The sequence below is a fragment of the Dyadobacter sp. CY326 genome, from assembly GCF_021390515.1.
Classification (GTDB): Bacteria; Bacteroidota; Bacteroidia; order Cytophagales; family Spirosomataceae; genus Dyadobacter.
This window is the reverse complement of record NZ_JAJUXI010000002.1, coordinates 576,714-807,399: the sequence shown is the minus strand read 5'-3', so window position 1 is coordinate 807,399 and position 230,686 is coordinate 576,714. Positions and strand designations below refer to the sequence as shown.

Sequence of the window (230,686 nt, the reverse complement as noted above, 5' to 3'; positions counted from 1 at the left end):
GGCGAATTTCTAAAAACCCATTCAAGCGAGATTGAATAGTTCTGAAATGAAGATTTGTCGATGTAATTGTCTGCAAATGATCCCAGCGGCATGGCGCCCATTAGTCTGGCTGTTGCCAAATAATGCGTGTAGCGCTCGTAAGCGGACGGAAGCGTGTAAAGTTTGGGTGCTTCTTCCTGTGCATGAGCTTGCAAAGCACCCATTACGAATAGGGCAATGATTATGGCTTTTTTCATCTTAATTAATTTTTAAATATTCCGACTGGCCAAAAATGGAATCAACCATGCGGTCAACATATTGTCTGTCACCAATGCCTGCGCCTCGAATTTGCGCATCCCACACCACTTTGAAAGTTTTGTCAACCGTGTTTGGGTTTTTAAAATCCAGCATGGAAATCAGCCAGTAACTTTCACTCGTTTGATAATATTGGTAATAACTTGGATAGCCGTAACCATAACCGCCGCCTCCTCCCCAATAGCCGCCATAATAAGAAGACAGCGGTTGGGAAACTACATTAAGATAAGTGTTTGTGATCCAGCTGGCATTGATCCCCACGTCGGGCTTGCTTTTTGGACTAACATATTTGTATCCAAGCTTTTCCATATTGGAAACAATGCGTATCAGCACGTCACGGTCAAGTTCTGTCAATGCAGTGCCGGCTTGTCCATTTTCTACAACTAGCACAGAATCGACAATGCTGAATGTTTTATATTGAGTATAATTGGCCGCCTTGTCATGATTCGTGATATAAACCAGGGTTTCTTCGGTGGACAGGTCACTGATGGGATCTTTCGAGCAGGACATCATTCCTAATCCTGCCGCGAGTATGAATAATGAAGCTTTTTTTAACATGATTCTTTCTTGTATTTAAATATGATTGTTTAACGAAATTTGAAATTGAAGATTTTATCTTTGGCTATATCTCGGCCCAATTTTTTAGTTTTAAAGGACTCTGATATATTTCAGGACTAATCCAAAAGATATTTGGTTGCAGCAATGAAACACTTTGCTGAGAAATAAAGTTAAATCGGCACTTACTCATTAAAAGTACATGGAAACAAAAGAGGAAATTTTAAGAATTATAGATGTATTAAACGACACTTATGAGAGCGAAGAAGCTTGGTATGGGCCGTCGGTTGTGGAAGCTTTGCGTGATGTAACGCCAAAAATGGCTGAGGTGAGATTGAGCACCAACACACATTCGATCGCAGAAATTGTCTATCACATGACCACCTGGCGCATTTTCGCAGTCCGGAAAATCCAGGGCGATGCGGAATTTGATATCAAGACGCTGGATAAGGATTGGAAAAAATTTCCTCTGGTGGATGAGTTTGAATGGGAAGCCATTCAAATGGAGCTGAGCCTTTCGCAGGAAGAGCTCGTTTCAGAACTTGAAAAAATTGAAAGCGACAGCTTTTTGGAAGAATTTGTGCCTGGCCGCGATTACAGTTATTACACATTGATTCACGGTGTTATCCAGCACGATGTATATCATGCAGGGCAGATCGGTCTGATCAAAAAAGCGCTTAAAGGAATGCGCCTGGAAGAAGACGACTACGGCGCTTTCGATGAGCGGTCAGATTTAGAGAATGGAACTGACTATTATTGAAAAGCTTGTATTTTATTTTGCCAAAAAGGTTAATCACTTACTGTTTATAATAAATTTTTTATATTTTGCATTATAATAGAGCGGTGCTGTACACAATGACAATCGTTCTAATGGTGTGGATATAGACAAAAAGGCTGCCCGATTTTTTCGGACAGCCTTTTTTTAAGAGAAATTGTATGCAACATTTGGCTTCTAAAAATGCGTCACCTCATATGAAGATTTTAATTGTCGAAGATGAACCCAAGCTGGCTGGATTTTTAAAGCGCGGCCTCGAAGAGCAGTCATGGGAAGTAGAATTGGCATATGACGGGCAGGTTGGGAAAAAGATGGCTTCAAATTATCGTTTCGACGTCATTATCCTCGATGTAAATCTGCCGCTGCTGAATGGTTACGATTTGGCAAAACAATTGCGGAATGACGGTTTAACAACTCCCATCCTGTTTTTGACCGCATTGGGCACCATTGACGACAAGCTCGATGGCTTCGAAGCGGGCGGCGACGATTATCTGGTCAAGCCGTTTGAATTCAGGGAATTGATCGCACGCATCAAGGTTTTGTCGCAGCGGAACTCAAACCGCGAACAGTCCAATCAAGTGCTGAGCCTGGCAGATCTTGAACTTAATCTCGACGAAAAAGTTGCACGGCGCGCGGGCAACCGCATTGATCTCACCGCGAAGGAATTCGCATTGCTTGAATATCTCATGCGCAATAAAGGACGCGTCGTTTCGCGCGTGGACATTGCCGAACAAGTTTGGGACATCCGTTTTGACACAGGAACCAATGTGATCGATGTTTATATCAATTTTTTAAGAAAAAAAGTCGATAAAGATTATGCTACTAAGCTGATACACACGGTTGTAGGAATGGGTTACATTTTCAAGGAAGAATGAATATCAAGTCCCGCCTGACATTGCTTTTTACGATGCTGGTGGGTTCCATCATGGCTTTGTTTTGTCTTGCAATCTATTTTTTTTACGATCAATACAGGGAAAAGCAGTTCTATTCATTTTTGAATGAGCGCGGTCAGACCATTGCGCAATTGGTGGAAGCAAGCCAGGGTATCAGCAAGGCGGACATTGCCAAGATTGAAAAAGACAATAACACCGTCCTGCTTAATGAAGAAATCACCATTTACGACGGAGCCGACTCGGTAATTTTCACAAGTGGTGATGAAATGTTCGAGCTGTCGAAGGCCATGCTAGGCGATGCAAGATCGGGCCGCGAGATTCGCACGAGGCACAACAAAAAAGAAGCCATTATCATCCGCCACATATTGCAGGATCACCGCAGGCCGTGGGTTGTGATGGCCGTTGCCAATGATTATCCGGGCTTGAATCAGCTCAAACGACTGCGTGAAATTCTCGTGATCGGCTGGCTTTTATCGCTCATCTTGGTTGGTGTCGCGGGTTGGCAATTTGCCAATGATGCCATTAAGCCGGTGTCCGACATCATTGATCAGGTGAACAACATTTCAGCAGGGAATTTGCATGAAAAAGTTACCGTAGGACGTGAAAAGGATGAATTGGCGCTTTTGGCTCAGACATTCAATCAAATGCTCGGTCGTCTTGAAATCGCGTTCATTGCGCAAAAGAACTTCGTTTCACACGCGTCCCACGAGTTGCGAACGCCTCTTGCGCTGATCATGAGCGAGGCCGAGTTAAGCTTGATGAAAGAGCGGTCGAGCGAAGAATATAAGGTTGCTTTAAAGGGAATTTGGTCAGAAGCCAAGGAAATGAATGAGCTGGTCAGCCGACTGCTCGAACTCGCGCGCACCGAAGAACATGCATTCAAAGTGACTTTTTCAAAAATCCGCGTTGATGAAGTCCTTTGGCAGGCAAAAGCCTCTGTCCAGCAGAAAAATCCGGGTTATGAAGTGCACATTCATTATGATCAAATCCCGGATAATGAGGAGGAGTTGAAACGTTATGGTGATGAAAGTCTGCTCAAAACGGCCTTTATGAACCTGATGGACAACGCCTGCAAATATTCGAATGACAAAACCGTGAATGTATATCTCGAAATTCAGAATGATCTGATCAAGATTTACTTCAAAGATGTTGGCATTGGAATTGCGTCGGACGAGCTTCCTTATATTTTTGACACATTTTATAGAAGTGCCACCACGATCAGCAAAGCGGGCTATGGAATTGGCCTAGCCCTCACCAAACGCATCATCAGCATGCAGGGCGCCAGCATTGAAGTGGAATCGACATTTGGCTCCGGCACCACATTCATTTTAACCTTCCCGCCGTTTTAACTGCCTTTTAATTCGGTGTTAATGTGCCTTTAACACATCGAATTGTAATTTGAAGCATTAAATCCATCCATCCCGAAATTATTGACGCTGGAAAAGAAGTTACCGCGCTTTTTTTTACAGCATAAAAAGTAAGTTCGACAGCCAAGGCTGTGGAAGAAATGCAAAACAAACGTGAATTGAGACATGACTGCCGCAATGCAGACAATGTTTTAAATTGAGTTAGGTGAGTAGTAAGAGAAGATTGGCCTCCGGATATTTCGGGGGCCAATTTTATTTGCGATTAATGTGGTCAAATGTCATTGAGGCGTGCCACGATCATTCCCGTGTGCTTTGGGACCGAAGCGACATATTCCGCTAGTGGAACATTGGTCATAATCACCTTTTTGCCTGTTAATGAGGCATGTATCAAATAAGCGCGGCTGCCGACCTTTGAAATAATGCCCATATGGTTCACATCTAAACCTTCCACCGAAGAAGTGAATGCAACAATGTCGCCATCATGAAGCATAGGCTCAGCCTTCTGAATTCCAGCCTTGGGAATGTAACTGTGTTCCCGCGCATTGATCTGATTTTCCTGCTCACGTACTTTTTCCCAAACCGCCGTTTCAGCTAGTGAAGGATATAAATTTGCATGGTTGGACATGAAATTGATTTCTTTTTTGAAAGGAACGCCGCCTACTTTGGCCGTAATGTCTTCCAGCCTGCCGCGCTTTTCATTTTCATACATCCAATCTAGAATGTAATGTAATCTGGATGGATAACCATCAATGTTCCCTTCCCGATAACGCAGTTTGGTCAGTTCGTTTTTATAACCTTCAAAAGTCGGATTTTCAGTTTTTGCTATCGCCAATGCGACCGCGCTCTCCACCAAAGTGGTACAGTCCAGGCCGTCAAATTTGCAGACCAGCTTTTCAATTGGGTTGCCTTCCAGCGTGCCGCCAACATAAGGTGTGCCCAGAAACGACTCGCCCATGCGCAACACCTGCGTTCCAATGTCCCTGCTGTCCGGCAAATCCATTTTTTGTGCAAACACTTTCTGGATACTCGATTGCGCAAACAAACCACTAGAAGCCAGGACAAAAATGGATAGAACAATAACTCTGATCATGCTGAAAATTCCTTTTTATGCGTAAACATCACGTTAATAAAGCCAATCAAGGCATTTGTTACTATCAAAATTAAATAATCTTTCCCTCCATAGCAGGACTTAGGGCTTTTGTTATAAAAGGAATTTGAATTTTATCATTCTTACTTTTCCACGATTTCATACACTGCAACGGAATTGGGAAGCAGCTCAACCTGGACGCCGGTTGATGTGATTTCGGTTGTTTTGAGACTAATCTGCTGTAAAAACGACGGGAAAACCGGCTGCAATTTGTATGCCGTTGTATTGCCCAGCTTCAAAAAATTTGCCCAGGCATCCTGCGGGATTCTGACATTGGTTTCAACACCGTTATTTTTGTCAAAATTGTAGATGAATAGCAGTTTCTGCGCATCCGTGTAACGTAAATAACTGTAAGTCAATTTTTTGTCGTAATTAAGCGACTGTCCATCCACATTAGCATATTGAAGATCGTAAAAGCCGCCTGCGTAAACAGCTTCATTGTTTAATACGAAGTGGTTAAGCGATTCGTAAAAGGCGCGCAGGTCTTTTTGATCATTGGTTAATTTTTCCAGGTCAAATTTGCCGCCATTAACCCATTGCTGAAATTCGGTTACGCCCCAATAGTCAAAAATCGTCGTGCGGCCATCTTCGCCTTGAAAGCCTTCCGGCAATGTGGGATTTACGCCCAATTCCTGGCCGAAATAGATCATTATAGGTCCGGAATGGAGCGTTGCACTCAATGTCATGGCTGGCACGGCCGCCCACGGATCGCCCGCAAAATAACGTGATGCAATGCGCTGTTCATCATGGTTTTCAAGAAAGCGAAGCATGTTTTCGCTAATATCACCTGATTCCTGCTGCCAAATCTTGGTAATATTTTCCACCGAACCGCTTCCCTCCATCAGACTGCGGAGCGAATTGTAAAGGCCGACTTTGTCATACAAATAATCGAATTTGCCCGTGTTGATGTAATGATGATATTCCGCTGGATTATAGATTTCAGCAATAAAAATAACCTCCGCTTTTATCTTTTTAATTTCAGGAATAACCCACGCCCAGAATTCTGCCGGAACCATTTCAGCCATGTCGCACCGGAAGCCATCCACACCTTTTTCGGTCCAGAAACGCAAAATGTCATACATTTTCTGCCACGTCGATGGGATGGGATCAAAATATCTTAGCCCGCCGTTTTGGTAATCGATGCCGTAATTGAGCTTGATCGTTTCATACCAGTCATATTGGCTTGGCTGCGCCTGGAAAACGTCATTTCCGGTTGCTTTCGCGGGCCTTTCGTGATAGGGGGCCGCAATGTCAATGGGCGGCTTATGTCCTTCCGGAACCACAAAATCATGATTTGGAATGTAATAAAAGTTGTTTTTAGGGCTGAATGCAACAGTGTTATCATCATCCTCGCCAAAATCTTTCACGCCCTGTGCCCGGGCATCGGAGCGATATTGCCGCGCTACGTGATTGGGAATAAAATCAATGATCGCTTTCAAGCCCAATGCATGTGTCCGTGAAACGAGCTGTTCAAATTCTTTCATGCGGTTAGGCACGTCCACGGCGAGGTCAGGATCGACATCATAATAATCTTTCACCGCATAAGGCGAACCCGCAATGCCTTTCACGATCAGCGGGTGGTCCGGCTCGATGCCAAACTGACTGTAATCCGTCAATGTCGCATGTTCGAGGACGCCCGTAAACCACACATGCGTAACGCCGAAATCTTTCAGCGCGCCGAGCGCCGTTTCAGTGATATCATTGAATTTTCCACAGCCATTCTCTGCAATGGAGCCATAAAACTTGTTCGTCGTGTTTTGATTTCCAAACAAGCGGGTGAAAATCTGATAGATTACAAATTTATCTTTATTAACCTCAGGCATATTAAGTTAGATGTTAAGACTCGGTCCGTAAATCGCCTTCCAATGTAATAAATGCTGTTCCGGAACCGACGCTGGGAATTTTTACTAATCTGCAAGATATCAAATTTGGGATTATAAGGCTCTAACTGCAACTTGCCTCGATGCCTTAATCGCGTAGTTCCGACCTTACAACTTGCCAGAACTGAACGCTTGCGAATCCAATGTGCGCTTTGTTCCTAGTCGCTTGTCAGTCAATTACTTCGTCGTAGTAGTTGTAACTTCAATAATCTTATTTATTTAAAAAATTATATTTTTGCGAGATTCTATTAAACGGATAAAGCAAATATTGTAAATCTGAAACATTCATCGTAGGTTCGGTATTTGAGACACCATTATCACACTATGGTACAAAGGATTTACCTGCTTGTTTTTTTAGGTATGTTGCTGATGTTGACGATCTTAACGCCAAGGATTTCGTTGGCACAAGATTTCAATGAATGTCAGCGTATAGTTAAAGATCTTCTCCCCGTTTTTAACCGTTCTTTTGAAGAAAATAATCCTGCCCTGCTCAGGGAAGAATCATATCAGCGCGGCGTCCGAAATCTGCAAGCCGCCTACGCACTTTATCACAAACAAGCATTCCAACCTGCCGATTCTGTGCAGCGCATGAACAATGAAGCGGTGATCCTTGCATTGCTTGGCAACTATCAAAAGGCGTTGCACATTATGGAAGAGTTGGAGCTGAGTTCACAAGATCCGCATTTGCATTATAACCGCGGGCTTTTTGGAATGCTGTCCGGCAAATATGCCGCTGCCCGCACCGATTTTGCAGAGGCTCCCGGTGGCACCCAGGCGACATTGAATACATTGGTTTCCTATGCAAAGGAAAAGAAGTACGGTGAGGCAATGAGCTACGCAAATGGCAACAGCGCTAAAAACACCGACGGAAAGTGGAATTACAACCTGGGAATGGTTTACAAATACAACGGACAACTTCCCGAGGCCGTTGACGAAATGGCCACCGCGATCCGGCAGAAAGATGAAATGGCTTACCGGCTGCAACGCGGCGATATGCTGATGCGCATGGGCAGCGAGAAAAAGGCAGTAAAAGATTTTGAAAAAGTGTCTCGCAACCATTTAAAGGCCCAAATCCGATATGCCAATGCATTGTTGTCATTAAATCAATTTGGGGCAGCGAAAGCGGTTTTTGAAAAATATCTGGAAACCGACGACCGCACATTTCGCGGCGATGCTTATCTGGGAATGGCGCATTCATTTTACGGTTTGAAGCAGATTAGCGAGGCGCAGCGTTATTACAAGCTCGCTTCCACATTGAAGCGCGAAACGCCCGCATTGCAATCCGGAATGGGCAATACGCACCTCTCGAAACATGAATATCAAACTGCTTTCACGCTTTTTGACCGGGTTATCAAAAAGGATTCAACGTATTTGCCCGCATATCTGGGCCGCGCAGTCTCTTATTATGGCCAGAAAAAATATGACCTCGCATTAAAGGATTTTAAAAAAGCAGAAATGGCTTTGAACGAGGATAATAAGTTTTTTGCAGACCTTTTTGTTACTAAAGCATTCTCCGAATATTATCTCAAACAAGTCAATTCTGCACAGGACGATTTCAAAAAGGCGATCAAGCTGGACCCTACGCGTTATGAGGCATTGGCAGGAATGAGCAGCATCATGATCGATCAGAAGCGCTATTCCGAAGCTGGTCAGTTTCTCTCAAAAGCGCTCGTATATGAGCAGGGTTACGATTTAATGTGGAGCAATTACGGAAGTTTGCTGCTGCATTTTGATATGTATAAAAAGAGTTATCAGGTTTTCAAAAAAGCGGTTTCACTCAATCCATCCAATGTCAATGCGCAGAATGGCTGGGGTGTTGTGCTGTTGGAAAATGACCAGCTCGATAAGTCAATGGCGCTTTTTGATAGTTTGCTGAAAGAGAAGCCAAACCTGCCGTTTTTGAATAACAATCATGGCATCATTCAAGCGTATATTGGCAACAGGCACGCGCAGCGACGACAGTTGGATGAGGCAAACGCACGCTATGACGGCGCTTTTAAGGACTTTGCAACCGCAATGGATAATGCGCCTTCCCGCAAGTTTTACAATGTAAATCAAGGCAATGTTTACCGCTATCTCGAAAAATACGACGAGGCGAAACTGAGTTACCAAACCTATCAGGACAAAAGCGCGCTCAACAACACTGCTGTTATGTATGCCGGTCGCGAGCAGTTGAAAGACGCTAAATATTATCTTGGAGTTGCTCTACAAATCGATTCGCTGCATCGTGTGTTTCAATATAACATGAACATTCTGGTTAAAGGCAAACAGAAGGAAATGATGCGTCTGGTGGCTTCCAATGATGAGAACAGTCCTTTTTCGGACATTGGGATTAAATACAGCCGTGATGGATTCGTGACGATTTACCTTTATGATTACGAATATGATTCGCTGTCATTCCCCGGGCGCCACTATATGCCTCTGCCCGTTGCGGAATATAAGGAGGATTACTTTATCCCGGAGTACGATTTCAAGCTGATTGCTTATGCCAAAAACAAGGGCAATGATGGTAAGAAGAAGCGTGTTCGCTATAAGACTCAGAAAGTGCGGCTTCCAGGATCGAGAGGCAGATCCGGAACAAAGTGCCCGATCCTATTTTAGCCTAGATTGCAATAAAACGTTGAAAGACGGCTTTGAGTAAAATTTTCTACGCAGCAAATTGGTTCTATCCCCAATAAACGTAAAGTTTTCTACTATCAGATTGGCGGGTTATTAACGGTTTCTCGCCGAGCTGCCGTTCGTAAGTATGTTTTTGACCTCAACAAAGCTGATAGGCTTATCAAGAAAATAATCCGCGCCTTCACGAAAAGCTTCCTCACGCAGATTTGTCATCGCGCTCATCATGACGATACGTGCACCTATTTCCGGGTTTGTATTTTTAATGCGATTGATTTCATTAATCCCTTTGCCATCGGGCAAGTTGTTGTCAATGAACACCCAATCAGGTTTCATGCTGTTAATGCACTCCAATCCTTCCAAAAGTGAAGCAGCAACTTTAACGGATGCATCGGGTGATTTAATATTTAATTGTTTCACTAGAAAATTGCGCATCAACACCCCCAAGTCCTTCTCATCTTCAATTATTACAATTTTCATAGCGCTGTGTCAGAAATATAATTTTCGTTCATCGATTAGGAGAGTTGTAGTCAAAAGTGTTCTTTATTTTTATGGTGAGCGTGTCGACCGTTTAATTACAATAATCCTGCCATTAAGGCCCTGAAAGCCAGTTTACGGCGAATTCAGAATGATAATTTGTCAGGTTAATGTGTAGAATGTTTATCCCCATTGCATGCGCCAGGCCTTTGGTACAGGATTTTGTATTGAAACGGTGTAAATGAAATCTTTCACATAAAACGAGTTAACGGTATGAATGGTAATAAAGCATTTTGGGGAATCGTAACGGCAGCAGCGGTTGGAGCAATCATTGGGTTACTATTTGCTCCTGAAGAAGGAAATCAAACGCGTAAAAAAATTAAGAAAAAAACAAATAGCCTGGCAACTGACCTGATTGATGCGCTTGAAAAGAGCAAAGAGAAAGTTGCTAGTGTTGCAGGCCAGGTGAAAAAAGAAGGCGAGGAATACAAAGAAGCAGCTCTTGACAAAGCTGATGAGTATACCGACGAAGCTAAACAAGAAATCAACAGATATTCATAATAAGGACATTCGGGCGCGAGCAATTGCGCCCGAATTTTATATGCTTCATCCAATATGAAAACATCATCAACAAACCCCGATAGCAGGCCGATCGAAAGCACCGTGAATTACGTTAAGGAAATGTTTTTGACTGCTCCCGATACAAAAACCGGCAAGACGCTTGAACTTGGCGTCAATGCGCTATTGGCAAAAACAGCGTTGCGCAGATTGCCGCCACCATTGAACTTTGTTGTTCCATTGGTCGTAAAAAATGTGATCGTAAAACACGGTGTGCCCGAAGGCAGGGAACTGCTTCTTAAAGGATTACGGTGGGTAAAGAAAAAAACAGACGACACGCCGCCGAGTCTGGCTTAGGCATTATTGTTATTTCAGATATTTGCCGAACCCTTCCGTAACGAAGGGTTCTTTGCGTTATAACGCTATGACGGCAAGAAATTTGTTAGGTTAACTATACGTCTGTAAAAACACCGCCAGTTTTACGTAAACTCAGGCGGTTTTTACCGCTCACTCAACGTTCCTTTTTGTAAATTAAATCGGAAATGTTATACGGCAATTTCGAATTAACTCCGTGAATTATTGGCAGTTGTCATTGGATATATATTTTTAGGCGTTCGGGAGCCATCGGTATAATTGGCACCGTTCAATGGACAAATTGCAAACCGCAGATACAACACACTGAAAAGACGTTTTTTTGTATTTTCACCGCAGTCTGAGATTTATACTCAGTCTGTGGAAATTAGTACGCAATCTTTATTATCGCGCCGTTGGTTGAAGATAGATTGAATAAAGAATCGTAAATTTAAACTTTAAGAATTCTAATATTTTACCCTTGGTTGCTATATGCAAAGACAGACGCAGACGCAAAGACAGACCCTGAAATACTCTCCGTTGCAAATTCAGATGCTGAATTTACTGCATTTGACAACAATGGAATTGGAACAAAGAATCAAAGAAGAGTTAGAAGAGAATCCTATTTTAGAGGAAGGCAAGGACGACAATGCTTCTGAGGATACGGTCGACGAGTTCCAGGATCCGGCGGATACGGGCACGGGTGAAGATAACAGCATGCAGGATTATTATGACTGGGATGAGTTTAGAGATGATGATGTTCCAGATTATAAAACTTACGCCAATAACCAGTCTCCTGATAATGAGCTTTATACGCGACCAATGGTTGAAACCATCTCATTCCGCGACGACCTCAAACAGCAAGTTCATTTCCTAAGACTTGACGACAGACAGCAACTGATTGCAGATTTTATCCTTGATTCATTAGATGAGGATGGCTTTTTGAGACGTGAGAGCGATGTGATTGCTGATGATATTTCTTTTGCAAACAGCATGTTCATTGACACAGAAGAAGTCAACTGGATATTGAAAATCATTCAACAGCTCGACCCGGCCGGAATCGCGGCAAATGACCTCAGAGAATGCCTGCTGATTCAACTTAACCGCATTGAAAATCAGGACGACACTTGGAAATGGGCTTACAAAATTGTGACCGACGCATTTGACGAGCTTGGTTCCAGGAATTATGACAAGATCATGCGGATCACCGGTCTGGATGAAGAGTCGCTGAAAAAAGCCATTGCGCTGATCACTACCCTAAACCCCAAACCGGCATCAGGACTTCGTAACGACTCCATCGTTAACGAAAGCATTAAGCCTGATTTTATGCTGCGGTATACGGAGGATGGTGAGATAGAAGTGCAGCTTACATGGGGCAACAGCCCTGCCCTGCGTTTGAACAAATTGTTTACCCAAATGGCTGAACAAAAGAACGATAAGGCGACCAACCAGTTTCTTAAAAATAAAATGAACTCTGCAAAATGGTTTATTGATGCCATTAAGCAACGTGAAAATACAATGCTGAGCACATTGAAAGCCATTGTGCGGCTGCAATATGATTACTTCCAGTCAGGAGACATCAAGAAGCTCCGGCCAATGATCCTGAAAGACGTCGCGGAAATTATTTACATGGACATTTCCACCGTTTCGCGGGTTACCACCAATAAATATGTGCAGACGCCCTTCGGGATTGTTCTACTAAAAGATCTTTTCACAGAAGGCGTTACCAATGAGGACGGAACCGAGGTTTCCAACAGGGAAATTCAGGAAGCGATCCGGGAAATAGTAAGCGCAGAAGACAAACGTCATCCATACAACGATCAGCAAATTACAGATATGCTCTCCGAAAAGGGCTATTCTGTTGCGAGAAGGACCGTTGCCAAATATAGGGAACAATTGAACATCCCAACTGCAAGATTAAGAGTAACCATTTAAGCAACGTAAGAAACCACTGGATTTAGCCCTAATAACCTGGCATGAAAAAAATAGTTGTTGTCGATGATGAAGCAGATATCTGCTTCTTATTAAAAAGATTTTTATCAAAGAATGATTTCATAGTTGAGACTGCGCAGAATGGTAAAGACGGCCTTGCGCTAATTGATTCGATTTCGCCTGACCTGGTCATGACCGATTTCCGGTTGGGAGACATTACCGGAACTGAGTTGCTGACTGCGATCAAGACAAAGCGTCCTAATGTGCCTGTTTTGATTATTACAGGTTATTCTGACATCAAAATTGCCGTAAGCGTAATGAAACTTGGCGCTTACGATTACATTACAAAGCCTCTTTTCCCGGATGAAATTCTTGTAACCGTTAAAAAGGCCATTGCCGATGCGGAATCCAAGGAAAATGAAGAGTATGAATACACTTCTGTTTCATCCGGAACAAGCAGCGGATCATCTGAAACGGTGAAACCTGCCCGCAGAAGCAATTCGCGCACAAAGCCTGGCTACGTTATGGGCCAAAGCGATATTTCTGACAATCTTTTCAGACAAGTGGATTTGGTTGCGCCTACAAATTTCAGCGTGATCATTTACGGTGAAAGTGGTTCAGGTAAGGAGGCGATTGCGCAGGAAATTCACAACCGTTCCAAAAGACGTGATATGCCGTTTGTCGCCATGGACTGCGGAGCAATCTCCAAGGAACTTGCGGGAAGTGAGCTTTTCGGTCACGAGAAAGGATCTTTCACAGGTGCACTGAACACAAAAATCGGTCATTTTGAGATGGCAAACGGCGGAACATTGTTTTTGGACGAGGTTTCCAATTTGTCCTACGAAATTCAGGTTGCGTTGCTGCGCGTTGTACAGGAGCGTAAAATGCGCCGCATTGGTGGTTCAAAAGAGATTGACCTGGACGTGCGTATATTGGTTGCGAGTAACGAACGGTTACTTGAATCCGCCAAAACCGGCAAGTTCAGAGAAGATCTTTATTATCGTTTTAACGAGTTTACGATCGAAGTTCCCGCATTGCGAAACAGGAAGGATGATTTGATGCTTTTTGCAAACACATTCCTGGACACAACCAATGTAGAACTTGGCAAGAATGTGACAGGATTTTCGGAAGAAGTCAAAAATGATTTTCTTAACTATTCATGGCCTGGTAACCTGCGAGAGCTGAAAAACGTGATCAAGCGTGCGACATTGCTTTCTGACGGAGATTTGATTGAAGAAAAATCGCTGCCATTTGAAATTGTTAATTACAGAAAGCTGAAAGACCTTGATGAAGAGCCTGTTGCGCCCGTTTCCACGATAAGCAGCGTTGCGAGCGCACCCGAAGCATTGGATGGAGATGATTCAAAACCCAGCTTGAAGACGGTTGCGAATGAAGCAGAATATGACATGATTATGCAGGTTTTGAGAGACGTCAACTTCAATAAAAGCAAAGCTGCGCGGTTATTAAACATTGACCGAAAAACACTTTACAATAAAATGAAGCAGTTTGACATTTAATTGCAAAGTTACGTTTGAGCTAGAACCTGGATGAACAATAAAATCATAAAAGTCCTTCTTGTAGACGATGATGAGGACGATTACTTTCTGACACGCGAATATTTCCATGAACTGATTAATTGGAAATTTGATATAACATGGTGTTCCACCTTTCGGGATGCGAAATATCACATTAAGGAAAACAAATACGACCTCTATCTGTTCGATTATTTGTTGGGCGAAAGCACGGGGATTGACCTGATCGAGCTGGCTTGCCAGTTTGAATGCGAAGAGCCAATTATTCTGCTGACCGGAAAAGGTGACACTAAAATAGCAGTCGAAGCATTGCGCCTCGGCGCTGCCGATTATCTGATCAAAAGCGAGCTTGATGCTGAAAAGCTGGAAAGGAGCATTCGTTACGCTTTGGAAAGGACTTCCGTGCTTAAAGCATTGAAGCACAGCGAACGACGTTACAGGAGGATTTTTGAAGAGTCGAATGATTTCCTGTTTATAAGTGATCTTGAAGGCAACATTATTGATTTCAACACTTCGGCCAGTGTGCTTACTGGCTACGAGGAAGAAGAGCTGAGGGAGAAAAATATCCTGGAATTGATCGAAGACGCGCAATTTGATTCTCCTTGGCGCGAAATCAAAGATCGTCCAATTCATGATTATGAAGTCAAATTGCTGTCCAAAGATGCAGACAAGAAATATTGTCTTTTTTCCGCTTCACTGGAAGTGGATGACGAGCATCCGTATATACAAGGCAGGTTACATGATATGACCGCGCGCAAGCAGTCGGAGCGGGAAAGGTTATTTTCTGAAAAAATGGCGGTTACAGGTCGCCTGGTGCGCATGCTAGCACACGAAGTAAGAAATCCATTAACCAATGTCAATTTGTCTGCCGAGCAGCTTGAAATGGAGCTGGTCGATGAAGATCAGAAGTTCTATACACAAATCATTAAAAGGAATTGCAACCGCATCAATGATCTGATTTCGCAGCTTTTACAGCCGTCCACTTCTGCTGATATTGAGCTGGTTGAAAGTTCCATGCATTCAGTCCTTTCGCAAGCCATAGGTTCAGCATTGGATCGTGTGCAATTGAAGCGGATTCAAATTGTTAACCAATTTGCAGAAGAAGAGCTTTCACTGCCGCTCGATTCCGTGTCTTTACAAATGGCCTTCCTCAATATTATAACCAATGCAATTGAAGCAATGGAAGAGGACAAGGGCATTTTGCGGATCACCACGAAAAGCCAAGGAGAAAGCATTCAGGTAATTTTTGCAGATAACGGCTCAGGCATCAGTGAAGAGCATATGGATAAGATTTTTGAGCCATATTTTACTGGTAAAAACAATGGAATGGGCATCGGATTATCCACAACGATGAGCATCATTCACGCCCACCACGGCCGCATTGACGTGCAGTCAGAACTCGGTTCGGGAACAACTTTCACGATAACCTTTCAAAACGGAAAGTAACTTGGTTGCGATAGGCAATGCAATGCCTCCGTAGTAACACCAAGCAGAGCAGACGACCGAAGTGACCTTTAAACGCCACCTCAGCCGCCCGCTCCGCACGTTTGGCAAAATCAAAAACTCACCTGTTGAGCTTTTATTAGACCGCCGTCACCCTTGTCTTCTTTTTATTGAAGAACCCGTAAATGATCGGGAATATTAGCAGTGTAAGAATGGTTGCTGTAATTAAGCCCCCTATAACCACAATCGCCAACGGTTTCTGCGTTTCTGAGCCGATTCCGGTCGAAGTCGCGGCTGGCAAAAGCCCGATTGCAGCCATTAATGCGGTCATAATAACAGGTCTGATTCTCGATTTGACGCCCTCGCGAATTGCTTCGTCCAATGCCATCCGTGCAGCAAGATTTTTGTTAAAGACCGAGATCAGGATCACACCATTTTGCACACATAACCCGAAAAGCGCAATAAATCCAACGCCTGCCGAAATGCCGAAGTTCATGTGCGTCACGTGCAGCGCCAGGATTCCGCCAATGAGCGCGAAAGGAACATTGATCAAAACCAAACCGGCGTCTTTTGCATTGCTGAACATAATAAACAGCAAAATAAAAATCCCGATTAAGCTGATTGGAACGACTTGTCCCAGCCGCGCAGTCGCGCGCACCTGATTCTCAAATTCACCCGACCAGTTCACGGAATAACCTTTTGGCAGCGATTTGAGCAGCGGCTTCACGCGGTTTTGCGCATCGGCAATCGTGCTTCCCAAATCACGTTCGCGCACAGAGAATTTCACGCCTATGAAACGCTTGTTGTTGTCGCGATACACAAATGCGGGCCCTGTAACCGTGCGGATCGAGGATATTTCTTTTAATGGAATTTTGCCTCCCGTCATTGTAGGAACCATCAATTGCTGAATGTCATCCACCGTGCGGCGATATTGCTGTTCGTATCGCAGGCGAATGTCAAACTTGCGTTCGCCTTCATACAAGATGGAAGCCGTTTTGCCACCAATCGCCATTTCTATAACCGCCTGTGCATCAGCGGTGCTTACGCCATATTGCGCCATTTTGTGATCGTGGAGAATAACGCTGATCTCAGGCTGACCAATGTTCCGCAGAATGCCCACGTCCTTGATCCCCGGCACATCCTTAATCGCATTCAAAACCTGATCCGCTTTCGCATTCAGCGTTTCAAGATCGTCGCCGTAAATTTTTACTGCGTTACTCGCATTCATCCCTGCCACAGCTTCGGCAACATTGTCGATGATGGGCTGTGAATAATTGTAATTAATGCCCTGGAATTGCTTCAATTTCTTGTCCATTTCCTCAATAAGCTGATCCTGCGTGATCTTGCGTTTCCACTCGTTCTTTGGTTTCAGGTTCACCTGCATTTGAACATAGTAAAAACCAGATGGGTCCGTTCCGTCGTTGGATCGGCCGGTTTGGGACAAAACGCCATTGACTTCGGGGAATTCGTTGAGCTTGGCGCGCAAAATGGTAACCATTTTAATGGTTTCGTTCAGCGAGCTGCTCATTGGCATTTTCGCTTCTACCCAAAGTGCGCCTTCGTTCAATGTTGGCAAGAACTCTGTCCCCAAAAATTTTGCAGAAAACATGCTGATTCCCAAGAATAACGTTGCGAGAACAAGGCTCAGCTTTTTACGCGCATAACACCACTCAAAGCCGTTTATCACACTTCTGTCGAAGAAGCGAACGACTGGATTGCTTTTTTCTCTGACATTTTTATTCAACAATATCGAACAAAGCACCGGAACAAGCGTCAATGTGTACAAAAGCGCTCCCAGCAACGCAAAACCCAACGTGTAAGCCAGAGGCGTGAACATTTTTCCCTCCACTTTCTGAAAACTGAAAATCGGGATAAGCGCGGTGATGATGATTAATTTGGAAAAGAAAATGGCCTTTCCGAGTTCGCCGCCTGTTTTTTTGATCAATCCTAATTTCGAAAGCTTGTTATAGCGATCCATTCCGTTGCGATGCGCAAGGTGATCGAGCGCTACGAATATGCCTTCGACCATCACAACTGCTCCGTCAATGATAATTCCGAAGTCAATAGCGCCCATCGAAAGCAAGTTGGCCGACATGCCTCTCATTTTCAAGCACATGAATGCAAACAGCAGCGCGAGCGGAATGATGATAGAAACAATGACCGTCGTGCGCCAGTCGGCCATGAACAGGAAGACGATAACGGTTACCAGCACAATGCCTTCCACCAGGTTATGCTTTACAGTGTGCGCACAAAATTCAATGAGATTGTCACGATCATAAAACGTCACCATTTTGACATCCGGCGGTAGGATTTTCGTGTTCAATTCGTCAACCTTATCCTTTATACGCGCCAGCACTTCACTCGGATTTTCGCCCTTGCGCTGAACAACAATGCCTTCCACAACATCATCGTTTCCATCCAGCCCAACTTGGCCCACACGCGGCATATCTGATTCTTTCACATCGGCCACATCCTTGACCAGCACAGGATTATCCTTGACAAATTCCACGATAATGTTCTCAATGTCCGGAATGGAATTCAGTAACCCAATCCCGCGGACAACGTAAGCCTGGCCATTTTTTTCAATCACATCACCGCCCACATTGACATTGCTTTTGGTGACAGCCTGGTAAACTTCCAATGGCGTAATGTTGTATTTTACGAGTTTGGTTGGATTGACCTGCACTTCATAAATTTTTTCCCGGCCACCAAATGCAACCACATCAGCAACGCCCGGAATGCTCCTTAACTGTCTGTCAATGATCCAGTTGTGCAAGGTCAACAATTCCCTGCTGTCGCGATCCTTGCTTTTTAATGTAAAGCGGAAAATCTCGCCGGTCGGGCCGTAAGGCGGCTGCACATCCGGCTCCACGCCTTCGGGCAATGAAATGTTTCGGAGTTGATTGTTAACCTGTTGTCTGGCAAAAAAGTCTTCAACATTATCGTCAAAGATGATTTTGATAATGCTCAATCCAAACATGGTCGTGCTGCGCACGTTGGATTTTTGTTGCACCGAGTTCATCGCGACTTCAATGGGAACTGTCACAAAGCGCTCGATTTCCTCCGCGCTGCGGCCATTCCATTGGGTAACGATAATGATCTGTGTATTAGTGACATCCGGAAATGCTTCCAGCGGTGTGTCACGATAACTAACGATCCCCGCGATAATCAGCAGGCCCGTCATAAAGAATATGAAAAAGCGGTTTTTCAAAGAAAAGCCCACAATTCCCCGAATGAATTTATTCATTTTTCAATGAGTGAAGAGTGAATGAGTGAATGAGTGAATGAGTGAATGAGTGAATGAGGGTTAATGATTGAATGATTGAATGACCGAATGATTGAATAATTTTTTCTATTCACTCATTCAATCATTCAGTCATTCAACATTAATCATTCAGCGCGTCGTAAACGAGGAGTTGGTTCTTGCTAATGATTGTTTCGCCGTCTTTGAGGCCGCCGCTGATGTAGGTTCGGTTGGCGAGTGAGCGATAGATTTCTACGGGGCGCGTTTCGATTTTGGAACGGTTGTGATAAACCATCACCCAATTTTTACTGCGGTCAAAAATCACGGCTTGCGATGGAATGGCTTGCATTTTGCTGCCTTCTTCGAAATTCAGACTGACGGTTGCGTGCATTTCCGGTTTCAGCTTGAATCCCACATTTTGCAATTGAATGCGGATTTTCATCGCTTTTGTGTCCGGATCGAGCACATTGTAGATCTTGTCTACTTTCCCTTTAAAAACTTCGTCTGAAAAACTGATCGTTCTTACGTCCGCAGACATTCCCAGCTTAATCCTTGGAATGTCACTCTCATTTACATTGGCCATAACCCACACATCCGCAATTTGTCCGACCGTGAAAAGGCTTTCCGCATTATCGGAACGCAACTGCATTCCCAGGTTCACATTCTTGTCAATGACAAAGCCGTTAATTGGCGATTTCACCGTATAATTGGCTGATTTGCCCAAACCATAAATTGAAAACACTTCCTTGACACGACTGACTTCTGCCTGCGCCTTGTCCACAACTTGGCGCGCCGTGATCACATCGCGTTCGGGAACGAGCTTGCTTTCGAACAGATCTTCGGTCGAAGACAGGTTTTTCTGTGCAACCAGCAGATCGGACTGAGCCTGAATTTTTTGTCTTTCAAAATCAGCCACTTCACCTGAGCGGATCGTTGCCAGTTTTTGGCCTTTACGCACATTATCACCCAGTTCCACATCCACTTCTTCTACATTGCCGCCAACAAGCGGGTAAATTTTGATCACCTGATTTTCGTCAGGGACCACTTTTCCAACCAGTGTAAGCTCATTGCGAACGGCTTCTGTACGCACGGTGTCGATGCTGATTCTGCTCATCATGGTGTCCGAAAGCATAAATGCCTTGGATTCTTCGGGTTCCTCTTTTTTTGTATTGCACGCAGTCAGCCAGATGCCGAGGGCGGCCAACATGACAATGCTTAGGGAATTTTTCATTGGATTTTTATTAATGGCAAAAGCCGTGATGTGATTAATGCGAACTGATTAATTGAAAAGCTCTTCACCGACGACGAAGTTGAGTTCTTCGTAAACTTTGATGCGGTCGGCCTGTAAGCGGTTATATTCCTTGATGCTTTCGTTGTAGGTTTCTATGAAGTCGATGAATTCCAAAAGAGTGATATTTCTTTTCTGGAAATTGTCGTAAATGCCTTTGCTAAGGAGTTGAAACTGATCCGAAAACTGGCTTTCGACGCTGTGATAAGCATTTTCTGCAACCGAAACTTTTTGTAATGCTGCATCCACCTCGTTATTGACGCTCGTCACCTTGGCCGATTCAGCCGTTTTGAAATAACCAATGTTCGTTTTTGCGGCTTTGATGTTTCCCTGATTTCTATTGAAAAATGGCAGACTCATCGTGGCTGAAACGCCTACATAATTATTGACATAATTGCTGGCCTGGTCATAAACTGCTCCCAGCTGAATGTCAGGGACAGCCAGCGCTTTTTGCAAAGTGTAGTTCAGTTCAGCCTGTTTTACAGCAGATTGCGCAACTTTCAGGTCCGAGCGACTTTCCATTGCTTTTGCTTTCAGGGACGCTGCTGTATATTGGTTCAATTGATAGCGCTGAATTTCCAGACTGTCAACAACTGATTTGACCGGCCGATCCGCGTTGAGCAGCGTGCGCAGATTGCGCTGGTTGTCGTGCAGCTCAAACAGAATGTCGGCGCGGTCATTAGTCAGTTGGAAAAGGAGGGCTTTTAAACGTACGACTTCTTTAAGGGAAATGTTTTTGCGGTTATATTCCTTGTCGAATGCAGTCACCGTCGTGTTCAGTGACGCAATCTGCGTGTCATATAAGGCAATGGTTTGTTCCAGATAATAGGACTCAAAAAATATCTGGCGAAGGTCAAACTTCAATGTGCGGATCAGGTCAAAAAACTGATATTCTCTTTTTCGGGTGGATTCCACATCCAGTGCCACCTGTTTGTTGCGCTTGCCTGCGCGGGTGATGAGTTGTTGAACTGTGAATGCTTTCTGGCCTTGTTTTCCCACATCCAAAAAACCCCGGGAAGGATTGTAGGCACTGATTTCGACGCCGAATGTGGGGTTATTCCAAAGCTTGTCCTGAATTTCGATGGATTTGGCAATGTCAATCTGATATTTCTCGGCAAGAATTTCGAGGTTGTTTTGCAGGAACAAGCTGTCCGCCTGCCTGATCGAAAGCCTCAATGTGTCCTGGGCATGCAGCTGGGCCGCCAGGCAAATGAGGAACGTCGTGAATAAAGTTCGCATGATTTCTGTGTTAGAATGATGCGATATTCCGACGCCGATATTACAGGAGCCTTAAAATAAAGTTAGAAAAAAATTAGAAGTGCAAAAGTGCCTCATATGTGGTCTAAACGCACTTTGAATTCGCTGCCCCGGCCCACTTCGCTGGTAACGGAGAGCACGCCGTGGTGCAATTCCACGATTCGCTGGCATATGGAAAGGCCGATGCCGAAGCCGGGAATGCTCGTCGCATTGGCCGACCGGAAGAATGGATTGAAGATATTTTCAAGGTCTGCGTCTGCGATCCCAATGCCCCGATCTCTGACTTTGACAATGCAGGATTTTTCATCTGACGCAATCAGGATCTGAGCAGTGTGGTCCGGAGAATATTTGCAGGCATTATCCAGCAGGTTGGAAAAAACCCTTTTCAGCAACTCCTCATTGCCTTCAATCACCGTCGCATTTTCATTGCCCGGAATGTTCTCGTAATCAATCACAACATTGTAATCCGGGTTGATCGACAGCAACTCTTCTTTTGCCAAAAACGCAAGATCTTCGATGTGAATTGGCGACATGTTCACCTGGCTCGTATGCTCGTATGAGCGCGCAAGAAAAAGCAGGTTATTGGTGATGCTGATCAGCCGTTCTGTGTCTGAAAACAAATTGGTAAAAACCTCTTCCAAAGCCGGATTATCCTTGTTGAACCGTTGCCCCAATTGTATTTCCGATTTCAATGCGGCGAGCGGCGTTCGCAGTTCGTGCGAGGCGTGTGATACGAAGCTTTTTTGTTGTTCAAATGCCTTGTGAAGCCTGTCCAGCACCGTGTTGAAGTTGATCGCAAGCTGCGCAATTTCATCCTTTCGGTTGCCCTCATCGAGTTTTTGAGAAAGATTTTGTGCAGTGATCAAAGAAACTTGCTCGTTGATGCGGCTGATCGGCCTGAGCGCATTTCCTGCAAAATAAATTCCGAGTCCAATGGTTACAGCAATGCCCGCTAAAAGGCCCCATCCCAGGGTTCCTCTCAAATTGGTCAGCTTGCTATGCCCGAATGTGTCATAAGCAGACGCCAGCACAATCAGCGGCTCGCTTTGATCCTGATACAAAAGTCCGATCACTTCACTTTCGCCTTCGTGAAATTCCATGTATTTCTTGCTTCGGACCTCATCGAGCAATGCGGCCTGATAAGTCAGCAATTTATCGTCGACACTGGAATAAATCAGATCGTTATCTGCGTTGAAGATCAGGACTTTTTCGTCCAGCATTTCGGAAAGCGTGTTTTGGTCAATGGCTTTGAGGAGATCTTTGTCGATTCCTTTGACTTTTAGCAAAAGCCGGCAAGTTGTCCGGGCGCGGCTTTTAAGGCGGTCGTAAAATTCCTCCTGCCTGTAATGCTCGGAAACGCTGTAAATGGCAATCGAAAACAAAAGCAGGATCGCCGCCACCAAAAGCGTGAACTGAAAAGCGATCCGATCTTTAATTTTCAATGTCATTCTTCTTTCATGATGTAACCCATTCCCGGGCGCGTGTGAATGAGTTTTGTGGCAAAATCCTTGTCCACTTTTTTACGCAAATAATTGATATAAACCTCCACTACATTGGTGCCCGGATCGAAATTCAAATGCCAGACATGCTCGGCAAGGTCCATTTTTGACACAACCCGTCCGCGATGCAGCAGAAAATATTCGAGCAGCGCAAATTCTTTGGCAGTAAGGTCAATGGCGTTTCCACCGCGTTTCACCTGTTTTGTCCCCAAATTCATTTCCAGATCGGCAATGCGAAGCACTTTGTCGGCATTTTCAGGATTGATAAGCTCTGAAACACGCAATGCAGCATTGATTCGTGCCAGTAACTCTCTGAAATCAAATGGCTTGACAATGTAATCGTCCGCGCCGCGTCCCAGTCCTTCGAGTTTGTCCTCAATTTCTCCATAAGCCGTCAGCATAATGATCGGAAGCGACGGTTTGTAAATCCTAATCTGCTGACAAACATCGTGACCATTCATTCCCGGCAGGTTAACATCCAGTAAAACGAGGTCAAATTTCTTTTCAAGGGCAAGCTGCTTGCCGGTTATGCCATCATTGGCAATTTCGGCTTCAATGTTTTCAGAAGCCAGCCCGCGGAAAATATTTTGCGCAATCCGGCGGTCGTCTTCAACAATCAGGATTTTTTTCATTGTAATGAATCTTTTGATTCCGCCACCGGAGGCAATGGCTCAATGGGTGCCTGGAACACGATTCCAGCATCCAGCGAGTGAATGATGGCCTTGTTGCTATGCGCAAAATAACATGTGTCGACGCCAAGTTCCTGAATGTTCCTCATAATCGCTGTCGTCTCCGACTTGCTTCGTTTCCTGGTCTGGCGAATGTAAACGGCACGCACATTGGCTGCAAATTCCTTACAGATTTCATGGTAAATTTCCGGATCTTTCTGCGAGTCGTCGCCGAGCAGGATAAACTGCAATTCAGGATAAAAATTGATGATATTCTGAATTTTACGCAACTTATGATTATGCGAGCCGCCTCCGGTCATCACGAAATCGTCAAGCCCGGATTTGATTGTCCTGAGTTTTAAAACCGCTTTTGGCAAACCATTTAATTCTGCAAAGCGCACGATCATGTCATACAAATTCCATTCGCTGCTCGAAACGTAGAAAAATATGTTGCTATTCTTGGCCGGGTGCGTCCGGCTGGCATATGAAAGCAGTTGATAATGTTTCACCACATCATCGAACGGCTTCCGGGCCTGCACATTTTTTGACAAAAGGACAAACAGCTTCCGGAATGACCGGCGGCTGTGCGAGATCAGGAATGTGTCGTCAATGTCTGAAATAATGCCATAGGAGCTCTGATAGGGCAAATAGAATTCTTCCTGCGCGCTTCCCTGGTATTTTTTGCCATTCCATACGCCTTCTACAGACACGTCGTACGTGTGCCAGCCGCTTGGGATCGGCTCGGTCAGCGGCACTTCAAAGCGAAAATACCCATCTTCTTCCGCGGTCGTTTCGGCCGTCATATTGCCCAGCCTAAGCACCACTTTTAGAAATGGAATGGGTTTAATAGAGAATAATTCAATGATGGTTCGCGCATATCGGAATCCACTTCTCGTATATTTTTTATCACCAGATGGATACTTCTTAATGACATGCCCAAACACCACAAGTTTATTTTTATTGGCATATCCACGATACAATTTTAAGTCACAACGTTTCATAACTATCTTTATCCACTAGACTATAAGTCCCTAATTTAGACATTATGTTTTCAGAACGAAAGATTTTGTTGGTCGTAAATCCTATCTCGGGTGATATCGATAAAGATGAGGTTTTTGAAAAAGTGATTGAGATGGCTCAGGCTGAGCAGTATGATTTGCGCATTTACACAACAACAGGGGAAGACGATCTGAGCACAATCAGGGAAATGGTCGGCAACATTAACCCGGAGCGCGTGTTGGTTGCCGGCGGCGACGGCACGATTTCCATGGTGGCAGAGGCGGTGCAAGGGTTTGACGTGATCATCGGCATCATTCCCGTCGGTTCAGCCAATGGATTGGCCGTGGATTTCGGTGTTTCGGGTTCCATTGCACAAGTGGTTGAAGTGGCTTTTGGAGATCATATTGTTGGAATCGATGCCGTTTCGATCAACGGTGAAGTGAGTTTGCATTTAAGTGACATTGGATTAAATGCGCTGCTGGTAAAAAATTACGAAAGCAGTGATACGCGCGGAAAGTTGGGTTATGCGCGTGAAATGTTAAAAACACTCACGGAGCATGAAAACTTTTTGGTCAGGATTACGACAGACCAGGAAATCATTGAGACAGAAGCGCTGATTGTGATCATTGCCAATGCGCAAAAATATGGCACTGGCGTAACAATTAACCCGGCTGGTGACATGTCCGATGGTTTCTTCGAACTGGTTATTGCCAAAAAGCTTGATTTTATTGAAACGGCCCGCATTCTTGCCGGGAGCACCGACTTCAATCCGGAAATTATGCAAGTTGTTTCCGTTGAAAAAGCTTCGATAGAATGTCTGGATAAGGAAGCACATTTTCAGATTGATGGCGAATACAAAGGCATGGTCAGGAAGCTTGAAGCGCATATTTTGAGAGAATATATCAAAGTCTCCCTTCCTTAACCGTCGCCAGACAGTAGTCCGACCAGGTCGCGCACTTTTGTAAAAATCTGCTCACTTTCTTTCCGTCATCCCGATGAAAGTCGTTTTGTTATTTACATTCAGTGTTTTTTGTTTGATCAATTTGGCTGCTGCTCAGCAGGCCGAACTTTGTCAGGGAGCCTATTTTACAGAAGCTCAGGGAAAGGAATTTTTGGAAAAGCATGCGGTTAAAACCAAACTGGAATGGGAAACGCGCGCGACTGCGATCAAGAAGCAAATTCGGGAAGGAATGGATTTGCAAACCATGCCGGCAAAGCCGACTTCGAAGCCCATTGTGCATAGCAAACGTGAAATGGACGGTTACACCATCGAGAATGTTGCCTTCGAAAGCATGCCGGGCATTTATGTGACGGGGAATTTATATAAGCCAACAAAAAAGCTGCAATCCTACGCCGGAATTCTGTGCCCGCACGGACACGGCGAAAATCCGCATGGCAGGTTCCGTGAGCAAACGCAGAAACGCTGTGCGACGCTTGCTCGCATGGGCGCTGTGGTGTTCGTGCTGGATATGGTGGGGCAGGGCGATTCAAAATATTGCGAACATAAAATGCCCAAAGCGCTCAAATTGCAGACCATCAATGCGGTCAGAGCGCTGGATTTTCTGATTGCGCAGCCAGGCGTGGATCCTGAAAGAATTGCTGTAACGGGCGAATCGGGTGGGGGAACGCAGACGTTTTTGCTGGCCGCATTGGATGATCGCGTTAAAGTGAGTGCACCCGTTGTGATGGTTTCGTCGTATTTCTTTGGCGGATGCGTTTGTGAGAGCGGATTGCCAATTCATAAAAAAGGTGAATATCAAACGAATAACGTCGAAATAGCCGCTCTAACGGCTCCACGGCCGATGATTCTCGTTTCTGACGGCGGCGATTGGACAAAAAACACACCAGAAGTCGAGTTTCCATTCATTCAGAATGTTTACGGCTTGTATGGTAAAAAGGATCAGGTTGAAAATGTGCATTTGCCAAATGAAAAGCATGATTATGGTCCTTCCAAACGCGACGCTGTGTATGCCTTTTTTGCAAAACACATTGGTCTGGATTTGAAAGCGGTGACAGACGCAAACGGGAAAATTGATGAAAACCCTTCCAAAGTGCTTGAACAAAAAGACCTGGAAGTTTTCAATGCAACACATCCACGACCGGCAAATGCGGTGATGGGCGATGAGGCAATAATGAAATTGCTGTAAATCAAATTCCAATGATTATCGCCATTGTTCTTGCAGCCATTGTTTTTATCGTTCTAAGTTCCACAGTTTTTAAAATGCATCCATTGGTCGGCTTACTGCTGGCTGCCATTGGTGTCGGCGTTTTCGCTGGGTTGCCCATTGACAAATTGGCTGAAACAATTGGCAAAGGCTTCGGCGAATTGATGTCAAAGATTGGGCTGATGGTGATTCTTGGTTGCGTCATTGGCGCGATTCTCGACAAATCCGGCGCGGCGATCAAAGTTGCCGACGTGATTCTCAATTTATTTGGTGAGAAGCGGCCTGCATTTGCAATGGCAGTAATTGGCGGAATTGTTGGCATTCCGGTTTTTTGCGATTCGGGCTTTATTATTTTGCACAAGCTGAATCAAATTGTTGCAAAACGAATGGGAAAGCCGCTTGGAACCATCGCATTGTCATTATCGGGAGGGCTTTTTGCAACGCATACGCTCGTCCCGCCAACGCCTGGGCCATTATCTGCTGCGGGAAACCTGGGCATTGCAGATTCCGTCGGATTGGTGATTTTGATTGGGTTAATTGTTTCAATTCCAAGTCTTTTTCTTTCCACCTGGTTTGCAGGAAAGTTTGCAAGGAATGTTGAAATCACCGAAAATTCCGCCCTGGAACCAACAATCATCATTCCAGAAAACAGACTTCCGCCCGCCTGGAAAGCATTTATGCCCATCCTGCTTCCGATCATTCTAATTACACTTGCATCTTTTGCCAGAATATTAAATTTTCCGGAGGTCTGGACGAAATGGTTGGGGTTTTTCGGAAGTCCGTTGGTGTCATTCTTGCTCGCCATATTTTTCAGCTATTCACTTTTCCACGAACACGCATCAGAAAGAATGATGGCTTGTTTTAAAAGCGGCATTGAGCATTGCGGGACAACATTGGTCCTGGTAGGAGCAGGAGGCGCTTTCGGCGCAATTTTGAAGGAAACTTCTTTGAAAGATATGGTTAGCGGCTGGCTGCTGCAAAATGAAATGTCAGGCGCTTATTTGCTCTTAATCGCCTTCCTGATCGCCGCATTCTTCAAAACAGCCCAAGGCTCAACGACATCGTCAATGGTGCTGACGACCAGCATTCTGGCGCCGTTGTTAGCCACATTGGGTTTTGTGACTCCCATTCAAATCACATTGGTTGTCATGGCCGTAGGAAGCGGCGCCATGATCGTCTCCCACACTAACGACGCCTGGTTCTGGGTCGTATCGCAATTCACAGGCATCTCAGCGCGGGACACTTACCGCACGCATACAATTTTGACTGGTTTGCAGGGAGTTGTGAGTTTTTTGGTGGTGCTGTTGTTGTGGTTTTTGTTAGGCTGAATGTTGCAACTTAAACTCGATGCCCGTTTTTCGTATCTCTGTCGCGAACGGGTTATCCAATGAAAGCATATCTTGTTTAGAAATCGGATGCGGCTCGATTCTAGAGTCAAATTGTGAAGCTAAAAGCATCAGCCTAACTTGCATGTCAAATCTTTCGTTATCAGGCAAATGTTCAATCACCAGCGCAATGTCAATGTCGCTTTCTGCGCGGGAATTGTTACGGGCGTAGGAACCAAAAAGATACGCGGCAACAAGTCCTGGCTGGTTAACAGACACAGTTGAGACAAAGCGTTCTATTGTTTTATTAAGTTCTTGATCCATAGTCTATTTTCTTTAAGGTGCTCAATCCACTTGGTAGTGAACTCCAACGTACACGTTTTTTGAAAACTCATTTTATAATCGTCGTACCTTCCGTTAATGTTAAAGGCTGTTACCGAAACAAGAAACAACTTTTTTTCCTCGTTTAATTCTACGCCACTCTTTTCTGCTAGCCGTAATAAATTATGAGTAAATGGCGGAAATTCATTGTTGACCTTAACAAACAATGCTTTCAACAGCTTCTCTATCATTAAATGCCCTACAAATAAACTCCACGCATATCGTTTGCTATCAAGCATTGCAGCCATTGTGTCAAAATCGTCATCGGAGCTTTTGATCCAATGTTCGATAACTTTTTGTTTGTCGAATCCTGCTTCATCCATCTACAAAAATATAGATTTAGTTAAGTAATTGACAAAAACAAGAAAGGATAGCCATTATGGCTATCCTTTCTTGTCAAAAATTTTAACTAGTTCTTAAACCCCAAGCTCAGCCAAAACCTCTGAAACCTTGGCAGCAGCCTCCTTAAACTCAATAGCCGAAGAAACTTTCAAACCCGATTCGTTAATAATCCGAGCGCCTTCTTCTGCGTTTGTTCCTTGCAAACGAACAATGATAGGAACTGGAATTTCTCCAATCGCTTTGTAAGCTTCCACAACTCCGGCTGCAACGCGGTCGCAGCGAACGATTCCGCCAAAAATGTTGATCAGGATTGCCTTTACATTAGGATCTTTCAAGATGATACGGAAACCTGCTTCTACGGTGCGTGCGTTTGCGCCACCCCCAACATCCAGGAAGTTAGCCGGCTCGCCGCCTGAAAGCTTGATAAGGTCCATTGTTGCCATAGCAAGACCAGCACCATTCACCATGCAACCCACGTTTCCGTCCAGTTTCACATAGTTCAGGTTGTTTGCGCCTGCTTCTACTTCCAAAGGATCTTCTTCGTTCGTATCACGCATTTCTGCTAATTCAGGGTGACGATACAATGCATTGTCATCCAAATCTACCTTAGCATCAACGGCAAGAATTTTATTATCAGATGTTTTCAAAACCGGGTTGATTTCGAACATCGCTGAGTCACTTTCAATATATGCTTTATAGAGCGCAGTGATGAATTTTACCATCTCTTTGAACGCATCGCCTTCAAGGCCCAAAGCAAAAGCAACTTTACGCGCCTGGAATGGCTGTAAACCCACTTTTGGATCAATCCACTCTTTCATGATTTTCTCAGGCGTATGCTCTGCAACTTCTTCAATGTCCATTCCACCTTCGGTGCTGGCCATGATCACGTTGCAGTTTCTGCCACGGTCAAGCAAAATAGAAAGATAATATTCTTTCGGCTCGCTTGGTCCTGGATAATACACGTCTTCGGCAATAAGCACTTTGTTAACACGCTTGCCATCAGGGCCAGTCTGGTGGGTAACCAGCACTTTTCCCAAAATGTTATTGGATATGGTGCGAACATCTTCAACAGATTTCGCAAGGGCAACGCCACGTTGTTCTGTTCCAACGATGCGGCCTTTTCCACGTCCACCTGCGTGGATCTGGGATTTTACTACATACCATTTGGTACCAGTCTGCTGGCTAAGCTCACGCGCAACTTCAACTGCCTTGTCCGGAGTGTCGGCTACGAGCCCTTCCTGAATACGCACACCGTATTTTTTAAGAACGCTTTTGCCTTGATATTCGTGAATATTCATGAGTATAAAAGTAAATTGGTATTTTCACGGCAAATTAAGGAATTAATCAAAACGGGCGTAGGTTTCAGTCCAATTATCTTTCTTCACGAATATGAATTTACTGCGGGCGAGCGGGATCAGGCGCACATACGGTTCTTTACAGGTTTTGAAGGGGATTGATTTGGAAGTTGAGAAAGGAGAAGTTGTTGCGATCGTGGGACCTTCGGGAGCAGGAAAAAGCACTTTTCTGCACATTTTGGGCACATTGGACAGGCCTGAGCAGGGACAAGTTTTCATTGAAGATATCAATGTTTTTACCCAAAAAGATAAGGATCTCGCGCAGTTTCGCAACGAAAAAATCGGCTTCATTTTTCAATTTCACAATCTGCTTGCAGAGTTTACAGCATTGGAAAATGCGTGTATGCCGGGCTATATCAACGGCTCGATGAATGAAAAGGATATTTTGGCGAGGGGACGAGAATTGCTTGAAATGCTGGGTCTGGCAGATCGAGCGAATCACTTGCCGTCTCAACTTTCGGGCGGAGAACAGCAGCGCGTTGCGGTCGCACGGGCGCTTTTGAATAAGCCTTCCATTGTCTTAGCTGACGAGCCGAGCGGCAATCTGGATTCACACAATGCACTGGAATTGCATCAATTATTCTTCAAGCTGCGGGACGATTTCGGACAAACATTTGTAATTGTAACCCATAACGAAGACCTAGCCTTAATGGCGGACAGGAGACTCGTTATGCAGGACGGTTTTATGCAGCCATGAAAGTCTAAAGTTCAGAGTTTAAAAGTTTAGCGCTCAGAATTAAAAAAGTTCAGAGTTTAAAGTATTGAGTCAAAACGTTGACTCTAAACCTTAAACTCTGAACTTTTAAACTTTGAATTCTTAAACTCTGAACTCAAATATTACATCATTCCGCCCATTCCGCCGCCGTGGCTGTGACCGCCACCAGCAGGAGCATCTTCTGGTTCGTCAGCAATAACACATTCTGTTGTCAACAACAAGCCTGCGATCGATGCTGCGTTTTCCAGAGCAAGACGGGATACTTTCTTAGGGTCAATGATACCAGCTTCCAAAAGGTCTGTGTAAACATTGTCCTTCGCATTGTAACCATAAGCGCCAGTTCCTTCTTTCACTTTTTGAACAACAACCGATGGTTCCTGACCAGAGTTAGAAACGATTGTTCTCAAAGGAGCTTCCAAAGCAACGCGGATAATATTGATACCCGTTGTTTCGTCCTCGTTGTTTCCGGTAAAGCCTTCCAAAGCAGCAGTTGCACGAATGTAAGCAACACCACCACCAGCTACAATTCCTTCTTCAACAGCAGCACGAGTTGCGTGCAATGCATCGTCAACACGGTCTTTTTTCTCTTTCATTTCAACCTCAGTTGCAGCTCCAATGTAAAGGATAGCCACACCGCCTGACAACTTAGCAAGACGTTCCTGTAGTTTTTCGCGATCGTAATCAGACGTTGTATTTTCGATCTGCGATTTGATTTGATTTACACGTCCGCTGATTTCCTCAGGAGCACCGCTTCCATTTACGATCGTTGTGTTATCCTTGTCGATAATCACTTTTTCAGCAGAACCAAGATATTCCAAAGTGGCATTTTCCAATTTGTAACCTTGTTCTTCGCTAATCACTGTTCCGCCAGTTACTTTTGCGATGTCTTCAAGCATTGCTTTACGACGATCTCCAAAGCCAGGAGCTTTAACAGCAGCAACTTTCAAAGCGCCACGGATTTTGTTTACTACCAATGTAGCAAGTGCTTCTCCGTCAACATCTTCTGCCAAAATAAGCAAAGGACGGCCAGTTTGCGCAACTGCTTCCAAAACTGGAAGAAGTTCTTTCATTGAAGAAACTTTCTTCTCAGAAATCAGGATAAACGGACGCTCCAATTCAGCTTCCATCTTCTCTGTATTTGTAACAAAATATGGAGAAAGGTAACCACGGTCAAACTGCATACCTTCCACAGTCTTAACTTCTGTTTCCGTTCCGCGTGCTTCTTCAACAGTGATAACGCCTTCTTTTCCTACTTTTTCCATCGCTTCAGCAATCATCTGACCGATTTCCTCGTCATGGTTAGCTGAAATTGTAGCAACCTGAGCGATTTCTTTGGAAGTAGAAATGTTTTTCTTTTGAGATTCAAGATCTTTAACGATCACAGAAACTGCTTTATCAATTCCGCGTTTCAGATCCATTGGGTTTGCGCCCGCTGCTACGTTCTTAACGCCGATTGAATAAATAGCCTGAGCCAAAACAGTGGCAGTAGTTGTACCATCACCTGCAGAATCAGCAGTTTTAGAAGCTACTTCTTTCACCAACTGAGCACCCATGTTTTCGATAGGGTCTTTCAGATCGATTTCTTTTGCAACCGTCACACCATCTTTTGTGATGCTAGGCGATCCGAATTTTTTATCGATAACTACGTTACGACCACGAGGTCCTAATGTTACTTTAACGGCGTCAGCCAATGTATCAACACCGCGCTTAATTTTATCACGAGCTTCGGTATCGAAGAAAATTTTCTTAGACATACTAATTAATCGTTTTGATTTTCTTGATTGAGATTACTTTTTCGACTTGCGGAATTAACCAATAATGGCATAAATGTCAGACTCACGCATGATCAGGACATCTTTTCCTTCATACGCCAATTCAGTACCAGAATATTTTCCGTATAATACGGTGTCACCCACCTTAACGGTCATAGGCTCGTCTTTTTTACCCGGGCCCACTGCTACAACAGTTCCACGTTGAGGTTTTTCCTTTGCAGTATCAGGAATAATGATACCAAATGCTGTTTTTTCTTCGGCTGGGGCCGGTTCAACAAGAACACGATCAGCCAGAGGTTGTACGTTCACTTGTATTTCTGCTAAAGTTGACATAAATATTAAACGTTTGTTTTTTGATTGTCAGTAATAATTTGACTCAAACCACCTAAGCACAATCTATGCCAGCCGATTCGTTATGACATTATTTCCGGCAAGTGTGACAAATTTGTATCTAATCCTGTCGTTATATGACTAAAAGAGCATTTAACTTGTCAGAAAAGGCAATTGGTTGTTTGGACAAATGAAAATGCTTAAATTTTATCGGCACCAAAATGTAGATTCCAATGACACACCTCCAAAAAAACTGGTTAACCGAAGGCACAATGGACTTTGAGTACAAAAAATTTGTGCTGATGGCATATCTGCAGCACATTGACAGTCAGTTTACATTGAACAAATTGCATCCTTATCTGCCAGATCTGCAACTTCATTTTGATTCCTGCATCAGGATCAGGACCGATAAAAGTGCGATCAGGACGTCGTTTCCTAAAAATGTAACCGGCGTAAACTTGCAAACATGGCAATTGGAATATGAAGAAACACACCAGGACGACCCTTATCTGGAAGATATAAATTACATTCTGGACTTTGCCATTCCACGCTTTTCCCGCTCGCTCGAACAGGGAACCGAGCGGTTTAGTGAAGTGGGGGAGAATATAAAAATTTCACCTGTCGGCATTGTGCCCCTGCGGCTTGAAGAGGGTTATCTGCTCTTTTTGCACACATTCCAGCCCGTTGTCAGCATTTTTGAATATCAATTGGCGCTTTACAATGAAATGAAGGAGCGTTATTTAAAAACGACTTTTGTGGACAGCGTCCGGATCGGACTTGGAAAAACAGTTTCCCAAATCAAAGTTGATTTGACCAAGAAGAATAAGTCACTTCCCAATCCGGCAACTTACGTTGTTGAATCAAAATACGATTATCCATTGCACGAGGCGCTTTTGCCTGTCGCCAAGAAACTGATCTTGAAGGAAATAAACATTGCTTAGCAAAGCGCTGAAACGCAAAAAAGGCTCACGATGTAAATCATGAGCCTTTTTTATGTCACTAATATTTATTTCGAGCTGTCCGCTGGTGCAGCTGGTGTTGCCGAAGGAGTTGTAGCAGAGCCCGCCGCAGGAGCCGTGGCGCCGCCTGGTGCTGGTGCCGGAGCAATGTTTCCGCCTGGAATTGCAGTGTTTTGTGCTTTCTCAACATTGACACTATTGATGCCGCCTGTTTGAGCGCTTCCGCCAACGATGATGTAAGAAGCCAATGAAATCAAAATAACGGCGCTAGCAAGTCCCCAGGTAATTTGTTCCAACAAGTCTGTTGTCTTTTTCACACCAAACATTTGCGTGGTGCCTGCTCCGCTAAATTCGCTGGAAAGTCCGCCTCCCTTTGAGTTTTGAACCAACACTACTAAAATCAACAATACTGCGACGATCGCAACCAAAATGATTAAACCCAAATACATGCCTTGTTACTATTAATGATTGAATGATTGAATGACTGAATGTGTGAATGATGGAATGTTTGACCGGGTCGCCGGAGCGATGACTAAATGTTAATGTCTTGGTCAGACTTCCTTAAACACTGCGATATAGCTCGCTTAATTTTTTCGCAAAGTAATTCCTTTTTTCTGGTTTTTTCAAGATCAATTTTTGATAGAGGTCAATGGCTTTTTCGATTTTGCCCTGACGCACCAGAATTTGTGCAAATGCTTCGGTTTCAATGCTTCCCGCGCCGGATTCTGCAACACGGCCGCTTACATCGACAGCCACAGGTTCCAGATTGTTTTCCTGGCGAATAATTCGCGGGTTCTTTTTCATGAAACCCTGGATAATTTGCTGCTGTCTTTTCTGCTCTTCGGAAACCAGATTTTGAATAGAAACAGTTTCCTGCTGAACCAGGCCAATCAGGATATCTTCAGCATTTTGCGGAACTGCTTTATCCTGAGCTTCAATGACTTCCTCGATGTTGACGGTCGCGTCATAGCGTTCGTTGTCGCTTTCCACCAATTGCTGCAATGCAACCCGGCTCAATGCATAAGCGGCTGCTTTTGGACGCGCTTCATCCAGTTTTTCGACACCGGCAAGGCTGGATGCTTTTGCCAGTAAAGAATAGGAAATCTGGCAATAAGGAAATGCCTTAATCGTCGCTTCCAAGTCAGCAATCACCTCAGTGCTCACTGCCTGCGGATGCTTGACCAAATTGCTGAACGCCTCCTTTTCAATGATGGGCATATTGACCTTGAATATTTTGGAATAAAAAATGAAGTTATGTAAAAGCCCAATCTTCTACCAGTCCGCCGCCGATTTATTAAAAATCTGCTGCACTAAATTCTCGCGGATCGTCGGCAGAAGGCGCGCTTCGTTCTGGTTAAGCGTTTGGTCCTGAGGGAAATCGGCGTAGTAAGTGAAAGACTGGTCAAAATTCTTTGTTTCATCTTTTGCGTTGGTGTAACGCACCTGAACGGTAACATTCAATCGGTTCAAGCCCGCCTGGTCATTCGCAGTGGGTGCGGCCGCAAGCACGTCATAACCTGTGATTGAGCCTTCCAAAACGAGGTCACCGCCGCCGGGTTGGCTAATAAGACTGGTGTTTCGCTGGAAATATTCTTTCAGTTCTTCGGTAAGCCGCTGCGGCAAATCAGACGGTCCACCGGCCGTTCCCATGGTAAAGTTCAGCACGCTGAAAGTTTTGATATCGGGCGACAAATTGGTTCCCGTAAACGAATAAACGCCACAACCGGAGATGAAAACAGAGCAATGCAGCACAAAAAGCAGTGTCAGTAACTTCTTGGTGTTCAGCGAGAGGCGGGTTTTGAAAATATTCAATGCTTTATTCTTCAATGTCATACTGCTTAATTTTCCTGTATAACGTCCTTTCGGATATGCCCAATGCACTTGCCGCGTATTTTCGTTTGTTATTGTTTTTGCGCAAAGCCTTAATGATCATTTCTTTCTCTTTGTCTTCCAGCGAAAGCGATTCTTCCTCGGCTGTGACGTGCACAACATCCTCAATTTCACTTCGTTCGTCGGAATATCGGTCAAGGTCCACCGTTCGCGAAGGCACGGGAGACAAAAGTCTTGCGGGTTCAATGGTTGGCGTGTGCGATGCTGGCTCTACATTATTCAATGAACTGAAAAGCTCCTGGTGATCTTTCAGGATTTCGCCTCCGTATTTTTCGTTTTCAAGCACATTACGAACGAGTTTTTTCAACTCGGTCATATCGCGGCGCATGTCAAAAAGCACTTTATAAAGCAATTCCCGCTCCGAAAACGAGCTTGCAGAATCTTCGCCGTTACGCAATGTGATCAGCGCCTTCCTGCCCGCAGGCTGAACCGGATTCAGATAATTGTTTAATGTTTCTCGGCTGATCGGCAGCTCTTTATCCGTTTCCAGGATCGTGATCTGTTCCGCAATATTTTTCAGCTGGCGAATGTTCCCCGGAAACGCATATTGCATCAGTAAATCACGTGAATCCACATCGAGCCGGACGGGCTTGGTCCTGTATCTTTCTGAAAAGTCATTGGTAAACTTTCTGAATAACAGCAGAATATCTTCGCCACGATCCCGCAATGGCGGCACGTAAATCGGCACTGTGTTGAGCCTGTAATAGAGATCTTCACGAAATTTACCATTGTTCACCGCGTCCAGTAAATTGACATTGGTTGCGGCAACAACACGCACATTGGTCTTCATAACCTTGGAAGATCCAACGCGGATATATTCGCCATTTTCCAACACACGCAAAAGTCTGGATTGCGTTCCTAAGGGCATTTCTCCCACTTCATCCAGGAAAATCGTTCCGCTATTGGTTGTTTCAAAATAACCTTTTCTGGAATCCAATGCGCCCGTAAATGCGCCTTTTTCATGCCCAAAAAGCTCTGAGTCAATGGTTCCTTCGGGAATGGCGCCGCAGTTAATGGCAATAAATGGTCCGTGTTTGCGGGAACTCAGACTGTGGATAATTTTTGAAAAAGATTCTTTTCCGCTGCCGCTTTCCCCGGTGATCAGCACCGTCAGGTCGGTTGCTGCAACTTGCACCCCCACGTTAATGGCGTGGTTAAGCCCCGGAGAGGTGCCAATGATTCCGAAACGGTTCTTTATTGCTTGTATTTCAGCTAAATCCATGAAATTGCTACTTTGTCCACCGCATGTCCGCGAAGTGTCGCAGCGGTGGTGTCTGTAATTAAAACATCGACATAATCCCCGATCTTAAATTGCTCACGCGGGAAAATGACTCTTTTGTTCTGATCGCTTCGGCCGGTGAAATCGTCCTCGGAACGCTTAGAAGTGTTCTCGATCAAAACTTTTTGAACAGTTCCGATGAGCTGCTGATTGCGCTCAAGGGAAATTCTTTGTTGTATATCAATGATTTCTGCAAGCCGTCTTTGCTTGATGTCCGCTGGAATGTCGTCTGCATATTTCTTCGCAGCAAGTGTTCCCGGACGCTCGGAATAGGCGAACATGTAACCGAAATCAAAGCGTACATATTCAAGCAATGAAAGCGAATCCTGATGCTCTTCCTCGGTTTCGGAACAAAATCCTGCGATCATATCATGCGAAATGGCACAATCATCACCCAAAATCCGGCGAATGCTGTCAATCCTTTCAAGATACCACTCGCGATCATAGGTGCGGTTCATCATTGCGAGCACGCGGCTATTGCCATGTTGTGCAGGCAAGTGAATGTATTTGCAAATGTTATCGTACTTTTTGATCGTGTAAAGCACTTCGTCGGTGATGTCTTTGGGATGCGACGTGCTGAACCTCACCCGCAATTCCGGGCTGATCTGCGCAACCATTTCAAGCAGTTGCGCGAAGTTTACCTGCGTTTGCAAAGTCCCGTTTTCAACATTCGTCGAAATGGCGGTAACGCTGTTGGGCCCCTGCCATTTATAACTGTCAACATTCTGCCCCAGCAATGTAACTTCCTTATAACCGTCGGCAAAAAGATCCTGTGCTTCTTTCACAATCGAAAAAGGATCGCGGCTGCGCTCACGACCGCGCGTCATCGGCACCACACAAAAGCTGCACATGTTGTCGCAGCCTCGCATGATCGAAACCAATGCAGTAACGCCATTGGAATTGAGGCGTATAGGCGAAATGTCAGCGTAAGTTTCTTCTCTTGACAAAAATACATTAACGCCTTTCTGACCTGTTTCGGCTTCTTCAACGAGTCGCGGCAAGTCGCGGTAAGCGTCCGGGCCTGTGACAATGTCCACCATCTTCTCCTCTTCCAGCAATTTGGCTTTCAATCGCTCAGCCATGCAGCCCAAAACACCGATTAACGTGCCTGGTTTCTTCTTTTTTATAACATTAAGCTGCCTTAACCGTGTCCTTACACGCTGTTCCGCGTTGTCGCGGATGGCGCAGGTGTTGAGAAATATCAGGTCGGCATTTTCAACTTCGGAAGTGGTTGCAAATCCAGCTTCGCGCATTACGGACGCCACAATTTCGCTGTCGGCAAAATTCATCTGGCAGCCATAACTTTCTATAAAAAGTCTTTTTTTATTTAATGCTGGTTCGTTTTCAGAAATATGGACTGTCTCACAGGCAACTTTGTCCTCCTCAGTCAATATTTTCAAAGTTTCCGCAATTCTATGTTCCATGAAAGGCTGCTTAACACTAATTTATTTGAAGAACGAAATGGGCAAATGCGCCCGCATTCCGTTTTACAGAATTACAAATATAGAAAGATTTGGCTTAAAACTGACAAACTGTCATACTTTCAAGACCGCATTTGGGACTCAAAAAGGATAGCCCACACCCAGGTTTACATTGAGAAAATTGGATTGCCTCCGATTAAAAAGCTTGTTGAATTCCAGCTCATCCAAGACAAATCGATTCAATGCGGGATCATACACTTTTATTCCAAAATCAAAGCGGAGCACGAAAAACGAAAGGTCGTAACGAATTCCAAAGCCGGTTCCGATGGCGATTTCTTTGAGAAATTTATCCGCTTCGAGCTTCTGCGATTCGGTTGCCTGGCTGTTCAGGTTCCAGACATTACCCGCATCGATAAATAATGCATAATTAATGTCTCCCAAAAATCTGACGAGATGGCCGCGCCATTCCAGATTGCCTTCCAAAAGGAATTCCCCTGGCGACTCAATGGATAAGTTATCCGGCGTAAGTCTCGGCGGGGACGAGCCGGGACCAAGCCGACGCGGCAGCCAGGCACGCAAACTGTTGGAACCACCGGCAAAGAAATATTTCTCATAAGGCGGCACTTTGCTGTCGCCATAACTGTAAACAGCACCTGTGTTCACGCGCGCAATGAAAGCCGAACGCCTTCCCGCACGCCAATAACGGCGATAATCTGCATTCCAACGCACATATTTATAAAATTGCAAAGAGTCGCCGAACACATTTTTGATCAAATTCTCCTGCTTTGGAAGGATATTCAGCGTCGTGCCGCCTGATTCAATGGCGACGCGGAAATAGCGCGCATTGCGCTGCGGCCCCATCAGCGCATTGGTGTTGTAGGTAAAGTTGAAGTTGATATCCGACACAAATGATCGCTGAAAACTGTTGTAAAGGTTATTTCCCTGCTCGCGGAGTGAATTAAGCAACTGCTGAAAATCCGAACGAATATTTTGCGTGTTGAGAATGTTCAAATCGACCAACGACAGGTTAAAAAGCGTTCTGTTCGTCGGCTGCCAGGAATAAGTCATGGCTACTTTCACGTTCGTGCGCGTGTATTCGGGGCGATTGACGTAATTATAACCCAATCCAACCTGCGTCCGCGGGTTATAGAATGCAGTTTGTCTTTGCAGAATGCTTCCCGGCGTCAGGAGCCTTGGAAATATTAGCGAAGTGTTTATGCCAATTTCCTCGCTGCGATAAACCGAGCCGTAACCAAGGAATCCGGGAACAAGCTCAATGCCGCCCCGAAGGTTGGCTTCGAAGTTTTCAAGGCCATTGAACACATTCCTGATCTTATAGGAAAGGTTTGCGAACGGCCCGGGCGCTCCTTGAAGCTGGATCACATTCAATCCGACATCGGTTGAAATCTGGTATTTTTCGAGCGGAATAACTTTGAAAAAACTATTAATGCCGCGTCCCGTCGAATCCAGCGTGTAACTGTAATTGACAAAACGGAACTGGTCGGTAAGCGAAAGTTGCTGCTGCGTATCCCGTTCCCGCTGCTGACTGTAAAAAGCGCCCGGCCTCACCTGGATCTTGCTATCCAGAATCCGGGTCGAAAATCTTTTGTCCGAAAAGGTGTAATTGATCCCCTGAAAATTGACCGTATCTTTTCTTGCATAACGCGGGTCCGTGGAGCCCGTTGGTGGCAGCACTTCAAAATGAACCGAGTTGATCTTAAATCGCTCTCCACTTTTCACCGACTCTGGCACGTCAACGCGCACCTGCACATCCACAGATTTGAACAAACTGTCCGTTGCTGCATTGGTAATGGTGTCATTAATCAGATAAGAAACATTTTGGCGCGAAAAGCCAAGATAACCTTCATTGCGGAGGACAGTTTCAATCCTGATCCGCTCTTCTTCAAAGGAATCGCCATCGTAACGCTTTTTCGTTTGCAACGAAGGATTCTTGTTATTGGCTGCGACAATGCTGTCAGCCAAGTCGTTGCGGATCTGATATTTAATGTCGCGGATCATGGTCGGCCGCTTCTCGCTTACCAGATAATTGACGCGAATCCTGTTGAAAATGGTGTCCGGCTTGTAACCAACGCTCGCCTCGAAAAAGCCGTTGTTATAAAGATATTTCTGCATTTTCTCAGCATTCTGAGTGACTTCGGACTGGACGAAATAGACGGGTGCTTCTCCCAAAACGCGCATCCAGAAATTGCCCTGATCGACTCTTGTTTGCGCTTTTTCCAGTTTTTTTGCATATCTGCGCTGTATTCTTTCTAGCTTTTTAGGAGAATTTTCGTTTATGCGGGATTCGTTTTGATATTTTTGCGTGATTTCAATTACTTTCCGCTGCTTTTCCTCACGGTTGTAAAAGAGCTCACCAAAGCGATACAAGCCTACATAAGGAAAAAAAGGCAGCCCCAGGAGTCGCCGATTGGGTTTTTGGGGAATCAATGCGTCAAGTTCCGAGTCATTAATGATCTCATTTCCTTTAATGGACGAAGTGCCGAGATAATAACTTTTGGATTGGGAGGCGGGCTTGCGTGCGCAGGAAGACAATCCCACCAAAATCAGGAAGAAATACCAGCTATATGTAATCTTACAATTAATATTCAATGCTGTCGAAAAATCGTATAAAATATATCAATTCGCTTAAAATCAAGAAGTTCAGGCAGCTGCATCAGTCTTTCATCGTTGAAGGCGCCAAGAGTGTGCTCGAATTGCTGGATTCCGATTTTGAAATCGAATTTGTGCTAACGACACAGGAATTTCAGCAAAAATACTCAACTATTTTAACCACGCACAACACAATCGCAGAAACAGTCACCTTGCAGGAGCTTGAAGGTTTGGGGTCTTTCCAGACGAATGATTCGTGTCTGGCTGTTGCTAAAACGAAGCAAAATGAATTTTTGTCTCCGGATAAATCAGAATATGTGCTTGTTTTGGACGATGTGCGCGATCCTGGAAATCTTGGGACGATCATTCGCGTGGCGGATTGGTATGGAATCAATAAAATAATTTGTTCCAATGACACAACGGACGTTTACAATCCGAAAGTGGTTGCGGCCAGCAAAGGATCATTCACGCGGGTAAATTTATTTTATACAAATCTTGAATCTTATTTAGCAGAAAACGCAACTGGAATGAATGTGATCGGCGCTTTTCTGGGCGGGTCATCTTTATATGATTTTCAATTTGCCAAATCGGGCGGATACATTGTAATGGGCAATGAATCCAATGGCATTGGAAAAGCTGTCGAACAATTTGTGACTGATAAAATTACGATTCCGCGGATAGGAGGGGCGGAGTCGCTGAATGTAGGCATTGCGACAGCGGTTATGCTGGATAATCTGCGGCGGCAACTTTCGGTCTAATATCAAATGTCGTGTGCTGCATTGTGTGAGAGCTCTTCCGCATATTCTTTGCCCAAATAATTATCAATGAAATAATGGGCGACATAAAGAATAGGCGTCAGCAAGATCGCAACTGCGCCTTTATACACATAATTGATCGATCCAACAGAAAAAACCTGGTTCAGATCCCAGTTTCCAAACACATAAAATGCAATCGTAATCACGACAAAACTGTCGATCAGCTGCGAAAACATGGTTGAACCAGTTGCGCGGAGCCAGATGAATTTGCTTCCAGTTTTCCTGCGAAGCCATGAAAATACGGACACGTCCAGCAACTGGCCCAACAAAAACGCCACGATGGACCCGATCATAATGCCCAATCCCTGATTAAAGATCTTCGAAAAAGCATCATTAATGTTGAACACATTGCCAGCTTTGTCGGTGTTATTGATGTCCAGCCAAAACTGTGCAGGCGGCAAAAGCGTTGCCACGAGGATTGTAATAAAAGTGTAAGCGATGAAGCATGCGGTGAGATAGGAAATGCGCTTCACGCCTTTTCTGCCAAAATATTCGTTGATAATGTCCGAAGTTACAAACACAACCGGCCAGTTAATCACACCCGCCGTCATATTGAAATCAAGGCGCTGACCTCCGATAAGCAATTGCGCAGGCGGAATTCCCAGCAATGTTTCGACTGAAAAAATCTTACCGCCAATGATCTCGGCGATCAATGCATTTGTTAAGAAAATCCCGCAAAGCAGCAAAAAAAGACGTTGCCGCTTCGCTTCCTGGACGCTCGTATTTTCGGTGGCCATTTATTTACTAAAAATATACTGATAGGGTTCGGTTAATTATTGCCTTTTTAGGCGATCACATCTTCCACAGTGCGTGTGGACAGGATGCGGTGATTTTCAAGGAAAAACTCGATTTTGTCCATCGCCTGATTCAATTCATCGATTGTTGGCAAAAATACAATCCTGAAATGATCGTCGCTGATGTAATTAAAGCCTGTTCCGGCTACAACAAGCACTTTTTGGTCGCTTAGCAGGTCGTAAACAAACTGCTCGTCCGTTTTCAAACCGAATTTCTTCAAATCAATTTTTGGAAAAACATACAAAGAACCCTTCGGTTTCACGCAAGTTATTCCCGGAATAGAAATAAGCCTGTCGTAAACGAGGTTCATTTGTTTGTGTAATCTGCCGGTTGGCACAACGAGTTCTTTAATGCTTTGATAGCCTCCTAATGCTGTTTGTATGGCATATTGGGTTGGGACATTGGCGCATAAGCGCATGCTGGCGAGCAGCAAAATGCCTTCCAGATAAGATTTGGCCTTTTGTTTGGCACCGCTCATGATCATCCATCCGCCACGAAAACCAGCTGAACGGTAATTTTTTGAAAGTCCGCCGTAGGTTACGCAAAGCGTCTCGGTCACCAGCGAGCCCATCGGATAATGCACAGCTCCGTCGTAAAGGATTTTGTCGTAAATCTCATCCGAGAAAATGATCAGTCCGTGCTCCTCAGCGCTTTTTGCAATTTTGGTCAACACATCTTTTTCATAAACCGCACCTGTTGGGTTGTTTGGATTGATGAGGACAATGCCTTTTGTGCGCGATGTTATTTTCTTTTCAAGATCTTCCAGATCAGGGTTCCAGTCTGACGCTTCGTCGCACACGTAATGCACGGGCGTGCCGCCGCTCAATGCAATGGCCGCAGTCCAAAGCGGATAGTCAGGCGAAGGAACCAGAATTTCATCGCCTGGATTGATCAAAGCTTGCATGGAAAGCAGAATGAGCTCACTTACGCCATTGCCGATAAAAATATCATTGATTTCAACATCCTGAATGCCAATTGTTTGGGTGTAATGCATGACAGCTTTACGGGCCGCAAACAATCCTCTGGAATCGGAATAACCCTGCGCATTGCGGAGATTCATGATGATATCGTGCACAATTTCGTCCGGAGAATCGAATCCGAACGGGGCCGGGTTGCCAATGTTAAGGTTATGAATTTTATAACCCAGACTTTCCAGCTCCAATGCTTTTTGGTAAGTAGCGCCGCGAATTTCGTATTTGAGGTTATTGAGGCGCTGGCTTTTTAAGAATTCCATTGTTTTAAGATCAGGATAACCACCAAAGTTAAAGAAAATCAATTGCAAATTTCCCGCCGCAAGTCTACAACATTGTTTGTCTATCAAAAAAAATAGCTGGCCCAGGCGGACCAGCTAATGTTGAAATATGCTTATTTAAGAAGTTTATTATTGATAAGCCTCCTATTTTCTCACAAGGATCTCCTCCGTTACACGCCATCCGTTTCCTCCCATGTAACCATATCTCAAATAAAAGGTTTTGGTTGCTGGATCGTACGTGTTATTGGCTTTCGAAGCACCGGCCCATGCAGCTTTGTATGGAGCAGGCAATTCTTTGTCAAACTGCGTATAAGGTGCTCCCGCAGCACCTGCGGCAGGCGTAATTGTTACTTTGTTTGTCTTTGGATCGACAGTTAAGTTAGCATTGTAGCCACTTCCTCCCAAGTCACCTAGCTCCACGGAAACGGTCGTTGGCGAAACAGTTACCATTGGCTTATCTTTCGCAACAGCTCTTGGTGCAGTCGGGTGATAAACGTATCCGGTTGCGGTGTAAGTCGCATCGTAAATGTTTTTGGCTTTAACAGCAAGCAGGATCGTTCCAAAATTGCCGCTAACTATCCCAGTTGAAGCAGATTTGATCTGGATTGGAAGCACATAGTTTTTGGCAAAATCAAATTTCGAAGGTTTCAGCTTGATCAAAACCTCTGCTCTACGCTGTCCTTTTGGAATGACAACCGATGCAGGGATTGTATAAAGATCAGGCGTAATTGCTTCAAATTCTTCCTCCTGCTCGATGTTATACTGCGTCACCGCAGCCGTATCAACGCCTAATGTTACCGTAATGTCCTGAGGTGCAACATCTGCTCCTGAGTAACTTACTTCAACCGGATAATCGGCTTCGTCAGCCAGATCAAACGACTGAGAATAAAGTGAATACGTGCTGCCGGAAGGCGAAACAAAGCTGGACGGGTTTTTGAACTCGACTACATTCGTCGAAGTGTCCGGATCCAGGTTCATGTCGTCTTTCAGACAGGAAGTTACGGCTATGCCAAACAGGAACAAGCCAGCTATTTTTATTGAATAGTTCATATCAGATTTTTCAGTTAGGATCCCAGAAGATCAAATCGGTAAATGGGTTAACCACTTTGTAATTTCCAGCATTGTATGATTGCTCGGAAGTCGGATACAGAATTCTTGAAGGCAGCTTATCCGCGCGGGTAGAAGTTGACAGCAGTGAAGCAATGTTATGGAAACTGTCGCCGTTTGGCTGCGTAACCGGATAACCCGTTCTTCTGAATTCGTTGTAGCCTTCTTCTGAATTGATCATGTTTACGGCAATCCATTTCTGGGTAATGATCGCTTCCAGACGCTGTGCCGGTGTTGTTGCAAGCTTAATGTTCACAAGATAGCTTGCTGCATTTTCAGCTTTGTAAGCAGCAACATCTGCCGTTACATTCTTTCCTGCTGCAACCACATTGGTCACATCTTTGTACAGGTAAGTGTAGGATGCAGCGATACCAGCATCAAAGCTTGCCGCGAAGTCGCCTGTAATAAAGCCTTTCAACCGCGCTTCTGCTTGCAAGAATTGCGCTTCTGCAAGCAGCATCAGCACTTGTCCCTGGCTTGCGCCTTTCAATACACCGAGTGCATTTCCAATGCTGGAAGCACTGCTGAAAGTGCCCGTATACCAAGTCGAATAGTTGGTAATGATCGTCGGTGCATCTACTTCGTTTCCGAGCTGGTTAACCGGCGTGTTGGTTTCGAAATTCTTGTAAATCACTTCACCTCTTCCAGTGTCTTGCAGTTTTTGACCTTTGTAGAAGCCAAAAGCGAATTCAGTGGGAATGCGGGAAGAGTTAGCGAGCGTACCGGTTGTAGTGTAACCCCATGTGTTCCAAAGTGGGTTCGGCTTGTCCTTCACATATCCCGGGTTAACGATTGCATCGTCAGTAATGAAACCGAGTGTTTTATCAAGCGCAGCAAATTTTGTTGTTACAAATGAGGAAAGAGCAGGCACTCCCGAAACGCGAACCAGAATGCGCAACTTAATGGTGTTGGCAAACTTTTTCCATTCTTCCATATCGCCGCCAAACATTGGATCCGATGAGGAGTTCAATGCGGTTGCGAATTCTGCTCCATCAATTAGGGCGATTGCCGCGTCCAATCTTGTAACCAGATCCTGATAAATCGTCGCGGCGTCGTCATACTTTGGCGTCAGGTTTGCATTGTTTTTCAACGCCTCCGTGTAAGGAACATCGCCAAATGCATCAACCAGTTTCTGGAAGTTGTAAGCAACCATAATGTTGGCAGCAGCATTGGCATAAGCCTGCGTATCATCTCCTTCGGTCTGATCGATCACATATTTGTAATCGTTCAGGTTATCGTAGGCATTTACCCAAAGTGCATTGTAGTTATCTGGGATCAGCTGATAATTGAATAGGTTACCGAACCCCGAGAAACCACCTGCATTGGCGATATAGCCTCCGAAATGTCCACCGTAACTGTTATACTGGCTCGATACCGAAGCCGTGCCGGTAATAGCAGCGGGCAAAACCAGCAGCGGCTGTACGGTCGTAGCCTGGTTTGGGTTGGTGTTGATATCGAGATAATCACTACAAGATGAAAGTACTGTGACTAGCAGTGCCAGCATCCAACTGATGTTATATCTTTTCATTGGTATTTAATTAAAATGTTAGTGATAATGTGCCGCCGAAGTAACGTGCCGGCGGTGTTTGGCCAAGGCTGGTGAAACCAACTGCATTGTTGTCCGCACCATTTGAGCTATACTCAGGATCTGTATAAAGGTTCGATTTCGGAGCCCATATGAAGAGGTTTCTTCCTTGAATACTCACACTTGCGCCTTTGATAAACTTTGTTTTATCAAGGAATCCTTGTGGCAGCTCATATCCGATAGATGCTTCGCGCAGTTTCCAGAAACCGGCAGAGTTCGTGTAGTTCTGACCAATATTCGTATTTCTTGTTCCGTCCGTCCAGAAATCAGCACCACCGCTTCTTACTGCAATGTTTGTATTTTCTACATAGGCGCCTTCCGCATTCAAGTATGAAGAGTTTGGAATAACAAAACGATCACGGTTATACCAACCTGTGCGCACACCAGCACCAGAGAAGTCATAACCTCCGGAAACGGAGTTGAAGATGTAATGGCCATTGCGATATTCAAACAGCAAGTTGAATCTCAGCTTTTTGAAGGTTACACCACCGTTTACACCCAGAATGTGAGGCGGGTTAGTGATGCCCACGTCTTGGAACGTTCCGTTTGTAGATGGATAACCTGTTTTTGAATCAACAATGATTCTTCCCTGATCATCGCGGTTGTAATCAGTCACCTGAAGAAGTGGGAACGGAGAGCCAACTTTTGCGATAACCCTTGCAGCAGAGCCCGAAGTTCCTATGCTAAGCTCATTGGATTGAGCCGAAAGAGAAATGACTTTGTTTTGGTTGTAAGTATAGTTAGCTCCAAGGTCAACGCGCAATCCCCAGGCAGTCTTGATCGGTGTGATGTGCAATGTTGCCTCGATTCCTTTGTTTTCAACCTCTCCAATGTTGGTTCGCAGAGATCCGTAACCCGTAGAGTTCGGGATCAAAACGGTGATCGTTTGATCAACTGTGTTGGTTTTGTAATAAGTTACACCGCCACCAATGCTCCATGGACGAAATTCAAAATCGATACCGCCTTCAATTCCTGTTGTGATCTCAGGTTTCAGGTTTGGAGAAACAAGCGTGTTGTCCAGTACAAAACCAGCACCGCTTGTGTAAGGATAACCGAAAGCTTGTGAGAATGTGCTGCTCAATGAATAAGCACCCAGGTTGTTCAAAGGAATAGGGCCAAAATCTCTGTTGTTACCTAAGTTAACCTGTCCAACCTGTGAGTAACCTGCACGCAGTTTCAAACTTTCCAGGAATTCAGAATTAGCAAGTCCGGGAATCGCGTCGCTGGCGATGAACGATATATCCGCAGAGGGGTAGAAGAACGAACGGTTTTCTTTCGCAAGGATCGAGCGCCAGTCATTTCTTGCAGTTACGTGCAGATAAAGAAATTCTTTGAAACCAAGACGGGCTTCTCCGTACACACCAATCTGGCGTGCTTTGTAATTGCCTTCATTCGCAAGTGGTGGATTCAAGCTGTTGCCGACATTGTAAAGTCCATCGATTACAAGACCATTTGCTATAACATTCATTGCTTTTGTTGCATTCTCCCGAACGGTGGTTCCTACGGCCACATTAAGGTTAAAATCAGGCGAAAGGTTGGTCTTGAATTCAGCCAAAAAGTCGTTCACGAACTGGGTTGTATAACCTGCATAATCCACAACCTGACCAGCGATGTCCGTTTTCGAGCTTCCTGAAATGCTTTTCGTGTAATCTGTGAAAGTAAATTTGCCCGAATAAACTTTTCCTGACAAGTTACGTCCGCTCATACCCACACGATAAGTGAATGTAAGAGGCTTGATCGGGTTCCACTTTAATTCCATATTTCCCTGCAAATAGTCATTGCGCTGGTCCCAGCGGTTGTTAGACAATGTGAAATATGGGTTTTGATAATATTCGTTGAAATAGCCATTCGGGTTGGCAAATGGATTGTTCTGCCAATCTTCATATTTCGTAACGTCAACCTGACCTGGTGACATCAGCAGGTTTTCGTAGGCATTTCCTGTAAGGCTGCTTTGGTTTGTACGACCAGCGATGAAGTTGGTATTAAATGACGCAGTCAGATTTTTGTAAATGTGACGAACCACGTTTGCACGCACGCTGTAACGCTTGTATTTGTCATAAGGCACCGTTGATTTCTGGTCAAAATACTGAGCAGAAAGATAGAATGTGCCTTTTTCGTCTCCTGACGTAACGCTTAGGTCAGTTTGGTTGGCTACACCGGTGTTCCAGAAATTTTCACGGAAATTTTGTGTTGAATAAGGAACAGTTTGAATAGAACCATCTTGCAACGGCTTTCCAATGTTTACCATGGATCCGTCGAAGGCGGGACCATATTGCTGGTTTTCGTAAGGCGTGTAGGACGGCACGTCATCAGGAGTTGTTCCCGAACCGAATCCGTTTTGAAGCTGAGGTAAAAAGCTAACTTTTTCAAGAGTCGTGGTGTTCGAAACCTTGAACTGCGTAACGCCTGACTTTCCTTTTTTAGTAGTAACGATCAAGGCTCCGTTAGATGCATCAGAACCATATAATGCGGCTGCACCTGCTCCGTTCAAAACCTGGATGTCGTCAATGTCTTCCGGGTTAAGGTTCCCCAGAATGTCGTTAGTGGATATAATGTTGTCAATTACAACCAGCGCCTGGTTGTTACCAGTTAGCGAACGGTTACCGCGTAGCACTAAACGGTAATTCGGATTCACCCCGCTGCTCACGCCCATTACAAGTAAACCTGGAACACGTCCTGCAAGGCTGGCTGCGACACTGATGGGCTTGCCCTGAACAATGTCCTGCGCTTTTACAGTGGTGGATTGGTTACCCAGCTCTCGGCGTTGTGCGGTAAGACCGCCGGCTGTGATAACAACCTCATTTAAAGCAAGCTCGTCCAGAGTCAATACAACGTCCAGATTGCCGGACGCCGGCACTTTCAGCTCCTGGTTAAGGAAACCGACGAAAGAATAAATTAGTGTTTGACCCTGGCGTGCATTGATGCTGTATTCGCCTTTGTCATTAGTGAGTGTTCCCGTGTTAGTGCCTGCAACACGGATAGAAACGCCGGGCAACATGGAGCCGTCGTCTTTGGAAGTAACCGTCCCGGTCACTTCCCGACTTTGAGCGAATGCATGACCGCAGAGCAGCAGCAATCCGCTCAAAAAGAGCAGTAAATTTCTTTTCATTAAGTTAGGTTTGTTAAGTAATAATGCTTGCGTAAAAATAATTATTGTTTTGACAATTGCAATCTATAAAACGACTAATTCAGAATATTTCTTTGGGTATAAAGTAAAATTCGTAAGTTAAATTTTAGAAAAGCTGTAATCTTCGAAATTTACAATATGTTCTTGCGCTTTTTACTGGTGATTGGGCACAAAAAAAGGGGACAAAATGTCCCCTTTTTCATTCGTTTGGTCGGATTAAAACTTATCCCACCACAATTTAGTCGTCACCAGGTCACCGCCAATTGCGCCTGCTGCTGACTCGCGGTTTGCACCGTTCAGCGTTTGCTCGTTGATCGGATAGATCATGCGAACTGGAATTGCAAGTCCCGCAGGAGCGTTACCACCCGTTGGAGGAGATAGTTTTGGAAAGTCCAATCTTCTCCATTCAACCCAAGCTTCCCAGCCTCTGTTGTACAATGCAAGCCATTTCTGGAAGCCGATTTTTTCTTTCCAGTTGCTTGCTGCTGTTGCGTAAGCAACTTTTGGCTGTGCAAGGTAAGCAGTTGTCGCTGCTGTAATTGTTGCTGCCGGGGCGCCAATGTTACCCAACCAATATTCGATTGAAGCACCAACTCCTTTGTTATAATGTGTTGCTGCTGAGCCAGTAATGAAACCTCTCTCAACCGCTTCTGCAAGCAAGAACTCAACTTCGGAATAATCCAATAACAAACCTTCCAAATCCGGCTCGATAATGTTGTCTCCTACGTGAGAAAATGCTGAATATGTGTTCGAAAATCCGTAGTTACCACCAACATACTTTCCATTAACATCCGTAAAGAATGCAGGGAGTCTTGGGTCCTTTAACTCGTTCATCGGGTTGATAATTGTCGCAGATGCAACAAAGTCCTGACGGCTTGAATATGCAGGGTTCAAGTTCTGTGCAATGACGTTGTAGTTTGGCGGAGTGTCAATGTAAGGGAACGCCGCGTTGTCATTGTTTGAAGTGAAAACGTTAGGTGCTGCTTGTGCCACCAATGTCTTTGCTTTTGCAGGATCGCTGTCAGCAATGACCATTGCAAGCTTCAATTTCAGTGAGTTTCCAAATTTAGACCACTCAGCCAGATCGCCTTCGTAAAGCAGATCACCATCCGTGAATCCTGTTCCGCCCGTACTGAACTTTGGAATTGCAACATCCAAACGCGCTAACAAATCATCGTAGACTGTTTTTGCATCGTCATACTTTGGCAAAACATTGTTTGGGTCCAAAGCTTCTGAGTAAGGAATGTTGCCAAAAGTATTTACCAGAGCAGCCCAAGCCATAACTTCGACAACCTCGATCTGTGCAATCTGAACATCTCTGTTTGCAGGAAGAATGAACTTGTCTTCGTTAAGCAATCTGCGTGCTTCGTTCAAATCTGAAATCACACCTTTATAAAGTCCCTGCCAGAAAGCCTGAGGAACCGTACGTGCCGTTACATTATAACGTGGCTCATCCAGGTAAGTGGTTGTAGCCCACTGTTGTACGTATAAGCGATAGTTATTTACGTTTACGTTGGGGCTTGTAAGTGTATCAGCAAGCCCTTTCAATGCGTTGGAGAACAAAGTCACCGGCGGCACCTCCGAAGGGCGCTTTTGGTCAACATTATAGTCGTCCAGACTGTCGACGCAAGCGGTCATCAGCAGGATCGGGAGAAAGAAAATGATTAATCTTTTCATATTTTATTAGAAACGGAATTTAACATTAAAACCATAACTTCTTACCGCAGGATACGCACCGCTCTGATAACCGCCCGCACCATTCAGCAGTCCTGAACCCAATCCTTCTTCGGGATCTTGGAAATCCATGTTTTTGTGGATAATCCAAAGGTTACGACCGATTACTGATACGTCGATTCCTTTGAAAGCGCGCAATTTTGCAACGAAGTCTTGTGGAATAGAGTAAGTTAACGCAAGTTCTCTCAGTTTAATATAGCTTGCATCGTAGATATACATAGCGCGTGGGGGATTGCCTGGATATCCGTAGGCAGTGTTTCCATTACCATCAGAGTTTTCTGCTCTCACGTCATTAGGACTTCCGTCTGCTTTAACACCTGGGAATAAAACGCCGCCTGGTTTGTCTGTCAAGCCCAATTTGTTACCATCGTCATCGTAGTTGTAAGCTGGGTCTCTTTTTGGGTTGCCAAGCTCATTCAAGCCGGCAGTTACTGGATAAAGACCGGTTCCTTCACCATACCATTGATCCAATGACCAAACATCTCCACCGTGGCGAATGTCAAGCAAGAAATTCAGCGAAAGTGATTTGTATTTCAAATTGTTGCTCAAACCACCGATCCAGTCTGGGTTAGGGTTACCAATAATTTCAGCAGAACTTGCAGTTGCTGCATACAAACCATTTGAACGAACAACTTTCTGACCATTTTCTGCGTGGTAAACAAAGTTTGTTCCTCTGATCACACCAAATGGCTGACCAACAGCAGCATTAAGTGAAACACCACCTTGCAATGATGCAACAGGAACGTTCAACACGCCTTCATATAGGCTGATAACTTCGTTTCTGTTACGTGCAAAATTTGCGGTTACTGTCCATGAGAAATCACCCGTTTTCACTGGAGTCACATAAGCGGAGATCTCGATCCCTTTGTTTTGAACTTCTCCTGAGTTGATATACTTGAAAGAATATCCCGTTGCAGCAGAGATCGAAACTGGAAGAATCTGATCCAACGTTTGCGAGCGATAGTAAGTAAAGTTGAAACCTACGCGATCATTCAAAAACGCTGTTTCCAATCCGAATTCATAGCTTTTTGTACGCTCTGATCTCAATTCCGGATTGTTTTTCGTGTTACGAAGCGTGAAGTAAGGAGTTGATCCAAGACCAGTTGGCTTGTCATAAACATCCAAAGTGCTTCCCCACGGTGCATCATTACCAACCTCAGCGTAGTTAGCGCTCAACTTACCCATTGTCAACCAGCTTGCTTTCAAGCCCGGAAGGTTTGAGAAGTTGAAGTTGGCTCCAATCGCTGGATAGAAATAGGTGTTGTTATCTTTTGGAAGCGTAGACGACTTGTCTTGTCTTGCCGTAAGGTCAAGGTTGATAAGGTCTTTATAACCAAATGAAGCCTGAGCATAAATACCATCCACACCAATGCGCTGAGAAGTTTCAGAAGGCGCTTCGATCGGGTTGATCGAGTTTAGCAAGGAGTAAAGTCCTGGCACCACCATTCCACCGTTTGTTTTTGCTCTAACAGCATTCAATTTTGATCTGCGCATGCTTCCACCCGCCAAACCTGAGAAGTTGATATCTTTCGTAATTGCCTTACGGAAATTAACGATCACGTCTAAGTTGGTTTCGTTGAAACCACGGTTATAGCGGCTGTATTCTGCTGGATCAGCGCTGCCAAATGCAATTCTTTCTTCCTGGAAATCCTGCGTTCCGTTGTATGCAAAACGACCGGTAATGTCAACCCATGGTGCAAGCTTGTAAACTGCTTGTGTGTAACCGAAGAAGTTGTCACGCGTATCGTTTGAATAGTTCTGATAACGGGAGTAATATGGGTTTTCAGAATAGATCGGACCGTTTGTGTCAAATGGATTTGTCGGGCTGCCCCAGTTCCACGTTACGTTTTGCTCGTTTCTGAAATAAGCAGCTTTTTGGTCAGCCAAATCAACGTTTGTCTGGAACCATTGTCTGAACTGCTGGTTAGGGTTTTTGCCATCATAACCCGTTCCATAACGGCCAAGGCCCTTGATTTGTGAGTAGTTGGCATTCGCCTGAACTGTCAATTTTTTAGTCAGGTCAAAAGAAGCCGAGAAGTTGAAAAGGTTTTTGCCCAATTTACTGTTTGGAAGCACGCCTTTCTCGTCATTTCTTGAATAACCAAGTTTAAAAGTTGTGTTTTCACCGCCACCTGTGATGCTTACGCTCTGGTTGGAGTTGACACCCGTTTCATAGAATGAAGCAGGTCCGTTTTTCGCAGCAACCCACGGAGTCATTTTTTGGTAAGTTGGAGAGCTTGGGTCAAGTGCATCCCATTGATAAACCATCACACTAGGATCGAATTTTGGGCCAAATGAAGCATCCGCATCGAAAAGTGTAATGTTTCCAACTCCTGAACCTAAGTCACCACGGTAAAAACGCGTTTTAGCGCCGTCACCATCGTATCCTGCACCGTATTCGTTCTGATACTTAACGAATGTCGTCTTGTCGATTTTGCCCCAGGTAACACCGCTGTTCACGGTTACGTCGAAGCTGTTTTTACGACCTTGTTTTGTAGTGATCAAAATTACACCGTTTGAAGCGCGTGAACCGTATAATGCGGTTGCAGCAGCACCTTTCAAAACGTTGACCGAAGCAATGTTGTCTGGGTTGATATCCGCAGCAGCGTTACCGTAGTCAGTTCCTGCGCGACCAGTTTGCTGATCAGAAGTGTTCGTGTTTGCATTGGAAACCGGAACACCATCAATTACCCAAAGTGCCTGGTTGTTACCAGTAATGGATTTGAAACCACGAATAACCGCGCTTGTCGATCCACCCATGTTGTTGTTCGTTTTGATATCCAAACCAGCAACTTTACCGGCAAGCGCATTCATTACGCTTGGGTTACGAGCCTGGGTGATTTGTTCCGCGTTCACTTGTTGAGCAGCGTAAACAAGTTCATTTCTTTTTCTTTCCTGGCCTAACGCCGTTACAACAACTTCCTGCAACTGGCTTACATCATTTTTAAGCGTAATGTTGACAACAGACTGACTTCCCACTGTGGCCTCCTGAGACTGAAAACCGATGAAACTGAATACAAGTGTTGCGCCTGATTCTGCGGTGATAGAATAAGCTCCGTCCGCATCTGTTGTAGTACCGCGATTAGTACCTTTCAAAGAAATGTTCACACCCGGCAAATTGGAGCCGTCTTCCGCTCTGACTTTACCAGTCACGGCGCGATCCTGGGCAAACACCTGTGCCGTCAATAGCAGCAAGCATCCCAGCAGGGATAATAGAGTCTTCCTCATACGTGATTAAAGAGTTTGATTTGTTATGTTAACATAATGTTGCAAAATTAATTATTAGTTTAACCATTACAACCTTTTAATTGCGAAATTTCAAAATATAGTTTGGTATCCACTGTCATTTTGGCGAATATTATAGCTGACAAAGGGCATTTTTTGCGATTTTTTTAAACGTTTGAAATTTGTAAAAACTGGGCAAGTATTATATATTTGTTAACAATAAGCCCCATTCTTTAACTTTTTCATATCATTAATACGAACTACTTTTAAGTTTAACAAAAGCATTCGCATGTTAACGGACTCTATATACGTTTGGCGAAAAAGTTTTTATCCGAAGTGATTTTTTTCTCAACATTTGCCAGGTTTCCGATTTCTTTGGCTCACGTATATTGTATTATTTCAATATGTTTCACTTATATATCACTACTGCCCATGCATAAGACATTACTCTCCGCAATATTGGCCCTCTCATTTTGTTATTCAAACGGGCAGTCAAACCTAACCTCTGGCATTGATCAGAAAGCACAATCTCTTGAAAAAAAGCTGGTCGAATGGCGTCGTGATTTTCATCAAAATCCTGAGCTTGGAAACAGGGAATTCAAAACGGCAGAGAAGGTGGCAAACCACCTGCGCGAGCTGGGAATGGAAGTGAAGACAGGCATTGCGCACACGGGTGTGGTTGGGCTGCTGAAAGGCGGAAAACCCGGTCCAGTTGTTGCATTGCGGGCAGATATGGATGGTTTGCCAGTGACAGAACGCGTCGATATTCCGTTTAAGTCGCAGGTTGTGGTCGATTATAATGGTCAGAGAACGGGCGTCATGCATGCTTGCGGACATGACACGCACATATCCATATTGATGGGCGTTGCGGAAGTGCTTGCGGGGATGAAAAACGAAATTCCGGGCACCATTAAATTCATTTTTCAACCCGCTGAGGAGGGTGCGCCGGTCGGAGAAGAGGGCGGTGCCAAGCTGATGGTGAAAGAGGGCATTCTGGAAAATCCGGCAGTTGAAGCGATCTTTGGCTTACACATTGATTCACAGCTCGAAACTGGCAGGATTTCGTATAGACCAGGTGCCACGATGGCCGCAGTTGATTTCTTCGCCATTGATGTGATCGGGAAGCAAACGCATGGCGCTTATCCGTGGTCCGGCGTGGACCCGATCGTTACGTCCTCCCAAATTGTAATGGGCCTGCAAACCATTGTAAGCCGCAATCTGAACCTTACGCAGGCGCCCGCTGTGGTGACCGTTGGGGCAATGAATGGTGGCATCAGACAAAATATTATTCCGGAATCGGTGAAGATGATCGGGACAATCCGCACGTTTGACGAGACAATGCATACTTATGTGCACAAGCGAATGAATGACATTGCGACCAACATTGCAGAAAGCGCGGGGGCTACGGCCAAAGTGGACATAACCGTAATGTATCCGGTAACGTTTAACAATGTAGCGTTAACGGAAAAAATGATTGGAACGCTCGAAAACGTCGCCGGGAAAGAGCAGGTCCAGATAATTCCAGCAAAAACCGGTGCAGAAGATTTCTCTTATTTTCAGCAGAAAGTGCCTGGATTCTTTTTCTTTCTGGGAGGAATGCCGAAGGGGAAAAAAGTTGCGGATGCAGCACCACACCACACGCCGGATTTTTATGTAGACGAAAGCAGTCTGGTGCTTGGAGTGCGGTCGCTGGCGCGTTTGGCAACAGATTATTTGCAAATGGCTAAAACTACGGACACGAAAAAAGTGAAGAGTAAATAACAAATGTCATTCAGGAATATTCTTCCGGACTTGTTCAAAAAGCAGGTTCGGAAGGAAACGCTTTAAATAAATCGCGGCCACTTCCTTAAATCCGCCAATGTAAATTTCCTTTTTATCTTTCCTAACTGCCTCCAGAATCCGGCGCGCACATTCATCAGCGGGAATTCCTTTTTCCTGATTGGAGTCCATTTTGCCGAATTTGCTTCCGGAAGCATCCAATGCATTCAGCGAAATACTGGTGCGAATGTAACCCGGACAAATCGTCGTCACCTTGATATTGTGCTCAAAACCCTCTGCCCGAAGCGAATCATAAAAGCCATGCAATGCATGTTTCGCAGCATTGTAACCCGAGCGCATAATGGTCCCGATCTTGCCCGCAACGCTACTAATCACGATAAAATGACCATTTTTTTGTGAAATCATGTAAGGCAGGATTGCTTTGGTAATAGCCACTGTGCTGAAAAAATTGACATTCATCAATTGCTGGTAAACGTCAAGTTCTGTGTCGCTCACATAGGAGCGCTGGCTCACCCCAGCATTATGGACCATAATGTCAATGCGGCCAAAATGCGCAATAACCTGCTCCGCTGCGTTTTGAGCCTTATCGAATTGGGTAACGTCCATTGGAAGGATTAAAACAGACGCTTCCGCCAATCCTGTCGCTTGCTTTACGCGCTGCAATTCGTCCTCACGCCTGGCCGTGAGCACAAGCCTGGCGCCTTCTTTTGCAAAAGCCATCGCAATCGCCTCTCCAATGCCCGAGGAAGCGCCCGTTATCCAGACAACTTTGTCTTTAAATGTCTCCATAACAGGTTAAACGTTGTTCAGTGCAAATCGAAATGAAACTCCTTCTTCGTTGACTTCCAAAATGGCCTCCATGCCCACACCCATCGCCCGGTTATCACCCACGTGGCCAACTGGAAAATTAAAACAAACGGGATAATCAAATGCTGCAATGTGCTCGTGGATGATCTCGTAGTAGGTTTTCCCGAAAGTCGGGTTGGCATTGTCCTTCATATCGGTAAACTGGCCGACGATCAGACCAGCGAGTTTTTCAAGCTTTCCTGCCCGCTTCATCTGGATCATCATGCGATCCAGATTGTATAAATATTCGGCAATGTCTTCGATAAACAGAATTTTACCATCCGTGTCCATGTCAGTTTCTGTGCCTATTAAATGTGCCAAAATGCAGAGATTTCCGCCAATCAACTGCCCGCTTGCATTGCCAGCGCGGTTAAGCTCATGAGCAGGAAGGGGATAAGTCGGGATTTCACCAAACAGCATTTGTCTAAGTGACTCGGCCGCTATTTCCGCACCCTCTGTTGTGATGGATTTGGCCATTGGCGCATGCAGACTAGCAAAACCCAAGTCATAAATTCTTGACAAGATCACGGTGAGGTCACTGAAACCAACAATCCATTTGGGGTTTTCCAGGAATTGGTCAAAATTGAGTTGATCCACAATGCGGGAGCAGCCATATCCGCCTCGTGCCGCAATAATTGCCTTGATGGAAGGATCGTCCAGCATTGTTTGGAGATCGGCCAAACGTTCTTCATCTGGCGCAGAAAACTGATTGGAGGCTGTTTTCAAAGTTTTCCCCTCAACCACTTCAAGCCCCCATGCATTCTTGAAAAGATTAATCCCCGGCAAAATGTCCTCATAATTCAAAACACTGGCAGGAGCAACAATTCCAATTTTATCACCGGGTTGAAGAAACGGGGGGCACTTGATTTTACTCATTAAAAAGAATTCGCTTTTGGTGGATCAGGGTTCGTAGTGACCCTTCATTGAGATTATAAAAACCTTTTGATCTTCTATTCTGTAAATGATTCTATGCTCCTGATTAATGCGCCTGGAATATTTACCTGCGAAATTATATTTGAGGGGCTCCGGTTTTCCTATTCCGGAAGTGGGCGTTTCCCGGATTGATTGAATTAAATTTTCGATTTTTTTGATTTGCGCTTTCTGGCCAGATTTATGCCAAAATTCTAAATGTTCAAGAGCGAGATCGGTAAATATTATTTTGAAGATACCAGATCCCATAGGTTTTCCCCCTCTTTAAGTTCCGTAGTGCGACCTTCTCTGATTTGCTTCTCACCCTCCTCGACCATTGCCACAAATTCAGGGTTATACTCTTTGCTCGGTCCTTCCTCGAATGTTACACGGAAACCTTTTAAAAGCGCTTTAACAGCCTTTAAAACGGTTTGATCTTCTGTATTAATGAATAGTGTTGTCATAATTATAAGTTTTAAACTAATATTAAAGATAAGCACTTTCCCCTAAATAAAAACCACCTCTTCCAGCAACTCAGACCCCATTTCCCGGTTGATCAGTTCGATAATTTTGGCTTTGGCGCGGAAGAGTTCGTTGCGTAATGGGGCGGACTCTATTTGCAGGAAAAGGGTTCTATCCTTAATGTAAACGGTTTTTGTACGCGTTGCGATGGCGGAACCCATGATTTTGTCCCAATGCGCGACGACGTAGGATTGATCAAAGCGATTGCGGAGCCGGTATTTTTCCAGCATTTGATCAATAGCATCTTTCAACGGCGTGATTCCGGGCCGCCGCGAAGCTTTTTCTTTGTCAAATCGATATTGCATTGCCATAACTTTCAGGAGTGAATCGCACAAATGTAGGAAGTTCTCAGAGTCCTGCGGTCGCGCCGGGACTCACTTTTTTCAACAATTCCTGGTAAACCACGTCCATGATGGCTGTGCGGATGTTAAGCTGTGAAATCTTATTATTTTCCCTCGTAGGGTAAACGCGATTGGAAAGAAACACATAATTCAGGTTCCAAGCCGGATCAGCCCAGGTCATAATGCCCGTGTAACCCGTGTGCCCAAAGCTTGATGGGCTCGCATATTTCGGCGCATTTCCAGAATATTTGAATGTCGGTTTGTCAAATCCGATGCCGCGGCGACTGCCTATTTCAGGATATTGATAACGGGTAAATTCAATGAGCGCATCCTTGCTTAGCAATTGCTGACCGCCATAATAACCCTGTTGCAGATACATTTGCCAAACCTTCATCACATCATTGGCGTCGCCAAACAAACCCGCATGTCCGCTCAAACCGCCCAACATCGCTGCGGCCTCGTCGTGAACTTGTCCGTGCAACTGCGTCATCCGGAAGAATGTGTCCCGCTCCGTGGGCACAATGTCTTCCAGTTTATAAAAGCGTTTTGGGTTGAATGTTAATGTGTTAGCACCCAATTTGTGATAATAATGATTTTTCAAATAATCCTCAAAATTCTCTCCCGACAATGTTTTCACGATTTGCGGATAAAGAATAAATGAAAGATCGCTGTACACATAACCTTCTTTTTCATTCAAAGGAGAATCGCGGATGGCCTTGAAAATTTCTTTATCATAATTTTTAAAAATAAAGAGACTGTCGCCCACAACCGAAATTGGATATTTTTTCGACTGTTTGGTGCTGAAAGTCTTTTTCTTCCAAGATCCATCCGGGTTCTGCGCCTCTTTCCAAAGCACGATAAATGCTTTCAAACGCGCACTATGCGTCAAAACCCGACGCCATTGCAGATCCGCTTTGTTAGATTTCTCAAAATCAGGCAGATAATCCTTCATGGTCGCGTCCAGGTCAAATTTTTTCTGATCCCAAAGGCTCATTAGTGCCAATGTCGAAGCCGTGATTTTGGTAACCGAAGCCAAATCGTAAAGGTCTGTCAGTTTCACAGTTTGTGGTCCTTCGTAAGTGTGCTTTCCATACGCTTTTCTAAAAAACACTTTGCCATCTTTCGCGAGCTGCACCACGCAGCCTGGCGTTGCTTTTTGCGTCAGCGCAACATTGGCAATAGAATCAATTTTGAAGGTGATGATCTTTGAATCAAGCCCAAGTTCTTCTGGAATTGTATATTTCAACCTGCCGATCGCGGGCGTCTCAATGCCTGCATTGTAAGGGAATTGTGCATTCACCGTCACGGGCAGTTTTCCTTGTGCGGGAATTGCGCCAAAGATCAACTGCGCCGATAAATCTTGCGTGTAAGGCGTTAACTGATAAGCCATTAACAGGGCCCGGGCATTTTCAGGCTTTTGAATTTTATTCAATGCATAAGGGTTGCCAAAAACGGAAACAACAGCCTTATTGGAAGCAATCAATTCCTGCAAAACCGCATTCATTTGCTCCGTCAAGCCATAATTGGTCCTGGGCGAAATGCTTCCCAGGTGAACTCCGACAAGCAGCAGATTGAATGCTTTTAACTTCTCACGCAGCTCGTTAATCTGGGTTTCCGTGGCTTTTGCCGGAATATAAAAATGCTCCACACTTGTGTACAAACCCAGTGTTTTCTGAAAAGTCGTGATCGTGTCGGCACCCAATGAGACCGATGCGATTTTTAATGTATCGAGCTCGCGGAGCGGCAATAAGTCATTCGTGTTTTTCAAAACCGTCAATGCTTTCTCAGTCAAAAGGCGGTTAACAAGTTCTGCTGATTTTGGATTCAGGTCTTCGTAAAGATTGTTCAGGTCAACCGGTTTGTAATGGTTCAGGCCAGCCCAGGCTTTGGCTTGCAGCACTTTTTTGCAACGCGCATCAATTTCCGCCTGCGTAATGCGTCCCTCCGCAATGCTTTTTTTGATTTCAGCAATGGATTTGGAAACGTCTTCCGTGAATTCCAGCAAATCCATCCCGGCTTCAAGCCCCATTGCATCTGCCTTTCCGTTGGGGAAATATTTTGTAACGCCTTTCATATTCATCGCGTCCGAGTAAATTAGCCCGTCAAATCCCAGCTGCTTTCTAAGCAATTCAGAAACGATTGGTTTTGATAATGTTGACGGCAGATTGGGTGTTTTATCCAATGCAGGAATGCTCAAGTGTGCAATCATCATGCCGCTTATGCCATTGGAAATTAGCGCTTTGAAAGGATATAATTCCAAAGTGTCGAGTCTCGTCGTGTTGTGCGAGATCAATGGCAGGTCATAATGTGAATCAACGCCTGTGTCGCCATGGCCAGGGAAATGTTTTGCGCTTGTTAACAAGCCGTTATCCTGCATTCCTTTCATATAAGCGACCGCTTTGTCGGCCACTTTATATTTATTTTCGCCAAAAGAGCGGAAGCTGATAACGGGATTGTCGGGATTGTTGTTGACGTCTGCAACCGGGGCAAAATTAATGTGCATACCCAGTCGCTTTGCCTGTTTTGCGAGCTGTGCGCCCATTTCGTAAATGAGGTCATTGCTGCCCTGAATGGCACCCAATGTCATTTGATAAGGATATCTCACCGTGCTGTCAATCCGCATGGCGAGCCCGAATTCAGCGTCCATTGCAATGAGCAACGGCACTTTCGAAATGGATTGGTAAAAATTAGTCAGCTGCGCCTGGGGAACAGGACCGCCTTGGAAAAACACAACGCCGCCCACTTTATTTTCCCGGATCAATTTTTCAACTGCTGCGGGGTTGCTTATTTTCGGATCAATAACGGCCCGTTTAACATCCGAAACTGCTGCAACCATAATCAACTGTGCAATCCGCTCATCCGGCGTCAAAGTTGCAAAAACCGAATCCACCCACTGCCGCGATTCGCTAAGTTGATTTTGATTCAAAAAAGCCGGCGCACTAACCTGAGCTCGGGAAACGCTGGAAGTAAAAATGGATATTAAGAGCAGTAGGAGATAGGAATGTTTCATGAATAGGATGTCATAGGAATCAGTTTCCAAAGTTTGGAAAACCAATCGACTAATCCAATGGAAACTATTGTCTAACTAAATGTTTGGCAAAAGCTTCTTAAAAAACCAACCCCAAAACCAACCCGGCCAGGATTATCACGTAAGATGGCACTTTGGAAAAAGTCAGGACGAGGATTGTGCAGATGACAGTGAAGAGCGGCTGCCAGTTATTCATCATGGGTTGGAAAAGGGAGATGGCGGCGGCGATGGTAAGTCCGCAGCTGGCGGCGTGAATGCCTTCCAGCGAGGCGCGGATGCCTCTGTATTTTTTGAGCTGATCCCAAAACGGATAGGCGAAAAAGATGAAGAATGTGCCGGGAAGAAAAATGCCGGCAGTGGCCACAAAGCCGCCGATGATTTGTCCGGTTATGCCTGCGGATTGAAGAGAAATGCTGCCGACGAATGTCGCTATTGAGAAAACCGGTCCGGGAACGACTTGCGTGAGCGCCATTCCGGCTAAAAATTCTTGCTCGGTCAAGTAATGTTTAAATTCTACAAACTCATTATAAAGAATGGGAATCAGGACTTGTCCGCCACCGAAAACCAGACTTCCATTCCGGTAAAAGTTTTCAAAAAGCCTTACTGGAAGCGAGTTGGTGATTTTTCCGATAATTGCAGCAGCAATGAGCACCGAGATCCAGAAGATAATCGGTCGCCACAAAATCCGGATCGGACCCTTCTCCATCACCTCGTGCTTCTTGAAATTCAGCGAGGCCACAACGCCGCCTGTTACAATAAGAACAGGCGTCATGTAGGGTGACGGATACAGATAGGCAAGCATCGTGGAAATGATCAGAAAAGACCATCCTTGCGTGTTATGAATGACTTTTCGGGCGATGGACGATGCTCCGTACATCAAAAAAGCCACCGCCATCGGCCCCACGAATTTTGTGAATTGTAGAGAAATTGAATGCCGTTCCAGATAATGTATGCCAATTGCCGCCATTGTCATCAGGATCATTGCCGGCAACGACCACACGATAAGCGTTAAATAAGCAAGCGGTTGTCCTCCGATTTTTAGGCCAATGGCCGTGACCGTTTGTGTGGAGCTGGGCCCAGGCAAAACCGAGCATAGGGCCTGCAATTCAAGCAATTCTTCTTCGGTAATGTATCTTCTCTTCCGTACAAGCCGCTCGATCATCATCATTAAATGCACCTGCGGACCTCCAAAAGCGGTTAGTGACAGCAAGAGGATGTCCATCAGGTAAATGATGTAACGAAATCGGCGGATAGGAGGCGGGGCCAAGCGTTTTTGCAGGTTATTTTTTTAAACCCAGTTCTCTCAAACGCTCATCCAGGAACTCGCCTGCGGTCATATCCGTGTATAATTTCGGTTGCTCCTGCGACACACAACTTTCCAGACAAGTGAGGTCCATATCAGCGCGCGGGTGCATGAAAAACGGAATGGAGTAGCGTGAAGTGCCCATTTTTTCGCGTGGCGGATTTACAACCCGGTGGATCGTGGATTTTAATTTGTGGTTGGTGAGACGGTCGAGCATATCGCCTACATTCACTACAATCTGGTCGGGTAATGCGGTAATTGCGATCCATTGTCCGTCGCGGCGAAGCACTTCCAGGCCCTCTGCGCTGGCTCCCATCAATAATGTAATGAGGTTAATGTCGCCATGTGCAGCCGCGCGAACAGCTCCTTCGGGCACAAGTTCAGGATTTGGAATGGGGAAATAATGCAATGCTCTTAACAAGCTGTCGCCATTTTTGACCTTCTCTTCAAAATAATCCTCAGGCAAATGCAGATAGATTGCAATGGCGCGCAAAAGCGTTTTGCCTGCTCTTTCAAATGTTCTGTAAACTTCTAATGTATATGTTTCAAAGTCAGGAAGCTCATTCGGAAAGACGTTCGACGGCATATTACCAATCGGATCAGGCTGGCCGATGTGGTAAAATTCTTTCAAATCGGCCACCTTGAATCCCTTTGCGGTCTCTTTTCCTTTGCTAATGTATCCTCTCTGCCCAAACAGTTCAGCGAACTCATATTTCTTTTTAGTGTCGTCGGGCAGCGTGAAAAACTGCTTTACAGTTTCATAAAGTGCATTGCGCAAAGTCTCGTTGAGTCCGTGATTTTTTATTGCCACAAATCCGATGTTGGTAAAAGCCGCACCCAGGTCTGCCACAAACTGCTCCTTTTGCTCGGCATTCCCTGATGTAAAATCAGCCAAATCCAGCGAAGGGACTTGATTCAATAATGCTGGTTCCATAAAATCTGTTTTTGGTGCAAAGTAAAAACTATCCGCAGACAAGTCTACGGATAGTTTGGATAGTTTTTCAATTATAGGCGAGGCAAAGATTTGCTAAGTCTTGAAGACTTGGCAAGTCCAAGCGCATTACTCCTTAACACTCTTGATATAAGCAATCGTCTGCGGAATTTGTTTCAAATACGAAGGACTCTCATCTTCGATGAAGTAATGCTTAATTCCCACTTTTTTGGCTGCTTTCAATGTTGCAGGAATGTCAATAGAGCCGGTTCCCAGCGCAACATCATTGGTGGTTGGCGTTCCGCCTGAAAGGTTTCCTTCAACACCTTTTTTAAGATCTTTCAAGTGCATCAGCTTCCAGCGGGTTGGATATTTCAACAGCAACTTCGCTGGATCTTGTCCTGGAAATGCGGTCCAGAGCACGTCCATTTCGAAATTTACATATTCAGGATTGGTGTTTTTGACAATGTAATCAAACAATGTTCCATCTTCGTAAGGCTCGAATTCATAGCCGTGATTATGGTAAGTTAGCTCAATGCCTGCTGCCTTCAGTTCTTTTCCTGCCTTGTTGAAGTCGGCGACAGCCTTTTTGGCTGTTTCGAGATCGAATTTGCCTTTGTGAGGAATCCAGGCAACCATTACATATTTGGCACCCAATGCTTTGGCATCCTTGATCGTCTGTTCGCTGCTCTCGGCCAGTTTGTTGTAATCGGCCCCGATCGACACCATCTTAATGCCGCGCTTGTCCAGCTGTTTGCGCAATTCTTCGGTTGTCATCCCTTTGATCGGTCCGCCTTCCAATTCGGTGACGCCCAGGGATTTAATGGTGTCCAATGTTGCTTCGATCCCCTTATCCCAACTGCCACGGAATGTGTAAGCTTGGAGACCAATCGGGTTTGTGTATACAGGTTTTCCTTGTCCGAAGCTGTTGATCGACGTCAAAACAGCGAGCGCCAGGTAAACCATTTTTGTTGCTTTCTTCATTGTAAAATGATTGTTAAAGAATTGAATAAGTGTTTAAGCAAAAAACAAAGAAAACGATAAAACTACTGTTCGCGTGCACATTCTGCGTATATGTGATCACGTTCAAAACTCGCTCGTTTAACTCTGATTGGCTTTGCGTTTATACGTAGCGTTTATACTGTTTTACCAGTTTGCTCGCCGACATTTTCACTCTCAGGCAAGGTTCAGCAGTTTCACAAACTAGAATCACGCCAAAAGCTTAGTCTGATTTAACTATGAAGAGTTTGATTTCATTTACTATAACAGTCTGATATTAAGTTAATAATGGTATACTTAGCAAAGATTCTGCTCAGAAATTTTTAATAGGCAGATCATTTTAAAATGGAATTGTAGAATATTATCAAGAGTTTTCGTAAAGCTATTTTGTAATTTACTTTAAATACACAGTAGAGGATGGATATGCGTTACAGAACAATGGAAATGTTCATGCAGGAAGCGACTGATTTTAGTAGAATTATATTTTATTAAAATGTATTTTATCAAAATATAATTTTTACTTTAAACTTTATTGTAAATTATTATATGGCATATTTGGCCTTAGTAGTATAGTTTGTATCGAAATCTGAAATGAATATATTTGTTCAGAGACAAGTCTCGATACCAAACCTAACTATTACTTGCTGATGAAGAAAATTTTACTGCTGGGCACCCTGCTGGTGTGCTGTTGCTCGTCCTTTCTATGGGCTCAGGAAAAATTCGTAACCGGGACCGTCACCGCTGCTGACGATTCGTCCCCCATCCCAGGAGTGAATGTCCTGGTCGCCGGAACTACTAACGGCGTGATTACCGACATTGACGGCAAATACAAGATTCCAGTCCCGGACCAAGGCAAGCTGATTTTCAGTTTTGTAGGAATGATCACTCAGGAAATTACATTTGAGAGCCTGAGCGTTATTGATGTGAAATTGGTCTCCGATGCCAGGATTTTGAGTGAAGTGGTCGTTACTGGCTCCGGTGTGGCCACGACGAAAGCCAAGCTGGGGATCTCGGTGGAAACAATTTCTGCCAAGAATCTGCCGCAAACGCCTTCTGCTTCTGTCGACCAGGCGCTCGTCGGGAAAATTCCGGGCGCGCAAATTACCAGCGGGAATGGAACGCCGGGCGCGGGGGTTAACATTTTGTTAAGAGGCATCAACTCCGTGAACCGCGGAACTTCGCCAATGATCCTGATCGACGGGATTCAGATGGTATCGACGGACCTTAGCGCAATCGACCTGAACACGATTGAACGGATTGAGGTCGTACAGGGTGCCGCTTCTGCTTCGATATATGGAGCCCAGGGGGCAAATGGTGTGATTCAGCTTTTTACCAAAAGAGGTAAGAACGGTGTGCTGAATATCGATTTTTCTTCTTCGATTACGAATAACACTTATTTGAATGTGGGTGGATTGGCGAAGTCGCAATTTCACGGATACAATACAGATGCTAATAACAACATCATCGGATCGTCCGGCAACCCTATTTCCATTGATCCCCTGACAGGCTTGTATACTGAAAATGTAATCTGGAACAGCACAGACCCGCTCAACAAAACGGATAAGCCTTATAATGCCAATCTCGCTTATCATGATCACTTCAAAGAATTCTTCGTTCCCGCAAACACCTACAACAACAGCGTTTCGCTATCAGGGGGCAGTGAGAAATTCGATTTCAGTGCATCTGCTTCCAATAACCATCAGAAATCAAACTTCCTGAACAATGGTGCTAATGACAGGAGCAACCTTACAACCAACCTTGGCGTTCAGCTCGCCAAAGGCGTAAGGCTACGCAGCACTACACAGCTGGTTTATACCAAAAATACGGTGAATGGTAGCAACATTTATTCCATTTTCAACAGCCGCGCCTTTGTAGATTACGATTTCAGACTACCCGACGGAAGCCCTATCAACAAGTTGGGAGACGCGGCAGGCGTGAACGGCAGTAACCCGATTTACGCACAACATTATTCCAATGCCGACAACAAGCGGGTTGATATCATTCAAAACTTCAACTTGAATTACAAGGTCAATAAGTTTCTCGAACTGGATGCGAAGTACGGGCTGAATTACCGCAGGGAAGATTTCGTTTTCACCGCGCAGAATCAGTCCGAGAATGCTAACTCGGTCGCAGCTTCAACCTGGGTTGGCTCCTCCATCAGTCCCGATAACACCGGCGGTATCGATAAATATACTTACGGCAAAACATTCCAGAACTTTCTGGGAACGGCATTCATTTATACCAATTTTCAGGAAGATTTCGGCTGGAACGTCCCGATTACCACATCTACCCAGGTTTCTTACGATTACCGTAACCAAAAACAGACGCTTTATGCGGCTGCGGCTGCTGGGTTGCCTTCTTACACACCTTTTACAAGCACCCAGGGAACTTCTTTCAAGGTTCTTGAAGACTACTCCGAGCCTTTTATTACGTTCGGGTACCTTGTTAACCAAAAAATAGAATATGGCGAACTCTTTGGTTTGGCAGGCGGATTCCGGAGCGATTATTCGTCTGCATTCGGCGGCGGCTCCAAGCCGTTCACCTTCCCGCGAGGCGATGTTTATTTGAGAATGTCCTCATTTGGCTTCTGGAAAGGTGGGACCCTTGCCGACCGTGTGCCTGAATTCAAACTTCGCGCCGCTTACGGCGAAGCGGGTATTCAGCCCAACCCATTTGACCGTTATGTAACATTGAGAACCAAGGTCTTAGGGTCAAGTAATGCGTTCTATTTTGACCCTAATCAAAACAATCCTGACCTTGGTGTGGAGGTTTCCAAGGAGCTTGAAATTGGGACAGATTTTACATTGAATGTTATGCCCAGCGGCAACTGGTTGAATGATGTGCGTTTGTCTGCAACTTACTGGAAACGGACCACGGACAACGCCATCTGGAGCATTGATGTGGCGCCTACTTCCGGCTCAGGAACATTGAAAACGAATGCTTTTTCACTGGGCTCGCACGGCCTGCAGGCTTCATTGAACGCAGCCATTTACCACGGGAAAAGTTTCACCTGGAACCTGACCACCAACTTTACAAAGCAGACCTCGAAGATCAACTCTGTTGTAGGTGACCAGGAGATTGTTGTCATTTCCAATGCGGGAAGTACCAATTATGTGCTCCGCAAGGATGAAAAAATAGGGCAGCTTTATGGTCACAAAATGATCCACAGCCTCGACGCGGTCAAGCCCGATGGAACACCATTCCTTTCGGAATCGGAGAAAGGCGAATACACGCTCGCCAGCAACGGATATGTAGTAAATAAAGCAACCAAATTCCCTTACGTGACGCCGGATAAATACAGCTTTGGTGATCCAAACCCAAAGTTCAACATGTCGTTTATCAATGACGTAACCTTCAAGAATTTCCTGACTTTCGGATTTCAACTGGACTGGATCCAGGGAAGCCACCTTTACAACCAAACCAAGGAATGGATGTATCGTGACGGGATCCATGCCGACTACTCGAAGCCATTTACGATTGATGGCGAAACCGGTGCCTGGACAGCATTTTACAGGGGGGTGTATGCGGCCGTTACCAGAAATGGTACAAAAGATTACTTCTATGAAGATGCTTCATTCCTGCGCCTGAGAAACATTTCGCTCGGTGTGGATTTCGCGAAACTGACCACGATCAAAGGGTTTAGAAAATTGCAGTTGGTCTTTTCCGGACGTAACCTGTTTACCCTGACCAAATACACCGGCCTGGATCCTGAAATCGTTTCGGGTGCCAATAACTCTGCCTGGGACCGTGGGACTGACCACAGCAGTATGCCGAATTACAGGTCCTATCAGGTCTCTCTCAATTTCGGCTTCTAACAAAACCATTCATTGGAATCTAAAAACATTGAAATATGAAAAAGATAAAACTACTTTCCATGTTGCTGCTGCTGGGATCAATGCTTGGCTGCAAGGATCAACTGGACGTAAAGAACCCCAACCAGCCAACCACAGGAAGCGCCAATTCAGAATCGGGGCTGATCAACCTGGCTCAGGGCGCGATATATGTGAACGGATTTCTAACCGTAAAGTATGGCGGATTTTATGGTGGGTTTTTTGGTGATCCTGTTGGTTATCATGAAATCATGGGGGATGTGATCGGCGCGGAAGCGGCCAATCAGCGGCTGAATGAGATAGGTGTAGCCAATTATGTGGTCCTCGATAATGGTACCAAAGTGATGAACCCCAATTCGCCAACCTTACAACCAGACATGCTACGGCAGGTCAATATCAATGCCAATGCAAGCGACAATCCGCTTTACTATGAATGGGCATATATGTACAGCCTCAACACCGGGGCCAATAATGTCCTGGCATTGGTAGACGCGACTACATTCACGGGAGATGCCGAGAGCAAGAAAAACGCGCTGAAAGCCTGGGCCTACTGGTGGAAAGGTTATGCGTACGGCCGGATCGGTTCTGTGTATTTCGCAGGAATTATCAACGATCAGCCTGTTGGGACCAATGATGTTTTTGTGAGCAAGGAAGCGATTATTGCAGAATCCAACGCCAACTACGACAAAGCAGCGGCAGCATTGAGCGCCGTGAGCAATGTTTCAGATTATTCGGCCATTATAGGCAAGATCATTCCTGCATTCTTTCAGGTTGGCAAAGGCGGGATACTCACGCCGGACATGTGGAAGCGGAACATCAACTCCATGAAAGCGCGTAATTTGCTGGTGAATACGACGGTGAAGGAAATGACCCCTGCACAGTGGACATCCATCGCTTCCCTTGCAAAAGATGGTATTACGGCTACGGATTATGTGTTTACAGCCAGATCCAATGAGACCAGCGATTTCATTTCTGCGACGGGCAGCACACCTTCCGCGCTGACTGTTGGTACGACCAAAACCAGCAACTTCAAAGTAAGCGAACGCCTCATACAGGATTTCAAAGCTGGTGATAAACGACTGGAAAATAACTTCGCTATTGAGGCTAATCCCTGGATCGGAAACAACGACCGTGGAAATATTTTTAACACCCGCTATGGTTTGATCGACGGCGGCAAAGGTCTTCCCGGTGTGGTTGTACTTGGAAGCAAGTCGGTGGGTGAATACGAATTTTACATGGCAGCCACTTATGAAGAAAACCAGCTTACCCTTGCCGAGGCGCTGATCAATACAGGTGACATTGAAGGTGGCTTGAAAATAATCGATGCAATCAGGACGCTTCAGGGCGCCGGTCTGGCTCCCGTGGCTGGCAAAGGCCTGACCCTGGCTGCTGCCAAAGAAGAATTAAGAAGCGAAAGAAGGGTCGTTTTACCATTCAGAGGTCTTGCCTTTTACGACGCAAGACGCTGGGGGATCATTGATGATGTTGCGACAGGAGGAGGCAGAAAAGGGGCTGTAGTGGTCGACAAAGCGGGTGTTGTGAGCAAGAATGCGACCATCAACTACAACTTCCTGGATTACTGGGATGTGCCGGCCAATGAACTGGCCTACAACAAGGCAGGAGCTGGGAGTGCTGCCGTTCAAAACCCGAAAGGATTATAGTTTTAGTAAATACGTGAATAGTTTAGAAACCCGGGCAGATCCATTTCCGCCCGGGCTTTTTTGCTTTTAAAATCCATCCGCTTTGATCTGCTTTTCAGTGATCTCGCCATACTTTTTGACCTGATCCCGAATCTCGCTCGCCTTGCCGATCATGACAAATTGCAGCTTGTCTTTCGGGAAGTAAGTGGCGATAATCTCCTTGGTTTTTTCGGTTGTAAGGCCGTCAACTTTCGCCTGGAATGTATTAATGAAACTTTCGTCAAAATTGTAAATGTGCATGTCAGTCAGCAGTCTCGCCAATGCGCCTGCCGACTCATATGCAGGTGGAAAACTGCCTTTGACATACGCTTTGGCCGATTTCAGGATTTCATCATTGATCCCGGTCTTGTGAAGACTATCCAAAACCTGCAATGCCATATCCACAGCCGGAACGGTCGTTGAATTTTTGGTAAAGGTACTGATAGCGAATGTTCCGGCAAATTTGTAACGCGTAAAGCCGCTTCTTGCGCCATAAGTAAGACCCGAATTCACCCTTAATGCGTCATTCAGCCAGGAAGTAAACCTACCGCCGAGAATGGTGTTGACAACCAGAACCGGCACGTAATCCGCTGAATTGTAATCAATTCCTTTTCCGCCAATTACAAATGTGGTTTCTCTCGCATCCGGCTTATCCACGAGCAGAACGCGGCTTTTGTCAAATTCGAGATCAGGCGCAATGCGTTTGACCATGCGGTAAGGCGCTGTTTTCCAGTTGCCAAACATGGCAGTCACTTTTTTCTTCATGTCGGCTGCTTTGAAGTCTCCTACAATTGCAATCGCGCCGCGTCCCGAAGTGTAATTGCTTTCGTAAAATGCCTTTGCGTCTGCTGCATTGAGCTTTTCAATGGTCGAGGGAGTGCCGCCGCCGGGCGTTGCATAGGGAAAGTTTTTGAACATGAACGCGTTTGCGTAATTGTTGATCACCGCGCGTGGACTCTCTTTTTCCTGCACCAATTCCTGAATCGTGCGTTGCTTGTGTTTGTCAAATTCAGTTTTGTCAAAAACAGGGTGCATCAGCACTTGTTGGATAATGTCAAACAGCTTTTCCTGATCTTTTGTAGCAAATGATGAAGTCAGCCCCGACATATCCTTGCCTGCATAAGTGTTAATGCTCGCGCCTACGAAATCGGTCATTTCCTCAATTTGAGGTTTCGTGTATTTTTCAGTGCCAAAAAGCAGTGCATCGGCTGTAATGCTGGCTAGTCCGTAACGCTCGCCATCATTGATTGAACCGGCGTCGAAAACGGCCGAAACATTGATCAATGGCACTTCATGCTGCTCCATCAGGAAAATGGTCAGGCCATTTTTGAGCGTGAACTTTTCGTAAGGTGGCACTTTAAAATTGTTTTGTGCCGAGGCCGAAAGCGTAAACAGCGCCATAAACACAAATAATATCTTTTTCATATTTCAAATTTTTGAATGAATGTCGAAGTGAAGCTATTTCGATTTTTCAGGAAGCAAGTAACCTACTGTGCGGTTGCGCTCCGTGAAATACTGTGCGGCAACGCGCTTAATGTCTTCCACAGTCACTTTTTTATACAAATCCGGTGCTTCGAACATTTTTTTATAATCTCCAAAAAACACATCATAACTGCCCAGACTATTAGCTTTGCCATTAATGGTTTCCAATGTGTGATAAAATTCCATGAGCTTCTGATTTTTCACTTTTTGCAGTTCCTCGTCTTTTACACCGGTTTTAATAATAAGATCAATCTGGTTATCAATTGCTTTTTCCAAATCAGGCGCGGTTACATTGCTTCCGGCGATGGCGTAAATGATGAATAAGCTTGGATCAAAACTCTGGTCGGTGAAGCTGGAAACATTCGTTGCCAATGTAGAATCCATCACCAGCGACTTGGTAAGGCGTGATGAATTTCCGGAGGTCAATAAGCTGCTCAGCAGGTCGAGCGCGTAATAATCTGCATGTTTGGTTTCTGGCACGTGATACGCCATCAGAATGTTTGGCGTGGCAATGTCCTTGTAAGCCGTAACCCTTCTTTCGCCATTTTGCTGCGGTTCAACCGTCCGGATTTTTGGCGGCAAACCTCTGGCCGGAATCGGCGCCATGTATTGATCCGCCATTTTTTTAACCTGTTCCAAAGTCACATCGCCAACCATCACAACCGTCGCATTATTGGGTGAATAATACGTTTTGAAATAATTTTCCAAATCTTGCTGCGTCCAGCTCTTAATGTCTGACTCAAAGCCGATGACAGGAAACATATAAGGGTGCTCCTGAAAAGCGACAGATTGCACAAGCTCGCCGATGAGCCTGTAATTGCTGTTTTCCAAACCCGTACTCCGCTCAGAAAGCACAACACCGCGTTCACTTTCCACCATTTTCGGGTCGATCGACAGGCTCGCAATGCGGTCGGATTCGAGTTTGAAAATGGGTTCCAATGCATCTTTTTGAAACCAGTCTGTGTAAACGGTTACATTCTCAGAAGTGTAAGCATTGTTTGAACCGCCGTTGGCTTCCATGAAACGGTCAAATTCTTTCGGGCCAAAGTTTTTGGAACCATTGAACATCATGTGCTCGAAGAAATGCGAGAGGCCCGTAATGCCGTGCACTTCATTGCGCGAGCCGACTTTCCAGAACAAATACATGTTGGCGTTGGGAATCGACTTGTCTTCCAGCACCAGGAATTTCATCCCGTTGGCCAATGTGAAAGTTTTCACATCTTCCGGCTTGGTTTGCGCAAAAGACATCCCGAAACCGGCCATCAGCGCCGCGGTTAGGAGTATTTTCTTTATCATTTGATTAAGCTTAATGAATTGATGTGTAATGATAGCAAACGGATTTAAATGTATCCACTACTTTTAAGGCTCAATGTCCTAATCCTTTAATTCTTTATGAAAAATAGCCTTTTTAGTCTGCTTACCCTGATTTCAAGTGTTGTATTTGTAAATGCGGCAGCGGCCGACAAACCTGCCAAGAAATTCAAGTTCAAGGTGATGACGTACAACATTCACCATTGCAATCCGCCGTCGGCCGGGGACAAAATTGATGTGGAAGCCATTGCCAAGGTCATTAATGCTGAAAAACCTGATTTCGTGGCTTTGCAGGAAGTTGACGTGAACACGGAACGCTCAGGAAAAGGGAAAAACCAGGCGCAGCAGCTTGCAGCATTAACGGGAATGAAATTCTATTTTTCCAAAGCGATTGACCATCAGGGCGGAGATTATGGCGTGGCCGTTTTGAGCAAATATCAAATCGAAGATTCTGTAAGATACGCATTGCCCATCCACGCCGACAAACCGGAAGAAAATCGCACAGTTGCAGCCATAACCGTAACATTGCCAAATAAGCAAAAAGTTGTTTTCGCCAGCACGCATTTAGGTTTGAAAGAGCCTAACCGCCTTTTACAAGCCGAAACGATCGTCGAAAAATTGGGCAAAACCGAACTTCCTATGATCCTCGCAGGCGATTTCAATGCCGTTCTTGAAAGTCCGGTAATCGCTTATTTCGACAAATATTTCACAAGAACCTGCTCCGACTGCAAGCCAACGATTCCCGTTGAAACGCCTAACAAAACAATCGATTTTATCATGTTCAAGCAAGGAAGCAGACTAAAAGCATCTGATACAAAGGTGATTGACGAAAAATACGCCTCCGATCATTTACCCGTTGTCGCCAGTTTCGAGATTGATTGATCCTTCATCTTTCAACCATTTCACACGCACAATGCGGCTTTGAACATTATGCTCTTTGAAGAAATGCTGCCAATGTAACTGCCTGGATGACAGGTGATCTGTTGGGGATTTTATTTCGATAAATGCATATTCTGTTTCATTCCAAACCAGTAAGTCGGGAAAGCCGCGCGTGTTTTCGCGCAGGTTTAACGCAATTTCCATCATGACTAAATGGATCTGCTCGGGAGTCAGAAGCGAAATTAGAACAGTCACTTTTTCCAACGCGCCTTCATACCAGGGCACAAGCACATTAGTAATGCCGTATTTTTCAATGTAAGTCTGCGTAACCAATTCCTGGATGATTTCCCTGGAATTTGCTGCTTTCAACCTTTCTTTGAGCTGATCGGCTCTTTTGTAATAAAAATCAGGAAGGAAAAAATCGGTTGGAACGCGTTGCAGCGGGTTGTGAATGGTCTGCACATTGGTGTCATAAATGGCGTCCCAAAACAGCAGTCCGAATAATGTTCGCCACGGCTCGTTTTCACTAAAAAATGCCTGATAACCGCGTTCTCTATAATAATGTATGGCGCCCAGCTCCACCTGGTAACGATACATAATGGGCACTTCAATCGCCTCCGCGGCTTTCAGCGCCTGTGTGGTGCGCTTGATGATGCGGCTTTTTTTATTTTTGATTCTTTCATAAAAATCCATGCTGAAATAACGCTCGTCTGCATTTTGCGGATTTTCAGCAATTTCTTCACAAAGCGCCAATGCTTCGTCTATTTCACCCAGGTTATAGAGCAGCCGTACGCGCCGCTCGCGAGCTGGAGCGTCGTTGGTAAGCTGGTAAATGCTCAATGCCTGCGACAACATTTTCTTGCGTTCGAGCCAGGCGCTTACACGCAAAATGAATGTGTTAAAGGAAGGAATTGCTTTCGGGCTTAATCCCGTTCCGCTGCCGACATGCCAGTTCATAAACCAGTCAAAAATGTCTTCTGGCGGCAGGTCTGTTTTCAAATCGTCAAAAGTTTCCTTCATCAGCGAAACCATCAGCGAATCGTCGACGTCTTTTCGGGTTTCAAACTGGATGGCCAAATGTTGTTCATCAAAGGAATTAAACCGCACATGGCCCAGATCCCGGATCACAAATTCGGTCATATCTGCATTCCGGTTTCCGAAAAACAAGAATTTCATTACCATTACTTCGGCTTCATAGGAAACCTTGACAACAGGCTCGTGCGCCGTGATGATCTCGCAAAGGGTTTTGAAATCATATTCATGCATCAGCCAGCGAACAAGATCCGGCTTTTTAATGCTTTTGGAAGGCATAATGTCCGGGCCGAGGATCTTGGTAAAAAGCAGATGTTCGGGCTTGGTAAAAAGCTCCATAATTTCCGAAAAGCGGACTTCATGCGAGTCGCATAATGACTCGATGAAATGCTTTTCAAAAAGCTCATTCAGCACAGCCGGAATGCCCCTAATTTCGGAATAGGAGAGGTTATTAACCCTGAAAAATGATTTGCTGCGGTTACTGAAACGGATGAATAGGCATTGCGCGTCCTCGGAAAGCGAGTCGTAATCGTTCAAAAACCGCGTCTCACTTTCATTTAAAACATGGGCATAACGCTTCCTGACAAATTCCAGGACATAGCCGAAATACTCATGATAATATTTGGGGGGAAGATCCGTCGGAAACTCGACATTCTGCACATATGGATTCGGAAGCACCTCGATAAAAACGGATTGTAAGAATTAGACTGTAAGATAAAGTTACCAAATTAATGGTTTTAAGCGGCTAAATATTATTGACTTTTTATGTCCTAATGCCGACTTATGAGTCAAAATGAAAATTTCGCCGTTTGTATTATTTTATTGAAAAATTGACAGTATAAATTGCATTATACCTATTACAAATGCTGTAAATTCTTAAATTCATAGTATATAATAAAGAAATTGGATTACATTTGCGGCCTATGGAAAACAATTTTACCTGCCCATGACAACATTAGATTCGTACGATTTTTCCGGCAAAAAAGCCTTAGTCCGCGTGGACTTCAACGTCCCGCTAAATGACAAGTTTGAGATCACGGACGACACCCGGATCAAAGCTACGATCCCGACTATCAGCAAGATTCTGAACGATGGAGGCGCCGTTATCCTAATGTCACATTTGGGACGCCCGAAGGATGGGCCGACCGAAAAGTATTCTCTAAAACACCTGGTTAACCCGCTGTCTTTGATTCTTGGCAAAACGGTGAAGTTTGCCGATGACAGCATTGGCGCCAGCGCGACGGAACTTGCCGCGTCATTGAAACCAGGCGAAGTTTTGCTTTTGGAAAACCTGCGCTTTTATAAGGAAGAGGAAAAAGGCGACGAAGCTTTTGCTGAAAAGCTTTCAAAACTGGGTGATGTGTGGGTGATGGACGCTTTTGGAACGGCGCATCGTGCACACGCTTCCACGGCTGTAATCGGGAAATTTTTCCAGGATAAAGTTTGTGGTTACGTAATGCAGGCAGAGCTTGATAATGCTGAACGACTTTTGGAACATTCTGAAAGACCATTCACAGCAATTATGGGCGGTGCTAAAATTTCAGATAAGATTTTGATCATCGAGCGTCTGATTGACACGGTGGATAACCTGATCATTGGAGGCGGAATGTCTTATACATTTTCAAAAGCACAAGGTGGAAACATTGGTCAGTCACTGTTAGAGGCTGATAAGCAGGAGCTCACTTTGGAATTGGTTAAAAAAGCGAAGGAAAAAGGAGTGAATTTGATCCTGCCGGTTGACACAGTGATTGCAGATAAATTCAGCAATGACGCAGAGCGCAAAATCGTTAGTGCGGGTGAAATTCCCGACGATTGGCAGGGATTGGACATTGGTCCTGAAACAATCAAGATTTTCTCAGAAGTTATCAAAAATTCTAAAACTGTGCTTTGGAACGGTCCAATGGGTGTTTTTGAATTCCCTAACTTTGCGCAAGGAACCAATGCAATCGCCGAATCAGTCGTTGCTGTGACTGAGGAAAACGACGCATTTTCTTTGATTGGGGGTGGCGATTCAGCATCTGCGATCAACAATGCAGGTTATGGAGACCGCGTTAGTTATGTTTCAACAGGCGGCGGCGCATTGCTTGAATATATGGAAGGCAAAGTGCTTCCAGGCGTTGCAGCATTAGAGGCTTAATTTTCGATTCTTTTTACGGTTTTGTATAAATAAGAAAACCATCCCGCAAGCTGCGGGATGGTTTTTCTGCATAACAAACCTAACTAATTTATGAACACGGGCCTCGAACGGCTGGCAATGAAGGCCGCGCCGCCTTGGCCGGAATTCCTGACTAACTTCCGCCGTTTGCACGTTTCTGAAGATCGTCAGATCCCGTGTTGCGCTGGCGGGCGCCTTTTACATTTTGATTACCAAAATTGTAAGTAAATGTCAGTCTGAACTGACGGCTCGGCCATTCGGACTTCACTTTGAAATCAATGTCTTTATAAATCGCCGTTCCGTTGAACCGGTTGGTCCAGAAAATGTCGTTTACATTCAAACGAATTGTTCCTTTTTTGCTCAAAATGTTTTTCTGTAAACCTGCGTTAAGCATGCCCATTGGTTTCGCAGCATACAATCCGTAAAACGCTCTGCTGTTATACCATCCTGAAAGCTCAGCGGACCATCCTTTGCCCAAAGTGAATTGGTTGCTCGCATACATATTCCACGAAGCTTGCTTGATTTCAAGCTGCTGATCAAGGTAAATTGAGTTGTAGGCGTTGTAGACTCCGGTGAAATTTGCTTGCATCGTCCACCATTTTGCAAATGTTACTGGGAAAGAAACGGTTAAGCTCACATTGTCCTGATTATCAAGGTTATCCGATGTTACAAATGTCTTGTTCTCGGAAGCAATCTGCTGCGGAAGCTCATCAGCGATCATGTCTTTGATGCGGCTGTAAGCAAGTGTCGTGTTGATTTTGCTTTTGTAAACGTGTACTAGCTGGAAGGAATTCGTGTATTGCGGTTTCAAATTTGGGTTGCCGCGTTGGAATGTGTAAGGATCAAGATAAAACTCGAACGGGTTGAGTGACTGGTAATTAGGACGATCAATGCGGCGGCTGTAAGAAAGGTTCAGGACATTGTTGGTGTCAAGGTTTTGAGACAAGAAAACGCTTGGGAACAGATTTACATAATTCCGGTCACGTTTTTGGTTCAATGTCACCGAGTTACCAATGGAATGTGTGTGCTCGCCACGAAATCCAAGCTGATATTTCAGATTTTTGGTAATGCTCCCGTTGTAATTCACATAAGCGGCATTTACGTTTTCCGTATATTTAAAACGGTTCGAACGTGTTGGGTCGAGCACCCAGTCATCTGTTTTGGTCTCAAAAATCATGTCATTGTCGGAAGCCACAAAACTTGTTTTTAAGCCGGTTTCGAACTTTCCTTTTCCCAGTGGCTGTGCGTAGTCAAGCTTTGCAACGCCGATGTTAATGTCAGAAGGCATATTATTTCTGACCGTCTCACGCGTATTTTCCTCTTGTCCCTGCGGATTGAAATAACGCGTATCGAGATTGCTTTTTTTAGAGCCGCTGTAATTGACATAATCCACATCAAAGGTCAGTTCCTTGCCTTTATCGTTGAATTGGTGTTTCAAATTGGCGTTTGCGCTCACATTATTCATTGTCCCGCCATTGAAAACATCCGTTCTGAATGTGCGTTGCAGGCTGAGATCTTCGTTCAGGATTCTTGTGTTCGTTTGCCCGAATGGGTTACTCCAATTATTGTAAAACCCTGAAACCAGCACACCAACCGTTGTTTTCTCCGTTGCGAAGTAATCGACACCCGCGCGAACATTGTAATATTGAGACTTATTGGTTCGCTCCGTTTTTTGATCAAAAATGGTAACCTTGTTTTCAAACGGGATTTTTCTGTAAATGTCGTTGTTGTTAAAACCTTTGTTTAGAAAAACGCCTCCACTGATGAATGAACTCAGTTTTCCAGCGCGGTGATTGATCGTCGCAGTTGCATTGGAACGTCCGTAGCGTGCATATGCTGCGCCGAGGTTGATGTTGCCGTTCGTGCCGTAATTCTTATTGCGTTTCATCTTAATGTTGATGATCCCGGAGTTTCCAGCTGCGTCGTATTTAGCGGATGGATTGGTGATCAGCTCGATTTTTTCAATGTTGTCGCTTGGCGTGTTGCGTAGGAGGGTGATGAGTTCTTGTTGAGATAAAAAAGTCTGTTTTCCGTCAATCTGAACAATTACTCCTTCCTTTCCACGGAGTTTGAGCTGTTCATTTTGCTGGTCAACGGTTACGCCCGGGGCACGTTCCAGAACTTCCAGTGCAGTTGCTCCGGCAGAAACAATGCTGTTTTCGACATTCACAACCGTGCGGTCAATCTGTTGTTCGATGAATGGTTTTTTGGCAACGACAGTCACTTCGTTCAAAGCCTGTGTGTCCGTTTTCAATGTTATGGTGGGGAGATTTACAACGTCGTCGTTAACAGAGAAGGTTGCGCTGTAACTTTTTTGGTAACCGACCATGGACACCAATGTGAGAAATTTACCACTCGAAATTTGGTCAAAAAGATATTTTCCGCTTTCATCGGCAGCAAGTCCTTTTACCAAAGTTGAGTCGCTCGCCTTTAATAATAAAACATTGACGAACGGAAATGGCTGAGACTTTTCGTCCAAAATGGCTCCGGATACTTTTCCCTTGCCGGAAGGACTGGAAGCCGTCTGTGCCTGCACAAAAGTTCCAGCAAGTAGCAATGCTACAGTTAGGTGAGTTAAAAATTTCATGGCTAATAGATTATGTTCAATGTCCGGGTTTCGGGATCGTTACATTCCCTTCCGGTACATTGTAAAAGTAAGTACTTTGTATAACATAGAACCTTAGATTACACAAGTGGTTTTTATGTTATTTAAGCGGATAGCGTGTACCTGACTTCCGTTCGATAGATACAAAGGGAAGAAACAAAGTTGCACGGAGGGCTAAAAAAAGTTTAAGTGGTAAAATGCCGATATGAGTGACGAACGGGCATAAAAAAAAACCGCCTTGTGAAAAGCGGCTTTCAAATTCTATATTAAGTTCTTACGATCAGGCAAGCTTAACATTAATCGCGTTAAGGCCTTTACGTCCTTCTTGTAAGTCAAAAGTAACGTCGTCATTTTCGCGAACTTCGTCAACAAGACCGGAGATGTGTACAAAATAATCCTGTCCTGTTTCTGTGTCTTTAATAAACCCGTAACCTTTTGAGTCATTAAAGAATTTAACTGTTCCTTGATTCATATTAATTATATATTGTAAAATTTAGGTAAAGGTAACTAGAAGACGGCGTTTGTACAAGTCGACATTGAAAAAATTAAAATTCGGCAAACTGCAAGGCATTCAGCCGCTTGTTCAATGATTGAATCCGGTTTTTTGATTTGGGTCAATCTCCCTACATTTGCGTTTTAGATAGCATTTATATATGACTGAGCAAATTCTGATTTTAGATTTTGGTTCGCAATACACCCAGTTGATAGCACGTCGTGTTCGTGAGCTTAATGTTTATTGTGAAATCCACCCTTACAACAATTTCCCCGATCTCACTCCTAATATCAAAGGTGTTATTCTTTCAGGAAGCCCCTGCTCTGTGCGCGATACGACTGCGCCAAGAATAGATTTAGATCAGTTTCGTAAAGTTGTTCCCGTTTTGGGGGTTTGCTATGGTGCACAGTTGATGGCGCAGGAACTTGGCGGTGACGTAAAACCTTCACAACACCGTGAATATGGCCGCGCCCGTCTGGTTATTGACGATACAGATTCTTCTTTGCTTGCCGGCCTGTCCGAGTCATCCCAGGTGTGGATGTCGCATGGTGACACCATTGTACAAGCTCCCGCGAACTTTCATATCATTGCTTCGACCGAAACAGTAAAAGTTGCTGCTTTCAAAATCGAGAATGAGCTTACTTACGGCATTCAATTCCACCCGGAAGTAACACATACAACTGAGGGTAAAAAGCTGATGTACAACTTTGTAGCCAAAATTTGTGGTTGCAAACAGGATTGGACAGCAGAATCTTTTGTAGAGCAAACGATTAATGCGCTTCGCAAAAAGCTTGGCAACGATAAGGTTGTCATGGCGCTTTCGGGCGGTGTGGATTCCACGGTCGCTGCGACATTGGTTCATCAAGCGATAGGCTCAAATTTGTATTGCATATTTGTTGATAACGGACTTTTGCGCAAGGATGAGTTTGAGCAAGTGCTTCATTCTTACCAGGATATGGGGCTCAATATCAAAGGCGTTGATTCTAAATCGCATTTTTATCAATCATTGGACGGACTATCGGAGCCAGAAGCAAAGCGCAAAGCAATTGGCAGATCATTTATTGATATTTTCGATCAGGAAGCACATTTGATCGAAGACGTGAAATGGCTTGGGCAGGGAACAATTTATCCGGATGTAATTGAATCTGTTTCCATTAACGGACCTTCCGCGACCATTAAATCGCACCATAATGTGGGTGGTTTGCCTGATTTTATGAAACTCAAAATCGTCGAGCCGCTTAATACATTGTTTAAAGATGAGGTTAGGGCTGTTGGACGGACGCTTGGCATTGACGAAAAAATATTAGGTCGTCACCCATTCCCGGGTCCCGGGCTTGCGATTCGTATTCTGGGAGAAATAACGTCTGAAAAAGTGGCGATTTTGCAGGAAGTGGATGCAATTTTTATCGGAGGACTTCGGAAGTGGAATTTATATAAAGATGTTTGGCAGGCAGGCGCAATGCTTTTGCCGGTTCAGAGCGTTGGCGTAATGGGCGACGAGCGGACTTATGAAAGCGTTGTTGCGCTTCGCGCTGTAACTTCTGTTGACGGGATGACTGCTGACTGGGCACATTTGCCTTACGAGTTCCTTGCAGAAGTTTCCAATGACATTATTAATAAAGTGAAAGGCGTCAACCGCGTTGTTTACGATATTTCTTCGAAGCCACCGGCAACCATTGAATGGGAATGATATGACACAAAAAAAGCGGACAGTGTCCGCTTTTTTAATATCGCTCTCAGCAAATCAGGATCGCCCGACTCCGCGGCTGATAAGGCTCAATACAAATAACACGAGAAATACGAAGAAAAGAATTTTAGCAATTCCTGCTGCTCCGGCAGCGATTCCGCCAAAACCAAGCACTCCGGCTATAATTGCTACGATCAGAAAAATGATAGTCCATCTAAGCATAATTGACAAAAGGTTAAGTTCATGAATGAATTATGAAATGATATTTACCAATTATGTGCCAAAAGCTAGCGCCGCCTAAAATGCGGTTGAATGTAAGCCTGTCCGTCAAATTCAAAGAAAAGTGATCATTTTTATGTGGAGAATGATGCCCAAATTTCCGATTATTAGCTAGTCGCTTTAATATAAGTTTCAAGCACACGTTTAATCAACAGAAACAAGGGCAATCCTGATCATCAAACAAACTGTTTTTTGCAACCTAACCATCTTAAAAAAGTACGCATGAAGTTTAATTTTATCGTGTTGTTCGCTATCATTAGTTTGAATGTTTCAGCACAAAGTGATCGTTGGCAACAACGCGCAAAGTATCAAATGGATGTTGATTTTGACGCAACAAAACACCAGTATAAAGGCACACAAAAGCTGATTTACAGCAACAATTCGCCCGACACGCTGCACAAGGTGTTTTATCATTTATATCTTAATGCATTCCAGCCGGGAAGTCAGATGGACGTTCGTTCGAGGACGATCAGCGATCCGGACCCGCGTGTAAAAGATCGGATTGCAAAATTAACTCCTTCTGAAATTGGCTACGAGAAGGTTTTGTCATTAAAACACAATGGAAAGCCTGTCAAATACGAAGTCGTCGGGACGATCCTGGAAGTGACTTTAAATGAAAAAATCCTTCCGAAAACGCAGCATACATTCGAGATGGTTTTCGAAGCGCAGGTTCCGATCCAGATCCGGAGAACCGGCCGCGACAACTCCGAAGGGATTGACTATTCGATGGCGCAATGGTATCCTAAAATGAGTGAATATGACTATGAAGGATGGCATGCTAACCCTTACATTGCCAGGGAGTTTTACGGGATTTGGGGTGATTTCGATGTCAAGATTACATTGGATGCTTCGTATGTCGTGGCAGCAACAGGTTATTTGCAAAATCCTGACAAAATAGGCCACGGTTATTCTAAAAATGTGGTGACGCATAAGCCGGGCGAAAAAATCACCTGGCATTTCCTCGCACCCGAAGTGCATGATTTCGTGTGGGCAGCGGATCGCGATTACCAACACGATGTCGTGAAAGTGGATGACAATCTGGATCTGCATTTTTTCTATCAAACAGACACATTGGCAAACGTTTGGAAGGAAATGGAGCCGCTTGCCGTGCGTTGTTTCAAGATAATGAATGAGAAGTTTGGGCGTTATCCTTACAAGCAATATTCTGTCATTCAAGGCGGCGACGGCGGCATGGAATATGCCATGGCAACACTCATCATGGGCCGCCAGAATTTAGGCGGATTGGTAGGAGTAACCGTTCATGAATCCATTCACAGCTGGTTTCAGCACGTTTTGGGGACAAATGAATCCAAATATTCATGGATGGACGAAGGCTTCACAACTTACGCGCAAAACATTGTCATGGCCGAATTGTTCCCCTCCAAAAATGATCCGCAGCGAAGCAGCACTGTCAGTTACCGCAATCTTGCAAAGTCCGGAATTGAAGAGCCCCTTACAACCCACGCTGATCATTACAACACAAACCGTGCTTACAGCATTGCCAGTTATTCCAAAGGCGCTGTCTTCCTGAATCAGCTTGGTTATGTCATTGGTAAACAGAAGCTTGAAACAGGCATGAAGCGATATTTTAATGAATGGAAATTCAAGCATCCGAACCCAACCGATTTGAAAAGAATCATGGAAAAAGAGTCTGGTTTGGAATTGGACTGGTATTGGGAGGATTTTGTAGGAACAACCAAAACGATTGATTACGGCATCAAAGAAGTCGTTTCTGATGGAGCAAAAACCGCGGTTGTTTTGACAAAAATAGGACAAATGCCTATGCCGTTGGATGTTGTAGTAAGTTACAAGGACGGCACTCAGGAAAACTTCAACATTCCATTAGAGATCATGCGCGGCGAAAAATCTGAGCAAATATATTCCAAAACAACATTTTTGACCGACTGGGGCTGGACTTACCCCGAATACACATTCTCAATTGACCGCAACCTGGCAGACATCGAACGCATCGTCATCGACCCAAGCCAAAGAATGGCCGACATTGACCCAGATAATAATGCGTATCCGTCAATAACGAAGGAGTTGCCTAGGTTTCGGGCAGAGAAAGTCAGGTAAGATTACCTCCCAAACTTAATAGAAGTCCCCACGCGCCAGCCCATTTTTATGAAGTGGCTGCCGTGGAATTGGGCGACGGCTTCGAGGCGGATTACGCGTAGAATATTGTCGATGCCATAAACAACCTCCGAGTAATTGCGGATTGTCGGTGCTCTCAGATAATGCAATTGCAATGTTTCTGAAATGCCGGTGATCCGCAATGCTTCTATCCGGGTAAGGGCAAACCGCTGCAAAGTCCAGATTGCGTGCGCCTGAAAAAACCAGGATTTGGTGCTATATCCATAATAGGACAGCATTCGAAACTGATCGGGTGGATATGCATATTGAAAGAAAAACTCATTTCCCATAAAATGCCGGTAATCGGGAAAATACATTTGTTTGCGGCTTAGAAAACTGCCTCCGTTCACATAATATTCCAGATTACTCCTCGGCCCCAGATTTAAATCTTGCCTGACCGTTCCTTGCAACATAGAGTAATCAACATCGCCTGCAATGCCAACTCCTCTTTTATAATTGACGCTGAAAGATGGCCCCTTGCTCCTTAAATAACGTTTTTCACCGTTCCGTATCAAATATCTGCGCCACGGACGCAGCGTTGCAGTCAGATCTAGGGTCATGGCGTCATGTTCAGGGAATCCGGTGTTTGCCAGTTCCTTGTTAATCGGCCGGTTGGGCGTAAAGCTGTATTGGCTCCAAAAAAAGATAGGCCGCGCACTTTCCTGATTGAAAAGTTCTTTTCTGTGCTCATACTCAACCGCTGCATTGAAACTCAGCACATCGACGACATTGCGAATTGAGAATTCTGCTCTTCCAAACTGCTTTTGATAAAGCTTCATGAAGTTGCGGTCAAAAAACCGGGCACCAATGCTGTTGGGCAACGCAGGAATCGGGTTGTTATTATTAATCTGGCTGGCCATCTCTCCACCCGTAAGCACCAGATTCCAGTTATTATTTCCGATGGCCGTTTCGAGCTGGCCATAAAGGCGTTTCCGGCCAAATGAATAACGAACCAGCGGACTTACCCGAAATTGATAGGATTTCCCCCAGCGCTTTTGCCATTCCGTCACAAGGTTGATTGCATTTCCTTCGACGGTGTTATAAGTGATGGACAGGATCGGACTTTTGAAATAAAAAGTCGCACGATCTCCAATGGAATAAGTGTTGCCAGTGAGCAAATGCAACGGCTTGAAAGTCAATGAATCAGGTCGTGTTTTTTCTCTGATTGAATCTTTAACAACCTTAATGCTATCCTGCAAAACATAACTGCTCACTTCCGACTTGGTTAGTGGAATCGGGCGCAATGCTTGCCAATAAGTCGTGTCGCGTTTGTTGGCCATGGAATCAATGACGATGGAATCCTGTCGGACGAGGCGGTCGCTGTTGCCTTGCTGCTTATTTTCCTTTTTCTGCTCTTTTTCATATTCCTTTGTCAGCTTCCGAAAGTTTTTAGTAGAAAATTCCTTTTGATCCTGGATCAATTTTTCCAAATCTTTTTTGCGATTGGAACCATCCGCAGGCTTTTCTTTTTTGTGATCAACAATGACAATGTCTTCTTTCAACCCCGGGTCCACATCGAGCTTTTGATAAGTCAGTGAAACCAGATATCGAAATTCACCGGCAAAGCCAAGATAACTCCCGTCAATGCGAAACTGCTGATTAACAGGGATCCAGATGTTTTGAACAGGACTGAAAATCTGCTTGGCCGAAATGTTTAGCCCGCTGGTTGTAGTTTGTAAATCATAGCTGTGAATGGCCCAGCGATCTTCCAGAATGAACAGACTTCCCTTAAAAACGCCCTCGCCATAAGCCTTTGGAATAACCTTGATTTTGTTGACCAATTGTCCCTGATCTTCAAAATAACCTTCGTATTCAAATTTGTAATAAGCGAATGCCCTTGGCGAAAGCGGCGAAATTGTCCCGGCAATTTCCGGGCTATACAGACTTGCTAGAATGTATTCATTAGGAGATGGAATGCTGTTATCGAGACTGTTGCGCGTAGAAATAATCTTCTGTGTGTAACTCGCCGGTCGGCGATATTTTATTTCTGCAACACTCTCATTCAGAATAGCTTTTCCCTCCTGAATGCCCTCTTTTTTGAGCCGACGTTCTACGAGATATGGAATTTTTGTAGGCAATGCCGTGCTTCTGGAATATACTTTGGCCGTGTATCCTCGTAATTGCAATTGATGGAAACGCGCTTTGGCAATGGCTCGTCGCATGATGCTGTATGCAGGATCTTCCTTTCCTTTTCCGATGGTCGCTTCCTGCAAGTTGAGCGCCTGCTCTTCCAGAACGACATTCAGTTCGGTAAAATCATTGCCAACGGTGATGTTTTTGGAGACACTTTTGAAGCCAAGATATTGAAAAATGATTTCGTAATTTCCAGGCGAAAGGCTGAATTCATAAGCGCCTTCTTCATTGGCCATGGTGCCGTTGCTCGTTCCTGTTACTGCGATTCCAGCATACGGGAGCGCTTCACCTTTTCCTGTTGATATGCGTCCTTTGATTCCACCAGCATTTAATTGAGAATGTAATCCAATACAAATCAATAGGAACAACAAAGGGCGCATAGAGGTGTTAGGTTGTCATTTATTTGCAATAAGCACAAATTTGAACAAATTACTGTTTGTCCTGCTTACTCCGCTATATAACCGTACCAATGCTGTAATGCACAAAAAAAGCAGCGAACGAGTCAAGTCGAACACTGCTTTACATTTTATTTTGTTGATTGTCAATCACATTGCCCATCCACTGTGCAATTGGCACCGTCGGCAAGTGACACGAGACGTTCGGGGTTAGCCTTTTCCCATTCAGAAAACGATTTTTCCAATGCGCCTAAAAATGTTTCTGGTTGCTGTGCGCCCGAAACGGCATATTTTCGGTCTAGAACGAAGAACGGAACACCGCGCGCACCGACTTGCTGCGCTTCATAAATGTCATTCCGAACCTGGTCGCTAAACTGAGTTCCTTCCAGGACTGACCTCAATTCAGCTGTGTCAAGCCCAATTGCTGAACCCAATTCAAGCAAAGTTTCTTTATCAGCTGTATTTTTTCCGTCTGTAAAATAGGCTTTGAACAATTGTTCCTCCGCCTCGTCGCCTTTTCCCTTCGTTTTGGCATATTGCACAAACCGGTGTGCGTCAAACGAATTGGCAACCACAGCTTTATCCATGTTGTATTCCAAACCAACTTCCGCAGCAATGGACGTTACATGGTCATTCATTTGCTCGGCATATTCCGGTGACCAGCCTTTCACTTCTGCTAAATATTCATTAATGCTCTTCCCAGGCTGCGTTTTCATCGCGGGATTAAGCTGAAAACTTTTCCATTCAATCTGAATCTTTTCTTTTTGAGGGAATTGCTCCAATGCAGTTTCAAACTTCCTCTTGCCGATGTAGCAAAACGGGCACATTACATCACTCCATATTTCAACTTTCATGATTTCAAATTGGTTTAATTCAAATAATAACAATGCTGTTCAAAGCCGCCTTTTTCTCACTTATATCGAGATAAAAAGCTCCTCGCGCGATCTCCTAACCTTCTTGGCTTTGGCCAAACCATCATTCTCGGCATCGCGATAACCGAGCGTCATGATGACAACACTTTTTAAACCTTTTTCGGTCAGGCCCAGAATTTCGTCCAGTTTCTCATTGTTGAAACCTTCCATAGGCGTCGCATCCACGTGTTCGGTCGCGGCTGCAACCAATGCATGCCCCAGCGCAATGTACGCCTGACGCGCTGCCCAGTTGAAATTTCCTTCCTCAGAACGGCTCTGTACACTGTTAGTGACGTTCTCCTGAAATTTGGCAAGGGAATCGACAGAAATGCCACGAGTCGTCGCGATCAGATTCATGTATTCCGTAATTTGTTCTGCTGTCACTTTATCCCAGGCAGCGAAAACGAGTAAGTGAGAAGCGTACGGAATTTGTGGTTGCGGAGCGGCTTCTTTGAATATTTTGTCCTTCGTTTCCTGGTCAGCAATCACCACGATTTTGTAGGGTTGCAGGCCAGCCGACGATGGTGATAACTTGATGGCTTCCAATATGGTATCCAATTTTTCTTGCGGAATAGCCTGTCCATTCATCCGTTTAGTAGCATATCTCCAGTTAAGATCTTCTATGAGGTTATTCATGTCAATTTTTTTGTTAATTTCGATATGCAAACTTATATAAATAAACTATACATTTGTAAGTACTATACCAAAAGATAGTGAAATAAGTTCAAAATGGAAACGACAGAATCACCAATTAAAAGCGGAAAAAGGGTGCATACGCAAGATGTTTGCACGAAAAGTATGTTGCCAGTTCAGGATGCATTGGAAGTGTTGAGCGGAAAGTGGAAGTTGCCGATCATTGTCTCGCTGATATTTGGAAACAAGCGTTTTTCCCAAATCGCGAAAGAAATTCCGGGCATTACTGACAAGATGTTGTCAAAAGAATTGAGAGATCTTGAAGCCAATTGTCTTGTCAAAAGATCAGTCTACGACTCCATCCCGGTAGTCGTCGAATACACCCTGACCGATTACGGCAAAACCCTCATGCCCGTCATTGACGTGCTAAGAAACTGGGGCGAAGCGCACCGCAATCGGATTATGAGTTTGTGAGGGGAGTGCCCACAAAAAAAGCAACCCTCGCAGGTTGCTTTTCCTCTACCAATCAAGAGCAAAAAAATTACCCCAATTGATTAATGCAGTTTAAATCCTCAAATGCAAGTTTCAGGCGTTGGATCATGCTTTCTTCGCCTTTGCGTAGCCATACACGTGGGTCGTAGTATTTCTTGTTTGGCGAATCGGGGCCATTCGGGTTACCCAACTGCGTCTGCAAGAAGCCTTCGTTTTCTTTGTAGTATTTCAAAAGTCCTTCCCAGGTTGACCATTGCATATCGGTGTCAATGTTCATTTTGATCGCACCGTATTCAATCGCTTCGCGGATCTCTTCGCGTGAAGAGCCTGATCCTCCGTGGAATACGAAGTTAACCGGCAACTCGGCCGTGCCAAATTTTTCCTGGATGAATTGCTGCGAATTGCGAAGGATTTTCGGTTCAAGCTTCACATTACCAGGCTTATAAACGCCATGAACATTTCCGAATGCTGCTGCAATCGTGAAGTTTGGAGAGATTTTGGAGAGTTCTTCGTAAGCGTAAGCAACTTCTTCCGGCTGTGTATAAAGTTTCGAGCTATCCACATCGCTGTTATCCACGCCATCTTCCTCGCCACCCGTAACACCAAGCTCAATTTCAAGTGTCATGCCGATTTTCGCCATGCGCTCGAAATATTTTGAGGAAATTTCAATGTTTTCTTCAATCGGCTCTTCCGAAAGATCCAACATATGCGAGCTGTACAATGGAATGCCGTGCTGATCGAAATAACGCTCGCCTGCATCCAGAAGACCGTCGATCCACGGAAGCAATTTTTTTGCGCAATGGTCTGTGTGCAAAATTACGGGAATGCCGTAAAGCGCAGCCATTTGGTGCACGTGCATGGCACCCGAAATTCCACCTGCGATCGCAGCTTGCTGATCCGTGTTTGAAAGACTTTTTCCAGCATAAAATATCGCACCGCCATTCGAGAATTGAATGATTACGGGGCTGTTAACCGCTTTGGCAGTTTCAAGAACTGCATTTACTGAGTTGGTTCCTACCACGTTAACCGCCGGAAGGGCATAGTTATTTTCGTTGGCGTGGCGGAAAATTTCGCTAACTCCGTCACCGGTTACAACACCGGGCGCAAAGCGTTTTGTAGTTTCGCTCATAGTAATAAAGAATATTTTTTCAAGAATAAATTTTACAATTCTTTTATACAAAAAGAACTGTGCGGGAATCGCTGCAAGTTAGGTATTTTAGAGAAAATGGAGGAAATATCAATGGTATATTATGGATTGTGACGAAGATTAATCTATTCATAATCGTTTTGGCGCAATCTGCGTATCTTTGAATTTGCCGCCATTTGTGGGCATGATTGTGTTACCAAAGAATTGTTGATGAATTCCAAACTTACCAGAACGATCCTCCTTGCCCTTGCACTCGGCTTTTTTGTGGTGTGGGTGCTTGAATTTCGCAGGACGACCATGTTTGAAAGTTATTGGCTGCTGTTGCTGAGCATTATGAGTTTACTCGTTTTTCAGTTCAACCGTTTGAAAGCGTCATTACTTGCCAAAAAAGAAGCCGAAATGAAAGTTGAGATAAAAAAGAATAAGCCTGTTAAATCTTCCAAAAAATGAGCATGCTATTCCTGGGTTTAACGGTTGTGTTTTTTATCCTGGCGGGTTATTATGGCGCCGTGCGATCGGTTTTGCTCGATATTTCTGTCGACCGTTACTCATTGCGTCACGAGAAATCTGAGGAGGTTTTTCAGACATTATACTGGCGCCGCGTGCTGCGCATGATTCGTTTGCTGACCATTGCAATGGGCTGTTTTTTGGCGGTTGCTACGTTTTACCCGGTGCTTTTGGTGGATCTTGGCGTTCACGAAGGTGCATTGGTTGCCGGAATGTTTGCCGTGCTGATCGTCGTTTGGATGGCCAGTTATTCGAGCTGGGTCAGGATCGGACGCGCGTTTCCCAAAATATTAGATCTTTCTACATTCCCCGTTCGCTTCGCAGAATGGGTCATAACGCCACTTTACTGGGTTGTTGAGCCATTTGTAAAGGAAAATATCTTGTCGCCCTCTTTGCGTGACGATGCTATTTCTGCCGACGATCCCGATTTCGACGATCACAGCATTGAAGAACGAATGTTTATCAACGCATTGGATTTCAAGGATTTGCGGATTCGCGACTGTATGATTCCACGAACAGAAATTTCCGCTGTTAATGTGAATGCGAGTATTGAAGATTTAAGAACTGCATTCCTGACAAGCGGCCATTCCAAAATCATTGTCCACCGTGAATCCGTGGATGAAGTCCTAGGTTATTGCCATGCCTTGTCCCTTTTCAAAAAACCAAAAGAGATCAGTAACATCATTACACCGATCCTGATAGTGCCCGAAGCAATGCCAGCCAGTGACTTAATGCTTCGTTTTTTGGAAGAAAGAAGAAGTCTTGCATTGGTTGTGGACGAATTTGGCGGGACGTCAGGACTGGTCAGTGTGGAAGATGTTGTCGAGCAAATTTTTGGAGAAATCCAGGATGAATATGACTCCACAGAAGACTGGACCGAGCGGAAACTGGACGACGATACTTACATTCTCAGCGCGCGTCACGAGCTTGATTATTTGAACGAAAAGTATGGCTGGGAACTTCCTGAGGGTGATTACGACACATTGGCCGGCATGTTAATCGACACGTTTGGCGACTTGCCCGAAGTGAATGAAACCGTGAGCATTCCCCCATATGCGTTCCAGGTCGTTTCCATGCAGGACACACGCATCGAACTCGTAAGATTAACGATTGAGGAAAGAGAAAAGAAAGCAGAAAAGAGTGATCAGACTAAAAAAGGAAATAGGCAACCAAATGAAAATTAGGACATTAAGGAGCATTCTGTTAGCAAGCGTATTTTTTTTACCCAATCTCTTATCAGCGCAACAAACAAATTTCAAAAGCGAGTTAGAGCGCATTACAAAGCAAATTGACGGCATTACAGGCGTTGCAGTCCTGAATTTACAAACCAAGGAAACGACCGTCCTAAACCCGGATCACAAGTTTCCAATGCTGAGCACATTCAAGTTTCCTATCGCAATGGCCGTTCTGGATCAAGTGGATAAGGGAAAAGTTTCATTAAACCAGCCTTATCACCTCACAAAACAGGACATTCAGTTAAAAACTTACAGCCCACTAAGGGACAAATATCCAGATGGAAACGTCGATTTAACCATTGCTGACTTGCTTGCCAGCATGGTTTCACTAAGCGATAACATTGCTTGCGACGTTCTCTTCCGATTGATGGGCGGGATCAAACCTGTTGAGGATTATGTGCATGGTTTGGGCGTAAAAGACATTGCGATTGTGGCCAACGAAGAGCAAATGGGGCAGGATTGGAATGTTCAATATACAAATTGGTGCAAGCCCGGCGCAATGTTGCAGTTGCTCGATATTTTTTACAAGGGAAAGAATCTTTCCAAAACCAGTCATGATTTTTTGACCAAAATCATGATCGATGGCCCGACAGGATTAAACCGGATCAAGGGGCAATTGCCCAAAGAGGCGGTTGTAGCGCACAAGACCGGCACATCCGGAACCAATGATAAAGGCCTTATGGCGGCGGTCAATGACGTTGGCGTCGTCAAAATGCCCAATGGCGAAAGTTTCGCGATTGTGTTATTTGTCTCAAATTCAACCGCCGGACTGCAAGCAATTGAAACGGTTATGGCGCAGGTTTCCAAGGCAGCATTCGACCATTATGCAGCAAAATAAATAGGTTTTGTGGCGGCCTTTATCTATTCAAAGTTTTGAAAAGTGCAGATAACAGTTGAGAAAATAGGGAAAAAATTTGTCAAGGAGTGGATTATTCGAAATGCGAGCTTCGCTTTGCAAGCTGGGCAACAATATGTTTTTGTCGGTCCTAATGGAAGTGGAAAATCGACATTACTGCAACTGCTAACCGGCATGGTGCCTGTTTCTGAGGGCATTATTACTTACACGAATTTGCAGGGAAAGGAAGTGGAAGTTGATGATTGGTATAAACATCTGGTGATCGCCGCGCCTTATCTTGAATTGATTGAAGAATTTACACTTCGTGAGCTCATTGAATTTCACAGCAAGTTTAAGCCATTCAAAAACGGATTGTCGTTCAAAGATTTTGAGGAATTTATCCAACTCCCGCATGCGAGCAACAAAACCATCCGCCACTTTTCCTCAGGAATGAAACAGCGGGTGAAATTAGGCCTTGCGTTTATGTCCGACGTTCCCATTATTTTCCTGGATGAACCGACGACAAATCTGGATGTTCAGGGCATCAATTGGTATCTCGATCATGTGGTGCATCACACACAGAATCAGCTTGTTTTGCTCGGTTCTAATGTGCAGCAGGAATATGAATTTTGTAAAAATATCATTTCGGTTTCTGCGTTCAAATAGAAACACAGCGGAGCATTTTATGCGGAGAACTTTACGTGCTACAATCTTAATTTCCCTCTTCTTTTCTTGCTTCGCCGCTCATTCTGTCGCGGCAGGAATGCATTTTATTGAAAACCGCGGTCAGTGGGATTCCGACATTCTTTTCCGCACAGAAATCCCCGGAGGCTTCCTTTTCCTGAAAAAGCAATCGCTCGTTTATGTGTTATATGATGCCAAGCAAGTTTCGGCCAACCATGGCAAGCAACGTGCGGTGTCAGCTGCGGCACGAGCCAATGATTCAAACATTGCCGCGCATGGCGTGGAAGTTAAGTTTGAAGGAGCTTCACTCGATGTAAAACATGCCGGAAAGCTTCCCGTCGAGACACGTTTCAATTATTTTTTGGGGAAAGAAGAAAGCCGTTGGGCTGGCGGTGTGAAGGGTTTTGAAGAAGTTATTTACCAAAATCTTTATCCTGGAATTGATATGCGCGTTTATTTGCACCAGATGACGCTTAAATACGAGTTCATCGTGCATCCGCAGGCCGATCCTTCCCTTATCCGAATGAAATACAATGGTGCTGAAAAAGTTAGCATTAACGAAACCGGACAAATCGTTGTAAAAACAAGCATTGGGCAGTTTAAAGAAGCAGAGCCATATTCATTTCAAAAGGCCAATGCGAGAACGACGGAAGTGTCGTCCAAATTCGTGTTATCGGCAGACAATGTGGCCACATTTGACATTCCAAAAGCTTATAACAAGTCAGAAAATCTCACCATTGACCCGGAATTGATTTTTTCAACTTATTCCGGCTCGGTTGCTGACAACTGGGGGCACACGGCCACTTACGATGACGAGGGCAATTTATATTCCGGCGGAACTGTTTTTGGAGCTAATTTTCCTGCAACGGTCGGAGCATTCCAGACTAAATTTGAAGGCTTGGTTGACGTTTCGATCATGAAATTCACACCCGACGGAAGCAAACTTGTATACGCAACATTCATCGGCGGCAGCCACGTCGACATCCCAAGCAGCTTAATCGTCAACAGCAAGAAGGAATTATTAATTCTTGGCACGACGTCTTCCAAAAATTTCCCGATCCGGACCGGCGCATTTCAAACTGCATTCGGTGGCGGAACGAAGGTTATTCCCATTTCAGGACTAGATCTTGAAAACGGCGGCGATATTTTTATCTCCAAACTGAGCCTGGACGGCAAGCAGCTCACTGCATCAACATTCGTCGGCGGAAACGGAAATGATGGCGTGAGTATGACGGACAATGTAGTGATCAAAAACTATGGAGATAGTTTCAGGGGAGAGATCGGCGTAGACAAAGATGATAATGTGCTGGTTGTTTCTTCAACCAATTCAACCAATTTTCCTGTCAAAAACCCGGTGCAGGATAAAATGGCGGGCATGCAGGATGGCGTTGTTTTTAAATTAAATGCCACGCTCAATGCTTTGCTTTGGAGCACATATATTGGCGGAAATCAATGGGATGCTGCAAATTCTTTAAAGCTGTCGGCGAATGGCGATATTTACGTAGCTGGCATCACACAGAGCGCCAAACTCCCTACGAATGCAACCGCTTATCAGAAAGATCTAAGCGGGACGGAAGATGGTTTTGTTGTGCATTATGCCAATGATAAATTATCAGGCGCAACTTATTTGGGCACAGCAAATCAGGATGGCGCTTACTTATTGGACCTTGACCAAAGTAACAATGTATATGTTTACGGCCTCACAAACGGCGCTTACCCTGTAAGCCAGGGCGTTTACCAGAATGCGAAAAGCGGGCAGTTCGTGCATGCATTGGACGCAAATTTGTCCAAAACAGTTTTTTCCACCGTTATCGGGTCGGGCCGGGGCGTTCCGGACATTTCACCGACGGCTTTTCTGGTGAGCGAATGCGGAAATATTTATCTGGCAGGATGGGGAGGCAGTGTGAATGCTTCCACCGGAAACAACACAAGCAGCACCACACGTGGTCTCGTCGTGACGGATGACGCGATTCAGTCTTTGACCAATGGAAACAATTTTTACATTGCCATTTTAGAACAGGGAGCAAAATCACTTTTATATGCCACCTATTTCGGCAGCCGCGACCGATCAGGCACAGTTCAGGGCGACCACGTGGATGGGGGAACAAGCCGTTTTGACAAAAATGGGACAATATATCACGCAACTTGTGCCTGCGGAGGCAGCGGGTTTCCGGTTACACCACAAGCTTGGTCCAAGACAAACAACAGCGATAATTGTAACAATGCCGCGTTCAAAATAGACATTGATCGTCTTAAAGCTGATTTTGATGTGTATTCCGGAAGCACCAAAGATGTGTTGCGCGGTTGCGCGCCGCTGTCGCTTTCATTTGTCAACACCAGCGAAGGTGGCGTCGATTACATTTGGGACGTGGGCGGAAATACGTTTTCGCGGGAAGAAGACCAGTCGGAATATATTTTTACAAAACCGGGTGAATACACTATTACTTTAAAGGCATACAATCGTCTAAGTTGTAAAAGAGTGGATGTTGCGCAAAAAAAGATCATCGTAGAAACGCTGAACAGTAAAATTAAAGCGGACACGACTGTTTGTGAAAACACGAAATTGCAGCTTTGGGCGTCCGGAGGAACACAATATAAATGGTCGCCGACCACCGGAATCGATAATGCGACGAGCGCAATGCCATTTGTCACTGTGCAGGAAACTTCCGAGTATTCAGTTGAGATCAGCAATGCGAGCGGTTGTAAAGTGACTGAAAATGTGAAAGTTGCGGTTGATAAGAAGTCAGATTTCGTTGATATGCCGGATGTGGAGATTTGTCCGGGAGCGACGGTTGTGCTGAGCGTTTCGGGAGACGGAACGCAATATCGCTGGCTGGCGAATGAAGGATTGGAAGAAACAATTGGCAAGTCAGTCACGGTGAAACCAGAGAAAACAACGACTTACCGCATCGAAGGCGTTTACGCAGACGGCTGCCGACCATTTCGGGAGATTACGGTTAAGGTTGACAGATCTTTTGAGCCGATTTTCGAAATAACGCAATCGGGAGGAGCTTGTAATGCGCCGTTTAGTTATTCCATGGACAACAAAACGCAGAATGCGACGCGTTATGAGTGGAACCTGGGCACAGGCAACCCTGTAACAGAACCGAACATTAATGAATATATTTACGAAACGCCCGGCGAATACACGGTTACACTAACCGCTTATAACAAAGCTGGTTGCGCAATTTCGGCCTCCAAAAAAGTAACGGCTGCGCCGCCGTTCACGCTGGCCAACGTGATCACGCCAAATGGTGACGGGAAAAATGATTTGTTCGTCGTGCCTGTTTTGCCAGCGTCTTTGGAAGTTTTCAATCGTTGGGGCAAATCTGTTTTCAAGACCACGGATTACAAAAATGATTGGGGCAAAGGCATTGGCAATGGGACGTATTTTTATGTTGTTGACACGCCGCAGGGCAATCATTGCAAAGGTTGGGTCGAAGTTTTGGAATAACTATTTTACACTTAAACACATATTGACATGAAAAATGTAATGATGCTGATGATGCTTGTAATGGGCACATTGGCTGCGCAGGCTCAGACTAACAATCATTTTGGCAAGGAAATTACGGAGCTAGAAGCCATTAAGGCAAGCGCTTTGCCTGAAAGGATGGGTGATAAAACGGAGATGGCTGCCAAAGTGAGCGGTGAAGTAGAATCCGTGTGTCAGGTGAAAGGTTGCTGGATGCTTGTGAAACTTGACAATGGAGAAACGATGCGCGTGCTGTTCAAGGATTACGGATTCTTTGTTCCAAAAGACATTACAGGCAAAACGGTTGTTTTTGAAGGACAGGCGCAGAAGAAAACAATTCCTGTCGAGCATTTACAACATTATGCCAAAGATGCGGGGCAAAGCAAAGAGGAGATCGCAAAAATCACCGAGCCTAAGGACGAGCTGACCTTTATTGCAGATGGCGTGATCGTCAAATAATTCTTTTCTTCAAAGTAAGAAATAAGCGAATGGGCACTTTTGGAAATATCCAAAGTGTCCATTTTTCTTTTTTATGAAGTTCAAAACTGCCTCTGTTTGTCTAGGGTTACTCCTCTCTTTTCAGCTAACATTTGCACAAACTGCCAGGATAAACTGGTGGAACCCGCAGACGGCAACATTTCCGGTTCTGGAAGGGCAAGCTTGGCCTAAGGAAGTGAAGAATTCATATGACAGGTTGCCAGCTCGCGCCGAAAAGCAGGTTAGGGAGCAGGTTTGGGGCTTATCAAACCAATCCGCGGGATTAATGCTTCGGTTCCGGGCCAATGCTTCTGAAATAAGCGTTCGATATGTCGTCAATGGAAAGCACGCACTGCCGCATATGCCGGCGACGGGTGTGAGCGGCGTGGACCTTTACGCGATTTCCAGCGATGGCGACTGGCGCTGGTGTGCAGGGAAATATGCTTTTGGTGATACGATTACGTACACATTTAAAGGCCTGGAACCCAATGATTTTTATCACAAAAGAGGGCGCGAATACAGGCTTTATCTTCCTTTATACAATAGTGTCAAATGGCTGGAAATCGGAACGCCGGACGGAACTGAGTTTACGCCGCTCGCCACCAGACCTGACAAACCTATCGTTATTTACGGCACATCCATCGCACACGGCGCTTGCGCGTCGCGTCCAGGATTGGCGTGGACGGCGATTTTGGGAAGAAAACTGGATCATCCGCTTGTTAACCTCGGATTTTCGGGAAACGGGCGCCTTGAAGAGGAAGTGGTGCGCATTGTATCAGAAATTGACGCCAAAATATTTGTGCTCGATTGTTTGCCAAACCTCACCATTCGCCCGGATTCAAAACTTGGCCTGACCATTGAAGACGTAAAAAGCCGGATTCTTGCCACCACGCGAACGCTCCGTAAGCAGCATCCAAAAACGCCCATTGTGCTCGCATCGCACGCGGGTTACACGGATGAGGACATTAATCCGCAAAGCAAACATTTTTACAGCGAAGTAAATGAGACATTGAAAGAAGCATTTGCGCAGTTAAAATCGGAAGGCATTCAGGAATTGTATATCATTCCGAAAGCGGATTTCGGGCAAGATATTGAAACAACAGTCGACGGCACGCATCCGAATGACCTCGGAATGATGCGTTATGCGGAAGGATATGAAATGCACTTGCGCCAGATCTTGCACGAATATAAAGGGACAGTTTCAACGACGCAGCCGGTGATTCAAATGCGGGAACCTAACAATTACGATTGGGAAGCGAGGCATCGGGAAATTTTAGATCTTAACAAGAAAAATGCGCCTGAAACTGTCATAATCGGCAATTCCATCACACATTTCTGGGGCGGACTTCCGAAAGGACCGCGCGCGAATGGAGCCGACTCCTGGGACAATACATTTGGTAAAAACGCAAGGAACATGGGTTACGGTTGGGACCGCATTGAGAATGTCTTATGGCGCATTAACCACGGAGAACTGGACGGGTTTGCGGCTAAACAGATTTTTGTAAACATTGGCACCAACAACTTGCAATTGAATTCGGATGACGAAATCCTGGAAGGCTGGCGCGTGCTGATCGGCGCGATTAGATTCCATCAGCCCAATGCGCAAATCACCATGTTAGGCATTTATCCAAGAAGGCAGCAGGAGGGAAGAGTGGCATTGATCAATGAAAAATTGGCGCAATTAACCGGCGAGACGAATGTTAATTATCTGGATCCGGGACGAGTATTTTTGCAAAAAGACGGAAAGATAGACGAGTCGTTTTTCTCGGACGGTCTGCATCCCAACGCGAGAGGTTACAAATTGTTGGGCGATGCCATTAAGCCATTTGTGAAATAACGTCGGTTCACAAAATGATTCCTATCCCGAACAGAATCACAAAAAGCAATGTGGAAAGTGCCATTTGTTTCAGGTAAGGATCCAGTTCGCTCGCTTTTTTCAACCTCGAAATCGCGAGTCCGTTTTTAATGAATAGCGGAAAGCTGAGCAAAAATATAAGGCTGGTGTAGCCTGAGAAATGTTGCATGGTGTAAACCAGAACACAGAGCATTCCAATAATTAAGATTGTCCAGTGGTAAGCAATCGCCTTCTCGCGCCCCAATCGCACCGGAATCGAGTTTTTGCCGGTTGCTCTGTCGGATTCAATGTCGCGAATGTTGTTAATGTTTAAAACACCAACCGCGAAAAGTCCGCAGCTTGACGCGGGCAAAAGTAACCCCCAATCCCAGACATGCGTGTGCAAATAACTGCTGCCCAACACACCGACCCATCCAAAAAAAATCAACACCGACAAATCGCCCAGACCAACGTAACCATAAGGCCGTTTTCCAGCCGTGTATGTAATGGCGGCAATAATGCAGGCAATGCCAATGCCAAGAAAAACCCAGAAGGTGTTGGCAGGAGCGCCTTTCAATGCAATAATTAAAAGCGAAATCCCGGAAATCAATGCTAAAATGGAAAACAAAATGATGGCCTTTAACATTGTTGCAGCATGAATGTGCCCGGAATGCACCGCCCTACGTGGTCCTTCGCGTAATTCGGTGTCTTTGCCGTTCACTGCGTCACCATAGTCGTTGGCAAAGTTGGAAAGGACTTGCAGTAAAATCGTCGTTAAAACGCTTAATCCCGCAACTGGCCAGCTAAATGTGCCATTCGACGCCGCCAAAAAGCAGCCCATTAAAATACAAGAAAGCGCAAGGGGCAATGTGCGGGGGCGGGCTGCTTCAATCCAGGGATTCATTCAATGTTGGGTAAAATCAGGCCTGCGTTTTCTGCTCGGCCCAGTTTATTATTTTTTCTGCAAGCTCCAAACCTTCATTTGAAACGCCTGCACTTAAATTTCCATCATAACTCATGGCCAAGTGTAAGGTATCGTAAGCAGCCAGAAAATAGGACAGGATCTTTTTGTCCGTTATAGATAATTCCCTCTGATACCATTCAACGCTCTTCCTTGTTCGGGTCTTTTTTTCTCCTAAAACACTGTCTAAGGCAACCAAAACGCCAGCATAAGCCGTGTGGCCAGCCATTTTTACGTATTTACGATCTTTGTAAACACCGTTTTCCTTTACCGCCTTTTCTCTTAAAATCTCTTTGGCGTTAGAAATGTAGCGCTTTGCTTCTGTAATGTTGTTCATGTTAGTGTTGTGTAAGTGATTAGTAAAATTTCAGGCTGCAAACGTTTTGCAGCCTGAAAGTAAGGAAGCTTTTATTAAATGCCAACCGCAGTCAAAAACTCAGGATCAGTTGGTAATATTTTTGAAGCAAAGAAGTTGGTTAATTCACCTTTTTCGTTCACAACATATTTGCAGAAATTCCAAGTCGGCGCTTTGTCGTTCCAGCCGTTCAAGTGTTTGGATGTGAGCCACTTGTAAATTGGCGCTTGATCATCACCAACAACGGACACTTTCTCAAACATGGGAAAAGTTACGCCGTAAGTTGCTGAGCAGAATGTGGCGATTTCTTCGCTTGTGCCTGGCTCTTGTCCACCGAAATTGTTAGCAGGGAAACCCAAAACAACCACTTTGTCGCCATGCTCTTTGTTGAATTTCTCCCAGTCTGCATATTGCTTGGTATAACCGCATTTGGAAGCAACATTCAGGATTACCACTTTTTTGCCTTTGTATTTACTCAAATCAACAGTTTTGTTGCCTACCAATGACTTCACCTTGAAGTCATAAAGTGATTGTTTCGCAACAACATCAAAGTCAGGCTTTTTCGCAACTTCCGACTTGTCGGCGAAAAGGCCGGTTATCAAACTCGTGATCATAATGAATAATGTTTTTAAAAAGCTCATAATTGTAGTTTGGTTATTGGTTAGAATATGTAATTAAAAGTGAAATACAAGACATTCAATGCATTCTAGCGGCTTCTCAACTCCACATTCCCAACCACCCGGCTCACTACATTCGCTCCGGAACTTCTATGCCTAATAACCCCAAAGCCTTCTGAATTGTTTCAGAAACAGCCCCCGATAATGCAACTCTGAATTGGACTGCATCCGGGTTGGGATCAGAGAAAATAGACACTTCCGCATAGAACTGATTGTAAACTTTTGCCAGCTCAAATGCATACAACGAAATCACCGACGGAGCAAACTCATTAGCAGCCGCTTGTACACGAACCGGATATTGTGACAATGCGAAAATCAACTCCCTTTCTGCCTGATGTAACGCATAACTTACGGGTGGAATTACTGCTTGGATGCCTGCTTGTTCCGCCTTTCGCATGATTGAACGGATGCGGGCATATGTATATTGAATAAATGGTCCCGTATGCCCTTGAAAATCAATTGATTCCTCGGGATTAAAGAGCATTCTCTTTTTCGGATCAACTTTTAACAGAAAATATTTTAATGCACCAAGTGCCAGCTGATTATAAAGCTGTTTTGCCTCCGCACTGTCAAAATCATCTATTTTACCTAACTCCTGCGTTCTGTCCGCTGCTGTCTGGATCATTTGATCCACCAGATCGTCGGCATCAACGACGGTTCCTTCGCGCGATTTCATTTTTCCTGATGGCAAATCCACCATTCCGTAACTGATGTGATAACAACCGTCCGCGTACGGTCTTCCCAATTTTTTCAGGATCGCAAAAAGGACTTTGAAATGATAATCCTGCTCATTGCCCACAACCCACAAATAACGGTTGTTATGAAAGTCGCTGAATTTCAGTTCTGTCGTCCCGAGATCTTGCGTAATGTAAACCGAAGTTCCATCACCGCGTAACACGAGTTTTTCGTCCAGACCTTCTTCCGTCAAATCGATCCAAACAGAATTGTCCGGCTTTTTATAAAAAACACCTTTTTGCAAACCATCTTCAATAATGTCTTTGCCTAGCAGATAAGTGTTTGATTCATAATATGTTTTATCAAAACCAACACCGATTTTGTCGTAAGTCTGACGGAAACCTTCGTAAACCCAGCCGTTCATTTTGTGCCATAAAGCGACCGTTTCTGCATCATTACTTTCCCAAAGCAAAAGCAATTTCTGCGCTTCAAGAATCCAGGGCGCTTTCTTAGTCGCCTCATCCTCAGGTATTCCCTGCTCTTTCAGCGTAGCAATCTGCTTTTTATACTCTACGTCAAACATAACGTAATATTTCCCAGCCAGGTGGTCGCCCTTAATGCCGCTTGATTCGGGTGTTTCGCCATTTCCAAGCTCACGGTAAGCGAGCATTGATTTGCAAATGTGAATCCCGCGATCATTGACGAGGCAAGTTTTAACAACGTCATAACCGCTGGCTTTGAGGATTTTAGACAAAGATTCGCCCAGGAAATTGTTCCGCAAATGCCCCAAATGGAGCGGCTTATTGGTGTTAGGGGAAGAAAACTCCACCATAACCGATTGCCCGTTTGACGGGAAAAAACCGAAATTGGAATCGGTAAAAACGTCTGTGAACAGTTCCAACCACGTCGTATCTTTCAGACTGATGTTCAAAAAACCTTGAACAACATTGAATTTGGAAGCAACCGAAGAGTGCTCAGCGAGCTCAGTCCCGATAATCTGCCCGATATCAGCCGGTGATTTCCTTATAGACTTGGTAAGCGGAAAAGTAACAAATGTGTAAAATCCTTCAAATTCCTTTTTTGTCGGTTGTAAAATGATGTCTTCAACGGTTATATCAAAATGCTTCTGGATTGCTTTTTGAATGTCGTCCCTCAAAATTGCTTCAATCGTCATGAATGATGGGGTAATTGGAGGCGTTTTCTCAGAATCTGAGTTTCATTTCTCCAAGTTTTTATTTGAATAAAATTATTTATAATATTAATAGCAATGTTATCCTTTTTGATGCAAAATTAGGGTAAATATTGAAGCGAGTTACACCCCTGAAGGAAGAAGTTATGAATAACCATTCTTTACATTGGTCCCGGTTTTACTGGATGCTGTTTTTGAGCATAATTCCCGTTTGGGGAGCCTATGCGCAGCTACAACAGTCCGATCGTCTGGAAATTCCGGCTAACCCCACTTCAACCGAACAATTTGAGGTTTTTAGCCTGGGAGAGCAGGGTTTGCTGTCCGTTATAAGGGGAAACGAATGGTCCAATAGCAGAAATGAGCAGTGGCAATTTGTAAAATATGACAGCACGCTGAAAGTGATTTGGAAAACGACTTACAAGCTCGATTTCCGTTATATTCCGGTGATGGCTTACAAAGGTGAGGAGAGTGGTTACTGGATATTTGCAGAGCCCGACACAGACCGCTTTCTCTTCATGCAATTGAATTACAATGACGGGTCGATTGACACTTATAAAGGCAATTTGTTATCGGGTGTCGACGTCCAGCATTTCAAAGTGATCGGCAGTAAGGCGCTTGTTTCCGGATATTACAGATCCCGTCCGGTGGTAATTGTGCATTCGTTTTTTGATCACACAACGCGCGTTCTGCCCGGACTTTTTGAAAAGAACACGGAGCTTAACAATGTTGACATCAATGAGGTGGACGGTTACATTAATGTAATCACTTACGCATTCCGGAAAAAAAACTGCGTTTTTGAGATCAAAACGTACAATTACGAGGGTAAGCTGCTCAAAAAGACGACGCTTAGTGACCCAAGATATAGTTTTATTTCGGGTCAAATTGTGCCGCTGAATCCGGATGACTCTTATTTAATTGGTAATTATTCAGTTGGTTGCACGCAATATTCGCAGGGGTTATTTGTTACGCATGTGCAAGATGATGAGCCACAAGAACCGCAATTCATTGAATTTTCCGAATTGCAAAATTTCTTCAATTTTATGAAGCCCAAGCGCCGCGCGCGCATGATGGAGCGCATTGGCAAACGCAAAAGCATGGGTAAGGAAAACAAGTTTCGTTACAGGTTGCTGGTCCACGAACTGATCCAAACGGAAAATGAAATTGTGCTTGTGGCAGAAGTTTATTATCCCAATCAGAGATCAAGCAGTCCCATTGTAACAGGCGGAATTTCAAGGCCTTATATTTCACGCTCGCTGGAAGGATATCGCTATACACACGCCATTGTTTGCGGATTTGACAAGGCTGGAAAGTTTCTTTGGGACAATTGCATTACCATTAAAGATCTGACGAGTTACGATTTGCAGGAAATGGTGCAGATAACGCCTGTGGACGATTATTTTGTGCTGGCTTATCCGCAGGAAGGCGAAATTCACACCGAAGTTATCAGCCGTAATGAGGTTGTTGTGGAAAGCGAGAAATTCAAGATCACTGCCAAATCAGAAAAGGAAAAAGTGCTTAATAATGAGGATAATTATCTTTCTCCCTGGTATGGACAGTATTTTCTGGCATATGGCATGCAGCGCATAGGAACTTCCTCAGTGGGGCAGGGGCGAGAGGTTTTTTACATTAACAAGCTGACTTACAAAACGGAAGATATCGGAAAAGCCACAAAAGCGGAAGCTTCGCGACCGCGCTAACGAGGCTTAATCCACCATCCAAATGTGGTCAGCCTCAAAGCCTTGCTCTTTCCATTCCACTTGTACGCGCTGGCTCTCAACCGTGCTCACTTGCATGCCCACGTAATTAGGATCAATCGGGATTTCACGGTTATAACGTCTGTCAATCAGCACCATTAATTCAACCGTTTTCGGACGTCCGAATGCTGTCATAGCATCAAGTGCAGCCCGCACCATGCGGCCGGTCGACAGCACATCGTCAATCAGGATCACTCTTTTGCCTTCGATCAGAAAAGGCACATTGGTTTTATTAGGCAGCAGTGGAGATTCCCTTCTTCTGAAATCGTCTCTGTAAAAAGTCGCGTCAAGGTAACCCATTGGAATGTTCTTTCCCGTGCGTTCCCTTAATTCTGCGATAATGCGTTCGGCGAAATAAATACCCCTGGGCTGCAATCCCATCACCACAGAGTTGCTGAAATCCTGGTGATTCTCAATGAGTTCCTGGCACAACCGGCTGGTCATGATCTCTAACAACGGGCTGCTTAATATCAATCGTTTTTGGGGCACCATGTAATTTCCCTGAATTTTAGCCTAAATTAAGTGCTCAAAAACGAAATCAAAAACTTTTACTAAATGAAATATCTGATTGCCGGATTGGGAAATATAGGTCCGGAGTATGCATTCACAAGGCATAATATAGGATTTATGGTGCTGGACAGGCTTGCCGCGCAGCACGATTTCAAATTCTCATTTGAGAAGTTAGCCTTCGTTGCCGAATGGAAGCATAAGGGCCGACAGATATATTTTATTAAGCCAACAACATTCATGAACCTTAGCGGAAAGGCGATTCGTTACTACATGGACCAGTTCAAAATTCAGGAAGAAAACCTGCTGGTCATTTTAGATGAGCTGCAACTGCCATTCGGGACGCTGCGCATTAAACCGAAGGGTAGCCACGGCGGACATAATGGTCTGAAAAATATTGAGGAACTGCTGGCCTCGTCTAATTATCCTCGTTTGCGCTTTGGGATCGGAAATAATTTTCCAAGAGGGAGGCAAGTAGATTATGTGTTAAAACCATTTTCCAATGAAGAAATGACGGAACTGCCGATCTTTTTGGACACTGCCGGAGATATGGTCCTTGCTTTTTGTACTTTGGGAATACAAACAACAATGAATAATTATAACCAATGATTGAACATTTTAAAGAAAATATAAATATTTCAAGATCTCAGTTTATTTTGTAAAAATAGATTTTATCAAAATATTATTGACTCGCAACGCTAAATCTTGATATATTATAGTAATTTTTACGGTTAGAAGCGGCGTTCATTCCAAATATAATTTTGTTAGCCGATTCCTCAGAAGCTTGTAATTTCGAAATTAATCAAGATCTTTGTATCACGGTTCGCCTAAATATAAATTGAATAAATCCAAGGAATTTAAATTTATATTTTTACCTTTGTTATACATTAGTCAGTTTCGTTAGTCGCTCAGTCACAAGTTAATACGGCATAAGTCACTCGAAACGCTGAGAAAGGTAAATAAGCAATGTTTAAGCGTAAATCTGAAAATCATTTTACGCCGTATATCAGCCGAAGGTTTTTGAAGTTTGTAAGCGAGAAAATTGGAGTATGATTGAGAACATTGTTACTTTATAACATTAAGACGCTTGCAAAATTACAGTTCATTGCAGGCAACAGAAGCAAAGTCATTTTAGGCTTTTAAAGTTTTAGAAAAATTAATATGCTTGCAGTTGAGTCAATTCAATGAAATGAATGCCGTCAATTGCAAAAGATATATAAGATAAGAAAAGGTTAAGGGTTTAGGAATAGTCAGTATAAAGCCGTCTCAGTGAGATGGCTTTATCTTTTTATAGGCTCGGCCCAAATCTCAACACGGCGATTTGAACGTTTTAAAGCCTCCGTCTGATTCGCTCGGCTGGGCTGCGCAGATCCATATCCCGATCCTGAAATCCGATTCTCCGGGATTCCCTTTCCTAAAAGATAACTCTTAACGGTTTCCACACGCTTGTTAGACAATTCAAGATTTTTGGCAAAATCACCTGTGTTGTCCGTGTGCCCCTTCAAAATGATTTTCAAATCGTCCCTTTTCTCGAAATAAGAAACCAGTGAATCAATTCCTGCCAAAGCATTGTCTTCCAACACATCTGTACTCTGCGTGAAATATAAAGTTGTGAGCGGCGTGTCATAAGTCGCAGCGGAAAGACTGATCAGCGATTTCACTTCTTCAAAGCGGTTGCTGACCTTCACAGAAACGCTTTTGGACTGAAAACCATCTGCCTGGGCAGAAATGCGATATGTTTCGTGCGGCCGCAATTCGAAATTATACACGCCGTCCACCGTTTTTGTTTGAGCAACTAGCGAGTCTCCCTGTGAATTGCGGACCATTACATCGGCGTCATTAACCGGTTTCAGGTTGCGACCATCATATACACGCCCGGTTACAACTGCAAGGTCGGATCTTCTTTTTGCAGGTTCTTTCGTAACTGGTGCTGGTTCAGGCTCTTTCTCTTCTTTTTTTGCAATGGGCTCTTTTGCAGCTTTGCTGATTGTCTGATAACTTCTTCTGATAAACACGGGCGTCATCACGCGATCGTAAACGCGGATCAGCACAATGGATCCTGCACTGGACTCGTGGTTTGCAATCAAGTCATCCTGAAACAAATTGAGCACCTGATCATTATCTAGCATTCCTTCCGTTCCCGGATCTTTGAATTCCAGTTTGGACTGCCCGTTAATGTACATTTTTATAACTTTCGTTTCAAAATCACGCGAGTAAACGTAATGCACATATTGATTGGCGCGCACGGGCGCTTTTTCGCCAATTGCAAAATCATAAAAATTCAGCTTGCCATCATAAATGTAACTTCCGTAATCGCTCTTCCTGTTTTTGAAGTCTAAAACGCGTTTCCAACTGTCCAGCTCCTCCATTTTGAAATAGACTTCAACAGTAAAAGATTTGCTCAAAAATCCTTTGGCCTCCGCATTATTAAACTGCAATCCGCTATTTTTTTCGAATTGATAAATCGTTCTGCTCAGGTCATCCGAGCCCGGAATTTTCTCTTTAATGTATTTCCCAGGCTCACCCAGCACTTTCAAAGCAGGCCCGCCAGTTTCAATCGGGTTGAGACCGTTATTGAAGTCGTAAGTCCACTGGCTTTGCGAAAAGACGGGAAAACAGAGTCCGGAGAGTAAAATTGAAAGAATACACCTTACACTTTTTTTGCTAATCATGCCCAAAAATATAAAAACTGCGGGGGGAAGCCGAAACGCATCGCGTATTTTTGGGCCATAACTCGTTTCAAGCGTGAAAAACATTGCTATTGGTCTTCTTTTTTCCATTCTATGGTCATCTGCATCTGTGGCCACCAAGTTCGGGGTCCGGTCAGCTGCTCCGTTAATATTGGCAAACGTTCGGTTCTTTATCGCTGGTATCTTGCTCCTCTCTTTTTCCTATCTGTTGGGAAAAGATCAGTCTTTCCGATTACCGAATAAAGGTGAGTGGAAACAGCTTGCGCTGTTTGGTTTCCTCAATACAACGCTTTACCTCGGCCTCTACGTGTATGCAATGAAATTTACCACCGCAGGAATCGGCAGTCTGGCGGTTTCCACGAATCCGTTGATCATTGTCTTATTGTCCTCGTGGTGGCTCAAAAGGCGTCCTCGTGCAGAAGAATGGTTTGGAATTATATTGGGAATGGCAGGTGTTGGCGTCGCGACCTATCCCTTACTCTCAGACAGTCACACCACATTTACGGGAATTACATTGCTTCTCATCAGCATGATTGCCGTTTCGGCGGCGAGTGTTTACTATGCAACAGTCAAATGGGAATTGCCAAATCTGCTGATCAATGGCTGGCAAGTGCTCCTGGGCGGTGTTTTTTTGCTGCCGGCAACGTTTATGTTCGCTGACTTTTCAACAACTGTTTGGGATGAAACCTTTTGGTTTCCCGTGTTGTGGCTAAGTCTGGCCGTTTCGATTGTAGGCCTCATTTGCTGGTTTTATCTCCTCCGCATTGACACGGTGAAAGCATCGTTATGGCTTTTCCTTTGTCCACTTTTCGGCTTTTTCTTCGCCTGGTGGCTTATGTCCGAGCCAATTACCATTTACACGGTAATCGGGACGATTCTGGTAATAACCGGACTATATGCCGGCCAGCGAACAAGGTTCGCCACAAAGAATAAGTAATTAACACTCATTCACTCATTCATTCAAAATTACTCATCAACCAAAATCTCCCCCTTCAAATAAAGCCTCGCTTGCCCTCCAATATGAACACGGTCGCCTACAAGTTCGCATTTGAGATAACCGCCGCGTTTGGATAACTGCTTGGCGGTCATGACGGTCTTGTCTAGTTTTTCAGCCCAATAAGGAATCAATGTTGTGTGCGCTGAGCCCGTTACCGGATCTTCATCAATCCCGGATTGCGGTGCGAAGAAGCGCGAAACAAAGTCGACATCATCTCCTGCGGCAGTCACAATAATTCCTCTTGCAGGAATGGTAGACAAAACAATAATGTCAAGATCAAGATTTTTAACCGCATCCTCTGATTCCAGCACGACCATATAATCTGTTTTGCCTTTGTGAACCTCCACCATTGTGGTGTCCGTAAGACTTTCGATGAGCGCAGGCGGCGGCACGGCAATGTGGAAATTATCAACCGGAAAGTTCAATGTAAGCCAGTCATCAATGCATTCAACCATCAGCTCGCCGCTCCGCGAATCGAATCGGATCGAATGGCCTTCATAACCCTGAATATTAAAAATTACATAAGCCGCAGCCAATGTTGCGTGTCCGCAAAGGTCAACTTCGACAGACGGTGTAAACCAGCGGATGTGAAAACCATTTTCATTGGGAACATAAAAAGCCGTTTCGGCGAGGTTATTTTCAGCAGCAATGTTGAGCATTGTCTCGTCCGGAAGCCACTCATTTAGAGGAACAATCGCAGCAGGGTTTCCACAAAACAGTTTATCAGTAAACGCATCAATCTGGTATATGGATAGTTTCATGTAGTTCTTTAATGGGGTTAGCACCAACAAGGTATAAAAAAGATTCCCTATTAAAGGAAGTTCAGTCTGGAAATTTTTAATAATATTATTAGAATCGGATAATTATTCAAAGGTTTTTGAGAACAGCGTCGCATACATGATCTGGTCCGTCGAAGGCGGCGCAAAGCCATGCTCGCGGATGAAAAGTGCAACCTGCCCACGGTGATAAGTCGAATGATTAACGACGTGAGTCAGAATGTCCTGGATTTCATTCGAACAATGCAACCCTTTTAGATTGAAATAGGATATCACCCGTTTGAAGTCATTTTCATCATGTAATTGCAGATAATTAAGCCATTGTTGCGTGTTCTTGTCCGAGTATGCAAGCATTTGTTCCAGCGGAAGAACTTCCCATACCGGCGTATCATTTTGTTGGTTCACCAGTCTTTTATACCAATTGTGCTGCGCATGTAGCAAGTGGCTCGTCAGCTTGATTATCTGTTCGTGCCTGACATTATTCTCAATCAAACAGCCAATGATGCTTTTGTTAGCCCAGTCATTGAAACTGAAAAGCCGGTGAAAATATTCTTTCATTTTACCTCGGTAAATTTAAGCTTTGGCAATTTCATAGCATTTTCAATCAACTGAATTTGAATGGCCAAAATGCCCGCAGCGGCGTTGAAATCTATTTTTTCAGGATCGTCCGTCGGTTTGTGATAGTCGTCGTGGCCGCCTGTGTGGAAGAAGAGCACGGGGATCTTTTTTGCATAAAACGAGCCATGATCAGAGCCGCCGCTTCCTGCGCGATCTGTAAAAAACTTTGTTTCACTCTGAACATCCTTGAAGATTGCAGGCCATTCATCACTGGTTCCGAAGCCGCCAATGCCCACGCCCCGGCCTGCATCATAGCGACCGATCATGTCCATATTGGACATAAAATCGATCTTTTCAAGGGGCAATGTTGGATTGTTTACAAAATGACGTGAACCTAACAAACCCAACTCTTCCGCGCCAAAAGCAATGAACAGAAAGTTGTAAGGCTCTCTTGCAGTGTTTTTGGAAAAATATCTTGCAAGCTCCAACAGTCCTGCCACACCCGATGCATTATCGTCTGCGCCATTGTGGATTTGTCCTTCCGGCTTATCGGCTTTCGAGCCGCCTTGTTTGCCCAATCCCAGGTGATCGAAGTGCGCGCCGATAACGATTGTATATGCAGCTCCGTTGTCGAGATAACCGATCACATTGTTGGTTTCCCGCAAACTATCCGGCACGCTCACTCTTCTAACTTTGGCAATAAATGGCTGGTAAAAACCTTTGGTGCCTTTCGGTTGCAGCCCGTATTTCTTGAATTGTGTGGCCACATATTTTGCAGCTTTTTTATTCTCCTTGCTCCCCGTTCCGCGACCCTTCATTTGGTCCGAAGCGAGCTTGTAAATGTGTTTGGAAAGATTTTCGGGAGAAGGCAGTTGGGCAAAAGAACATTGACAAGCAAAAAGAAACAGGAACAAAAAGTTTTTCATCGAGTGGAGTGACATTAAACGACAAAGATAAACTGCCTGAATCGCCTGCAAAATAGAATTTGCGCTTTTATTTGCATTTTCAGGCATCCAGGCTTAATATTGCAACATCAAGTCAATTGCTTCACCTTGTGTGCGATTGATTTATAAAGAAGAGGCGAGAGAATGGGCTCTAAGAACCTCTGGCAACCTGCTACCACAATGGAGAAAGGTGCTAATTCCCACCTAAGTTATTTAGGAGATATAAACTCAATTCGCGTGAACTTACAGTTAGAAATTTCCGTAAGCCGGATGGCTTTATTCTCGCACCTTTTCTGTGAATTTCACGGATCAGTTTGTTAAATTTTTGAATTAAATCCTGTGCTCTGGCACTTATGCAAGCGGAACAACTAACATTTAAATATCCTTACGCCTACGCGCTGGAAATGGGCGGTGAATTGCCAGGCTTTGAGTTGTCCTACACCACCTATGGAAAGCGAAATGACGATGCAAGCAACATCATTTGGATATGTCACGCGCTCACTGGCAGTTCCAATGCAGCCGAATGGTGGGATGGTCTCGTGGGAGAAGGCAAGTTTTTTGATCCTGCCAAATATTTTATTGTTTGTGTCAATGTGCTGGGCTCGGCTTACGGCTCAACCGGTCCGCTGAGCATTAATCCACGGACACAGAAACCATATTATCGCGATTTTCCGGTCGTAACCGTTCGGGATGTGGTGGGCGCGATGGACTTGTTGCGTCAGGAACTGGAAATCAGGAAGATAAAGATCTGCATAGGCGGGTCATTGGGTGGGCAACAGGCGCTTGAGTGGGCAGTTGAAGTGCCGGATTTGTTTGAAGAATTAATTGTTATCGCATCTAATGCGCTGCATTCGCCCTGGGGGATTGCATTTAACGAATCGCAAAGAATGGCGATTGAGGCCGACCCGACTTTCAAAGACAACACCGATGACGCTGGAAGCATGGGCATGCGTGCTGCAAGATCCATCGCGTTGCTTTCGTACCGGAATTACGACACATATAATTTTACCCAGGCCCGCGACAATCCCGACCAGATCGATGATTTCAGAGCATCGTCTTACCAGCAATATCAGGGCGATAAATTCGTGAAGCGGTTCAATGCATATTCTTACTGGACGCTTTCAAAAATCATGGATTCACACAATGTCGGCCGCAACCGGGGCGGAATTGTGCATGCTTTGGGTTTGGTAAAAGCAAAAACATTGGTCTTAGGCATTAAATCCGATTTGCTGTTTCCATTATCCGAACAGCAATTTATCGCCCGGCACATTCCCGATGCGGCTTTTCAGGAAATCGATTCCCTTTATGGGCACGATGGCTTTTTAATTGAATACAAGCAGCTTAATCAGGTGATCAGGGCTTGGCAAGAAACGAACGGACAATTACAAACAGCCAGAATTTAAGTTTTAGAACTTAAAAAAGCGCAGCTCCGGACATTCCGCAGCTGCGCTTTTTTGCTTGATAATGGTTATTTTGTAATCTTCAAAAGCAATTCAGGTTCGTTGGTCGTGATGTAATCAACGCCTTTTTCAAGAAACCATTTCATCGATTCTTCGTCGTTGACGGTCCAGACATTGGTCGTCAATTTCTTGTCGCGGATCTCTGTAATGTATTCCGGTTTTCTTTTCAGAACGCTTAAATGGTAGTCGATGCCGTCCAATCCGGCCGCTTCGATTTCGTCAGGCGTTTTATCACCGTTTAGATATTCCACATGCGCTTTTGGAGCCAGTTCTTTTACTTTTTTGCACACATCAAAATCAAATGCAATGTAATCCGTAATGCGCTCCGTTTTCGTTTTCTTCACCATTTCAACGCATTTGGCTGCCAAAGCGAGCGAGCGTTCCTTGCTGATCGAAGACGATTTTATTTCGAGGATCAAACGCGTTTTCTTTTGTTTCGCGCCTGCTTTCAAATAGGCTTCCAAAGTTGGCAGCGCAGATCCGTCAGCGAGTTTGATTTGCGAAAGCTCCTGTGCATTCGTCTTTTCAATGTGCGTTCCCTGAATGGCGTGGTCGTGCAAAATAAACAAAACCGAATCGGCCGACATGTGCACGTCAAACTCACTTCCATAGCAACCCAGCTTGATCGCATGCTCCAGTGCACCGATTGAATTTTCAGTTGCGCCCGTATTTTTCCAAGCGCCACGGTGTGCAATCACTTTGTTTTTATTTTGAGACATGCCTTCGAAAGCCATCAGACTGAGGATTGTAACTGCAATTACGGATAAGAATTTTTTCATTTTTTTAAATTTGGAACAATACAAAAAGAATACTTCGAACTCAATTTACCCTGGACGAATGTCCGGAGCAGACTCGAAAATTAAGGCTTCTTTCCCTCAGCCATGTTAGCTCAATGTTAACTTTTAGCGCGCGCTATCTTTCGAAATACATCCAATCAATGTAAAAAAGCAGTTTTTTAGTGCTGTCTGGATTTTTGAAAACCAGATAAATGTCTGTCGCTCGGTTAACCGGTTTGATGTCGGTTGCCAGCTCTTTCCAATCAATCTTAATGTCTTGCGAACTGTTTCCCTTGACATTCACTGAGCCTAGTAAATTTCCGTCGACGCCGCTTTCCCTGATTTCAAGTGTTCCGCCATCGCCATCGCCCACCACCCGGAATTTAAGACGCTTAATTTGATTGAGATCAATGTTCGTGAAGCTGACAAACTTTCCATTTCCAGCCGGGACGGATGTTACAAATCCATTGTTTTTAGTGCCAATTGAAACGCTGACATTCCCTTTTTCGAAGTCTTCCAGCTGTACTAGTGGATTTTTCAGAACAATTGCCGCGCTGCTCTTCAATGGTTCTATGCCGTTTGCGCCCTTATCCGTATAATCGGCCGTCAAAACATACGCGCCTGTATTGCCTTGTCCAATGTGTTCCGTCAAATTAATGTTTCCCTGCGTGGCCATTTGCGGTTTTTCACCCGTGAGTGACAGAATGTATCCAGCCAAATCACGCGACTGCGCCGCGGTCAGATCCGGATGCGGGGGCATGGGATAAGAACCCCAATTGCCGCTTCCTCCTTTGATAATTTTTTGCGCAAGCTGTTCAGCCGCACCCGTTTGCGCTGCATATCGCTTCGATATTTCTTTCAGGGCCGGCCCGATTGATTTGGTGTCCATTGTGTGACAAGATTTGCAATCCAGTGAGGCGTAAAACGTCTGCGTCGCAGCATAACGCAAACTTCCATGACTTGCGCCTGACAATGCAGCCGCAAAATCTTTCCCAATGGGCAAATAATCGAATGCAAGTTTAATGTTCTTTTCCACCTGCGATTTATCCTCGGCATCCTTCACAATTACCTTGTAATCAAAAGGAACATTATCCCAGTAAAAACTGCGGTTGGAAGTTGTGCTGATTGTGACATCGGGAGGCGTGTTGCCAACCTTAATTTGTGTAGTTGCCACGCCCGATCCGCCAGCCTGGTCAGACACAGTTAAGGCAACATTATAAATGCCTGGCTTTGTAATTGTATGGCTGATCTTTGTCCCGGTTAATGTCTTGTCGGCCACTTGCCAATGGTAAGTCAGTTTGTCATTCTGATCATAATCCCTTGAACTAGAAGCCGAAAGATTTACTGTCAACGGAGCAGCGCCAACGGTTTTGTCCACCTTTATGTCCGCAATCGGGTTTCGGTTTCCTTCTGAATATTCTACGCGGATCAGTCCGGCATCTGTGTTTTTGGCAAACCAGTTGGTCCCGTAAGCCAGCATGTAAATCGCCCCGTCATGCGCGATTTGCATATCCATAGGCGCAATCACTTTCAAATGCGGCAAAAACGGCTCCATACTTACATAATTTCCATCTTTGTCCAATGTTACAGCCATGATCCACTTGCGGATCCATTCGTAAATGAACAACTTTCCATTGTAATATTCGGGCAATTTATATTTTGCATTGCGATACATATCGCTGTAATAAACCGGGCCTGCCATCGCGCTTGCCGCCCCCTTTCCAACCATCGGCCAGCGCTTCGATTCGCCCTTTCCATACCAGATCATGGCCGGCTGCGCTGGCGGCAACTCTTTAATTCCAGTGTTATTGGGCGAGTTGTTGATGGGATGCAAAGGATCCTGTTTGGGTCCCTCTTTCTTTGTTTCAAAATCATATTTGGGAAAACCCTCATTGTTTCCCAGGAAATAGGGATAACCAAAAAATCCCGGTTTTCTGGCCTGATTGATCTCATCATAACTTAAAAATCCTTCCTCCGCAGGCACATTCGTATCCGGGCCTACATCTCCCCAATATACAAATTTAGTCTTCGGGTCCACAGAAACGCGAAACGGATTGCGACAGCCCATTACATAAATCTCCGGAAAACCCAGAGAGCCATCTTTTGGAAAAAGGTTTCCCTCGGGAATGGCATAAGTGCCGTCGGGAAGCGGCTTGATCCGCAATATTTTACCACGGAAATCTTTACTATTTGCCGTCGTTCCCTGGTCATCGGAAAGTTGTCTCCCCGGTCGCTCGTCTGTGGGATTGTGTCCTTCTATTTCCTCTGCATTGGTGTTGTCGCCTGTTGATAGATAGAGGAGGCCGTCTGAAAAAGTCAGGTAACCTGCTGAATGACAGCAATAAGTGCGTTGAGTAGGAATTTCCAGCAGCACTTTTTTAGAATCAAAATTTAATTTTTGATCCACCAGATCGTAACGCGCAAGGTGACTCACGTTTTTATCACCAGCCACGCCATAATAAAGATAAATCCAATGGTTTTTGCCAAAATCCGGATCGGCAGCGACTCCTAGCAACCCGTCTTCAATTCCGCTGTAAACATTGATGTGCGCAATTGTTTTGATCTGTTTCTCTTTGGCAACATACAATTTTACATCCCCTTTTCGCTCCACAATAACCACGTCCAGATTAGGCAGAATCGCCATTTCCATGGGTTCGTCCAGGCCTTGCGCGAGGGTCATATGCGTAAAACGTGTGCTGTCGGGCGCATCATTTGCGGGCGCTTTGGCAATGGGTTTTGTGAAAAAGGCTGACAGCGAAAGGCAAGTTGCCGCTGCGAAAAGGGTTAGTAAAAATGTCTTCAAAGGGTTAGGAATTTAAATGTTCGGGAATGCGGAAATTGCTAACGGACTGACTGCATGTGTTTTCGGACCCTTAATTTAACGAGCTTGGATGTGGGTGTGTTGCTTTTGTCCGCCACGCTGTTAATGGGTACGAGCACATTGGTTTCAGGGAAATAAGTTGCCGTGCAGCCTTGCGGAATGGAGTAGGGGACGACCATAAACTTGTGCGCAATCCGCTCCGTGCCGCCAAAATCATTATGCAAATCCACCAGATCACCACTTTTCAGACCTCGGCTCTCCATGTCGCTTTCATTCATCATAATGATGCGGCGTTCATTGAAAATGCCTCTGTAACGGTCGTTCAGGCCATAAATCGTCGTGTTGAACTGGTCGTGGCTGCGAATGGTCATCATCATCAGCTCGTCGGGAGCAAGCTCGGGATCGTGCAGGGCGCCAATGTTGAAATGTGCCTTATGTGTTTTGGTGTCAAAATTTCCGTCCCGGTTACAATTGGGCAAATAAAAACCTCCCGGAACCTGCACACGCTCATTATAATTTTCAAAACCCGGAATGGTGCGTTCAATGTCGGCGCGGATCACGTTATAATCTGCTGCGTAAAGGTCCCAGTTGATCTGTGTTTTTCTTCCCAAAACCGCTTTTGCCAGACCGCAAACAATCGCAGGCTCACTCAGCAACTGATCCGAAACCGGAGGCAAAACGCCCTTCGACATCTGGATCACGCCCATTGAATTTTCACAGGAAACAAACCGGTTTTCGCCATCCTGCATGTCCATATCGCTTCTCCCCAAACATGGCAGAATGAGCGCTTCGGCTCCGGTCACCAGATGGCTCCGGTTCAGTTTGGTCGAAACGTGCACGGTTAATCGGCAATTGCTCAATGCGGCAGCCGTAAACTGTGTGTCCGGCGTGGCTGAAAGGAAATTTCCACCCATTGCGAAAAACACTTTTGCCGTGCCTTCGTGCATTGCCTTAATTGATTCCACCACGTCGAAACCGTGTTGTTTCGGCGTTGTAAAATGGAAATTGCGTTCGAGTGAGCTTAGGAATTGAGGCGTGGGTTTTTCGAAAATCCCCATGGTCCTGTCGCCTTGCACATTGCTGTGGCCGCGAACGGGGCAAGTTCCCGCGCCCGGTTTTCCAATGCTGCCTTTCAGCAAAAGGACATTAACAACCTCCTTAATCGTGTCCACGGCATTTTTATGCTGGGTCAAGCCCATTGCCCAGCACGCAATAATCTTATTTTTTTCGGCCAAAACTCGCACAACTTGCTGAATTTGTGCGAGGCTGACTCCGCTGAGTTTAGCAAGTTCCTCCGCGTTCTGCGTTTTAATGTGCGCAACAAAATCATTGTAACCCTCGGTGTTGTTGGCAATGAAATTGCGGTCGAAAACCACGCCGGGATTGCTTTCTTCCTCTTTCAGTAACAAAATTTCGATGGCTTTGAGCAAAGCCAGGTCACCATTGATCTTAACCTGTAAAAAAATGTCCGTAAGTGAGGGTTGGACGCCCAATATTCCCTTCACACTTTGCGGATTATTAAAGCCCATCAAACCCGTTTCAGGCAACGGGTTAATTGATATAATCGTCGCGCCGTTTGCTTTCGCTTTCTGCAATGCGGTCATCATCCGCGGGTGGTTTGTGCCGGGATTCTGGCCCAAAATCATAATTACTTCCGCCTCATAAAAGTCATTCAATGTCACCGAACCTTTGCCTATCCCAAGCGACTCGCCCAATGCAATGCCACTGCTTTCATGGCACATGTTGCTGCAATCGGGCAGGTTGTTGGTGCCATATTCGCGCACAAAAAGCTGATATAAAAAAGCCGCCTCATTGCTCGTCCGGCCCGATGTGTAAAATATTGCTTCATCCGGTGAAGCCAGTCGGTTGAGTTCCAGCCCGATTTTTTCAAAGGCCGCCTTCCAGGAAATTGGTTGGTAAAACTTAGCACCGGCGGGCAGAAACATCGGCGCCGCGATTCTTCCTTTTCCGCCAATTTCGTAATCCGAAATCTTTGCCAGGTCGGCAACTGCATTGTCTGCAAAGAATTTTGCGTCCAGTTTCTTCATCGTTGCTTCCTCGGCAACCGCCCGGGCACCATTTTCGCAATATTCTGCTATGCCCGAGCGCTCATCGTCCGGGTCGGGCCAGGCGCAGCTTGGACAATCAAAACCGCCTTTTTTGTTCAGATTAAAAAGCGCTTTCATGCCACGTTGCAAACCTGCTTCGCCAATGGTCTTTTGAAAACTGGAAACAACGGCCGGAATTCCCGCCGCAACTTTCTTGATCTCCTTCTGTTTCAGGCCCGTCAGCTTGTCGGGATTTTCCGCACCCGGAATGATATGTTCGTCATTTGGCATGATTAGCAGGTTTTTGGATTTTCGTAATTATCCGATTGATCCTCAGCAACATTGTCGAGGCATTTAAAGTCTTTTTCCACCAGCAAATGCAGCGGTTCCGCATCATTAACCTGCATGTTGGCTTTGAAACCCACGACATCATTTTCCGCCCATCCGTTGATCAAATGTTCGGGCATGATCAGCACGATTGTCCCATCTTCGAAAGTCGCAGAAAGCTCATTATCAGTGGTTGACCGACTGATTGCATAACCAAAGCGCGCATTCATAAATATGGTCTCTTCCTTCAAAAAACCTGTTTTGCTCAATTGTGCAATATCCGTTTTACTAAGCCGAAATCGCACGGAGTTGCGTTGAATGCGTATTTTCATGTTGTTGAGATCCGTTCGAAGCCGGAGTAAATATTAAATTTTTCGTTTTTCAAAAAGCCGATCAGCGTAATGCCACTTTCTTCGGCCAATGCAACTGCGAGGCTTGACGGAGCGCCAATCGCGGCCACAACTTTTATCCCGGCCATCGCGGCTTTTTGAATCAGCTCAAAGCTTGCCCTGCCGCTTAGCAGCAGAATATGGTTTGCCAGCGGCAACTGGTTGTTTAGTAATGCATTGCCAATTAATTTGTCCAATGCATTGTGCCTGCCAACGTCTTCCCGCAGCATTATAAACTTTCCGTCCAGATCAAAAAGTGCCGATGCATGCAGTCCGCCGGTGCTTTCAAAAATGCGTTGCTGACGATTGAGCTGATCCCTTAATGCAAAGAAAACTTGCTTGTTAAGAAGCATTTCGTCGGAATTATTTTGATACGCAGAAACCGTTTTGATCGCATCAATGCTCGCTTTTCCGCAAACTCCGCAGCTGGAAGTGGTGTAAAAATTCCTTTCCAATGATTGGAGCTTGGGTTGAAAATCTTCGGATAAGGTCACCAACACTTTATTTTCATCCAAAACATGATTCGCAACAGCCTTAACCTGAGCGCCATCACTGATAATTCCTTCTGTAAAAAGAAATCCGACAGCCAGTTCACCATCATTGCCCGGCGTCCGCATGGTTACGGAAATGCTTTTTTTAACCAACTTTCCCGACTCATAATAACCAAGCTGCATTTCCAGCGGTTCTTCGACCGCCAGATCATCCTCAGCGTCAAGGTCGTTGTGCTGCGTAATCACTTTGATGCGCTGATGCGCTATTGAACTCACTTCCATCTTATTTGGTGTTATCAACATTGATTAGGGCCTTCACCCTTTCAAAATCCTCTCGCGTATCTACGCTGATCATGACTTCTTTCGATTCAGGAATATATTTTTCCGCCTTTATTTCTTGCAGAAAATATTGAAGACTGTAATGTTTCTCTTCAAATCGTTTCAAAAGCAATGGCGCCGTTTCCTTCGCATACCAGGCCAACATGGGCTCATACTTCCCGGCATCATTGTAAAAAGCAGCGGCAAGCGAATCTCTTTTAGTTTTTGAAAAAAAATTAAGAATATCTTGTGAGGTAAGAAAAGGATAATCACAACCAATGAGCAAAAAGTCATTTCCAGGATGCTGATCGAAGGCTGTCAGCAAGGATGCCATTGGGCCAATGTTCTCATAATGAGGCAAATCAGTCAGGATTTTCTGTTTGTTTAAAATCTCTGATTGTGATTTGTTGCAGGAGATAAAAACTTTTTCGCAGAACGGCATTAAGAGATTATAAACATGTTCCGCCTGCGGGATTCCGAAATATTGCAGCTGGCTTTTGTCAGTGCCCATTCGGATACTTTTCCCACCACACACCACCAGACCAATCGTTGCCATGCCTTATTAAATTATAGAACATGTAATTTAAGCATTTGTCCATTAAATGATGAATTTTGTTAAATTTGAAATTATCCCATAAATAATATTGCAAAACCGATGATTTCTAAACTTAACCAACATCCTTATGTGTCAAAATCATGGAGTTGCCTACATCAAACCCGGCGAGGTTGAAATTCAAGAAATTGAGTATCCCAAACTGGCGTTGGGCGACAGGAAATGTGAACACGGTGTTATTTTGAAAATTGTATCAACTAACATTTGCGGAAGTGATCAGCACATGGTGCGCGGCCGGACAACTGCGCCGGCGGGGCTGGTTTTGGGACATGAAATAACCGGGCTCGTAATTGAAGCCGGGCGGGACGTGGAATATATTAAAGTGGGTGACCTGGTTTCGGTGCCGTTCAACATTGCCTGCGGAAGGTGCCGCAATTGTAAGGTAGGGCAGACCGGAATTTGCCTGAACGTGAACCCAGCGCGTCCCGGTGCCGCGTATGGTTATGTGGACATGGGCGGCTGGGTAGGCGGTCAGGCTGAATATGTCATGGTGCCTTATGCCGATTTTAACTTGCTGAAATTTCCTGACAAAGATCAGGGAATGGCTTATATTAAGGATCTTACATTGCTTTCCGATATTTTTCCGACAGGTTATCACGGAGCCGTTATGGCAGGCGTGGGGCCTGGTTCAATCGTTTATGTGGCTGGTGCGGGACCTGTTGGACTGGCTTGCGCGGCTTCTTGTCATTTGCTGGGAGCAGCGGTCGTTATCGTAGGTGATATGATCCAGGAACGATTAGATCAGGCGAAAAGCTTTGGTTGTGAAATCATTGACTTAACGCAGGACACACCATTGGAACAAGCCATTGCAGCCATCATTGGCGTTCCGGAAGTGGATTGCTTTGTCGATTGTGTAGGTTTTGAGGCACGCGGCCACGGCTCCAATGCCGGAATCGAGTTGCCGGCAACCGTTTTGAACACCGCAATGGCTGTGACCCGCGCAGGCGGCGCGATTGGAATTCCAGGACTTTACGTTACGGGCGATCCCGGAGCCAAGGATAAGGCGGCGCAGGAAGGCAGTTTGAGCATTCGCATCGGGTTGGGCTGGGCAAAGTCACATTCTTTTTACACCGGTCAGTGCCCGGTTATGAAATATCACCGAGCGCTCATGAACGCGATTTTATATGACAAGATCAAGATCGCGAAAGCGGTGAATGTGGAAGTCATCAGTTTACAGGATGCTCCGAGAGGATACAGGGATTTTGACAAAGGCGCAGCCAAAAAATTTGTTATCGATCCGCACAATATGATCATGAATTGAATTTAAAATTCAGCGAGGAAGAGGAGAAGCGCGGCAATGTGCTTCTCCTTTTTCATTAATAAATGCTAACTTCCTTTATGGAACAAGGTGATGTTAAAATATTAAAGAAGAAACCGATTTATCCTGTCAGCGCGGAGCTGCGGAAATATTTGCGTCTTTACCAGCGGGATTCCAAGCTGCCGGTGGGTTATCACGATCTGCTTAATTTTTACGAGTCTTTTCCCGTGATGGACAAGAATGGCAAGGATACGCTTTGGGAAAGTCCGCTGTATCCGCCGCATGAAATTGACAGGCTGCACAGCGGTTTGAAAAAGGCCTATGCAATGCTGAAAGCCTCTGGTAATCTGCGCATTGTCGAACACAAATACATTGACCGCATTGACTATTGCAAATTCGGCAATTCAAACCCGTTCAGGATCAAAATTGTAAATCGGCTCAATGACATTTACGATTATTTTTATGTGAAAAGGGCTGATGCGTCCAGGATTTATGGGTTGGAATTGGAAGAAATTTTTTCTCCTAACCAAGTCAATTATCTGGTTGATGGCGATAGTCTGATCGAAGAGCACATTGCCGGAATTCCCGGTGATGAATTTGCAAAAACACGTCTGCGCGAGCCCGATTACAACCCCATCCGTATCGCCAAAGAATTTGTAAAATTTAACGAACGCTGCATGATCACGCTCTTGGGCGACATGCGGGCCTATAATTTCGTCATGCAAATCACCCCGGATTTCGACGACTTTCAGTTCCGTTTGCGCGCCATTGACTTTGACCAGCAGTTTTATGAAGGCAACATTAAAGTCTATATGCCGCAGTTTTTTAAGGAAAACCGGCCCTACGTCGAGCTCGCAATGGAATATTTGACCGACAAAACGGTCCTTCAATATCAGCAGGAAGAGCAATCGTCCATCATGTATCAGGCACGAAGCGAGCGATATCGCCTGAAAGAACTCCGCGACGTTTCCATTAAAGACAATATTTCAACGATAGACAACATTCACCAGCTCCGCGAAGGGCTTTTCAAACATTATTCGGACAACCAATATCACCGCTGCGAAAGCATGACGGATATTATTGAGTTGAATATTAAGAATGTGATTCGGCAGGTGAATGCGTAGGAACTGAACCGATAAATAATCCTTGCTAACCGATTAAAAATTAGTCACTTAGTGTAGGCATTTATTGTAACCATTTGGTTATTATTGTATATGTTTAGCAAGAAGTTTATATTTTTTGAACAATAAGTTATACGGCGACAATTTTAATGTGTTGCCTGTGTACTCAAATCTTTAAATCGAAGTATTAATCCCTTGGCGGCCTCCTGCTAAATCAAGTCAGCTACAAATCCGGGTTACATTCTGTGATGATTATCAGTATCAGAACACTCCACCAGTTTATCTAAAATTTATGAAAAATCTCTTCATGATCAAGTTGTTATCTTATTTTATAATAATATTCTTCGGAATGGCTTTTTCGTGTCAGGATCACGAGGTAGCCGTTGGCTGGCCGGGGCCGACATTTCCCGTAAACGCCTGTGAACGAGTTCGTGGTGGAGCGAGAGCGTTTCCATGCGAGTTTCAAATTGTAAGATTAGAAATTCTTCGTCAGAATACGGATGAGGTTGTGGACACAGCCACTCCCACTGATTCGACTGTTACGCTTCCTACTAATTCAGCATTTACATTCCAAGTACGAAACCTTGGAAGTTATTTTTTTGCAAGTTGGCGAACCAAGGTTACAGTAAAACGCGTGGCTAACGCACAATTTCCTAATTCAAATGAATATATAGCCAGAAATTTGTACAGGGATTTTTATGAAAACACTTACGACCCTATCACGCCTTCTGATAATTCCCTTGTCAAGCGCACTATTAATATTGCTCTTGGGGAGACCTTCACATTTGAACATGGTTTCTACTTCGAAGGGAATCCCCAGTATTTGCCATATTCGGCGAATCAATTTACCGTAGTTCAAAATCTGGTTACTTCGGAGGTTCTTCGCAATGCGCAATCTATGCTTATAATATAATTCCAGTCACACTAAATCTTTCAATTTGATGAAAAGAGCTATACTTGTCGCATTAGCTTTCTTGCTATTACATATATCTCTGCAAGCCCAAACATGCGGTGTTGACGGGATTATGCTGACTTCACAGACCAGCGTTAACAACTTTAAAAAGAGCGGTTGTACTCATGTACTAGGAAATCTAGAGATCAATAGCATTTATACGCCGCATGACCCTATTATAAACCTTGACAGTCTGATTGTTATTAAACAGATAAGTGGTGGGTTGTCAATTTTTAATAATAATTCCCTGACAAGTTTAAAAGGTCTTGACTCGCTGAAAGTAGTAGGTCAAAGGGTATCGATCGGTAACAACGGACTATTAAGTTTGACGGGCTTACATAGTCTTCGGAAAGCCTACTACATTCAGATTTCGAGGTCACTTCCCATGACCAGTCTTGCCGGATTGAACAGTCTGGATTCGCTGATTGGATTTACAGTCGATAATACCTCGCTTTTAGATCTGACAGGCTTTGCGCCGCTGTTAGACTCTGTTAGTAGCTTTAATATTTCAGATCATACCAAGCTTCAAAGTCTGTCGGGGCTATCTTCCAATCTTGTTTATATCGCCTCCTTACAAGTTCGCGATTGTAAGAATTTTAGCAGTATAGGTGAATTGCCGGCGTCACTGACATCGCTGTATAATATCCAAATTTCAAATACTCCGGCCTTATCCTCGCTGGAGGGTTTGGAGTATGTAAAGAAGCTATATGGTTTAGTCGTTTACGATGTTCCAAACGTAAAAAATCTTGTCGGTTTGGGACCGGTCAGGGAACTTGGGTTTTTACAAATCAACAGCATAGAGCAGCTTTCCGGACTGGATTCGCTTGAAAAAGCCGGTGTAATGCTGCTAACCGGACCTCTTCAGAATTTTACAGGTCTGAAATCAATCAAGGAAGTGGGAACAATTGCTCTTACGAATAATCCCCAAGTTAGTTTTAAAGGTTTGGAAACGGTCGATTCATTGCTGGATCTTTCGCTTGGACATTGTGCGATTGCCACCTTTGCCGGGCTTGATAATGTGAGGTATCTTTATTCACTCTCACTCTCAAACTCCTCAGTAGCCTCACTAACCGGATTCGAGAATGTGCGGCACATCCGGGCCGGAGTCCAACTCCAAAAGGTATCGGGTTTAACAAACCTGCAGGGGCTTAACAAGCTTCATACTATCGAAGATGAGTGGCTGTGGGTATCCGGAACTCTTGCCCTGCAGATTCAAGACATGCCTGATCTGACGAGCTTGGACGGACTTGATTCGCTTCGTTCTGTTGGCGGACTATATTTAGCCAGCAATCCTAATCTGCAAAGTCTGGCAGGAATCGGGAATATTGATCCGGCTAAACTTAAAATGGTATACTTGCAAAATTCAGGAACGCTCACTGATTGTAATGTAAAAAGCATCTGCACATATCTGATGCAGCCAACCAACCCTGCTTTCATCGCGAGCAATGGCGCTGGCTGTTCCACACGCGAGCAAATTGTTACCAGCGAAGAATGCCTGATTGTGTTCCCGGTAGAGCTCGTTTCATTTACCGGAATGCCCGTTGTAGAAGGAAATAAGCTGAGGTGGCGAACGGCCTCAGAAGTGATTAACAAGGGATTTGAAATTGAGCGAGGCAACAATGCCCGCTCATTTACCAAGATTGCCTTTGTAGAAGGAAGCGGAAATAGCAATCAGGAACAACAATATTCTTACACCGATTCGTCTCCGTTTTCTACGACCTACTACCGTTTGAAACAGCTCGACTTTGACGGGAAATCAACCTATTCAAAGATCATTGTGCTGCGAACAGGTGAGCACGCTGCCAAAGTGTATCCGAACCCGGCACGGGGCTTGCTGAATATTGAAAGTGAGGATTCAAACCTGCCTTTCAGTATCAAAAATGTTCAGGGATTTACGGTAATGGAATCTTCGGTGCTGCCGACAAAACCATTGGATACCAGTTCGCTGCAAAGTGGCGTATATATGATCACGGTGGGGGAGAAGGTGTTTAGAGTTGCTGTACAGAATTGAGATCATCTTCATTTAAAATCATCAAATCCATCCATATGAAAAACACACTAAACCTCACAATCTTACTCGCGTTTCTCAGTTTTGCAGCATTAGCTCAATGTACAATTGGAGAGGTCAGATTGACTTCGCAGGCTGATGTAGACAATTTTAGTGTGCAATATCCTAGTTGCACGAAGCTTATAGGTAACCTGCTTATTTCGGGTCCTGATATTACAAGTCTGAGCGGCTTGCTGCCGATTACAACCATAACCGGTGACATTCAGATTTACGAAAATCCACTGTTAACCTCACTCGCCGGGCTTAACTCACTTACTTCGGTTGTAAACGGGAAGATCCAGATTGCTTCCAACCCCGTACTTGCCACTTTAAATGGCCTGAATGCTCTAACAACAATTACTAATAATATTCCGAATCTCTGGGCTGGTGAGATTTCGATAAGCTATAATCCTGGCCTGGTTGATTTGACAGGCCTTACCTCTCTTACTACTTTAAGCAATACCCTTGGCATTTCGAACAATGCAGGACTCATAAGTCTTGCGGGTTTAGATGTTCTCGCATCCGTTCCGTTTGTTAACATTTCTGATAATGCTGTATTGACTTCATTATTCGACCACAATTTGACCAGTTGCAGCGAAATTATACTTTATCGGAACAATGCATTGCCAGCACTTTCAGGCTTCGGTAATCTTACTCAGCTAAAAAGAGCAGAGATTGTTTTAAATCCGTCGTTGATCAGCCTGAGCGGACTTTCCACGATCACATCCTTTACGGATAATCTTGTTATTCGGAGCAACAATGCACTTATTAATCTAAACGGTCTGAATAATCTTAAAGAAATCTCTGGTTTATTCCGATTTTCAGACGGCAGCACAACGCCGGTTGGATTGGATAAGCTGGATATTGTTCGCGGGCAGCTTTTACTTCAAAACAATACATTCGAGACTATGAGTGGCTTCACAGTGCTAAGAACTGTACTTGGTCGGTTAACAATCGAAGCCCATCCTAATTTAAAAAGTCTGGATGGATTAGAATCTCTCGAGGGAATATCAGGTGATTTGATAATCAGGGATAATCCTCTTCTCGAAAGTATTGCTGCTTTGAAAGACATGTATATATATACTTCTCCCAATCTGATCATCGAAGGCTCGCCGCTGCTTTCAGATTGTGCTAATGAAGGTGTATGCATTTACCTCGAATACAGGCCTAACAATGCATTTATAAGTGGTAATGGAGAAGGTTGCAGCTCGAATAATGAAGTAAAGTACTCGCCCACATGCATCGCAGTCCTACCAGTTGATCTTGTTTATTTTAAGGGAACCAAGAGTGTTGAAGGCAATAAGCTGATCTGGGAAACTGCGTCCGAGACAAATAACAAAGGTTTCGAAGTTCAGCGAAGTTTGAATGGAAGAAATTTTGAAACCATAGCATTTGTAAATGGATATGTCGATTCCAAACGGAAAATGCAATATGAATACATTGATATTGACACACAGTTTAAGTCTTATTACCGCCTTAAACAAGTTGATCTCGATGGTAGCTCCACCCTTTCAAGGACTATCGTAATGAATGCTGATGGACAAATTGCCACAGTCTACCCAAACCCCGCCCACGGACAATTGCATATTCAAAGCGCCGATAAAAACCAGCCTTACAGCATCCGCAACGTTCAAGGGTTTTCAGTGATGGAATCTTCGGTACTTCCTTCCAAACCACTAGATACAAGCTCGTTGCAAAATGGTTTGTATCTGATCACAGTCGGCAAAGAAGTGTTTAAAGTGGCTGTGCAGAATTGACACGCTTTATCCGTACTTTTGCGGAACCTGCGGCAGCGTCTAAGCTGTTTAGCATTTTCAACATAAACAAAATCGGAAGGCATTCAACCTTCGCAGATTCCTCGAATGAGCAAACACGGACGCATTTTAGTCGCCATGAGTGGCGGCATTGACAGCTCGCTTGCAGCTGTTATGTTACACGAACAAGGTTATGAGGTCATCGGCATGACCATGAAAACCTGGGATTACGCCAGCAGCGGCGGCACTAAAAAAGAAACTGGCTGCTGCTCCCTCGACTCCATCAATGACGCAAGAAACATTGCAGTTGAACTAGGCTTCCCACATTATATTCTCGACATACGCACCGAATTTGGCGATTATGTGATCGACCATTTTACGGGAGAATATCTCGAAGGCCGCACGCCAAATCCGTGCGTTTTGTGCAACACGCACATTAAATGGGACGCGCTTTTGAAAAGAGCGGATCGTCTGGATTGCGAGTTTATTGCAACCGGACATTATGCCAATATGCAATTCAATGATGGCCGTCATTATGTATCTAAAGGCATTGATGCGTGGAAAGATCAAAGTTACGTGCTTTGGGGCGTTTCGCAGGAAAGTTTGGCACGCACCAAATTGCCGTTAGGATATTTACACAAATCAGAAATCCGTGAGATGGCGCGGGAACGAGGTTTTATCGATCTGGTTAACAAATCGGAAAGCTATGAAATCTGCTTCGTGCCGGATAATGATTATCGTGGGTTTTTGAAAAGAAGAATTCCAGGTTTGGAAGCAGAAGTGGCTGGTGGAAATTTTGTTTTTGAAGACGGCACAATCGTTGGAAAACACGAAGGTTATCCATTTTACACCGTTGGCCAGCGTAAGGGATTAGGAATTGCGCTAGGCAAACCTGCTTTTGTAACAGAAATCAGAAAAGACACCAATGAAGTTGTGCTGGGTGATTTGCCAGATCTTTTCCGGGATGGAATGTATGTCAGCAAGCTGAACCTGCAAAAATACGCGTCACTGGAAAAGCCGTTAGAAACCGTAACAAAAGTTCGTTACAAACACGACGGAACGCCCGCAACCATCGAGCAAATTGAAGCTGATAAAATCGTCGCCAGATTCCACGACGGCGTCAACGGCATCGCGCCGGGGCAGGCTGCTGTTTTTTATGAAGGGGATGATGTTGTCGGCGGAGGCTGGATTATGAAGAGTTTCCGGCAGTAATAGGGATGAAAGACTTCCCAAGTCTTCAAGACTTGGGAAGTTTAAGCTTTAAACATTATTTTATTCGTTGCCTTACAGCCTCATAGAGAACAATCGAACTGGCAACCGAAACATTTAGCGATTCCACTTGTCCGCTCAAAGGAATTCTTGCTCCTGAGTCCGCTAACTGTATAAATTCCTTTGAGATCCCATCCTCTTCAGATCCCATAATGATGACCGTTGGGATGGAGAAATCAATTTCGTAAAGTGACTTTTCTGTTTTTTCTGTACAGGCAATGATCTGTAATCCGCTGTTGCGGAGATATTGCAATGTCTCGTACAAATTTGGTTCGCGGCAGACGGGCAGGAAATTTAATGCACCGGATGAGGTTTTCATCGCATCTGCGTTGATCTGCGCGCCGCCTTTTGTGGGAACGATAAGCGCTTGCACACCAGCACATTCCGCCGTTCTGGCGATGGCTCCGAAGTTTCTTACATCCGTTATTCTGTCCAAAAGAAGCAACAATGGTGTTTTGCCTTCTTCATAAACCTGCGTGAGCACGTTGTGAAGCGGCATGTATTGGATCGGCGAAACAAATGCGATGACGCCCTGGTGATTTTTTCGGGTTACGCGGTTCAGTTTTTCAACCGGAACGCGCTGAAAAGGAACGCCTAATTCCTTCGCAAGTTTCTCAATTTCAGCAAGCCCGAATTCACGCTGAATGAATAACCGTTCTATTTCCTTCCCCGATCGAAGGGTTTCCAATACTGATTGCGTACCAAAAACCATGTCCGCCTGGGACTGTCTTGGGGCGGGTTTTCTTACCGTATACTGCCGTTTCTCCATGCTTCTACAACTGGATACCAAATGGGCTGATATTCGGCATAGCGAACCAGTTCATAATGATCATCCACAAATTGATTGTTTTTTCTATTAAATGTAAAATTGACGTTCTGCGCATTGCCGCGTTGATCGTAAGTCCAGACTTCCCGATCCTTGCTGCGCTGAACCTTATCCGGTGGGCCTAACACAATGTAAATCATGCCCTTATCTGTTTTCCAGCCATCTTTGTAAGTGGTAAAAAGCTGATTCGCTTCCTCAACACGTCCATAGAACGAACGAATCGATTGCTGCGCCAAAGGGGCATTTCCATTCATCAATGTAAGCCAATATTTGTCGAGGGCTTTTTTATAATCCTCAGCTTTTCTCATTTCATTGATCTCATTGTTGGTGCTCATGTAAAGCAATGGCCCGAGCAACAGCTGCGGCCGAGTTACCTTTGGAAAACGCTCATTTACAACGAGTATGCCTAATCCTTCTGATTGCGTTGTGTCTGCAAAAATGTTATATAAACCCTCTTTTTCGAACTTGATCTGCTGATCGGAATTGATGGTGAAAGAGCTGTCAACTTCAAGCGATTTAGCGACATTCTTCGCTGCAATGTTCATTGGTGAGCCAGCTGCTTCGAAATCATGATTGTAATAGAACACATGCAATTGCTCGCTTCCTCCAGCTGCCTTTTTTAATGTAAAAGGCTCATTAATGTTGATATAATGCCTTTGTAGCGGCTGATTGCTGCTGGATGTGTAAACGCCATACGTTTCGTTAACAGCCTGCCTTTTGAATCTGATCGTCAAATCATTAAGGACTTTTTTCAATGTTCCCGTCTGACTTATTTCACTCAAAAGCACACCATAGTCTTTGTCCGGACTTTTAATGTCGTAAGCGATCACAATCTTGTCGCCTGCTCTGGAAACATTTGAAGAATCCAGTTTCACATTGCCATATCCAAGCCGCTCGCGGGTGCCGTAATCTGAGTAAATGACGTAATTCAGGTTATAAAGCCGTACAAATTCTGCTGTCGAGATCGGACTTTTGCCTTTGAAAGCATCCACATAAAGGAAAACCTTCGTCTGCGTGGTGTCTTTTAGAAGATATTTACTTTGAATTGCAATAAGAGAAAGTTCTTCGTTTATCGGTGCAGATTGCTGTGACGGGCGAACCTGAGCTTCCGGTAACTGCTTCATGGGCTTGTTGGACGAAGCACATCCAGCTAGCACTGAGGCAGTTAAAATACAAATGTAAAAGCTTAAAGTAGTTCTCATGCGCATAGTTTCATCATTTGTCAAATAACGAAGGAACAGGTAAAATTACCCAATAAAACGGTAAGAAAATTTTTATTCTGGTTTCTTGCTGTTCCGGTTGGCGTTTTTAATCTGACCTTCAATGGCATCCCACTGATCGTCAGTGACTTCTTTCAGGAAATTGAACTGTCCGGCGGCCAGCACTTCACCTCCGTCCAACGTGATCACTTCACCCGTCATGTAAGCTGAAAAATCGGACATTAAGTAAGCGGCAAGATTGGCCAGTTCCTGATGGTCGCCCACGCGTTCCAATGGAATTCGGCTTTCAAACGAAAATTTCTTTGCCAATTCTTCGGGAAAAAGTCGCTCCCACGCTCCTTTTGTGGGAAACGGCCCGGGGGCAATGGCATTTAATCTAATTCCGTGATCTGCCCATTCAAAAGCCAGCGATTTCGTCATGGCAAGCACGCCCGCTTTGGCCATCGCGGAGGGCACAACCCAGCCGGAGCCTGTCCAGGCATAGGTTGTGGAAATGTTCAGAACCGTTCCCTTAATGTTGTTTTCAATCCAGTATTTGCCCAATGCAAGCGTAAAATAGTATGTGCCGCGCAAGACAATGTCGACAATGACATCCACCGCTTTATAGGACAGCCGTTCGGTGGGACTTATAAAATTGCCGGCTGAATTGTTGACCAACCCATTGACGCTCCCAAAGTTTTCGATCGCTTTTGCAAGTACATGCTCGATCTGCTCGGGTTTTCGAACGTCGCATTCGATCGGCAAAATGTTTCCGCCAATGCTTTCTTGAAGTTCTTTCGCGGTTTTTTCCAGCACTTCCAATCTTCGGCTGCAAATGACAATGTTTGCACCAAGTTTCAAAAAATAGCTGGCCATTGATTTGCCCAGTCCGGTGCCTCCGCCAGTTACGATAATGGTTTTATTTTTCAGCGCATCATCGCGCAACATTCCTTCGGTGTGGATCATCAGGTGAATTTTTGAATGCAGTTAAAAGTAAAATTTTATCTAAAATGGTTATATTTTGATTTGAAACAAAAGCCAGCCAAAATGGAGCAGGTTAAGGATGTCATGAACCAACTGGCGGCGCTCGGAAGCGAGCAAACGCTGAAAACGTTCCGGAACCACGGGGGCAAGGAGCCAATGTATGGCGTCAAAATCGGGGATATGAAACCGATTTTGAAAAAATACAAAAACAACCACGCACTTGCGCTCGAACTCTATAAAACAGGCAATTCAGATGCAATGTATCTGGCTGGATTAATGTCCGTTCCGTCATTATTTACGCCCGAAGCGCTGGAAGACTGGGTTGAACGTGCGTCCTGGCACATGATCAGTGAATACACCGTTGCGTGGAATGCGGCCGAAAGCAATCATGGATTTGAAATGGCAAGAAAGTGGATTGAGTCGGATAAGGAGCTGATCGCGGATGCTGGATGGTCAACTTTTGGCTGCCTGATGGCGCTCACGCCGGACGAAGAAATTGATAAAGAGGAAGTTGATCAATTATTGGATTGGGTTGAAAAAGAAATCCATGAGGCACCCAATCGTGTGCGATATGTCATGAATGGTTTTGTGATTGCGGTTGGCTCTTACTACAAACCGCTGGCGGAGAAAGCGTTGGCCGTTGGCAATAGAATCGGAAAAGTGAAGGTCAATGTGGGTGACACCGCCTGCAAAGTGCCATATGCGCCGGATTACATTCAAAAAATTTGGGATCAGGGCAGGTTAGGAGCGAAGCGAAAGGAAGTTCGCTGTTAATTATTGCTGCGCTAGCAAATAAAGCACTGCCATTCGCACTGCAACGCCGTTTTCAACCTGATTTAGGATAATGGAATGGCTGGAATCGGCAGCATCGGAAGACAATTCAACGCCGCGATTAATCGGGCCCGGATGCATTAAAATGATTTCTTTGTCCAGCTCATCGAGCATTGCCTTGTTAATCCCGTAATAAAGGGAATATTCTCGCAATGATGGAAAATACTTGATCTGCTGGCGCTCCAACTGAATGCGGAGGACATTAGCGACGTCACACCATTGCAATGCTTCGCGCACGTTGTGGCCAATTTTAACGCCCAACTCATCCAAATGCTTGGGAATCAATGTGGATGGCCCACAAACCATGACTTCGGCACCCAGTTTTTGCAAACAAAAAATATTAGAAAGTGCAACGCGCGAATGTGTAATGTCGCCAATAATGGCAATTTTCTTTCCGGTCAGGTCACCCAGTTTTTCGCGCATGGAAAAGGCGTCGAGCAGTGCCTGCGTAGGATGTTCGTGCGTTCCGTCGCCTGCATTTACAACGTTTGCGGGAATGCGTGTGGACAAGTAATGCGGCGCGCCCGGACTGCTATGGCGCATAACGATCATATCGACCTTCATGGCCAGAATGTTGTTGACCGTATCGAGCAGTGTTTCGCCCTTTTTCACCGAACTTCCGGATGCAGAAAAATTAACAACATCCGCGGAAAGACGCTTTTCGGCTAGCTCAAAAGAGAGCCTGGTGCGGGTAGAATTTTCGAAAAAAACGTTTGCAATGGTAATATCCCGGAGTGATGGGACTTTCTTAATGGGCCGGTTAATGACTTCCTTGAACTGCGTCGCTGTATCTAAGATTGTTTGAATGTCATTCTCGTTCAGGTTTTTAATTCCAAGTAAGTGCCGGACCGAAAGTTTTGTCATTGGTGGGATTCAAAAAAGTTTTGCAAAGATAACAAGGAAGCTGGCAACACGAAAACGCATTCGGAAATTTCCCTTTCCTTATTTTTTCGCGCTCCTGCCTATCTTTGATGTCTTATCCGGCTTTTTTACGACTTTGCCGAGTGTTCCAAAAGTTTATAAACAATGAATAAAACTGCTTTAATAACCCATATCAAGTCACTTTTGGAAGAGCGAATGATGGTGGCGTGGAATGCGATGGAAGCGGCGCAGGCGTCTGCAAATGATCAGGGAAAGAGCTCTATGGGTGACAAATACGAGACTTCGCGATCCATGGGCCAGCTGGATAGGAACATGCACGCAAGACAATATGAGCAGGTGCGTCAGGAGAGATTGGTTCTGGAAAAAATAAGCGAAAACGAGATCCCTGCTCGGGCCGCAGTCGGCTCTTTGCTGGAAACAACAGCGGGCTGGTTTTTTATCGGAGTGAGTCTGGGTGCTGTAAAAATGGAAGAAGAGACCGTAATTGCAGTCTCTTCTTCGTCTCCCGTTGGGGCATTATTATTAGGAAAATCGCCTGGCGGCAAATTTGAATTTATGAAAAAGCAACATGAAATTAAGGCATTGCTTTAACCCATGTTGTGATAAACGCGTTGCACATCATCGTCATCTTCAATCTTTTCAATCAGCTTTTCAACTTCCGCAACTTCCTCGTCGCTTAGCGTTTTAGTGTCATTTGGAATGCGTTCAAAGTCCGCTTCGACGATCTCATAACCGTTTTCTTCCAGATAATGCTGCAATGCACCAAATGCAGTGAATTCTCCGTAAATGTTGATCTGGTTGGTTTCTTCGTCCAAAAAAACTTCTTCTCCACCCACATCAATTAACTCAAATTCAAACTCTTCCATATCTTTCGCCCCCGTATTCTTGATCTTAAAAATACATTTCCGGTCAAAGATAAAGTCGAGCATCCCCATTGTTCCGAGGCTGCCTCCTAGTTTATTGAAATAACTGCGCACGTTTGCCACTGTGCGTGTCGGGTTATCCGTCGTGCTTTCAACTAGGATTGCGACGCCGTGCGGACCGTAACCTTCGTAAACCATCTCTTTGTAATCCTCCTGATCTTTGGAAGTGGCGCGTTTGATGGCCCTTTCTACGGTTTCTTTGGGCATATTGGCCGCCCTGGCATTTTGTAAAAGAACCCTAAGCCTTGCGTTTGTATTAGGATCGGCGGTTCCGCTTTTTACAGCAAGGACAATGTCTTTTCCAATTCTCGTGAAAGTTTTGGCCATTTTGTCCCAACGCTTGAACATCCGCGCTTTTCTATATTCATAAGCTCTTCCCATGCTTAGCTTTGTAAAATGTTATGTAGTTAAATAATTTTGATGCAACCGGCGACCGGCTTCCACATGCAATTTCATGTAGTTTTGAAGCTGCGCCCGTTCGAATTCGCTGCAAATTTATAAAAGACGATTAAAAACAGGTAAAAATATATTCTTTCAAGAAGAACTGACTCAAATGAGCCTAAAATTAGACTGGCGTTTCAAGACTTTCGAAGCGCTGACGAACATTGAACTTTACGAAATCTTGCAGCTTAGAAATGAAGTGTTCGTCGTCGAACAGCGTTGCTGTTTTTTGGATTTGGATGATAAAGATCAGAAGTCACAGCATTTGTCGGGATATTATAATGGGAAGCTGATGGCCTTTTCCCGGATTGTGCCGCCGGGCGTTTCTTACGAATTTCCATCCATTGGCAGGATTGTGGTGTCAGGAAAAGGGAGGGGCATGGGTTACGGTGTCGAACTTTTGAATGAATCCATTGCAAAAGTGGAAGCCATTTATGGCAAATGCATTATTAGAATTGGTGCACAGCTCTATTTAAAGCGCTTTTACGAGTCTTTTCACTTTTTCCAATCGAGTGATATTTACCTGGAAGACGAAATTGAGCATATAGAAATGACAAGACAAATCCAATAGATTTTATTAAGTGGTAAAAATATTGGGGAATGAATTACCTGATTTGACGAAAAATTAAACACTGCTCCATTCATTGCCTATTCAGGCATCTTACATTATTGCATCAAAAGAACTTTTTGTAGTAATAACTCTACTTTTTTATAAAAAAAGTTTGGTATAGTTTGGAGCGCTTAGGTTTGTTTAATAATTTGGCACAGAATTTTAGTTATCAGTATTCAGTCAAGCAAATTGTTGCCTGGGACTGACGCCCTGTCAGAAACCCAATAACATTTTTGACGAACACTGATAGAGGAGGGTTTACGTGGAATGGCCTACTGTTATGCGGTAGGCCATTTTTTTTGTTTATTTGTAAACTTAAACAGAACACACCGATTACCATTCATGACCAAAGTTACTGAGTTCATAAGCCAGGCCGAAGGAAAAACACTCTTCTCTATTGAGATCATCCCACCATTAAAGGGTCAGAATATCAACGAATTGCTTAATTCAATTGAGCCTTTAATGGAGTTTAAGCCTCCTTTTGTTGACGTTACATATCACCGCGAAGAATTAATAGACAGAGTTGGGCAGGACGGTCTTATTGAGCGCATTCCCGTTCGAAAAAGGCCTGGAACCGTTGGCATTTGCGCCCGGTTGATGGAGCGTTTTCATGTCGATGCGGTTCCGCATATCATTTGCGGCGGTTTTACAAAAGACGAAACCGAAGATGTGCTGATTGATCTGCATTATCTTGGTATTGACAATGTCCTTGTGCTGCGCGGTGATGCTGAAAAATCGGCGGGTGTGTTCAAAGCCAAGCAAGGCGGACACGCCTATGCGTCCGAATTGGTGAAGCAGGTGCATGACATGAACCAGGGAAAGCTGCTTAATGCTGAAACCGAAATGTGGCCGACCAACTTTTGCATTGGTGTGGCGGGATATCCTGAAAAGCATTTCGACGCAACAAGCTTCGATACAGATTACGCGCATTTACGCAAAAAAATAGAGCTGGGTGCCGATTATATCGTTACCCAAATGTTTTTTGATAACCAAAAGTTTTTCCAGTTTGTGGAAAGGTGCCGTGCGGAGGGAATCAATGTGCCGATCATTCCGGGGCTGAAACCTTTGGCCACCAAAAAACAATTATCGGTGCTTGCGCAAATTTTCCACCTCGAATTTCCGAAGGAATTGATTACTGAGGTGGAGAAATGTGCGACTGATAAGGATGTGCGTAAAGTAGGCGTGGAGTGGGGAATACAGCAATGCAAGGAACTAATGGCTTACGGCGTGCCTGTGCTTCATTTTTACACCATGGGCAAATCTGATAACGTAGCCCAGATCGCAAAAGAAGTTTTTTAAAACTGTCTGCCTAATTATTCATAGCAGACTGCCGTTCCGTTCGCGCTGACCATCAGCATCGAGCTGTTTCCGCCAATGGTTTCCAGGTCAATGTCAACGCCGATGACTGCATTGGCGCCCAAGCGTTGCGCCTGGTCCATCATTTCACGAATTGCGATGCTTTTCGCTTCGCGCAAACCTTGTTCATAAGATCCCGAGCGCCCGCCCACCACATCACGAATTCCTGCTAAGAAATCTTTGAAGAAGTTGGCACCAATAATGGCTTCTCCATTAACCAGACCGATGTATTTTGTGATTTTTTTGCCTTCAATGTTCGGAGTAGTAGTAACAAGCATATTGTGTCAGGTTGGTTGAAGTGAAATTTACTGCTTCAATTTAGCGGATTTCACCAAGGAGCCGCCCAAATTACTTGTTTAACGGCAAAGTTGTGCAGGATGTTGGTAAATTTTAGTTACAGATTGCTAGCTTTGTTTTTTTGACAAATCAGAAGTAAAATTGATTAGAATGGAACAAACAATAGAGGCAGTAAACAGCGTAATCCGCAACAGACGCAGCATTTTTACGCCCAGCTTTATACAGAAAGACATCCCTGAAGACATTCTGCTGACGATCCTTGAAAATGCCAATTATGCTCCTACACATAAACTAACCGAACCTTGGCGCTTCGTTGTTTACAAAGGTGAAAGCCTGAATAAACTTGCTGGTTTTTTCACAGAAAGATATCGCTCCGTAACGCCTCCCGAATCTTTTTCACAGGCTAAATATGACGCCGCCGGCGAGAAGGTGCTGAAATCCAATGTCGTTATCCTGGTGTGCGCCGAGTTGCATCCTGAAAAACTTCCTGAATGGGAAGAAACGGCTGCGGTGGCTTGCGCGGTGCAAAATATGTGGCTTACGGCAACGGCTTATGGCATTGGTTCTTATTGGAGCAGCCCCGGCATTTTAGATCTTTTGGCAAAATTCGCCGGCCTTCCAGAAAATCAAAAGTGCCTCGGCTTATATTTTATGGGCTATCATGACGCTGTGCCTGCGCCTGCCCGTCGCACGCCGATAGAAAATAAGATCACCTGGGCATAATGAAAATAGCCAACATTACCTTACGCGCACAATCCCTAAACAAGAGCTTCGGAGCAAAACCAGTTTTGACTGACATTGATTTGCAACTGAATGCGGGTGAATGGCTGGGGATTTTGGGAGAAAGCGGCTCTGGTAAAAGCACATTACTCCGCATTCTGGGCCGTTTCCAGGATGCGGACAATGGAAAAATTCACTTCAAAAAGCAGGAATTAAAGCCTGTCAGCGGCCAACTCATCCCCGGTCACGAGTCCATTAAGCTGATCCATCAGGAATTCGAGCTTTTTCCAAACCAGACGGTTGAGGAAAATATCGCTTATTCGCTCCGATTTTATGAGGCGGCTTACCGGAAGGAAAAAGTTGCGGAATTGCTTTCGGTAACAGGACTTGATTATGTGCGAAATCAAAAAGCCAAATTGCTCTCGGGTGGAGAAAAGCAGCGAACGGCCATTGCGAAAGCGTTAGCAGAACAGCCGGCTGTGCTGCTGCTGGATGAGCCTTTTGCACACCTAGATAACCACAATCGCCGCGTGCTGGGCAATGCCATTGAGACAATGCGGCAGCAACAGGAAATGTCCTGCTTGTTTGTAACGCACGAAGCCGCGGATGCGCTTGCCTGGTCGGACAGGATTGCCGTGTTGCGGGAAGGCAAAATTATTCAGATTGGGACGCCGCAAGAAGTTTATAATCATCCCGTTAACAGCTATGTTGCGGAGCTTACCGGTGACATTAACTGGTTGTCTGACGCCTCAAACACCAAGCAATTTTACATTCGCCCCGAAAAAATAAAGCCGACAAGAAATCCGAAAAAAAGCAAATGGAAAGGCAGCGTGGAGGCGATTCGTTTTCACGGAAATCATTGGGAAATCCGTTGCACGAATGCGCGAAACGAAAAGTTGTCATTTTACCGAAACCGCATGGACCTGGAAGTGGGGCAGGACGTTCATTTGACTTATGCCTTAAAAGATTTGAAAAGCATTTGATCAAATTTACAAGCTAAACCAGAAGGAAATTTTTACAGCAAAAGGCGTCACATTCGGATTTTTGAGATAGGTTAGTCTGTGCACAAAATCCACGCGGCCCGCTTTGAAAATGTTATCGATCCCATATCCAAGTTCAATGTAAGGCCTGTCTTTCAACTTGTTGAATGCCTGGATCTCGTTGCCGGATTCGTCCTGGGTTGTCGATAACGAAAGGTTTGCATCACTGACACTTCCGTAAAACAGTCTTCCGGTTGCCAGCATCCGCAGTTTTAATTTACGAATCGCAGGAATTCTGTTTAACAAAAATCCTTCAAAATTGTGCTCCATGCGCAGCGCCACATAACGGTCGCTCATGAACTCGAAATAACGCATCAGATTGAATGCATTTTCCACATAAAACAGCGATTCATTGCCCAGCGGCGTGTAAAGGAGCGGGTAAGGCAATGTGGATGGAATGAGCCCGAATGTCACATTGTAATAAGTGCGGCCGATGACGCCAAAGCGGAAGCTGTGCTTGATGTTAAAAGAAAACTTGTTGTAACTGAAATCACCACCTAGGAAGCTCTTCATTCCCAATGTGTAACGCAATGTAAAAGCAGGCGAGTTTCCGTTGCCCATGCTGATGCGCTCATTGTCGTTTTGCAAAAAAGTCTCTTTGCCCGCGAGTCTCGTTTCGAGGTTTATTTCTGTGATATCAAATGTGCTTTTGACCGGTGATTCAATGCCGGCTTCGGGATTGGTTCGGTAAGTGAATGGAAACAATGGCCGGAAGTCGCGGTGACGGATTTGAATGCTGCCCGTGAGTCCTTTGACCAATTCGCGTTTGAAATATGCTGAAATATCCTCTTGCCAATAAGCTCTCCGAAATGCGCCGAAACGCGAAAATGCGCCAAATAACGTGTTAGGGCCAATGGTTTCAGCGGAAAGCCCGAGCCTTTCCAAGTCTTTGGAATAGGAAACACCAGCCATTGTCCAGGGTTTCCGGTCCACAATGTAATCCATTCCTGCGCCGTATTTGAAAGCCTTATCTCTTGTTCCGTAAGCCCCATAACCGCTAAAAATCCATTTGCGACTAAAACCGGGATCGGTTTTGAAGCCCAATCTCACCCGATGCCCTTCAATCTTATTATTAGCATAAAGAAACAGATAAGGCCCAATGTCAATGTTCCATTTATCGATTCGCTTGTAACCATTTACAAAAATGTTCAGGATCTCCGTGTAAGTTTTGACGACAGGCAGCACTTTGAGCGAGTCCACAAGCTGAAACGAAAGCAACTCCACTGAACTCAGCGCCTCGGGACGACTTTTTTGCCAAAAAGTTGAATCATGCTCCATATAGTCCTCTTTCAGTTCAATGGCCGCGTCATAAAACTTGGCGTCTCTTGGACTGTTGACTTTGTATTTGGAGTTGGCAGAGTAAAATTTGAGCAGCATTCCGGCGGTTTGCTTCGTTGGCTCGTCGACATCAATCAGCACGCGGGTTTTAGAAGTTACCCATTCATTTTGCTCCTCGATCAGTTCGTACGATTGCTGAACTTTGATTTTTTCAATGAAATTTAAATTGGCACGCTTGCCCACATTCACGTCCATTTGCGTCAAAGCATAAGTCTCGCCGTCGACCCAGAATGATCCTGTAAATGCCAGATCTTGCTCGTGTTTTGGCTCAAAATCGATCTGATAATCGTAAACGTCACCATTCTTAATGCTGTCGGACAAATAATATTCGTAGTAAACTTTCCAGCTGTCGGCAATGGGGGAGACAAAATCCTTATCAAGAATATTGAGCCAATTGTTGTAAAAATTATATTGCTGAAAGGAAGAGCCGATCACTTGTGACACCAGACTTCCGTCCGTCAGACCAACGCCTGAAACTTTGGTTTTGTTGATGATCTCTTTCTTCTTTTTCGGATTCCTTCGGTAATAAACGTCTGACACTGATTCGGATATGAAGATCGGAATGATCGTTTCGCCATTTTCTCCTTTGACTTCATCATATTTGTCAACAATATGCGTCATCTTTTTCACTGACTTCCGGTTTCTAAACTTCTCCGACAGGTTGTCAATGTCAATCTGGATTTTGTTATAACTCTCGTATTCATAAGCATCCAGCTCCTCGGTGTTGTTGTTGCTTTTTCGGGCTACAATCTTGCGCATAATCGCATATGCAGGATTTTCGCCCGCAAATATCTTTACTTCGCGCAGTTGAAGCGTTCCAGGTGTAAGCTGAATGTCAATGGTTTGCTCAGCTAAGTTGGGTTGAATGGGCTTGCCTTTGCTTTCATATCCTACATAGGTTACGAGAATGGAATCTGCGGGAGGTGTAAAAGTGATTTGGTAAAAACCATCAAAATTGGTCGTGGCGCCGGATAATGATGCTTTAATACCAACATTGGCAAAAGGAATTGCGTCACCCGTGGAGGCGTCCGTGATCTTTCCTTTGATGGTGTAAGTGGTTTGTGAAAACGATTGGCCCGAGAAGCCAAGTGCGATTAAAACGACAAGTAGTAATGTTCTAAACGGGCTAAGTTTGATTATACGTTTTGGCAGCAGACATTTTCCCTCATTCCTTTTTCTCATTTTTTTCGAATCTCATTATTTGAGGTCACATCCGCCGCAGGGCGCAACACATGCACATCCAAAACCGCTTTGGGCCTCGCCAGATATTCTCTCACGAGTGTGCGTAGCGAATATCCGTCAGGCACATCTTGCGCAGCGAAAGAAATTGCGTTAATCCCTTCATTATGAGCAATGTAAAGCGCTCTTGCGTTGTGAAAATTTTGCGATATGATGGTAAAATTGTCCTGATTAAAAACTTCCTTGCAACGAATAATGGAATCAAAAGTCCGGAAACCGGCGTAATCAAGCGTCATCACATTCTCGGGAATGCCCAGGTTCAAAAGCGCGCGTTGCATATCCTGCGGCTCATTATAGTATTGCGAATCATTGTTGCCGCTCAATATGATATATTTAATCTTGCCTTCCTTAAAAAGCCGCGCTGTTGCTTCCATTCTGTATTTAAAGAAGAGGTTTTCCTTTCCTTTTTCCGATTTTTTGCTTGTTCCCAAAACCAGCGCCACATCATTGGAAGGCAAACTTTCAATGGAAAAGAAATTGTATTGACGCGTATTATAAACAACCCAAAAGTTACAAAGCAAGATGAAAACCATGCAGGCGAATGAAAGGGCTAATATGATTTTGATCAATTTTTTCACAAGCATGCTAAAAGTTGTCTTCTAAATGTACCAACTCTTTCGAATAATCTGCCCGTGCAAGCGATAGTTTACTGCTAAACCATACGCAATTACGGGCCTCATTTGTTGCTTATTTATTGGTTTTATTCTCAAAACAGCTCATTCAAAAAGTCCGAGCTGGCTTTTGCCATCTTTTCCTTTTTTACCGCCTTTTTTCGGTTTTTCCTGAATTTCTGGCTCATCCTCAGCACTTTCCGGTTCATCGCGTTCGGGTGTTTCATCAGGCGCAGATTCTTCAAGAACTGTTTCTACAATTTCGTCCAAAGATTCTGTTTCTGTTCCGGTTTCTTCATCTTCCGGCTCATTCTCAGTCACTTCTGCTTCATCTGTCGCGACGGCCAACTCTTCTTCCGGGTCTGGAACGGGTTCCAGCCATCGAACGTCTTTGAACTTGTCATTCGGAAGCTTGTTTCCCATCGCCCGCCAACCGCGAATTTCGACCATTCCTTCTATCAAATATTCTTCTTTAGATTGTTCTTTGGTTGCGGTTTTTGGCAAAATTACTTCCAGTCTCGGACGCTTATCTGTGCTGGCAAGCAGCAGCTTGCTGTTTTTGGCATCACTAATGAACAGGAATTTCTTGTCCATCGACGAAGTTTCAATATTGAAGCGCTTGATGAAATGATGCTTCTGCGCGCCATCATAATAAAGTGCGGTTACAGGAAGTTTTGGATCAAACTTCTTAACCAGCATCACTTCATTGGAAACATAATGATTGGTCAAATCAAAATTCGTGAGCTCGTAAGAGCCTTCTTTGTAAATAACCAAAATGGTGTCAGAAGGACCGAAATTGCCGAGATATTCGCCTCTTTCATCCCGGTTAAGCCTGCCAATGATCGGATCAAACCACATATCGACGCCTCCTAATGTCGAGCGTCCGGCTTGTTTCAATGTAATTTTCCTGACCGGATATTTGGTCAGAATGTTGCCCATCGCACTGCGGTTTTTGATCAGCAAGTCTGCAAAGTTGAAGTCAAATTGCTTCACCTTCGCTTTGCTTTGCGCCGTGAGATTAACAGTAATGATCTCAGCCTCACCATTTTCATTAGCGGTGAAATAGGTGATTTTAGATTTCGGCGTGCCTTGCGAAAGGTCATATTCCCGATCGCGCGTCACGGCTGTGATCTGGCAACGTTTAATGTAAGAAACGCCGGTTTTGCCATCCAGATAAACCAGGTTGTAAACTTTGCGTTCATCATTTTTGACAAAAACCGCACAGTGGATAATGTCTTTCCCAACAAAAACCTTTTCCTGGATTTTGGTTACAAGACATTTTCCGTCCGATTTGAAAACAATGATGTCGTCAATGTCGGAGCAGTCGGTTACAAACTCATCTTTTTTGAGGCCATAACCAATGAATCCTTCGGCACGGTTAACGTAAAGCTTTTGGTTGTTGGCAGCAACAATGTTCGCCGCAATCTGATTGAATGCGCGAATTTCAGTTCTGCGGCTGCGTCCCTTGCCATATTTTTTGAGCAGATCTTTGAAATAATCAATGGCAAAACGCGTGATGTGCACAAGGTTATCCTCCGTTTCGGCAAGGTCTTCCTGCCATTTCCGCATCAGCTCATCCGCTTTGTAACCATCATATTTAGAAATTCTTTTGATCCTGATTTCTGTCAGTTCAACAATGTCGTCGTCTGTTATTTCCCTGTAAAACTGCGGTTTGAATGGTTCTAGGCCTTTATCAATCGTGCGAATAACATCTTCAAACGTCTCACACTCTTCAATGTCTCGATAAATGCGGTTTTCAATGAAGATCTTTTCGAGCGAACCATAAAGGATCTTTTCCAGCAATGCCAGCCGCTTGATTTCAAGCTCGCGTTGCAGCAAGTGGACGGTCTGGTGCGTGTTGTATTTTAAAATCTCTGTGACACCAACAAAGTGCGGCTTGTCCTCAATGATGATGCAAGCGTTCGGTGAAATTGAAACCTCACATTCAGTGAATGCATAAAGCGCATCCATGGTGATGTCCGGGGAAACACCCGGTGCCAGGTGCACCTGAATTTCGACCTCCGCAGCAGTGTTATCCACCACTTTTTTGATCTTGATCTTCCCGCCATCATTGGCTTTTATGATCGATTCAATGAGGGAAGTCGTCGTTGTCCCGAACGGAATGTCGCGGATGACGAGCATTTTTTTATCCTCTTCCTCAATCCGCGCCCTAACCCGCACTTTTCCACCGCGGTGGCCATCATTATAATTGGAAATATCAATCTGACCTCCCGTGAGAAAATCAGGAAAAATGGTAACCTCTTTGCCTTGCAGAATGCTGATGGAGGCATCTATTAATTCGCAGAAATTATGCGGAAGGATTTTGGTCGACAAACCCACAGCGATTCCCTCAACGCCTAATGAAAGCAGCAAGGGAAATTTCACCGGCAATGTCACCGGCTCGCGCTTGCGGCCGTCATAAGATAGCTGCCATTCTGTGGTGTCGTCGTTAAAAACAATTTCTTTGGCAAAGCGCGACAATCGCACTTCAATGTAGCGTGCAGCCGCAGCGCCGTCGCCGGTGCGGATATCGCCCCAGTTTCCCTGCGTGTCAAAAAGCAGTTCTTTCTGGCCAATGTTTACAATGGCATCGTAAATGGAGGCATCACCGTGCGGGTGATATTGCATGGAAGAGCCAACAACATTGGCAACTTTGTTGAAACGACCGTCGTCCATTTCGTTCAAGGCATGCATAATGCGCCTTTGAACGGGTTTAAGGCCATCTTCAACTGCTGGAACCGCACGTTCCAGAATTACATATGAGGCATAATCAAGAAACCAACTTTCATATAGACCCGAAATGGGCAGTTTATCGTGCAATCCGCTATCTTCTACGTCAGGCGTAGCTCCGTTTTCGTCCATAAATGAAGGAGGAACCAGGTTTTAAGTACTCAGTAAATTTTTAAGGTAATATTGCAGCCGGTTTACGATGCAGCACTGAACCATTCCCAAAGAGCGGAACAGGACGGATTATACCGGAAGATCTGTTTGAATTACCTGCTAATATAGCAAGAAAAGAGATAATTTCTAGCTTTCAGGCTCACCTTCGGGCGCATTTAGCACGGTCAAAAGTTCGCTGATCATCATGGCCGTTGCGCCCCATATTTTGTATCCCTGCACCATGTAGTGCGGCGCATGAACCTGTTCACCACGGACTTGAATGTCGCCCGATCCAATGATGTTTATGTCAGAAATTTCTTCGAGTTTTATCTCAAAAATATCTTCCACTTCACGCGGATCGGGATAAAAGTCGGGGCGGTAAGGCATGGTGGCGATCACGGGTAACACGTAAAAATTGCTTGCCGGAATAAAAAGCTCGGTTAGTATCCCCAGGATTTTGACGTCGTTCAGGCGGAGGCCAATTTCTTCCTGTGCTTCACGCAGGGCTGTGCGGATCAGGTTTTCGTCCGTGGGCTCGTAGCGGCCGCCCGGAAATGCAACCTGTCCGGAATGTACGCCGTCGTACGCGGGACGGAGTATCAATGGGAAATAAATTTCGCCTTTCTGGGGATAGAAGAGGATGAGGACCGCGCTTTTTCTGGTGCGTGCATTGGGTCTGAATGTCAGGCGCAATTTCGTAGACGCCTGCATAATCCGGTGAGCTGATTCACCGGGCAGCGGATATTTCAGTTTTCGTGTAAGTGCATCACTAAATAAGGAAAAAGATCCCAATGTGGCCATAGAGGCAATTTGTTGTTAAGGTTATTGTCAGATTTTGGCGTAACGAAGCTCCCTTTTGAAATCAAAAAGACTTTCGAGGCTCAGATCTTCGTCAATTTCCTCCCAATGTAAGCTATCGCCTTCTGGCCCAATTTCAAACTTGCTCCCAATTGTCATTTATGCAAATATAAACATAACAACATTGGATGGAAGCAATTAAATTTTTGTGGAGGCGTATAGTTTGGCGAGCTGGGCTGCACAGCGTTCGCCATCCATTGCGGCAGACATAATGCCTCCTGCGTAACCGGCGCCCTCGCCGCAAGGAAACAGGCCTTTTAATATTGGATGTTCGCAAGATTCGGACTCTCTCGGAATTCTTACAGGCGATGAGGTTCGGCTTTCTACACCGATTAACTGTGCGTCACCTAAAATATAGCCTTTCATTTTTTGCCCAAAATCCGTAAGCGCTTCTCTTAATGGAAAGGCAATTTCAGCTGGCAAAAACTCCTGTAAGTCAACAGATTGTAATCCTGGCTGATAGGAAGTTTCTCTTAATTGCGATGAAACTTTTCCTTTGATAAAATCGGTTGCGAGCTGTGCTGGTGCGGTTTGTGTTGCGCCTGCGAACTTGCATGCCGCTTGTTCAATTTCTTTCTGATAATGTAACCCTGCCATCGGGCCAAATTCTTTATATGGCAAAAGATCAGTTTCTTCAATGGCAACCACAATGCCGGAGTTTGCAAATGGTGAATCGCGGCGGGATGGTGACATGCCGTTGACCACAACTTCGCCGGCAGCCGTCGCAGCGGGCACAATGAAGCCGCCGGGACACATACAAAAAGAAAACACACCGCGCTGGATGCCTTTGTAACGCGTTTGCGTAACCAAACTGTAAGAGGCGGCAGGCAGATAAGGTCCGCGGTCGGTTTCGCAGTGATATTGAATTTTATCAATGGTGTTTTGCGGATGTTCGATCCGCACGCCCATAGCAAAGGATTTGCTTTCAATGAGGACATTCCTCGCATGTAACAGCTCGTAAATGTCCCGCGCGGAATGTCCGGTTGCCAGAATTATGCCAATGCCGATGTGTTCTTTTTCATTGTCCGTAACTACGCCTTTCAGTTGATTTTGGTCAATGATCAGGTCCGTGACTTTTGTGTCAAAATGGATTTCGCCGCCCGCTTTCAGAATGCTTTGGCGCATTTCGGAAACCACAACAGGGAGTTTATTCGTGCCAATGTGCGGATGCGTATCGATAAGAATTTGTTCACTTGCACCGTGCCCGACGAATATTTCAAGCACGCGCCTGATGTCGCCGCGTTTGTTGGAGCGCGTGTAAAGTTTTCCATCGGAATATGTGCCTGCGCCGCCTTCGCCAAAGCAGTAATTAGACTCCGGGTTGACAATGTGTTCTTTATTAATCGCCGCCAGATCGCGGCGTCTGGCACGCACGTCCTTGCCTCTTTCAAAAATGACAGGTTTAATGCCCAGCTCGATAAGCCGCAATGCAGCGAACATTCCAGCGGGGCCGCAGCCGACAATTAATGCTTGCGGAGCCTCGCTAACGTCAGGATAATTTAATTGGAAATTGATTAGCGATGGCGGAATCTCATTGACGTAAACTTCGGCTTGCACATTGACTTTTACTTGTCTGCCACGGGCGTCAATGGATTGTCGTGCTTTGCGTATTACGGGCATGTCCGTCGCGCGCAGCCGTAATTTTTTGATAATATGCTGACGAAAATTGTCGTCATCCAGCGCGATTTCGGGCGCCAGGGTAAGTTGAAGCGTTTGATGCATTAGTGAAAGGGATTTATCCTTTAATGTTGCAAAGTTAACGAAGACGGTAAGATTTTGTCCTTTTTAACTTTGATTAAAATAGTCGCAACGCGCTAAATTGTCAATCGCATGTCTATCGATCGCAGAACATTTATGAATGCTTTGGCGGTTTCTGCCGGGGCGGTTTTTTTGCCGGAAACTGAAACTGCGGCATCGCCATTTCCTATTTCTTGCAATCAATATTCATGGATCACATTTTACGATCGGGAAAAGCGTGAGTGGGGTGCCAACCTGGATGAATGCATGGCCGCATTTGCCTCCACTGGCTTGAAAGCATACGAGCCCGCCTTTACACAAGCGGACGAGGTCGCGAAGCTGTTGCCGTTTGTGAAGAAATATCAGCTTGCCATGCCGTCCGTTTATGTCAACAGTTCCTTGCACAATGCGGACGAGTCAGCGAAGTCCATTGACTCTGTTATTGCCATTGCTGATGCGTTGAAACCAGCTGATACAAAGATCATTGTAACAAATCCGAATCCCCTGAAATGGGGCGGGACAGAAAATAAAAGTGACGCCGAACTCGCGGAGCAAGCCAAAAATCTTGACAAGCTAGGCGCCGAGCTCAAACGACGCGGCATGACATTGGCCTACCACACCCACGATGTGGAATTGCGCGCAGCCGCACGGGAATTTCACCACATGCTGCTGGCCACCGACCCGAAAAATGTCTCGCTTTGCCTGGATGTGCATTGGGTTTACCGCGGCTCGGGCAACTCGCAAGTGGCGCTTTTTGATATTGTCAAATTATATGGAAAACGCATTGTGGAACTGCATTTACGGCAGTCGAAAGGCGGAATCTGGCAGGAGACGTTTAGCGATGGCGACATTGATTACCGCCGCCTGGTCAGCACATTGAAATCCATGAATGTGATGCCGCATCTGGTTTTGGAACAATGTCTCGAAAAGACGTCGCCGAAGACAATGGACGCTGTTCAGGCGCACAAGCAGGATCTGGTTTACAGTGCAGAAATCTTCAAAGATTGGCTGAAATAGGCCGCTATTCCACTGCTATAAACTTTCCCAAACAAAGTTCATCGCAACCGAATCCCAGCATTACCGACGTGCGGGTCAGGTCTTGATACGACCATTTAATCGTTGGATAAGCGCTGCTATTGTGTGCGCCGCTAAGTTCAATGGTCTTATCAGTCAGGATCTTGTATTTGGTGTATGGATTAATCGAAGAATAGAGAAGCCCTTTAATTTCTCTAAAATCACCATTGGCCTTAAACTCCACAATGGTAGATTCCCCTTCTGATGCCTTTTGGAACTTGCCGCTGCCGTCGCCGGGATCATATAAAAACTCAACCATTTTCCATTTGCCGACCAGACCATCGTTTTCTAAAAAGACATCCAGATGAACGCTGTCACCTTTGTCTTAGCACGAAAACATGCTGATAAACAGGATAGTGATCAATAACGAATAGCGAGTCTTCATGTCCTATGAAAGTTATAGTTTCCATTCATCAGACGCTTTTTTCATCACATTGGTTGTAAGCTTATTAAACAGACTTGGACTTTGGTAAAGCTGTTTCTTGGAGGGCAATGTTTTGCAGATCTTTTGTGGTTTGCCTTGAACCGTCATGCGACCAGCCTGGTGCTTTTATCAAATATTTAACCTTGGTTGAAAAGCCGGTCTGCTGCTGAAAATCTTTGCCTATTTCCTTCCATTCATGCAAAACGGTGTGGGTAAGGCTGTTGTCTTCAATGGGTTTTGTCAAGCCGTAACGCGGCGGAACTAATGGCAGCTCTTCTTGAAATGTTCCGAAAATGCGGTCCCAAATAATAAGGCACATTCCCATGTTTTTATCCAGATATTCTACGTTGCTGGCATGATGAACACGGTGATGCGAAGGCGTGACAAAAACATATTCGAGCCAGCCCAATTTTCCGACATATTCCGTATGCACAATGATCCCGTAAATCTGCGTAAGCGAATACATAATGATGATATCGGCAGGATTAAAGCCCGCAATCGCCAACGGGATAAAATATATAAATCTGTATAACGGTTGAAAAACAGAAGACCGGAAACCTGTTGTCAAATTAAAATGCTCCGACGAATGATGCGTCACGTGCACGGCCCAAAATAACCGGCAATGGTGATCAACATAATGCAGTGTATAAAACGCCAGATCTTCTAAAAGAAAGAGGCTAAACCAGTAAATGAAAGGATTAGCAATGGGACTTTTAACTCCGAGATTATAAAACCAAATTAGCACGCCAACATAAGCCGTCCGGCTCAGCAGATCAATGCCGCCATTCAGTAACATGAGCAGGGCGTTCGTGAGGCTATCTCTAAAATTGTAGGCTGGACGCGCGCCGTTTTCATCGTGTGACGGTTTGTAAGTCAGGAAAATCTCGACGCAGATAAGCAGCAAATAAAGAGGAGTGGAAACTTTTAACAGGAAATCTTCAAAATCATAAGTGCCGGGCATAGCAGTCTCAAAAAGTTTTAATAAAGATAGTTCGGAAGGAAATGCGACCAGATGCTTATCTAAATTCTAACCTTTTTTTAATCCTGGCACAAATCACTTCCTCCCATAAGACAGACAGCATTGCCAAATCCCCTATGCCGAAAAAAACTAATTGATCATTCGTTTCAGCGCTTTCCTTAATTCTTCGTTTTTATGCCTTTTTTGCAAAATTGTCGGAGCGGCGATGCGTTCCTTGCAATCGAATAGCGAGCATCGTTCGCAGGTTTGATTTACTTCCCTCGCGACTAAAAGCGGATCATCTAAAAACTGTAATTTTTCGCGTGTCGGGGCATCGAGATAAATGCCCATGGAAACGCTGACATTGAGATTGGGCGTGGGCGACATGGGCTGCGCAAAACTGATTACGAGATATTCGTCCCGCGTGTCGAGATAAGTCGATTTTTGAGCTTTACACAAAATCCCTGGCTGCTGTTTGTTGCGGATAATGTCACCCAGATCGTTCAAAATGGTCAATGCGACCCATCTTCTGCAATAATGCTCGTCCTTAACCGTGTGCGGATAATGCTTTCTTGAAATGTGCATTTCCTTGGTCATGTCGAAAATATTCTGACCTACGAAATTGTTGAAACGCGAGAAAAAGATCTGGTTAATGCCAAAATATCGCGGCAAAATGTTACTCAGCCGATAGCAGAATGATTCCGGCGTTGTATTGAATTGATGGATCAGCTCAATCAGCTGTTCGGGACGCCAGCGTTTTTGTTCAAAAACTCCTGCGACGGCAGGCACAAGCAGACTTCTTTTAATAATGATCGCACTTGAAAAATAGGAAGCTTTAAAGTTATTCAGGAGTTGCTCAAAAGATTCCGCTTCGACCAATGCCGTGGTGTGCAATCTGTTTTTTAATCCCAAATAAAGATAACCAATCTCACGGCCAAAGATAAAGGCCCGTTGCACGGACGACAAATGCGTGTTCATCAGCAACCGGTTTCCGTTCACGTTTGTAATGGTCAGCGAACGGACGCTGGAAAATTCAGGATTGGCTTTTTCGTTAATGTTTACAATCGAATAATTGTATTTGGTTATGAGGATTTCGGCCAGGTCATTTTCGTTCAAAATCTTGTTTGGATCAACCCGGTGCTCAATTAAAAAGCGTTCGGCATCCTCTTCAATTTCTTCAAAATAATTGTCGTGCATTTCCTGATAAGTCCGCAATGCAGAGAAATAGAATTTCTCAATCGACATATTATAATTGCGCGCAATCTCGATCAATGTGCCGACAAATGCGCTGATTTTTGCCGGCGCGTCGGACAATATTTCAAGCAAATTTGCGGGGTCAATGCCAAAAAGTTCGAGCGGAAGTTCTGTAAGCACATTGGAGCTGAGCAGGTCAGAAATCGGTTCGAGCCGCTTGCTGAGTTTTAGCGAGACCAGCGTGTCATATTCCACATCCATAGCCGCCGCCAGCGCAATGATCTTGTCGGATTTTGGATATTTTTTTCCTTTTTCAATTTCATTGATATAGGAAATGGACAAGCCCGACTTTTGAGAAAGCTCGCTAAGCGACAGCCCTTTGTCCAGTCTAAGCTGTTTGAGCTTCAACCCGAAAACCAACCTTACATTATCTGTATTTATTGCCACTGCGCTATTATAATCCGCCCGTAATGTTCGATTTCGTGTACAGGCAATTTAGGTAAAGAAATGCAAAACTAGAAATAGCATTCAGATTCAAACACATCAGACAAAAACAAAAAACGGGACGCGTCGTAGCGACGGTCCCGTTTGCAATAAAATGTTTTTTGGATTAAAGAATCGAGAAGCCAAGCGTTGCCTGGAACAAATTGCTCTTTTTACCAAATTGAGAAGCGGTTGTCGCATTATCGAAGTCAACTTTCACCACATCTGTGAAATTTCCTTCATAACGAACATCGAGGCTCAATCTTCCGAAATCAAAACCAACGCCCGCCTGATAGCCATAAGCCAGTCTGTTTTTGAATTCCGCACCGGAATTTCCGCCGGTCACATCATCGAAAGAATCTCCCAATTTGCCATTGCTTGACAGCCTCAATGAAGCCACCGGGCCCACATTAACGCGGAAGAATTTTGCAATGCGCACACCTAAAAGCACAGGCACGTCGAAGTTTGAAAAACGCACATCAACCTTGCCATTAGCATCTTGCACACCATCTTCATATACATTGAAACGACCACCTTTTTGAGACAATAAAAGCTCAGGCTGAACGTAGAAAGTCTTACCAAAACGGAAGAATACACCACCAACAAATCCTAACGAGCGATTGTCGTTATCCTTGAAATTGAATGGGTTATTGCCTGATGAAAGGCTCAGGTCATTGCTGCCATTAATATTGGATAGGTTTGCACCCGCTTTAATCCCGAATCTGAACGCCGGGTCGTATTGTGCTGTCGCCGCATAGCTTATCGTCATCATACACAGCGCAATCATAAAGTTTCTCATAGCAATATTTGTTTGTTGAATGAACTTAATTAATAAAAAATCTTAAAAAGCTATGCCTGCAAGATGAGCGAGCAATCGCTTTTGAAATGGGCATTACTTTCTACAAACGGATTTTGCGGATGGCTTGCCAATGGAATGTGCCGGCACTTGGACCGGATTACGATCAAATAAGCTATTTTTGCGCTCAGTTATAAGATATGGTGCAAATTCAGCCCCTAACAGAATAAGGTAATAAGCAAAAGATATGAGTGAGTATAGTCATCGGGAAATTGAGAAGAAATGGCAGGAACATTGGGAAAACCACGGAACATTCAGTGTGGAAAATCAATCGACTCTGCCTAAATATTATGTATTGGATATGTTTCCCTATCCGTCGGGAGCCGGATTGCATGTGGGACATCCGCTGGGATATATTGCCTCAGATATTTATTCAAGATATAAAAGGCTGAAAGGATTCAATGTTTTGCATCCAATGGGCTTCGATAGTTTTGGCCTTCCGGCCGAACAATATGCGATTCAAACCGGTCAGCATCCGGCGATTACGACGGAGCAAAATATTACGCGCTATATTGAGCAGCTCAAAAACCTTGGGTTCAGTTACGACTGGAAAAGGGAAGTGCGCACATCGGAGCCGGATTATTACAAATGGACCCAGTGGATTTTCATGGAGCTGTTTAAAAGCTGGTATAACAACGATTCCGGTAAAGCAGAGCCCATTGAAACATTGATCGCCATTTTTGAAAAAAGTGGAAATAAGGCGGTTAATGCACCCAATGATGAAGACACGCCTGTTTTTTCGGCAGAAGAATGGAACTCCTGGAATGCAGAGGATCAATATAAAATGACATTGAAATACCGGTTAACTTATGTTGCGGATGCGACGGTAAACTGGTGCCCGGGCCTGGGCTCGGTGCTTTCCAATGATGAGGTGAAAGATGGCGTTTCGGAGCGTGGCGGATTTCCGGTTGTTCAAAAATTGATGCGCCAATGGATGATGCGCATTACGGCTTACGCACAAAGATTAATCGACGGCCTAGACACGGTCGACTGGACGGAATCGCTGAAAGAGCAGCAAAAAAACTGGATTGGACGGTCTGTGGGTGCTTTGGTGAAATTCGGCATTGACGGACACGAGAATGTAATAGAAGTTTTCACAACGCGTGTGGATACGATTTACGGCGTGACTTTTATGGTGCTCGCGCCGGAGCATGAGTTAGTTGATGTGATTACAACTCCCGGACAGCAAGGTGACATTGATGCCTACATTGCCTCAACGAAGAAAAAATCGGAACGCGACCGCATGTCGGATGTGAAAACCGTTTCGGGCGCATTTACCGGGGCTTATGCTGTGAATCCTTTTAATGACGAGAAAATTCCGGTTTACATTGCTGACTATGTCTTGGCTGGTTATGGAACGGGTGCAGTAATGGGTGTTCCTTCTGGCGACCAGCGAGACTGGAATTTTGCAAAGCATTTTGACTTGCCGATTACCGCAATTCTGGATGCGCAAAAGGACATTGAAGCGCAAGCCGACGCGACCAAAGAAGGTCATTACATTAATTCCGGAATTATCAATGGCCTGACATTTCACGAAGCCAACAAGGTTCTTGTGCGCTTTTTGGAAGAGAAAAACATTGGAAAAGGGAAAATAAATTATCGTTTGCGCGACGCGGTTTTCAGTCGCCAGCGCTATTGGGGTGAGCCCGTGCCGGTTTTTTACAAAAATGACAGCACCGGACAGCCGCTTCCTTATTTATTAGAGGAAAATGAATTGCCATTGAATTTGCCTGACGTGGACAAATATTTACCGACCGAAAACGGCGAGCCGCCCTTGGGTCGTGCGCAGGATTGGTCGCATAGCTCGGGCAACGGATATGAGTTGAGCACAATGCCGGGGTGGGCGGGAAGCAGCTGGTATTGGTATCGTTATATGGATCCCAAAAATCAGGAGGAGTTTGCAGCCAAAGAAGCCATCGATTACTGGCGGGATGTAGACTTGTACATTGGCGGCACGGAGCATGCGACAGGTCACTTGTTATACAGCCGTTTTTGGAATAAATTTCTGAAAGACAGAGGTTATGTGCCTGAGGAAGAGCCTTTCAAGAAATTGATCAATCAGGGCATGATTCAGGGACGCAGCAATTTTGTCTATCGTGTCAAAAGTGAGGATTACAGCAATCCGACTTTTGTAAGTGCTGGTTTAAGATCTGAATATGAGGTTTCTGCATTGCATGTGGATGTTAATATTGTTGAAAATGACGTGTTGGATGTAGAAAAGTTCAAGGCAACCCGGAAGGACATTGTTGGAGAAAATCCGAAGTTCATTCTGGAAGATGGCAAATATGTATGCGGCGTGGAAGTGGAGAAAATGTCGAAATCTAAGTTCAACGTGGTTAACCCAGACGACATTGTGGAGCGTTATGGGGCTGACACATTGCGTTTGTATGAAATGTTTTTGGGACCGCTGGATCAGGCCAAACCATGGAACACCAATGGCATCGACGGAACTTACAGATTCATCCGCAAGCTATGGAGACTTTTTTACAACGACGCGGGGCAATGGATGGTGAAGGACATTCCTGCCAAGCCTGAGGAGTTGAAAATCCTGCATAAAACGATAAAGAAGATTGAAGAAGACATCGAGCATTTTTCGTTCAACACTGCCGTAAGCGCATTCATGGTTTGCGTCAATGAATTGGGATCGCTCAAATGCCAAAGCAAGGCTGTTTTGCAGGAATTGGTGGTTTTGTTGTCGCCTTATGCCCCGCACATTGCTGAGGAACTTTGGAGCGTGCTAGGCAATGAGGCCGGAATGGTTTCAAAAGCAAGCTTTCCAAAATGGGAATTGCAGCACGTTACGGATGCCGTTTTCGAATATCCGATCCAGATCAATGGCAAAGTGAGGGCTTCGTTGACGTTTGCATTGGACACGCCGGCATCTGAAATTGAAAAAGAAGTGCTTGCTAATGAAACTGTTCAGCGCTGGATGGAAGGAAATCCGGCCAAGAAAGTGATCGTTGTTCCAAAACGGATTGTTAATGTTGTGATTTAGTATTCTGCTTTATAAAGCAAAGGCGCCGCTGTCGTTTGAACAGCGGCGCCTTTTTTGTTTTTCTGGCTAAATTTTCTTGTTGATTACCGAAGGCTGATTGCGCGTTCAGTAAGTGGTTCGCTAACGGAAATGGTTTTGGTTACTTTTTCACCGTTGCTGAAAATTTCAATGTTGTAGTCTCCGGCAGGTAACTCATTCAAGTCGTAGATTTTTCTGATTTTTTCTAATTTTTTGTTCAATTGCTCGCGGTAAATGGTTTTGCCTTTTTTATCAGTCACCAGGATAATTGCGTTTGAATCATTGTATTTGTCGACGCTAACGAACAATTTTTGGTTTTTGGCAACGAATATGCCTGTTCCGAATCCGGTTACTTTTTTAGATTCTTTATCGTCTGCAAATGAATTGAATGCGAAGGAAGCAGTAAATGCGATAACTAATGCGATGGTTTTGAATGTAGTTTTCATGGCTAACAGTTGTTTTAAGGTTTGGCTCTTTTTGTTCCGTTTGAACATGACAAACATACGGCGATGTAAGGTACTATGCATAGCATAGTACATGAATGGCAAATCTGGAAATTGAACGGTTGAATACACCAAACAATGATCTTTCGTACTTTTGCTTTGTATGGCAAAAAGGAAAGTTCGGGCTTCGGCGGCCAAAGTGAGTTATTTAAAACCATTGCCTGCGAAGGGCTGGGCGATTATCGCCGGAGTTATTGTCTTAATTGGGGCGCTTGTCTGGTGGTCTGATCGGAAGGATGAGAATCAGTGGGAATTCATCAGCAAGTTTGGAATAAAATTGCCGCTCCGCTACGCCATTCACGGCATCGACGTCTCACACCACAATGCGAAAATTAATTGGGATAAGCTTAAAGCCACTCGTTCTGAAAATGTTGGGATTGATTTCGTTTACATTAAAGCAACGGAAGGCGCCACACATTTAGACAGACAATTCAAGCGAAACTGGGCCGAGGCGAAGCGGGTAGGAATGCGCCGCGGCGCCTATCATTTTTACAATCCAAGAGTCATGTCCGATCGCCAGGTGCAGAACTTCATCGGGCAAGTGCGGATGGAAGCGGGCGATTTGCCGCCAGTTCTGGACCTGGAAACCCACGCCGGAAAACCAGACGACATCATTATCAAAGGCGTAAAAAACTGGTTAGTTCAGATAGAGGCGCATTATGGCGTGAAGCCGGTGATTTACGTGAATGAATATTTTTATAAAAAATACATTGCCGGAAACTTCGATGAATATCCCCTTTGGCTGGCCGGTTACTCGCGCACGCATCTAAACGACCTCGCATCCGACGCCCACGTCCTTTTTTGGCAGCATAGTGAGAAAGGCTGGGCCGATGGCATTCGGGGGTTTGTAGATTATAACGTGTTTTTGCACGAGCCGGAGGATTGGGTAGGTTTGTGAGGTTGTGTCCTCGCCGCCCGCATCGCATCGCGCCTGCACGCCCTCCTGCCCGCTGCGCTGCCCTCCCGCCATCCCGCGATCCCCAGGTTAAAACCTGGGGTTAGGAGATCGGTCGCCGGTGACCCGGCTAGGGGCTTCGCTGGCGATCCAACTTGTGGCAGAAGATATCATAGCCCTGGGCTTTAGCCCAGGGCTGCTTGAGAGGAACTAGATCAGTGGCTCTTGCTGGCTAAGGCAGTGAAAACTTCCTTGTCCCCAGATAATCTCCGTTGCTTCGAGCGGAATGATCTTTCTTCCGGGAAATGACTTTTCCAGAATGTCAATGGCAACCTGATCATTCGGATTATTAAAGATTGGAACAATAATGCCTGCATTGCAAATCAAGAAATTGGCATAAGATCCCGGCGTGCGAAAATCGTCGATAATGACGGCTTTCGGCATTGGAATTTCAATGATATTGAGCTGCTTGCCATTGATCAGCCGCATTTGTTTCAACATTTGCAGATTTGTTTGCAGGATTTCGAAATTCTCATCTTGCTGATCGTGCTCAACGCAGGCAATCACAGTGTCTTCATTAATAAATCGCGTTGTGTCGTCAATGTGGCCGTCAGTGTCGTCGCCTACAATGCCGCCTTCAACCCACAAGATTTGCTCAACTCCATAATATTGGCTCAGCGCTTCTTCGATTTGACCTTGATTCAAATGCGGGTTGCGGTTCATATTTAATAAGCAGGATTTGCTCGTGAGCAAACTGCCAGCTCCATTGAATTCAACCGCGCCGCCTTCCATGATAATGCCCGGATTGAAAACCAGCAGGTTGAGATAATCTGCCACGGCGCTCGGTGTGCGGTTATCGTCGTCATAAGGCGGATATTTGCCTCCCCAAGCATTGTGTCCCCAGTTGACGATCGCCTTTTCTTTTGTTTTTTCATTGATCACAAAAGAAGGGCCGTGATCCCTGCACCAGGCGTCATTCGTCGGTTTTATTACAAATTCGATTTTGGATAAATCAACCCCTGTCGCTTCAAGTTTTTTGGAAATGAACTCTTTCAAATTTGGGTCGTTGGCAATGATGCCTACATTTTCTCCCTGGCTGATGGCTTTGATGAAGGCCAGATATTGCGGAAGCATCTTCGCAAGCCTTTCGCCTTGCCAGGATGCTTCGTTGTGTGGGAATGTAAGCCAGGTTGCGCGATGCGGAAACCACTCGGCAGGAAAGCTGAAACCTAACTCTCTCGGAGTCAATGAAGTGTTAATGTCAGGCACAATCAGAAGTTATATTAAGAGGCAAAGGTCGGAAAGGTTTTTCTGACTGGCAATTGCAAATCGACAATGTGTGCAACAAAAAAGGACGCTGTTGCCAGCGTCCATCAGAATATTGAGTAAATAATGCTATTGTGCAACCATCACGTTTTCTACGAGGTAAGTGCCGTCCTCGGTTTCCAGGTTGTAGGCTTTTGAAACCACACGCGCATTTTCTTTCACAGCTCCAACTTTCCAGGACGAAACTATGCCGGTAGAAGGCTCATAATGATACAATATATCGTTTTTGCCAAGCTTTTTTAATCGTTTTTTTCCTCTGTTGGTCTGCACCCGGTGATTTGGTGTGGCTTCCAAAAGCAATGCGGGAACTTTGTTCGAATCGTAATTTGCCATTGCCTCAGCCGGGCGCAGATATATTGCCGTCAGGTAAAAATCGGGTTTGTTATAAACATCGATTTGCTTCACCTGCGTAGCCATGCTTTTTCCGTCTTTGCAAGTTTTCACTTGTTCGCCAACCCGAATGTCGGCAATGCATTTTACGCTTCCGTCGGCCATCGTAACCGGCGCATTATCGGAAAAATATTTATGCCGTTTTGACTTCTTCGACACTTTAATGGTCACCTCCGATTTGACATTATTCGTCGCTGCATTATCAATTTGCGCGATTAGATTGAGCGAAAAAAGTGATAAGGCTGTCGTTAATACGATCTTATGCATAAATGGTTTTTGAGTATTAAGCTTTTGACATTTTTACAAACACTTTGCTCAAAGCATTAGGCAATGCGCCTAGGACAATGAGGACCATTCCGCTTGTAAGCAATGTAGATGTGTGCGCAAAGAAAGAGCCGGAAGACAGGATTGCGAGGATCAAAATGGTTGAGAATGGCAATGAAAATGCAAGCAACAACACAGCAAGTTCCAAGTCAAATGTCCGTTTTTCTTTCGCTAATCCTTTGGCATCTTCCCGCAGATTAAAGGCCGAAATGTGCGCCAGCGGCCAGAAACTCGCTGCGCTCAATGGAATCACAACTGCCAGCAAAATCATGGAAAGGTCTGTAATGTGCAACACGTAAATCATTCCTGCACTGATGATCATGGTGATGCCAGCGCGGAAGAACAAAATGCTGGCAACAATGCGTTTTTTGCCTTCTTTAAGTTGAACCGCCAATCCAATAAACAGCAGAACCAGTGGTGTCATCATGGCGCTGGTTTTGTCAAAAATTTCAGTGATGACAAATGGTAGCGTGTTGTAGTTAATTCCCAAGCTCAATAGAATGATGGCCAGGAAGATGAGGAGATTGATGGGTTCCTGAAACATGCTGGCAAACAGACTTTTCAGCTTTCCACCCATTTTTGTTTCCTTGTCATCGCTGTTTTTCAAGAACATGTTCATTGCGAGAATGTACAATGAGATCAGCACGAAAAACTTGTTTCCAACGTCAGCAAGTGCTGCGATAGCAAGACTTTTTTCTCCTAAAAACTCAGCGATAAAAGGAAAGCACGACAGGCCGGGAGCGAGTGATGGGATGAGCATCATCAATGTTCTGCCAGTTGGGCTGTTTTTTTCTATTCCAAATAATGAGAACGCGAGCGGCGCGGAAAAGAACATTAAGAAGTTGAAAACCAAGGTCACCACCGGAATGATGATCATGGAAGAATCAATGTCAATCTTCATTAATGATATAAAGATCGTAGAAGGCAATGCAACGGACAAAATGATCTCTTTTATACCATTAGTCTGGTCTTTGTTTTTGAACTTGGACTTAAGAAGAAGCCCCAATCCAATTAATAATAAGAGTGTTATGGTTTTTTGCAATGCATCACTCATGATCAAAAGAATTTTGAATGGTCAATGGGTTTTATGAAGATTTAAGAGGGTAGGTTGGATTCTTGAAGTTTTATAGGAGTGAAAGTCGGGCATAGTGCACCTGCCTTCGACTCCGCTCAGGCTGACAAAGCCTGTCACACTGAGCGGAGCAGAAGTGCTAGCACAGTATTAACTCAGCTGGTTAAGCGCACCAACAAAGGCTTTCATTTCGTCCATCGTTCCGATACTAACGCGGCACCATGGTTTGTTTTGAATATCGAATGAGCGCACGGCGACGCCTTTTTCGGTCATTTTGGTCAAAAGTTCTTTACCGGTGATGCTGATCGGGAACAGTACGAAATTGGTGTAAGAAGGAATGTATTTGTATCCCAATTTGTCCAGATTTTCGTATAAGTAAAGTTTTGCTTCGTGGTTCAGTTTGCGCGTATTATCCTGGAATTGATTGTCGTCCAAACTTGCAGAAGCTGCGAAGATGGAAGTGTAAGAGATTCCCATTCCGCCGCGCGTGATTTTGTTGATGCTCGCCAGGTAGGTAGGAAGCGCAACCATGTAACCTACGCGAATTCCAGCCATTCCCATGATTTTTGAGAAAGTACGGGCAACGATAACGTTTTTCTTTTGAGATAAAAGAGAAACCATGCTCTGTGTGTCAGCTCCAACGGCAAGCTCGATGTAGGCTTCGTCAACAAATACAGGCACTTTTTCAGAAACGCGTGAGCAGAAATCCAACAGATCCTGACCTTTTGTAATCGCGCCAGTCGGGTTGTTTGGGTTACAAACGTAAACCAGTTTTGTTTCACTGTCAATGGCGGCTTCCATTGCTTTCAGGTCGTGTGACCAGTCGGCTGTACAAGGAACAGGTTTCCAGGTTGCACCCACAGATTTCGCAACCTGAACCAGTGACATGTAACAAGGATCGGCAGAAACGATGTTACCTTTGCCGTTCATGAATGTTACCAAAGCCACTTTTTCCAAAAGATCCGATGAGCCCGGTCCCATCATAATGTGGTCAGCAGAAACACCTTCTTTCTTCGCTATTTTGTCGATCAGATCGTACATTTCTTTCCATGCGTAGCGGTTTCCGTTTTTCACAGAATCAGCAACGGCTTTTTGCGCAGACATCGGCGGTCCGTAAGGATTTTCATTGGAGTTCAGCTTCGCAATGATCTTAGGTGCTTTGAAGTCATTTGGCAAGAAGTGTTCTCTCACCATTGGGCTGCGGAAAATGCGGTTTTCAGGGTCCAGGCTTAGGGGTGCAGTTGCAAAAGCGCCCATGCTTAGGTGCGGTGCCAAAGTCATCCCTCCGATTGCCAATAAACCGGATTTTAACAGATTTCGACGGTCCATTTTTTGAGTCATTGTTGTATTGTTTAGAAATATGTGACGATAAAAATTTGTGGTAAAGTCCTCGATACAATATACAAAATAAACAAACCAACTATATGTGCAGCTGGCTTGTTTTTCAACTAGTTAGCTTGTACTTGTGATAATCTTGTGAATGCAATTCCCTTGTACGTTCCCGTCCAGGAAATCTTGGTAACCGTTCCGACTTTCGGTGCAGGAACACCCAGTTCAGCCCATGTTTTGTCAATGGTTACAAGGCCTTGTGCATTGGATGTAACTTCACCCAAAACAGTTCCGGTCCGCAAAGTGATTTTGATGGGAACATTAGGAACGGGAATGGAGTCGATGCCCTTCGTGTTGTCCAGAATGTTTGTCTTATCCAGTTCTAATAATCTGGCAGAAAGCGTGATTTTTGCAGCAGTTGCCTGGTAACCCACAGTCGGTTCGCTGGCAATGGGCGCACCGAAAGCGGCACCGACAATGTCAACCAGCACAGGCGCCACTTCTCTGTCGAGGAACGGATCTTCCTCTTTGCAAGATGCCAGTCCCAGTGAAAGCGTCAGCACGAAGCAAATTGCGGGAAAGTATGTTTTGATATTTTTCATAATCTCGATTCTTGAATAAATAATGAATGTTTACCGCCTTACTTTTCAGCCCACCACAATTTGGTTTTCATATCGTTGGGGCCGCCATTCAATCCCTCTCCCGCTTTTACAGCTTCCGCATTCAATGAATATTCGGAGTTTGGATAAGGGAAGCGAGTAGGCAGGATGCCTCCGTTTTGCAAAACCGCACGTGGGTCAACCGCAGGGAAAACAGGGAATCCAGTTCTGCGCCATTCTGCCCAGGCTTCAACACCCTGACCGAAAAGTGCTACCCATTTCTGCTCCAAGACTTTTTCTCTCGTTACTGCGCCCAGTTTCGTTGTGAATGATGCCGAAGGAACCAAGCCATATTGTGCGAAAGAAGCTGCTATGCCCGCGTCAAAGTAGGTTTTTGCATTCCCTGTAATTTCGCCGTCCAATGCTGCCTCGGCCAGAATGAAGTTCAGCTCTGCAAAAGTCATGATCACTTCCGGTGCTTCCGGTTTGGTAAATGCATCACCAATCGTTGAGCTCGTCGCCAGGTAAGTCGTCGCAATCGCGTCCGGCAAGCCGTTCGGGTGACCTTCGTATTTTCCATCTTTGTTTGGATTGGCATATTTGGTAATGCGGGCGTCATCGAGCGCATTCATTTTGTCAGCCAATGTCTTACTAATGTTCCAGTCTGTCCGGCCGTCTTGCTTCATCACCTGGTTCCATTCGTTGTTGCTCGGCAACACCGTGGTGCAGTTGAGCTGCGCATTGTCCGCATTGCTCGTGAAGATTGGAAACTTGGTAGCGTCCCCAACAATCTCAGCCATAATCGCCTTTGATTCAGCAGGTTTCTTAACAGCCTGACGGTTTGCAAGGCGCAAACGCAACGAGTTGGCAAACTTTTTCCATTTCAGAATGTCACCGCCATACATGATGTCACCAGCAACGGCCGGTCCGCCTACAACCAGTTTTTCGTTGGCCATTTTCAGGTCGTTCAGCAAGCCCGCGTACACCACGTCCATTGGGTCGTATTTAGGTGTGTAAATGGGTGAATCTGCTGTTCCTTTGATCGCGTCGTTGTAAGGAATTGCTCCGTAAAGGTCTGTTAGTAAGGAGAAAACCCATGAACGCATTACCAATGCAACGCCTTCGTAATTAGAATTTGGTGTTGCAGATCCTTCGCCAGTGAGTTCAATGATGCGTTGAAAATTCAGCTGCGAATCGTTGTAAAAACCTTTCCAGTTGTTGGCAACCAATGCAGGGGAAACTGTGTAATCATCGCCTTCATTGGAATAAATGTTACGGGTCAAATGCTGCACATAAAGCTCGGCTGCGTCAATGTTGATGCGCTCGAAACGTGTCCGGTGCCCCCAGTAACGGTCAATGGCTGTTTCAATGCCCGTAGGAAGCAAATATTGTGGTCCAATCGCCGTCGGGCTGTTCGGACTTGTATTCATTTCATCAAAATCTTTGGTGCAGCTCGATGCGGTAAGAATCCCCGCCAGCGCCGTCATCCAAATGGTTTTATGATTTAATATATTTCTCATTTTGAAGATTCTTTAAGGTCAGTTAACAAAATTGACTTGATCAGAATGACAATGACAGGTTCATACCCACGCTGCGTGAGCTAGGAAGCTCTCCGTAACCAAAACCTTGTCCGTTTCCTCCTTTTGCATCAATTTCAGGATCGATGTGCGGCGTGTTTTTGAAAATCATCCACACGTTGCGCCCTACAACTGAAAGTTTTGCAGACTGAATTTTGATCCTTTTCAGGAATGATGGACTGATGCTGTAACCCAATGAAACCTCGCGAAGCTTTACATAACTCGCATCGAAAATCGCTGATTCGTGATAGTTACGTGGGTTGCTATAACCGTAAAGCTGGTTTGCAGTGACAATGATGTCGTTAGGAATGTAGGATTTGCTTCCATCCGCTCCTGTAACTTCACGAACTCCTTTTCCGATTACACCTTCTTCACGGCCCAATGCTGTTTCGGCATATTGACCTGTCCAGCGCGCAGTTCCTGTTCCTTCGTCATAAATGTCGCCACCAATGCGAACGTCAACCAATGCGCTCAATGAGAATCCTTTGTAATTGAATGTGTTAAGCATCCCACCGATCCAGTCAGGCTGCACATTGCCTAGTTTTTGGTTAGAGACCGTTACCGGCAAACCATTGGCTCCGTAAACAACTTGTCCGTCTGGTGATTTTTGGAAACCAACTCCGTAGAATGTTCCGTATGATTCTCCTACACGAGCCTCTGAGGACATTCCGCGCTGCGTTGCCAATGTGTAAGTTGTAAGTCCTTCGGCCAGCTCAACCACTTTGTTGCGGTTGCGTGCATAGTTCAAAGAAACCTCCCAGCTAAATCCATTTGACAATTTTACAGGCGTTCCGGATAACGTTAGTTCAACTCCTTTGTTGGTTATCTTTCCAGCATTCAGGATTCTTGTGTTGTAACCGCTTGCTTTTGAGATCTCAACACCCAGAATCTGGTCTTTCGTAGTTTGGTCATAATAAGTCACATCCAAACCGACTTTTCCTTTAAAGAAGCGCATATCAGCACCTAATTCAAGACCGGTTGTGATCTCAGGTTTCAGTTCTGAGTTTGCAATTTGAATGTTCTCGGCAAATTTTGGCACCGCTCCATTCCATGAACCGCTCGCTGTAAATGTCTGTGCAAGCTGATAAGGCGTTGCATCGTTACCCACTTGTGCATAGCTGGCGCGAAGCTTTCCGAATGTTAATACACTGCTTTTGACGTCGAACAACTCAGTGATCACCGCGCTCACGGATGCAGAAGGATAAAAGTAGGAGCGTGCATTGGAAGGCAATGTGCTTGACCAGTCGTTTCTTGCAGTAAGGTCCAGGAAAAGCGCGTTTCTCCAAGAGAAGTTTGCTGTTCCAAACAAGCTTTGCGTTTCCGATTCTCTAATTTCACTTTCAATGGTGTTAGCGCTCGGCACGGAGTTTCCTGCATTATACAGTCCGTCCACAACCATTTCTCCAACAGCGAAGTAATTTCTCTTGTAATAGTTTTTACGCTGAATTCCACCAAACTGAACATTCAATCCAAAATCATTGGTAATGTTCTTATTGTAAGTTAACATGAAATCCGTATTTGTTTCCTGGCTGCGCAAGACTTCTTCATTGAAGCGGCCTGGTGTTCTTGTGCCGTTACGAACGCGAAGGAAGTTGGTCACATTGATCCGCGTGTCTGACCAGTAATCCGTTCCCGAGCGAAGCATTAAGGAAAGCGAAGGAAGGATCTTGTAATTCAATGCAATGTTTCCTAACAACCTGTCTTTCTCGTTTCCGGAAGGCATTTCTTTTTGTGAGAAATACGGGTTAGTGAAGAATGTGTGCTGCCAGTTCGGTGGATCTGTGTCGCCCGCTTTCTGGTTATGCACGTCTGTGTATTTTTCATAATCACGAAGCTGATCCCAGGATACACTTCGGTGTGACCAGATAAACTCCTGTCCGCCTGCATAGCTGCGGTTGTCAGATCCGGATTTGATATACTCACCAGACAATGTAATGCTGATGTTTTTGGTCAAATTATAACCCGAGTTGATGCGGAAGTTGTTTCTGTGGAAATCATTGTAATACATGATCCCTTTCTGATCCACACGACTCAATCCCAAACGGAAATAACCTTTATCGTTGCCGCCTGAAAGCGCCACGCTGTTTGTGATCGTGCGGCCAGTCTGCCAGTATTCTTCCCAGTTGTCAGGCTGAGGAGTCAGTGGCGCAACATCGTCACCAGTCCACCACTGTCTCACCATACGACCATCCATAGGTGCTCCCCAGCTTTCATCAGTCCCTTCTGAACCAGCCAGAGGATATCTTGCGTCATAAACTGCTCTGTATTGTGCTATCTGGGCAGGATCGGTGATGGAAGAGCTCCATCCGTCGTTATACCAGGTCCGGTAACCGCTTCCTCCGCCGTAAGTGTTTTGAAAATCAGGTTTGATCCACGGACGTTCGAATGTAATGTTTGAATTTATCTCAACACCCAATCCTTTCGTTCCCTGACCGTTTTTGGTTGTAATTAAAATAACCCCGTTTGCTGCGCGTGAACCGTATAATGCAGCTGCATTAGGCCCTTTCAAGACAGACATTTCTTTAATGTTGTCCGGGTTAACTTCCGAAATTCCACCACCAAGCGTTTTGCTGGAAGTTTGTTCCATCGGCACACCGTCGATGACGATCAGCGGCTGGTTATTTCCTGAAACAGAAGAAGATCCGCGGATCTGGATTGTTGAGCTGCTGCCCGGTCCGCCATTCGCCTGAACACGCACACCGGCGATTTTACCGGATAATGCATTCGCAACGTTTGTTGAGCGTGATTCCGTTAAAGCGCTTCCTTTCACTTCCTGGACTGTGTAGCCCAATGCTTTTTTCTCGCGTTCTATCCCGAATGCGGTAACCACCACTTCGGCAAGTTGTCGTGTATCGGCGTCAAGTTTTATGTCAAATTGAGTTTGGTTTCCGATGGGCACCTCTTTAATTAAAAAGCCCACATAAGAAACTACAAGGATTCCATCACCTGGAACAGAAAAACTGAATTTTCCGTCTGCGTCTGCATTTGAACCGACATTGGTTCCTTTAAATATGATGGAGGCGCCAGCGAGTCCGAGACCATCGTCGGCCGCTGAGATCTTGCCGCTGATCTGCCGCACCTGAGCGTAGGCCAGCGGAGAACAGAGAGAAGCCCATAATAATAAGAGTAGAACTTTACGCATGGGAGAAGATGAGTTAAATTGTTGTTAGGCATCAGTAATAGGAGTGAAAAAGTTATGGCTGTGTGGTGTCCACGTTGCCGTGCGCCGCACACACTTTCGCGTGGACAGAACAACACAGCCATAAGCTTGCAAAACTGCTTTTCCGGAAAGCAATACCCTCTTAAATCGAGGACAAACAGCGAAGCATGTTTAAGCAGGAACAAAGAAGTCCCGGCGTCGACAATGTTGCTTGTCCACGGCGTCTACGGTAAATCAGTATTAAAAAAATTATATTGTAGCAGGACAGAACATGCCGGATGCGCCATTAAAATGACAACCGGTTTTTTATTGTGTTCCCCCTGTTACAGTCAGATATATTCATGTGCGGCTGGAATATATCTACTATTCAGAAGTTCAGTCATTCGTTTAACGACTTCTCAAATATACTGACAATGTGAAAAAATGCAAGAGAATAAATTAAAAAAATGGAGTTTTTTGCAATTATAATTGGTCATTTAAATTCATTATAAAGCGTTTTGGTAATAATTTTATAAATAATTTAAATTTCCCGTTTTCACAGATTCTCTACAAAAGCACTAGATTATTAAACCGGTTTGTGAACTATAATTGTCTATAAACTAGACGTTTATACATAGTCAGTTCAAAAAATCTTGTGACGGAAAGTTACTAAGCGGAGAATTCCGCGCATAGTGATGGGCATAGTCAGTAAAATGCAAAAGAGGGACCCTATTACGGATCCCTCTTTCTACTAACTAGAAATAATTATATTTTCGACTTTTTCCTCAATCAATGTATCGTTTGAGGATCGGGCGGTAAGAGTCAATCCGACGGTCTCTCAGGAAAGGCCAGGTTGTTCTGTAAAAATCCAGTTTCTCCAAATCCAGTTCTTCCACGTGCGTCACTTCTTCTTCATGTGGAGCAAGATAAAGGAGGCGTCCCTGCGGGTTGGCAATGAATGATCCGCCCCAGAATTGCTGATCTGCTTCACGTCCGGTCCGGTTCACAGCAACAACATACACGCCATTGGCAACGGCATGGCCGCGTTGGACGGTTTGCCATGCGCCATATTGTTCTTCATTGATAATCGGGTCCGTTTCATTTGTGTCCCAGCCAATTGCGGTGGGATAAAAAAGGATCTCGGCACCCATCAAGCTCGTAATGCGTGCCGCTTCAGGATACCATTGATCCCAGCAAATCAGAACGCCAATTTTTGCAAACTTCGTGTCGAAAACGCGGTAACCATCTTTGTCGCCCGCTTCTCCAATGGACTCACCCGTAGCAGCGTCGCCCGGTGTGAAATAGAATTTCTCATAATAACCGGGATCGTCCGGAATGTGCATTTTGCGATATTTTCCCAAATAAGCGCCGTCAGCATCCAAAACGGCTGTTGTGTTATGGTAAAGGCCGTGCGCACGTTTTTCAAAAAGCGAAGCAATAATCACAACGCCCAGCTCCTTTGCCACTGAGGCCAGCGACTCGGTCGATGGACCGGGGATGGGTTCGGCCAACAGGAAATTTTTATGGTCTTCCACATCACAGAAATATAGCGAGCGGAAAAGTTCTTGAAGACATACAATGTTGGCACCTTTCGCCGCAGCGTCACGGATTCCCTGAACGGCTTTTTGAAAATTCGCATCAACATCTTCCGTGCAGCTCATTTGGACAATGCCAATGTTTACCTTTTTATTCATGAATGGTCGTTTGTGGACTTAATGTTCAGAAATTTTAACACTATTTCTCCTCTGGGAGTTCTTTTATTGTAAATGCAAAGGAAAGCTCGTTCATGCATTTGAAGTGTTTTTGCGGACATTCCTTATGGCCGATTTTTGAGCAGGGCCGGCATTTGAGATTATTATTTTCGAGAACTTCGAATGCCGTTTTATATGGATACATGCCAAAACCCGGGATTGTGTTTCCCCAAATTGAATAGACTTTCTTTTTAAACGCCGCCGCAACGTGCATTAAACCCGTGTCGTGCGTGAAGACGATCAGCGATTTTTCTATTAAAGATGCGGATTGATTGAAATTATATTTCCCGCAGGTGTTTAAAATAAGATGATCGCCAATGGCCAACCTGATCGCTTCTCCCGCATCAAAATCTTCTTTTCCGCCGAGTAAAACAATGGGAAAATTGATTCTCCTGCAAAGCTCTATCATTCTCGGCACTGGTAACTTCTTCGTATTGTGCTGACCGCCAATTGCATAAGCAGCGAACTTTCCCTGATGGGTCACGGGCAGCCAGCCGATTTCAACATTGTCTTTATATGGAACGAAATAGTCGAGCCCTTTGCCGTCATTGCTGACTTGCAACGGTTTAAGTGTGTCCATATAGCGATCTACAATGTGGACATCGGGCAGATAATTGATCTTAAATGTGGTAAGCAGCCATTTTTGAACATTCAATTTATCAAAACTGAACGCTTTTACGCCCAGCCCCAGCTTGATGCGCAGCGTGCGGATGTTGGCGTGAAGGTCAATGATGTAGTCAAATTTTTCTGCTTTAAGCTGTTTCAGAATGGGATCAATGTCTTTGTCCAGCAGCCATATTTTGTCGACATAAGGATTGTCGGCGAGCAGGAAATGAAATTTTGATTTGGTAAAATAGTGAATTTCAGCATTCGCCTGTTGTTTCAAACACCTGATCACCGGCGTGGTAAGCACAATGTCACCAATGGAAGAAAAGCGTAGGATCAGGATTTTAACAGGTTTATTCACTTTTTATTTGTCGTAATTGAAATGGCAACAGGTTTTGCGGCTTGGCATGTTTCCACCGTCTGTGGCTCCAAAGCCAGTTGTCAGGCTGGCGTTTAATGTCTTCTTCCAGGAATTCGATCTGGCTTTGAAGGATGTGATTGGCCGGTTCTTTTTTCGGTTCTTCGGTGATCAGCTTGAAATAGGAGCGGTAAAATCCTCTCCTTCGCTCATCCCGTGCGATCCCCATGTATAAAACCGGCGCATTCAGCCGCTTGGCAATGAGTTCACCGCCTCTAAAAATTCCCGTGTCTTGATTCAGGAATTTGGTCCAATAAGCCTTTTCCGGACTCGGTGACTGGTCATTGACCAACACAAAAAGGAACGGTTTTTCCCGCGGCGCCATCGCGCGGACCATTGCTTCCTTCATAGGAACCATTTCCGTCCCGAACTTGGTCCTTACTTTTTTAAACCAATCCTCGAAAATGTCGTTAGCCAGCTCGTGGTAAACGACCACAATTTGGTAGGATAATTTGGCAGAAGCAAATAAGTTGAGCATTTCCCAGTTGCCCAGGTGCCCCGACATCACAACGACGTTTTTCTGCTGCGCATAATAATGGTCGAGCAAATCGGTTTCCAAATCAAACCGGTTCAGCAAATCGCTCCTCGAAATGGATCTGAGTTTAATGGTTTCAAAAATAATATCCGTAAAGTTTCGGTAATATCTGCGGGCAATGCATTCAATGACATTTTGATCGTAACCCGGGAAACTGTTTTTCAAATTGGTGAGGATGACTTCCCGCCTGTAATGGCCAATGTCGAAGATGAGAAAGCGAAAAATATCGGAAAGTTTGTACAATTTCTTCCAGGAGAGCCTCGATATTGCTGTCAGGATTGACAGTAATAATCGGGTGGAGAGGTTTTTCATTGCGTTGAGTCTTATGCAGTGAAAAAACCGATTTTTTAAATCATTTAGTTCCTCGGAAAAGCACTTTCCGAAGACTTATAAATCCGGTATTTAGCGAAATCTAGGCCAAAGTTTGCTCCGGTTTCAGGCACTCCGGGCGCTTGTGTTTCCAGCGTCTGTGGCTCCAAAGCCAGTTATGCGGCTGCTGTTCAATGTCCTTCTCCAAAATTCGCAATTGCTTATCCAGAATAGCATTGTTTTGAACCTCTTTTGGACATTCCGTGATGGTGGAAATGTCCACGTGATAGTAACCTCTTTTATTGGGCACTTTGCAAAAGTCGGCATATAAAACCGTCAGGTTGTAACGGCGCGCGATTGTTTCAACGCCTCTGAAAACACCCGTATCCTGATGCAGAAAGTGTGTCCAAAAGGCAGTTTTAGGATTGGGCGACTGATCATTGGCTAGCACGACGCAATAGGGTTTGTCCCGCGGTTTTTGTAATTCTTTAAAAATACAATCCATAGGAACCAGCTTTGCGCCAAAGCGTGTCCGAAGGTCTAAAAACCATTGGTCAGAAGCTCTATTTTGCAGCGGTCGGTAAACGACAATGCACTCGTGTTTGAAACAAAGCGAAGAAAAGAGGTTAGCAAGTTCCCAGTTGCCGCGGTGGCCCATGAGATAAATAATGTTGGTTTTATCATTATAAAACTTATCCATGACGCTGATATCGCCTTGCAGACGCTCCCGAACACATTCGGGGCTGGCGGTGCGAAACTTGATCGTTTCTACAATGAGATCTGTAAAATGCAGCTGAAAATCTTTGGCAATGCAGGACAGTTCTTCGTCACTCTTCTCAGGAAAGCTGTTTTTGAGGTTTTGACGAATGACTTCCTTTCGATAACGACCGACGCTAAAAATTGACCAGCGCAAAAAGTCAGACAACCTGAACGCATTTTTCCAAGATAATGCCGAAACCTGATTTAGTAATAAAAAAAGAAACTTTGAGACTATTGACTGCATGCAAACATTTTTTGCAATAATACGTATATATATTTATGTATGCGAAAAACTGGTTTTTCTAGGTCTATTTTATTAAATTCAATGTTTTGTACCCGGTAAATAACGACTCATTGGAAGGAATATTTGACATAAAAAACGATCGCCGCCTGAGCGTGTATTTGTATCGGGTGGGATTTGGGATGTGGCTTATGTATCTTGTTCTAGGCGCTCCGGCCTTGCACACGTACACGCATTATCGCCAGGATTGTGGCTTATTGTCGTTTGCAATGATGATTTTTGGGTTTACCGCTTCTATGGTGTATGATTATTTTCATCACCACGATCAATATGAAATGAAGAAAAAATGGTTGTTTATCAGCTATGCGGTGCTGGCGGGAATTATTTATTTTCTTGAATTTCGAGGCAAAGAAAGCCTGATTGATATCAACTGGATTCTCAGTCTGCTTTAATTCACTTCGCTCGCAACGGACCCTCCCTGTTGAATCAATGCTTCAATTTCTTTATAGCTCAAATCTGGCAAAGCAGCCACTTTACCAATCACAATCACTGCCGGAGAGGCAATTTCACTGACTTGCGCCAGCGCTGCAATGTTGCTTATTTTGCCAGTTACGACTTTCTGTTGTTCCAATGTTCCGTTCTGGATAATTGAAATGGATTCGTCCATTTTGTCCAATGATGCATAAATGGCAACGATCTCCTGCAACTTGTGCAAGCCCATCAATATCACAACTGTGGCCGTGGATTGCGCTGCAAGCAGAATGTCCGTCGAAAGTGCGTGGTTTTTTGTGGTTCCTGTAATGATCCAGAAACTTTCACTTAACCCTCTTGAAGTCAATGGAATACCAGCTAATGCGGGAGCTGCGTAACTGCTCGAAATGCCTGGGATAACTTCCGATTCAATGCCATGCTGGGCAGCATAAAGAATCTCTTCATAACCCCTGCCAAAAATAAAGGAATCGCCACCTTTCAGGCGAACGACTTCCCCGTAAATGCGGGCGTTTTCGACGATTAATGCATTAATATCGTCCTGGGCGCAGCTTGTTTTCCCAAAACGCTTGCCCACGAGAATCTTAACACAATCTTTTGGACAAAAATCGAGCAGGGAAGGGTGGGCGAGGGAGTCGTAAAGAACAACTTTGGCTTTTTGTAACGCCTTAACCCCTTTCAAAGTGATCAGGTCAGGATCGCCTGGCCCGGCACCAATGAGTGTAAGTTTCATATTGTAGAGACTTCGGCTTCCGGCTGTTGGCAGTCAAGCATTATGGCCGATCACCAACAGCCGGAGCTGAGAGTCATTTAACTATCTTTTCCGAATGACAATTCTTGCAGAACGGGCTCGCCAGTTTCCACTAATTGCGCTTCGCGTGTATCGCGGACAAAATTTAAAAATTGCTCTGCCGTGCTCAGGAAATATGTCGCAAATTCCTGCGTCGGCTCAAATTTGTTAATGCTGAAAGCCAACGATCGGAAAGGCGTTTCCGACTTGTCCTCAGGCGTAAATGCTGCCGGGGAATTGTATTTGAAATCCTGGCCAAAATGCGTTTCAAAATCGTTAATAATGCCATATTGCGTGTTCAGCGTCACATCTTTGGTCATTAACAAACCTTTTGCGCCGGTGATCAACACATTATAAGCATGGTAAATCGCATCCGCCCAAATTCCTGACTCGTAATTTTCTTTGGCAAGATTCAATTTTTCCTGTCCTTCTGTAATGGTCGTCGCTACAAGATCCACCAGCACACTCGCACATTCTCCAACCCCGATCTCGGTTTTGAACAATTCGTCGTGGTCCCAATCGCGGTAATCGTCGTCTTGCAAAGTGGTTAGGTCTGCAATCGGTTTCAGCAATTGGAAGAAGTAATTTTTGGTCTGGCGTTGGTAATATTGGTTGTAATATTCACCATCGTAAGCATTTGTTTCAAAATCATTGAAAAGCGTTCGCAAAACTTCCGGGCCGCGTTTGGTCGGAACTTTGATTACTTTATCGCCAATTAAGCCAATGCCGTCGCCAGAGAAACCACCGCCGAGCAAAACCTGCAATGCAGGAAGAACCAGCTTGCCGTTCTTAATTGAACTTCCATGAAAACCAATGTTAGAAGCATTATGCTGGCCACAGCCATTCATACAACCGCTAATCTTAATCTTAATATCCTGATTGTAAATCATTTCAGGGAATTCATCACGCATTACATCTTCCAACACGCGCGTGATTCCGTAACTGCTTGAAATGGCGAGGTTACAAGTGTCCGTTCCCGGGCAGGTTGTAATGTCCATTGTGCTGTCAAAACCCGGTGCGGCGAGGCCTAGCTTCGCAAGCTCGTGATAGAGGGCAACCAAGTCTTCGCCTTTCACAAAACGAAGAATATAACCTTGATTTACCGTCACCCGAATGTCATCGGCAGCATATTGACGAACGATGTTTGCCAGCGCGCGCGCTGTATCCGAATGCATATCGCCTAGCAAAACACGCAATTGAACAGCAAACCAGCCTTTCTGTTTTTGTTCAAAAGTGTTGGTTCTCAACCATCTAGTAAAAATATCAAGCTTGTCCGCTTCAATGCTTTGAGAAGCAATGTTCAGAATCTCTGCTTCCGATAAAGATGGGCGTGGTGCGTAGTTGATCGATTCCGCTGCCTTGGTTCCAAACAAATCTTCGGGAATGGTAAAGACTTTATTTTTAAGCGCAATGCGTTGTTCTTCAACCCTAGCCATCATTTCTTCCAGTCCAATATCGGCCAAGAGGAACTTCATACGCGCCTTATGACGACGAACGCGTTCGCCATAACGGTCGAAAACGCGAAGCAATGCTTCTATAAATGGAATGACTTTATCTTCTTCCAGAAATTCAAATGCAGTTTGGGCAGAAAAAGGCTGCGCGCCTAATCCGCCGCCAATAAGCACTTTAAAACCTTTAACAGTCTCGCCCGCTTCGTTTAAGCCCATTTTGGCTATAAGACCCACGTCATGAATGAACGCTAATGCTGAATCTTTTTCAGAAGAAGAAACGGCAATTTTAAACTTCCGTCCCATATCCTGATTGATCGGGTTGCGGAGGAAATATGTGAATATGGAATGCGTGATCGGTGTTACATCAAACGGCTCATCCGGATCAATTCCGGCCACCGAAGAAGCTGTAACATTGCGAATTGTGTTTCCGCAAGCCTCTTTCAATGTAATGCCCGCATCTTCCAGATCCGCCCATAATTGCGGTGAATCCGAAAGCTTTACAAAGTGCAGCTGAATGTCCTGACGCGTAGTTGCGTGTAGGTTTCCGGTTGCAAATTTGTCGGAAGTATCCGCGATCCTGACAAGCTGGTCCGCTGTGATGCGTCCGTAAGGCAGCTTGATGCGGATCATTTGCACGCCGGGCTGGCGCTGGCCATAAACACCGCGTGTAAGCCTGAACTTACGGAATGCTTCTTCGGGTGTTTCGCCCGTGTTAAATGCATTGATTTTTTGGTTCAAATCAATGATATCGCGCTTCGCAGCAGCCGATACTTTGTCAGAAATCAATATTTCGCTCATGGTGATAATTTCTTTATTCGATCATGCAAGCTCCTACGGTCACATTTGACGTTTCGTCGATCAGGATCGCTGCGCCGTTAGCGCGGTTTTTCTGATATGGATCGTAGGCGATTGGCTGGGCTGTTCTTAGTATAATTCTTGCGACATCATTTAATTTCAAACTGTCCACTTCGTCCAGCTTTTCGTATGAATTGATGTCAATTTGGTATTCAATGTCGCGGATGGAACATCTCGATCTCGCTGTTCCATGCTGTAACACATATTTGTTGCCTGCTTTCAATGTCTTTTTGTCGTCCATCCAACAAATCAGCGCCTCAATATCCTGGCTCACGATGGGCGAACTGCTCAATGAAACAATGGTGTCGCCGCGGCTAATGTCAACGTCGTCTTCCAACAGGATCGTAACTGATTCCAAAACAGAGGCTTCCTCTATTTCGTTTCCGCCGAATTCAATCTTTGCGATTTTAGATTCAGTTTCAGAAGGAAGAATTTTCACCAAATCCCCTTTTTTGAATGTTCCACTTTGCACGCGACCCGCATATCCACGGTAATCATGCAACTCATCCGTCTGAGGGCGGATCACATATTGAACCGAAAAACGGCCATCTTCCTGATTTTGATCTTTCAAAACATTAACATTTTCCAAAACAGAAAGCAATGTTTCGCCAGTATACCAAGGCATGTTAACCGATCTGTCAACAATGTTATCGCCGTTCAAAGCACTAACCGGGATCAGCGTCAAGTCCTTAATGTTCAACTTAGAAGCCAGTTCCTGATAAGATTTTGCAATCTCCAAAAACGCATCTTCTGAATTTCCAACCAGATCCATTTTGTTAATCGCCACAATTACATGCGGAATGCCCAGCATGGAAGCGATCAGCGAATGACGGCGGGTTTGTTCAACAACACCATGACGCGCATCCACCAAAATAATCGCCAAATCTGCGTTAGAAGCACCCGTAACCATATTTCTGGTATACTGAATGTGTCCCGGCGCATCAATGCTAATAAACTTGCGGTTAGGCGTTTGAAAATATTTGTAAGCAACATCAATAGTAATGCCTTGCTCACGCTCCGAACGAAGGCCATCCGTAAGCAAAGCCAAATCGATTTCCCCCACATTACGGCTTTTACTAGCACGCTCAATGGCCTCCATCTGATCTGCCAATATATTTTTCGTATCGTAAAGCAAGCGTCCGATCAATGTGCTCTTGCCATCGTCCACGGAACCTGCTGTTATAAATCTTAGTAAATCCACCTTATTAATTTTGAATGATTGAATGAGTGAATGACTGAATGTGATGTAGATTGTCATCCTGAGCGGAGCCGAAGGATGTCACCCTGAGTGTAACGCTCTTTTGCCCTGTCACCCTGAGCGGAGCGGGCCGCCGGGCGGTCGAAGGGCAGCACCACGTTACCTTAAAAGTACCCCCCCTTTTTCCGATCTTCCATAGCTGCTTCCGTCTGCTGATCATCAATACGCGTTTCGCCTCTTTCACTGATTCTTGAAACGGTGATTTCGGCAATAACCTCGTCTAATGTCGCTGCGCTGGATTCTACGGCTGCTGTGCAGGTCATATCGCCAACTGTACGGAAACGGACTTGGCGTTTTACGATTTGATCGTACTCATCAGGTTCGATAACCGGCGTATTGTTCAGCAATTTGCCATCTCTCAAAATCAATTCACGCTCGTGGGCGAAATAAATGGATGGTAATGTGATGTTTTCTCTTTTTAAATAGGCCCAAACGTCAAGTTCGGTCCAGTTTGAAATTGGGAAAACGCGTACGTTTTCGCCTTTATGGATTCTGCCGTTAAACAAGTTCCAAAGTTCGGGACGCTGACGTTTTGGGTCCCACTGGCCGAATTCGTCACGGAATGAGAAAATGCGTTCTTTTGCGCGTGCTTTTTCTTCATCACGACGTGCTCCGCCAATGCAGGCATCAAATTCAAATTCTTCAATTGTATCCAGCAAAGTGAAGGTCTGCAACCAGTTACGGCTCGCATTTTTGCCAGTTTGTTCTTTCAGGCCTTTTGCTTTAATCGTATCTTCTACATAGCGAACGACCAGTTTTGCGCCGATTTTCTCAGCCAGTTCGTCGCGGTAATTTATTGCTTCAATAAAATTGTGTCCGGTATCCACGTGCACCAATGGAAAAGGGATTTTTCCAGGCGCAAAGGCCTTTTGAGCCAGTCTAACCAATGTGATAGAATCTTTTCCTCCTGAAAACAACAATGCAGGGCGCTCGAACTGGCCAGCGACCTCACGCATAATGTAAATCGCCTCGGCCTCCAACTGGTCCAGATAATCGGGAGCACTGCGTCGCGCTTCCTGATCACTGATATCCGACACTTCTTTAACTGATATTGACATGATTATTGAATTTGCGTTTTAGCTTTAAGCGCCAGGCTGCCAGCTATATGCGGTTTTTACTTATTAACTCTTTTAAAATTGGGCTTAGCATTTATCATATGTTTGACCGCCTACTTAGCGTGCAAACCACATTCTTTTTTCGACTCATCTTCCCACCACCAGCGTCCAGCGCGGAAATCTTCACCTTCCTGAATCGCGCGGGTGCACGGTGCGCAGCCAATGCTTACAAAACCTTTGTCATGCAGCGGATTGTAAGGAATGCCATTAGACTTCACATATCCCTTCACCTCTTCAAATGACCAATGCAAGATCGGATGGAACTTCACCAGCTGATGCGCCTCGTCCCATTCCAGCTGTGGCATATCATGACGGTTCCCCGACTGTTCTGCCCTGATGCCCGTAACCCAGATTTTTGCGCCTTTCAACGCGCGATTCAACGGTTCCACTTTGCGGATAAAGCAGCATTCCTTACGGTTTTCCACAGAATCATAAAAACTCAATGGTCCTTTCGTACTTACCAAAGTCTCCACAGAATCCGTCTGCGGATAGTAAACCTTGATCTTCGTATCATAACGATTGTTGGTCTTTTGCAGCGTCATATAAGTCTCGCTGAAAAGCCTTCCTGTGTCCAGGGTGAAAATCGTAATGTTCAGATTGTTATTTAAAATAAAATCCGTAATAACCTGATCTTCATATCCCAAACTGGTTGAAAAAACGACCTCGCCAGGAAAAAGATCCGCCAGAATCGCCAGCGATTTCGTCTCACTCTTGCCTTCAATGGCCGCGTTTAAAGAAGATATTATTGTGTTGTTCATGGTGAATATTATATCAATTCAAAACGGGCGACATTCAAAAATTCAGCATTCAAATGATCGAAGTCTTTGTCCGTTGTTATCAAAGTTGCATTCAAAACACTGGCTGTTGCAGCAATCCAAAGATCGTTTTTACCCATGTTTCTTGCTGAACCTTTCAGTTGTCTTTCTCTTAATCTTCCCTGGCTAAAAGCGTCGATTTCTGCATAACGCTCGATAATATCATCGGTAATAGTTCTTACGGGAACAAGTTCATTTACCAGCACTTGTAGTTCCAATTTTCTTTGTGCACCCCATTTATTCTGAATAGCGAGTGATTTCAATTCACCCAGGACAATGGATGGAATGTACATGAATGTCCCAGTTTCAAACAATCCGAACGGTTTTTCTATTTGGTCCCAAATCGAGTGTTTTCGTAAGTAGGCCAAAATAACGTTTGTATCAAGAACATACTTCATTTAGTTAACTGCGAGAGAAGTAGTTCAAGAGGCTCTTCGATAGCAAGTGAATCCCTTAATGCATCAAGTCTTTCCTTATTTGCACCGGTATATCCTCGCTTTTCGATTTGTTTTTGAACAATTTCCTCAGCTGTCAACTCGTCATCCGCATTTACGCATTGCCTCAAAGGGTCATTTTCCGGCAATTCGCTCATAATAAATTTATTTAAGCTCACGCCAGCTAAATCAGCTGCTTGTCTAAGTGAAAGCACTTCTTTTGTATATAACTGGCTAGCGATCGAGAGCAAAATTTCTTTCGTTCCAGACTTTTCCGGAATTTCAATTGTTAATGTGTGCATGATATGAATATGTTTAAGTGTTTATCAATCTAATATATCACTTTTCACCGACACCTCCACGGCATTGGTGAAGTCTTCGATCAAATCCTCAATGTCTTCCAGGCCTACTGAAATGCGGATTAGGCCTTCGGTGATGCCTAGTGCTTTTTTCTCTTCCGGTTTCAGTTTGGCGTGTGTGGTTGTATTGGGATTTGTTACAATAGTTCTTGTATCGCCCAGGTTGGATGAAAGGGAAGCGATTTCCAATGCTTCCATGAATGCTGAAACTCTTTCAAAACCACCTTCCAGATCAATGGTAACAATCGCGCCGCCGGCTGACATTTGCTGTTTGGCCAATTCATGCTGCGGATGCGATTCAAGGAACGGATATCTTACAGACTTCACATCCGGATGTTTTTCCAAAGCTTGTGCAAGCTGCAATGCATTGGAACAATGTCTGTCCATTCTTAATCCAAGCGTTTCAAGGCTTTTGGTTAAAACCCAAGCGTTGAATGGCGACATAGACGGCCCGGTCTGGCGACAGAAAAATCTTAATTCCTTAATATATTCTTTTTTACCAACAACAACACCACCCAAAACGCGGCCCTGTCCGTCCATGAACTTCGTTGCCGAGTGTAAAACCAAATCAGCGCCGAACTCCGCCGGAACTTGTAATGCTGGTGAGGCAAAGCAGTTGTCTACATTAAAAATCAGATTATGTTTTTTGCAAAGTCTTCCGACCATTGCCAAATCCACTAGGTCAAGTCCTGGATTTGAAGGCGTTTCAAGATAAACCATTCTTGAATTAGGCTGAACTGCTGCTTCCCAGTCTGCTTCGCTTGCGTCCGCATCTAAATAGGTGTGCGTAATGCCCCATTTGCTCAAAATCTGCGTAATTACCTGGTGCGCAGAACCGAACAATGCACGGCTTGCGATAATGTGGTCGCCGCTTTTCAGCAATGCAGCCATACTCGCAAAAACTGCCGCCATTCCCGTTGCGGTCGCAACGCCATCTTCACAATCTTCTAATAGACAAACCTTATCAACAAATTCCTGCACGGTCGGGTTGGAAAAACGGCTGTAAATGTTTCCGTCTTCGGTCTCCTCAAAAAGTGCTTTTCCCTGTTCTGCGCTTTCAAATGTGAAACTGCTGGTCAGGAACAATGGTGTTGAATGTTCGCGATACTTGGTTTTTGGCGTTTGCGTGCGTATCGCTTTGGTTTGTTTTTTCATGATATTTTGAATTCGGCTGTCGGCTTTTTGAGCGATCAGCTTTTTAAATTTAATATATAAACTAAGCGACCATACTTAGATAAAGTCTTTTTACAAATCGCTGAGAACCATGTAAATAATTCTCAGACTTACAATGATGATAACGGTTCCAACCATGATCATCATGGTTTTGATTGGTAACTTTCTGGATAGATTTGCTGCGATCGGAGCGGCGACCATACCACCGAGTATGAGCCCCAACACGACCTGCCAATGCGAAAATCCAATGATGCTGATGAATGTAACCGAACTTGCGAGTGAAACAAAGAACTCCGCCAAGTTAACCGATCCGATTGTGTATTTTGGGTGGCGTCCGCGGGCAATTAGTGTGGAAGTTACGATGGGCCCCCAACCGCCGCCGCCGATCGAATCGAGCGTTCCGCCTGCCAGCGCCAGCCATCCAATTTTGGTCATTGGCTTCTTTTCAACTCGTTTCTTTAACGCTTTCTGGATGATAAGAATTCCCAGAATTAAAGTATAAACTGCCACCAATGGCTTGATGACATAAATGTATTTTTCAAAAGAAGATAGGAGATAAGCACCGGCAATTGCGCCTAAAACGCCTGGAAACAGGATTTTTGCAAAAAGCTTGCTGTTTACATTGCCGAATTTAAGGTGCATATAACCCGAAACACCACTGGTAAATATTTCGGAAGAGTGCACGCTGGCACTAACTGCCGAGGGAGGCACGCCTAATGTGAGCAAAAATGTGGCAGCCGTAACGCCGTATGCCATGCCCAATGCGCCGTCAATCATTTGTGCTACGAAGCCGCCGAGCACATAATAAAAGAAGCCTTCATTCAATTCCAGTTCGTCCCAAAGAACGGTAAGCCGGTCGTAAGTGAAGAATGTGAAGAGCAAATGGCCGACGATCATTAACGCAATCGCTGAGAAAATGTTAACGGCAACTTCCGTGCGGGTTCTTTTGCGGATGGTGGCCGCCCAAACTTTCTGCTGGATTGTTTCCCAGGTTAATGGCCTTTTTGTATTATTCCTTGGAAGTGGCTGCTGAGAACCGCGCGGTGCCGGAGTGGCCGAAGCATTATTGAAACGAACGTCGGATTCTTCGGGAATATCACGCAGGAAAACCACTTGTCCCTTCGCCCTGGCAATTGCCGCAAGGCGCCGATCTTCCTCAGGATCACCACTTGCGATGTAGGCAACATCAAGAGATTCCCAGTTGGTTTCAGATGAGGGTTTATAATCCGCCGCTTCCTTCAAAGTCTATGTAGTATACAAAAATTATAGAGTATTTCGGTTCGCAAATTTACGATCAAATTGTTAGTTTTCAAAGGGGAAAAAATTGGTTTGAAGTAGTATTGGCGGCATCGGCAGGGACTGGCATTGTGTCATTACAGCAAATGATTAATGCCACTAATACACCAATGCACACGAATGCATCCGTGCCTTATTCGTGCATTAGTGGCAATAAAAAAGTGCGAATCTAAGAGAAACGCACTTTTTGACTTACAGAATATAACTATGATTAAGGGTTTTGTTTCAATACATTCGATCCCATGATATCGATTTGCGCTTGTGGGATTGGGAAATATTCGCTCTTGCCTTTGATGAATGTTGCGCCGGTGAGATAGGTTCTCTTCTTACTTTCTTTGGCCAGATATGCATTCAAAACAACATCCGCAACGCCCCAGCGAACCAGATCAAAGTGTCTGTGGCCTTCCATTGCAAGCTCCACACGACGTTCGAAACGAACGGCTTTTCTTGCATAATCTTTATTTGCAAAGGATGGATATGGTTTTACCAGATAATTTGCCGCAGGCTTCCCAGCAGCGTCAGTAACCACCACATTGGCAGCACGTGTGCGAACCTGATTAACCAGCTTTAACGCTGTCGCAAGATCGTTGTCTTCCACCGCGACTTCGGCACGCATTAACAAAACGTCCGCCAAACGAATCGCGCGATAATTGTTTGCATTGGCACGAGGCGATTCCGCGCCCGCATTTTCACCATTATAAGCAAAGAATTTCTTGAACGTATATGGTCCGCCAAAACTTTGGTCACGAATCCAGTTTTTGCCAGGATGCACACCCCAGTTCAGAAATGGCAAGCCTCTTCTGCCGACAGTCCAGTCCAGGCGAGGGTCCAATGTGCCCGTGTATGGCGTGAAGGCATCTGTCGAGGAAAGCCCTTCGTCGTTTGTCACGTCCACGTCGTTGAATGTGTCGAGCAATGGCAAACCGGCAGCGTCTGTTTTAAATGCATTTACCAAATTTTGTGTTGGCTGGTAAAATCCACAGCAGCCACCCGGAGCAGATCCATAAGGAAAGTTGTAGTTATCACCCCAGCTTCCGTTTTGACCGCCACCGCCGTCACCAACCGACATTTGCACTTCAAAAATCGACTCACTGTTATTTTCCGTCGTGATCCTGAAATTTTCATGGAAGCTGTTGATCAAAGCAAACGGTCCATTATTGATCACGTCATCGAGCAATGGCTTGGCTGCGGCGAAATCCTGCTGATACATATGCACTTTGGCCAAAGTCGCCTTTGCTGTCCATTTGCTCGCACGCCCAGCCTGAGCTTTGGTTGCAGATAAATTGTCAACGGCAAACTGCAAGTCTGCTTCAATGTTGGGCCAAATGTCTTTATCGTTCGGCAGGTTAATGTAATCCGTAACGGTTTCATCAACGTAAGGCACCATATTCCAAAGTTTCTTGGCTTCAAAATGATACCAGGCTCTCAGAAAACGGGCTTCTCCCAATGCCTGAGCCTTTTCAGCTTCGGTCATATCCGTTGCCAGGCCGATTAGTTTAATGGTGTTATTGGTTCGTGACACGCCGTCATAAACCGCCACCCATTTGTCGTTATAAGCACCAATGTCCGCTTGGGGAATGTAACGTTCTATGGTTGTAATCTGCGCCTGGTCACCCACGTCGCTGCCTTTGTAAGCATCATCTGAAGCGATGGAGCCATAAATCCAGTTGCTGACCGAAGATGTGTTCACGGGGCCTGAACCCACGCCGTCAAGCAAACTGTAAGCTCCGATCAGCACCGCATTAACCCCGTTTTTATTGGAAAGTGACTGCTCATTGCCCACTCCGAGTGGAGTGGTTTGCAGGAATTCGTCGCCGCAAGACGTCAACATTCCCGCGCAGACCAATGCTGTTAAAATTAAAATTCTCTTTTTCATATCTATAAATTATCAGATAAGTGATTTTAAACTAAGCCGTTATCAGAATCCGAAGTTGATACCAACCTGATACATTTTGGAATTGGGATAATTTCCCTGATCCACACCAAGCACAGTTGTTCCCGGGGAAGAACCTACCGACGTCACCTCAGGATCGATTCCGCTGTATTTGGTGATCGTGAACAGGTTTTGCGCCTGCAAATAAATGCGCGCAGTTTCAAATCCGATTTTTGACAAAACACCCGTTGGTAATGTGTAACCAACTGTGAGGTTTTTCATGCGGAAATAAGAGCCGTCCTCAATGAAATAGCTCGATGGCTGCTGACTGCGGCTATCGTTCGCATCCAGAATCGGAAGCACTGCATCCGGATTTTCAGGCGTCCACGAATCATTCAGCATGCGTAGACTTCTGTTTCCAGCCTGGTTGTTGAAATCCACCCAGCGTTTTACCATATTAATGATCTGGTTGCCCTTCACGCCCTGGAAGAATGCAGAAACGTCGAAGTTTTTATAACCAACATTCAGGTTAATGCCATAAGTGAAGTCCGGGTGCGGGTTGCCCAGAAACTTGCGGTCGTTATCCGTGATTGTGCCGTCGCCGTCTGTGTCGTGGTATTTGTATTTACCAATTGCCGCATATCCAGGATATTTTGGACCAGTATCCACATCTCCTTGGTTTTGGTAAATTCCGTCAATTTGTAAACCATAAAAAGAATACAATGGCATTCCAGCAACCGACCGCGTCCATGTGTAACTGCGTATGGCAGGTCCGAGAAGCACTGCGCTTGTGCTGTTATTCAGCTTGGTAACTTCATTTTTGTAAGTCGAAAAGTTAACGCCTAACGAATAAGTAAGCGCGCCGTTCAATGCTTTGTTGTTAAAATCAAGCGCAAGGTCAATTCCCTTATTATTCATCTCACCAACATTCACAAACGGAATCGTAGCAACACCCTGCGTTGCTGGCAAGCTCACCTGATAAAGCATATCCGAAGTCGTCCGGTTATACAAATCGAGGTTTAAATTAAACATGCCTTTCAGGAACGTCGCGTCCAAACCAATGTTGGTCTGTGTCGTCGTTTCCCATTTTGCGTCCGGGTTACCAAATGCTTCCGTGTCAAATCCAGGCTGAACCGCATTATTGGAGCCATCGATTGCATAAGAAGATGCGCTCAAACTTGAACGATAAGTGCTGAATCCATTGTAGTTACCAATTTCCTGGTTACCCGTCTGTCCCCAGCCAGCTCTGATCTTCAAGTCGTCAAGCCAGGTCAACGGTTTCAAAAACGCTTCTTCCGAAAGTCTCCATCCCGCGCTGAATGCAGGGAATGTTCCATAACGATTGTTTTGTCCAAAACGAGATGAACCATCGCGACGCACGGTCGCTTCAAGCAAATAGCGGTCTTTCAGAGAATAATTGATTTTACCAAAAATCGAAAACAATGCCCACTCATAACCTGCCCCAGTGTTGGCAATTCCTGCCGTTCCTGAGCTAAGGAACATATACTGAGGATCTTCCGAGAAGAAAGTAGTTCTTGTTGCAGTGAAATCACGACCTGTTCCTTTGATCGCCTCTGTTCCCAAAAGCACGCCCAACTTGTGAACATTCGCAAATGTTTTGTTATAATTCAGCGTGTTAGACCATGTCCAGTTGATGTCGTAGGCATTTGCGTTGGTCAATGCATTGGCAGCCTCAATTTCTGCTTCTTCCATATCCAGCAATGTGTAACCCACGCGATTCGCAGCCGTAAGGTCAAGTCCGATGCTTGATTTTGCTGTCAGATCTTTGAGGATATCCACTTCAAGATATGCATTACCAAATGCGCGGAAGTTGTTTGTCTGGTTTTTTCTTGATCTCCAAAGCTGCGCCACCGGGTTGGTTGCAGGTCCAAGACCAGCCGCTCTGGTTGCTGCGAAGTTGCCCATAATGTCATAAACCGGAATGATCGACGGGATACGATAACCGTTTCCGACCGGGTTGCCATCTTGGTTATTGGCCGAGCTCGCAGTTCCGTTGTTGTTATAATATCCTTTGTTCTCTGTGTAACTCACTTCCAGGTTTTCACCCAAACGAATGCGTTTTTTGAAACTGAATTCGGTGTTTGAACGCAAAGAATAACGGTTAAACGAAGTGTGGATCAGCACACCATCTTGCTTAAAATAGTTGAATGAGACCGCATAGCGTCCTGTTTCCGATCCGCCGGTTGCACCCACATTGTATTCCTGGATAGCGGCCGGACGAAGAATTTCTTTATGCCAGTCGGTTCCTTCCTTGTTTGCTTTTACGATTTGGTAAAAACCTGCGCGGTTGTAATTGTACAGCGAAGGATTCACTTTTGGATCTCCTTCAAAAAGGCCATAGCTCGATCCAGCCAGGATGTAATCCGGAACCACTGCATTGTCGCCATTGCCATATTGCTGATGCGAAGGCTTTCCGTTCGTCAGCACGCCCGCATTTTTGCGCTGCGTCCAGAGCAGGTCACCAAATTGCTGCGGATCTTTGATCAAATCCAGATCCACTTTTCCGGTTTGCAAACCAGCGCGTGAGTTGAAAGTAAATCTTGGCGCGCCTGCTTTTCCTTTTTTCGTGGTGATAATGATGACACCATTCGCCGCCCTTGAACCATAAATAGAAGCGGAAGACGCATCTTTCAGCACTTGCATGGACTCAATGTTATTTGGGTTAATGCTGTTTAAGCCACCTTTTGTAGGCACACCGTCGATCACGTACAATGGATCATTATTGTTGATTGTTCCAAAACCTCGGATACGAACAGTCGCTTCGCCACCCGGACTGTTGTTGGATGTAACGGTCACACCCGCAACGCGTCCCTGTAACTGCTGGGCAACGTTGGGAGCCGCAACTTTGGTCAATTCCACAGCGTCAACCGTGGAAACTGCGCCCGTAATGTCTCTTTTTGATTGGGATGAATATCCGGTTACAACCACTTCACTCAACGCCTTCACGTCCGATTGCAACGTAATTTCCACCATCGACTTGTTGGTAATGTCCACTTCCATAGTCAGATAACCAATGGATGAAACGACCAATGTTGTGCTGCCATCAGGCACATTCAATGTAAATGCGCCGTCCGCATCGGACGTCGTTCCCACTGATGAACTGCCTTTCAGAACCACGGTTGCGCCTGGAACGGTTGAGCCAGTCGCATCCTTAACCTGTCCTTTCACGGGTACGTCAACGGGTTGGGTCGTTTTAATGGATGAACCTGAGGATTCTGGCTGAGCCTGCGTTTGTCCCGGTTTTGCCGAAGCTCTTTTTAGTAAGATTTGCTTGCCCGACACTTCATAAGTGACTTGAAGCGGTGTCAGAAAGTTTTCCAGGATCGCTTCCAGTTTTTCTTCTTTTGCACTGAAAGTTACCGTGCGTTGTGAGCGGATCAATTCCGGGCTGTACATGAAATTGACACCCGATAATTTTCCGATCTGGTTCAGTGCTGCTCCGATCTTCTGTTCCTTAATGTTGATCGTCAGTCTGCGGTTCAGCACTTCCTGGCCAAAGCCGTCGAAAGCAACCGAAAGTCCCGAGAACATGGTAATGATCAACATTTGTATGAGGCTGATTCTCATAATTTTGAGCAGGTGTTTCTGCCAGTAAAAGGTTTTTTTCATACTTTTGTTTGTTTTGGTGGTCATTAAAAAATCAGCAAAATAATTCCCTTAATCCCTTGGGATTTATTCTTAGCGCCAGCATAGAGAGGGGGTTGTTACAGGGTGAATGATGTTGACGCATTGTTCACCTTTTTCGTTTTAGGTCAAATGGTTTGGTTTAGGTGAAAAATTAGTTACAAGGGTTTCCTTTAATGGTTACTTTATCTTCATTTACAGCATATTCGGCTTCCAGAATGGTGCAAATCCATTTCAATTTGTTTTCCAAAGGCTCGTCGCCCAAGGTCGCGGTGATGCTGCAATGTGCCATTGTGTCTTTGTTGAAATCAATGCGAATGCCATAGGCTTTTTCCAATGCTTCAAAAACATCTCGAACCGGCGTCTCTATATAATTAAATGCCTGGTTCTCAATCGGAATGTTCAACAAAGTCGGGCTTCGTAGAGGGAGCCGTGTCAGCTTCAACTGGCTGCGCTCGAATGTGGCCTGCTGGTTAGGCGTTAGCAGAAGTGCTTCCAAGTTCTTGTCTTTTTGATATTGGCTCGCTTTCGCATCGTTTTTTGTAAATACAGAAACCTTTCCTGTCTTCACAGCCACAATCACATTCGAATCATTTTCCCCTGCTTTAATGCTGAAACTCGTCCCGTGAACCTTTGCGATCAACTCATTGGCATACACAAAAAACGGCTGTTCCGGATTTTTGGTAACCTCAAAAAATGCTTCGCCGGTAAGAAAAACTTCTCTTTGTGTTTTCTTAAAATGCTTTGGGAAACGCACGCTGCTGTTCTTTTGCAGCACAATGGCACTTCCGTCAGACAGCCGAACATATTTGACAGCCAGACTTTTATTGACAATTTCTGCGAATTCATTGGCACTTGCTGCTTTGGCAAAACTCGTTTCAGCACGTGTGTTAAGATATCCTCTCGTGTAAATTCCAAACAAAGCCAATCCGAGTCCCAGGAGAATAATCGCAGTGGCGGCAATGTTCCAGTTTGAAAAATGAATGTTGCCAAGCGCATGCGTGGGCCTGGCTTCCTGCTCTTTTTCAATGCGTTTCGCTGTGCGCAACGCCAGAGCAACCCGGTCCGAAATGTGCTCATCCGTCAGCTGATTCACTGGAAAGTCCATGGCATTTACAATTTCTTTTGCCGTTGAAATCGTGTCCTGCCGTTCTTGATGCCCAGCCGCCCATTGCATCCAGAGTCCATCATCTTCCGGGCGCCCGCCTTTTGCCCACGCGACAAATTGGGGATTACCGAGCAGGTTTTGCAAGTCTGCGGATGGATTGGAATGCATATTAGGAATGTGCTTTTTTACATTATCCCATTATAACGGTGAAATACTCACTTGGGATAGATTATTTTTTATTTTAAATAAGGATTAGTATAAAATTTGGGTAAACGCAAATAGAAAAGCTAAATAGGGAGGTGGAGAAACCCATCTTTTGCGGAGATTGTGCAACGCACGCTGGATGATGTTGCTGACAGATTGCGGGTTAATGGAAAGCAATCCGCCAATTTCTTCGGGTTGCAGATTTTGGAAGAAACGGAGATAAATAACTTCCTGCTGACGCGTCGGCAACTGCTCGACAATGGTTTTCAATTGCTTTTCAAGCGCGTATGCCGTTTCGTTTTGAATCATAAAATCTTCTCCCGAATGCTCAGCATAGGCGTCATCAAACTGATCCGTGAGCTCAACTTCTCCGGAAAGCGGCTTAATGGATTTGAGAATGCGGTGGCGGAATGATTTGATCAGATAAAACTTAACGGAAGGCGTATCATTAATGGATTCGCGGTGCAGCCAAAGATGGATTAACAGATCCTGCAATATGTCCTCGATAACCTGCATGTTGGAAGTAAACCGCTGACCATATTGAATAAGTGTGCGATAATAACGGCTCGCAAGTTCGGTGTAAGCATTTTCGTCCCCGCTGCGGAAGTAATTCCAAAGCGTCGCATCATCAGTATGTTTGGAAAAATGAGCCAATTGAATGAGTTCAGAATGCTGATCTATTCAAAATTAGGCAATGCGTATTAGATATAAAATAGTGTTTTGCCGAATATTGGAATAACAAAATTTTATTGTTTTATTCTACAAAAAGACAGTTTATAATGTGCTTAAAACAAAAAGTCACACCCTTTGGATGTGACTTTTTTAACGAAAATGATGCTTTAATTTATTCCGAATCCTTGTAAACGCCAAACTCGCTGATGGCCACGCTTACCGGAGATTTTGTGATTCTTAGTTTTACTTTTTGGGTCGTAACGGGTGTCGAAAGTTTCACAATGCGCTTCGCGCCGATGCTGGTTCCCTTGTGAATTTCTTTCCATGCATTGCCGTCCCAGCTATCGACAGCAAATTCTTCAATGCGTTGGCCGAGCTTGATGAACTCTTGTAAACTGATGATATCGAATGTAATAGGCTGGCTCAGGTCAATGACCACTTCCGGCGTTTTGAAATCTTCGTCTGTCGCCCAGTAAGTTTCGGGTTTTCCGTCCAGAATATTTTTTGCGCTGTAAATTGAATTGTAACCGCGCACATTAACGGCTTTGGAGCCAGCGCGCGCGATCAAATTAGTCGCGAATGTTTGCTTAACGTGATCGCCAAACGACTTCAATGCAGCAACATCGTCCTCATGCAGTTGACCGCGTGTATCCGGCGCGAGGCCAAGATCAAGTGCTGCGCCTCGGCCCACGCTTTTTAAGTAAAGATCGAACAGTTTTTCCGGCGTTTTCGGTTTTTCGTTGGGGTGATAAAACCAGCCTTTGCGCAACGGGACATCGCATTCAGCCGGAATCCAGAACTTCCCATTTCTTGTTCCGCCCGGATTTTCTGTTGCATTGGCTTGTCCAGGCACGGCTACGTTTTGTCCTTCCGAAGGTTTGGGTGTCAATGTTGCCCAGGAAGTTTCGTTCACGCTCCCGTCTTCATTTCCCGCCCAACGCACATCCCAGCCAATGTCGCTGAAAATGCTGGCAGTCGGTTGCAATTTGCGGGTTAAATTCGTCCAGGTCGAGTCCCATTGATAGTAAGTTGTGTTGTCGATCGCGCGTTTTTCTCTCGCCCCGCCATAGTAACCGTCGCCGCCATTAGCGCCGTCGTGCCAAGACATAAAAAGCTCGCCGTAATTGGTGTAAAGCTCACGAAGCTGCTCACGGTAAAGTGCCAGATAATCAGGCGTTCCGTATTTTGCGCTGTTCCGGTCCCAGGGCGAGCAGTAAACGCCAAATTTTAATCCGTGCTTCCGCGCTGCGTCGGCAACTTCTTTAACCAAATCGCCTTTCCCGCCGCGGAAAGGGCTTTTTGAAATGTTATAATCCGTTGTTTTGGTTGGCCACAATGCGAAGCCATCGTGGTGTTTCGCTACGAGCACAATTCCCTTTAATCCGCCCGCTTTGGCAGCCAGAATAATTTGTTCGGCATTGAAATCACTTGGGTTGAATGTTTTCGGATCGGCGTCGCCAAATCCCCATTCCTTATTCTCAAAAGTCGTCGGCGTGAAGTGCATAATGCCATAAACTTCGGTCTCATGCCAGGCAACTTGTCGCGGCGCCGGCAATGCGCCATAAGGCTTAGGAGGAGTTTGCGCAAAGGCGTTTAAAGTCGTTAAAAAGAAAAGTGCGGCTAACGGTTTGATCATTGTGAGCGATGAATATTAGGTAAAAAGAGTCAGGAGAAATTTGGAAAGTGAAGATCGGTTTTTTTGCAACAGATCGCTAATTTTTGGTTGGGTTGTTAATTTTTAAAAGAAATGTTACGGGGAAGCACAACGCCAATGTTGGAAAGCATAACAAAAAGGTTAATAAAATTTTATAGATTTGAAATAAGCAACGTTCATATTTAAATTAATTATGTTAGAAATCATCGAAAATTACATGCAATTAAAAAAGAACATGGGCGCCCTGATCAATAAGTCTGGTTATAAAAATGCCTTTCTCGCGGAGCAAATGGGCATGGCCGCCCCGACATTTAGCGTTAAAAAGCAGCGCGGGAACTGGACAGAGCATGAGATGAAGCAGATATTGGCCATAATAGAGAACGAAAAGCTGGAAGATTATTTCTTCCTAGAAATCCTGAGAGCCAAGCCGAACGAACCTAAAATGCCTATTGCTGATTTGAAGAGGGAATTAGGATGGTAGTTCAATATGTTAAACGGTTTGGTAAGGATTTAAAAAGCACACCAAAAGATATTCAACGAAAGGTCTTTGACATTATATCCGTCTTGGAAACCGCTGAAAACCTGGAAAGCTCCGGTCTCGATTACAGACGGATGGAAGGTCAAAAAAATGGTGAAAACTATTTTCGAATTCGCGTAGGTGACTGGCGTATAGGCATTGAGTGCATCCACCCAGATGTTACTTTGTTACGGATCATGAGTCGGGGCAGCATCTACAAATCGTTCCCACCCAAATCCTCATTAATAACAAACAAATAAGCCGGCTGCTGACCGATTTCGGTGGCTGTTTTTGTTGAGATTTCAATGCTTCCTGCTTTGACTTTTAACGCTTTTTTGTTTCCTGCGAGATTGATTTTCGCGTTGTCGGCTAGCGTTAGGCCTTCGGGTTTTAATGTTGTTGGAAGTTTTTCATCGGCTTCGGCGAGATAAAATGCATAAGTTGTGCTTCCTTTTTTGGTATAAGCCCATTTCCCGGCGCGGTAAGGAGCGAGTGGTTTCGTTTCGTAGATTCCGATGCTGTTGACATTCATCCATTTTCCAATTTCTTCCAATCGCTGATAAGCCGCTTCGTGCCATTCGCCGTCAGGGCCGGGTGCAACATTGAGGAGGAGGTTGCCACCTTTTGCAACAATATCAACCAATGTATGAACCAGTTTTTGCGTTGACTTGAAGTTTTCTTTCGGAATGTAGGACCAGGAGTCGCCCATGGTCATGCAGGATTCCCACGGAATGGACATGTAATGATCCGGAATGGACTGCTCAGGCGTGACGTAATTTTCAAATTCACCCGTCACCGTCCGATCCACAACGAGCAAGCCGGGCTGGTGCGACCTCGCCATTTTAGCAATCCGCGCCATATCAATGTCCTGATCATAAGGAATGGATTTTTGCCAGCTGATATTCGGGTCAATGGTGCTGAATGGCCTCACCCAGCCGCCATCGAGCCAGAGAATGTCCACCGAACCATAATCGGACATTAATTCTTCGATCTGATTGTAAGTGAAGTCTTTGAACTTGTTCCAAAGCTCAGGATGCTTTTTGGGATCATAGGACACATTTCTGTCTTTCGGCGGGAAATATGGCCACCAGTAAGAATCTGTGTTCCAGTCGGGTTTGGAGAAATAGGTCCCCGTCATGAATCCCTGATTGCGAAATGCGGCCAATACTTCCTTGGTCACATTGGCCTTTGGATTGGATTTAAATGGCGTGTTCGTGATTTTGTAATCCGTGTATTTGGAATCGAACATAGCGAAGCCATCGTGATGTTTGGTTGTGAAAACGACATATTTCATGCCAGCTCCTTTGGCCGCCTGCGCCCAGCGTTCCGGGTTGAACTTGACAGGGTTAAAGGTTTTAGGAATGTCTTCATATGCTTTTCTGTATTCAAACCAATCATGCGAATGTGGTCCTCTTCGCTCGCACCAGCCCTCATCCTCAGGGCATAATGACCAGGATTCGACAATTCCCCATTGACTATACGTTCCCCAATGCATGAGCAGTCCAAACTTGACGTCCTGCCATTTATTGAGTTTTTCCTTGACCAACGGGTCTGCTGGTGCAATGTATTTGGAATGATCCTGCTCGGCGTGTTGCTGAGCATGGGCAATGCCTGCGAATAACAGACACGCCATCAAAAGCGTAGATTTTAATTTCATTTTGGAATAATGGAAGCAGGTTTTCAGGAAAAATAACTTTTTGCATTGATCACTTTCCCTTTTCCGCCTTCTTCTGTGACAGTGTAATTGAAGCCTTTTTGAACAGAATATGCACCCACTTCGCCTTGCTTGTTAATTGCAAGAAAGCCAACCTGAAAAGTTTTTGCACGCTCCGGATTTGGTTTCACAATGCGTTCAATCGCTTTTTTGCAAGCTTCTTCTGGCGACAAGCCGGATCGCATAAATTCTACAACCAAATGCGTTCCGCAAACCCGGATCACTTCCTCGCCTTGTCCGGAAGAAGTGGCTGCGCCAATTTCATTGTCAACAAACAGGCCCGCACCAATGATGGGAGAGTCGCCGACCCTGCCGCGCATCTTGAATCCCATGCCGCTGGTGGTGCACATGCCTGACAAGTCACCATCCGCATCCAATGCGATTGTGCCCATGGTGTCGTGGTTGAAAGAGCCGTCTTCCAGACGCGCCGGAGCGAAGGGTCCGTGGCCTTTTTGTCCCTTCGACTGCTGATGCTCTATATTGATAACAGGCTTGTATTCACCCTTTTTTAGCCATTCTTTGTAGGATTTCTCTGCATCCGGCGAAAGTTTTTCCGATTCGAGCTTGAAACCATTGGCCAGTGCAAATTGCTGCGCTCCCACACCTGCGAGGAAGACGTGCGGCGTGGTTTCCATTAATTTCCTTGCCACGGAAATGGGGTGTTTGATCCTTTCTAAAAACGCAACAGAACCGCAGTTTGCTTTCTCGTCCATAATGCAGGCGTCAAGCGTTACAAAGCCGTCGCGGTCGGGATTTCCGCCTAATCCGACACAGCAATTGACGTCGTTTTCAATCGCAATTGCTGCCTGTTCAACTGCGTCCAATGCTCTTCCGCCCTTTTCTAACACGGGCCACGCTGCGCTGTTAGCGATCTGTCCGCTGTCCCAGGTTGAAATTACTATTGGTTTTTTTGCTACATTGCTTGCAAATAATTTCGACGTTTGCATGAACGGCAATGCAATGGCCGACAGTCGTAAAAATGAACGGCGTGATGGTGTCATTTTGATAAGTTAAGAATGTTCGATTAAATAATTAGGCGCGGGCACCTAATGATATAATTTAAAAAAGACGCGTGTCTTTTTAAGATTTTTCAAATATACATTGCCATCCGTAACACACCAATTAATGTAAGATTATTTTGCGAAATGCGGAAATGGCTTTGTTTTTACAACGCACCAAATCGCGCTTAACCGTTAAATAATTTCTTGATAATTTGTAATTCCCAGAGTGTGAGCGGCTCAGCATGATATAGGCCGGCAATTGCGAGTAAGTCAAACTGGGTATCCCGAGAGAAACCGATATTTTAGCTCTACTAACACAGCACTAACTATATTCCGTATTAAATGAACCCTCGTAAATCAAGTGTTGACGTGGCAATTAATGCCTACGGCAAACCCTATCAGACTGCAGTGACGCTTTACACTTTAATGAAGCACTCAGGGCAATGGATTAACAAGATATATTTTGTCGAAGAATCCAAACAACCCGAATCAGCTAATTTCCAGTTCATTATCGATCATTTTGGTGATCGCTTGGTGCATCATAAGCCCAAGGTCTGGCTTTGGACAAAAAGCGTTAAATACGACTTTTTGCTGAAATTCAGAATGTTCAGGCATGCCGTCCGTTATCAATATCCGTGGGAAAAATCGGATCAAAAGTATCTTCTGGTGCTGCATAACGACGTTTATTTTAAGGACGATTTGATCAAACAATATCTGGAAGGCATTGGGTCGGCTTCCGGGATCGGGCGGATCGGGCAATGCTGGGGATGTCCGGCATATGAAGCCAAGATTTGTCAGTCTGAAAAATATACGGAATACAAACCGGATTACAGCGAACTGATGCAGCTCGCGCAGCAATATCCGCAGGCCCGCACGCACGAATATGAACTGGTGGTCGATCCGGCAGCGCCCTGGCCGTTGCCCGAATGCAGGTTGAATGAATATGTCGCCTTAATTGATTTGGAAAAAACCAGAAAAGACACATTTCCGATTGGTGAGGGCACTGTTTTTGGTGCTTATGACCGGCTGGATGTGGGTGTAAAATGGTTTGCAGATATGAACAACATGGGGCACACTTTTAAGCATTTTGATTACGACCCATATGCAACGCACAGTTGGGTAAGCCTGCGCAATGCGGGCCATGAGGCATTGTTCAATAAAGATCTCTATCGTTACGAAGAGTCGGTTGCGCTGCAATGTTTAAGAGATGAATTTGGATTTCAAGGCTGAGTCGCATCCTGTATAATGTCCATGACGCTTCAAATCCTGAACTTGCAACAACGTTATGACGATTTCGAGATCCTGAACATTGATTCATGGGAAATCGGTTACGGGATTTTTTGGATTCAGGGCGAAAACGGGGCTGGAAAATCGACGCTTTTTCGCACCATCGCCGGAATGTTGCCTTACACGGGCTCGCTGACGCTTGACGGCAAATTTGATCTCAAAAAACATCCTGTTGATTTCCGTTTGCGGCTCAACCTGGGCGAAGCCGAACCGCTTTATCCTTCATTTTTAACGCCCGCCGACCTGCTCGAATTCGTTGCGGAAGCAAAGCAAAGTCCGGCAGGGCAAACGGCAATGCTTGTCGATGCATTGGGCATTAATTATTTGCAAACGCCGTTTGGAAATTGTTCCAGCGGAATGGTGAAAAAGCTTTCCCTTGCGCTGGCGTTTTTGGGCAATCCTTCCGTCATCATTTTGGACGAACCTTTGATTACGATTGACCGCGAAGCGCGGCTGGCTCTTTTTAAGCTGATCAAATCCTATCATGCCGATGGCGTCACTTTCCTGCTGTCTTCGCATGAAACTTTCCAACAGGATGGGCTGGATATTTCGGCCACTTATCTTTTGAAAAACAAGACTCTAATGCAAGTTTCTGAGCAATGAGAACCCTGATGCTCGCCACAGTTTCGGAATTTTTCAAGCAGCGAGCAGGGATGTTTTTCGTGCTTTTGGCCATTTTGTTTGGGTTTTTGAGCGGCGCTGAACACCATGCTTTTGCGGTCTTTTTTCTGACCGGGAGCAAAGGAATGCTTTATCTGGGCGTAATCTGGTTGGCTTACAGTCTGTTTTGTGCGCAATTTTTGTTGGCACTCTGGCGACGACAGGAATATGCATTTATTTATCAGGCCAGACTTTGGAAGCCGTCCGTACGGATTATTCGCTTTGGTGTGCTTGCCATCGGATTCCTGCAACCTTTGCTTTATTATGGCATTTATCTCATGGCCATAGCGATCCAGGATAAGCTCACCGCCGGTCTTTGGCCAATCTTTGTTTACTATATGCTGTTGATTGGATTGGTTGCATTTGTTGCCGAATGGCGCATTACACGTCCGCAGATTTTTTCAGAATCTAAGAAAAGTCCGGTCATCAAATGGCCATTCAAGCGCATTGCTTCCTGGACCTGGTGGTCGTTGGAATGGTTGTTCAGGGAAAAAGGCGTTACGCTGCTGGCCGGAAAAGTGGGCGCAATGCTGGTCACCCTCGGCACATTGCTTTATTACTCAACCGATGATTTTGATCTGAGGCTGCCAGCGGTTGGGTTATCACTGGCTTATTTGCTCAACATTGGCATTTCTTATGAACTGTACAAATGGGAAAGCGAAACGTGGCTTTGGGGAAGGTCGTTGCCTGTGACTCATGCGCGACGGATGATCCGCATTTTCGTTATTCACGGCATTGTGATCCTGCCGGAAACATTGGTGGGGATTCGAAATGGCGCTTTGGCGTTGTCTGAAATGATACAATTATATGCATTGGGCCTCTCGCTGTTGGTCGCCGTGCATCTGTTTTTTTACAAAAAGAATGGTTTGTTGGAAGAATCGATGCAGACCGTTTTGTTCGGCTTCATCGGCTTAACTTTGCTGATTTTATACAAAATCCCCATTCTTATTATAGCGGGAGCATTCACATTGCTGGCGATAGTAATGTTTCCCAAATGGTTTAAGGTGTAAAAACGGACCCAATGCCATTTCGAAGCATCAAATCCGTTATTTCTGATTATCTCAATAGCCTATTTTGGAGGCATCGATGGCCTCACTTCCACTTTGCTCGGAAGCGTTCTGGCTGGCATTTTGATCAGATCTGAAACAATTTGCCCGATGTCTTCCGGCTGAATTTTCCATGAATCTTTTTCCGAAGGCTGGTGATTACTGAATTCCGTCGCAACGGACCCGGGCATGATCGTCGTGACCTTAATCCCGGCTTCGCGAACGTCCAGCATCATTGCCTGAGAAAAACCGACAAGTCCGAATTTACTCGCATTGTAAGCGCTTCCGCCCGCAAAGAAATTGGTCCCTGCCAAACTTGCAATGTTGATAAAATAACCTTTTGTTTCAGTCAGCGCGGCAATGGATGCTTTTGCGCTAAAAAACACACCTGTTAAATTAATGTCGATCGTCTCCTGCCATTGCTCGGCAGTAAGGTCTTTCAATGGTGCAAAGTGGCCAACGCCAGCGTTTGCAATGAAATAATCAAGCTGTCCCCATTTGGCGATAACTGTCTGAACGGCATTCTCTTGTGATTCAAGATTTCTCACGTCAGACTGGATTCCGATGGCATATCCATCCTTAATTTGGTTCAATGAAGCCGCCGCCTGATCAGCGCTTTCCTGCGAGCGGCTGGTGATCGCCACGCGGATTCCTTCTGCAATAAGCACTGCTGCAATGCCGTAACCGATTCCCTTTGAGCCGCCCGTAATCAGGGCTGTTTTATTTGATTCTGCCATTATTTCCAATTTAAAAAAACAAAAATATGCGTAAGCCAGTAACAGCGGCATAACTCAGAAGGTTTCTGCAAGATCTTTTTTGGCAGTGCATGTTAAAACCCTATTTTTGCGACCAAATCATTTTGACAGAATTAATCCCATTTATGAAAATAGTTGAAAATAAAGTCGCGTTGGTAACCGGAGCATCACGTGGAATTGGGCGGTCCATTGCCTTGCGACTGGCTCAGGAAGGTGCTGACGTAGCATTTACTTATTTGTCAAGTGTGGAAAAGGGAGAGGCATTGGCCAAAGAACTTGAAGAATATGGCGTCAAGGCAAAGGGTTATCGGTCAGACGCTTCAAATTTTCAAGCCGCTGATCAGCTTGTAACGGACGTGATTGCTGACTTCGGAAAGCTGGATGTGCTGATCAACAATGCCGGCATCACGCGCGACGGATTGCTGATGCGCATGAGTGAGGAACAATGGGATTCTGTTATTAATATTAATTTAAAATCGGTTTTTAACCTTACCAAAGCTGCAACCAAAAGCATGATGCGCGCCAGAACGGGCTCTATCATCAACATTACATCGGTTGTGGGGATTCGCGGCAATGCCGGGCAGTCGAATTATGCTGCTTCAAAAGCGGGAATCATTGGTTTTACCAAATCCATAGCGCTTGAACTTGGTTCACGCAACATTCGCTCCAATGCTGTGGCTCCCGGATTTATCGAAACTGAAATGACGGACGCAGTGGATTCAAAAGCAGTTGACGAATGGAAACAATCCATTCCGATGAAGCGCGGCGGACAGCCCGAAGAAGTGGCAGATGCCTGCGTTTTCCTCGCGTCGGATCTGTCGCGTTACATCACCGGCCAGGTAATCCAGGTGGATGGCGGTATGTTAACATAGCAGTTTTCTTCGTTAGTGAATAGCTGGCAGTTTCATTGTATATTGTAGGCTGCCAGTTATTGATATTCAACACATGCGGTCTGAACTGATTTTCCAAACCCCTTACTGGTTCATCCTTTTCTGCTTTGCGGCTGGCGCTGCCTATGCATTCTTGCTTTACCAGCCAACCGCTCCCTGGGGTAAAAAGTGGAATTATGTTTTGGCTGCTTTGCGAGGGTTGGCCGTCGGTCTTATTTGTTTTCTGTTGCTCGGGCCATTGGTTCGTAAAACCGAAACTTCTGTGGATAAGGCTAAAATCGTATTTGCCATCGACAATTCGGAATCCGTAAACCGCAATGGTTCAGCCTTATTGAAACAGGTTTCAACGGCAGTTGCCGATTTGCAATCTGCTGGATTCGAGGTTAGTGTGCAAACACTCGATAAGGATTCCCGCTCTCCCGCACCTGATTCTATTCAATTCAATGCAAAGCGGACTGACTTGTCTGAAATGTTGCAAACCGTCAAAACCAATTTTGAAGGCCGTAACCTGACGGATGTTATTCTGCTTTCAGATGGCATTGTGAATCAAGGCATTTCTCCTGCATATAATCGCTTTCCTTTCAAAATCAGCACGCTCGCTGTCGGCGACACGGTGCCCGATCTGGATATTCGGATCAAAGATGTGATCAGTAACCGGATCGCTTATCTTGGAAATGAATTTCCTATTCGCGCTGAAATCGTTGCCAATGGCCTTGCAGGCAAAGCTGCGACGGTGACCTTAAAACAAAACGGCCGCGTCATTGCAAGTCAGGCCGTCGCAATTGACAGGCCATCTTTTTTCAAATCGTTTGATTTTAAAGCGTCTTCCAGTCAAAAAGGCGTGCAGCATTATACATTGGAACTTAGCAATGTGGCTGGCGAATCTTCGGGGCGAAACAACAAGCGGGACGTTTACATTGACATTATTGACGGCAGACAGCGCATTTTGCTCATGGCACTGGCGCCGCATCCGGATATTAAAAGCATTCGAAGTCTCATTGAAGCCAATGATAATTACGAGCTGGATATCAAGATCTTATCAATTTCAAACGCACCAGTCGCTGCTACAAAACCTTACGATTTGATCATTTTACACCAGATTCCGAATGTGTTGGGACTGGGAAATGCACAGGTTCGTAATTACATTGAATCGAAAACACCATTGTTTTTTATTTTGGGAAATCAGTCTGCGGTTCCGCTGGCAAATTCGTTGAACCGTTCGCTGACGATCAATGCAACAAACAGTCAGGTTGATAAAGTGACGGCTCGTTTCAATCCGGCTTTTCAGCAATTAAACTTTGATCCTGAGCAACTTAAACTGTTAGAACGACTTCCGCCTTTGTCTGTTCCATTTGGTGATTACAATGTTTCCTCGGGCACAGAAACCATTTTGTTTCAAAAAGTGGGCACGCTGAATACGAGTAAGCCGCTTTTGGTTCTGAACACAAATGGTGAGCAAAAAACCGCTGTCCTGGCAGGAGAGGGGATATGGCAATGGAGGCAGGAAGAATTTGCGCAAACCAACAAGCAGGAAGTTGTCGACAATTTGTTTCAAAAAGTCATTCAGGTGCTGTCCGTGCGGGAAGATAAGCGCAAGTTTCGTGTGTATCCCGCGCGCAATGAGTTTGAGGCGGGAGAGCAGGTTGTGTTCCAAACTGAAATCTACAATGATATTTACGAACCAATTTTCGGACAAGAGGTGAAATTGGACATTACCAATGAGAAGGGCGTCACAAAACAGTTTACTTATACGCATTCCAAAGACAATCCAAGGTTTAATGTGAGTGGGTTAGCGGACGGCGTTTATCGCTTCGCAGCATCAACTTTGCTGAGGACAGGACTGGAAAAAGTTGCTGGGCAATTTGTAATCACCAATGCAGACGTTGAATTGAGTAACACAACCGCCGACTTTGGCATGTTGCGCGAACTTGCAGGCCGTTCAGGCGGAACGTTTACGACGCCCGCGACATTCGCAAATTTTATTTCAAAACTGAAAGAAGACCGCCCTGCTGACCGATTGGATAGCAGCGAAGAAATGGTCGAGATCATTTACATGAAATGGTTGTTTTTTCTGCTGGTTCTGCTGCTTGGCGCGGAATGGGGATTAAGAAAATACCATGGCGGATATTAGGAGGTTTTTGCTCAAATTTCTGTCACCCTTAGCGCTGGCGCTGCATTTCTTCCATCCAGCATTTTCTCAAAAAGATTCATTACAAAACGCACCTTTACAAGCGGATTCGAGTGTGAAGGTTCGACCGAATTATGCAATGCTTCGCGGGATCTTCGCGGCGCAGTCTGCACTTTATTTGGGCACAGTTTATGGTCTTAGCAAGTCCTGGTATAAGAATCCATTGACCAAATTTACGGTTAAGGACGACACGGGCGAGTGGCTTCAAATGGACAAAATGGGGCACGTTTACACATCCTATCAAATTGCTCGACACACCGCGGCCCTTTACAAAAAGACAGGGATTTCTAAGAAACAAATGTTGGTTTACGGGGCCATTTCCGGCATCATTTTCCAAACACCCATTGAAATTCTGGATGGCTTTTCACCAGATTATGGCTTCTCGCCGGGAGATATGGTTGCTAACATTTCCGGCTCGCTGATCTTCCTGGGTCAAATTGCACTTTGGGACGAAGTGCGCATTCAGCCCAAGTTTTCTTTTCATTATACATCGTTGTCGAAAGTGCGTCCCGAATTGCTTGGAAACAACCGGTCCGAAAGCTGGCTCAAAGATTATAATGGCCAAACTTACTGGCTGTCAGGAAGTCCGGGGACATTCTTTAAAAACAGCGGCTGGCCTGCGTGGCTTTGCTTTTCCGTTGGTTATGGCATTCACGACATGGTTTCCGCAGAAAAATCGACCAGCATTGAACGCGGTTACGCTCCTTACCGACAATATTATTTATCATTGGACATTGATCTGACGCGCATTAAGTCCAAAAGCAAATTCATTAAGACCATTGGATTTTTTGCCAACTCTATAAAAATCCCTGCGCCGGCATTGCAGTTTAGCAAAAAGGGCATTGATTTTAAACTGTTTTACTTTTAACAATTGTTGCTAGCAGTATGCATGCTGACAATGTGTGCTGCATTAAATTATAAATTATGAATATTGGAGATAAAGTAAGGCTTGTGCATGGACGTGAAGAAGGCGTTATTTATGCTTTTTTGCCTGGTAACATCGTTGAAATTGAGATAGAAGACGGTTTCCGCATTCCGGTGATGCGCAATGAAATCGTGACAATTTCACCAATGGAGTCGCAGCGTTTGATAAAGAGTCCGGATGCGAAGAAAATCGGTTCGCAAAGTGACGTGATCATTCCCAGAAATGCGCCGTTTGCTGAAAAAGGGATTTATCTGGCATTTGTTGCAGTGAATGACAGAGCCGTTACAATGCACATCATTAACAATTCGGATTGGATTTTGCCTTTTACGGCCGTGGCTGCGCATGAGCAATTTAACACAGGATTGGCTGGCGGCGTTTTGCAACCACGGACGGCGCAGAAGCTGACGGAGTTAATTATGAAGGACTTTGAGGCCTGGCCTGTGTTTGATTTCAAGATCTTGTATTATCGTGAAGGGAATCATACGCTGCCGCAGGCGCTTACAAAACGGATCAAATGCAGGGCGCAGTCTTTTTATAAGAACAAGGGGAAGGCGCCTGTTTTGGGTAAAGATGCTTTTGTGTATCAACTGGACGAAGAAAGTCTTAAACCCGAGGTGCAGCCCGTGATTGAAAACCTTTCGCAAGATCTGAAAAACAGCATGTTAGGCGGAGGAAAAACCGAATCATTTACAATTGAGAAGCCCGACCAGGTCGTTGATCTGCACATTGAAAAGCTTAGTAAGCAAGCAAATCAATTATCCAGCGACTCAATTTTGAAAACACAGTTATCGACTTTTGAGAGCAGTCTCGAAGCGGCCATCGCGAATGGCATGGAGGAGATCACTTTTATCCACGGTGCCGGAAGCGGCGCTTTGCGAACTGAGCTGCATCGGCGGCTTGGTAAAAATCAGCACGTTAACTATTTCAAAGACGCTCAAAAAGAAAAATTCGGATACGGTGCGACCCTTGTTAAAATCAAATAATTGGCCCGCTAATTGCTTTAATGTATTGGTTTTGATTGCATTTGCCGTGAGTCTTTGGCAATGCGGTCCTAAAAAGAACTCTCCAAAAGCACCTATGGAAGAATACAAATATTCTGTCAACGAAATCCAGAATGAACGGCATTTGTCAGTGCTGAATGTGCCAGTGGAAATTGCGATTTCTGAAATTGAAAATCAGATTAATGCAAAGATCAAAGGGCTGATTTATGAAGATAACAGTTACGAGGATGATGATAATGACAATCTGAAAGCAAAAGTCTGGAAGATTAGTCCAATCAAAGTTGTGGCTATTGATTCGTCTTTTCTGTTTGAAGTTCCGTTGAAGATTTGGGTAAGTGCAGGTTACAAGATCAGTCCTTTGGGCATAACCATGTCCGGTTATAAGGATACAGAATTTTCAATTCGCATTCGGTTGATATCTAAAATCGGCATCGCGTCCAACTGGAAGATCAAATCGGAAACCTATGTGGACAGTTACGACTGGATTTCGGATCCTAATGTAAAGGTTGCCGGCATTAACATTCCAATCAAAAGCATGGCCAGCAGGCTTTTGAATAAAAACTTTGACAAAATCACACAAGCCATTGACGAGCAGGTTGCAGGCAACATTGAGTTGAAGAAAAATGCAGAACTGGCCTGGAATCTCGCCCGTCAGCCCGTTTTACTTTCCAAAGAATACGACACATGGCTTTCTATCGTCCCCACAGCCGTGGTAATGACGCCGTTGCTGGCGAAAAACAATGTGTTGCGATCTGTAATCGGTATCAAAGGTTACACGCAAACCATCACATCAGCAACCAAGCCGCCAGTTCCGGCAGTTTCGAGGATTCCAGATTTACAAATCGTCAGTAAGGTTCAGGAAGATTTCAAAGTCGGCCTGATCAGCATTGTTTCCTATGCTGACGCCGCCCGGTTGGCGACAGCCAATTTTGCGGGGGAAAAATTCTCTTTCCTTGGAGGACAATACAATGTTGAGGTGACATCCATTGATATGTATGGTCAAAATGAAAAGCTCGTGATCAAAGCCGGTTTGAAAGGCAGCATTAATGGCGATATTTACCTGAAAGGCGTTCCTTTTTATGATCCTGAAACGCAGCAATTGTCACTGAAAGGCCTTGATTATGATTTGGATACGAGGAATTCAATTGTGAAGACGGCGGGTTGGCTTTTGCAGGGACAATTCAGTCGGATGATGGAGCGAAAAATGGTTTTTCCAGTTGGTCAACAAATCGCCGATGCGAAACAAACCATTCAAAAGTCACTGGCAAATTTAAAAGTCACTGATGGTGTCATTTTGAAAGGAAGCCTTACGGACATCAGTCCGGATAAAGTTTATTTGACTCCGGAACACCTTTACGCTGTTGTATTTGCGCACGGAAATGTCAATTTGAAGGTCAATGGATTTAAGGGAATTTGAAGTGAAATTTCTACGAAAATCGGCGTCATTATCATAATTTTTTACTTTTAATAACTAATTGACTGCTTGTCGAAAGAAAGTATTTATTAGCTTTGTGGTCAGAGGAAAAGAAATAAGCTGACCTACCGCTGCGGTTTCGGCCGAAGAGGAAAGTCCGGGCAGCATAGAGTGCCGTACTTCCTAACTGGAAGGCAGCAAGCCGGAGACGGATTGTTGACAGCAAGTGCCACAGAAATGATACCGCCCTGGCATGTTTTTTATATACGAGGGTAAGGGTGAAATGGTGGAGTAAGAGCCCACCGCTCTTTGGGTGACCAAAGGGGCATGGTAAACCTTACGGGCTGAAAGATCAAATAGGTGTTAATCCGTGGGGCTGCTCGTCTCCGTCTTTCGGGACATTAACACGGGTAGATCGTTAGAGGTTTCGGGTGACCGGAATCCTGGATAAATGGTAGGGACTCGATGTTGGTTCGCCAGCTTAGAGTAACAGAATCCGGCTTACAGGCTTATCTTTTTTCTGATTTTAAGTTAATTAATAGTGAATATTTGAATCACATAACTGGTGTTTCCCATGAAGAGAAAGAATCTTTACGTTGCTTTGATTTGTTTGTCCCTGCTGAGTTTGAATACGTTTGCCCAAAATCGGACGTATGAAGGACCCAATAAAATGAACACCTGGTCTATCACAGGTTACGGGGGGATTACAAAATTCTTCGGAGATTTAAGTGAGTACAACGGCTTCAAACGTGGAGACAATGAGAAATTGACAGGAGCCTGGGGCTTATCGATCAATAAACAACTCTCTCCTATTTTTGGTGTTCAGATCGTTGGTTACAATGGTCGTCTGCAAGGCTCAAAAGAAGGACACATCAGTTCATTATCGAACGACGTTTACAACGCTACATTCAATAGCCCGTCATTTGTACAACTTACACTGGACGGAACAGCTAACCTTAATCGGTTATTGTTCGGATACAAAAAACTACGCAGATGGAAAGTTGATGCGCACCTTGGTTTTGGTATTATCTATTATCATACGGATGTAGATTATATCAATGTAACAAAAGGAGGCGGTCCAAAATCTTTCTCTACTAATACAGACGCCAGCTCGAAAACAGCAGGAAAGTGGGAACGCAATGGTTCTACTTACACGCGTGAATGGGTTGTTCCAACCGGTTTGTCTGTTCATTATGAACTTACTCCAAGATTTGATTTGGGAATAGATTATACGCATAACTTTGTTAATACTGAAAAACTGGATGCAACAGTTGGTGGACTAAGTGATTACGACACACAACAAGGCATCTGGACGTTTGCGAAAGGCGAATCAAGAAATGATGCTTACGGAATGGCATCTATCGCATTGACTTACAAATTGGGTAAGAATGCGGTAATGGCGAAAAAAGGCAAATATGATGCTGGAAGCGGACGTTATCACTTGCGTTGGGCCAACCCACAATCATTGATTCCTATTCCTTACAATCCTACAATGGAGGATGCGGATTCAATCGCAAAAGCAAACATGCCTAAGCCAGTTGATCCACGTCTTTACACAGATTCTGACGGAGACGGTGTTGCAGATCTTTTTGACAAAGAACCAAATACGCCAGCTGGAAGCGTAGTGTCAGGTGGTGGTGTTGCGATGGATCTTGATAAAATCATCAGAGACGCTATCAAAAACAACTTGCCGAAAGACGAATGCGAGGCTTTGTTTAGCAACATTGAATTTGATACGGACAAAGCGATCATTCGCAATCCTTCAAAAGAAACTTTGAGCAAAGTGGTTGAGCTCTTGAACATGCGTACTAACTGCCGCATTGTTTTGGTTGGTCACACGGATGCTCGTGCTTCGGACGCGTATAACGTATCACTTTCACGTCGTCGTGTTGATGCTGCAAAACGCTTCCTGATCCGTGCCGGAATCACTGATCCTAGCCGTATCCTTATCGAGCATTACGGTGAGTATCGCCCGATCGCTGAGAACACAACAGTTGAAGGTCTGCAATCTAACCGTCGCGTTGAGATCAAGATCTTACCAAACAATACGATTCGTTCAACTTATCCTGCCGGTTTCCGCCCATAAGGAAAGTTTAATATATAGAGAGGGAAAGGTAAGCAATTGCCTTTCCCTTTTTTTGTGGCGGCTGTTCAAGAATTCAGGAATTTAACTTACCTTTGCACCCTGTTTAATTTAGGGACGAGCTCCCGATCATAACAATTCAATAATGGCAGTTAAAATTAGGTTAGCGCGTCGTGGACGCAAGAAGAAGGCGATTTATGATATCGTAGTCGCAGATGCCAGAGCACCACGTGATGGTCGCTTCATCGAAAAATTGGGTATTTACAACCCGGGTACAAATCCTGCTTCCATCGTTTTAGAAGCAGATAAAGCAGTTGATTGGTTACTTAAAGGTGCACAACCAACTGATACAGCACGTTCTATTTTGCAGCACGAAGGTGTAATGCTTAAAAAACACTTGCAAGTAGGTGTAATCAAAGGTGCGATCACGCAAGAAGTTGCTGATTCACGTTTTGATGAATGGAAAGAATCGAAAACAGATCGTAAAGCGACAGCTGCTGATACGCTTACGCAGAAGAAAGATTCTGACAAGCAAGCCAGACTTGATGCTGAACGTAAAGTAAACGAAGCTCGTGCAGAAGCGATTGCTAAGAAAAACGCACCTCCTGTTGAGGAAGCTCCAGTAGTGGAAGAAGCAGAGGCGGCTGTTGACACAGCAACGGAAGAAGTATCTGACGAAGTAACAACTGACGCAACAGCATCAGCTGAAACTGCGGAGGAGGTTGCACCAGCATCGGCCGAGGTTACGGAAGCACCAGCTGCAACTGCCCCAGTTGAAACAACTGAGGTTGCTGCACCAGCAACGACGGAAACGGACGCAACTGCATCTGCTGAGACAACAGAAACTGATGCACCGGCAGAAAAAACAGCCGAGTAATTAGCGTCTCAATACATTTTTTATGAGTCTGTCGGTGATCCGAACAGACTCATATTGTTTTACAATACACCATTATTTAATAATCAGGTGACTCAGGACAATTGTTATTTATTAGGTTATATCGTCCGTACGCATGGAACTTCGGGCAATGTCGTCATATTTCTAGATGTGGATTACCCAGAGGAATATGCAGAGCTCGATGCAGTTTACGTCGAGATCAAAGGTGAGCTGGTTCCTTATTTCATCGAAAGCGTCAACTTGCAAAAGCAGGCTAATGCTATTGTAAAATTCGAAGACATCAACACAATCGAGAAGGCGCAGGCACTTGTGGGCAGTTCTCTTTACTTGTCTCTGGATGATTTGGAAGAGCTCGGCAATGAGGAATTCTATTATCACGAGATCAAAGGCTTTGCGGTTGTTGATAAAACCTTGGGTGAACTAGGCATTGTGAGAAAGGTTTATTCACTCAACGGCCAGGATCTGATTGCGATGGATTATCAGGGTGTAGAAGTGCTTATCCCGACAGCGGCCGACATTGTTTTGCATGCGGACAAGGAAAATAAACAGTTGATGGTAAATCTTCCCGAAGGACTGCTGGACGTTTATCTGGACAACTCTGACGCTGAAAACACGCCCGACGATGCGGATTGATATCATCAGTTGTGTGCCTAGCCTACTGGACAGCTTCTTTGCGCATTCCATTCTGAAACGCGCCCAGCAAGGCGGTTTTGTGGAGGTGGCTGTCCATGATATAAGGGATTATTCTGTTAATAAACACCGCACTATTGACGACTATGCATTCGGAGGGGGCGCGGGAATGGTGCTTCAAATTGAGCCCATCGCGCGGTGTATCCGCCAATTGCAAAGCGAACGAATCTATGATGAAGTCATTTATTTAACGCCAGACGGAGAACTGATGCAGCAGCGCATGGTCAATCAGCTTTCGCTCAAAGGCAATTTGATTATGCTGTGCGGCCATTATAAAGGCGTTGATCAGCGTGTGCGGGATTTGTTTGTCACACAAGAGATCAGCATTGGCGATTATGTGCTGTCTGGTGGCGAGCTTGCGGCTGCGGTGCTGGCTGATGCGATTATTCGCTTGCTCCCCGGCGTGCTGAATGATGAGACTTCGGCATTGACGGATTCGTTTCAGGATAATTTACTCGCGCCACCAGTCTATTCACGACCTGCTGATTTTGAAGGAAGTAAAGTCCCTGAAATTCTAATGTCGGGGCATGAAGCGAAAATAGATGCGTGGCGCTATGAGCAGTCAATCGAAAGGACAAAGGCCAGAAGGCCGGATTTGCTGAAACTTTAAAAATCAAGGCTGCAATTGATCCATTCACTGTCGAAGTTGGTGCCGTATTTACGGTAAAAGCCAACGGCGGATGTGTTCCAATCCAACACTTGCCAAAGCATTCCGGTGCAGCCGGTCTCTTTTGCGGCTGCGACTGTGGCGTCGAAAAGTATTTTTCCAATGCCATTTCCGCGCATATCTTCGGTCACAATGATATCCTCCATATACAATCGCTTGCCCTTCCAGGTCGAATAACGATAATAATAAAGCGAGAGTCCTATGATCTTGGAATCCGATTCGGCAACAAAAAAGTCATACAATTTTTCGTTATAGTCACGGGTCATTTTTTCGACATTGTTTGTAACCTGATTCAATGCCCTCTCATAAATAGCCAGTTCTTTTACTAATTCAAAAATTGCGGGTATGTCTTCCAGTTTGCCGTGTCGGGTTGAGATTGTCATAGTATTAATTTATTAATAAACCTGTAAGAGCTTAGAATATACAATTTCCTACTGATTGTTTACATAGTTTTCCCACTTTTCTACGATTGTCTGGAAATTAGCCGGCAAGTCCGTGTCAAACTGCATCCACTCCCGCGTGGTCGGATGTATGAAGCCGAGCGACTTGGCATGCAAAGCCTGACCCGGAAGCAGCGAAAAGAGGTTGTTAACCATCATTTTATAACTTCCGCCCGGCGTTCCACGCAGAATTTTTTCCCCTCCATAAGTCGTATCATTAAAAATCGGATGTCCAATGTGCTGCATATGCGCTCTGATCTGGTGCGTGCGACCTGTTTCCAAATTACACTGAATCAGCGAAACGTAGTGCATGCCTTTTAGCACTTTATAATGAGTCACAGCGTGTTTGCCCTGACTGCCATCCGGAAAAATATCCATCACGCGGCGATCTCTTGCGCTCCTGCCAATGTTGCCGTTAATTGTGCCTGAATCTTCTTTGGGTTGGCCCCAGATGAGCGCATTATAGGTTCGTTCAATGGTGTGATCGGAAAATTGTTTTGCAAGAAAAGTCATTGCAAACTCCGTCTTGGCAATCACCAGCAAGCCCGACGTGTCCTTATCAATCCGGTGGACGAGGCCTGGGCGCCCCTCACCATTTCTGCCAGTGGGCAATTGCTGAAAATGATAAACCAATGCATTAATCAATGTTCCCGACCAGTTTCCAAAGGCCGGATGCACGACCATTCCGGTTGGTTTATTGACGATAAGGAGCACCTGATCTTCATAAATAATATCCAGCGGAATGTTTTCAGGAATGATTTCCGTATCTCGCGGCGGTTCTGGAAGCGAAAGCGTAATCACATCAAGCGGTTTCACTTTATAGCTGGCTTTGGTCGGCTGACCATTCACCTTAACCGCTTCCGCTTCAATTCCATTTTGTATTTTTGTCCGGGAAGCATTCGCAACGTGAAGGCTCAGAAATTTGTCCAACCGGATTGGCCCCTGACCTTTGTCAGCAACAATTCTGTAATGTTCAAACAAATCATCTTCTTCTGAGGCAATCTCAATATTGTCTTCGGACATTTCAATTGGTTATTTAAAGGAAACAAAATTATCAAAATAAGTGGATTTACTAAGTGCCGCGCTCCCGACTCCCATTCAGCAACTGTCCAATGCATTGACCGAGCGCGCAGGAATCCATTTATACATTAAGCGCGACGACCTGATTCATCCGACCGTTTCCGGCAACAAATGGCGCAAACTAAAATACAGTCTTTTGGAAGCGAAGGCCAGAAAAGAGACGCACATCCTCACATTTGGCGGAGCGTTTTCCAATCACTTGTATGCAACGGCAGCCGCAGGTAAATTGCTCGGCTTCAACACAATTGGCATAGTAAGGGGAGAGGAGACCATTCAAAATCCGAGCCCGACATTGCAATTCTGCAAAGCGCAGGGAATGGAACTTCGCTTTGTTTCGCGGCAAGATTACAAGCGTAGGAATGAAAAAGATTATGTGAGTCAACTCGCCAGTGAATTTGGCAACCCGTTCGTCATTCCCGAGGGCGGAACCTCGGCGCTCGCATTACAAGGCGTAGCTGAAATGATCGATGAAGTTGCCATTCAATTGTGTCAAATGCCTGGCTATTTTGCAGTTGCGGCAGGCACTGGCGGAACTGCTGCCGGGATGTTATCTGCCGGTGCCAAAGTGCTTGTTTTCCCTGCGCTGAAAGGCGGTGCATTTTTGGAAGAAGACATTAAAAACCTGTTGGCAAATGACTTTTCAAAAGACAATCTGCAATTGTTTACAGATTATCATTTTGGTGGTTATGCCAAATGGAATAACGAATTGCTTGACTTTATGGATCATTTCCACATCGATTTCGACATTCAATTGGAGCAGGTTTATACCGCAAAAATGTTTTACGGCCTGTTTGATTTGATCCAAAAGAATTATTTCCAGAAAGGCGAGACGATCGTCGCGGTGCATACAGGCGGATTGCAAGGCTTGCTCAGGTCATAGCCACGACTTCTTCGTCGCTGCTTGCCGATTTTGTTCTCACAAATTCCTTTATGAGATCGCGCTCTCCTGCAATCCACAACACATCATCGTTTTCAATGATCATGGAAGAGTCGGGATTGAGAATGCGTTCGCCGTTGCGTTCCAGGCCGACGATCATGCCAAGCGTTTTTTCACGGATCTGGCTGCTTCGGATGCTTTTGCCACGAATGTGATATTCACTTCTCACTTCCACTCGTTCCAGCACAATGCTGTCCTCGTGCGCCATATAAACGTCGCCATTGGTGCTAACTTCAATGTGTCCGCGGAAAACGTCCAGCTGATCATCCGTTCCAATCACTTCGATGCGGTCGCAGGGATAGAGGACTTCGGTGGGGCGGGGCAGGTGGATGGTCTTGCTGCCGCGTTCGATCAACACCACATTGATTCCAAAATTCTCCCTGATCTTCAATTCCTGCAATGTTTTTCCAATAAGCGACGAATCAGCGCTTACTTCCAGAAACGCAAAGTGAGCGTCCCAGGGCAGCAATATTTTCTTAGATTTTCCGCTTCCTTCCAGCTGTCTTGCATTCAGATTTTGCAAGAACCGATCTTCAATGCGATGATAAAAGGTTTGTAATCTTTGGTAAAAAATAGCAAAACCCAGAACCATAATGCCGCCCGCAACGCTTAATGCTGTGGGCGTTGCGAAGAAGGAATTGAGCAGGAAACCCATCAACAAAATGGCAATCAGCACCCGCGATAATTCTAGCAAAAGCAATGGCCCGCGGCTGAATTTTCTGCTCAGCCAAATCGCAGAATAAGCTTTTCGGTTTGACCTTTTAAAAATAAGTGCCCACAAAAATGGCGAAATGAGCAGGAATGTAATGCCGAACAGAACCGCATTGGTAATGTATGTTTCCGGAATCATTGTGTGCAATTGATCGGCCAGCTGGTGCGACGATGCCATGACAATCCCGATGATCACAACAGAATTTATAATGATCGTCTGGAAATAGGATTTCAGAATGTCATTCCAATGCGTGGTTTGGACAATGGTTTCCGTACTCGTGCTATATCTGTTGAGATAATGTTTCCATTTGATTGGCAACCGCTTTTCAAGCCATTCGGAAAGCGGTTCGGATGCCTTCATCATGTAAGGCGTTGTGAACGTCGTAATTACAGAAACACCGACGGCAATTGGATAAAGGAAATTGCTAGTTACGCTAAGCGAAAGGCCGAGATTGGCGATTATGAACGAGAATTCACCGATTTGCGACATGCTCATGCCGGATTGCAAGGAATTTTTAAGCGGCTGTCCGGAAATGACCGCTCCCAGCGACACAAAAGTGGTTTTTCCCAAGATCACAACCAAAACCAGGATGGCAGTCGGCAATGCATATTCCAGCAACAAACCCGGATTGATCAGCATGCCGACCGATATAAAAAACACCGCCCCAAAAAGATCTTTCAGCGGCTTTAACAAATGTTCGATCTTTTCTGCATGCGTCGTTTCGGCTAGAATTGAACCCATAATAAAGGCGCCTAATGCAGCTGAAAAGCCGGCTTGCGTAACGAGAAACACCATTCCGAAACACAATGCGACAGATGTGATGAGCACGCTTTCATCATTCATTAATTTCCGGTAACGTCTGAGCAGGGTGGGGAAGACGAATATGCCGCCTAAAAACCAGAGCGTCAGGAAGAAGAATAGTTTAAGAATGGATTGCAACAACTCCATCCCTGCAAATTGCTGGCTAATGGATAAGGTTGACAGTAAGACCATTAACAAAACGGCTGTAAGGTCCTCAATGACCAGAATGCCCAGAACGACGCGCGTGAATTTTTGCGTTTTCAGCCCTAATTCATCAAATGCGCGGAATATAATGGTGGTGGAAGAAATGGCGATAATCCCACCCAAGAACAGACTGTCTGTTTTGCTCCATCCGAGCAATTGTCCCGTTACAAAGCCCGTGGCAAGCATCAATCCCACCTCAAACAAACCCGTTATCGCAGCCGTGTTCCCGACTTTAACCAGCTTTTTAAAACTAAATTCAAGCCCCAAATTAAACAGCAAAAAGATAACCCCGATTTCCGCCCAGATCTCGATGGTTTTAATGTCTGTGATGGTTGGAAAAAGATTGAAATTCGGTCCTACAAGCAATCCGGCCAATATATAACCAAGCACAATGGGTTGCTTCAACTTTTTGAAGATCAGCGTAATGATCCCCGCCATTGTGAGTATTAACGAAAGGTCGACAATGAGTTGCGGGACGTGGGTCATGTAGGATTGTATTGGTGGGAAATTCTTTGGATCAATAAAATACAAAAAGCCTTTGACGAATCAAAGGCTTTCAAGGATTAATCCAATACAAAATGGAATTAGAGCATTATCCTACGCTTCCTTCCAGGCTTATTTCTAACAATTTCTGGGCTTCCACAGCAAACTCCATTGGCAGCTGATTCAGCACTTCTTTTGCATAACCGTTTACAATCAATGCAACCGCTTGTTCGGTTGGAATGCCGCGCTGGTTGCAGTAAAAAAGAATGTCTTCACCGATTTTTGAAGTTGTAGCCTCATGCTCAACAGTCGCAGAAGGATTGCTTACTTCAATGTATGGAAATGTATGCGCGCCGCATTTGTCGCCCAGAAGAAGGGAGTCACATTGCGAAAAGTTACGCGCTTTTTCAGCTTTCTTGAACACCTGAACAAGTCCGCGGTAAGAGTTTTGGCTTTTACCAGCAGAAATCCCTTTTGAAACAATCCTGCTCTTGGTGTTTTTGCCAATATGGACCATTTTGGTTCCCGTATCAGCTTGTTGCATGTTATTTGTCACGGCAACAGAATAAAACTCACCAATGGAATTATCGCCTTTCAAGATCACAGAAGGATATTTCCATGTAATCGCAGAGCCGGTTTCAACTTGTGTCCAAGAAATTTTCGAACCAGCGCCGTCGCAAAGACCGCGTTTCGTTACAAAGTTGTAAATCCCGCCTTTTCCGTCCTTATCACCAGGATACCAGTTCTGAACAGTCGAATATTTAACATTCGCATTTTCATGCGCGAAAATTTCCACAACAGCAGCATGCAATTGATTTTCATCACGCATTGGCGCTGTACAACCTTCCAGATAACTTACGTGACTATCGGCATCACCGATAATCAATGTGCGCTCAAACTGACCAGTTCCTGCCGCATTGATACGGAAATAAGTGGAAAGCTCCATCGGGCAACGAACGCCTTTTGGGATATAAACGAATGATCCGTCTGAAAAAACAGCTGAATTCAATGCTGCATAATAGTTGTCTTTCGGCGGAACAACCGATCCCAGATATTTTTGGACCAGTTCAGGATGTTCACGGATGGCTTCGCTGATCGAACAAAATATAATTCCTTTTTCTTTCAACGATCCTTTAAAAGTCGTGAAAACCGATTCAGAATCCATGACAGCATCAACCGCGATGGAAACGCCTGAAAGTCGTTTTTGCTCGTTAAGCGAAATTCCCAGACGCTCGAATGTGTCACGCAATTCCGGATCAATGTCGTCCAGACTGTCAACTTGCTTTTTCTTCTTCGGCGCGGAATAATATTTTATTGCCTGAAAATCTATTTTAGGATAATGAACATTCGGCCACTTTGGCTCAGCCATTGTCAGCCACAAATGATAAGCTTTCAAACGCCACGCAAGCATCCATTCCGGTTCATTTTTTTTGGCTGAAATAAACCTGACAATATCATCATTAAGGCCCATAGGAGCCTCATCTGCTTCAATATCAGTTACAAAACCATATTTGTATTCCGAACTGGTGATTTCCTCCAACAATTCATCTTCTTTGCTCATAGTCTAAAAATTATCACACTGTGTTTCGTATAAGAGTAACACACAGAACGGGGATTGAGTTTATTGAGAACATCAAAAATACACAAAAATGCGGATTTATAGGTATGCTCCCGTTGCAAGATAATTCTTCACATAGTCGTCGATTCCGTCTTCCAGTGAGGTGAAAGCGCGGGTAAAACCAATGGAGCGAAGTTTGCTCATATTGGCTTGGGTGAAATACTGATATTTATCGCGAATGTCCTCCGGCGTGTCGATGTAAGAAATATCTGGCGTCTTGCCCATGGCATTGAATGTGCTTGTTACCAGGTCTTTGAAAGTCCGCGCACGGCCGCTTCCGAGGTTGTAGATGCCCGAATTTTTGCGGTGGTGCATAAAGAAAATGCAGACATCGATCAGGTCTTTGACATAAATAAAATCGCGCATCTGCTCGCCATCCTTGAAATCAGGATTATGCGAGCGGAAAAGCTTCATTTTTTCCGTTTTATTAATTTGATTGAAAGCGTGCATGACCACAGAAGCCATTCTGCCTTTGTGATATTCATTCGGGCCATACACATTGAAAAATTTCAATCCTGCCCAGAAAAATGGCTTTTTCTCCTGCTGCAAAGCCCAGATATCAAACTCATTTTTGGAATCGCCGTAAGGATTCAGCGGTTTGAGCTGCGACAATGTGGATTCATTATCATCATAACCGTGCTCGCCCAGACCGTAAGTCGCTGCTGACGAAGCATATACGAGCGGAATTTGATAGGCAATGCATTTTTCCCAAATTTGCTTCGAATAACGCACATTAAGCTCTTCAAAAATCTCTCTGTCGAATTCAGTTGTGTCCGTCCTGGCGCCGATGTGGAAAATAAACTCGACATCGCGGTTGTTGTTATCAAGCCAGTTGAAGAGCTCGGTCCTTTCCACTTTTTCTTGGATCGTTTTGCCTTCAAGATTTTCTGCTTTCTCGATTTTCGAAAAATCATCAACAGCAATAATGCTTTTAAAGCCGTCCTGGTTTAGCCGGCTAATGAGCCCGCTGCCGATAAATCCGGCTGCACCTGTTACGATAATCATGGGAGAGATTATATGTTTTTTTAGTTATCCTCTTGTCGAACTGCAAAACTACGGATACAAGATGTAATTTTGTACCCTATTTACCAAGGGAGGAGAAGATTTATGATTTACGTAACGAGGAAAGAACATTTCAATGCAGCGCACAGGCTTTTTAACCCAGCTTGGTCAGAGGAAAAAAACCAGGAAGTGTTTGGTCCCTGCGCGAACAACAACTGGCACGGACATAATTTTGAGCTGATTGTTACTGTAAAAGGAAAGCCTGACCCGGACACTGGATTTGTTATTGACTTGAAAGTGCTGGGCGATATTGTGAAGGAGAAAGTGGTGGATAAGGTGGATCATAAAAACCTCAATTTGGATGTTGATTTTATGCAGGGCAAAATGGCTTCCTGCGAAATTTTTGTGACAGAAATATGGAATATCCTCGCGCCGGCAATCGCTGATGCGTCTCCTCATTCAAAGCTGCATTACATTAAGCTTGTAGAAACACCAAAAAACTTCGTTGAATATTACGGCGAATAAGCGCCAGCTGACTAATTCCAAATGAAATATTACCTCATTGCAGGCGAGCGTTCGGGAGATTTGCATGGTTCCAACCTCATCGGCGGAATCCGGGAAAATGATCCCGATGCGCAATTTCGCGGCTGGGGAGGTGATATGATGGCTGCTGCCGGAATGGAACTGGTCACGCATTATAAGGACACCGCTTTCATGGGTTTCCTGGAAGTGGCCCTTAACCTGCACAAGATTTCGGGTTTTCTTAAAAAATGCAAAGCGGATATTCTTAATTATAAGCCCGATGCATTGATATTAATTGATTATCCAGGCTTTAACTTGCGCATTGCATCTTTTGCAAAAAAGCACGATCTGAAAGTCTTCTATTACATTTCGCCGAAGGTCTGGGCGTGGAATCAGAAACGTGCATTGAAGATCAAGCAGCATGTGGATCATATGTTTGTGATCTTCCCCTTTGAAATTGATTTTTATAAGAAGTTCCACTACAAAGTTGATTATGTGGGCAACCCGTTGATGGATGCGATTGCCGCTTTCAAGCCAGATCCTGCGTTTCGGGAAAAACATCATTTACAGCCAGAAAAGCCGGTTATCGCATTGCTTCCCGGCAGTCGGCAACAGGAAATTATTGGCATGCTGGACATTATGCTCACCGTTCAGCCGCATTTTCCAGATCATCAATTTGTGATTGCGGGAGTCAGTAATTTGCCAAAAGCATTATATGAAAAATACATTGCCGCACACAACGCGATCATTGTTTACGAGTCAACTTACGACTTGCTGAACATTGCCGACGCAGCATTGGTCACATCCGGAACAGCCACATTGGAAACCGCATTGTTCAGCGTTCCCGAAGTCGTCTGCTACAAAACCAGCGCCTTTTCCTACGCCATCGCCAAACGCCTCATCCGCGTTCCGTTCATCTCATTGGTCAATTTGATTTTGGAAAAAGAGGCGGTTAGGGAGTTGATTCAAAGTAATTTGAATGAGAGTTTGCTCGTTGAAGAACTCAGGATGATTTTACCGGGCGGAGCAAAGCATCATGAGCAAATGGCAGATTATAATACATTGCAAACATTAGTGGGCGGGCCAGGAGCGTCTGGAAGGGCGGGAGGGTTGATTGTTGGATATTTGAAATGAGCTAACTATCAAACTTACCATACTCGCCTAACTTCACTACCTATAAAGTAATCGTCAAAAGCCGAATCATTGCTTTCCAAGTGCATGTTCTCCGCCAACGCCTGGGAAGCGATAAGGCGGTCGAAAGGATCTTTGTGAAAAAAAGGGAGTTTACTTTGCACAACTGTGTGACTAAAATCAATAGAGATGATAATAATGTTTGCTTTGTAAACTTCACTTATCAATGTCTCATAGGGTGCTCGCATTTTGAGCTTGCCTAGCGCCACTTTTATACTTATTTCCCAAAGGCTAACTATGCTGATGAAGATTTCATTTTTTTCGTTTTCAATTATTTTTCTCGAACCTTCACTTAAATCCTCAGAACCTTTGAGAAACCAGATGAATGTGTGTGTATCAATTAAATATCGCATTACATATAATCTTTAAAATCATCTAACGGTTCGTCAAAATCGTCAGACATTTCGAATATTCCCTTCGCCATGCCAAACACCCTTTTTTTCTGAACAGGTTGGTCCGAACAGTTCAAATACTTGTTCTTCAAAAATGAGACATAGTGCATCACTTCAAGCCTCAAATTTTCCGGAAGGGAATGTATCTGCTCTAAAATTGCTTTCTCTGTCATGATTTCCTTTTTGTCAATCAAAAATAATAAATGCAATTTGTAATTTCTAGTGTAGAAACGAGCTGGTCAATCATTATAAGTTGGCCTTATAACATTACTTGGCAAAACAACTGATTACCCACCATGAACGAAGCAGAATATCAATTAGAAAACGAAGAAACAAATTCCGCCATCAAAATAGTAGACTACACCCCTGAACATGCCAAAGCATTCTATGACTTAAATTACGCCTGGATATCAGAGTCTTATGACGTCGAGCCGGAGGATGAGAAGGTGCTGGCCGACCCTGAAAAGTACTATTTGGAAGATGGCGGAGCAATTTTGATTGCGCTTTATAATGAAGAACCGGTAGGGACTTGCGCGCTGAAATGGGGCGAGCCCGGCGTTGTGGAAATGAGTAAAATGACCGTTTCCAAGGAAATGCGAGGCAAGAAAATCGGGGATTTGCTGGGTTATGCGGTTATCGAAAAAGCGCGGCAGCTCGGAGCGGAAAAATTGATTCTTTATTCGAATAAAAAAGGTTCGGCTGCTGGAATCAACCTTTATCGAAAGCTCGGATTTATTGAAGTCCCGCTAACCGGACACAATTTCAAACGCGCTGACATTAAAATGGAGCTTGTGCTGTAAAAGCCGGGAAGAGCTGTCTCCCGTTAGGTTTTACGCTTCTTTTTCCTGGCAGATGGAAACAGCACATTGTTCAAAATCAGCCTGTAACCGGGTGAATTGGGATAAAGATTCAGATCCGTAGGCATTCTCCGGCCGCCACCGCCGCGACCTTCCGGATCGTGACCACCGTAAAAAGTCCATTGACCTCTGCCCATTTCGCCGTAAATGTAACGGTCGGAGGATGGACTTGTTCCCATCACCAACACGCTTGGCTTCACAGTGCTTTTGGTAAATGCGGTCGTTTGACCCATGAATTCCCGCACCAGATTTTCGTGATTCTGAACGAGCATGGCCGGGATCACATCCCATTTTGCAGAAAAATCAAACAAGGAGAAATAAGCGCCATCGTCGCCCCAGTTGCGGTAACGGCCTGATGAAGAATTGATGTCAGAGAAATTCATTCCGTCATATTCGTCGCCTTGCAATTTGAAATTTTGGAATGCGAATGTTTTTTCAAAATCAAGCTTAGACTGGGCATCGGGATCAATGCCGTCGCCGTCGAGGTTATCAACAATGTCCACGCCCTCAGCTGCCAATGCAATGTCGAAAGTCTCTGCTCCTGAGCACATTGCAAACAAAAATCCGCCTCCCGCACAAAATTCCTTGATCGATTTGGCAACGGCCAGTTTCATCTTGGAAACTTTGGCATAACCAAAACGACTCGCAATGGCCTCTTGTGCTTTAATGTCCGTCGGAGTCGTTCGCCTCAGATTTTTACCAAATTGTCCTGTGAAATCTTCGTGGTGCAAATGCAGCCAGTCATATTTTGGCAGATCACCTTTTAAAATTTCTTCGTCATAAATTACATCGAATGGGATTTCCGCATATTTCAAAACGAGCAAAACTGCATCGGTGTTTTCAAACTCGGAAGGGCTGATTTTAATTGGGGAGTAAACTGCTATTTTGGCCGCTTTGAAGAGTTTCACCACGTCCATATTCACATTTGGATTGCTGATTTGACCAATAATCTGCTGGCTCGCGGATTCGGACAAAACTTCATACGAAACCGCGCGGAGCTTGCATTCATTTTCGATGGACTTGCTGTAAGCCACTTTAAAGCTGCCACCGCGGTAATTTAGCAACCATTCCACTTCAATTTCGCCCTTTAACAACATGTAAGCCAGTCCATAAGCTTTCAAATGGTTCGTTTGAGAACCGTCCATTGGAATGAGTATCTGGTTCGCAAGGCCAACGTGCGCAATGAGCACCAAAATGAGCGTTAACAACCTCCTCAGCATGATGTGACAGGTTAAGAATTTCCAGCGCTTTGGTAGGGGAGAGTAAAATCAAATTTAACTAATATTCATCAATATAATTACTTGCCGGTTAGTGATTTATCATCTTTTATTTGGAAAACAAAAAGCGTAAATCACAAACAGTTAATGTTCCACACGTTAATATTAAGAAAATCGAATCGTGTGCTTAAAAGGCGTAAAACCTGTTAAAAAAACGGTCGGCGCTTCCACTGCGGGCAATGCGCCGCGCAAAGCAATGTTCTTATGCGATGCAACGCCGGGTCCAAAAGTGATCGTGTCGCCGTTGAAACTGTAACTTCCCATTCCTTCTTTTAACAGCCACGAATCTTTGGTGTTTTCAATCAATGTGGCTCCGGTAAAAGTGCCGCCAGGGCGAAAAATTAGTTCTACGGCAATCGGCACGCGTTCTGTTCCCGAAGTTTGGATTTCGATTTGCATGCCATTGTCAGTTTCTTGAATTAGAATAGTTGTTTCCAATGCTTGCACCTCGCTGGTGGGTCGGAAAATTCTCGGCATCTTTTCCCAGTCACCATCGGTTGCGATGAAATCTTTGGGATATGGCTGATAATAAGGACCGTCCAATGTCTGAACCAGCTTCCAGCCTTTGCCGTCTTCCGCTAATTTTTCTGATTGAAACTGACCTTTGCCAAAAAATGAAGAGGCCAGCCTGACGCCTTGAAGCACAGCATTTCCTTTCATAAATGTGAACCAGGCCGGATTATTGGCGATCAATGTGCTGTCCCAGTTTCCGCGCCGAATCCGGACGAGGCCAGAGTTTGGGAAAGTTTTAACGTAATTAACCGGCAGCGGCTTCGAAGCAGGCAATTCATTCCATAATGTCTCGTCGGCCAGATAATAATCGAGAAATCCGCCGATTTTTAAGCCTGCGGTCTTTTCAATCATTTGACACATAGCGGCATATGATCCATTCTGATCTTTTAAAGCGAGATAGCGATAGGGATAATAATAGTTTTCCAATGTTCCTATCAATGCCTTATCCTGCCTGCCGGATGCATCCGTTACGATTTCACCATTCGGATGAACGTAAAACATGGTCATATCGAGGTTTTTACGCACATTATCAAGCAATTCCGGCTTGTTGAAACCATTGGCGACGGTGATGAGCAAGCGGTCTGTGAGCGACGAATAAATGAATGTGCTCTTCTCGTTATATTGGCCATCGGCGTCCATATCAATGTGTTCGCTCAGCCATTCCTCTGCCCGGGCAACGTATTTTGGGTCAGGCCAAAGTGAGTTGAGTTTGGCAAGCGCGGCGCAGACAACCCATCGGTGGTTTGGCGTGTGAATTCCGCCCACGCTCAATGCATTGCCACCACGAATTAGAAACGTTTGTAGGTTCGCCAGCATCTTTTCTGCGCCGGGCGTCTTCGACTTTTCGATCAGCGTATATGCAGTAACGAGTCTTTTTACAAGGAACCCCGTGTCCGGCGTAGAATGAAAATTAGTCGAAAGCAAGTCAATGGTGCCGTCGGAATGCTCGGTTCTTACCAAATGCAGCGCAGCCAGATTCATGTCGGCAAGCAGCTCCGGAGACCGGAAAAATTTCGAACCGGGGGATGAAATTGCGTTGGCGCTGGCTTGGATCAAGGCAGACGTGCTGTGCGGATTAACAATGTCAAAACCATCCATAACGCCGCCATAAGCGTCATTTTTGGCATCCTTGACCTGAAATTTTCTAATTGCTTCAACGCCGATATCATTCTGATTCACAAGCGCTTTCAACCACTCCGGCATGTTCTTCGCACTTGCCTTTACGTGCGTAAATGCGAGCGCAGAGGCAATGGGCATTGTGCACATTGCGGCAGCGGTGCGCTGCACAAATCTTCTTCTGTTCATGAAGACAATCCTTTATTTTAATCAAAAGGAAAGACCTCGCGTAAGTTACCGCTTGATAATTCAATTGTGAAAACCGAGATTAATTCGTCATCTTTATGAAGCACGCCTAGCGATCACTTACTAGGATACGATGAACTCAACGATACTTCGCAATTTAAGTCTTGGTTATCTTTTGATGCCCAATCTGATTTTCTCGATCGGATGGTTCAGGTTACCATTGTCCGTTCTCCTGGTGGCCGGGATTGTTTTCATTGTTGTCTTCCATTTTCGCACCGAAAACAACAGCGCTTTAAGTCTCAGCCGAAAGCAAACTTTTCAAATCGCCATCATTTCCCTGCTCATTATTGCTTTTTCGGGAGTCGGTGGTTTTTGTTTTCAGGCATTTGATTACTGGGCGCATAATTCCAAATATTACACACTTTTCAACAACTCCTGGCCGGTGCTTTTCAAAGCAAATGGCCGTTATGCCTGTCATTATTTCGGGTTTTTTCTTGTTCCGGCCTTGATCTCGAAAATGCTCGGCGAATTGTCGGGAATCGCACTTTACATTTGGGCATCCATTGGCTTGTTTATTGGCTTTTGCTGGATATTCGTCTTTACGGGCAAAAGTTATCTTTCCCTCATCTTGTTCTTATCCTTAGGGGGAATTGGCCATTTGATCAAAGTCGTTACAATGCGGTTAATAGGGCTGAATTATCACGTTCCACCCTTTTTTACAGAGATCTGGCCGGTGCTTTATCAGGCGCAATGGGCTCCTAACCAGCTGATTCCAATCATAATCGTTTCAGCCATTCTATTTCATGATTATGTTTACTTAAAAAAACCGGAGCGAAGTTTTATTGCGGTTATTGCGATTTTTATCTGGGGGATTTTTCCTTCAATCGTGTTCGTGATCATATTTTCCATGCTCATGCTGCTGCGTTATCACAACGATTTGCGAAGGCTGTTCCAGCGCAAAGCAATGATAGACGTGCTCGTTCCCGGGCTGATATTTATTCCCACATTCTTCTATTTTCTTTCGGGAAAAGCCTCAGTTATCGCAGGATTTATTTGGCAGTTTAATCCGCTGGATCAAATTGCATTCCATTATTTTTTCGGAGTTGTGATAGATTTAGCGGTTTTGAGCGGCATTGCGTACATTTTGAACCTTCACAAAAGTGCTAACAAGCGCATTGTCACCGCATTATTTGCATTGCTGATCCTGATTTCGTTTGTAAGAATGGGCAAATGGAACGACTGGTTTTTACGCGGAAACACGCCCGTGCTGACCTTGCTTTCGCTCTTTATTTTGCAGGCATTCTCCGTCTGGACCAAAGAGCGGCCAGATTGGTATAAATTGAAAGTTTCTTATCCCCTCGTGCTTTTCTTGCTGCTCGGTTTTATCGTTCCAATGTCACAGATCAAGCGTGCATTGCAGGAAAATATCGTGACGTCAATGTTATTTCCTGATCAGGTGAAATTCACGCCTTATCCATACAATCAATTCGAGGATTTTTATGAATTGGGGCTTAACGTTTATTCGCAGCAGGAAGCCAATCAGTTTCTTGGACAGAAAGGCTCCATTTACGAAATATATTTAGCCAGATAATCAACTCTTTTTATTTCAATCCTCGGCCGAATGCTCATTGCTTATCGATGCGATGAATTTGGGCGTCGTTCTGTTCTTTGATGCCTGCTCATAGGCATATGCAATGCGAATCAGATCCGCTTCACCATAAGCTTTTCCCAAAAACGAAATCCCGATTGGCAGCTCATTCACCGAGCCCATGGGAACTGTTATCGATGGAAAACCCGACAAGGCAGCGGGGCCGTAACCGCCATAACCCGTCCAGAAATCGCCATTGACGAGGTCGGTGCACCACGAAGGTCCGGTCGCCGGGCCGCATAATGCATCCAGTTTTTGTGTTTTGAACAATTCATTCAACAAGTCGGCCACGTGCATAATTTTGGCCAGCGCATCCTTATATTCTTTTGCTTCCAAATCTCCCCGCGACTCCGAAAGTTCAAACAGTTCCTGCTTGAAATGCGGCATTGTCTTTGCTTCGTTTGCCTTGTTATAAGCAATCAAATCCGTGAGCGACTTGGGCTTCGCATTCGATTTTGACAAATATTTATTGACGCCATCTTTAAACTCGTACTGCAGCACAATGGATTCGCCGCCTTCAACTTCCTGCGTTTTCATGTAGTCCACTTCGACAATTGTCGCACCTTTCTGTTTCATCTGATCCAGTGCTTTTGCCAGCAATGAATCGACGCCCTCGTGCTGTTTCAGCAATCCTTTGTCCACACCAATGCGCTTGCCTTTGAGTCCATTGGGGTCCAGCGAGGCGGAAAGATCGCGGAAAGTGTCATAGGGCGCAGCAGTCCGCGCCGGATCATTGGGATCGCCGCCGATCATTGCACTGAACAGCATGGCAGCGTCAGCAACAGTTCGGCCAAACGGCCCGGCAGTGTCTTGTGTTTTTGAAATCGGAATGATGCCCGAACGACTGACCAGTCCGACAGTCGGTTTGATCCCCACAACGCCATTCATGGAAGCCGGACAGGCGATGGAGCCGTTCGTTTCCGTTCCTACTGCCACGGCGCACAGGTTTGCAGCAACCGCCACGCCCGATCCCGAACTCGAACCACAAGGCGAACGGTCGAGAATGTACGGATTTTTGGTTTGCCCGCCGCGACTGCTCCATCCGCTCGAAGATCTCGTTGATCTGAAATTGGCCCATTCGCTCAAATTTGTTTTTCCCAGGATCACAGCGCCGGCTTCACGCAATTGCTTCACAACAAATGCGTCCGTGGAGGCTATATTGCCGCTTAATGCAAGTGAACCGGCGGTTGTTTGCATTTTGTCGGCGGTGTCGATATTGTCTTTAATGAGAATGGGAATGCCGTGCATGGGCCCGCGCACTTTTCCGTTTTTCCGCTCTTTGTCTAGCGCTTCCGCAATGCTGACCGCGTCCGGATTTAATTCAATGACGGAATTCAGTTTAGGCCCACTTTTGTCCAATGCAGCGATCTGATCCAGATAAGCCTTTGTCAAATCCTGCGAAGTGAGCTTTCCATCTTTCATTTGCTGCTGCATTTCCGCAACAGACATTTCTGAAAATTTGAAAGATGACTTTTCACCGTTTTGGGGTTGGTCGGCTTTGGACCGGCATTGAATGAAGGGCAATGCAATGATTGAAAAGCTCGCCGCCGAGGTCAGGCGCACAAAATTTCGTCGTTTCATAAAAGGATTAGGAGTCAGCGTTTAGTTGAGCGCAATTTATAAAGTCTGCTAACTTTAATATTAACGCCGCCGCTTTTTTTCAATGAGAAGATTCCATAGCCATCTTGCTGCCCAGAAAGGCGATAAAATGACGGCAGTAATGAAGGTCGCGACGCCCAGAAGGATTGCAAAGATCAATCTCAAAAGAAAGACGAAAAATGTTTCCATGAAGATTAGTGTGTGGTTTTGTAGAATAAGTTTGATTGTACGATTTTGACGTTAGAATTTATTCGATAGGCAGATGTTGAGTGGGTGGAAAAGCATAGTTATAAATAGCTAAAACCTTTAAATCCTTTAAATATATAGGTAAATCGTCATATTTAATTTGCGTGGCACGGTTATTTATTTAATTTTGTCATTGAAAAATATCACATAAACGTTACTCGTCATGGACTTCCTCTCGAACATTATATATTACTCCGGTAAGTTACTATTCGCAACAATTCTGTTTGTTGCCATGGTTATTTCTACAATTGTTTCGCTGCCATTCATTGGCGCCGGACTGATCAAAGATGCAATTGACTCTAATAATCACCATCACGCCGACAGGAATCACATGGCTGATTATTTTGGCTGATCATATTTTCAGTAAAGGATATAAATGGGTGTAGGATTTCGGTCTTGCGCCTTTTTTGTTTTAAGGCTGTGAGATAGGCGAACAAATCTCTCGACGACGGAGTTTTCGCTTAAATCGATACTTTTGCGCCTTAAATAAGGCAGGCAATGCGTTTAAACATTATGAATTCAACGTTTTCAAATCACGACAAAGCCAACTTCGGCTTAGCTCAAAAGTCTTCACAACGCTTGGCCAAAGTTGCCATTTTGCTTCTTATAAGTGTTTTTTTCAATCGATCACAGGCTCAGGAGAATCGTTATGTTTTTGAAAAAGGCATGATGGGTTCGCCATTCAAATTGGTTTTTTATGCGCCCAATGATTCCATAGCCAATGTGGCCGCACAAAATGCATTTGCTAGGATCGAAAAACTGAATGAAATTCTCAGCGATTACCGCGACGGAAGCGAGATCAACCAGGTTTCGGCGAAATCGGGCAGTGGAGAGTGGATTTCGGTGAGCGATGACCTTTATAACATTCTCGCAATCAGCCAGGATATCAGCAAAAAAACCAATGGTGCATTCGACGCGACGCTGGGGCCTGTAGTGCAAATGTGGCGCCACGCGACCAGAAAGGGCATTTTTCCAACCGAAATAGAAATTAAGGAAGCAATGCAAAAAACGGGTTACAGCAAGTTGAAGCTCGATCCACAGGGTAAAAAAGTCTTTTTAACCCAAAAAGGAATGCGACTGGACATTGGTGGTTTGGGAAAAGGTTTCGCTGCTGAGGAAGCCGTGAAGGTTTTAAAAAATTATGGCATTAAATCCATTATGATGGACGCGGGTGGAAAAATCGTGCTTACGAGCCCGCCTCCCGGGACAAAAGGGTGGAACATAACCATTTCAAATGGCAGCGATTCGCTCAAAACAATGGCGCTTTCCAATGTTGCGCTCGCCACTTCGGGGCCCACTTATCGTTATATGGAATACAACGGCATCCGATATTCACACATTGTTGATCCCGCAACGGGCATTGGATTGCTGTTTCACGTCCGCACGACCGTTATTTCGCCGGATGGGACGGTCGCAGACGCATTAGCAACCGCTTTCAGTGTTGCGGGCATTGAGAAAAGTAAGAAAATGCTCAGACAATTTCCAGGCAGTCAAGTTTGGCTGGTGGAAAAAAAAGACGATCAAGTTGCGGATTGGAACACGCTTGAAAAGCCGCAATGAGTTTGCCTGAAATGGAACAATTTTTTAAGTGCCGGTTCTGGCGCTTGGATCACTGCCTCAACAGTTTCACTTTATGACAAAGACCATTTTTATTGCTTCTGCCGAGCCTTATGCGGGAAAATCAGTGATTGCATTGGGTTTGGTAAATATGCTTTTGGCCAAAACGAAAAAGATTGGTTTCTTTAAACCCATTATTTCGCAGCAGGAGCCAGGCCAAAAAGACAAGCATATTGAGGCGATTATCAATTATTTTTCCTTGCCCATTGCTTACGAGGACACTTTTGCATTCAGCAGACAGGATGTTTTACAGCAAACCGAGTCTGAGAACTGGGGCGAAATGATTAACACGATTATCAGCAAATTCAAAAAGCTCGAAGACGCTTACGATTTCACTGTGATAGAGGGCAGCGACTTTTTGGGTGATGGTGTTGCATTTGAATTTGAGTCCAACGCGGCTATTGCCAAAAACCTCGGCGCTCCAGTTTTGACAATCATTAATGGAGAAAATAAATCAACCGCACAGATCATTAATTCTGCAATCAATGTGCTGCGTAATTTCGAGTCACGTGAAGTGCAAGTGCTTGGCATTGTTGCCAATCGTGTGAAGGCCGAACAGGTCGACGATGTGCGTGAACTGTTGCGCATGCAATTGCCGAAAGACATGATGCTGACTGTCATTCCGTGGGAAAAAGGATTGCAAAGTCCGACCATGCGGGAAATAACAGAAGCGCTTGGCGCAAAAGTCTTGTTTGGCGAGCAAATGTTGTCAAGCCAGGTCGATAATTATGTGACTGGCGCCATGATGCTGCCGAACTTTTTGAATCACATTAAAGAAAATGTGCTGATCATCACGCCCGGCGACCGTGGCGACATTATTATTGGTGCGCTTCAGGCCAATTTGTCGACCAATTATCCCAAAGTTGCGGGCATTGTTTTGACCGCTGGCACCATTCCCGAGGAGCCTGTAATCCGGTTGATCGAAGGTTTGCAGACCATCATTCCAATTATTTCGGTGCAGCAAGGCACTTTTGGAACGACTACGGCCATAGGCGCAATCCACCCGCGCATTACTGCGGATAACACAAAGAAGATTGAGCTGGCCATCGGGACATTTGAAAAATATGTCGATATGAAGATGCTGGATGACAAGATCATAACATTCCAGCCCGAGGGCATTACGCCGCATATGTTTCAATATCAACTGGTTAAGTGGGCGAAAAGCCAGAAAAAGCACATTGTGTTGCCCGAAGGAAACGACGACCGCATCCTGAAAGCAGCCGCCAGGCTTATTGCTCAGAATGTTGTCGACCTGACCATTTTGGGTGATCCGACAGAGGTTGCCGCTGCGGTGAAAAGGCTCGGTCTGGATCTTGATCTGAATGCAGTTAAGATCATCAATCCGGCACAATCCGAATATTATGAGCAGTTTGTAGAAACGCTTTATGAGCTTCGCAAAAACAAGAATGTGAATATGGAGATGGCCCGCGACCTCATGACGGACGTTTCCTATTTCGGAACGATGATGGTTTACAAAGGTCTCGCCGACGGAATGGTGTCCGGTGCGGTGCACACGACGCAGCACACGATCCGGCCGGCATTGCAATTCATTAAAACCAAACCGGGCGTCTCCATTGTGTCGTCCATTTTCTTCATGTGCCTGCCCGACCGCGTGGCTATATTTGGAGACTGTGCGGTGAATCCCAATCCAACCGCTTCGCAGCTTGCGGACATCGCTATTTCATCCGCACAAAGCAGTGCAAGATTTGGCATAGAACCGCGCGTTGCCATGCTGTCTTATTCGTCCGGAACTTCCGGCGAGGGCGAGGATGTGGAACGTGTGCAAGAGGCAACTGCCATTGTGAAACAGCGTGCGCCGGAGCTGAAAGTGGAAGGGCCTATCCAATATGATGCGGCTGTTGACCCTGTCGTCGGCAATCAAAAATTGCCCAATTCAGAAGTGGCAGGACGTGCAAGCGTGTTGATTTTCCCCGACCTTAACACGGGAAACAACACTTACAAGGCGGTTCAGCGTGAAACTGGCGCCCTGGCGATCGGGCCTATGTTGCAGGGCTTGAACAAACCGATCAATGACCTCAGCCGCGGCTGCACGGTCGATGATATTTTTAACACCGTGGTGATCACCGCCATTCAATGTCAGCAAGAATGAACATCCTAATCATTAATTCCGGCAGCAGCTCGCTCAAATATCAGTTTTTCAAAATGCCCGAACAAAAGCCGCTTTGCGCGGGAATTGTGGAAAGGATTGGAAAAGAAAATTCTTTTATCAGGCATAAAGTGCAGCGTGAAGGCGGTGAGATATTGACAGAACGCCAATATTTTGTCAAAAACCATGCGGAAGGTTTGCAATACATTGTGGAAGTGATGACCGACTCCAAAACGGGCGTGATTACGAGCCCTGATGAAATTGAAGCGGTTGGACACAGGGTTGTTCATGGCGGTGAATATTTCACGGAAGCTGCCATCATTACAGACGAAGTGAAAGAGAAAATTCGATCGCTGTTTTCGCTGGCGCCATTGCACAATCCTGTGAATTACGACTGCATTGAAGTTGCAGAAAAGACTTTCCCTAATGCCAAGCATGTTGCGGTTTTCGACACTGCATTTCATCAATCCATGCCTGAATACGCATTCCGTTATGCCATTCCCGAAAAATACTATTCTGAAATGCGTATCAGAGCTTACGGTTTCCACGGAACTAGCCATAAATTCGTGACGCATCAGGCAATAAAATGGATGCAGAAGCCTGATGCGAAGATCATTAGCATTCATTTAGGGAATGGGTGCAGCATAACCGCCGTGGATGCCGGGAAGTCGGTTGATACGAGCATGGGTTTCGGTCCGTTGAGCGGGCTTATCATGGGCACGCGTTCCGGGGACATTGATCCGTCCGTGATCCTGCACTTGCTCAGGCAGGAGCGAAAAACACCGGATGAAATGGATGTCTTGCTCAATAAACAGTCTGGACTGGCGGGATTAACCGGACACAGCGATATGCGTGATGTGCGTAAGCTGCTTGAAATGGGTAATTACGAAGCCGAGCTCGCCGCCGACATGTTTGCCTATCGGATCAAAAAATACATTGGTTCTTACGCAGCAACATTGAACGGACTGGATGCAATTATTTTTACCGCAGGAGTTGGAGAAAA

General features: G+C 44.9%; 190 protein-coding genes, 1 other RNA gene and 1 riboswitch (2 of these 192 only partly in view). Of the genes, 73 read left to right on the top strand and 118 right to left on the bottom strand.

What is annotated here, in order from left to right; all coding sequences use genetic code 11:
- Together LZG73_RS03970 and LZG73_RS03965 are read right to left on the bottom strand one after the other, a co-directional pair.
- Nucleotides 1-236: the 5' end (the start) of an OmpW family outer membrane protein gene (locus LZG73_RS03970; RefSeq protein ID WP_233846303.1), read on the bottom strand. 427 nt of this gene lie to the left of the window's left edge; only the first 236 of its 663 coding nucleotides appear in the window; it begins with the start codon at nucleotides 234-236; its stop codon lies beyond the left edge, outside the window.
- A 1-nt stretch (nucleotide 237) separates the two neighbouring features.
- Nucleotides 238-852: a DUF4136 domain-containing protein gene (locus LZG73_RS03965; protein WP_233846302.1), complete on the bottom strand. Its 615-nt coding sequence runs from the start codon at nucleotides 850-852 to the stop codon at nucleotides 238-240.
- Between the two features lie 199 nt (nucleotides 853-1,051).
- Between LZG73_RS03965 and LZG73_RS03960 the strand changes: the two genes are divergently transcribed.
- From LZG73_RS03960 to LZG73_RS03950, 3 genes are all read left to right on the top strand, one after another.
- Nucleotides 1,052-1,609 (top strand): DinB family protein, encoded by a 558-nt coding sequence (locus LZG73_RS03960; RefSeq protein WP_233846301.1) that lies wholly within the window; start codon nucleotides 1,052-1,054, stop codon nucleotides 1,607-1,609.
- Between the two features lie 212 nt (nucleotides 1,610-1,821).
- Nucleotides 1,822-2,499, top strand: coding sequence for a response regulator transcription factor (locus tag LZG73_RS03955; protein ID WP_233846299.1), 678 nt, complete (start codon nucleotides 1,822-1,824; stop codon nucleotides 2,497-2,499).
- Nucleotides 2,496-3,866, top strand: coding sequence for a HAMP domain-containing sensor histidine kinase (locus tag LZG73_RS03950; RefSeq protein WP_233846297.1), 1,371 nt, complete (start codon nucleotides 2,496-2,498; stop codon nucleotides 3,864-3,866). The genes LZG73_RS03955 and LZG73_RS03950 overlap by 4 nt, the downstream gene beginning before the upstream one ends.
- 289 nt (nucleotides 3,867-4,155) lie before the next feature.
- On the opposite strand, the gene LZG73_RS03945 is transcribed toward LZG73_RS03950, so the two are convergent.
- Complete coding sequence (locus LZG73_RS03945) at nucleotides 4,156-4,974, bottom strand: N-acetylmuramoyl-L-alanine amidase-like domain-containing protein (protein ID WP_233846296.1); 819 nt, start codon at nucleotides 4,972-4,974, stop codon at nucleotides 4,156-4,158.
- A 140-nt stretch (nucleotides 4,975-5,114) separates the two neighbouring features.
- Nucleotides 5,115-6,854 (bottom strand): alpha-amylase family protein, encoded by a 1,740-nt coding sequence (locus LZG73_RS03940; RefSeq protein WP_233846295.1) that lies wholly within the window; start codon nucleotides 6,852-6,854, stop codon nucleotides 5,115-5,117.
- Between the two features lie 426 nt (nucleotides 6,855-7,280).
- Here LZG73_RS03940 and LZG73_RS03935 point away from each other — a divergent pair, with 426 nt between their 5' ends.
- Nucleotides 7,281-9,512, top strand: coding sequence for a hypothetical protein (locus tag LZG73_RS03935; protein WP_233846294.1), 2,232 nt, complete (start codon nucleotides 7,281-7,283; stop codon nucleotides 9,510-9,512).
- Between the two features lie 111 nt (nucleotides 9,513-9,623).
- Here LZG73_RS03935 and LZG73_RS03930 read toward each other — a convergent pair whose 3' ends face one another.
- Nucleotides 9,624-10,007, bottom strand: a complete 384-nt coding sequence (locus tag LZG73_RS03930; protein ID WP_233846293.1) for a response regulator — start codon at nucleotides 10,005-10,007, stop codon at nucleotides 9,624-9,626.
- 270 nt (nucleotides 10,008-10,277) lie between these two features.
- Between LZG73_RS03930 and LZG73_RS03925 the strand changes: the two genes are divergently transcribed.
- The 5 genes from LZG73_RS03925 (at nucleotide 10,278) to LZG73_RS03905 (ending at nucleotide 15,823) form a co-directional block, all read left to right on the top strand.
- The gene (locus LZG73_RS03925) at nucleotides 10,278-10,565 is read left to right on the top strand and encodes a YtxH domain-containing protein (RefSeq protein ID WP_233846292.1); all 288 of its coding nucleotides are present in this window, start codon (nucleotides 10,278-10,280) and stop codon (nucleotides 10,563-10,565) included.
- A gap of 54 nt (nucleotides 10,566-10,619) precedes the next feature.
- Nucleotides 10,620-10,919: a hypothetical protein gene (locus tag LZG73_RS03920; protein WP_233846291.1), complete on the top strand. Its 300-nt coding sequence runs from the start codon at nucleotides 10,620-10,622 to the stop codon at nucleotides 10,917-10,919.
- 486 nt (nucleotides 10,920-11,405) lie between these two features.
- On the top strand, nucleotides 11,406-12,848 hold the full coding sequence (gene rpoN, locus LZG73_RS03915) for an RNA polymerase factor sigma-54 (protein ID WP_233846290.1): 1,443 nt from the start codon (nucleotides 11,406-11,408) through the stop codon (nucleotides 12,846-12,848).
- Between the two features lie 41 nt (nucleotides 12,849-12,889).
- A complete protein-coding gene (locus tag LZG73_RS03910) occupies nucleotides 12,890-14,362 on the top strand; it encodes a sigma-54 dependent transcriptional regulator (RefSeq protein ID WP_233846289.1) in 1,473 nt (490 codons plus the stop codon).
- Nucleotides 14,363-14,392: 30 nt separating this feature from the next.
- The gene (locus LZG73_RS03905) at nucleotides 14,393-15,823 is read left to right on the top strand and encodes an ATP-binding protein (RefSeq protein ID WP_233846287.1); all 1,431 of its coding nucleotides are present in this window, start codon (nucleotides 14,393-14,395) and stop codon (nucleotides 15,821-15,823) included.
- 136 nt (nucleotides 15,824-15,959) lie between these two features.
- On the opposite strand, the gene LZG73_RS03900 is transcribed toward LZG73_RS03905, so the two are convergent.
- The 6 genes from LZG73_RS03900 to LZG73_RS03875 all read right to left on the bottom strand — a co-directional run bounded on the left by LZG73_RS03900 (nucleotide 15,960) and on the right by LZG73_RS03875 (nucleotide 24,777).
- On the bottom strand, nucleotides 15,960-19,067 hold the full coding sequence (locus LZG73_RS03900; protein WP_233846285.1) for an efflux RND transporter permease subunit: 3,108 nt from the start codon (nucleotides 19,065-19,067) through the stop codon (nucleotides 15,960-15,962).
- Nucleotides 19,068-19,206: 139 nt separating this feature from the next.
- Nucleotides 19,207-20,295, bottom strand: coding sequence for an efflux RND transporter periplasmic adaptor subunit (locus tag LZG73_RS03895; protein ID WP_233846284.1), 1,089 nt, complete (start codon nucleotides 20,293-20,295; stop codon nucleotides 19,207-19,209).
- 48 nt (nucleotides 20,296-20,343) lie between these two features.
- Nucleotides 20,344-21,591 (bottom strand): TolC family protein, encoded by a 1,248-nt coding sequence (locus LZG73_RS03890; protein WP_233846283.1) that lies wholly within the window; start codon nucleotides 21,589-21,591, stop codon nucleotides 20,344-20,346.
- A 92-nt stretch (nucleotides 21,592-21,683) separates the two neighbouring features.
- Entirely contained in the window at nucleotides 21,684-23,051 is a 1,368-nt protein-coding gene (locus tag LZG73_RS03885; protein ID WP_233846479.1) for an ATP-binding protein, read from the bottom strand.
- 2 nt (nucleotides 23,052-23,053) lie between these two features.
- Complete coding sequence (locus tag LZG73_RS03880) at nucleotides 23,054-23,740, bottom strand: response regulator transcription factor (RefSeq protein WP_233846282.1); 687 nt, start codon at nucleotides 23,738-23,740, stop codon at nucleotides 23,054-23,056.
- On the bottom strand, nucleotides 23,737-24,777 hold the full coding sequence (locus tag LZG73_RS03875) for an App1 family protein (RefSeq protein ID WP_233846281.1): 1,041 nt from the start codon (nucleotides 24,775-24,777) through the stop codon (nucleotides 23,737-23,739). The genes LZG73_RS03880 and LZG73_RS03875 overlap by 4 nt, the downstream gene beginning before the upstream one ends.
- Before the next feature lie 44 nt (nucleotides 24,778-24,821).
- Between LZG73_RS03875 and LZG73_RS03870 the strand changes: the two genes are divergently transcribed.
- The 3 genes from LZG73_RS03870 to LZG73_RS03860 all read left to right on the top strand — a co-directional run bounded on the left by LZG73_RS03870 (nucleotide 24,822) and on the right by LZG73_RS03860 (nucleotide 28,268).
- Nucleotides 24,822-25,697, top strand: coding sequence for a diacylglycerol kinase family protein (locus LZG73_RS03870; protein ID WP_233846280.1), 876 nt, complete (start codon nucleotides 24,822-24,824; stop codon nucleotides 25,695-25,697).
- Between the two features lie 73 nt (nucleotides 25,698-25,770).
- Nucleotides 25,771-26,922, top strand: coding sequence for a S9 family peptidase (locus LZG73_RS03865; RefSeq protein WP_233846279.1), 1,152 nt, complete (start codon nucleotides 25,771-25,773; stop codon nucleotides 26,920-26,922).
- Between the two features lie 11 nt (nucleotides 26,923-26,933).
- Nucleotides 26,934-28,268, top strand: coding sequence for a GntP family permease (locus tag LZG73_RS03860; protein ID WP_233846278.1), 1,335 nt, complete (start codon nucleotides 26,934-26,936; stop codon nucleotides 28,266-28,268).
- On the opposite strand, the gene LZG73_RS03855 is transcribed toward LZG73_RS03860, so the two are convergent.
- The 3 genes from LZG73_RS03855 to sucC form a co-directional block, all read right to left on the bottom strand.
- Entirely contained in the window at nucleotides 28,260-28,589 is a 330-nt protein-coding gene (locus LZG73_RS03855) for a nucleotidyltransferase domain-containing protein (RefSeq protein ID WP_233846276.1), read from the bottom strand. The two genes, LZG73_RS03860 and LZG73_RS03855, sit on opposite strands and share 9 nt — an antisense overlap.
- A complete protein-coding gene (locus LZG73_RS03850; RefSeq protein WP_233846275.1) occupies nucleotides 28,562-28,969 on the bottom strand; it encodes a HEPN domain-containing protein in 408 nt (135 codons plus the stop codon). The genes LZG73_RS03855 and LZG73_RS03850 overlap by 28 nt, the downstream gene beginning before the upstream one ends.
- 93 nt (nucleotides 28,970-29,062) lie before the next feature.
- Nucleotides 29,063-30,286, bottom strand: coding sequence for an ADP-forming succinate--CoA ligase subunit beta (gene sucC / locus LZG73_RS03845; protein WP_233846274.1), 1,224 nt, complete (start codon nucleotides 30,284-30,286; stop codon nucleotides 29,063-29,065).
- 91 nt (nucleotides 30,287-30,377) lie between these two features.
- On the opposite strand from sucC, the gene LZG73_RS03840 reads away from it, so the two are divergent.
- Nucleotides 30,378-31,040: an ABC transporter ATP-binding protein gene (locus tag LZG73_RS03840; protein ID WP_233846273.1), complete on the top strand. Its 663-nt coding sequence runs from the start codon at nucleotides 30,378-30,380 to the stop codon at nucleotides 31,038-31,040.
- 140 nt (nucleotides 31,041-31,180) lie between these two features.
- On the opposite strand, the gene groL is transcribed toward LZG73_RS03840, so the two are convergent.
- The gene (groL, locus tag LZG73_RS03835) at nucleotides 31,181-32,812 is read right to left on the bottom strand and encodes a chaperonin GroEL (protein ID WP_233846272.1); all 1,632 of its coding nucleotides are present in this window, start codon (nucleotides 32,810-32,812) and stop codon (nucleotides 31,181-31,183) included.
- Nucleotides 32,813-32,866: 54 nt separating this feature from the next.
- On the bottom strand, nucleotides 32,867-33,163 hold the full coding sequence (gene groES / locus LZG73_RS03830) for a co-chaperone GroES (protein WP_026628287.1): 297 nt from the start codon (nucleotides 33,161-33,163) through the stop codon (nucleotides 32,867-32,869).
- A 230-nt stretch (nucleotides 33,164-33,393) separates the two neighbouring features.
- On the opposite strand from groES, the gene LZG73_RS03825 reads away from it, so the two are divergent.
- Complete coding sequence (locus tag LZG73_RS03825) at nucleotides 33,394-34,101, top strand: hypothetical protein (protein ID WP_233846271.1); 708 nt, start codon at nucleotides 33,394-33,396, stop codon at nucleotides 34,099-34,101.
- Nucleotides 34,102-34,166: 65 nt separating this feature from the next.
- Here LZG73_RS03825 and secG read toward each other — a convergent pair whose 3' ends face one another.
- The 6 genes from secG to LZG73_RS03795 all read right to left on the bottom strand — a co-directional run bounded on the left by secG (nucleotide 34,167) and on the right by LZG73_RS03795 (nucleotide 41,319).
- On the bottom strand, nucleotides 34,167-34,568 hold the full coding sequence (gene secG / locus LZG73_RS03820) for a preprotein translocase subunit SecG (protein ID WP_233846270.1): 402 nt from the start codon (nucleotides 34,566-34,568) through the stop codon (nucleotides 34,167-34,169).
- Nucleotides 34,569-34,680: 112 nt separating this feature from the next.
- The gene (locus LZG73_RS03815) at nucleotides 34,681-35,337 is read right to left on the bottom strand and encodes a hypothetical protein (protein WP_233846268.1); all 657 of its coding nucleotides are present in this window, start codon (nucleotides 35,335-35,337) and stop codon (nucleotides 34,681-34,683) included.
- 54 nt (nucleotides 35,338-35,391) lie between these two features.
- On the bottom strand, nucleotides 35,392-35,952 hold the full coding sequence (locus LZG73_RS03810) for an LptE family protein (protein ID WP_233846266.1): 561 nt from the start codon (nucleotides 35,950-35,952) through the stop codon (nucleotides 35,392-35,394).
- Nucleotides 35,936-37,231 (bottom strand): sigma-54-dependent Fis family transcriptional regulator, encoded by a 1,296-nt coding sequence (locus LZG73_RS03805; RefSeq protein ID WP_233846265.1) that lies wholly within the window; start codon nucleotides 37,229-37,231, stop codon nucleotides 35,936-35,938. The genes LZG73_RS03810 and LZG73_RS03805 overlap by 17 nt, the downstream gene beginning before the upstream one ends.
- A complete protein-coding gene (gene miaB / locus LZG73_RS03800) occupies nucleotides 37,222-38,712 on the bottom strand; it encodes a tRNA (N6-isopentenyl adenosine(37)-C2)-methylthiotransferase MiaB (protein ID WP_233846264.1) in 1,491 nt (496 codons plus the stop codon). Before miaB ends, LZG73_RS03805 begins: the two co-directional genes overlap by 10 nt.
- Before the next feature lie 138 nt (nucleotides 38,713-38,850).
- On the bottom strand, nucleotides 38,851-41,319 hold the full coding sequence (locus LZG73_RS03795) for a BamA/TamA family outer membrane protein (RefSeq protein WP_233846263.1): 2,469 nt from the start codon (nucleotides 41,317-41,319) through the stop codon (nucleotides 38,851-38,853).
- Here LZG73_RS03795 and LZG73_RS03790 point away from each other — a divergent pair.
- Nucleotides 41,319-42,077, top strand: coding sequence for an RNA methyltransferase (locus tag LZG73_RS03790; protein ID WP_233846262.1), 759 nt, complete (start codon nucleotides 41,319-41,321; stop codon nucleotides 42,075-42,077). The genes LZG73_RS03795 and LZG73_RS03790 overlap by 1 nt on opposite strands.
- Nucleotides 42,078-42,079: 2 nt before the next feature.
- Here LZG73_RS03790 and LZG73_RS03785 read toward each other — a convergent pair whose 3' ends face one another.
- The 7 genes from LZG73_RS03785 to LZG73_RS03755 all read right to left on the bottom strand — a co-directional run bounded on the left by LZG73_RS03785 (nucleotide 42,080) and on the right by LZG73_RS03755 (nucleotide 54,962).
- Entirely contained in the window at nucleotides 42,080-42,871 is a 792-nt protein-coding gene (locus LZG73_RS03785; protein ID WP_233846261.1) for a queuosine precursor transporter, read from the bottom strand.
- Between the two features lie 47 nt (nucleotides 42,872-42,918).
- Nucleotides 42,919-44,163, bottom strand: coding sequence for a pyridoxal phosphate-dependent aminotransferase (locus tag LZG73_RS03780; RefSeq protein WP_233846260.1), 1,245 nt, complete (start codon nucleotides 44,161-44,163; stop codon nucleotides 42,919-42,921).
- 162 nt (nucleotides 44,164-44,325) lie between these two features.
- Entirely contained in the window at nucleotides 44,326-45,231 is a 906-nt protein-coding gene (locus tag LZG73_RS03775) for a BT_3987 domain-containing protein (RefSeq protein WP_233846258.1), read from the bottom strand.
- A 10-nt stretch (nucleotides 45,232-45,241) separates the two neighbouring features.
- Nucleotides 45,242-46,816: a SusD/RagB family nutrient-binding outer membrane lipoprotein gene (locus LZG73_RS03770; protein WP_233846256.1), complete on the bottom strand. Its 1,575-nt coding sequence runs from the start codon at nucleotides 46,814-46,816 to the stop codon at nucleotides 45,242-45,244.
- 10 nt (nucleotides 46,817-46,826) lie between these two features.
- Nucleotides 46,827-49,982, bottom strand: a complete 3,156-nt coding sequence (locus LZG73_RS03765; protein WP_233846254.1) for a SusC/RagA family TonB-linked outer membrane protein — start codon at nucleotides 49,980-49,982, stop codon at nucleotides 46,827-46,829.
- A gap of 234 nt (nucleotides 49,983-50,216) precedes the next feature.
- Entirely contained in the window at nucleotides 50,217-51,677 is a 1,461-nt protein-coding gene (locus LZG73_RS03760; RefSeq protein ID WP_233846252.1) for a SusD/RagB family nutrient-binding outer membrane lipoprotein, read from the bottom strand.
- 6 nt (nucleotides 51,678-51,683) lie between these two features.
- Nucleotides 51,684-54,962 carry a SusC/RagA family TonB-linked outer membrane protein gene (locus tag LZG73_RS03755; RefSeq protein WP_233846250.1) on the bottom strand — a complete coding sequence of 1,093 codons (3,279 nt, stop codon included), beginning with the start codon at nucleotides 54,960-54,962 and terminating at the stop codon, nucleotides 51,684-51,686.
- A gap of 429 nt (nucleotides 54,963-55,391) precedes the next feature.
- On the opposite strand from LZG73_RS03755, the gene LZG73_RS03750 reads away from it, so the two are divergent.
- Nucleotides 55,392-56,720 (top strand): amidohydrolase, encoded by a 1,329-nt coding sequence (locus tag LZG73_RS03750; RefSeq protein WP_233846248.1) that lies wholly within the window; start codon nucleotides 55,392-55,394, stop codon nucleotides 56,718-56,720.
- 6 nt (nucleotides 56,721-56,726) lie between these two features.
- Here the strand turns inward: LZG73_RS03750 and LZG73_RS03745 are convergent, their stop codons facing one another.
- The 9 genes from LZG73_RS03745 to LZG73_RS03710 all read right to left on the bottom strand — a co-directional run bounded on the left by LZG73_RS03745 (nucleotide 56,727) and on the right by LZG73_RS03710 (nucleotide 65,602).
- On the bottom strand, nucleotides 56,727-57,527 hold the full coding sequence (locus LZG73_RS03745) for an SDR family oxidoreductase (protein ID WP_233846247.1): 801 nt from the start codon (nucleotides 57,525-57,527) through the stop codon (nucleotides 56,727-56,729).
- Between the two features lie 6 nt (nucleotides 57,528-57,533).
- Complete coding sequence (locus tag LZG73_RS03740; protein ID WP_233846246.1) at nucleotides 57,534-58,460, bottom strand: LD-carboxypeptidase; 927 nt, start codon at nucleotides 58,458-58,460, stop codon at nucleotides 57,534-57,536.
- Between the two features lie 24 nt (nucleotides 58,461-58,484).
- Nucleotides 58,485-58,763: a Txe/YoeB family addiction module toxin gene (locus tag LZG73_RS25615; protein WP_409014304.1), complete on the bottom strand. Its 279-nt coding sequence runs from the start codon at nucleotides 58,761-58,763 to the stop codon at nucleotides 58,485-58,487.
- Complete coding sequence (locus LZG73_RS03735; protein WP_233846245.1) at nucleotides 58,739-58,957, bottom strand: DUF2683 family protein; 219 nt, start codon at nucleotides 58,955-58,957, stop codon at nucleotides 58,739-58,741. Before LZG73_RS03735 ends, LZG73_RS25615 begins: the two co-directional genes overlap by 25 nt.
- Nucleotides 58,958-58,999: 42 nt before the next feature.
- Nucleotides 59,000-59,320 carry a DUF721 domain-containing protein gene (locus tag LZG73_RS03730; RefSeq protein WP_233846244.1) on the bottom strand — a complete coding sequence of 107 codons (321 nt, stop codon included), beginning with the start codon at nucleotides 59,318-59,320 and terminating at the stop codon, nucleotides 59,000-59,002.
- Nucleotides 59,321-59,363: 43 nt separating this feature from the next.
- Nucleotides 59,364-62,366 (bottom strand): glycoside hydrolase family 3 N-terminal domain-containing protein, encoded by a 3,003-nt coding sequence (locus tag LZG73_RS03725; protein ID WP_233846243.1) that lies wholly within the window; start codon nucleotides 62,364-62,366, stop codon nucleotides 59,364-59,366.
- A gap of 97 nt (nucleotides 62,367-62,463) precedes the next feature.
- Nucleotides 62,464-63,606 (bottom strand): chromate efflux transporter, encoded by a 1,143-nt coding sequence (gene chrA / locus LZG73_RS03720; RefSeq protein ID WP_233846242.1) that lies wholly within the window; start codon nucleotides 63,604-63,606, stop codon nucleotides 62,464-62,466.
- Between the two features lie 58 nt (nucleotides 63,607-63,664).
- Nucleotides 63,665-64,621, bottom strand: a complete 957-nt coding sequence (locus tag LZG73_RS03715) for an isopenicillin N synthase family oxygenase (RefSeq protein ID WP_233846241.1) — start codon at nucleotides 64,619-64,621, stop codon at nucleotides 63,665-63,667.
- 126 nt (nucleotides 64,622-64,747) lie between these two features.
- Complete coding sequence (locus LZG73_RS03710; RefSeq protein WP_233846239.1) at nucleotides 64,748-65,602, bottom strand: sugar phosphate isomerase/epimerase; 855 nt, start codon at nucleotides 65,600-65,602, stop codon at nucleotides 64,748-64,750.
- A gap of 662 nt (nucleotides 65,603-66,264) precedes the next feature.
- Between LZG73_RS03710 and LZG73_RS03705 the strand changes: the two genes are divergently transcribed.
- Complete coding sequence (locus LZG73_RS03705) at nucleotides 66,265-69,432, top strand: SusC/RagA family TonB-linked outer membrane protein (RefSeq protein WP_233846237.1); 3,168 nt, start codon at nucleotides 66,265-66,267, stop codon at nucleotides 69,430-69,432.
- Nucleotides 69,433-69,467: 35 nt separating this feature from the next.
- Nucleotides 69,468-71,108 carry a RagB/SusD family nutrient uptake outer membrane protein gene (locus tag LZG73_RS03700; protein WP_233846235.1) on the top strand — a complete coding sequence of 547 codons (1,641 nt, stop codon included), beginning with the start codon at nucleotides 69,468-69,470 and terminating at the stop codon, nucleotides 71,106-71,108.
- Nucleotides 71,109-71,174: 66 nt separating this feature from the next.
- Here LZG73_RS03700 and LZG73_RS03695 read toward each other — a convergent pair whose 3' ends face one another.
- Together LZG73_RS03695 and LZG73_RS03690 are read right to left on the bottom strand one after the other, a co-directional pair.
- Entirely contained in the window at nucleotides 71,175-72,551 is a 1,377-nt protein-coding gene (locus LZG73_RS03695) for a pitrilysin family protein (RefSeq protein ID WP_233846233.1), read from the bottom strand.
- A gap of 33 nt (nucleotides 72,552-72,584) precedes the next feature.
- On the bottom strand, nucleotides 72,585-73,904 hold the full coding sequence (locus LZG73_RS03690) for a pitrilysin family protein (RefSeq protein WP_233846232.1): 1,320 nt from the start codon (nucleotides 73,902-73,904) through the stop codon (nucleotides 72,585-72,587).
- A 96-nt stretch (nucleotides 73,905-74,000) separates the two neighbouring features.
- Between LZG73_RS03690 and LZG73_RS03685 the strand changes: the two genes are divergently transcribed.
- Entirely contained in the window at nucleotides 74,001-74,801 is an 801-nt protein-coding gene (locus LZG73_RS03685; RefSeq protein WP_233846231.1) for an endonuclease/exonuclease/phosphatase family protein, read from the top strand.
- Here LZG73_RS03685 and LZG73_RS03680 read toward each other — a convergent pair.
- Nucleotides 74,769-76,508 (bottom strand): VRR-NUC domain-containing protein, encoded by a 1,740-nt coding sequence (locus LZG73_RS03680; RefSeq protein WP_233846230.1) that lies wholly within the window; start codon nucleotides 76,506-76,508, stop codon nucleotides 74,769-74,771. The genes LZG73_RS03685 and LZG73_RS03680 overlap by 33 nt on opposite strands.
- A 268-nt stretch (nucleotides 76,509-76,776) precedes the next feature.
- Here LZG73_RS03680 and LZG73_RS03675 point away from each other — a divergent pair, with 268 nt between their 5' ends.
- Nucleotides 76,777-77,967 carry a phosphoglycerate kinase gene (locus LZG73_RS03675; RefSeq protein WP_233846229.1) on the top strand — a complete coding sequence of 397 codons (1,191 nt, stop codon included), beginning with the start codon at nucleotides 76,777-76,779 and terminating at the stop codon, nucleotides 77,965-77,967.
- Between the two features lie 151 nt (nucleotides 77,968-78,118).
- On the opposite strand, the gene LZG73_RS03670 is transcribed toward LZG73_RS03675, so the two are convergent.
- Together LZG73_RS03670 and LZG73_RS03665 are read right to left on the bottom strand one after the other, a co-directional pair.
- The gene (locus tag LZG73_RS03670; RefSeq protein ID WP_233846228.1) at nucleotides 78,119-80,572 is read right to left on the bottom strand and encodes a TonB-dependent receptor domain-containing protein; all 2,454 of its coding nucleotides are present in this window, start codon (nucleotides 80,570-80,572) and stop codon (nucleotides 78,119-78,121) included.
- 298 nt (nucleotides 80,573-80,870) lie between these two features.
- Nucleotides 80,871-81,062 (bottom strand): cold-shock protein, encoded by a 192-nt coding sequence (locus LZG73_RS03665; protein ID WP_026628253.1) that lies wholly within the window; start codon nucleotides 81,060-81,062, stop codon nucleotides 80,871-80,873.
- Between the two features lie 181 nt (nucleotides 81,063-81,243).
- Between LZG73_RS03665 and guaA the strand changes: the two genes are divergently transcribed.
- The gene (gene guaA, locus LZG73_RS03660) at nucleotides 81,244-82,773 is read left to right on the top strand and encodes a glutamine-hydrolyzing GMP synthase (protein WP_233846227.1); all 1,530 of its coding nucleotides are present in this window, start codon (nucleotides 81,244-81,246) and stop codon (nucleotides 82,771-82,773) included.
- A 54-nt stretch (nucleotides 82,774-82,827) separates the two neighbouring features.
- Here the strand turns inward: guaA and LZG73_RS03655 are convergent, their stop codons facing one another.
- Nucleotides 82,828-82,992 carry a DUF1328 family protein gene (locus LZG73_RS03655; protein ID WP_233846226.1) on the bottom strand — a complete coding sequence of 55 codons (165 nt, stop codon included), beginning with the start codon at nucleotides 82,990-82,992 and terminating at the stop codon, nucleotides 82,828-82,830.
- A 279-nt stretch (nucleotides 82,993-83,271) separates the two neighbouring features.
- On the opposite strand from LZG73_RS03655, the gene LZG73_RS03650 reads away from it, so the two are divergent.
- Nucleotides 83,272-85,125: a M1 family metallopeptidase gene (locus tag LZG73_RS03650; RefSeq protein WP_233846224.1), complete on the top strand. Its 1,854-nt coding sequence runs from the start codon at nucleotides 83,272-83,274 to the stop codon at nucleotides 85,123-85,125.
- 2 nt (nucleotides 85,126-85,127) lie between these two features.
- Here LZG73_RS03650 and LZG73_RS03645 read toward each other — a convergent pair whose 3' ends face one another.
- From LZG73_RS03645 to LZG73_RS03635, 3 genes are all read right to left on the bottom strand, one after another.
- Nucleotides 85,128-87,695, bottom strand: a complete 2,568-nt coding sequence (locus LZG73_RS03645) for a DUF5686 and carboxypeptidase regulatory-like domain-containing protein (RefSeq protein WP_233846222.1) — start codon at nucleotides 87,693-87,695, stop codon at nucleotides 85,128-85,130.
- 161 nt (nucleotides 87,696-87,856) lie between these two features.
- Nucleotides 87,857-88,564 carry a DsbA family protein gene (locus LZG73_RS03640; protein ID WP_233846220.1) on the bottom strand — a complete coding sequence of 236 codons (708 nt, stop codon included), beginning with the start codon at nucleotides 88,562-88,564 and terminating at the stop codon, nucleotides 87,857-87,859.
- A 60-nt stretch (nucleotides 88,565-88,624) separates the two neighbouring features.
- A complete protein-coding gene (locus tag LZG73_RS03635; RefSeq protein WP_233846219.1) occupies nucleotides 88,625-89,257 on the bottom strand; it encodes an NAD(P)H-dependent oxidoreductase in 633 nt (210 codons plus the stop codon).
- A gap of 93 nt (nucleotides 89,258-89,350) precedes the next feature.
- Between LZG73_RS03635 and LZG73_RS03630 the strand changes: the two genes are divergently transcribed.
- Complete coding sequence (locus LZG73_RS03630) at nucleotides 89,351-89,728, top strand: helix-turn-helix domain-containing protein (RefSeq protein WP_233846218.1); 378 nt, start codon at nucleotides 89,351-89,353, stop codon at nucleotides 89,726-89,728.
- A 67-nt stretch (nucleotides 89,729-89,795) separates the two neighbouring features.
- Here LZG73_RS03630 and fbaA read toward each other — a convergent pair whose 3' ends face one another.
- Nucleotides 89,796-90,875 (bottom strand): class II fructose-bisphosphate aldolase, encoded by a 1,080-nt coding sequence (gene fbaA, locus LZG73_RS03625; protein ID WP_233846217.1) that lies wholly within the window; start codon nucleotides 90,873-90,875, stop codon nucleotides 89,796-89,798.
- A 228-nt stretch (nucleotides 90,876-91,103) separates the two neighbouring features.
- Here fbaA and LZG73_RS03620 point away from each other — a divergent pair, with 228 nt between their 5' ends.
- The 7 genes from LZG73_RS03620 (at nucleotide 91,104) to LZG73_RS03590 (ending at nucleotide 99,940) form a co-directional block, all read left to right on the top strand.
- Entirely contained in the window at nucleotides 91,104-91,343 is a 240-nt protein-coding gene (locus LZG73_RS03620) for a hypothetical protein (protein ID WP_233846216.1), read from the top strand.
- Nucleotides 91,340-92,584 (top strand): hemolysin family protein, encoded by a 1,245-nt coding sequence (locus LZG73_RS03615; protein WP_233846215.1) that lies wholly within the window; start codon nucleotides 91,340-91,342, stop codon nucleotides 92,582-92,584. Before LZG73_RS03620 ends, LZG73_RS03615 begins: the two co-directional genes overlap by 4 nt.
- The gene (bla, locus tag LZG73_RS03610; protein WP_233846214.1) at nucleotides 92,574-93,473 is read left to right on the top strand and encodes a class A beta-lactamase, subclass A2; all 900 of its coding nucleotides are present in this window, start codon (nucleotides 92,574-92,576) and stop codon (nucleotides 93,471-93,473) included. The genes LZG73_RS03615 and bla overlap by 11 nt, the downstream gene beginning before the upstream one ends.
- A gap of 42 nt (nucleotides 93,474-93,515) precedes the next feature.
- On the top strand, nucleotides 93,516-94,136 hold the full coding sequence (locus LZG73_RS03605) for an ABC transporter ATP-binding protein (protein ID WP_233846213.1): 621 nt from the start codon (nucleotides 93,516-93,518) through the stop codon (nucleotides 94,134-94,136).
- A 97-nt stretch (nucleotides 94,137-94,233) separates the two neighbouring features.
- Nucleotides 94,234-97,608 carry a PKD domain-containing protein gene (locus tag LZG73_RS03600; protein WP_233846211.1) on the top strand — a complete coding sequence of 1,125 codons (3,375 nt, stop codon included), beginning with the start codon at nucleotides 94,234-94,236 and terminating at the stop codon, nucleotides 97,606-97,608.
- A 27-nt stretch (nucleotides 97,609-97,635) separates the two neighbouring features.
- Nucleotides 97,636-98,085: a DUF4920 domain-containing protein gene (locus tag LZG73_RS03595; RefSeq protein WP_233846209.1), complete on the top strand. Its 450-nt coding sequence runs from the start codon at nucleotides 97,636-97,638 to the stop codon at nucleotides 98,083-98,085.
- A gap of 73 nt (nucleotides 98,086-98,158) precedes the next feature.
- Entirely contained in the window at nucleotides 98,159-99,940 is a 1,782-nt protein-coding gene (locus LZG73_RS03590) for an SGNH/GDSL hydrolase family protein (RefSeq protein ID WP_233846207.1), read from the top strand.
- Nucleotides 99,941-99,947: 7 nt separating this feature from the next.
- Here the strand turns inward: LZG73_RS03590 and LZG73_RS03585 are convergent, their stop codons facing one another.
- The 4 genes from LZG73_RS03585 to argS form a co-directional block, all read right to left on the bottom strand.
- Entirely contained in the window at nucleotides 99,948-100,841 is an 894-nt protein-coding gene (locus LZG73_RS03585) for a 1,4-dihydroxy-2-naphthoate polyprenyltransferase (RefSeq protein WP_233846205.1), read from the bottom strand.
- Nucleotides 100,842-100,857: 16 nt separating this feature from the next.
- Nucleotides 100,858-101,235, bottom strand: coding sequence for a DUF5618 family protein (locus LZG73_RS03580; RefSeq protein ID WP_233846203.1), 378 nt, complete (start codon nucleotides 101,233-101,235; stop codon nucleotides 100,858-100,860).
- Nucleotides 101,236-101,309: 74 nt separating this feature from the next.
- Nucleotides 101,310-101,894, bottom strand: coding sequence for a glutathione peroxidase (locus LZG73_RS03575; protein ID WP_233846201.1), 585 nt, complete (start codon nucleotides 101,892-101,894; stop codon nucleotides 101,310-101,312).
- Between the two features lie 106 nt (nucleotides 101,895-102,000).
- The gene (argS, locus tag LZG73_RS03570) at nucleotides 102,001-103,779 is read right to left on the bottom strand and encodes an arginine--tRNA ligase (protein WP_233846199.1); all 1,779 of its coding nucleotides are present in this window, start codon (nucleotides 103,777-103,779) and stop codon (nucleotides 102,001-102,003) included.
- A 161-nt stretch (nucleotides 103,780-103,940) separates the two neighbouring features.
- Between argS and LZG73_RS03565 the strand changes: the two genes are divergently transcribed.
- Nucleotides 103,941-105,491, top strand: coding sequence for a hypothetical protein (locus LZG73_RS03565; protein WP_233846197.1), 1,551 nt, complete (start codon nucleotides 103,941-103,943; stop codon nucleotides 105,489-105,491).
- Nucleotides 105,492-105,497: 6 nt separating this feature from the next.
- Here the strand turns inward: LZG73_RS03565 and pyrR are convergent, their stop codons facing one another.
- Nucleotides 105,498-106,037 (bottom strand): bifunctional pyr operon transcriptional regulator/uracil phosphoribosyltransferase PyrR, encoded by a 540-nt coding sequence (pyrR, locus tag LZG73_RS03560; protein ID WP_233846478.1) that lies wholly within the window; start codon nucleotides 106,035-106,037, stop codon nucleotides 105,498-105,500.
- Nucleotides 106,038-106,103: 66 nt separating this feature from the next.
- Here pyrR and pth point away from each other — a divergent pair, with 66 nt between their 5' ends.
- A complete protein-coding gene (gene pth / locus LZG73_RS03555) occupies nucleotides 106,104-106,664 on the top strand; it encodes an aminoacyl-tRNA hydrolase (protein WP_233846195.1) in 561 nt (186 codons plus the stop codon).
- Between the two features lie 671 nt (nucleotides 106,665-107,335).
- Here the strand turns inward: pth and LZG73_RS03550 are convergent.
- Entirely contained in the window at nucleotides 107,336-108,727 is a 1,392-nt protein-coding gene (locus LZG73_RS03550) for an OmpA family protein (RefSeq protein WP_233846193.1), read from the bottom strand.
- A gap of 73 nt (nucleotides 108,728-108,800) precedes the next feature.
- Here LZG73_RS03550 and LZG73_RS03545 point away from each other — a divergent pair, with 73 nt between their 5' ends.
- Nucleotides 108,801-109,682, top strand: a complete 882-nt coding sequence (locus LZG73_RS03545) for a DMT family transporter (protein ID WP_233846191.1) — start codon at nucleotides 108,801-108,803, stop codon at nucleotides 109,680-109,682.
- A gap of 29 nt (nucleotides 109,683-109,711) precedes the next feature.
- Here the strand turns inward: LZG73_RS03545 and LZG73_RS03540 are convergent, their stop codons facing one another.
- The 3 genes from LZG73_RS03540 to LZG73_RS03530 all read right to left on the bottom strand — a co-directional run bounded on the left by LZG73_RS03540 (nucleotide 109,712) and on the right by LZG73_RS03530 (nucleotide 112,002).
- Nucleotides 109,712-110,503 carry a PhzF family phenazine biosynthesis protein gene (locus tag LZG73_RS03540; RefSeq protein WP_233846190.1) on the bottom strand — a complete coding sequence of 264 codons (792 nt, stop codon included), beginning with the start codon at nucleotides 110,501-110,503 and terminating at the stop codon, nucleotides 109,712-109,714.
- Nucleotides 110,504-110,605: 102 nt separating this feature from the next.
- Nucleotides 110,606-111,076: a DinB family protein gene (locus LZG73_RS03535; RefSeq protein ID WP_233846189.1), complete on the bottom strand. Its 471-nt coding sequence runs from the start codon at nucleotides 111,074-111,076 to the stop codon at nucleotides 110,606-110,608.
- Entirely contained in the window at nucleotides 111,073-112,002 is a 930-nt protein-coding gene (locus LZG73_RS03530) for a M20/M25/M40 family metallo-hydrolase (RefSeq protein WP_233846188.1), read from the bottom strand. Before LZG73_RS03530 ends, LZG73_RS03535 begins: the two co-directional genes overlap by 4 nt.
- A 138-nt stretch (nucleotides 112,003-112,140) precedes the next feature.
- Nucleotides 112,141-112,249, top strand: a riboswitch (SAM riboswitch).
- A 124-nt stretch (nucleotides 112,250-112,373) separates the two neighbouring features.
- Here LZG73_RS03530 and metX point away from each other — a divergent pair.
- A complete protein-coding gene (gene metX, locus LZG73_RS03525; RefSeq protein WP_233846187.1) occupies nucleotides 112,374-113,423 on the top strand; it encodes a homoserine O-acetyltransferase in 1,050 nt (349 codons plus the stop codon).
- A 65-nt stretch (nucleotides 113,424-113,488) separates the two neighbouring features.
- Here the strand turns inward: metX and LZG73_RS03520 are convergent, their stop codons facing one another.
- The 6 genes from LZG73_RS03520 to LZG73_RS03495 form a co-directional block, all read right to left on the bottom strand.
- A complete protein-coding gene (locus tag LZG73_RS03520; RefSeq protein WP_233846186.1) occupies nucleotides 113,489-114,259 on the bottom strand; it encodes a glycerophosphodiester phosphodiesterase family protein in 771 nt (256 codons plus the stop codon).
- A gap of 133 nt (nucleotides 114,260-114,392) precedes the next feature.
- Entirely contained in the window at nucleotides 114,393-117,059 is a 2,667-nt protein-coding gene (locus tag LZG73_RS03515) for a PQQ-dependent sugar dehydrogenase (protein WP_233846185.1), read from the bottom strand.
- A 38-nt stretch (nucleotides 117,060-117,097) separates the two neighbouring features.
- Nucleotides 117,098-119,416 carry an FdhF/YdeP family oxidoreductase gene (locus LZG73_RS03510; RefSeq protein WP_233846184.1) on the bottom strand — a complete coding sequence of 773 codons (2,319 nt, stop codon included), beginning with the start codon at nucleotides 119,414-119,416 and terminating at the stop codon, nucleotides 117,098-117,100.
- A gap of 2 nt (nucleotides 119,417-119,418) precedes the next feature.
- Nucleotides 119,419-119,784 carry a DUF7009 family protein gene (locus LZG73_RS03505; protein WP_233846182.1) on the bottom strand — a complete coding sequence of 122 codons (366 nt, stop codon included), beginning with the start codon at nucleotides 119,782-119,784 and terminating at the stop codon, nucleotides 119,419-119,421.
- A complete protein-coding gene (gene fdhD, locus LZG73_RS03500; protein ID WP_233846181.1) occupies nucleotides 119,781-120,614 on the bottom strand; it encodes a formate dehydrogenase accessory sulfurtransferase FdhD in 834 nt (277 codons plus the stop codon). Before fdhD ends, LZG73_RS03505 begins: the two co-directional genes overlap by 4 nt.
- Before the next feature lies 1 nt (nucleotide 120,615).
- Complete coding sequence (locus LZG73_RS03495) at nucleotides 120,616-121,206, bottom strand: molybdenum cofactor guanylyltransferase (protein WP_233846180.1); 591 nt, start codon at nucleotides 121,204-121,206, stop codon at nucleotides 120,616-120,618.
- Between the two features lie 127 nt (nucleotides 121,207-121,333).
- Between LZG73_RS03495 and fdhA the strand changes: the two genes are divergently transcribed.
- The 6 genes from fdhA (at nucleotide 121,334) to mnmA (ending at nucleotide 129,607) form a co-directional block, all read left to right on the top strand.
- The gene (gene fdhA / locus LZG73_RS03490; protein WP_233846179.1) at nucleotides 121,334-122,524 is read left to right on the top strand and encodes a formaldehyde dehydrogenase, glutathione-independent; all 1,191 of its coding nucleotides are present in this window, start codon (nucleotides 121,334-121,336) and stop codon (nucleotides 122,522-122,524) included.
- Between the two features lie 77 nt (nucleotides 122,525-122,601).
- Nucleotides 122,602-123,645, top strand: coding sequence for a hypothetical protein (locus LZG73_RS03485; protein ID WP_233846477.1), 1,044 nt, complete (start codon nucleotides 122,602-122,604; stop codon nucleotides 123,643-123,645).
- 289 nt (nucleotides 123,646-123,934) lie between these two features.
- Nucleotides 123,935-124,555, top strand: coding sequence for a hypothetical protein (locus LZG73_RS03480; RefSeq protein ID WP_233846178.1), 621 nt, complete (start codon nucleotides 123,935-123,937; stop codon nucleotides 124,553-124,555).
- A gap of 28 nt (nucleotides 124,556-124,583) precedes the next feature.
- Nucleotides 124,584-126,605, top strand: a complete 2,022-nt coding sequence (locus tag LZG73_RS03475; RefSeq protein WP_233846177.1) for a T9SS type A sorting domain-containing protein — start codon at nucleotides 124,584-124,586, stop codon at nucleotides 126,603-126,605.
- A 35-nt stretch (nucleotides 126,606-126,640) separates the two neighbouring features.
- Complete coding sequence (locus tag LZG73_RS03470; RefSeq protein WP_233846176.1) at nucleotides 126,641-128,398, top strand: T9SS type A sorting domain-containing protein; 1,758 nt, start codon at nucleotides 126,641-126,643, stop codon at nucleotides 128,396-128,398.
- Nucleotides 128,399-128,503: 105 nt separating this feature from the next.
- The gene (gene mnmA / locus LZG73_RS03465; protein WP_233846174.1) at nucleotides 128,504-129,607 is read left to right on the top strand and encodes a tRNA 2-thiouridine(34) synthase MnmA; all 1,104 of its coding nucleotides are present in this window, start codon (nucleotides 128,504-128,506) and stop codon (nucleotides 129,605-129,607) included.
- 55 nt (nucleotides 129,608-129,662) lie between these two features.
- Here the strand turns inward: mnmA and rlmB are convergent, their stop codons facing one another.
- The 3 genes from rlmB to LZG73_RS03450 all read right to left on the bottom strand — a co-directional run bounded on the left by rlmB (nucleotide 129,663) and on the right by LZG73_RS03450 (nucleotide 132,655).
- Entirely contained in the window at nucleotides 129,663-130,433 is a 771-nt protein-coding gene (gene rlmB, locus LZG73_RS03460; RefSeq protein WP_233846173.1) for a 23S rRNA (guanosine(2251)-2'-O)-methyltransferase RlmB, read from the bottom strand.
- A complete protein-coding gene (locus LZG73_RS03455) occupies nucleotides 130,409-131,614 on the bottom strand; it encodes a GWxTD domain-containing protein (RefSeq protein ID WP_233846172.1) in 1,206 nt (401 codons plus the stop codon). Before LZG73_RS03455 ends, rlmB begins: the two co-directional genes overlap by 25 nt.
- A 150-nt stretch (nucleotides 131,615-131,764) precedes the next feature.
- Nucleotides 131,765-132,655: an SDR family oxidoreductase gene (locus LZG73_RS03450; protein ID WP_233846171.1), complete on the bottom strand. Its 891-nt coding sequence runs from the start codon at nucleotides 132,653-132,655 to the stop codon at nucleotides 131,765-131,767.
- 60 nt (nucleotides 132,656-132,715) lie between these two features.
- Here LZG73_RS03450 and LZG73_RS03445 point away from each other — a divergent pair, with 60 nt between their 5' ends.
- Nucleotides 132,716-133,447, top strand: a complete 732-nt coding sequence (locus tag LZG73_RS03445; RefSeq protein ID WP_233846170.1) for a DNA alkylation repair protein — start codon at nucleotides 132,716-132,718, stop codon at nucleotides 133,445-133,447.
- On the opposite strand, the gene LZG73_RS03440 is transcribed toward LZG73_RS03445, so the two are convergent.
- Nucleotides 133,448-134,368 (bottom strand): aspartate carbamoyltransferase catalytic subunit, encoded by a 921-nt coding sequence (locus tag LZG73_RS03440; protein ID WP_233846169.1) that lies wholly within the window; start codon nucleotides 134,366-134,368, stop codon nucleotides 133,448-133,450.
- Between the two features lie 162 nt (nucleotides 134,369-134,530).
- Here LZG73_RS03440 and LZG73_RS03435 point away from each other — a divergent pair, with 162 nt between their 5' ends.
- Nucleotides 134,531-134,977, top strand: coding sequence for a transcription elongation factor (locus LZG73_RS03435; RefSeq protein ID WP_233846168.1), 447 nt, complete (start codon nucleotides 134,531-134,533; stop codon nucleotides 134,975-134,977).
- Here LZG73_RS03435 and LZG73_RS03430 read toward each other — a convergent pair.
- Complete coding sequence (locus LZG73_RS03430) at nucleotides 134,974-135,690, bottom strand: YebC/PmpR family DNA-binding transcriptional regulator (RefSeq protein ID WP_233846166.1); 717 nt, start codon at nucleotides 135,688-135,690, stop codon at nucleotides 134,974-134,976. The genes LZG73_RS03435 and LZG73_RS03430 overlap by 4 nt on opposite strands.
- Before the next feature lie 172 nt (nucleotides 135,691-135,862).
- Between LZG73_RS03430 and LZG73_RS03425 the strand changes: the two genes are divergently transcribed.
- Both LZG73_RS03425 and metF read left to right on the top strand, forming a co-directional pair.
- Complete coding sequence (locus tag LZG73_RS03425) at nucleotides 135,863-136,321, top strand: GNAT family N-acetyltransferase (protein WP_233846164.1); 459 nt, start codon at nucleotides 135,863-135,865, stop codon at nucleotides 136,319-136,321.
- 381 nt (nucleotides 136,322-136,702) lie between these two features.
- Complete coding sequence (gene metF, locus LZG73_RS03420) at nucleotides 136,703-137,659, top strand: methylenetetrahydrofolate reductase [NAD(P)H] (RefSeq protein WP_233846162.1); 957 nt, start codon at nucleotides 136,703-136,705, stop codon at nucleotides 137,657-137,659.
- A 14-nt stretch (nucleotides 137,660-137,673) separates the two neighbouring features.
- Here metF and LZG73_RS03415 read toward each other — a convergent pair whose 3' ends face one another.
- Nucleotides 137,674-137,994 carry a heavy metal-binding domain-containing protein gene (locus LZG73_RS03415; RefSeq protein WP_082215562.1) on the bottom strand — a complete coding sequence of 107 codons (321 nt, stop codon included), beginning with the start codon at nucleotides 137,992-137,994 and terminating at the stop codon, nucleotides 137,674-137,676.
- A gap of 169 nt (nucleotides 137,995-138,163) precedes the next feature.
- Between LZG73_RS03415 and LZG73_RS03410 the strand changes: the two genes are divergently transcribed.
- A complete protein-coding gene (locus LZG73_RS03410) occupies nucleotides 138,164-138,736 on the top strand; it encodes a nitroreductase (RefSeq protein WP_233846160.1) in 573 nt (190 codons plus the stop codon).
- On the top strand, nucleotides 138,736-139,716 hold the full coding sequence (locus LZG73_RS03405; protein ID WP_233846158.1) for an ABC transporter ATP-binding protein: 981 nt from the start codon (nucleotides 138,736-138,738) through the stop codon (nucleotides 139,714-139,716). Before LZG73_RS03410 ends, LZG73_RS03405 begins: the two co-directional genes overlap by 1 nt.
- A 6-nt stretch (nucleotides 139,717-139,722) precedes the next feature.
- Here the strand turns inward: LZG73_RS03405 and LZG73_RS03400 are convergent, their stop codons facing one another.
- From LZG73_RS03400 to LZG73_RS03375, 6 genes are all read right to left on the bottom strand, one after another.
- On the bottom strand, nucleotides 139,723-142,293 hold the full coding sequence (locus LZG73_RS03400) for a DUF5686 and carboxypeptidase-like regulatory domain-containing protein (protein WP_233846156.1): 2,571 nt from the start codon (nucleotides 142,291-142,293) through the stop codon (nucleotides 139,723-139,725).
- Nucleotides 142,290-142,934 carry a vancomycin high temperature exclusion protein gene (locus tag LZG73_RS03395; protein WP_233846154.1) on the bottom strand — a complete coding sequence of 215 codons (645 nt, stop codon included), beginning with the start codon at nucleotides 142,932-142,934 and terminating at the stop codon, nucleotides 142,290-142,292. Before LZG73_RS03395 ends, LZG73_RS03400 begins: the two co-directional genes overlap by 4 nt.
- A 132-nt stretch (nucleotides 142,935-143,066) precedes the next feature.
- Complete coding sequence (locus LZG73_RS03390) at nucleotides 143,067-145,823, bottom strand: DNA gyrase/topoisomerase IV subunit A (RefSeq protein ID WP_233846153.1); 2,757 nt, start codon at nucleotides 145,821-145,823, stop codon at nucleotides 143,067-143,069.
- A gap of 165 nt (nucleotides 145,824-145,988) precedes the next feature.
- Nucleotides 145,989-146,642: a CoA pyrophosphatase gene (locus tag LZG73_RS03385; RefSeq protein ID WP_233846152.1), complete on the bottom strand. Its 654-nt coding sequence runs from the start codon at nucleotides 146,640-146,642 to the stop codon at nucleotides 145,989-145,991.
- A 27-nt stretch (nucleotides 146,643-146,669) separates the two neighbouring features.
- A complete protein-coding gene (locus LZG73_RS03380; RefSeq protein WP_233846151.1) occupies nucleotides 146,670-146,798 on the bottom strand; it encodes a DUF2442 domain-containing protein in 129 nt (42 codons plus the stop codon).
- A 39-nt stretch (nucleotides 146,799-146,837) separates the two neighbouring features.
- Entirely contained in the window at nucleotides 146,838-148,421 is a 1,584-nt protein-coding gene (locus tag LZG73_RS03375; protein WP_233846150.1) for an NAD(P)/FAD-dependent oxidoreductase, read from the bottom strand.
- Nucleotides 148,422-148,529: 108 nt separating this feature from the next.
- On the opposite strand from LZG73_RS03375, the gene LZG73_RS03370 reads away from it, so the two are divergent.
- Nucleotides 148,530-149,453, top strand: coding sequence for a sugar phosphate isomerase/epimerase (locus LZG73_RS03370; RefSeq protein ID WP_233846149.1), 924 nt, complete (start codon nucleotides 148,530-148,532; stop codon nucleotides 149,451-149,453).
- A 4-nt stretch (nucleotides 149,454-149,457) separates the two neighbouring features.
- Here the strand turns inward: LZG73_RS03370 and LZG73_RS03365 are convergent, their stop codons facing one another.
- The 4 genes from LZG73_RS03365 to LZG73_RS03350 form a co-directional block, all read right to left on the bottom strand.
- Nucleotides 149,458-149,769, bottom strand: a complete 312-nt coding sequence (locus LZG73_RS03365) for a hypothetical protein (protein WP_233846148.1) — start codon at nucleotides 149,767-149,769, stop codon at nucleotides 149,458-149,460.
- A 190-nt stretch (nucleotides 149,770-149,959) separates the two neighbouring features.
- The gene (locus LZG73_RS03360; RefSeq protein ID WP_233846147.1) at nucleotides 149,960-150,895 is read right to left on the bottom strand and encodes a sterol desaturase family protein; all 936 of its coding nucleotides are present in this window, start codon (nucleotides 150,893-150,895) and stop codon (nucleotides 149,960-149,962) included.
- Between the two features lie 147 nt (nucleotides 150,896-151,042).
- Nucleotides 151,043-152,533 carry a helix-turn-helix domain-containing protein gene (locus LZG73_RS03355; RefSeq protein WP_233846146.1) on the bottom strand — a complete coding sequence of 497 codons (1,491 nt, stop codon included), beginning with the start codon at nucleotides 152,531-152,533 and terminating at the stop codon, nucleotides 151,043-151,045.
- Between the two features lie 163 nt (nucleotides 152,534-152,696).
- Complete coding sequence (locus LZG73_RS03350; protein WP_233846145.1) at nucleotides 152,697-153,368, bottom strand: porin family protein; 672 nt, start codon at nucleotides 153,366-153,368, stop codon at nucleotides 152,697-152,699.
- Nucleotides 153,369-153,612: 244 nt separating this feature from the next.
- On the opposite strand from LZG73_RS03350, the gene leuS reads away from it, so the two are divergent.
- Nucleotides 153,613-156,420 carry a leucine--tRNA ligase gene (leuS, locus tag LZG73_RS03345; protein WP_233846144.1) on the top strand — a complete coding sequence of 936 codons (2,808 nt, stop codon included), beginning with the start codon at nucleotides 153,613-153,615 and terminating at the stop codon, nucleotides 156,418-156,420.
- Between the two features lie 83 nt (nucleotides 156,421-156,503).
- On the opposite strand, the gene LZG73_RS03340 is transcribed toward leuS, so the two are convergent.
- Nucleotides 156,504-156,884, bottom strand: coding sequence for a DUF3244 domain-containing protein (locus LZG73_RS03340; RefSeq protein WP_233846143.1), 381 nt, complete (start codon nucleotides 156,882-156,884; stop codon nucleotides 156,504-156,506).
- Nucleotides 156,885-157,044: 160 nt separating this feature from the next.
- Between LZG73_RS03340 and LZG73_RS03335 the strand changes: the two genes are divergently transcribed.
- Nucleotides 157,045-157,839, top strand: a complete 795-nt coding sequence (locus tag LZG73_RS03335; protein ID WP_233846142.1) for a glycoside hydrolase family 25 protein — start codon at nucleotides 157,045-157,047, stop codon at nucleotides 157,837-157,839.
- A 207-nt stretch (nucleotides 157,840-158,046) separates the two neighbouring features.
- Here the strand turns inward: LZG73_RS03335 and LZG73_RS03330 are convergent, their stop codons facing one another.
- The 11 genes from LZG73_RS03330 to LZG73_RS03280 form a co-directional block, all read right to left on the bottom strand.
- The gene (locus LZG73_RS03330; protein WP_233846141.1) at nucleotides 158,047-159,105 is read right to left on the bottom strand and encodes an agmatine/peptidylarginine deiminase; all 1,059 of its coding nucleotides are present in this window, start codon (nucleotides 159,103-159,105) and stop codon (nucleotides 158,047-158,049) included.
- Nucleotides 159,106-159,231: 126 nt separating this feature from the next.
- The gene (locus LZG73_RS03325; protein ID WP_233846140.1) at nucleotides 159,232-159,819 is read right to left on the bottom strand and encodes a hypothetical protein; all 588 of its coding nucleotides are present in this window, start codon (nucleotides 159,817-159,819) and stop codon (nucleotides 159,232-159,234) included.
- Nucleotides 159,820-159,835: 16 nt separating this feature from the next.
- Nucleotides 159,836-160,930 carry a hypothetical protein gene (locus LZG73_RS03320; protein ID WP_233846138.1) on the bottom strand — a complete coding sequence of 365 codons (1,095 nt, stop codon included), beginning with the start codon at nucleotides 160,928-160,930 and terminating at the stop codon, nucleotides 159,836-159,838.
- 168 nt (nucleotides 160,931-161,098) lie between these two features.
- Nucleotides 161,099-162,289, bottom strand: coding sequence for a histidinol-phosphate transaminase (locus tag LZG73_RS03315; protein ID WP_233846136.1), 1,191 nt, complete (start codon nucleotides 162,287-162,289; stop codon nucleotides 161,099-161,101).
- 107 nt (nucleotides 162,290-162,396) lie between these two features.
- Entirely contained in the window at nucleotides 162,397-162,879 is a 483-nt protein-coding gene (locus LZG73_RS03310) for a hypothetical protein (protein WP_233846135.1), read from the bottom strand.
- Between the two features lie 38 nt (nucleotides 162,880-162,917).
- Nucleotides 162,918-164,396, bottom strand: coding sequence for a SusD/RagB family nutrient-binding outer membrane lipoprotein (locus LZG73_RS03305; protein WP_233846134.1), 1,479 nt, complete (start codon nucleotides 164,394-164,396; stop codon nucleotides 162,918-162,920).
- Nucleotides 164,397-164,436: 40 nt separating this feature from the next.
- Nucleotides 164,437-167,595 carry a SusC/RagA family TonB-linked outer membrane protein gene (locus LZG73_RS03300; RefSeq protein ID WP_233846133.1) on the bottom strand — a complete coding sequence of 1,053 codons (3,159 nt, stop codon included), beginning with the start codon at nucleotides 167,593-167,595 and terminating at the stop codon, nucleotides 164,437-164,439.
- A gap of 782 nt (nucleotides 167,596-168,377) precedes the next feature.
- A complete protein-coding gene (locus LZG73_RS03295) occupies nucleotides 168,378-169,286 on the bottom strand; it encodes a carbon-nitrogen hydrolase (protein ID WP_255697001.1) in 909 nt (302 codons plus the stop codon).
- Nucleotides 169,287-169,326: 40 nt separating this feature from the next.
- Nucleotides 169,327-170,310, bottom strand: coding sequence for a glycosyltransferase family 9 protein (locus LZG73_RS03290; protein ID WP_233846132.1), 984 nt, complete (start codon nucleotides 170,308-170,310; stop codon nucleotides 169,327-169,329).
- Entirely contained in the window at nucleotides 170,303-171,214 is a 912-nt protein-coding gene (locus LZG73_RS03285; protein WP_233846131.1) for a lysophospholipid acyltransferase family protein, read from the bottom strand. The genes LZG73_RS03290 and LZG73_RS03285 overlap by 8 nt, the downstream gene beginning before the upstream one ends.
- Before the next feature lie 100 nt (nucleotides 171,215-171,314).
- On the bottom strand, nucleotides 171,315-172,214 hold the full coding sequence (locus LZG73_RS03280) for a lysophospholipid acyltransferase family protein (RefSeq protein WP_233846130.1): 900 nt from the start codon (nucleotides 172,212-172,214) through the stop codon (nucleotides 171,315-171,317).
- A 110-nt stretch (nucleotides 172,215-172,324) separates the two neighbouring features.
- On the opposite strand from LZG73_RS03280, the gene LZG73_RS03275 reads away from it, so the two are divergent.
- Nucleotides 172,325-172,663 (top strand): hypothetical protein, encoded by a 339-nt coding sequence (locus LZG73_RS03275; protein WP_233846129.1) that lies wholly within the window; start codon nucleotides 172,325-172,327, stop codon nucleotides 172,661-172,663.
- Here LZG73_RS03275 and cobA read toward each other — a convergent pair.
- The 14 genes from cobA to LZG73_RS03205 all read right to left on the bottom strand — a co-directional run bounded on the left by cobA (nucleotide 172,660) and on the right by LZG73_RS03205 (nucleotide 191,384).
- A complete protein-coding gene (gene cobA, locus LZG73_RS03270) occupies nucleotides 172,660-173,433 on the bottom strand; it encodes a uroporphyrinogen-III C-methyltransferase (protein WP_233846128.1) in 774 nt (257 codons plus the stop codon). The genes LZG73_RS03275 and cobA overlap by 4 nt on opposite strands.
- Before the next feature lie 77 nt (nucleotides 173,434-173,510).
- Nucleotides 173,511-175,739, bottom strand: coding sequence for a HEPN domain-containing protein (locus LZG73_RS03265; protein WP_233846126.1), 2,229 nt, complete (start codon nucleotides 175,737-175,739; stop codon nucleotides 173,511-173,513).
- Nucleotides 175,740-175,752: 13 nt separating this feature from the next.
- Entirely contained in the window at nucleotides 175,753-176,997 is a 1,245-nt protein-coding gene (locus tag LZG73_RS03260) for a sulfate adenylyltransferase subunit 1 (protein ID WP_233846124.1), read from the bottom strand.
- 161 nt (nucleotides 176,998-177,158) lie between these two features.
- Entirely contained in the window at nucleotides 177,159-178,112 is a 954-nt protein-coding gene (gene cysD / locus LZG73_RS03255; RefSeq protein WP_233846122.1) for a sulfate adenylyltransferase subunit CysD, read from the bottom strand.
- A gap of 110 nt (nucleotides 178,113-178,222) precedes the next feature.
- Nucleotides 178,223-178,927, bottom strand: a complete 705-nt coding sequence (locus LZG73_RS03250; protein WP_233846120.1) for a phosphoadenylyl-sulfate reductase — start codon at nucleotides 178,925-178,927, stop codon at nucleotides 178,223-178,225.
- An 8-nt stretch (nucleotides 178,928-178,935) separates the two neighbouring features.
- Nucleotides 178,936-179,382, bottom strand: coding sequence for a type II toxin-antitoxin system VapC family toxin (locus LZG73_RS03245; RefSeq protein WP_233846119.1), 447 nt, complete (start codon nucleotides 179,380-179,382; stop codon nucleotides 178,936-178,938).
- A complete protein-coding gene (locus LZG73_RS03240) occupies nucleotides 179,379-179,720 on the bottom strand; it encodes a UPF0175 family protein (protein ID WP_233846117.1) in 342 nt (113 codons plus the stop codon). The genes LZG73_RS03245 and LZG73_RS03240 overlap by 4 nt, the downstream gene beginning before the upstream one ends.
- A 24-nt stretch (nucleotides 179,721-179,744) precedes the next feature.
- Nucleotides 179,745-180,932, bottom strand: a complete 1,188-nt coding sequence (locus LZG73_RS03235) for a PLP-dependent aspartate aminotransferase family protein (protein WP_233846115.1) — start codon at nucleotides 180,930-180,932, stop codon at nucleotides 179,745-179,747.
- Between the two features lie 90 nt (nucleotides 180,933-181,022).
- Entirely contained in the window at nucleotides 181,023-182,192 is a 1,170-nt protein-coding gene (locus LZG73_RS03230) for a TSUP family transporter (protein ID WP_233846114.1), read from the bottom strand.
- A gap of 265 nt (nucleotides 182,193-182,457) precedes the next feature.
- Complete coding sequence (locus tag LZG73_RS03225; RefSeq protein WP_233846112.1) at nucleotides 182,458-184,122, bottom strand: RagB/SusD family nutrient uptake outer membrane protein; 1,665 nt, start codon at nucleotides 184,120-184,122, stop codon at nucleotides 182,458-182,460.
- A 42-nt stretch (nucleotides 184,123-184,164) separates the two neighbouring features.
- Nucleotides 184,165-187,749 carry a TonB-dependent receptor gene (locus LZG73_RS03220; protein WP_233846110.1) on the bottom strand — a complete coding sequence of 1,195 codons (3,585 nt, stop codon included), beginning with the start codon at nucleotides 187,747-187,749 and terminating at the stop codon, nucleotides 184,165-184,167.
- A 169-nt stretch (nucleotides 187,750-187,918) separates the two neighbouring features.
- Complete coding sequence (locus LZG73_RS03215) at nucleotides 187,919-189,040, bottom strand: FecR family protein (RefSeq protein WP_233846108.1); 1,122 nt, start codon at nucleotides 189,038-189,040, stop codon at nucleotides 187,919-187,921.
- Between the two features lie 84 nt (nucleotides 189,041-189,124).
- Nucleotides 189,125-189,730: an RNA polymerase sigma factor gene (locus LZG73_RS03210; protein ID WP_233846106.1), complete on the bottom strand. Its 606-nt coding sequence runs from the start codon at nucleotides 189,728-189,730 to the stop codon at nucleotides 189,125-189,127.
- A 190-nt stretch (nucleotides 189,731-189,920) separates the two neighbouring features.
- Nucleotides 189,921-191,384, bottom strand: coding sequence for an alpha-L-fucosidase (locus LZG73_RS03205; protein ID WP_233846105.1), 1,464 nt, complete (start codon nucleotides 191,382-191,384; stop codon nucleotides 189,921-189,923).
- Nucleotides 191,385-191,595: 211 nt separating this feature from the next.
- On the opposite strand from LZG73_RS03205, the gene LZG73_RS03200 reads away from it, so the two are divergent.
- Nucleotides 191,596-191,883, top strand: coding sequence for a hypothetical protein (locus LZG73_RS03200; RefSeq protein ID WP_233846103.1), 288 nt, complete (start codon nucleotides 191,596-191,598; stop codon nucleotides 191,881-191,883).
- 250 nt (nucleotides 191,884-192,133) lie between these two features.
- Here LZG73_RS03200 and LZG73_RS03195 read toward each other — a convergent pair whose 3' ends face one another.
- Nucleotides 192,134-193,576 (bottom strand): alpha-L-fucosidase, encoded by a 1,443-nt coding sequence (locus LZG73_RS03195; protein ID WP_233846101.1) that lies wholly within the window; start codon nucleotides 193,574-193,576, stop codon nucleotides 192,134-192,136.
- 23 nt (nucleotides 193,577-193,599) lie between these two features.
- Nucleotides 193,600-194,634 carry an isoaspartyl peptidase/L-asparaginase family protein gene (locus LZG73_RS03190; RefSeq protein WP_233846099.1) on the bottom strand — a complete coding sequence of 345 codons (1,035 nt, stop codon included), beginning with the start codon at nucleotides 194,632-194,634 and terminating at the stop codon, nucleotides 193,600-193,602.
- A 342-nt stretch (nucleotides 194,635-194,976) separates the two neighbouring features.
- Here LZG73_RS03190 and LZG73_RS03185 point away from each other — a divergent pair, with 342 nt between their 5' ends.
- From LZG73_RS03185 to LZG73_RS03175, 3 genes are read left to right on the top strand one after another with little or no spacing between them, the layout of a single operon-like run.
- On the top strand, nucleotides 194,977-195,864 hold the full coding sequence (locus LZG73_RS03185) for a hypothetical protein (protein WP_233846098.1): 888 nt from the start codon (nucleotides 194,977-194,979) through the stop codon (nucleotides 195,862-195,864).
- A 15-nt stretch (nucleotides 195,865-195,879) separates the two neighbouring features.
- A complete protein-coding gene (locus LZG73_RS03180; RefSeq protein WP_233846097.1) occupies nucleotides 195,880-196,524 on the top strand; it encodes an ATP-binding cassette domain-containing protein in 645 nt (214 codons plus the stop codon).
- Nucleotides 196,521-197,591 (top strand): hypothetical protein, encoded by a 1,071-nt coding sequence (locus LZG73_RS03175; protein ID WP_233846096.1) that lies wholly within the window; start codon nucleotides 196,521-196,523, stop codon nucleotides 197,589-197,591. Before LZG73_RS03180 ends, LZG73_RS03175 begins: the two co-directional genes overlap by 4 nt.
- Nucleotides 197,592-197,650: 59 nt before the next feature.
- On the opposite strand, the gene LZG73_RS03170 is transcribed toward LZG73_RS03175, so the two are convergent.
- On the bottom strand, nucleotides 197,651-198,364 hold the full coding sequence (locus tag LZG73_RS03170; RefSeq protein ID WP_233846095.1) for an SDR family oxidoreductase: 714 nt from the start codon (nucleotides 198,362-198,364) through the stop codon (nucleotides 197,651-197,653).
- A 143-nt stretch (nucleotides 198,365-198,507) separates the two neighbouring features.
- On the opposite strand from LZG73_RS03170, the gene fabG reads away from it, so the two are divergent.
- The 10 genes from fabG (at nucleotide 198,508) to trmD (ending at nucleotide 209,078) form a co-directional block, all read left to right on the top strand.
- A complete protein-coding gene (gene fabG / locus LZG73_RS03165; protein ID WP_233846094.1) occupies nucleotides 198,508-199,254 on the top strand; it encodes a 3-oxoacyl-[acyl-carrier-protein] reductase in 747 nt (248 codons plus the stop codon).
- A gap of 73 nt (nucleotides 199,255-199,327) precedes the next feature.
- On the top strand, nucleotides 199,328-201,403 hold the full coding sequence (locus tag LZG73_RS03160; protein ID WP_233846093.1) for a VWA domain-containing protein: 2,076 nt from the start codon (nucleotides 199,328-199,330) through the stop codon (nucleotides 201,401-201,403).
- Nucleotides 201,390-202,328, top strand: a complete 939-nt coding sequence (locus LZG73_RS03155) for a DUF2279 domain-containing protein (RefSeq protein WP_233846092.1) — start codon at nucleotides 201,390-201,392, stop codon at nucleotides 202,326-202,328. The genes LZG73_RS03160 and LZG73_RS03155 overlap by 14 nt, the downstream gene beginning before the upstream one ends.
- A gap of 56 nt (nucleotides 202,329-202,384) precedes the next feature.
- Nucleotides 202,385-203,368, top strand: coding sequence for a DUF2027 domain-containing protein (locus LZG73_RS03150; RefSeq protein WP_233846090.1), 984 nt, complete (start codon nucleotides 202,385-202,387; stop codon nucleotides 203,366-203,368).
- Nucleotides 203,369-203,462: 94 nt separating this feature from the next.
- Nucleotides 203,463-204,803 carry a DUF4403 family protein gene (locus LZG73_RS03145; protein WP_233846088.1) on the top strand — a complete coding sequence of 447 codons (1,341 nt, stop codon included), beginning with the start codon at nucleotides 203,463-203,465 and terminating at the stop codon, nucleotides 204,801-204,803.
- A 109-nt stretch (nucleotides 204,804-204,912) separates the two neighbouring features.
- Nucleotides 204,913-205,320: RNase P RNA component class A (gene rnpB, locus LZG73_RS03140), an RNA gene on the top strand.
- Between the two features lie 54 nt (nucleotides 205,321-205,374).
- Complete coding sequence (locus LZG73_RS03135; RefSeq protein WP_233846086.1) at nucleotides 205,375-206,886, top strand: OmpA family protein; 1,512 nt, start codon at nucleotides 205,375-205,377, stop codon at nucleotides 206,884-206,886.
- 142 nt (nucleotides 206,887-207,028) lie between these two features.
- Nucleotides 207,029-207,760 (top strand): 30S ribosomal protein S16, encoded by a 732-nt coding sequence (locus LZG73_RS03130; RefSeq protein ID WP_233846085.1) that lies wholly within the window; start codon nucleotides 207,029-207,031, stop codon nucleotides 207,758-207,760.
- 87 nt (nucleotides 207,761-207,847) lie between these two features.
- Nucleotides 207,848-208,411, top strand: a complete 564-nt coding sequence (rimM, locus tag LZG73_RS03125) for a ribosome maturation factor RimM (RefSeq protein ID WP_233846475.1) — start codon at nucleotides 207,848-207,850, stop codon at nucleotides 208,409-208,411.
- Nucleotides 208,401-209,078 carry a tRNA (guanosine(37)-N1)-methyltransferase TrmD gene (gene trmD, locus LZG73_RS03120; protein ID WP_233846083.1) on the top strand — a complete coding sequence of 226 codons (678 nt, stop codon included), beginning with the start codon at nucleotides 208,401-208,403 and terminating at the stop codon, nucleotides 209,076-209,078. Before rimM ends, trmD begins: the two co-directional genes overlap by 11 nt.
- On the opposite strand, the gene LZG73_RS03115 is transcribed toward trmD, so the two are convergent.
- Nucleotides 209,075-209,518, bottom strand: a complete 444-nt coding sequence (locus LZG73_RS03115) for a GNAT family N-acetyltransferase (RefSeq protein WP_233846082.1) — start codon at nucleotides 209,516-209,518, stop codon at nucleotides 209,075-209,077. The genes trmD and LZG73_RS03115 overlap by 4 nt on opposite strands.
- Before the next feature lie 48 nt (nucleotides 209,519-209,566).
- Nucleotides 209,567-210,598: an RluA family pseudouridine synthase gene (locus LZG73_RS03110; protein WP_233846081.1), complete on the bottom strand. Its 1,032-nt coding sequence runs from the start codon at nucleotides 210,596-210,598 to the stop codon at nucleotides 209,567-209,569.
- 40 nt (nucleotides 210,599-210,638) lie between these two features.
- On the opposite strand from LZG73_RS03110, the gene LZG73_RS03105 reads away from it, so the two are divergent.
- Nucleotides 210,639-211,535: a 1-aminocyclopropane-1-carboxylate deaminase/D-cysteine desulfhydrase gene (locus LZG73_RS03105; RefSeq protein ID WP_233846080.1), complete on the top strand. Its 897-nt coding sequence runs from the start codon at nucleotides 210,639-210,641 to the stop codon at nucleotides 211,533-211,535.
- Here LZG73_RS03105 and LZG73_RS03100 read toward each other — a convergent pair.
- The 3 genes from LZG73_RS03100 to rfaD all read right to left on the bottom strand — a co-directional run bounded on the left by LZG73_RS03100 (nucleotide 211,525) and on the right by rfaD (nucleotide 216,415).
- Nucleotides 211,525-213,795: a cation:proton antiporter gene (locus LZG73_RS03100; protein WP_233846079.1), complete on the bottom strand. Its 2,271-nt coding sequence runs from the start codon at nucleotides 213,793-213,795 to the stop codon at nucleotides 211,525-211,527. The genes LZG73_RS03105 and LZG73_RS03100 overlap by 11 nt on opposite strands.
- A 106-nt stretch (nucleotides 213,796-213,901) precedes the next feature.
- Nucleotides 213,902-215,353 (bottom strand): Fe-S cluster assembly protein SufB, encoded by a 1,452-nt coding sequence (sufB, locus tag LZG73_RS03095; protein WP_233846077.1) that lies wholly within the window; start codon nucleotides 215,351-215,353, stop codon nucleotides 213,902-213,904.
- A 96-nt stretch (nucleotides 215,354-215,449) separates the two neighbouring features.
- Nucleotides 215,450-216,415 carry an ADP-glyceromanno-heptose 6-epimerase gene (gene rfaD / locus LZG73_RS03090; RefSeq protein WP_233846076.1) on the bottom strand — a complete coding sequence of 322 codons (966 nt, stop codon included), beginning with the start codon at nucleotides 216,413-216,415 and terminating at the stop codon, nucleotides 215,450-215,452.
- Between the two features lie 102 nt (nucleotides 216,416-216,517).
- Between rfaD and LZG73_RS03085 the strand changes: the two genes are divergently transcribed.
- Nucleotides 216,518-216,937, top strand: a complete 420-nt coding sequence (locus LZG73_RS03085) for a 6-carboxytetrahydropterin synthase (RefSeq protein ID WP_233846075.1) — start codon at nucleotides 216,518-216,520, stop codon at nucleotides 216,935-216,937.
- 21 nt (nucleotides 216,938-216,958) lie between these two features.
- A complete protein-coding gene (gene lpxB / locus LZG73_RS03080; protein ID WP_233846073.1) occupies nucleotides 216,959-218,068 on the top strand; it encodes a lipid-A-disaccharide synthase in 1,110 nt (369 codons plus the stop codon).
- A 14-nt stretch (nucleotides 218,069-218,082) separates the two neighbouring features.
- Here lpxB and LZG73_RS03075 read toward each other — a convergent pair whose 3' ends face one another.
- A complete protein-coding gene (locus tag LZG73_RS03075; RefSeq protein ID WP_233846071.1) occupies nucleotides 218,083-218,478 on the bottom strand; it encodes a type II toxin-antitoxin system VapC family toxin in 396 nt (131 codons plus the stop codon).
- Nucleotides 218,478-218,690 (bottom strand): DUF2281 domain-containing protein, encoded by a 213-nt coding sequence (locus LZG73_RS03070; protein ID WP_233846069.1) that lies wholly within the window; start codon nucleotides 218,688-218,690, stop codon nucleotides 218,478-218,480. Before LZG73_RS03070 ends, LZG73_RS03075 begins: the two co-directional genes overlap by 1 nt.
- 123 nt (nucleotides 218,691-218,813) lie before the next feature.
- On the opposite strand from LZG73_RS03070, the gene LZG73_RS03065 reads away from it, so the two are divergent.
- Nucleotides 218,814-219,317, top strand: coding sequence for a GNAT family N-acetyltransferase (locus LZG73_RS03065; RefSeq protein ID WP_233846066.1), 504 nt, complete (start codon nucleotides 218,814-218,816; stop codon nucleotides 219,315-219,317).
- Nucleotides 219,318-219,340: 23 nt separating this feature from the next.
- Here the strand turns inward: LZG73_RS03065 and LZG73_RS03060 are convergent, their stop codons facing one another.
- A complete protein-coding gene (locus LZG73_RS03060; RefSeq protein ID WP_233846064.1) occupies nucleotides 219,341-220,594 on the bottom strand; it encodes an asparagine synthetase B in 1,254 nt (417 codons plus the stop codon).
- Between the two features lie 162 nt (nucleotides 220,595-220,756).
- Nucleotides 220,757-222,469: a hypothetical protein gene (locus LZG73_RS03055; RefSeq protein WP_233846062.1), complete on the bottom strand. Its 1,713-nt coding sequence runs from the start codon at nucleotides 222,467-222,469 to the stop codon at nucleotides 220,757-220,759.
- 130 nt (nucleotides 222,470-222,599) lie between these two features.
- Here LZG73_RS03055 and LZG73_RS03050 point away from each other — a divergent pair, with 130 nt between their 5' ends.
- Nucleotides 222,600-224,057, top strand: a complete 1,458-nt coding sequence (locus LZG73_RS03050) for a hypothetical protein (RefSeq protein WP_233846061.1) — start codon at nucleotides 222,600-222,602, stop codon at nucleotides 224,055-224,057.
- A 15-nt stretch (nucleotides 224,058-224,072) separates the two neighbouring features.
- Here LZG73_RS03050 and LZG73_RS03045 read toward each other — a convergent pair whose 3' ends face one another.
- Nucleotides 224,073-225,695, bottom strand: coding sequence for an amidase (locus LZG73_RS03045; RefSeq protein ID WP_233846059.1), 1,623 nt, complete (start codon nucleotides 225,693-225,695; stop codon nucleotides 224,073-224,075).
- Nucleotides 225,696-226,122: 427 nt separating this feature from the next.
- On the opposite strand from LZG73_RS03045, the gene LZG73_RS03040 reads away from it, so the two are divergent.
- The 4 genes from LZG73_RS03040 to LZG73_RS03025 form a co-directional block, all read left to right on the top strand.
- Nucleotides 226,123-226,311: a hypothetical protein gene (locus tag LZG73_RS03040; protein ID WP_233846057.1), complete on the top strand. Its 189-nt coding sequence runs from the start codon at nucleotides 226,123-226,125 to the stop codon at nucleotides 226,309-226,311.
- A 161-nt stretch (nucleotides 226,312-226,472) separates the two neighbouring features.
- Complete coding sequence (locus LZG73_RS03035) at nucleotides 226,473-227,519, top strand: FAD:protein FMN transferase (RefSeq protein ID WP_233846055.1); 1,047 nt, start codon at nucleotides 226,473-226,475, stop codon at nucleotides 227,517-227,519.
- 73 nt (nucleotides 227,520-227,592) lie between these two features.
- Nucleotides 227,593-229,686, top strand: a complete 2,094-nt coding sequence (pta, locus tag LZG73_RS03030; protein WP_233846053.1) for a phosphate acetyltransferase — start codon at nucleotides 227,593-227,595, stop codon at nucleotides 229,684-229,686.
- Nucleotides 229,683-230,686: the 5' portion of an acetate/propionate family kinase gene (locus LZG73_RS03025; RefSeq protein WP_233846051.1), read on the top strand. It continues 226 nt past the right edge of the window; only the first 1,004 of its 1,230 coding nucleotides appear in the window; the start codon lies at nucleotides 229,683-229,685; its stop codon lies off the right edge, out of view. The genes pta and LZG73_RS03025 overlap by 4 nt, the downstream gene beginning before the upstream one ends.

Bases quoted from the DNA above. Each gene is read 5' to 3' on its own strand.
- LZG73_RS03965 (WP_233846302.1), bottom strand. From the start codon at position 852: ATGTTAAAAAAAGCTTCATTATTCATACTCGCGGCAGGATTAGGAATG.
- LZG73_RS03960 (WP_233846301.1), top strand. From the start codon at position 1,052: ATGGAAACAAAAGAGGAAATTTTAAGAATTATAGATGTATTAAACGAC.
- LZG73_RS03955 (WP_233846299.1), top strand. From the start codon at position 1,822: ATGAAGATTTTAATTGTCGAAGATGAACCCAAGCTGGCTGGATTTTTA.
- LZG73_RS03950 (WP_233846297.1), top strand. From the start codon at position 2,496: ATGAATATCAAGTCCCGCCTGACATTGCTTTTTACGATGCTGGTGGGT.
- LZG73_RS03945 (WP_233846296.1), bottom strand. From the start codon at position 4,974: ATGATCAGAGTTATTGTTCTATCCATTTTTGTCCTGGCTTCTAGTGGT.
- LZG73_RS03940 (WP_233846295.1), bottom strand. From the start codon at position 6,854: ATGCCTGAGGTTAATAAAGATAAATTTGTAATCTATCAGATTTTCACC.
- LZG73_RS03935 (WP_233846294.1), top strand. From the start codon at position 7,281: ATGTTGACGATCTTAACGCCAAGGATTTCGTTGGCACAAGATTTCAAT.
- LZG73_RS03930 (WP_233846293.1), bottom strand. From the start codon at position 10,007: ATGAAAATTGTAATAATTGAAGATGAGAAGGACTTGGGGGTGTTGATG.
- LZG73_RS03925 (WP_233846292.1), top strand. From the start codon at position 10,278: ATGAATGGTAATAAAGCATTTTGGGGAATCGTAACGGCAGCAGCGGTT.
- LZG73_RS03920 (WP_233846291.1), top strand. From the start codon at position 10,620: ATGAAAACATCATCAACAAACCCCGATAGCAGGCCGATCGAAAGCACC.
- rpoN (WP_233846290.1), top strand. From the start codon at position 11,406: ATGCAAAGACAGACGCAGACGCAAAGACAGACCCTGAAATACTCTCCG.
- LZG73_RS03910 (WP_233846289.1), top strand. From the start codon at position 12,890: ATGAAAAAAATAGTTGTTGTCGATGATGAAGCAGATATCTGCTTCTTA.
- LZG73_RS03905 (WP_233846287.1), top strand. From the start codon at position 14,393: ATGAACAATAAAATCATAAAAGTCCTTCTTGTAGACGATGATGAGGAC.
- LZG73_RS03900 (WP_233846285.1), bottom strand. From the start codon at position 19,067: ATGAATAAATTCATTCGGGGAATTGTGGGCTTTTCTTTGAAAAACCGC.
- LZG73_RS03895 (WP_233846284.1), bottom strand. From the start codon at position 20,295: ATGAAAAATTCCCTAAGCATTGTCATGTTGGCCGCCCTCGGCATCTGG.
- LZG73_RS03890 (WP_233846283.1), bottom strand. From the start codon at position 21,591: ATGCGAACTTTATTCACGACGTTCCTCATTTGCCTGGCGGCCCAGCTG.
- LZG73_RS03880 (WP_233846282.1), bottom strand. From the start codon at position 23,740: ATGAAAAAAATCCTGATTGTTGAAGACGACCGCCGGATTGCGCAAAAT.
- LZG73_RS03875 (WP_233846281.1), bottom strand. From the start codon at position 24,777: ATGAAACGTTGTGACTTAAAATTGTATCGTGGATATGCCAATAAAAAT.
- LZG73_RS03870 (WP_233846280.1), top strand. From the start codon at position 24,822: ATGTTTTCAGAACGAAAGATTTTGTTGGTCGTAAATCCTATCTCGGGT.
- LZG73_RS03865 (WP_233846279.1), top strand. From the start codon at position 25,771: ATGAAAGTCGTTTTGTTATTTACATTCAGTGTTTTTTGTTTGATCAAT.
- LZG73_RS03860 (WP_233846278.1), top strand. From the start codon at position 26,934: ATGATTATCGCCATTGTTCTTGCAGCCATTGTTTTTATCGTTCTAAGT.
- LZG73_RS03855 (WP_233846276.1), bottom strand. From the start codon at position 28,589: ATGGATCAAGAACTTAATAAAACAATAGAACGCTTTGTCTCAACTGTG.
- LZG73_RS03850 (WP_233846275.1), bottom strand. From the start codon at position 28,969: ATGGATGAAGCAGGATTCGACAAACAAAAAGTTATCGAACATTGGATC.
- sucC (WP_233846274.1), bottom strand. From the start codon at position 30,286: ATGAATATTCACGAATATCAAGGCAAAAGCGTTCTTAAAAAATACGGT.
- LZG73_RS03840 (WP_233846273.1), top strand. From the start codon at position 30,378: ATGAATTTACTGCGGGCGAGCGGGATCAGGCGCACATACGGTTCTTTA.
- groL (WP_233846272.1), bottom strand. From the start codon at position 32,812: ATGTCTAAGAAAATTTTCTTCGATACCGAAGCTCGTGATAAAATTAAG.
- groES (WP_026628287.1), bottom strand. From the start codon at position 33,163: ATGTCAACTTTAGCAGAAATACAAGTGAACGTACAACCTCTGGCTGAT.
- LZG73_RS03825 (WP_233846271.1), top strand. From the start codon at position 33,394: ATGACACACCTCCAAAAAAACTGGTTAACCGAAGGCACAATGGACTTT.
- secG (WP_233846270.1), bottom strand. From the start codon at position 34,568: ATGTATTTGGGTTTAATCATTTTGGTTGCGATCGTCGCAGTATTGTTG.
- LZG73_RS03815 (WP_233846268.1), bottom strand. From the start codon at position 35,337: ATGCCCATCATTGAAAAGGAGGCGTTCAGCAATTTGGTCAAGCATCCG.
- LZG73_RS03810 (WP_233846266.1), bottom strand. From the start codon at position 35,952: ATGACATTGAAGAATAAAGCATTGAATATTTTCAAAACCCGCCTCTCG.
- LZG73_RS03805 (WP_233846265.1), bottom strand. From the start codon at position 37,231: ATGGATTTAGCTGAAATACAAGCAATAAAGAACCGTTTCGGAATCATT.
- miaB (WP_233846264.1), bottom strand. From the start codon at position 38,712: ATGGAACATAGAATTGCGGAAACTTTGAAAATATTGACTGAGGAGGAC.
- LZG73_RS03790 (WP_233846262.1), top strand. From the start codon at position 41,319: ATGCTGTCGAAAAATCGTATAAAATATATCAATTCGCTTAAAATCAAG.
- LZG73_RS03785 (WP_233846261.1), bottom strand. From the start codon at position 42,871: ATGGCCACCGAAAATACGAGCGTCCAGGAAGCGAAGCGGCAACGTCTT.
- LZG73_RS03780 (WP_233846260.1), bottom strand. From the start codon at position 44,163: ATGGAATTCTTAAAAAGCCAGCGCCTCAATAACCTCAAATACGAAATT.
- LZG73_RS03775 (WP_233846258.1), bottom strand. From the start codon at position 45,231: ATGAACTATTCAATAAAAATAGCTGGCTTGTTCCTGTTTGGCATAGCC.
- LZG73_RS03770 (WP_233846256.1), bottom strand. From the start codon at position 46,816: ATGAAAAGATATAACATCAGTTGGATGCTGGCACTGCTAGTCACAGTA.
- LZG73_RS03765 (WP_233846254.1), bottom strand. From the start codon at position 49,982: ATGAAAAGAAATTTACTGCTCTTTTTGAGCGGATTGCTGCTGCTCTGC.
- LZG73_RS03760 (WP_233846252.1), bottom strand. From the start codon at position 51,677: ATGAAAAGATTAATCATTTTCTTTCTCCCGATCCTGCTGATGACCGCT.
- LZG73_RS03755 (WP_233846250.1), bottom strand. From the start codon at position 54,962: ATGAGGAAGACTCTATTATCCCTGCTGGGATGCTTGCTGCTATTGACG.
- LZG73_RS03750 (WP_233846248.1), top strand. From the start codon at position 55,392: ATGCATAAGACATTACTCTCCGCAATATTGGCCCTCTCATTTTGTTAT.
- LZG73_RS03745 (WP_233846247.1), bottom strand. From the start codon at position 57,527: ATGGAGACATTTAAAGACAAAGTTGTCTGGATAACGGGCGCTTCCTCG.
- LZG73_RS03740 (WP_233846246.1), bottom strand. From the start codon at position 58,460: ATGAGTAAAATCAAGTGCCCCCCGTTTCTTCAACCCGGTGATAAAATT.
- LZG73_RS25615 (WP_409014304.1), bottom strand. From the start codon at position 58,763: ATGGGATCTGGTATCTTCAAAATAATATTTACCGATCTCGCTCTTGAA.
- LZG73_RS03735 (WP_233846245.1), bottom strand. From the start codon at position 58,957: ATGACAACACTATTCATTAATACAGAAGATCAAACCGTTTTAAAGGCT.
- LZG73_RS03730 (WP_233846244.1), bottom strand. From the start codon at position 59,320: ATGCAATATCGATTTGACAAAGAAAAAGCTTCGCGGCGGCCCGGAATC.
- LZG73_RS03725 (WP_233846243.1), bottom strand. From the start codon at position 62,366: ATGAAACATTCCTATCTCCTACTGCTCTTAATATCCATTTTTACTTCC.
- chrA (WP_233846242.1), bottom strand. From the start codon at position 63,606: ATGGACATCCTCTTGCTGTCACTAACCGCTTTTGGAGGTCCGCAGGTG.
- LZG73_RS03715 (WP_233846241.1), bottom strand. From the start codon at position 64,621: ATGGAACCAGCATTATTGAATCAAGTCCCTTCGCTGGATTTGGCTGAT.
- LZG73_RS03710 (WP_233846239.1), bottom strand. From the start codon at position 65,602: ATGAAGAAAGCAACAAAAATGGTTTACCTGGCGCTCGCTGTTTTGACG.
- LZG73_RS03705 (WP_233846237.1), top strand. From the start codon at position 66,265: ATGAAGAAAATTTTACTGCTGGGCACCCTGCTGGTGTGCTGTTGCTCG.
- LZG73_RS03700 (WP_233846235.1), top strand. From the start codon at position 69,468: ATGAAAAAGATAAAACTACTTTCCATGTTGCTGCTGCTGGGATCAATG.
- LZG73_RS03695 (WP_233846233.1), bottom strand. From the start codon at position 72,551: ATGAAAAAGATATTATTTGTGTTTATGGCGCTGTTTACGCTTTCGGCC.
- LZG73_RS03690 (WP_233846232.1), bottom strand. From the start codon at position 73,904: ATGATAAAGAAAATACTCCTAACCGCGGCGCTGATGGCCGGTTTCGGG.
- LZG73_RS03685 (WP_233846231.1), top strand. From the start codon at position 74,001: ATGAAAAATAGCCTTTTTAGTCTGCTTACCCTGATTTCAAGTGTTGTA.
- LZG73_RS03675 (WP_233846229.1), top strand. From the start codon at position 76,777: ATGACAACATTAGATTCGTACGATTTTTCCGGCAAAAAAGCCTTAGTC.
- LZG73_RS03670 (WP_233846228.1), bottom strand. From the start codon at position 80,572: ATGAAATTTTTAACTCACCTAACTGTAGCATTGCTACTTGCTGGAACT.
- LZG73_RS03665 (WP_026628253.1), bottom strand. From the start codon at position 81,062: ATGAATCAAGGAACAGTTAAATTCTTTAATGACTCAAAAGGTTACGGG.
- guaA (WP_233846227.1), top strand. From the start codon at position 81,244: ATGACTGAGCAAATTCTGATTTTAGATTTTGGTTCGCAATACACCCAG.
- LZG73_RS03655 (WP_233846226.1), bottom strand. From the start codon at position 82,992: ATGCTTAGATGGACTATCATTTTTCTGATCGTAGCAATTATAGCCGGA.
- LZG73_RS03650 (WP_233846224.1), top strand. From the start codon at position 83,272: ATGAAGTTTAATTTTATCGTGTTGTTCGCTATCATTAGTTTGAATGTT.
- LZG73_RS03645 (WP_233846222.1), bottom strand. From the start codon at position 87,695: ATGCGCCCTTTGTTGTTCCTATTGATTTGTATTGGATTACATTCTCAA.
- LZG73_RS03640 (WP_233846220.1), bottom strand. From the start codon at position 88,564: ATGAAAGTTGAAATATGGAGTGATGTAATGTGCCCGTTTTGCTACATC.
- LZG73_RS03635 (WP_233846219.1), bottom strand. From the start codon at position 89,257: ATGAATAACCTCATAGAAGATCTTAACTGGAGATATGCTACTAAACGG.
- LZG73_RS03630 (WP_233846218.1), top strand. From the start codon at position 89,351: ATGGAAACGACAGAATCACCAATTAAAAGCGGAAAAAGGGTGCATACG.
- fbaA (WP_233846217.1), bottom strand. From the start codon at position 90,875: ATGAGCGAAACTACAAAACGCTTTGCGCCCGGTGTTGTAACCGGTGAC.
- LZG73_RS03620 (WP_233846216.1), top strand. From the start codon at position 91,104: ATGAATTCCAAACTTACCAGAACGATCCTCCTTGCCCTTGCACTCGGC.
- LZG73_RS03615 (WP_233846215.1), top strand. From the start codon at position 91,340: ATGAGCATGCTATTCCTGGGTTTAACGGTTGTGTTTTTTATCCTGGCG.
- bla (WP_233846214.1), top strand. From the start codon at position 92,574: ATGAAAATTAGGACATTAAGGAGCATTCTGTTAGCAAGCGTATTTTTT.
- LZG73_RS03600 (WP_233846211.1), top strand. From the start codon at position 94,234: ATGCATTTTATTGAAAACCGCGGTCAGTGGGATTCCGACATTCTTTTC.
- LZG73_RS03595 (WP_233846209.1), top strand. From the start codon at position 97,636: ATGAAAAATGTAATGATGCTGATGATGCTTGTAATGGGCACATTGGCT.
- LZG73_RS03590 (WP_233846207.1), top strand. From the start codon at position 98,159: ATGAAGTTCAAAACTGCCTCTGTTTGTCTAGGGTTACTCCTCTCTTTT.
- LZG73_RS03585 (WP_233846205.1), bottom strand. From the start codon at position 100,841: ATGAATCCCTGGATTGAAGCAGCCCGCCCCCGCACATTGCCCCTTGCG.
- LZG73_RS03580 (WP_233846203.1), bottom strand. From the start codon at position 101,235: ATGAACAACATTACAGAAGCAAAGCGCTACATTTCTAACGCCAAAGAG.
- LZG73_RS03575 (WP_233846201.1), bottom strand. From the start codon at position 101,894: ATGAGCTTTTTAAAAACATTATTCATTATGATCACGAGTTTGATAACC.
- argS (WP_233846199.1), bottom strand. From the start codon at position 103,779: ATGACGATTGAAGCAATTTTGAGGGACGACATTCAAAAAGCAATCCAG.
- LZG73_RS03565 (WP_233846197.1), top strand. From the start codon at position 103,941: ATGAATAACCATTCTTTACATTGGTCCCGGTTTTACTGGATGCTGTTT.
- pth (WP_233846195.1), top strand. From the start codon at position 106,104: ATGAAATATCTGATTGCCGGATTGGGAAATATAGGTCCGGAGTATGCA.
- LZG73_RS03550 (WP_233846193.1), bottom strand. From the start codon at position 108,727: ATGATTAGCAAAAAAAGTGTAAGGTGTATTCTTTCAATTTTACTCTCC.
- LZG73_RS03540 (WP_233846190.1), bottom strand. From the start codon at position 110,503: ATGAAACTATCCATATACCAGATTGATGCGTTTACTGATAAACTGTTT.
- LZG73_RS03535 (WP_233846189.1), bottom strand. From the start codon at position 111,076: ATGAAAGAATATTTTCACCGGCTTTTCAGTTTCAATGACTGGGCTAAC.
- LZG73_RS03530 (WP_233846188.1), bottom strand. From the start codon at position 112,002: ATGAAAAACTTTTTGTTCCTGTTTCTTTTTGCTTGTCAATGTTCTTTT.
- metX (WP_233846187.1), top strand. From the start codon at position 112,374: ATGCAAGCGGAACAACTAACATTTAAATATCCTTACGCCTACGCGCTG.
- LZG73_RS03520 (WP_233846186.1), bottom strand. From the start codon at position 114,259: ATGAAAAAATTCTTATCCGTAATTGCAGTTACAATCCTCAGTCTGATG.
- LZG73_RS03510 (WP_233846184.1), bottom strand. From the start codon at position 119,416: ATGCCAAATGACGAACATATCATTCCGGGTGCGGAAAATCCCGACAAG.
- LZG73_RS03505 (WP_233846182.1), bottom strand. From the start codon at position 119,784: ATGAAAATACGCATTCAACGCAACTCCGTGCGATTTCGGCTTAGTAAA.
- fdhD (WP_233846181.1), bottom strand. From the start codon at position 120,614: ATGGAAGTGAGTTCAATAGCGCATCAGCGCATCAAAGTGATTACGCAG.
- LZG73_RS03495 (WP_233846180.1), bottom strand. From the start codon at position 121,206: ATGGCAACGATTGGTCTGGTGGTGTGTGGTGGGAAAAGTATCCGAATG.
- fdhA (WP_233846179.1), top strand. From the start codon at position 121,334: ATGTGTCAAAATCATGGAGTTGCCTACATCAAACCCGGCGAGGTTGAA.
- LZG73_RS03485 (WP_233846477.1), top strand. From the start codon at position 122,602: ATGGAACAAGGTGATGTTAAAATATTAAAGAAGAAACCGATTTATCCT.
- LZG73_RS03480 (WP_233846178.1), top strand. From the start codon at position 123,935: ATGAAAAATCTCTTCATGATCAAGTTGTTATCTTATTTTATAATAATA.
- LZG73_RS03475 (WP_233846177.1), top strand. From the start codon at position 124,584: ATGAAAAGAGCTATACTTGTCGCATTAGCTTTCTTGCTATTACATATA.
- LZG73_RS03470 (WP_233846176.1), top strand. From the start codon at position 126,641: ATGAAAAACACACTAAACCTCACAATCTTACTCGCGTTTCTCAGTTTT.
- mnmA (WP_233846174.1), top strand. From the start codon at position 128,504: ATGAGCAAACACGGACGCATTTTAGTCGCCATGAGTGGCGGCATTGAC.
- rlmB (WP_233846173.1), bottom strand. From the start codon at position 130,433: ATGGAGAAACGGCAGTATACGGTAAGAAAACCCGCCCCAAGACAGTCC.
- LZG73_RS03455 (WP_233846172.1), bottom strand. From the start codon at position 131,614: ATGAAGCAGTTACCGGAAGCTCAGGTTCGCCCGTCACAGCAATCTGCA.
- LZG73_RS03450 (WP_233846171.1), bottom strand. From the start codon at position 132,655: ATGATCCACACCGAAGGAATGTTGCGCGATGATGCGCTGAAAAATAAA.
- LZG73_RS03440 (WP_233846169.1), bottom strand. From the start codon at position 134,368: ATGACAAAACTTTCGGTCCGGCACTTACTTGGAATTAAAAACCTGAAC.
- LZG73_RS03435 (WP_233846168.1), top strand. From the start codon at position 134,531: ATGAATAAAACTGCTTTAATAACCCATATCAAGTCACTTTTGGAAGAG.
- LZG73_RS03430 (WP_233846166.1), bottom strand. From the start codon at position 135,690: ATGGGAAGAGCTTATGAATATAGAAAAGCGCGGATGTTCAAGCGTTGG.
- LZG73_RS03425 (WP_233846164.1), top strand. From the start codon at position 135,863: ATGAGCCTAAAATTAGACTGGCGTTTCAAGACTTTCGAAGCGCTGACG.
- metF (WP_233846162.1), top strand. From the start codon at position 136,703: ATGACCAAAGTTACTGAGTTCATAAGCCAGGCCGAAGGAAAAACACTC.
- LZG73_RS03415 (WP_082215562.1), bottom strand. From the start codon at position 137,994: ATGCTTGTTACTACTACTCCGAACATTGAAGGCAAAAAAATCACAAAA.
- LZG73_RS03410 (WP_233846160.1), top strand. From the start codon at position 138,164: ATGGAACAAACAATAGAGGCAGTAAACAGCGTAATCCGCAACAGACGC.
- LZG73_RS03405 (WP_233846158.1), top strand. From the start codon at position 138,736: ATGAAAATAGCCAACATTACCTTACGCGCACAATCCCTAAACAAGAGC.
- LZG73_RS03400 (WP_233846156.1), bottom strand. From the start codon at position 142,293: ATGAGAAAAAGGAATGAGGGAAAATGTCTGCTGCCAAAACGTATAATC.
- LZG73_RS03395 (WP_233846154.1), bottom strand. From the start codon at position 142,934: ATGCTTGTGAAAAAATTGATCAAAATCATATTAGCCCTTTCATTCGCC.
- LZG73_RS03390 (WP_233846153.1), bottom strand. From the start codon at position 145,823: ATGGACGAAAACGGAGCTACGCCTGACGTAGAAGATAGCGGATTGCAC.
- LZG73_RS03385 (WP_233846152.1), bottom strand. From the start codon at position 146,642: ATGGCCACATTGGGATCTTTTTCCTTATTTAGTGATGCACTTACACGA.
- LZG73_RS03380 (WP_233846151.1), bottom strand. From the start codon at position 146,798: ATGACAATTGGGAGCAAGTTTGAAATTGGGCCAGAAGGCGATAGCTTA.
- LZG73_RS03375 (WP_233846150.1), bottom strand. From the start codon at position 148,421: ATGCATCAAACGCTTCAACTTACCCTGGCGCCCGAAATCGCGCTGGAT.
- LZG73_RS03370 (WP_233846149.1), top strand. From the start codon at position 148,530: ATGTCTATCGATCGCAGAACATTTATGAATGCTTTGGCGGTTTCTGCC.
- LZG73_RS03365 (WP_233846148.1), bottom strand. From the start codon at position 149,769: ATGGTTGAGTTTTTATATGATCCCGGCGACGGCAGCGGCAAGTTCCAA.
- LZG73_RS03360 (WP_233846147.1), bottom strand. From the start codon at position 150,895: ATGCCCGGCACTTATGATTTTGAAGATTTCCTGTTAAAAGTTTCCACT.
- LZG73_RS03350 (WP_233846145.1), bottom strand. From the start codon at position 153,368: ATGAGAAACTTTATGATTGCGCTGTGTATGATGACGATAAGCTATGCG.
- leuS (WP_233846144.1), top strand. From the start codon at position 153,613: ATGAGTGAGTATAGTCATCGGGAAATTGAGAAGAAATGGCAGGAACAT.
- LZG73_RS03340 (WP_233846143.1), bottom strand. From the start codon at position 156,884: ATGAAAACTACATTCAAAACCATCGCATTAGTTATCGCATTTACTGCT.
- LZG73_RS03335 (WP_233846142.1), top strand. From the start codon at position 157,045: ATGGCAAAAAGGAAAGTTCGGGCTTCGGCGGCCAAAGTGAGTTATTTA.
- LZG73_RS03325 (WP_233846140.1), bottom strand. From the start codon at position 159,819: ATGCATAAGATCGTATTAACGACAGCCTTATCACTTTTTTCGCTCAAT.
- LZG73_RS03320 (WP_233846138.1), bottom strand. From the start codon at position 160,930: ATGAGTGATGCATTGCAAAAAACCATAACACTCTTATTATTAATTGGA.
- LZG73_RS03315 (WP_233846136.1), bottom strand. From the start codon at position 162,289: ATGACTCAAAAAATGGACCGTCGAAATCTGTTAAAATCCGGTTTATTG.
- LZG73_RS03310 (WP_233846135.1), bottom strand. From the start codon at position 162,879: ATGAAAAATATCAAAACATACTTTCCCGCAATTTGCTTCGTGCTGACG.
- LZG73_RS03305 (WP_233846134.1), bottom strand. From the start codon at position 164,396: ATGAGAAATATATTAAATCATAAAACCATTTGGATGACGGCGCTGGCG.
- LZG73_RS03300 (WP_233846133.1), bottom strand. From the start codon at position 167,595: ATGCGTAAAGTTCTACTCTTATTATTATGGGCTTCTCTCTGTTCTCCG.
- LZG73_RS03295 (WP_255697001.1), bottom strand. From the start codon at position 169,286: ATGAATAAAAAGGTAAACATTGGCATTGTCCAAATGAGCTGCACGGAA.
- LZG73_RS03285 (WP_233846131.1), bottom strand. From the start codon at position 171,214: ATGAAAAACCTCTCCACCCGATTATTACTGTCAATCCTGACAGCAATA.
- LZG73_RS03280 (WP_233846130.1), bottom strand. From the start codon at position 172,214: ATGCAGTCAATAGTCTCAAAGTTTCTTTTTTTATTACTAAATCAGGTT.
- cobA (WP_233846128.1), bottom strand. From the start codon at position 173,433: ATGAAACTTACACTCATTGGTGCCGGGCCAGGCGATCCTGACCTGATC.
- LZG73_RS03265 (WP_233846126.1), bottom strand. From the start codon at position 175,739: ATGAGCGAAATATTGATTTCTGACAAAGTATCGGCTGCTGCGAAGCGC.
- cysD (WP_233846122.1), bottom strand. From the start codon at position 178,112: ATGTCAATATCAGTTAAAGAAGTGTCGGATATCAGTGATCAGGAAGCG.
- LZG73_RS03250 (WP_233846120.1), bottom strand. From the start codon at position 178,927: ATGAACAACACAATAATATCTTCTTTAAACGCGGCCATTGAAGGCAAG.
- LZG73_RS03245 (WP_233846119.1), bottom strand. From the start codon at position 179,382: ATGAAGTATGTTCTTGATACAAACGTTATTTTGGCCTACTTACGAAAA.
- LZG73_RS03240 (WP_233846117.1), bottom strand. From the start codon at position 179,720: ATGCACACATTAACAATTGAAATTCCGGAAAAGTCTGGAACGAAAGAA.
- LZG73_RS03235 (WP_233846115.1), bottom strand. From the start codon at position 180,932: ATGAAAAAACAAACCAAAGCGATACGCACGCAAACGCCAAAAACCAAG.
- LZG73_RS03225 (WP_233846112.1), bottom strand. From the start codon at position 184,122: ATGAAAAAGAGAATTTTAATTTTAACAGCATTGGTCTGCGCGGGAATG.
- LZG73_RS03220 (WP_233846110.1), bottom strand. From the start codon at position 187,749: ATGAAAAAAACCTTTTACTGGCAGAAACACCTGCTCAAAATTATGAGA.
- LZG73_RS03215 (WP_233846108.1), bottom strand. From the start codon at position 189,040: ATGCATTCCAATCCATCCGCAGACTTGCAAAACCTGCTCGGTAATCCC.
- LZG73_RS03205 (WP_233846105.1), bottom strand. From the start codon at position 191,384: ATGATCAAACCGTTAGCCGCACTTTTCTTTTTAACGACTTTAAACGCC.
- LZG73_RS03200 (WP_233846103.1), top strand. From the start codon at position 191,596: ATGTTAGAAATCATCGAAAATTACATGCAATTAAAAAAGAACATGGGC.
- LZG73_RS03195 (WP_233846101.1), bottom strand. From the start codon at position 193,576: ATGAAATTAAAATCTACGCTTTTGATGGCGTGTCTGTTATTCGCAGGC.
- LZG73_RS03190 (WP_233846099.1), bottom strand. From the start codon at position 194,634: ATGACACCATCACGCCGTTCATTTTTACGACTGTCGGCCATTGCATTG.
- LZG73_RS03185 (WP_233846098.1), top strand. From the start codon at position 194,977: ATGAACCCTCGTAAATCAAGTGTTGACGTGGCAATTAATGCCTACGGC.
- LZG73_RS03180 (WP_233846097.1), top strand. From the start codon at position 195,880: ATGTCCATGACGCTTCAAATCCTGAACTTGCAACAACGTTATGACGAT.
- LZG73_RS03175 (WP_233846096.1), top strand. From the start codon at position 196,521: ATGAGAACCCTGATGCTCGCCACAGTTTCGGAATTTTTCAAGCAGCGA.
- LZG73_RS03170 (WP_233846095.1), bottom strand. From the start codon at position 198,364: ATGGCAGAATCAAATAAAACAGCCCTGATTACGGGCGGCTCAAAGGGA.
- fabG (WP_233846094.1), top strand. From the start codon at position 198,508: ATGAAAATAGTTGAAAATAAAGTCGCGTTGGTAACCGGAGCATCACGT.
- LZG73_RS03160 (WP_233846093.1), top strand. From the start codon at position 199,328: ATGCGGTCTGAACTGATTTTCCAAACCCCTTACTGGTTCATCCTTTTC.
- LZG73_RS03155 (WP_233846092.1), top strand. From the start codon at position 201,390: ATGGCGGATATTAGGAGGTTTTTGCTCAAATTTCTGTCACCCTTAGCG.
- LZG73_RS03150 (WP_233846090.1), top strand. From the start codon at position 202,385: ATGAATATTGGAGATAAAGTAAGGCTTGTGCATGGACGTGAAGAAGGC.
- LZG73_RS03145 (WP_233846088.1), top strand. From the start codon at position 203,463: ATGGAAGAATACAAATATTCTGTCAACGAAATCCAGAATGAACGGCAT.
- LZG73_RS03135 (WP_233846086.1), top strand. From the start codon at position 205,375: ATGAAGAGAAAGAATCTTTACGTTGCTTTGATTTGTTTGTCCCTGCTG.
- LZG73_RS03130 (WP_233846085.1), top strand. From the start codon at position 207,029: ATGGCAGTTAAAATTAGGTTAGCGCGTCGTGGACGCAAGAAGAAGGCG.
- trmD (WP_233846083.1), top strand. From the start codon at position 208,401: ATGCGGATTGATATCATCAGTTGTGTGCCTAGCCTACTGGACAGCTTC.
- LZG73_RS03115 (WP_233846082.1), bottom strand. From the start codon at position 209,518: ATGACAATCTCAACCCGACACGGCAAACTGGAAGACATACCCGCAATT.
- LZG73_RS03110 (WP_233846081.1), bottom strand. From the start codon at position 210,598: ATGTCCGAAGACAATATTGAGATTGCCTCAGAAGAAGATGATTTGTTT.
- LZG73_RS03100 (WP_233846079.1), bottom strand. From the start codon at position 213,795: ATGACCCACGTCCCGCAACTCATTGTCGACCTTTCGTTAATACTCACA.
- sufB (WP_233846077.1), bottom strand. From the start codon at position 215,353: ATGAGCAAAGAAGATGAATTGTTGGAGGAAATCACCAGTTCGGAATAC.
- rfaD (WP_233846076.1), bottom strand. From the start codon at position 216,415: ATGATTATCGTAACAGGTGCAGCCGGATTTATCGGCAGCGGGCTCATT.
- LZG73_RS03085 (WP_233846075.1), top strand. From the start codon at position 216,518: ATGATTTACGTAACGAGGAAAGAACATTTCAATGCAGCGCACAGGCTT.
- lpxB (WP_233846073.1), top strand. From the start codon at position 216,959: ATGAAATATTACCTCATTGCAGGCGAGCGTTCGGGAGATTTGCATGGT.
- LZG73_RS03075 (WP_233846071.1), bottom strand. From the start codon at position 218,478: ATGCGATATTTAATTGATACACACACATTCATCTGGTTTCTCAAAGGT.
- LZG73_RS03070 (WP_233846069.1), bottom strand. From the start codon at position 218,690: ATGACAGAGAAAGCAATTTTAGAGCAGATACATTCCCTTCCGGAAAAT.
- LZG73_RS03065 (WP_233846066.1), top strand. From the start codon at position 218,814: ATGAACGAAGCAGAATATCAATTAGAAAACGAAGAAACAAATTCCGCC.
- LZG73_RS03060 (WP_233846064.1), bottom strand. From the start codon at position 220,594: ATGCTGAGGAGGTTGTTAACGCTCATTTTGGTGCTCATTGCGCACGTT.
- LZG73_RS03055 (WP_233846062.1), bottom strand. From the start codon at position 222,469: ATGAACAGAAGAAGATTTGTGCAGCGCACCGCTGCCGCAATGTGCACA.
- LZG73_RS03050 (WP_233846061.1), top strand. From the start codon at position 222,600: ATGAACTCAACGATACTTCGCAATTTAAGTCTTGGTTATCTTTTGATG.
- LZG73_RS03045 (WP_233846059.1), bottom strand. From the start codon at position 225,695: ATGAAACGACGAAATTTTGTGCGCCTGACCTCGGCGGCGAGCTTTTCA.
- LZG73_RS03040 (WP_233846057.1), top strand. From the start codon at position 226,123: ATGGACTTCCTCTCGAACATTATATATTACTCCGGTAAGTTACTATTC.
- LZG73_RS03035 (WP_233846055.1), top strand. From the start codon at position 226,473: ATGAATTCAACGTTTTCAAATCACGACAAAGCCAACTTCGGCTTAGCT.
- pta (WP_233846053.1), top strand. From the start codon at position 227,593: ATGACAAAGACCATTTTTATTGCTTCTGCCGAGCCTTATGCGGGAAAA.